The sequence below is a fragment of the Pseudomonas sp. 3B-A001-10F genome, assembly GCF_056313565.1.
Map to the genome: position 1 here is coordinate 1 of NZ_JBQYFW010000012.1, position 171,984 is coordinate 171,984.

General features: G+C 59.5%; 152 protein-coding genes and 1 pseudogene. 68 read left to right on the forward strand and 85 right to left on the reverse strand.

What is annotated here, in order from left to right; genetic code table 11:
- Together AC0ZWN_RS13370 and AC0ZWN_RS13375 are read right to left on the reverse strand one after the other, a co-directional pair.
- A partial coding sequence (locus tag AC0ZWN_RS13370) for a hypothetical protein (RefSeq protein WP_476335373.1) occupies nucleotides 1-410 on the reverse strand: 410 nt, incomplete at its 3' end.
- A 397-nt stretch (nucleotides 411-807) separates the two neighbouring features.
- Entirely contained in the window at nucleotides 808-1,017 is a 210-nt protein-coding gene (locus AC0ZWN_RS13375) for a cold-shock protein (protein ID WP_007908870.1), read from the reverse strand.
- Between the two features lie 237 nt (nucleotides 1,018-1,254).
- On the opposite strand from AC0ZWN_RS13375, the gene plsB reads away from it, so the two are divergent.
- The 3 genes from plsB (at nucleotide 1,255) to AC0ZWN_RS13390 (ending at nucleotide 4,988) form a co-directional block, all read left to right on the forward strand.
- Nucleotides 1,255-3,756, forward strand: coding sequence for a glycerol-3-phosphate 1-O-acyltransferase PlsB (gene plsB, locus AC0ZWN_RS13380; RefSeq protein WP_093436637.1), 2,502 nt, complete (start codon nucleotides 1,255-1,257; stop codon nucleotides 3,754-3,756).
- Nucleotides 3,757-3,872: 116 nt separating this feature from the next.
- Entirely contained in the window at nucleotides 3,873-4,271 is a 399-nt protein-coding gene (locus tag AC0ZWN_RS13385; RefSeq protein ID WP_476335375.1) for a YbaY family lipoprotein, read from the forward strand.
- A gap of 27 nt (nucleotides 4,272-4,298) precedes the next feature.
- Nucleotides 4,299-4,988 carry a DUF4197 domain-containing protein gene (locus AC0ZWN_RS13390; RefSeq protein ID WP_476335377.1) on the forward strand — a complete coding sequence of 230 codons (690 nt, stop codon included), beginning with the start codon at nucleotides 4,299-4,301 and terminating at the stop codon, nucleotides 4,986-4,988.
- Here AC0ZWN_RS13390 and AC0ZWN_RS13395 read toward each other — a convergent pair.
- The 3 genes from AC0ZWN_RS13395 to AC0ZWN_RS13405 form a co-directional block, all read right to left on the reverse strand.
- On the reverse strand, nucleotides 4,985-6,376 hold the full coding sequence (locus AC0ZWN_RS13395) for a Fic family protein (protein ID WP_476335379.1): 1,392 nt from the start codon (nucleotides 6,374-6,376) through the stop codon (nucleotides 4,985-4,987). The genes AC0ZWN_RS13390 and AC0ZWN_RS13395 overlap by 4 nt on opposite strands.
- Before the next feature lie 800 nt (nucleotides 6,377-7,176).
- Nucleotides 7,177-10,245, reverse strand: a complete 3,069-nt coding sequence (locus AC0ZWN_RS13400; RefSeq protein WP_476335381.1) for an efflux RND transporter permease subunit — start codon at nucleotides 10,243-10,245, stop codon at nucleotides 7,177-7,179.
- Between the two features lie 6 nt (nucleotides 10,246-10,251).
- A complete protein-coding gene (locus AC0ZWN_RS13405) occupies nucleotides 10,252-11,352 on the reverse strand; it encodes an efflux RND transporter periplasmic adaptor subunit (RefSeq protein WP_476335382.1) in 1,101 nt (366 codons plus the stop codon).
- A 94-nt stretch (nucleotides 11,353-11,446) separates the two neighbouring features.
- Here AC0ZWN_RS13405 and AC0ZWN_RS13410 point away from each other — a divergent pair, with 94 nt between their 5' ends.
- The gene (locus AC0ZWN_RS13410; RefSeq protein ID WP_099758114.1) at nucleotides 11,447-12,082 is read left to right on the forward strand and encodes a TetR/AcrR family transcriptional regulator; all 636 of its coding nucleotides are present in this window, start codon (nucleotides 11,447-11,449) and stop codon (nucleotides 12,080-12,082) included.
- A gap of 105 nt (nucleotides 12,083-12,187) precedes the next feature.
- Here AC0ZWN_RS13410 and AC0ZWN_RS13415 read toward each other — a convergent pair whose 3' ends face one another.
- The gene (locus AC0ZWN_RS13415) at nucleotides 12,188-12,970 is read right to left on the reverse strand and encodes a class I SAM-dependent methyltransferase (RefSeq protein WP_116254674.1); all 783 of its coding nucleotides are present in this window, start codon (nucleotides 12,968-12,970) and stop codon (nucleotides 12,188-12,190) included.
- Between the two features lie 92 nt (nucleotides 12,971-13,062).
- Between AC0ZWN_RS13415 and AC0ZWN_RS13420 the strand changes: the two genes are divergently transcribed.
- Entirely contained in the window at nucleotides 13,063-13,683 is a 621-nt protein-coding gene (locus AC0ZWN_RS13420) for an energy transducer TonB (protein ID WP_093436665.1), read from the forward strand.
- A 3-nt stretch (nucleotides 13,684-13,686) separates the two neighbouring features.
- Here the strand turns inward: AC0ZWN_RS13420 and AC0ZWN_RS13425 are convergent, their stop codons facing one another.
- The 7 genes from AC0ZWN_RS13425 to ppc all read right to left on the reverse strand — a co-directional run bounded on the left by AC0ZWN_RS13425 (nucleotide 13,687) and on the right by ppc (nucleotide 20,975).
- Nucleotides 13,687-14,379: an extensin-like domain-containing protein gene (locus AC0ZWN_RS13425; protein WP_476335385.1), complete on the reverse strand. Its 693-nt coding sequence runs from the start codon at nucleotides 14,377-14,379 to the stop codon at nucleotides 13,687-13,689.
- Between the two features lie 2 nt (nucleotides 14,380-14,381).
- Nucleotides 14,382-15,203, reverse strand: a complete 822-nt coding sequence (locus tag AC0ZWN_RS13430) for an isocitrate lyase/PEP mutase family protein (protein WP_476335387.1) — start codon at nucleotides 15,201-15,203, stop codon at nucleotides 14,382-14,384.
- Nucleotides 15,204-15,235: 32 nt separating this feature from the next.
- Nucleotides 15,236-16,096 (reverse strand): DUF72 domain-containing protein, encoded by an 861-nt coding sequence (locus AC0ZWN_RS13435; protein ID WP_116254583.1) that lies wholly within the window; start codon nucleotides 16,094-16,096, stop codon nucleotides 15,236-15,238.
- On the reverse strand, nucleotides 16,096-16,407 hold the full coding sequence (locus AC0ZWN_RS13440) for a hypothetical protein (protein ID WP_093436677.1): 312 nt from the start codon (nucleotides 16,405-16,407) through the stop codon (nucleotides 16,096-16,098). The genes AC0ZWN_RS13435 and AC0ZWN_RS13440 overlap by 1 nt, the downstream gene beginning before the upstream one ends.
- 222 nt (nucleotides 16,408-16,629) lie before the next feature.
- Nucleotides 16,630-17,304: a tRNA (adenosine(37)-N6)-threonylcarbamoyltransferase complex dimerization subunit type 1 TsaB gene (gene tsaB / locus AC0ZWN_RS13445; protein ID WP_476335390.1), complete on the reverse strand. Its 675-nt coding sequence runs from the start codon at nucleotides 17,302-17,304 to the stop codon at nucleotides 16,630-16,632.
- Nucleotides 17,305-17,397: 93 nt separating this feature from the next.
- On the reverse strand, nucleotides 17,398-18,045 hold the full coding sequence (adk, locus tag AC0ZWN_RS13450; protein WP_093436683.1) for an adenylate kinase: 648 nt from the start codon (nucleotides 18,043-18,045) through the stop codon (nucleotides 17,398-17,400).
- A 299-nt stretch (nucleotides 18,046-18,344) separates the two neighbouring features.
- On the reverse strand, nucleotides 18,345-20,975 hold the full coding sequence (ppc, locus tag AC0ZWN_RS13455) for a phosphoenolpyruvate carboxylase (protein WP_095050378.1): 2,631 nt from the start codon (nucleotides 20,973-20,975) through the stop codon (nucleotides 18,345-18,347).
- Nucleotides 20,976-21,188: 213 nt separating this feature from the next.
- Here ppc and AC0ZWN_RS13460 point away from each other — a divergent pair, with 213 nt between their 5' ends.
- From AC0ZWN_RS13460 to AC0ZWN_RS13475, 4 genes are all read left to right on the forward strand, one after another.
- Nucleotides 21,189-21,533: a pilin assembly protein gene (locus AC0ZWN_RS13460; protein ID WP_093436693.1), complete on the forward strand. Its 345-nt coding sequence runs from the start codon at nucleotides 21,189-21,191 to the stop codon at nucleotides 21,531-21,533.
- A gap of 377 nt (nucleotides 21,534-21,910) precedes the next feature.
- A complete protein-coding gene (locus tag AC0ZWN_RS13465) occupies nucleotides 21,911-22,315 on the forward strand; it encodes a DUF4398 domain-containing protein (protein ID WP_034154861.1) in 405 nt (134 codons plus the stop codon).
- 55 nt (nucleotides 22,316-22,370) lie between these two features.
- Nucleotides 22,371-23,159, forward strand: coding sequence for a lipotoxin F family OmpA-related lipoprotein LptF (gene lptF / locus AC0ZWN_RS13470; protein ID WP_007908901.1), 789 nt, complete (start codon nucleotides 22,371-22,373; stop codon nucleotides 23,157-23,159).
- A 201-nt stretch (nucleotides 23,160-23,360) separates the two neighbouring features.
- The gene (locus AC0ZWN_RS13475) at nucleotides 23,361-25,325 is read left to right on the forward strand and encodes a hypothetical protein (protein WP_414926618.1); all 1,965 of its coding nucleotides are present in this window, start codon (nucleotides 23,361-23,363) and stop codon (nucleotides 25,323-25,325) included.
- 254 nt (nucleotides 25,326-25,579) lie between these two features.
- On the opposite strand, the gene AC0ZWN_RS13480 is transcribed toward AC0ZWN_RS13475, so the two are convergent.
- The 15 genes from AC0ZWN_RS13480 to AC0ZWN_RS13550 all read right to left on the reverse strand — a co-directional run bounded on the left by AC0ZWN_RS13480 (nucleotide 25,580) and on the right by AC0ZWN_RS13550 (nucleotide 42,428).
- Complete coding sequence (locus AC0ZWN_RS13480; RefSeq protein WP_034154859.1) at nucleotides 25,580-25,909, reverse strand: PA3694 family proteiin; 330 nt, start codon at nucleotides 25,907-25,909, stop codon at nucleotides 25,580-25,582.
- Nucleotides 25,906-26,811 (reverse strand): alpha/beta hydrolase, encoded by a 906-nt coding sequence (locus AC0ZWN_RS13485; RefSeq protein ID WP_476335394.1) that lies wholly within the window; start codon nucleotides 26,809-26,811, stop codon nucleotides 25,906-25,908. The genes AC0ZWN_RS13480 and AC0ZWN_RS13485 overlap by 4 nt, the downstream gene beginning before the upstream one ends.
- Nucleotides 26,812-26,963: 152 nt before the next feature.
- A complete protein-coding gene (locus AC0ZWN_RS13490) occupies nucleotides 26,964-28,214 on the reverse strand; it encodes a flavohemoglobin expression-modulating QEGLA motif protein (protein WP_176091693.1) in 1,251 nt (416 codons plus the stop codon).
- A 60-nt stretch (nucleotides 28,215-28,274) separates the two neighbouring features.
- Complete coding sequence (locus AC0ZWN_RS13495; protein ID WP_095050373.1) at nucleotides 28,275-28,829, reverse strand: hypothetical protein; 555 nt, start codon at nucleotides 28,827-28,829, stop codon at nucleotides 28,275-28,277.
- Nucleotides 28,830-28,990: 161 nt separating this feature from the next.
- Entirely contained in the window at nucleotides 28,991-29,704 is a 714-nt protein-coding gene (locus tag AC0ZWN_RS13500) for a TetR/AcrR family transcriptional regulator (protein WP_034154855.1), read from the reverse strand.
- A gap of 105 nt (nucleotides 29,705-29,809) precedes the next feature.
- Nucleotides 29,810-31,312: a lysine--tRNA ligase gene (gene lysS, locus AC0ZWN_RS13505; RefSeq protein WP_064120555.1), complete on the reverse strand. Its 1,503-nt coding sequence runs from the start codon at nucleotides 31,310-31,312 to the stop codon at nucleotides 29,810-29,812.
- Nucleotides 31,313-31,425: 113 nt separating this feature from the next.
- Nucleotides 31,426-32,521, reverse strand: a protein-coding gene (gene prfB / locus AC0ZWN_RS13510) for a peptide chain release factor 2 (RefSeq protein ID WP_102900567.1) whose coding sequence is annotated in 2 segments (ribosomal slippage) — nucleotides 31,426-32,448 and nucleotides 32,450-32,521 — 1,095 coding nt in all. Because the reading frame shifts where the segments join, the coding sequence is not laid out codon by codon here.
- Nucleotides 32,522-32,964: 443 nt separating this feature from the next.
- A complete protein-coding gene (locus AC0ZWN_RS13515; RefSeq protein WP_476335397.1) occupies nucleotides 32,965-33,966 on the reverse strand; it encodes a diguanylate cyclase domain-containing protein in 1,002 nt (333 codons plus the stop codon).
- A 48-nt stretch (nucleotides 33,967-34,014) separates the two neighbouring features.
- Nucleotides 34,015-35,025, reverse strand: a complete 1,011-nt coding sequence (gene cheB / locus AC0ZWN_RS13520; RefSeq protein ID WP_194933267.1) for a chemotaxis response regulator protein-glutamate methylesterase — start codon at nucleotides 35,023-35,025, stop codon at nucleotides 34,015-34,017.
- On the reverse strand, nucleotides 35,022-37,310 hold the full coding sequence (locus tag AC0ZWN_RS13525; protein ID WP_476335399.1) for a response regulator: 2,289 nt from the start codon (nucleotides 37,308-37,310) through the stop codon (nucleotides 35,022-35,024). The genes cheB and AC0ZWN_RS13525 overlap by 4 nt, the downstream gene beginning before the upstream one ends.
- Nucleotides 37,307-37,990, reverse strand: coding sequence for a chemotaxis protein CheW (locus AC0ZWN_RS13530; RefSeq protein ID WP_476335401.1), 684 nt, complete (start codon nucleotides 37,988-37,990; stop codon nucleotides 37,307-37,309). The genes AC0ZWN_RS13525 and AC0ZWN_RS13530 overlap by 4 nt, the downstream gene beginning before the upstream one ends.
- Nucleotides 37,987-39,258 (reverse strand): CheR family methyltransferase, encoded by a 1,272-nt coding sequence (locus AC0ZWN_RS13535; protein ID WP_414926623.1) that lies wholly within the window; start codon nucleotides 39,256-39,258, stop codon nucleotides 37,987-37,989. The genes AC0ZWN_RS13530 and AC0ZWN_RS13535 overlap by 4 nt, the downstream gene beginning before the upstream one ends.
- Entirely contained in the window at nucleotides 39,255-39,791 is a 537-nt protein-coding gene (locus tag AC0ZWN_RS13540) for a chemotaxis protein CheW (RefSeq protein ID WP_476335403.1), read from the reverse strand. The genes AC0ZWN_RS13535 and AC0ZWN_RS13540 overlap by 4 nt, the downstream gene beginning before the upstream one ends.
- Nucleotides 39,791-41,413, reverse strand: coding sequence for a methyl-accepting chemotaxis protein (locus tag AC0ZWN_RS13545; RefSeq protein ID WP_476335405.1), 1,623 nt, complete (start codon nucleotides 41,411-41,413; stop codon nucleotides 39,791-39,793). Before AC0ZWN_RS13545 ends, AC0ZWN_RS13540 begins: the two co-directional genes overlap by 1 nt.
- A gap of 292 nt (nucleotides 41,414-41,705) precedes the next feature.
- Nucleotides 41,706-42,428 (reverse strand): tellurite resistance TerB family protein, encoded by a 723-nt coding sequence (locus AC0ZWN_RS13550; RefSeq protein ID WP_476335407.1) that lies wholly within the window; start codon nucleotides 42,426-42,428, stop codon nucleotides 41,706-41,708.
- Nucleotides 42,429-42,606: 178 nt separating this feature from the next.
- Between AC0ZWN_RS13550 and AC0ZWN_RS13555 the strand changes: the two genes are divergently transcribed.
- The 8 genes from AC0ZWN_RS13555 (at nucleotide 42,607) to AC0ZWN_RS13590 (ending at nucleotide 52,812) form a co-directional block, all read left to right on the forward strand.
- A complete protein-coding gene (locus tag AC0ZWN_RS13555) occupies nucleotides 42,607-43,521 on the forward strand; it encodes a LysR family transcriptional regulator (RefSeq protein WP_007949637.1) in 915 nt (304 codons plus the stop codon).
- Nucleotides 43,522-43,653: 132 nt separating this feature from the next.
- On the forward strand, nucleotides 43,654-45,111 hold the full coding sequence (locus tag AC0ZWN_RS13560; RefSeq protein ID WP_476335409.1) for a gamma-aminobutyraldehyde dehydrogenase: 1,458 nt from the start codon (nucleotides 43,654-43,656) through the stop codon (nucleotides 45,109-45,111).
- Nucleotides 45,112-45,194: 83 nt separating this feature from the next.
- Nucleotides 45,195-46,346: a putative ABC transporter substrate-binding protein YdcS gene (ydcS, locus tag AC0ZWN_RS13565; protein WP_108227057.1), complete on the forward strand. Its 1,152-nt coding sequence runs from the start codon at nucleotides 45,195-45,197 to the stop codon at nucleotides 46,344-46,346.
- Nucleotides 46,347-46,718: 372 nt separating this feature from the next.
- Entirely contained in the window at nucleotides 46,719-47,756 is a 1,038-nt protein-coding gene (locus AC0ZWN_RS13570; protein ID WP_476335411.1) for an ABC transporter ATP-binding protein, read from the forward strand.
- A gap of 16 nt (nucleotides 47,757-47,772) precedes the next feature.
- Nucleotides 47,773-48,693: an ABC transporter permease gene (locus tag AC0ZWN_RS13575; protein ID WP_007908947.1), complete on the forward strand. Its 921-nt coding sequence runs from the start codon at nucleotides 47,773-47,775 to the stop codon at nucleotides 48,691-48,693.
- On the forward strand, nucleotides 48,683-49,507 hold the full coding sequence (locus AC0ZWN_RS13580; RefSeq protein ID WP_186621983.1) for an ABC transporter permease: 825 nt from the start codon (nucleotides 48,683-48,685) through the stop codon (nucleotides 49,505-49,507). Before AC0ZWN_RS13575 ends, AC0ZWN_RS13580 begins: the two co-directional genes overlap by 11 nt.
- 167 nt (nucleotides 49,508-49,674) lie before the next feature.
- Nucleotides 49,675-51,099 (forward strand): gamma-aminobutyraldehyde dehydrogenase, encoded by a 1,425-nt coding sequence (locus tag AC0ZWN_RS13585; RefSeq protein ID WP_476335413.1) that lies wholly within the window; start codon nucleotides 49,675-49,677, stop codon nucleotides 51,097-51,099.
- Nucleotides 51,100-51,327: 228 nt separating this feature from the next.
- Entirely contained in the window at nucleotides 51,328-52,812 is a 1,485-nt protein-coding gene (locus AC0ZWN_RS13590; protein WP_476335415.1) for an APC family permease, read from the forward strand.
- 43 nt (nucleotides 52,813-52,855) lie between these two features.
- On the opposite strand, the gene AC0ZWN_RS13595 is transcribed toward AC0ZWN_RS13590, so the two are convergent.
- Together AC0ZWN_RS13595 and AC0ZWN_RS13600 are read right to left on the reverse strand one after the other, a co-directional pair.
- The gene (locus AC0ZWN_RS13595; RefSeq protein ID WP_476335417.1) at nucleotides 52,856-53,482 is read right to left on the reverse strand and encodes an RloB family protein; all 627 of its coding nucleotides are present in this window, start codon (nucleotides 53,480-53,482) and stop codon (nucleotides 52,856-52,858) included.
- A 2-nt stretch (nucleotides 53,483-53,484) separates the two neighbouring features.
- Entirely contained in the window at nucleotides 53,485-54,738 is a 1,254-nt protein-coding gene (locus AC0ZWN_RS13600; protein ID WP_476335419.1) for an AAA family ATPase, read from the reverse strand.
- A 301-nt stretch (nucleotides 54,739-55,039) separates the two neighbouring features.
- Between AC0ZWN_RS13600 and AC0ZWN_RS13605 the strand changes: the two genes are divergently transcribed.
- A complete protein-coding gene (locus AC0ZWN_RS13605) occupies nucleotides 55,040-55,552 on the forward strand; it encodes a BRO-N domain-containing protein (RefSeq protein ID WP_476335421.1) in 513 nt (170 codons plus the stop codon).
- Nucleotides 55,553-55,602: 50 nt separating this feature from the next.
- Here AC0ZWN_RS13605 and AC0ZWN_RS13610 read toward each other — a convergent pair whose 3' ends face one another.
- The gene (locus AC0ZWN_RS13610) at nucleotides 55,603-55,788 is read right to left on the reverse strand and encodes a hypothetical protein (protein WP_007908956.1); all 186 of its coding nucleotides are present in this window, start codon (nucleotides 55,786-55,788) and stop codon (nucleotides 55,603-55,605) included.
- Nucleotides 55,789-56,180: 392 nt separating this feature from the next.
- Between AC0ZWN_RS13610 and AC0ZWN_RS13615 the strand changes: the two genes are divergently transcribed.
- Nucleotides 56,181-57,809 carry a glucan biosynthesis protein D gene (locus AC0ZWN_RS13615; RefSeq protein ID WP_099758089.1) on the forward strand — a complete coding sequence of 543 codons (1,629 nt, stop codon included), beginning with the start codon at nucleotides 56,181-56,183 and terminating at the stop codon, nucleotides 57,807-57,809.
- A 205-nt stretch (nucleotides 57,810-58,014) separates the two neighbouring features.
- On the opposite strand, the gene AC0ZWN_RS13620 is transcribed toward AC0ZWN_RS13615, so the two are convergent.
- The 3 genes from AC0ZWN_RS13620 to AC0ZWN_RS13630 form a co-directional block, all read right to left on the reverse strand.
- Nucleotides 58,015-59,121 carry an NADH:flavin oxidoreductase/NADH oxidase gene (locus AC0ZWN_RS13620; protein WP_093436771.1) on the reverse strand — a complete coding sequence of 369 codons (1,107 nt, stop codon included), beginning with the start codon at nucleotides 59,119-59,121 and terminating at the stop codon, nucleotides 58,015-58,017.
- Nucleotides 59,122-59,390: 269 nt separating this feature from the next.
- Nucleotides 59,391-61,100: a single-stranded-DNA-specific exonuclease RecJ gene (recJ, locus tag AC0ZWN_RS13625; protein ID WP_095050352.1), complete on the reverse strand. Its 1,710-nt coding sequence runs from the start codon at nucleotides 61,098-61,100 to the stop codon at nucleotides 59,391-59,393.
- A gap of 55 nt (nucleotides 61,101-61,155) precedes the next feature.
- Nucleotides 61,156-61,698 carry a YaeQ family protein gene (locus AC0ZWN_RS13630; RefSeq protein WP_007908961.1) on the reverse strand — a complete coding sequence of 181 codons (543 nt, stop codon included), beginning with the start codon at nucleotides 61,696-61,698 and terminating at the stop codon, nucleotides 61,156-61,158.
- A gap of 146 nt (nucleotides 61,699-61,844) precedes the next feature.
- On the opposite strand from AC0ZWN_RS13630, the gene AC0ZWN_RS13635 reads away from it, so the two are divergent.
- Both AC0ZWN_RS13635 and AC0ZWN_RS13640 read left to right on the forward strand, forming a co-directional pair.
- Complete coding sequence (locus AC0ZWN_RS13635; protein ID WP_099758087.1) at nucleotides 61,845-63,044, forward strand: CaiB/BaiF CoA transferase family protein; 1,200 nt, start codon at nucleotides 61,845-61,847, stop codon at nucleotides 63,042-63,044.
- Nucleotides 62,971-63,951: a TIGR02285 family protein gene (locus AC0ZWN_RS13640; protein WP_476335465.1), complete on the forward strand. Its 981-nt coding sequence runs from the start codon at nucleotides 62,971-62,973 to the stop codon at nucleotides 63,949-63,951. Before AC0ZWN_RS13635 ends, AC0ZWN_RS13640 begins: the two co-directional genes overlap by 74 nt.
- Before the next feature lie 176 nt (nucleotides 63,952-64,127).
- Here AC0ZWN_RS13640 and AC0ZWN_RS13645 read toward each other — a convergent pair whose 3' ends face one another.
- The 7 genes from AC0ZWN_RS13645 to xerD form a co-directional block, all read right to left on the reverse strand.
- Complete coding sequence (locus AC0ZWN_RS13645; RefSeq protein WP_093436783.1) at nucleotides 64,128-64,409, reverse strand: DUF3509 domain-containing protein; 282 nt, start codon at nucleotides 64,407-64,409, stop codon at nucleotides 64,128-64,130.
- 164 nt (nucleotides 64,410-64,573) lie between these two features.
- Nucleotides 64,574-64,981, reverse strand: coding sequence for a response regulator (locus AC0ZWN_RS13650; protein ID WP_476335423.1), 408 nt, complete (start codon nucleotides 64,979-64,981; stop codon nucleotides 64,574-64,576).
- 117 nt (nucleotides 64,982-65,098) lie between these two features.
- Nucleotides 65,099-66,472, reverse strand: a complete 1,374-nt coding sequence (locus AC0ZWN_RS13655) for a transporter substrate-binding domain-containing protein (RefSeq protein WP_093436791.1) — start codon at nucleotides 66,470-66,472, stop codon at nucleotides 65,099-65,101.
- Nucleotides 66,473-66,592: 120 nt separating this feature from the next.
- Nucleotides 66,593-68,002 carry a threonine synthase gene (gene thrC / locus AC0ZWN_RS13660; protein WP_093436796.1) on the reverse strand — a complete coding sequence of 470 codons (1,410 nt, stop codon included), beginning with the start codon at nucleotides 68,000-68,002 and terminating at the stop codon, nucleotides 66,593-66,595.
- Nucleotides 68,003-68,068: 66 nt separating this feature from the next.
- Nucleotides 68,069-69,373 (reverse strand): homoserine dehydrogenase, encoded by a 1,305-nt coding sequence (locus AC0ZWN_RS13665; protein WP_186621965.1) that lies wholly within the window; start codon nucleotides 69,371-69,373, stop codon nucleotides 68,069-68,071.
- Nucleotides 69,374-69,503: 130 nt separating this feature from the next.
- Nucleotides 69,504-70,235 carry a bifunctional protein-disulfide isomerase/oxidoreductase DsbC gene (gene dsbC, locus AC0ZWN_RS13670; RefSeq protein WP_007908974.1) on the reverse strand — a complete coding sequence of 244 codons (732 nt, stop codon included), beginning with the start codon at nucleotides 70,233-70,235 and terminating at the stop codon, nucleotides 69,504-69,506.
- Between the two features lie 254 nt (nucleotides 70,236-70,489).
- Nucleotides 70,490-71,386: a site-specific tyrosine recombinase XerD gene (xerD, locus tag AC0ZWN_RS13675; RefSeq protein ID WP_093436805.1), complete on the reverse strand. Its 897-nt coding sequence runs from the start codon at nucleotides 71,384-71,386 to the stop codon at nucleotides 70,490-70,492.
- Nucleotides 71,387-71,493: 107 nt separating this feature from the next.
- Here xerD and AC0ZWN_RS13680 point away from each other — a divergent pair, with 107 nt between their 5' ends.
- Nucleotides 71,494-73,302 (forward strand): cation:proton antiporter, encoded by a 1,809-nt coding sequence (locus AC0ZWN_RS13680; protein ID WP_476335426.1) that lies wholly within the window; start codon nucleotides 71,494-71,496, stop codon nucleotides 73,300-73,302.
- A 117-nt stretch (nucleotides 73,303-73,419) separates the two neighbouring features.
- On the opposite strand, the gene AC0ZWN_RS13685 is transcribed toward AC0ZWN_RS13680, so the two are convergent.
- The 6 genes from AC0ZWN_RS13685 to ffh form a co-directional block, all read right to left on the reverse strand.
- Entirely contained in the window at nucleotides 73,420-73,833 is a 414-nt protein-coding gene (locus AC0ZWN_RS13685) for an acyl-CoA thioesterase (protein ID WP_476335427.1), read from the reverse strand.
- 91 nt (nucleotides 73,834-73,924) lie between these two features.
- Complete coding sequence (gene rplS, locus AC0ZWN_RS13690; protein WP_003175895.1) at nucleotides 73,925-74,275, reverse strand: 50S ribosomal protein L19; 351 nt, start codon at nucleotides 74,273-74,275, stop codon at nucleotides 73,925-73,927.
- Between the two features lie 45 nt (nucleotides 74,276-74,320).
- On the reverse strand, nucleotides 74,321-75,073 hold the full coding sequence (gene trmD, locus AC0ZWN_RS13695; RefSeq protein ID WP_008081628.1) for a tRNA (guanosine(37)-N1)-methyltransferase TrmD: 753 nt from the start codon (nucleotides 75,071-75,073) through the stop codon (nucleotides 74,321-74,323).
- A 2-nt stretch (nucleotides 75,074-75,075) separates the two neighbouring features.
- On the reverse strand, nucleotides 75,076-75,612 hold the full coding sequence (gene rimM, locus AC0ZWN_RS13700) for a ribosome maturation factor RimM (protein ID WP_093436819.1): 537 nt from the start codon (nucleotides 75,610-75,612) through the stop codon (nucleotides 75,076-75,078).
- Between the two features lie 5 nt (nucleotides 75,613-75,617).
- On the reverse strand, nucleotides 75,618-75,869 hold the full coding sequence (gene rpsP / locus AC0ZWN_RS13705; protein WP_016986371.1) for a 30S ribosomal protein S16: 252 nt from the start codon (nucleotides 75,867-75,869) through the stop codon (nucleotides 75,618-75,620).
- A gap of 311 nt (nucleotides 75,870-76,180) precedes the next feature.
- Nucleotides 76,181-77,557, reverse strand: a complete 1,377-nt coding sequence (gene ffh / locus AC0ZWN_RS13710) for a signal recognition particle protein (protein WP_007908988.1) — start codon at nucleotides 77,555-77,557, stop codon at nucleotides 76,181-76,183.
- A 210-nt stretch (nucleotides 77,558-77,767) separates the two neighbouring features.
- Between ffh and AC0ZWN_RS13715 the strand changes: the two genes are divergently transcribed.
- From AC0ZWN_RS13715 to AC0ZWN_RS13725, 3 genes are all read left to right on the forward strand, one after another.
- Nucleotides 77,768-78,580, forward strand: a complete 813-nt coding sequence (locus AC0ZWN_RS13715) for a cytochrome C assembly family protein (RefSeq protein ID WP_034154823.1) — start codon at nucleotides 77,768-77,770, stop codon at nucleotides 78,578-78,580.
- A 12-nt stretch (nucleotides 78,581-78,592) separates the two neighbouring features.
- Entirely contained in the window at nucleotides 78,593-79,834 is a 1,242-nt protein-coding gene (locus AC0ZWN_RS13720; protein ID WP_476335430.1) for a transporter associated domain-containing protein, read from the forward strand.
- Between the two features lie 256 nt (nucleotides 79,835-80,090).
- The gene (locus AC0ZWN_RS13725; protein ID WP_095050339.1) at nucleotides 80,091-81,407 is read left to right on the forward strand and encodes an MFS transporter; all 1,317 of its coding nucleotides are present in this window, start codon (nucleotides 80,091-80,093) and stop codon (nucleotides 81,405-81,407) included.
- A gap of 93 nt (nucleotides 81,408-81,500) precedes the next feature.
- Here AC0ZWN_RS13725 and purT read toward each other — a convergent pair whose 3' ends face one another.
- The 5 genes from purT to AC0ZWN_RS13750 all read right to left on the reverse strand — a co-directional run bounded on the left by purT (nucleotide 81,501) and on the right by AC0ZWN_RS13750 (nucleotide 84,872).
- Nucleotides 81,501-82,682 (reverse strand): formate-dependent phosphoribosylglycinamide formyltransferase, encoded by a 1,182-nt coding sequence (purT, locus tag AC0ZWN_RS13730; protein ID WP_003221968.1) that lies wholly within the window; start codon nucleotides 82,680-82,682, stop codon nucleotides 81,501-81,503.
- 100 nt (nucleotides 82,683-82,782) lie between these two features.
- Entirely contained in the window at nucleotides 82,783-83,250 is a 468-nt protein-coding gene (locus tag AC0ZWN_RS13735) for a preQ0 transporter (protein ID WP_476335431.1), read from the reverse strand.
- A 229-nt stretch (nucleotides 83,251-83,479) separates the two neighbouring features.
- Complete coding sequence (locus tag AC0ZWN_RS13740) at nucleotides 83,480-83,689, reverse strand: DUF1289 domain-containing protein (RefSeq protein WP_093436849.1); 210 nt, start codon at nucleotides 83,687-83,689, stop codon at nucleotides 83,480-83,482.
- Entirely contained in the window at nucleotides 83,686-84,210 is a 525-nt protein-coding gene (locus tag AC0ZWN_RS13745; RefSeq protein WP_134174792.1) for a gamma carbonic anhydrase family protein, read from the reverse strand. Before AC0ZWN_RS13745 ends, AC0ZWN_RS13740 begins: the two co-directional genes overlap by 4 nt.
- Before the next feature lie 62 nt (nucleotides 84,211-84,272).
- Complete coding sequence (locus AC0ZWN_RS13750) at nucleotides 84,273-84,872, reverse strand: CoA pyrophosphatase (protein WP_099758082.1); 600 nt, start codon at nucleotides 84,870-84,872, stop codon at nucleotides 84,273-84,275.
- A 147-nt stretch (nucleotides 84,873-85,019) separates the two neighbouring features.
- Here AC0ZWN_RS13750 and AC0ZWN_RS13755 point away from each other — a divergent pair, with 147 nt between their 5' ends.
- The 7 genes from AC0ZWN_RS13755 to nagE all read left to right on the forward strand — a co-directional run bounded on the left by AC0ZWN_RS13755 (nucleotide 85,020) and on the right by nagE (nucleotide 93,756).
- The gene (locus tag AC0ZWN_RS13755; protein WP_007909002.1) at nucleotides 85,020-85,571 is read left to right on the forward strand and encodes an NUDIX hydrolase; all 552 of its coding nucleotides are present in this window, start codon (nucleotides 85,020-85,022) and stop codon (nucleotides 85,569-85,571) included.
- Nucleotides 85,572-85,684: 113 nt separating this feature from the next.
- Nucleotides 85,685-86,200, forward strand: a complete 516-nt coding sequence (locus AC0ZWN_RS13760; protein WP_095050942.1) for a L,D-transpeptidase family protein — start codon at nucleotides 85,685-85,687, stop codon at nucleotides 86,198-86,200.
- 283 nt (nucleotides 86,201-86,483) lie between these two features.
- A complete protein-coding gene (locus tag AC0ZWN_RS13765; RefSeq protein ID WP_093436861.1) occupies nucleotides 86,484-87,215 on the forward strand; it encodes a GntR family transcriptional regulator in 732 nt (243 codons plus the stop codon).
- Nucleotides 87,216-87,255: 40 nt separating this feature from the next.
- On the forward strand, nucleotides 87,256-88,362 hold the full coding sequence (gene nagA, locus AC0ZWN_RS13770) for an N-acetylglucosamine-6-phosphate deacetylase (protein WP_476335433.1): 1,107 nt from the start codon (nucleotides 87,256-87,258) through the stop codon (nucleotides 88,360-88,362).
- Nucleotides 88,355-89,365 (forward strand): SIS domain-containing protein, encoded by a 1,011-nt coding sequence (locus tag AC0ZWN_RS13775; RefSeq protein ID WP_476335467.1) that lies wholly within the window; start codon nucleotides 88,355-88,357, stop codon nucleotides 89,363-89,365. Before nagA ends, AC0ZWN_RS13775 begins: the two co-directional genes overlap by 8 nt.
- Before the next feature lie 138 nt (nucleotides 89,366-89,503).
- Nucleotides 89,504-92,017 carry a phosphoenolpyruvate--protein phosphotransferase gene (gene ptsP, locus AC0ZWN_RS13780; RefSeq protein WP_476335434.1) on the forward strand — a complete coding sequence of 838 codons (2,514 nt, stop codon included), beginning with the start codon at nucleotides 89,504-89,506 and terminating at the stop codon, nucleotides 92,015-92,017.
- Between the two features lie 23 nt (nucleotides 92,018-92,040).
- Nucleotides 92,041-93,756, forward strand: coding sequence for an N-acetylglucosamine-specific PTS transporter subunit IIBC (nagE, locus tag AC0ZWN_RS13785; protein ID WP_476335435.1), 1,716 nt, complete (start codon nucleotides 92,041-92,043; stop codon nucleotides 93,754-93,756).
- A 78-nt stretch (nucleotides 93,757-93,834) separates the two neighbouring features.
- Here nagE and AC0ZWN_RS13790 read toward each other — a convergent pair whose 3' ends face one another.
- Nucleotides 93,835-94,134: a hypothetical protein gene (locus AC0ZWN_RS13790; protein ID WP_476335436.1), complete on the reverse strand. Its 300-nt coding sequence runs from the start codon at nucleotides 94,132-94,134 to the stop codon at nucleotides 93,835-93,837.
- 225 nt (nucleotides 94,135-94,359) lie between these two features.
- Nucleotides 94,360-94,719, reverse strand: a complete 360-nt coding sequence (locus AC0ZWN_RS13795) for a DUF6124 family protein (protein ID WP_476335438.1) — start codon at nucleotides 94,717-94,719, stop codon at nucleotides 94,360-94,362.
- Between the two features lie 798 nt (nucleotides 94,720-95,517).
- Between AC0ZWN_RS13795 and AC0ZWN_RS13800 the strand changes: the two genes are divergently transcribed.
- A complete protein-coding gene (locus tag AC0ZWN_RS13800; protein WP_476335439.1) occupies nucleotides 95,518-95,748 on the forward strand; it encodes an EF-hand domain-containing protein in 231 nt (76 codons plus the stop codon).
- A 540-nt stretch (nucleotides 95,749-96,288) separates the two neighbouring features.
- Here the strand turns inward: AC0ZWN_RS13800 and AC0ZWN_RS13805 are convergent.
- The gene (locus AC0ZWN_RS13805) at nucleotides 96,289-96,600 is read right to left on the reverse strand and encodes a YqfO family protein (protein WP_042607740.1); all 312 of its coding nucleotides are present in this window, start codon (nucleotides 96,598-96,600) and stop codon (nucleotides 96,289-96,291) included.
- A gap of 5 nt (nucleotides 96,601-96,605) precedes the next feature.
- Nucleotides 96,606-100,502, reverse strand: coding sequence for a phosphoribosylformylglycinamidine synthase (gene purL, locus AC0ZWN_RS13810; RefSeq protein WP_095050949.1), 3,897 nt, complete (start codon nucleotides 100,500-100,502; stop codon nucleotides 96,606-96,608).
- Nucleotides 100,503-100,787: 285 nt separating this feature from the next.
- Here purL and mltF point away from each other — a divergent pair, with 285 nt between their 5' ends.
- Nucleotides 100,788-102,248: a membrane-bound lytic murein transglycosylase MltF gene (mltF, locus tag AC0ZWN_RS13815; RefSeq protein ID WP_093436891.1), complete on the forward strand. Its 1,461-nt coding sequence runs from the start codon at nucleotides 100,788-100,790 to the stop codon at nucleotides 102,246-102,248.
- A 124-nt stretch (nucleotides 102,249-102,372) separates the two neighbouring features.
- Here the strand turns inward: mltF and pdxJ are convergent, their stop codons facing one another.
- The 8 genes from pdxJ to lptF (AC0ZWN_RS13855) form a co-directional block, all read right to left on the reverse strand.
- Complete coding sequence (pdxJ, locus tag AC0ZWN_RS13820; protein ID WP_038357694.1) at nucleotides 102,373-103,116, reverse strand: pyridoxine 5'-phosphate synthase; 744 nt, start codon at nucleotides 103,114-103,116, stop codon at nucleotides 102,373-102,375.
- A gap of 207 nt (nucleotides 103,117-103,323) precedes the next feature.
- Nucleotides 103,324-104,013: a DNA repair protein RecO gene (gene recO / locus AC0ZWN_RS13825; protein WP_476335440.1), complete on the reverse strand. Its 690-nt coding sequence runs from the start codon at nucleotides 104,011-104,013 to the stop codon at nucleotides 103,324-103,326.
- Between the two features lie 168 nt (nucleotides 104,014-104,181).
- The gene (gene era, locus AC0ZWN_RS13830) at nucleotides 104,182-105,084 is read right to left on the reverse strand and encodes a GTPase Era (RefSeq protein WP_007909024.1); all 903 of its coding nucleotides are present in this window, start codon (nucleotides 105,082-105,084) and stop codon (nucleotides 104,182-104,184) included.
- Nucleotides 105,077-105,766: a ribonuclease III gene (gene rnc, locus AC0ZWN_RS13835; RefSeq protein ID WP_093436904.1), complete on the reverse strand. Its 690-nt coding sequence runs from the start codon at nucleotides 105,764-105,766 to the stop codon at nucleotides 105,077-105,079. Before rnc ends, era begins: the two co-directional genes overlap by 8 nt.
- Nucleotides 105,767-105,935: 169 nt before the next feature.
- Nucleotides 105,936-106,790 carry a signal peptidase I gene (gene lepB / locus AC0ZWN_RS13840; protein WP_095050950.1) on the reverse strand — a complete coding sequence of 285 codons (855 nt, stop codon included), beginning with the start codon at nucleotides 106,788-106,790 and terminating at the stop codon, nucleotides 105,936-105,938.
- A gap of 5 nt (nucleotides 106,791-106,795) precedes the next feature.
- Nucleotides 106,796-108,595, reverse strand: coding sequence for a translation elongation factor 4 (gene lepA / locus AC0ZWN_RS13845; RefSeq protein WP_008083639.1), 1,800 nt, complete (start codon nucleotides 108,593-108,595; stop codon nucleotides 106,796-106,798).
- A 173-nt stretch (nucleotides 108,596-108,768) separates the two neighbouring features.
- Nucleotides 108,769-109,830, reverse strand: coding sequence for an LPS export ABC transporter permease LptG (gene lptG, locus AC0ZWN_RS13850; RefSeq protein ID WP_476335441.1), 1,062 nt, complete (start codon nucleotides 109,828-109,830; stop codon nucleotides 108,769-108,771).
- Nucleotides 109,823-110,944: an LPS export ABC transporter permease LptF gene (gene lptF / locus AC0ZWN_RS13855; protein WP_095050952.1), complete on the reverse strand. Its 1,122-nt coding sequence runs from the start codon at nucleotides 110,942-110,944 to the stop codon at nucleotides 109,823-109,825. The genes lptG and lptF (AC0ZWN_RS13855) overlap by 8 nt, the downstream gene beginning before the upstream one ends.
- Before the next feature lie 576 nt (nucleotides 110,945-111,520).
- On the opposite strand from lptF (AC0ZWN_RS13855), the gene AC0ZWN_RS13860 reads away from it, so the two are divergent.
- The 5 genes from AC0ZWN_RS13860 (at nucleotide 111,521) to rlmF (ending at nucleotide 118,241) form a co-directional block, all read left to right on the forward strand.
- Entirely contained in the window at nucleotides 111,521-113,011 is a 1,491-nt protein-coding gene (locus tag AC0ZWN_RS13860) for a leucyl aminopeptidase (protein WP_095050953.1), read from the forward strand.
- Nucleotides 113,012-113,068: 57 nt separating this feature from the next.
- Nucleotides 113,069-113,497, forward strand: coding sequence for a DNA polymerase III subunit chi (locus AC0ZWN_RS13865; protein WP_007909049.1), 429 nt, complete (start codon nucleotides 113,069-113,071; stop codon nucleotides 113,495-113,497).
- Between the two features lie 8 nt (nucleotides 113,498-113,505).
- Complete coding sequence (locus AC0ZWN_RS13870; protein WP_476335442.1) at nucleotides 113,506-113,907, forward strand: DNA polymerase III subunit chi; 402 nt, start codon at nucleotides 113,506-113,508, stop codon at nucleotides 113,905-113,907.
- A 199-nt stretch (nucleotides 113,908-114,106) separates the two neighbouring features.
- Complete coding sequence (locus AC0ZWN_RS13875) at nucleotides 114,107-116,953, forward strand: valine--tRNA ligase (protein ID WP_476335443.1); 2,847 nt, start codon at nucleotides 114,107-114,109, stop codon at nucleotides 116,951-116,953.
- 268 nt (nucleotides 116,954-117,221) lie between these two features.
- The gene (rlmF, locus tag AC0ZWN_RS13880; RefSeq protein WP_095119373.1) at nucleotides 117,222-118,241 is read left to right on the forward strand and encodes a 23S rRNA (adenine(1618)-N(6))-methyltransferase RlmF; all 1,020 of its coding nucleotides are present in this window, start codon (nucleotides 117,222-117,224) and stop codon (nucleotides 118,239-118,241) included.
- A gap of 199 nt (nucleotides 118,242-118,440) precedes the next feature.
- Here the strand turns inward: rlmF and AC0ZWN_RS13885 are convergent, their stop codons facing one another.
- Complete coding sequence (locus AC0ZWN_RS13885; RefSeq protein WP_003221909.1) at nucleotides 118,441-118,722, reverse strand: HU family DNA-binding protein; 282 nt, start codon at nucleotides 118,720-118,722, stop codon at nucleotides 118,441-118,443.
- A 395-nt stretch (nucleotides 118,723-119,117) separates the two neighbouring features.
- On the opposite strand from AC0ZWN_RS13885, the gene yejK reads away from it, so the two are divergent.
- Together yejK and AC0ZWN_RS13895 are read left to right on the forward strand one after the other, a co-directional pair.
- On the forward strand, nucleotides 119,118-120,122 hold the full coding sequence (yejK, locus tag AC0ZWN_RS13890; protein WP_095050956.1) for a nucleoid-associated protein YejK: 1,005 nt from the start codon (nucleotides 119,118-119,120) through the stop codon (nucleotides 120,120-120,122).
- Nucleotides 120,122-120,472, forward strand: coding sequence for a glutaredoxin family protein (locus AC0ZWN_RS13895; RefSeq protein WP_099758069.1), 351 nt, complete (start codon nucleotides 120,122-120,124; stop codon nucleotides 120,470-120,472). The genes yejK and AC0ZWN_RS13895 overlap by 1 nt, the downstream gene beginning before the upstream one ends.
- Nucleotides 120,473-120,587: 115 nt before the next feature.
- On the opposite strand, the gene AC0ZWN_RS13900 is transcribed toward AC0ZWN_RS13895, so the two are convergent.
- The 5 genes from AC0ZWN_RS13900 to AC0ZWN_RS13920 form a co-directional block, all read right to left on the reverse strand.
- The gene (locus tag AC0ZWN_RS13900; RefSeq protein ID WP_257357052.1) at nucleotides 120,588-121,523 is read right to left on the reverse strand and encodes a glutathione S-transferase family protein; all 936 of its coding nucleotides are present in this window, start codon (nucleotides 121,521-121,523) and stop codon (nucleotides 120,588-120,590) included.
- An 84-nt stretch (nucleotides 121,524-121,607) separates the two neighbouring features.
- A complete protein-coding gene (locus tag AC0ZWN_RS13905; RefSeq protein ID WP_008083651.1) occupies nucleotides 121,608-121,910 on the reverse strand; it encodes a GIY-YIG nuclease family protein in 303 nt (100 codons plus the stop codon).
- A 39-nt stretch (nucleotides 121,911-121,949) separates the two neighbouring features.
- Nucleotides 121,950-122,420 (reverse strand): nuclear transport factor 2 family protein, encoded by a 471-nt coding sequence (locus tag AC0ZWN_RS13910; protein ID WP_077571232.1) that lies wholly within the window; start codon nucleotides 122,418-122,420, stop codon nucleotides 121,950-121,952.
- Between the two features lie 238 nt (nucleotides 122,421-122,658).
- Entirely contained in the window at nucleotides 122,659-123,963 is a 1,305-nt protein-coding gene (locus AC0ZWN_RS13915; RefSeq protein ID WP_093436962.1) for a CynX/NimT family MFS transporter, read from the reverse strand.
- Nucleotides 123,953-124,612 carry a FadR/GntR family transcriptional regulator gene (locus AC0ZWN_RS13920; RefSeq protein WP_476335445.1) on the reverse strand — a complete coding sequence of 220 codons (660 nt, stop codon included), beginning with the start codon at nucleotides 124,610-124,612 and terminating at the stop codon, nucleotides 123,953-123,955. Before AC0ZWN_RS13920 ends, AC0ZWN_RS13915 begins: the two co-directional genes overlap by 11 nt.
- Before the next feature lie 166 nt (nucleotides 124,613-124,778).
- On the opposite strand from AC0ZWN_RS13920, the gene AC0ZWN_RS13925 reads away from it, so the two are divergent.
- Together AC0ZWN_RS13925 and AC0ZWN_RS13930 are read left to right on the forward strand one after the other, a co-directional pair.
- Nucleotides 124,779-125,090 (forward strand): type II toxin-antitoxin system MqsR family toxin, encoded by a 312-nt coding sequence (locus AC0ZWN_RS13925; RefSeq protein ID WP_186625368.1) that lies wholly within the window; start codon nucleotides 124,779-124,781, stop codon nucleotides 125,088-125,090.
- Nucleotides 125,087-125,575 (forward strand): type II toxin-antitoxin system MqsA family antitoxin, encoded by a 489-nt coding sequence (locus AC0ZWN_RS13930; protein WP_034154577.1) that lies wholly within the window; start codon nucleotides 125,087-125,089, stop codon nucleotides 125,573-125,575. The genes AC0ZWN_RS13925 and AC0ZWN_RS13930 overlap by 4 nt, the downstream gene beginning before the upstream one ends.
- A gap of 53 nt (nucleotides 125,576-125,628) precedes the next feature.
- Here the strand turns inward: AC0ZWN_RS13930 and AC0ZWN_RS13935 are convergent, their stop codons facing one another.
- The 4 genes from AC0ZWN_RS13935 to AC0ZWN_RS13950 form a co-directional block, all read right to left on the reverse strand.
- Nucleotides 125,629-126,393 carry an amino acid ABC transporter ATP-binding protein gene (locus AC0ZWN_RS13935; protein ID WP_008080191.1) on the reverse strand — a complete coding sequence of 255 codons (765 nt, stop codon included), beginning with the start codon at nucleotides 126,391-126,393 and terminating at the stop codon, nucleotides 125,629-125,631.
- A gap of 11 nt (nucleotides 126,394-126,404) precedes the next feature.
- A complete protein-coding gene (locus tag AC0ZWN_RS13940; RefSeq protein ID WP_093436977.1) occupies nucleotides 126,405-127,499 on the reverse strand; it encodes an amino acid ABC transporter permease in 1,095 nt (364 codons plus the stop codon).
- A 10-nt stretch (nucleotides 127,500-127,509) separates the two neighbouring features.
- Complete coding sequence (locus AC0ZWN_RS13945; protein ID WP_099758062.1) at nucleotides 127,510-128,691, reverse strand: amino acid ABC transporter permease; 1,182 nt, start codon at nucleotides 128,689-128,691, stop codon at nucleotides 127,510-127,512.
- A 66-nt stretch (nucleotides 128,692-128,757) separates the two neighbouring features.
- The gene (locus AC0ZWN_RS13950) at nucleotides 128,758-129,789 is read right to left on the reverse strand and encodes an amino acid ABC transporter substrate-binding protein (RefSeq protein ID WP_007914328.1); all 1,032 of its coding nucleotides are present in this window, start codon (nucleotides 129,787-129,789) and stop codon (nucleotides 128,758-128,760) included.
- Nucleotides 129,790-130,256: 467 nt separating this feature from the next.
- Here AC0ZWN_RS13950 and AC0ZWN_RS13955 point away from each other — a divergent pair, with 467 nt between their 5' ends.
- The 5 genes from AC0ZWN_RS13955 (at nucleotide 130,257) to AC0ZWN_RS13975 (ending at nucleotide 135,568) form a co-directional block, all read left to right on the forward strand.
- The gene (locus AC0ZWN_RS13955; RefSeq protein ID WP_116254614.1) at nucleotides 130,257-130,913 is read left to right on the forward strand and encodes an alpha/beta hydrolase; all 657 of its coding nucleotides are present in this window, start codon (nucleotides 130,257-130,259) and stop codon (nucleotides 130,911-130,913) included.
- Nucleotides 130,914-131,010: 97 nt separating this feature from the next.
- Entirely contained in the window at nucleotides 131,011-132,489 is a 1,479-nt protein-coding gene (gene rhlB / locus AC0ZWN_RS13960; protein ID WP_476335447.1) for an ATP-dependent RNA helicase RhlB, read from the forward strand.
- A gap of 136 nt (nucleotides 132,490-132,625) precedes the next feature.
- Nucleotides 132,626-133,570 carry an ornithine cyclodeaminase family protein gene (locus AC0ZWN_RS13965; protein ID WP_476335448.1) on the forward strand — a complete coding sequence of 315 codons (945 nt, stop codon included), beginning with the start codon at nucleotides 132,626-132,628 and terminating at the stop codon, nucleotides 133,568-133,570.
- A 150-nt stretch (nucleotides 133,571-133,720) separates the two neighbouring features.
- The gene (locus AC0ZWN_RS13970; protein WP_476335449.1) at nucleotides 133,721-134,848 is read left to right on the forward strand and encodes an NAD(P)/FAD-dependent oxidoreductase; all 1,128 of its coding nucleotides are present in this window, start codon (nucleotides 133,721-133,723) and stop codon (nucleotides 134,846-134,848) included.
- Nucleotides 134,849-134,941: 93 nt separating this feature from the next.
- Nucleotides 134,942-135,568, forward strand: a complete 627-nt coding sequence (locus AC0ZWN_RS13975; protein WP_064586076.1) for a helix-turn-helix transcriptional regulator — start codon at nucleotides 134,942-134,944, stop codon at nucleotides 135,566-135,568.
- A gap of 117 nt (nucleotides 135,569-135,685) precedes the next feature.
- On the opposite strand, the gene AC0ZWN_RS13980 is transcribed toward AC0ZWN_RS13975, so the two are convergent.
- The 6 genes from AC0ZWN_RS13980 to AC0ZWN_RS14005 form a co-directional block, all read right to left on the reverse strand.
- A complete protein-coding gene (locus AC0ZWN_RS13980; protein WP_093437010.1) occupies nucleotides 135,686-136,462 on the reverse strand; it encodes an ABC transporter substrate-binding protein in 777 nt (258 codons plus the stop codon).
- A gap of 264 nt (nucleotides 136,463-136,726) precedes the next feature.
- Nucleotides 136,727-137,179: a molybdopterin synthase catalytic subunit MoaE gene (moaE, locus tag AC0ZWN_RS13985; protein ID WP_476335451.1), complete on the reverse strand. Its 453-nt coding sequence runs from the start codon at nucleotides 137,177-137,179 to the stop codon at nucleotides 136,727-136,729.
- Between the two features lie 3 nt (nucleotides 137,180-137,182).
- Nucleotides 137,183-137,425, reverse strand: coding sequence for a MoaD/ThiS family protein (locus AC0ZWN_RS13990; protein WP_093437018.1), 243 nt, complete (start codon nucleotides 137,423-137,425; stop codon nucleotides 137,183-137,185).
- On the reverse strand, nucleotides 137,422-137,895 hold the full coding sequence (gene moaC, locus AC0ZWN_RS13995) for a cyclic pyranopterin monophosphate synthase MoaC (protein WP_093437022.1): 474 nt from the start codon (nucleotides 137,893-137,895) through the stop codon (nucleotides 137,422-137,424). The genes AC0ZWN_RS13990 and moaC overlap by 4 nt, the downstream gene beginning before the upstream one ends.
- Nucleotides 137,896-138,134: 239 nt before the next feature.
- Complete coding sequence (locus tag AC0ZWN_RS14000) at nucleotides 138,135-139,529, reverse strand: PhoH family protein (protein WP_007914309.1); 1,395 nt, start codon at nucleotides 139,527-139,529, stop codon at nucleotides 138,135-138,137.
- 337 nt (nucleotides 139,530-139,866) lie between these two features.
- Nucleotides 139,867-140,991 (reverse strand): polysaccharide deacetylase family protein, encoded by a 1,125-nt coding sequence (locus AC0ZWN_RS14005; protein WP_476335452.1) that lies wholly within the window; start codon nucleotides 140,989-140,991, stop codon nucleotides 139,867-139,869.
- A 327-nt stretch (nucleotides 140,992-141,318) separates the two neighbouring features.
- On the opposite strand from AC0ZWN_RS14005, the gene yaaA reads away from it, so the two are divergent.
- The 15 genes from yaaA to AC0ZWN_RS14080 all read left to right on the forward strand — a co-directional run bounded on the left by yaaA (nucleotide 141,319) and on the right by AC0ZWN_RS14080 (nucleotide 161,209).
- Nucleotides 141,319-142,098, forward strand: coding sequence for a peroxide stress protein YaaA (gene yaaA / locus AC0ZWN_RS14010; RefSeq protein ID WP_099758057.1), 780 nt, complete (start codon nucleotides 141,319-141,321; stop codon nucleotides 142,096-142,098).
- A gap of 809 nt (nucleotides 142,099-142,907) precedes the next feature.
- Nucleotides 142,908-144,224 (forward strand): nucleotide sugar dehydrogenase, encoded by a 1,317-nt coding sequence (locus tag AC0ZWN_RS14015; protein WP_008087506.1) that lies wholly within the window; start codon nucleotides 142,908-142,910, stop codon nucleotides 144,222-144,224.
- Between the two features lie 87 nt (nucleotides 144,225-144,311).
- Complete coding sequence (alg8, locus tag AC0ZWN_RS14020) at nucleotides 144,312-145,793, forward strand: mannuronan synthase (RefSeq protein ID WP_161986611.1); 1,482 nt, start codon at nucleotides 144,312-144,314, stop codon at nucleotides 145,791-145,793.
- A 35-nt stretch (nucleotides 145,794-145,828) separates the two neighbouring features.
- The gene (locus AC0ZWN_RS14025; RefSeq protein WP_007914303.1) at nucleotides 145,829-146,998 is read left to right on the forward strand and encodes an alginate biosynthesis protein Alg44; all 1,170 of its coding nucleotides are present in this window, start codon (nucleotides 145,829-145,831) and stop codon (nucleotides 146,996-146,998) included.
- Between the two features lie 9 nt (nucleotides 146,999-147,007).
- Nucleotides 147,008-148,519, forward strand: a complete 1,512-nt coding sequence (gene algK, locus AC0ZWN_RS14030; protein ID WP_407047279.1) for an alginate biosynthesis TPR repeat lipoprotein AlgK — start codon at nucleotides 147,008-147,010, stop codon at nucleotides 148,517-148,519.
- Entirely contained in the window at nucleotides 148,516-149,997 is a 1,482-nt protein-coding gene (locus AC0ZWN_RS14035) for an alginate export family protein (RefSeq protein ID WP_476335453.1), read from the forward strand. Before algK ends, AC0ZWN_RS14035 begins: the two co-directional genes overlap by 4 nt.
- A 26-nt stretch (nucleotides 149,998-150,023) precedes the next feature.
- Nucleotides 150,024-151,595 carry a mannuronan 5-epimerase AlgG gene (gene algG, locus AC0ZWN_RS14040; RefSeq protein WP_476335455.1) on the forward strand — a complete coding sequence of 524 codons (1,572 nt, stop codon included), beginning with the start codon at nucleotides 150,024-150,026 and terminating at the stop codon, nucleotides 151,593-151,595.
- Between the two features lie 10 nt (nucleotides 151,596-151,605).
- Nucleotides 151,606-153,066, forward strand: a complete 1,461-nt coding sequence (locus tag AC0ZWN_RS14045; RefSeq protein WP_476335456.1) for an alginate O-acetyltransferase — start codon at nucleotides 151,606-151,608, stop codon at nucleotides 153,064-153,066.
- Between the two features lie 8 nt (nucleotides 153,067-153,074).
- Complete coding sequence (locus AC0ZWN_RS14050) at nucleotides 153,075-154,199, forward strand: mannuronate-specific alginate lyase (RefSeq protein ID WP_093436266.1); 1,125 nt, start codon at nucleotides 153,075-153,077, stop codon at nucleotides 154,197-154,199.
- 329 nt (nucleotides 154,200-154,528) lie between these two features.
- Nucleotides 154,529-156,094 carry an MBOAT family O-acyltransferase gene (locus AC0ZWN_RS14055; protein WP_064118394.1) on the forward strand — a complete coding sequence of 522 codons (1,566 nt, stop codon included), beginning with the start codon at nucleotides 154,529-154,531 and terminating at the stop codon, nucleotides 156,092-156,094.
- A 10-nt stretch (nucleotides 156,095-156,104) separates the two neighbouring features.
- Nucleotides 156,105-157,280, forward strand: coding sequence for an alginate O-acetyltransferase (locus AC0ZWN_RS14060; RefSeq protein WP_186624995.1), 1,176 nt, complete (start codon nucleotides 156,105-156,107; stop codon nucleotides 157,278-157,280).
- 14 nt (nucleotides 157,281-157,294) lie between these two features.
- On the forward strand, nucleotides 157,295-157,951 hold the full coding sequence (locus AC0ZWN_RS14065) for an alginate O-acetyltransferase AlgF (RefSeq protein WP_007914291.1): 657 nt from the start codon (nucleotides 157,295-157,297) through the stop codon (nucleotides 157,949-157,951).
- A gap of 214 nt (nucleotides 157,952-158,165) precedes the next feature.
- Nucleotides 158,166-159,617, forward strand: coding sequence for a mannose-1-phosphate guanylyltransferase/mannose-6-phosphate isomerase (locus AC0ZWN_RS14070; RefSeq protein ID WP_007914094.1), 1,452 nt, complete (start codon nucleotides 158,166-158,168; stop codon nucleotides 159,615-159,617).
- 267 nt (nucleotides 159,618-159,884) lie between these two features.
- On the forward strand, nucleotides 159,885-160,349 hold the full coding sequence (locus AC0ZWN_RS14075; RefSeq protein WP_122609540.1) for a multidrug transporter: 465 nt from the start codon (nucleotides 159,885-159,887) through the stop codon (nucleotides 160,347-160,349).
- 35 nt (nucleotides 160,350-160,384) lie between these two features.
- Complete coding sequence (locus tag AC0ZWN_RS14080; RefSeq protein ID WP_476335458.1) at nucleotides 160,385-161,209, forward strand: SDR family oxidoreductase; 825 nt, start codon at nucleotides 160,385-160,387, stop codon at nucleotides 161,207-161,209.
- A gap of 117 nt (nucleotides 161,210-161,326) precedes the next feature.
- On the opposite strand, the gene AC0ZWN_RS14085 is transcribed toward AC0ZWN_RS14080, so the two are convergent.
- Entirely contained in the window at nucleotides 161,327-162,208 is an 882-nt protein-coding gene (locus AC0ZWN_RS14085; RefSeq protein ID WP_476335459.1) for a LysR family transcriptional regulator, read from the reverse strand.
- Nucleotides 162,209-162,317: 109 nt separating this feature from the next.
- On the opposite strand from AC0ZWN_RS14085, the gene AC0ZWN_RS14090 reads away from it, so the two are divergent.
- Together AC0ZWN_RS14090 and AC0ZWN_RS14095 are read left to right on the forward strand one after the other, a co-directional pair.
- Nucleotides 162,318-163,688 (forward strand): MFS transporter, encoded by a 1,371-nt coding sequence (locus AC0ZWN_RS14090; RefSeq protein ID WP_476335460.1) that lies wholly within the window; start codon nucleotides 162,318-162,320, stop codon nucleotides 163,686-163,688.
- The gene (locus tag AC0ZWN_RS14095) at nucleotides 163,685-164,083 is read left to right on the forward strand and encodes a DUF4440 domain-containing protein (RefSeq protein ID WP_476335461.1); all 399 of its coding nucleotides are present in this window, start codon (nucleotides 163,685-163,687) and stop codon (nucleotides 164,081-164,083) included. The genes AC0ZWN_RS14090 and AC0ZWN_RS14095 overlap by 4 nt, the downstream gene beginning before the upstream one ends.
- Nucleotides 164,084-164,199: 116 nt before the next feature.
- Here AC0ZWN_RS14095 and AC0ZWN_RS14100 read toward each other — a convergent pair whose 3' ends face one another.
- From AC0ZWN_RS14100 to AC0ZWN_RS14115, 4 genes are all read right to left on the reverse strand, one after another.
- The gene (locus tag AC0ZWN_RS14100; protein WP_038357606.1) at nucleotides 164,200-165,066 is read right to left on the reverse strand and encodes an efflux RND transporter periplasmic adaptor subunit; all 867 of its coding nucleotides are present in this window, start codon (nucleotides 165,064-165,066) and stop codon (nucleotides 164,200-164,202) included.
- A gap of 10 nt (nucleotides 165,067-165,076) precedes the next feature.
- Entirely contained in the window at nucleotides 165,077-165,277 is a 201-nt protein-coding gene (locus AC0ZWN_RS14105; protein ID WP_007914106.1) for a DUF1656 domain-containing protein, read from the reverse strand.
- Nucleotides 165,267-167,459, reverse strand: a complete 2,193-nt coding sequence (locus AC0ZWN_RS14110; protein ID WP_476335462.1) for an FUSC family protein — start codon at nucleotides 167,457-167,459, stop codon at nucleotides 165,267-165,269. The genes AC0ZWN_RS14105 and AC0ZWN_RS14110 overlap by 11 nt, the downstream gene beginning before the upstream one ends.
- Nucleotides 167,460-167,599: 140 nt before the next feature.
- The gene (locus AC0ZWN_RS14115) at nucleotides 167,600-169,099 is read right to left on the reverse strand and encodes an efflux transporter outer membrane subunit (RefSeq protein WP_476335463.1); all 1,500 of its coding nucleotides are present in this window, start codon (nucleotides 169,097-169,099) and stop codon (nucleotides 167,600-167,602) included.
- Nucleotides 169,100-169,375: 276 nt separating this feature from the next.
- Here AC0ZWN_RS14115 and AC0ZWN_RS14120 point away from each other — a divergent pair, with 276 nt between their 5' ends.
- From AC0ZWN_RS14120 to AC0ZWN_RS14130, 3 genes and pseudogenes are all read left to right on the forward strand, one after another.
- Nucleotides 169,376-170,344 (forward strand): LysR family transcriptional regulator, encoded by a 969-nt coding sequence (locus AC0ZWN_RS14120; protein ID WP_007914118.1) that lies wholly within the window; start codon nucleotides 169,376-169,378, stop codon nucleotides 170,342-170,344.
- A 412-nt stretch (nucleotides 170,345-170,756) separates the two neighbouring features.
- Nucleotides 170,757-171,131: a DUF6124 family protein gene (locus tag AC0ZWN_RS14125; protein ID WP_134174710.1), complete on the forward strand. Its 375-nt coding sequence runs from the start codon at nucleotides 170,757-170,759 to the stop codon at nucleotides 171,129-171,131.
- A gap of 618 nt (nucleotides 171,132-171,749) precedes the next feature.
- Nucleotides 171,750-171,984: pseudogene (locus AC0ZWN_RS14130) on the forward strand (DUF6124 family protein); the annotation flags it as partial.

Here is a 171,984-nt window from a genome sequence, read left to right on the forward strand (position 1 = left end):
TTCGCTGCCAGGCTCGGATAACTGACCTGGACGTTGGCTTCGGTGCCGAGCGTGTCGACGTTCAACTCACCCGTCGGTGCTTCGACCACCTTGAATACGTTCTGGCCCTGAGCACTGACCACGCGAATGCTCAGTGGCGACGAGGTAATCAGACTGCCCGCGCCACCTACCTTGTAGGTATAAGTGAGGTTGAACGTACGACCCTTGTTTTCGCTGATCCAGGCTTTGGGCAACTTGAAGGTCAGCGTGCCTGCGGTGGACACGGTCTGGATCGGCGCATCACGCAACGCCACACCGGTCAGGCGTACACCGACGGTGTCCTTCGCTGCCAGGCTCGGATAACTGACCTGGACGTTGGCTTCGCTGCCGAGCGTGTCGACGTTCAACTCACCGACTGGCGCTTCAACCACTTTGAATATCGAAGATTGCGCGTCAAACGTATTCTGAGTTTCGTTCTGTGATGGTGATGACTGAACCGTCATTGCCCGGAAGCCGGGTTGCGCAACCTCTGAGGGAGTGGGTTGCACCGAGCATCCAACAACTCCCATTATCAGAAAAATCGAAACACTCTTCCACATGGCCGCTTTCCTCTCGAACAGACAACGCCCTGGAAACTCTGATTCACAGGGATTTTGTTCCGCGAAGGTAAGCGTGAGAAAAAAAGACGTCTACTGTCATAACTGACAGGGTGATTGTTTATACAGCATTGAGTTCAGGACTTTCTCGCCCCAAAAAAGATCGCAGCCTGCGGCAGCGCCTTCAGGGTCATGTGCACACCCGTAGACTGCGATCTTTTGATCTTCAAGGTTACAGGCCTACAACATCCTCAGCCTGCAAACCCTTCTCGCCAGTAATCACTGCGTATTCAACCTGCTGGCCTTCAGTCAGCGACCGATGCCCTTCGCCGCGAATCGCGCGGTAGTGCACGAACACGTCCACCCCGTCTTCGCGCTGGATAAAGCCGTAGCCCTTGGCGTCGTTGAACCACTTCACGTTGCCGGTTTCACGTGTTGCCATCTGTTCATACTCCTTTTTTATTATTGGACTGGCTTTTCGCAGGAAAGCCTTTGCGGAACATCAGCCTGCGTCCGACGTCCATAAAAGGCCCCCGGCGACAGACCGCCGAGTATATGACAGGTGCGAAAAGTCTCAACAGGAGATTAGTTCGCCGCTTTTTTGCCGATTTTCGCCCAATACGGCAAACTGTCGCCCTCCCGAGCAACCGCTCGGTTTATCCACTCACGCAGAAGCCGTATGACCCGTTCCCCGTTCCGCCGTCTAGTGTTTGGCACCTTGCGCCGACTGTTGTACCTCTGGGTTCGCTCGGAAACGATCAACCAGTCGTCGCTCACCCTCAACCTCGACCGCAGTCGTCCGGTGTTCTACGTCCTGCAAAACCCTTCGCTGACCGATCTCGCCGTGGTCGACACCGAGTGCACCAAAGCCGGCCTTCCACGCCCCGTGCTGCCGGTGTCGGTGGGTTCGCTGATCGAGCCGGCGGCGTTTTTCTACCTGACGCCGGACCCGGACTGGCTCGGTCGCCAGGACAAGCGCGGCGCACCGCCGACCCTGACTCGCCTTGTCAGTGCCCTGACGCAGAACGCCGCCGAAGACGCGCAGATCATTCCGGTCAGCGTGTTCTGGGGCCAGTCGCCGGACAGCGAAAACAGTCCTTGGAAATTGTTGTTCGCCGACAGCTGGGCGGTCACCGGGCGCCTGCGTCGGCTGCTGAGCATCATCGTCCTCGGGCGCAAAACCCGCGTGCAGTTCTCCGCACCGATTCACCTGCGTGAGCTGATCGAGCACAACAAGGGCCACGAACGCACCGTGCGCATGGCCCAGCGCATCCTGCGCGTGCACTTTCGCAATCTGAAAGCAGCGGTCATCGGCCCGGACATTTCCCACCGTCGCAACCTGGTCAAAGGCCTGCTCAACCAGCCGCTGGTCAAGCAAGCGATCCTCGACGAAGCCGAACGCGAAAACATCTCTCCGGAGAAGGCCAAGGCTCAGGCTTTGCGCTACGGCAACGAGATTGCCTCGGACTATACCTACACCGCGATCCGCTTCCTTGAAGTGGTATTGAGCTGGTTCTGGAACAAGATCTACGACGGCATCAAGGTCAACCACATCGAAGGCGTGCAGAAGGTTGCGCAAGGTCACGAAGTGATCTACGTGCCTTGCCATCGCAGCCACATCGACTACCTGCTGCTCTCGTACCTGCTGTTCCGCAACGGCCTGACCCCGCCGCACATCGCCGCGGGGATCAATCTGAACATGCCGGTGATCGGCAGCCTGCTGCGCCGTGGCGGTGCGTTCTTCATGCGCCGCACGTTCAAGGGCAATCCGCTGTACACCTCGGTGTTCAACGAATATCTGCACACGCTGTTCACCAAAGGCTTCCCGGTCGAATACTTCGTCGAGGGTGGCCGCTCGCGCACCGGGCGCATGCTGCAACCGAAAACCGGCATGCTCGCCATTACGATGCGCAGCTTCCTGCGTTCGTCGCGGATGCCGATCGTGTTTGTGCCGGTGTACATCGGCTATGAGCGCGTGCTGGAGGGTCGCACCTACCTCGGCGAATTGCGTGGCGCGAGCAAGAAGAAAGAATCGATCTTCGACATTTTTAAAGTCATCGGCGCGCTCAAGCAGCGTTTCGGTCAGGTTGCGGTGAACTTCGGTGAGCCGATCAAACTGGCGGAGTTCCTCGACGCCGAGCAACCGGACTGGCGCCAGCAGGAACTCGGCCCGCAGTACAAACCGGCGTGGCTCAACGAGACCACCAATCGCCTCGGCGAAAAAGTTGCGCAGCATTTGAACGAAGCCGCTGCGATCAACCCGGTCAACCTGGTGGCGCTGGCACTGCTGTCGACTACGCGTCTGGCGCTGGATGATCGCGCCATGGCGCGAGTGCTGGATCTGTATCTGGCGCTGCTGCGCAAAGTCCCGTACTCGCCGCACACCACGCTGCCGGAAGGCGACGGCCGTGCGCTGATCGAGCATGTGAAAGACATGGACCTGCTCGCCGAGCAGAACGACGCGCTGGGCAAGATTCTCTATCTGGATGAGCAGAATGCCGTCCTGATGACCTACTACCGCAACAACGTGCTGCACATCTTCGCGTTGCCTGCACTGCTGGCGAGCTTCTTCCAGAGCGCTTCGCGCATGAGCCGCGAACAGATCCTACGCTACACCCGCGCGCTGTATCCGTACCTGCAATCTGAGCTGTTCATTCGCTGGACGCTGGACGAACTGGACGGTGTGGTCGATCAGTGGCTGGAAGCGTTCGTCGAACAAGGCCTGTTGCGTTTCGAGAAAGACGTCTATCTGCGTCCGGCGCCAAGTTCGCGGCATTTCGTGCTGCTGACGCTGCTGTCGAAGAGCATCGCCCAGACCTTGCAGCGCTTCTACATGACCGTGTCCTTGCTGCTCAACAGCGGCCAGAACAGCATCAGCGCCGAAGAACTGGAAGACCTCTGCACGGTCATGGCCCAGCGCCTGTCGATCCTCCACGGCCTCAACGCCCCGGAGTTCTTCGACAAGAGCCTGTTCCGTCACTTCATCCAGACAATGCTCGACCTCGACGTGCTGCGCCGCGACGAGGCCGGCAAACTGAGTTATCACGAGCTGCTCGGCGAACTCGCCGAAGGTGCAGCCAAACGCGTATTGCCGGCGGAAATTCGACTGTCGATCCGCCAGGTTGCGCTACATCGCAGTGAAGATGCTGCCGATCAGGTCATCACTCAACCCGAGACCTGATGAAAACCCTGTGGGAGCGAGCCTGCTCGCGAAGACGGAGTGTCAGACAACTGAAATGTTGAATGCTAAACCGCTATCGCGAGCAGGCTCGCTCCTACAATTGAATGGAGAACATCATGAAAAAACTGACTTTGCTCGCCGCCGCAACACTGCTCAGCGCCTGCCAGTCGACCACACCTGCCGGCAAGGTCGGCCTCGACGGTGAAGTGTTCTACCTGCAGCGCATCTCCCTGCCACCGAGCGCCACCCTCAGCGTCAGCCTGCAAGACGTTTCGCTGGCCGATGCGCCAGCCGTGGTACTGGACGAGCAGAAAGGTCCGGTCAAAGGCCAGGTGCCGCTGCCCTTCCACTTGAGCTACGATCCAGCGCAGATCAAACCTGGCCACCGTTACTCGGTCAGCGCGCGCATTGAAGTCAACGGTGAGTTGATGTTCATCACCACCGAAAACCACGCCGTGCAACTCGACGGCAACGACCCGCAGCCGCTGAAAATCCGCGTCGACGCCGTTCGTTAATTCACTTTCTGCAACAAGGAAGCCGCCATGCTCCGCCCTACCCTTCGCTTCGCCGGCCTGTGCGCAGGCCTGATGATCTCCGCCAGCGCGCTGGCCCTGTCGCTCAGTGACCTTTCGCAAAAAGACGCCACCGGCGGCCTCAAGGATGCCCTGACCCAAGGCGCACAAATCGCCGTCAAGCAACTGGGCACACCCGGCGGCTTCAGCAACAACCCGGACGTGAAGATCGAACTGCCGGGCAAACTCGGCAAAGCCGCGAGCAAGATGAAAGCCTTCGGCATGGGCGCTCAGGTTGAAGAACTGGAAACCGCGATGAACAAAGCGGCGGAAAGCGCTGTAACTCAAGCCCAGCCCATCCTCGTCGACGCCGTGAAGAAAATGAGCGTGGCAGACGCCAAAGGCATCCTCAGCGGCGGCAAGGACTCGGCCACGCAATACCTCGACAAATCCAGCCGCGAACAGATCCGCGCCAAGTTCCTGCCGATCGTCAAACAGGCGACCGACAAGGTTGGCGTAGCACAGAAGTACAACTCGTTCGCTGGTCAGGCTGCTGCGTTTGGCGTTGTCGATGCGAAGAGCGCCAACGTTCAGAATTACGTGACCGAGCAGGCGCTGAATGGCTTGTTCGAAATGATCGGCAAACAGGAAGAAACCATCCGCCAGAACCCGGCTGCTGCGGCGACCAGTTTGGCGAAGAAGGTGTTCGGTACGCTCTAAGCAGTCAGAGCACGGGGGCGAATCCACTCGCTCCCGTGCTTCCCTCCACGTAAGGGACTACGTAAAAAGAACACCCACTCCCGTCCCATCTTCTTTTTCTCAAAAACCTGTAACTGGCCCAGCCCCTTCAGAACCAAAGCCGCCTCGCGGTGCGAGCAAACAAAATTTTCCGCCACATTGCTCGCTGTGAACTCCTTCGCCACCCCGTTTTTTGCCGCCTGATACACCGCGTGTTGTTTTTTCGTCATCTGATCGAAGCAGCCAGAATTCGTCAGCCAGCGCTCGAACTCTTCGGCGTAGGCCACGCTCTCGCGATAAACATCCGTAAACCCGAGCACCGCTCGCTGAATGACCGAACACTGGAACTCGATGAAATAAGTCAGATCCAGCTCATCCGCCTCTGTATGCAGATATGAGCGTCCGTATTTCACCGGCGCATTACGCAGTAACAAACTGATCGCAACGTAGCGAAACGCCGCAAACTCGTTCTTGAACATGAACCAGTAAAACAACGCCCTTGCGACCCGTCCGTTGCCGTCACGAAAGGGATGTTCGTAACCCAAGGCAAAGTGCAGCGTAATTGCCTTGATCATCGGATGCAGATAGGTCTTCTCTTGCGGTGAGCCGTCGGGCAGGTTGACCCACTGCGACAGTCGCTCCAGCCGCGACACCAATCCTGCTGCAGGTGGTGGTCGGTGCACGGTGTTGCCCGCCCCGTCCTGAACGACCACTTCGTCATTGATCCTGAACACCCCGGGGGAATACTGCTCGTCATCAATGCCCTCGACCCCCACCCGATGAATCGCTGCGATCAGATCCACGCTCATGGGTTCGTAACGTCTCTCCCAGGCAAAATTCATCATCCGGTAATTACCCATCACCATGCGTTCATCCGGAGTACGGGGCAGACGCTGCTGCTTGAGCATGTCCTTGGCTACGCGCGTGGTAGTCGCCGCGCCCTCCAGCTGACTACTGGCGATGGCCTCGTCTTCGATCAGATCGTTCAGCAGATAACTGAAATGCGCCCGCTCGCCGATCTGGCTGGTCATGAATTCCAGCGCGGCCGTACTGGTCTGCCGATCGACGATGGAGATGGTTTTCTGTGCCAAAGGGGTCAACAGATACTTGCCCCACTGCACCGGTTCGCCCAGCGGCAGAAGGTCGATGTACTGGGCCGCCCGCGCCTTCTTGACCAACGCCCAACAAAGTTTGGCATCCAGCCCCGCCGCCCAGCGATAACGCAACGCTTCAAATGGCAGATAACGCCCTTGATCATCGAGCGGCTTGAGCAGCGCAAGATAATCAGCCAGACGATGCTTGTGGGGTGGGCGCACCAGCAAATCGAACACCGGGTCGGATCGGCCCTTCAAGGATGGAGGCTTTTTCATCAAGGCGGACTCAAGGACTCTGGAAAAGCAGAGGCTTGAGTACAGCATTAGCGGCACCCTGGCTCAATATCAGAGGTTTCTGAAAAAGATGTAGGAAGTCGCAGGAGCAGAACGAGCAATGGATATTCAGACAGACAGGTAGCGACTGACGGGCCGTCATCGCTGGCAAGCCAGCTCCCACAATTTGAACTGGGTGCATTCAGGCAGAGGATCGTTGGATTTCAGAACGCCTTCGCGAGCAAGCTCGCTCCCACAGTTGGATTGCGTACATCTGCAAAAAATAGGTCAGCTGTCAGGCCGCCTTCGCGAGCAAGCTCGCTCCCACAGTTGGATTGCGTACATCTGCAAAAAACAGATCGGCTGTTAGGCCGCCTTCGCGAGCAAGCTCACTCCCACAGAAAAGCGAGAGCAGATCGCTTCTGCTCCTCACCACTCAACAGGATGAGCGTTAGCTCGGCTGCAGCTTTTGATCTTGATCTTAAGGCCCGTCGGCAGGCTGAGTGGAGGGATTGATCCGGGGGTGGGAGCGCAGCGACCGTTCGACGAAGTCGAACACATCGAGAGGAGGTGCAGCGAAGCAAACCGTAGGCGATGCGCCCGGATCGATCCCGGAGCGAAGGAACCCCGAGCCCCAGCGAGCGGGCCGAACGTCAGGGCAAAGACCTTTGGTTCCTTTGGGGCGTTTGCCAAAGGGACTCGCTGTAAGAGCGAAACCGCCAGCGGCAGCACCCGCAGAAACGGATATACACCCAAAACCCCAAGAACATGGTCGGCCCGAAGGCCGCCACGTCACAAAAGAATCAAGCGCCCTTACGCACCCGGAACCAAGCCGCATACAACGCCGGCAAAAACAACAGCGTCAGCGCAGTCGCAACAATCAACCCACCCATGATCGCCACCGCCATCGGCCCAAAAAACACACTACGTGACAACGGAATCATCGCCAGCACCGCCGCCAGCGCCGTCAACACAATCGGCCTGAAGCGTCGAACCGTAGCCTCGATAATCGCCTGCCAAGGCTTAAGCCCCGAAGCAATGTCCTGCTCGATCTGATCCACCAGAATCACCGAATTGCGCATGATCATCCCGGACAGTGCAATCGTCCCCAACATCGCCACAAACCCGAACGGCTGACGGAACACCATCAAAAACAGCGTCACCCCGATCAACCCCAGCGGCGCCGTCAAAAACACCATCACCGTGCGCGAAAAACTGCGCAACTGCACCATCAGCAAGGTCAGCACCACCACGATGAACATCGGCACCCCGGCATTCACCGACTTCTGCCCACGCTCGGAATCCTCCACCGTACCGCCGACATCCAACAAATAACCATCGGGCAACTCGGCGCGAATCGAATCCAGCGTCGGCATGATCTGCTTCACCAATGTCGCCGGCTGCTCCTTGCCATAAATATCCGCACGCACGGTCACGTTCGGCAGACGATTGCGATGCCAGATAATCCCTTCCTCAAAGCCATATTCGAGCGTGGCAATCTGCGACAACGCCACACTGCGGCCGTTGTCCGTCGGCACCGCCAGACTCGGCAACAAGGACAATTCAGTGCGCTCATGCACCGTGCCGCGCAGCAGAATCTCGATCAATTCGTTGTCTTCGCGATACTGACTGACACTCGACCCGGTCAACGAACTCTGCAGAAATTTCGCCAGATTCGCCGTGCTTACACCCAGCGCCCGGGCACGATCCTGATCGATATTCAGATACACGACTTTGCTCGGTTCCTCCCAATCCAGATGCACATTGACCACATGCGGATTCTCGCGAACCTTGGCTGCCACCTTACGCGCCAGCGCGCGAACTTCTTCGATGTGTTCACCGGTCACGCGGAACTGCACCGGATAACCAACCGGCGGACCGTTTTCCAGACGCGTAACCCGCGAACGCAGCGCCGGGAATTGCTCGTTAAGCGTTTCAATCAACCAACTGCGCAGCGCCTCACGCTCCTCGATGTTCTTCGCCAACACCACAAACTGCGCGAAGCTCGCCGCCGGCAATTGCTGATCGAGCGGCAGATAGAAACGCGGCGATCCGGTGCCAACATAGGCGACGTAATTGTCGATGCCGGCGTGATCCTTGAGCATCGCTTCCAGACGTTTGACTTCACCGGTGGTATTGGCCAGCGACGCACCCTCAGCCAGTTTCAGATCGACCATCAACTCCAGCCGATTCGAGGCCGGGAAAAACTGCTGCGGGACGAAACGGAACAACATCACCGAGGCGATAAACAGCCCCACCGTCAGCACGATCACGGTCTTGCGGTGCGACACGCACCACTCCACCAAGCGCCGAACGCGCTGATAAAACGGCGTGCCATACGGATCAGCCTGACCATCGGCGGTACCGTGTTTGGCCGCATGAATTTTCGCCAGATCCGGCAGGAGTTTTTCCCCCAGATACGGCACGAACATCACCGCCGCGACCCAGGACGCGAGCAAGGCGATGGTCACCACCTGGAAGATCGAACGTGTGTATTCGCCAGTGCCGGATTGCGCCGTGGCAATCGGCAGAAACCCGGCGGCGGTGATCAACGTACCGGTGAGCATAGGGAACGCGGTACTGGTCCAGGCATAGCTCGCCGCGCGAATACGGTCAAAGCCCTGCTCCATTTTGATCGCCATCATTTCCACGGCGATGATCGCGTCGTCCACCAGCAAGCCCAGCGCCAGCACCAACGCGCCAAGGGAGATCTTGTGCAGGCCGATGCCGAGGTAATACATGCAGGCGAAGGTCATCGCCAGCACCAGTGGAATGGTCAGTGCCACGACCATGCCGGTGCGCACGCCGAGGGAGAAGAAGCTCACCAGCAAGACAATCGCCAGCGCCTCGACCAGCACCTGGACGAACTCGCCGACTCCGGTTTTCACCGCCGCCGGCTGATCGGAAACCTTGCGCAGTTGCATGCCGGCCGGAAGGTTTTTCTGGATGCGCGAGAACTCGCCTTCCAGCGCTTTACCCAGCACCAGAATGTCGCCGCCATCCTTCATCGCCACCGCGAGACCAATCGCATCTTCGCCCATGAAGCGCATGCGCGGCGCCGGTGGATCGTTGAACCCGCGACGCACATCGGCGACATCGGAGATGCGGAACGTGCGATCACCGACGCGGATCGGGAAGTTCTTTATCTCCTCTACCGTCTGAAAATTCCCCGAGACCCGCAGTTGCAGGCGCTCGCTACCGGTTTCAAAGAACCCGGCGGTGGACACCGCATTCTGCTCTTGCAGCGCTTGTTGCACCGCCGACAGCGGCAAGCCAAGGGTCGCCAGCTTGACGTTGGACAGCTCGACCCAGATCTTCTCGTCCTGCAAACCGAGCAAGTCGACCTTGCCGACATCCTTGACCCGTTGCAGCTGAATCTGGATGCGATCGGCGTAATCCTTGAGCACCGCGTAATCGAAACCGTCGCCGGTCAGCGCATAGATATTGCCGAACGTGGTGCCGAATTCATCGTTGAAGAACGGCCCCTGAACATCCGGCGGCAAGGTCTGACGAATATCGCTGACCTTCTTGCGCACCTGATACCAGAGGTCGGGGATTTCCTTGGAATGCATCGAATCGCGAGCAATGAAGGTGACCTGGGATTCACCGGGGCGCGAGAAAGAGACGATGCGTTCGTATTCACCGGTTTCCATCAGTTTCTTTTCAATACGCTCGGTGACCTGCCGCGAGACTTCCTGCGCGGTCGCGCCCGGCCAGCGAGTCTGGATCACCATCGCTTTGAAGGTGAACGGCGGGTCTTCGCTCTGGCCGAGTTTGGTGTAGGACAACGCACCGACGATGGCCAGCAAAAGCATCAGGAACAGTACGATCTGGCGATTACGCAGCGCCCATTCGGAAAGGTTGAAGCGCATCGGGACTTACTCCTTGTCCGCCAGATTGACCACGCGATTGGAGCGATCCACCGGACGCACCTGCTGCCCTTCGAGCAACACATGCACGCCAGCAGCCACCACCCAGTCACTGGCGTTCAAGCCTTCGAGTACCGGCACGGTTTTCTCGCCGAACGGGCCGATGCGCACCGGGGTTTTCTTCAAAGTGTTGTTGGCGCTGACGACCCAGACGTAGGTCGCGCCGTTTTCGGCGGTGAGTGCCGAGAGCGGCACCGAGAGGGAAACGCTATCGGCCGATTGCACAAACACCCGGGCGCTCTGCCCCAGTTCGGCCGGGACTTTGCCGCTGACGAAAGAAATGCGCGCAGCGAAAGTGCGCGAGCGTGGATCGGCGGCGGGCGACAGTTCGCGGATTTGCCCGGCGAAGCGCTGGTTCTGCTGTGTCCACAGTTCGACGGTCACAGGCTGGCCAACCTTGAAGCGCCCGAAGCTCTGCTCCGGCAGGCTGATCAGTACTTCGCGCTCGCCATCAGTGGCAAGAGTGAAAACAGTCTGTCCGGCGGCAACCACTTGTCCCACTTCGACCGAACGCTTGGCGACCACGCCATCCTGCGGCGCACGCAGCACCGCGTAACTGGCCTGATTGGTCGACACGTTGAATTCGGCTTTGATCTGTTTAAGGCGGGCTTCACCGGAGCGGTAAAGGTTTTCGGCATTGTCGTAGGCCGAGCGGCTGACCATCTGCCGATCCATCAGGGTTTTGTAGCGATCACGTTCGGCGCGGACCAGATTGAGATTGGCTTCGGCGGCAGCCACCTGGGCGCGGGTGGCTTCCAGTTGCAGGCGCACGTCCTGCGGATCGAGTTCGGCGAGTGGCTGATCAGCCTTCACGCGCTGACCTTCATCGACCAGTCGTCGGCTGACTTTGCCGCCAATGCGGAATGCCAGATCCGGTTCGTAGCGGGCGCGCACCTCGCCCGGATAACTTTCCATCGCCTGTGCCGAAGGCTCTGGCTGCACCACCATGGCTGGTCGCACGGCGACTTGCGTCGCCTCTTCCTGACCGCATGCTGACAAAAGGAACGCCAGACTCACTGGCAACGCGAGGGACAACGCATGGCGGAACATGGTGACGGACCTTTCGCTAATGGTGCTTGGAATAATTATACTGGCGGGTATGTTATTAATAGCAAACTCACCAGTCCAGTATTAAAAGCGAAGAATGTCGAACAATCTTTCAGCTCCAAACGGCCCGGGCCGCCCCAAGGATCTGGCCAAGCGCCAGGCGATCCTCGACGCGGCGAAAATTCTGTTTCTGAGTCATGGCTACGCCAACACCAGCATGGACGCGGTCGCCAGCGAGGCCGGCGTGTCGAAGTTGACGGTCTACAGCCATTTCAACGACAAGGAGACGCTGTTCTCCGCTGCCGTGGTGGCCAAATGCGAGGAGCAATTACCGCCGCTGTTCTTCGAATTGCCCGAAGGCATCGCCGTCGAAAATGTGTTGCTGAACATTGCGCGAGGCTTTCATCACCTGATCAACAGCGATGAATCGGTGAATCTGCACCGTTTGATCATGGCGCTCGGCAGTCAGGATCCGAAGCTGTCGCTGATCTTCTTCGAGGCGGGTCCGCAGCGCATGGTGCAGGGCATGGAACGGTTGTTGACGCGCATCCACGAGACCGGCGCGCTGAGCATCGATCTGCCGCGCAATGCTGCTGAGCATTTCTTCTGCCTGATCAAGGGCGCGGGGAATTTTCGTTTGTTGTATGGCTGTGGTGAACCGTTGAGCGAAGAGGCTTCGGAGAGCCATATTCAGGAAGTGGTGGGGTTGTTTATGCGTGCTTACAGGCCCTGACTTTTAAGGTGTCTGAGGGGACGCCTTCGCGAGCAAGCTCGCTCCCACATTGGAATGCATTTCAAATGTGGGAGCGAGCTTGCTCGCGAATGGGGGCAACTCGGTTTAAGGCTTGAGCGCTTTCTTCGGGTAGATATCGTATCGACTGGACTTGCCATCCAGCGCATGACTCGGCTTCGGCCCCGCAATGCACGGCGCCTTGCGCGGTCGCTTGACCACCACCCGGTGCGTGGCCAGTGCCAACGCGGCTTCGAGCAACGCCGGCGCATCTGGATCATCGCCCACCAGCGGCCGGAACAGACGCATCTCCTTTTTCACCAGCGCGGTCTTCTCTCGGTGCGGAAACATCGGGTCGAGGTAGATCACCTGCGGCGCCTCACCCTCCCAGTTCTGCATGACCTCGATGGAGTTGCCCTTGAGCAATTTCATCCGCGCCACAATCGGCGCCACGTCGAAATCTTCCGCCGCGCGCGCCAGACCATCCTCCAGCAAGGCGCCGATCAGCGGCTGGCGTTCGATCAGGCTCATCTCGCAACCGAGGCTGGCCAGCACGAACGCATCCTTGCCCAATCCCGCCGTGGCATCCAGCACGCGCGGGCGCACGCCTTGGGCGATGCCGACAGCCTTGGCGATCATCTGCCCGCTGCCGCCGCCGTATAGCCGACGATGCGCAGCGCCGCCCTCAACAAAGTCGACCCGCACCGGCCCCGGTGCGTCCGGGCCGAGCTGTTGCAGTTGCAAACCCTGCTCGCCGACCTGCAAGGCGAACTCGCCGTCCGCCACTGCAAGCGGCAGACCGAGGCGTTCGGCCCACTGCTCGGCTTGCGCTTCAAACGTCGGGCCGAGAGCCTGGACATGGATGCGGCAGGCCGCGGGTTGCTCGATCATGGAAAACACGCTCAAAAATTCAAGGATCGGCAAATACCGCCGATAATTCATTCAACGCGCATTTTGCCAGAGCTGAGCGTCAACCGAAAAAAATGTCAGGCATTCTTCCCACATCGATTGGCTACATCTCGCCCCATGGCGACTTTAGCCGTCATAACACTCAAGCACTGAGCGGCGTCAGTCACCTGTGGCAGGATTTCTTTGCCCAAGCGATGGCCGAACAGACGAGTGAAGTGGTGCCTGCCTGCGGTACATTTCCGCCGGTTGACCTGAGCAGCCCGGAAGAACCGACCATCGGCAGCGAGCTGCACGCGCACATCGTCAGCCAGCGCGAGTGCGATGTGGTGGAAACCGAAGTGCGTCCGCCAGAGCCGCTGTTCCTGCCGATCGCCGAATTCGAAATGGAACTGCTGGACAAGCCGTTCCCGCCATTCCCGCCAGAAGAACTGCAAGCTCAGCAGGCGCAGCAGGATTTCGACAGCAGTTGGGTTCGCCCGGTGGTGATCAACAATGGTCAGCCCGTTCCAGAGCCTGGCCCGGCCCCGCAGAAGAAGCCGCTTTACCTGCCGATTGCCGAGTTCGATCTGGATCTGTTGCAAAAGCCTTACCCGCCGTTCCCGCCGGAAGAAATCGTCGAGCAACAGAAAGCACTGGACTTTGATAACGGTTGGGCGCGCCCGATCGTTCTGCAGAACCTGCGCCTCGCCGCCTGACCCTCAGCGACACACGCTCCAGCGCCCGACATCGACATGAAAGTGATTGCGGTGGGCGGTGTTGTAATCCGGACCCAAGACAACACTGAACGCCTCGCAGGCGCCATCGCGCACCTGACGCAGAAATTGTGCGTCTTGATTTTGCTTCGGCCAGTCCTTGAGCACGCTGATGCTGCGGCCGTCGGCGAGACGAAACCCGGAGATGTCCAGCGCATCGGCACTGGCATGGCGGCTGAGCGCGCCGCTTTCGCGATTGTAGATATTGCGACAGGCGAAGCTGCCGAGGTGATCAAGGCGTGCGACCTTCTGCCCGTAAACGGATTGTGCGGCGGGTTGCAGCGTGTGCTGTTCAAACATCGCGTAGGCCACCGCCAGCGGGCAACTGGCGAGGAAACTGCTGCTCAGCGCCACCTCACCGCCCTGTACGCGCAAGGCACCGATCAGCGGGCACTTGGCGTCGGGACTGTCGGCTTGCCGAGTGACGCGAAGATCAGAGCTGTTCAACGCCTGGGCACAGAGTTCGGGGTCACTGCGCAAACGCATCAGCTTGTAGCCGGTCAGCCAGTTGGGCGCGGCTTTTACGTCCAGTGGCGCCCATGGATTCCATGACGGCGGCACATCCAGCCAACCGCGCCACACACTGATCAACGCGCCGCCAGTGATCAGCAACACGGTCAGTGCGATCCACCGCCCCATGCTCAGCCTTTGAAGAATTGATTGGCTTTGGCGTACGGCATCGACTGCGAGGTAAACCCGAAAGTGCCGGATTGCTGGATTTCTTCAGCGGCACGGAAGAATTCGCCGAACGCCGCCAACGCCAGTGCCGAACCGGTACTGATGCGCCGCACACCCATTTCTTGCAGCTCCTGCACGGTCAGTTTCAAACCGCCGGACATCAGCACATTGACCGGTTTCGGCGCCACCGCACGCACCACTGCCAGCACTTCTTCGGCGCTGCGCAAACCTGGCGCATACAACACGTCAGCCCCTGCCTCGGCGAAGGCCTGCAGGCGGCGAATGGTGTCGTTGAGATCGGGATTACCGTGCAGGTAGTTTTCCGCCCGCGCGGTGAGGATGAAGGGAAAGGGTAGCGAGCGCACCGCAGCGACAGCGGCCTCGATGCGCGCCACAGCGTGTTCGAAGCAATAGATTGGCGCATCCGCGCGGCCCGTGGCGTCTTCAATCGAACCACCAACAGCGCCGGCCTCGGCAGCACGCAGCAGACTCTTGGCGCATTCAGCCGGGTCATCAGCGAAACCGTTTTCCAGATCCACCGCTACCGGCAAATCGGTGGCGGCGACAATCGCGCGGACATTGGCCAAGGTCTCATCAAGGCTCAACGCGCCATCGGCCTTGCCTTGGGAAAACGCATAACCGGCACTGGTGGTCGCCAAGGCCTGATAGCCGAGACTGGCGAGCATTTTTGCCGCCCCCGCATCCCACGGATTAGGAATCACGAAAATCCCCGATTGTTCATGCAGGGCTTTGAAGGCGTGGGCTTTACGGGCTTGAGCATCCATCGGCAGGCTCCTGGGCTGGAAAAAAATCCGCTTCAGAGCAGGCCAAGTTGCTCCGCGGCGGGTTCTCTGTATAGCGCAGGCAGCGCTGGCAGGCCAGGCAAACGTTGCATCAGTTGTGCGTGAAAACGTTGCGCCAGTTTCGCCGCCAGCAGGTTATCGGCGGTGTGCAGGAAGATGTACGGCGTGCGGCCCTCTTCGATCCACTCGGCGATTTTCGCCACCCACGGCACTAGGAACGGGTCGTTGGCTTCCAGTTCCGGATGGCCAATGAAGCGCACTTGCGGGAACTGGGTGAACGCCGCCGGGCGCGTCGGCACGCGTGGCTTTTTCGATTGCGCGTGGATTACCGAAGATTCAGTCGACAGGCAACTGAACAGCGCACGCGGGTCGAGGCAGATGCGCTCAACGCCACGATCCAGCAGCAGGCGATTGAGCAGACGTTCGCTCTCGCCCTTGGCGAAGAACTGTTCATGGCGCACTTCCACCGCCAACGGGCAATCCAGCGCATCAATAAACGCCGCCAGTTCCGGCAGGCGATGCGGCGTGAAGCTTTTCGACAATTGCAGCCACATCGGCGAGACGCGCTCACCGAGGGGTTTGAGTAATTGCAGAAATGTTTCGGCGGCGGTCAGTTGCTCGCGCAGGTCACCGCTGTGGCTGATGTCGCCGGGGAATTTGGCGGTGAAGCGAAAGTGCTCGGGCATGACCTCGGCCCAACGCTGCACCGTGGCGGGCGACGGGCTGGCGTAGAAGGTCGTGTTGCCTTCAACGGCGTTGAACACTTGGGAATAGAGACCGAGGAAATCGGAGGTTTTGGCGTCTACCGGGTACAGATACTCGCGCCAGGCGTTTTCGCTCCAGGACGGACAACCGAGGTAGTAAGGCAGACCCATCAGATATACAGATCGAGGCCCAGCACGTCTGCATCCCAATCGACAAAACCGGCGGTGCTCAGGTAGCTGGCGAGGGCCATCGCTACGCTTTTGCTCATGGCGCGGTGGTAAATCATGTCTTGTTGGCGGGCGGGCAGATTGCTCAGGCGTTGCGCGGCGGCTTTGGCGGCAGCACGGGCAGCCAGTTGCTCTTCAGTCGGAAATTCCAGCTCACCGTCGATGTCATCGACGGACTCATCCACGGTCACATGGCCTTTGCGAGGCTTGCGCTTGATGGGGTAGGACTGAGAGGAAAGGCCGTCTATACGCATAATTTCATGCTCGGTATCAATGATGGCAATTTAGCGGCACTTGACCGACTTAGCAAACTGCCGAGTGATAACTAGAACACATAAAGCGCAAAAGGTTTAAAGCGAGGGGTTAGAAACTGACGATTGGCTTCAGAAGATCAAAAGATCGCAGCCTTCGGCAGCTCCTACATTTGGAATGCGATCCTTGTAGGAGCTGCCGAAGGCTGCGATCTTTTTAAAGGCTCAACGAGCCTTGGGGGTGGCGACTTTGTCGCGCAGGTAAACCGGTTGCGCGTCATCCGCCGGAATCGATTCGCCGCGCTCCCAAGCGAAGCGCGCCAAGGTCAGCAAGTCTTCGGCGTGGGGCAGCATGCCGGCGTCGGAGCCTGTCAGATTGACCGCGATGCGCTCGGCATAACTCCAACCCGTGCCAGCACCGAACCAATCGCCACTGGCATCGGCCGGCAGCGCAGCAACTTCTGGTGGCAACACCGCCTCGGCACCGACCAGACGCATCTCCCCCGCCGTCTCGCGGTAGCAGCCCCAATACACTTCATCCATCCGCGCATCGATGGCCGCCGCGACCTGGCTCACACCGTGCTCACGCAACGCCCGCTGCGCCAGCACGGCCAGGTTGGACACTGGCAATACCGGACGATCCAGCGCAAACGCCAGACCCTGCACCACACCGATGGCAATCCGCACCCCGGTAAACGCACCCGGCCCACGACCGAAAGCAATCGCATCGACCGCCTGCAACGTGGTGCCGGCGTCGGCCAGCAGTTGCTGGATCATCGGCAGCAGTTTCTGCGCGTGCAGGCGCGGGATCACCTCGTAATGGCTCGTGACCTTGCCGTCATGCAGCAAGGCAACGGAGCAAGCTTCAGTCGCGGTGTCCAGGGCCAGCAAGGTGCTCATCGATGTTTCCAAAACAGGTGTGGGAAAAAGGGCGTCAGTATAAACAACTACGGCCCGCAAGCGGGCCGTGGATGATGCAGCCGATCAGACTTTTCAGCTCAGCGCTGCCAGCACCTTGGTGGTGATTGCATCAACCGAACCAACGCCTTCGATGTGGCTGTACTTTGGCTTGCCGTTGGCAGCCGACAGCTTCTGGTAGAAATCCACCAGCGGCTTGGTCTGCGAGTGGTAGACCGACAGGCGATGACGCACGGTTTCTTCGGTGTCGTCCTTGCGCTGTACCAGCTCTTCGCCGGTGATGTCATCTTTGCCCGCGATTTTTGGCGGGTTGTAGACGATGTGGTAAACGCGGCCGCTGGCTTCGTGAACACGACGGCCGGCGATGCGTTGAACGATTTCTTCGTCTTCAACAGCGATTTCAACCACTGCATCCAGCTCAACGCCGGCAGAAACCAGAGCCTCAGCCTGCGGAATGGTGCGCGGGAAGCCGTCGAACAGGAAACCGTTGGCGCAGTCTGGCTGAGCGATGCGGTCCTGAACCAGTGCGATGATCAGGTCATCCGACACCAGGCCGCCGGCATCCATGATGCTCTTGGCTTGAACGCCCAGTGGAGTACCGGCCTTGACCGCTGCACGCAGCATGTCGCCGGTGGAAATTTGTGGAATGCCGAATTTTTCGGTGATGAACTTAGCCTGAGTACCTTTACCGGCCCCGGGAGCTCCCAGCAGAATGACGCGCATTAGATGTGCTCCTCAATTTTTTTATAAAAAGCTTTTACAAAACAGAGGATTCGCCTCTTGGGACGAATCCTGAAAATACGGGTCGTGGCCGCATAAACGGCCAAAGGCTGATCAAGATACACAGCAGGCTGCGCCCACACAAGACGCCAAAAGTCGGAGAAACCGACGTCCCCCGCGACCTCGCGACGCGGTAACCCAAGTCGCAACCCCATCATTAACTGTCGCCTGGCGGCACTTTCGTCGGTCAGGCAACACGACAGCCAAGTCTTCGTCCGGCTACCGCGCCCCCGACAAAAACCTTAGCCGGTATTTCGCAAACCGGCGGCAATCCCCGCCACAGACACCAGCAACGCCTGTTCCACCGGGCTGCCCTGCTCGACATCCTGCTGCCGCGAACGGGCCAGCAGTTCGGCCTGCAATAGATGCAGCGGGTCGAGGTAGGTGTTGCGCAGACGGATGAATTCAAGGGTGTCAGGGCTATGTGCCAGCAGCTGCGACTGGCCAGTCAGGCCGAGCACCACCGCGCACGCCTGCGACAATAGGTCGCGTAACTGCGCGCCCAACGGCAGCAGATCAGGCTCGACCAGACGCTGATCGTAGGACAGCGCAATATCCGCATCAGCCTTGGCCAGAACCATTTCCAGCATGTCGATACGCGTACGGAAGAACGGCCATTGTTCGCGCATCTGCCCGAGCAACTCGCCCTCGCCGCGCTCCAGCGCCTTGCTCAGCGCCGACTCCCACCCCAGCCACGCCGGCAGCATCAGCCGCGTTTGCGTCCAGCCGAAGATCCACGGAATCGCCCGCAGACTTTCGATACCGCCGGCGCGGCGTTTGGCCGGACGACTGCCCAGTGGCAAGCGACCCAACTCCTGCTCTGGCGTGGACTGACGGAAGTACTCGACGAATTGCGGATTTTCCCGCACGACCTGGCGATAAGCGCTGACGCCATCGGCCGCCAATTCGTCCATCAAGTGACGCCACTCTGGTGTCGGCGGCGGTGGAGGCAGCAGCGTTGCTTCAAGCACCGCCGCCAGATACAGATTGAGGTTTTGCTCGGCGATGTCCGGCAGGCCGAATTTGAATCGAATCATTTCCCCCTGCTCAGTGGTGCGGAAACGCCCGGCCACCGAGCCCGGCGGTTGCGACAGAATCGCCGCATGCGCCGGACCACCGCCCCGGCCCACGGTGCCGCCGCGACCGTGGAACAGCAGCAGTTCGACTTGTTGCTCGCGGCAGATTTCCACCAAGCGTTCCTGCGCGCGATATTGCGCCCAGGCCGCTGCCGTGGTGCCAGCATCCTTGGCCGAGTCGGAATAACCGATCATCACTTCCTGCGGGCCTTGCAGCCGTGCACGGTAACCCGGCAGCAGCAACAGCCGCTCCATCACCGGCCCGGCGTTGTCGAGGTCGGCGAGGGTTTCGAACAACGGCACCACGCGCATCGGCCGCAGCACGCCAGACTCTTTGAGCAGCAGTTGCACGGCGAGCACATCAGAAGCAGCGCCGGCCATGGAGATCACGTAGGAACCGAGCGAGGCGCCCGGTGCGGCAGCGATTTCCTTGCAGGTGTTGAGCACTTCCGCGGTGTCAGCGGACGGTTTGAAATGCGCTGGCAGCAGTGGCCGACGATTGCTCAGTTCGCGAGTCAGGAAGCTGATGCGCTGCTCTTCGTCCCAATCTTCGTAGCGACCGAGGCCGAGGTAATCGGTGATTTCAGTCATCGCCGAGCTGTGGCGCGACGAGTCCTGGCGCACATCCAGACGCACAAGGAACAAGCCGAAGGTCACCGCCCGACGCAGGCAGTCGAGCAACGGACCATCAGCGATCACGCCCATGCCGCACTCGTGCAGCGAGTTGAAGCACAGCTCCAGCGGATCGAGCAGATCGCGGTTGTTGTGCAGCACGTCTGCCGGCGCTGGCGTCGGTGCAGTCAGCGCAGCGTGTGCCCAATTGCGCGTGGCGCGCAGGCGTTCGCGCAGTTGCTTGAGCACCGCACGATACGGTTCGGCGCTGTCGCCGGCCTTGGCTTTGAGGGCGTCGCTGGCCTGTTGCATCGACAGTTCAGCCGCGAGGTGATCGACATCGCGCAGGTACAAATCGGCGGCCATCCAGCGCGCCAACAGCAACACTTCGCGGGTCACCGCAGCGGTGACGTTGGGGTTGCCGTCACGGTCGCCGCCCATCCACGACGCGAAGCGAATCGGCGCCGCTTCCAGTGGCAGACGCAGACCGGTCGCTTCATACAACGCCTTGTCGGCCTTGCGCATATGGTTGGGAATCGCCTGCCACAGCGAATGCTCGATCACCGCGAAACCCCATTTGGCCTCATCGACCGGCGTCGGGCGCGTGCGGCGGATTTCTTCGGTGTGCCAGGCTTCGGCAATGAGCCGCTGCAGGGTGTTTTGAATCTGTTCGCGTTCGGCTGTGGTCAGGTCGCGATGGTCCTGCGCGGCGAGTTGCGCGGCGATCGCGTCGTATTTCTGGATCAGCGTGCGCCGCGCCACTTCCGTGGGGTGCGCGGTCAACACCAGTTCGATTTCCAGCCGCGCCAGTTGCCGCGCCAGCGATTCGGCACTGTGGCCTTCATTGCGTAAACGGGCGAGCAATTCCGGCAGCACGCGGGATTCGAACGGCGCCGGCTGCGATTCCTCGCGACGATGAATCAACTGATACTGCTCGGCGATGTTCGCCAGGTTGAGAAACTGGTTGAACGCGCGCGCCACGGGGAGCAATTCGTCTTCGCTCAATTGATTGAGGCTGGCGCTCAGTTCGGCGTCCATCGAACCACGCCGATCGGCCTTGGCGCCCTTGCGAATCTGCTCGATCTTGTCGAGGAAAGCCTCGCCGTACTGATCTCGAATGGTATTGCCCAGCAGCTCTCCGAGCAGGTGAACGTCTTCGCGCAAGCGTGCATCAATATCGGTCATCAGCAATTCCCCAGCAGTAATCCGGACGGCTTAGAAACGAGTGCATGACCTAGAGAGTGCCGCTCTACGACGCTTCTTACAAGCAGCCGACGAAGGGACGTTAAACCTTGTGGGCGAAAGCTAGTCTCAACAGTAAGCCGCACAACGGCTTGCCGCCGGCCCCGGCGGACACTCACCCAGACCTGCCATGAGCAGGTGCGAAATGAGGTCATCATGAAAATCCGTGAACTCGCCCAGCATTGGGAAGAAAACGCCAAAGGTCGCCTGACCGACACTGGCTACGCGATTCATCTGGACGTTGAAGCTGCTGCGCGTCTGGCAGCGATTACCGAGATGTACCCCAAACGTCATGTCGAAGAATTGCTTGGCGAACTGATCGGCGCGGCGCTTGAAGAGTTTGAAGCGAGCCTGCCGTATGTGAAGGGTTCGACGGTGGTGGCGACCGATGAGGAAGGTGATCCGCTGTATGAAGATGTCGGGCCTACGCCGCGTTTTCTGGCCCTTTCGCGCCGGCATTTGCATGACCTCTCGGCCGCAGCAGGCAAGCAAAAACACTGACACCACACAGATCAAAACTGTGGGAGCGAGCCTGCTCGCGAATGCGGTATATCAGTCGACATTGATGGTGACTGGCACACCGCATTCGCGAGTAGGCTCGCTCCCACGTTGACTGTATTTCTGCCTCCAAATAGAGGCGTTTCCGGTAATGGAAACACCCGCGCGTACCGCTTCATCCCGCCAAAGTTCCCGCTTTAGAGCCTTGTCCATTCGGTCAAAAAATATTTTGGCGATAGGCCATCTTTTCTGAACTTTTGAAAAACGCCTCCGGTCGGAACCTGTAACCACGCCTGGAACGAGCGTTTCAAAAACGCCTTTCACACGACGCTTTCGGCTCCTCGACCAGGATGGATTCAGTTGTTTTCAGGAGATGCCTAATGGAGTTGAAGACCATGAAAAACCAAACCTCGTTTACCCACCTGCGCGGTCTGAAACTGGCGGCTCTGGCCATCGGCACCAGCTTCGTACTGGCCGGTTGCGCCGGTAACCCACCGACCGAGCAATACGCCGTGACCCAGTCGGCTGTGAACAGCGCCGTCAGCGCTGGCGGTACCGAGTTCGCTGCGGTTGAGATGAAGCAAGCGCAGGACAAACTGAAACAAGCCGAAATCGCCATGCACGACAAGAAGTATGACGAAGCTCGCACCCTGTCCGAGCAAGCCGAGTGGGACGCTCGCGTCGCCGAACGCAAGGCTCAGGCCGCTAAAGCCGAACAGGCTGTGAAGGATTCCCAGAAAGGTGTTCAGGAACTGCGTCAGGAAAGTCAGCGCACCGTGCAGTAAGCGCGCATCCCGACCGCAAAGCTGAATCTCTTACCGATAGAAAGGACGACAAATTATGCGTAAGCAACTGATGATCCCCGCTCTCCTCGCCGCAAGCGTTGCTCTGGCTGCCTGCTCCACCCCGCCTAATCCGAACCTGGAAAACGCGCGCACCAACTACGCCGGCCTGCAAGCCAACCCACAGGCGAGCAAAGTCGCGGCACTGGAAACCAAAGACGCCAGCGATTACCTGGACAAGGCCGACAAGGCCTACCTGGACAAGCAAGACGCTGCCAAGGTTGACCAACTGGCCTACCTGACCAACCAGCGTGTGGAAGTGGCCAAGCAGACCATCGCCTTGCGCACCGCTGAAAACAATCTGAAGAACGCCGCCGCCCAACGTGCCCAGGCGCGTCTGGATGCCCGTGATCAACAGATCAAACAGCTGCAGGACAGCCTGAACGCCAAGCAGACCGATCGCGGTACGCTGGTGACTTTCGGTGACGTGCTGTTCGCCACCGACCGTGCTGACCTGAAGTCCAGCGGTCTGGTGAACATCAACAAACTGGCGCAGTTCCTTCAGGAAAACCCGGATCGCAAAGTGATCGTCGAGGGTTACACCGACAGCACCGGGACCGCCAGCCACAACCAGTCGCTGTCCGAGCGTCGCGCCAACTCCGTGCGCACCGCACTGGTGAAAATGGGCGTTGATCCAGCGCGCATCGTCACCCAAGGCTACGGCAAGGAATACCCGGTTGCCGAGAACGGCAGCGCTTCCGGCCGTGCGATGAACCGTCGTGTGGAAGTGACCATTTCCAACGACAACCAGCCAGTGATGCCACGTTCGGCGGTCAGCTCGAACTAAGCGCCCTGCTGTAACGCAAAAGCCCCGCCTGACTGAGTCAGGCGGGGCTTTTTTATTGGAAGTTTGAAAAACTATTGCTCTATACGCATGGGGTTCTTCACCTTTAGAGAACGACGTCAACTGTCAACTGTGACAGTAGACGAAGATCCATTCACGGAAGAGGCTGTTGCTTGTCATCCCGCCCCTGACAAGGAAGCCCCCATGAAACGATCAATCATCGCTATCGGGTTGTTGTCGACACTATTCCATGCTGCGTTCAGCTGGAGTAACCCGCCCCCCCAAAATGAGCCATTGCATGATCCGGATGACATGATCATCAGCACCGATCCTGAAATGCTCGTTCCCGTGAAAAAGCGTCCGGTCACAGGCGTTCAAAAGGTATTACTGGTGGTCGGGCACTGGTCTGGCGAACCGGGCCTGGACACCAAAAAAATTGCTGAGCAAACCTTCTCGACGCACTGGAACTCCTTGCGCTCTTATATCCTGTCCGCGTCAGGCAATAAGCTGAAACTGGAGGGCACACAAATTGAAGCCGATTTCGGCCCGAAACCTGTGACCTGTAGTGCCTCAGGCAGTCTTGATGCGGGGCGCAAGGCGGCACTTGCACAGAACATTGATCCTGCCGCTTTTGCGTTCTTGTTTGTAGCTGTTCCTTGTGGCGGGGGCGCAATCGCTACGGTGCCGGGAAACTGGATTTGGGTTAAAGGTATGCCGGGCTCACCGCATGTATGGAAGCACGAATTCGGCCACAATCTGGGATACCCACATGGCGGCACTTATACCAAATGTCCGGTGAGTAACGACGTTGTTCAGGCTCCTGAAGAGTGCAGCCCAGTCGGGTATGGTGATACTGGAGACTCGGTATCGGGTGGCGGAACACTCTATCCGGCAATCAACCGGTGGTTTTCCGGCTGGCTAGATGACTCGCAAGCCGCCGTGATCAGTAAGACAGGTCTGTATCGACTGAGTGTTCTCGGAGAGGCGGGACCTCAACTGTACTTCCTCAATCGGACGACAGAACCGCAGTTGATAACGCTTGAGTACCGCCAACCGACACCATTCGATGACTTTTCCGCCTCCGATAATCGCGTAACCGGCGTCTGGATCAGATACTCGTCACTGAACGGAACTGTGCGCAACGCGCAACTGGATGCCACGCCAGAAACTGCCACAACGGACGATCCTACCCTGCAGCCAGGACGGACGCTGGAAGACGCGACGGCAAAAATCAAAATCAAAGTCTGTGCGACGGATAAGGCTGGTGCATCGCTCGCAATTGCAATAAATGGACAAGGCCTCCCGTATTGCACAACGACAGTCGTGCCACCGCTGGTCATGACACCCGAGCAGAACGCTACAACAACGCTGAAACCTTTGATCACTGGAACGGCGCGACCGGGAGCAACGATCAAGGTAGCAGAAGCCGCAACCCCGGAGACTTTCTTCGCAACAGCTATCGCGGATGTACAAGGCAGGTGGTCAATAACCCCTCCTACCGATAGGCCATCAGGCCCCAATGCACTTGTGCTTCGGCAGTACTTTGGCGACAGAGTCTCGGGGTCGTCCGAGCAGCGTTTATTCAACGTTGTTGATATCGTGGATGTGCCTCCCCCGGTTATCTCTACGCCAGTGGAAAACGCTGACTCCGGTTACAACCCTTTGCTTTCAGGCATAGCATTGCCTGGCGCCCATATTCGCGTAACCCGCGTTTACGGCCCTTACGAGGTACTGGCGGAAACAGACGCTGATGCCTATGGCAAATGGTCAGCGCGAAGTGTCTGGACCTTACCCTCAGGGCCTTTTTCCATGACAGCCTGGCAAAGCATTGATGGTAAGCGCTCGCCGTGGAGTGCCAATCGAACAATCAAGGTAATTGATACGCTCGACGCGCCAGTCATAGAAACCCCACTAGAGGGTAGTGACAGTGGTCAAAACCCTCTGCTCTCCGGCAAAGCTCTTCCGGGCGCACATATCCGTGTGTCCAAGGTCTACGGCCCTTACGAGGTACTGGCGGAAACAGACGCCGATGCCTATGGCAACTGGTCGGTGCGAAGTGTCTGGAGCTTACCTCCGGGAACCTTTTCCATGACGGCATGGCAAAGCATCGACGGTAAGCGCTCGCCATGGAGTGCTAATCGAAAAATCACGGTGACAGCCGGCCCTTAGCGGTAGAAGGTCCGTCGTTCAAAGATGGCGGGGCTTTTTTGGTGGCAGCTGATATTGCGGCCCCTCACCCCAGCCCTCTTCCGAGGGAGAGGGAGCCGAATGGGGAATGTTCAGTTACTGCATCGGCCTGAAGTTGCTTTGCGGAATCCATAGTCGACACTCTCTTTCAGGTCGGTGGATAGCGAAAGACAACTCGGTCAGTCCCCTCGGTCCGACGTTTCGGGAGGGTTAGGGTGAGGGCTGGTCCTGCAGAATCACTGCTCAAGCTTCTGCGGGGTTTCTTCGCCCATGCAGCGCACGGCTTTTTTCTGTGCGTTGATCAACACACCGGTCAGACCTTTCTGCTCGGTATCGAACAACACCAGCACCCCATCAATGCACTGCGCCACCTGCGGCGCGGGATCCAGCGAAACCTTGTAATCCTCACCCGGAACAGTCTTGAGCATGGTGAATTCGTTGAGCAGCAACGCATCCTCGGGTTTGGCGAAGTGCAGATAGCCGTAGTACCACAACGCCCCGACGGTGCCGAGGATGCTGCAGATACCGGTGATGATCAGCGGGATGGCGTTACGTTCTTCAGTCATTGCGGACTCTCGTCTTCAGAATTCGGGGGTGTCGGATAATTGGGGATTTCGCCGAGGCGGCGCAGGCCGTTGAAATGCTCGGGATCGTCGAGGTAGCGCAGCATGACCTGGCGCCACACCGGGTCGCCGAAGGTCTGCACATGGCCGCCACGGGTCAGTTGCAGCACGCGCGGCGGTGGCGCCGCTTGATACAGACGGATGCCGTTGGACAGCGGCACCAGTGGATCGTCGATACTGTGGAAGATCAGTTTCGGCACGCCGTTGAGTTGCGGCATCGAGTTGATCGCGCTGTCGCTGTCCGGCACCAGCCACGACAGCGGCACCTGGAATGGCCAGGTCAGCCATGAGGTGCTCAGCGCGTATTGGCCGACGCTGCGATAGCTCGCGGGCACGCCGTCGAGCACCAGCGCTTTCAGCTGTTTTTGCCGCTCGGGATGCTGCACCAGCCAATGCACCGCCATCGAACCACCGAGGCTTTGGCCGAGCAGGATCAGCGGCTTGCCTTTGACTTCCGGCGCCTTGTCCAGCCATGCGAACGCGGCGTCGACGTCCTGATAGATCGCCGGCAGGCTCGGTTTGCCTTCGGACAAGCCATAACCGCGATAGTCAACCAGCAGCACTTGATAGCCGTTTTTTGGCAGCCACCAGCTCCCGCCCAAATGCATAGGCAGATTGCCGCCATTGCCGTGCAGGTGCAGGACTGTGCCTTTGACCTCTACGCCGGGTTTGGCCGGCAGCCACCAGGCGTTGAGCTTCAAGCCATCCGCCGTGACCAGGGTGACGGTGCGGTATTCGAGCTTGGCTTTTTCCGGGGTGAAGATCTGGCCCGGCTCGGGGTAGAACAACAGCGAACTGCAACCGCCGAGGGTCAGGAGCAGGCAGAAGATGCCGAGGATTCTCATCCGGTGAAACCTCGCGAAAATAGGGAGTCAGACACAAATCAAAACTGTGGGAGCGAGCCTGCTCGCGATAGCGGTGTGTCAGTCGCTATTTGTGTTGGTTGACACACCGCTATCGCGAGCAGGCTCACTCCTACAGGGGTTTATTGTGTGGGCTAGAGGATATTGGAGTAATCCGCTTCGATCCGGTCCAGGCTCAAATGGTTGAGGAAGTTGGAGAAGCACATCCACGCCGACAACGCATTCAAATCGCGGAACTGGTCAGGCAGATACTTCGGCGGTACCACCAATCCTTCATCCACCAGTTGGCGCAAGGTACGCATGTCTTCCAACGTGGTCTTGCCGCAGAACAACAACGGAATCTGCTCAAGCTTGCCCTTACGCACGGCCAACTGAATGTAGTTGTAAACCATGATAAAGCCCTTGAGGTAGGACAAGTCTTTGGTAAATGGCAGACCGGTCGGTGTCGATCCACGGAAAACGCGACTGGCGTTGCCGTAACTTTCCGCCATCTCGAAGCCCTGCTCACGGAAGAATTCGAAAATCTGCAGGAAGTCCGCGCCCTCCTCGACCATATGAATGGCGCGGGTGCGGTTGGTCAGTTTGCGCAGGCGGCTCGGGTAGGAGGCGAAGGTGATGATTTCCATCAGGATCGCCAGGCCTTCCTGGGTCACCGTCGACGACGGTGGGCCTTTGGACAGGAAGGTGCAGATCGGCTGGTTCAAACCGTTGAGCGTGGTGCCCACGTGGACCAGGCCTTCGTGGACTTCCAGCGCGCGCACGTCACGGTCGTTGAACATCGCGTCGGTGCGGATCTTGATGTAGTCCGCACCGGCCGCCGCGTCAGCAACAATACCGTCGGACTCGAACACGCGGATGGTTTCTTCGGCCTCGCCGAACACCTTGTTCAAACGGGTCTGCAGCAAGTGCACAGCGTCTTTGGCGGTGAGGATTTTCGGTTCATCCTTCAAATCGCCACGGCCATCGATGTTATTCAGGTAGTCGGACATCATCAGGCCGAGGTCGGCCAGGGTCGGGTCACCGGCGTGGAACGCATCGGACGCGGCGCCATACAACTCTTGGGAGATCAGACCGAAATCTTCAGTGCCGCGCGCTTCGAGCATGCGCACCACCATGCGGTACTCCTTGCACATGCGCCGCATGATCTGCCCAACCGGGTTGAACTGACCGAGCTGGCGGGTGATGTCGCGCTCGATGTTCTGGAATTCCAGTTTGACTTTGCTCGAATCAAAACTCAGCGGCCGATTGAGGTAATAGTCGCGATCCACCGCCGGCATTTCCTTGCCTTTGGCCTTGAGGAACCCTTTGCGAATGTTCTCGTCCCACTTGACCGCGTCGAGCACACGGATCGGCGTCTGCGCCAGCACAATGCGATCGGACAACATGCGTATCGTCTGCTGGTAATCGTCCACCCGAAACTCCTGTAGAAAACCTGACGTAATGAATTATTGGGCGCGGGCCTGGCGCTGGTAGCGCACGGCTTCAACGAAGACGTCGGAATTGGCCGGATCGTCGAGGTAAGCAAAGACCTTGTCGAGATTACTGTCGACTTGCACGCCGTCGCCATCGTCGGTCTGGAAGGCCTGACCGTCGAGGGCTTTTTGTTTGATCGCCTGGTTGATCTGCTCGAGATCGAGGTTGTAGACCACCAGTTCGTGTTTGTCGGTGAGTTCGAAGCCGGCGATGGTGAAGTGGCCACCGTACTGCGCCGGGACTTTCGCCGACAGATACCAGCGGTTGCCATGGCGCGACACAGTGAAGGGATAGGCTTCGCGTTCGCGGGGTTTGGCCTTGAAGTACGTGACAGCCTGATAGCGGTCGTTGCCCAGGCGCGTCAGCTCAAGGTTCATCGGCTCGCCCCAGGCGTTGGTGCTCGACCATTTGCCGAGCAGGCCCTTGGGCGCCGGGTCACTGGCGGTCAGCGGCTCCTTGAAGGTCACCAGACAGCCACTGAGCAGCAGGAACGACAAGGCGATTAGCACGCCACGCCAGGCTTTCATTCAATACTCCCTATGAACATTCGCCGCCCTTGAATACGCCACCGAACCTGTGGGAGCGAGCTTGCTCGCGAAAGCGTCAGCACAGCCAACATTAATGTTGAATGTCAGTCCGTCTTCGCGAGCAAGCTCGCTCCCACAGGGTTCGATGTTTCCCCAGAGGATCAGACAGACGCGAGCACCAGATGCATATAGCGCGTCAGAATGCCGAGCATGTCCTCTTCGGCCAAAGGCTCGGCGTCGTTGAGCAGGCCCTGATATTCCATCCGTCCGATAATCGCCGTCAACACCTTGGCATCCTGTTGCGGTTCACGCGAGCCCAATACCTGGAACAACTGGCAGGTGCCCTGCAACAGAATCTGCTGATGCGAACGCACCAGAATCGCCAGACGCGGGTTGAGCAGCGCTTCCTGACGGAACGCCTGCTCGGCCATCAAATGCTCGCGACGGTTAACCAATTGACGATGCACGTAATCGGCCATCAACCGTGCAATGTCATCAGCTAGTTGCGAGCGCGATTCGGGGCTGCCGTCGCCACTGACGACCATTTCGCGCAGCAAACCTTCGTTATTGACCCACAACTTGGCCATGTACGCCGCGCTACGCTCGACGTATTGAGCGAAGGTATCGGTGAGCAGGTCATCGATGTCCTTGAAGTAGTAGGTGGTCGCCGACAACGGCACACCAGCCTCGGCGGCCACTGCACGGTGACGCACGGCACGCACGCCGTCGCGCACGACAATCCTCATCGCCGCGTCGAGAATGTCCTGTCGACGCTGCTCACTGCCCTGTCGGCTGGCCTTGCGACCCTGGTACTGAACACTTTCAGCGACCGCAGTGGCGATACCCGCTGCACCCTCTTGAGCTATTGCACCCATCACGACAGAACTTCCTCTGCTATTGCAAAATTAACCAATTGATACATTTGTACCAGACAGGCAATAAAAAGCCGCCTGTTTTAGGCGGCTTTTTAACTGAAACGTTTACGCTTGCGGTCGCATGTGCGGGAACAGGATCACATCGCGAATCGACGGCGAGTTGGTCAGCAACATCACCAGACGGTCGATACCGATACCTTCACCGGCCGTTGGCGGCATGCCGTACTCCAGCGCACGCACGAAGTCGGCGTCGTAGTGCATGGCTTCGTCGTCGCCGGCGTCCTTGTCGGCCACCTGCGCCATGAAGCGCTCGGCCTGGTCTTCCGCGTCGTTCAACTCGGAGTAGGCGTTGGCGATTTCACGGCCACCGATGAACAGCTCGAAACGGTCAGTGACGTTCGGGTTGTCGTCGTTGCGACGCGCCAGCGGCGACACTTCAAACGGGTACTGAGTGATGAAGTGCGGCTGTTCCAGCTTGTGCTCGACCAGTTCTTCGAAAATCATCACCTGCAGTTTGCCCAGACCTTCGAAGCCCAGCACCTTGGCGCCGGCCTTCTTGGCGATGGCGCGCGCCTTGTCGATGTCGTTCAGATCATCGGCGGTCAGCTCAGGGTTGTACTTGAGGATCGAGTCGAACACCGACAGACGCACGAACGGCTCGCCGAAGTGGAACACTTTGTCGCCGTACGGCACATCGGTGCTGCCCAGCACCAGCTGCGCCAGTTCGCGGAACAGTTCTTCGGTCAGGTCCATGTTGTCTTCGTAGTCGGCGTAAGCCTGGTAGAACTCCAACATGGTGAATTCTGGGTTGTGACGAGTCGAAACGCCTTCGTTACGGAAGTTGCGGTTGATCTCGAAGACCTTTTCAAAACCACCGACCACCAGACGCTTCAGATACAGCTCTGGCGCGATACGCAGGAACATTTCCATGTCCAGCGCGTTGTGGTGGGTTTCGAACGGCTTGGCCGCAGCGCCGCCCGGAATGGTCTGCAGCATCGGCGTTTCGACTTCGAGGAAGTCGCGCTTCATCAGGAAGCTGCGGATGTGCGCGATCACTTGCGAACGCACGCGGAAGGTCTGGCGCACTTCGTCGTTGACGATCAGGTCAACGTAGCGCTGGCGGTAGCGCTGTTCGGTGTCGGTCAGGCCGTGGTGCTTGTCCGGCAGCGGACGCAGGGATTTGGTCAGCAGACGCACGCTGGTCATTTCAACGTACAGGTCGCCCTTGCCGGAGCGCGCCAGGGTGCCTTCGGCGGCAATGATGTCGCCCATGTCCCAGGTTTTCACCGCGGCCAGGGTGTCTTCGGACAGAGTCTTACGGTTGACGTAGACCTGGATGCGACCGGTCATGTCCTGGATCACCATGAACGAGCCACGGTTGAGCATGATGCGACCGGCAACCTTGACCGGAATTGCAGCCTCGGCCAGCTCTTCCTTGGTCTTGTCCGCGTACTTCTTCTGCAGATCTTCGCAGTAGTTTTCGCGGCGGAAGTCGTTCGGGAAGGCATTGCCCTTGGCGCGCTCGGCAGCCAGCTTTTCCTTGCGCAGGGCGATCAGGGAGTTTTCTTCCTGTTGCAGGGCTTGCGGGTCGAGTTGTTGGTCGCTCATGTCTTTAGATATTCCATCAGGTTCGTTGCCCCCGGGCCTTGCGGCCCGGGGATCGCCAGCAGGGCTGGCTCCTACAGGGATCGGGTTGATCAGCCGATCCTGTAATGCGTCTTTTACAGCCCGGATTTCAGGCTGGCATACAGGTATTCGTCGATATCGCCGTCGAGTACCTTGTCGCAGTCGCTGCGTTCGATGTTGGTGCGCAGATCCTTGATCCGCGACGCATCGAGCACGTACGAGCGAATCTGATGACCCCAGCCGATGTCGGACTTGGTGTCTTCCAGCGCTTGCGACGCGGCGTTGCGTTTCTGCATTTCCTGCTCGTACAACTTGGCCCGCAGCATTTTCATAGCGGTGTCCTTGTTGGCGTGCTGGGAACGTTCGTTCTGGCAGCTGACCACGGTGTTGGTCGGTACGTGAGTGATACGTACGGCCGAGTCGGTGGTGTTTACGTGCTGACCACCGGCACCGGAGGAACGATAGGTGTCGATCCGCAGGTCTGCCGGGTTGATTTCGATTTCCACCTTGTCATCGATCTCTGGCGAGACGAAAACCGCGGAGAACGAGGTGTGACGACGGTTGCCGGAGTCGAACGGGCTCTTGCGCACCAGACGGTGTACGCCGATTTCGGTACGCAGCCAGCCAAAGGCGTATTCGCCCTTGATGTGCACGGTCGCACCTTTGATACCGGCGACTTCACCGGCCGACAGTTCCATGATGGTCGCGTCGAAACCGCGTTTATCCGCCCAGCGCAGGTACATGCGCAGGAGGATGTTGGCCCAGTCCTGGGCTTCGGTGCCGCCGGAACCGGCCTGGATGTCCAGGTAGGCGTTGTTCGGGTCCATTTCATGGCTGAACATGCGGCGGAATTCCAGCTTGGCCAGATTTTCCTCGAGACGGGCCAGCTCGGCGACGACATCGCCCACTGCGCCTTCGTCGTTTTCTTCGACGGCCATGTCCAGCAGGTCGCGGCAATCGGCCAGACCGCCGTTCAGTTCGTCGAGGGTATCGACGATCTGTGCCAGCGCGGCGCGCTCGCGGCCCAGTTCCTGGGCGTATTCAGGTTTGTTCCAGACGCTCGGATCTTCAAGCTCGCGATTGACTTCAGTCAGACGCTCATGCTTTTGATCGTAGTCAAAGATACCCCCGAATAGTTTCGGAGCGCTCGGACAGGTCCTTGATGGTGTTCAGGATCGGGTTGATTTCCATGACGGGCAGCACTCGTTGGCGAACTTTTGAAAGCCGGCGAGTATAACGTAATCAGGCTGTGACGGCAGCCCGTCTGGCGGGTGTGGGGATCATTAAAACCTTTGCCCTCACCCTAACCCTCTCCCAGAGGTAGAGGGGACTGATTGGGGGATATTTGAGGGATACGCCGACGTGAAAGGGCTTTGCCGAATCCATGATCGCCAAGGCTTTCAGGCGGAAATTGGCGTATGGGCCTGCCCTCACCCTAGCCCTCTCCCGGAGGGAGAGGGGACTGATTGGGGGATATTCGGGAGGTACGCCGACGTGAAATGGCTTTGCCGAATCCATAATCGCCAAGCTGGAAGATCCATAATCGACTCGGTCGATCAGGTCGATGTACAGCGCCAGACACCTGCGTCGGCCCCCTCTCCCTCGGGGAGAGGGCTGGGGTGAGGGGAAAGCCGTTACTCGATCCCAACCTGATTACGCCCACTGTTCTTCGCCAGATACAACCCACGATCCGCCGCCGAAATCAGCAACCGACAATCACTACCCGCCTGCGGCACCATGGTCGCCAGACCAATACTGATGGTCAGGCTCGCCCCTTCCGCCGGGGTGTTGTGCGGGATTTTCAAGGATGCCACGGTCTGGCGCAGTTTCTCCGCGACCAGCCGCGCGCCGCCCGGCGAGGTGTTCGGCAGCACCAGCACAAACTCCTCACCGCCATAACGCGCCGGCAGATCCGACGGTCGTGCGCTGGCCTCGCGGATCGCCGTGGCGACCTTGCGCAGCGCTTCGTCGCCTTCAACGTGACCAAAGCTGTCGTTGTAGGACTTGAAGTAATCGACGTCGATCATCAACAGCGACAACTGACTCTGTTCCCGCAGCGAGCGGCGCCACTCCAGTTCCAGGTACTCGTCGAAGTGCCGGCGGTTGGACAGCCCGGTCAGGCCGTCGGAGTTCATCAGCCGTTGCAGCACCAGATTGGTGTCGAGCAATTGCTGCTGGCTGACGCGCAGCGCGCGGTACGCCGCGTCGCGCTGCAGCAAGGTCATGTAGGAACGCGAGTGATAGCGGATGCGCGCCACCAGCTCGATGGTATCCGGCAGTTTCACCAGGTAATCGTTGGCGCCGGCAGAGAACGCCGCGCTCTTGATCAGCGGGTCTTCCTTGGTCGACAGGACGATGATCGGAATGTCCTTGGTCGCCGGGTGATTGCGGTATTCGCGCACCAGGCTCAGGCCATCGAGACCGGGCATCACCAGGTCCTGGAGAATCACCGTCGGTTTGATCCGCACCGCCTGGGCAATGGCCTGCTGCGGGTCGGAGCAGAAGTGGAAGTCGATGTTTTCTTGATTCGACAGCCCACGGCGCACCGCTTCGCCGATCATCGCTTGATCGTCCACCAACAACACCATGGCGGCGTTTTCGTCGGTTTTAATGTCGTCGATCTGTAAGTCATTCATGGGCGGTCACCTGAGTACTGCGGGGGCCAGGATTGCGGATAAACCTGTTCATTTGGGAAAAACCTCCAGCAATCGTGGCGCTATCTTTTCCAGCGCACGGATTTCAACCGCGGCATCAATCGCCGCGGCGGCTTTGGGCATGCCGTACACCGCACTGCTTTGCTGATCCTGCGCGATGGTCAGGTAACCCTGCTGGCGCATGAGCTTAAGCCCTTGCGCGCCGTCGCGTCCCATCCCGGTCAATAAAACCCCGATCGCGTCGCCATTCCAATAACTGGCGACACTGTCGAAAAACACATCGATCGAGGGGCGGTAGATCTCGTTGACCGGCTCGGCCGTGTAGGCCAGCGTGCCGTTTTTCAACAAGCGAATATGGTGGTTGGTGCCGGCCAGCAACACGGCGCCGGCCTGCGGCGGCTCGCCTTCACGGGCCAGACGTACATCGAGGCCGCTGGCGCTGGCCAGCCATTCGGCCATGCCGGCGGCGAACACCTGATCGACGTGCTGCACCAGCACAATCGCCGCCGAGAAATCCTTGGGCAAGCCTTTGAGCAGCACCTCCAGCGCCGCCGGCCCGCCTGCAGATGAGCCGATCGCCACCAGTCGCTGACACGACGCAGAACTGCGCTGGGCCGTCGGCGTCGGCCGCGAGCGCGTGGGTTTCTCGCCGATCAGCCAGCCGATATTGAGGATCTTGCGCAGCAACGGCGCCGCCGCTTCCTGGGCATTGCCGGCGCCGAGCGCCGGGGTATCGACCACGTCCAGCGCGCCGTGGCCCATGGCTTCGAAGACCCGGTGCACGTTCTGCTGGCGATCGACCGTCACAATGACGATCGCGCACGGGGTTTCGGCCATGATCCGGCGCGTGGCTTCGACGCCGTCCATCACCGGCATGATCAGGTCCATCAGGATCAGATCCGGAGTATTTTCAGCGCACAGTTGCACTGCCTCGGCACCGTTGCGGGCGACCCAGACCACCTGATGCGCCGGCTCGAAGGCCAGCGCCCGGCGCAGGGCCTCCACCGCCATGGGCATGTCGTTGACGATGGCGATCTTCATGCCCGCGCTCCTCCAATAAGCTCGACCACTGCGTCGAGCAGGGCGTCGTCATGAAAACTGGCTTTGGCTAAATAATAGTCGGCGCCGGCATCGAGGCCACGGCGGCGGTCCTCTTCCCGATCCTTGTATGACACAACCATCACCGGCAGCGATTGCAGACGGTTGTCGCGGCGCAGCAGGGTGACCAGCTCGATGCCGTCCATGCGCGGCATGTCGATGTCGGTGATCAGCAAATCGAAGTCCTCCGAACGCAGCGCGTTCCAACCGTCCATGCCGTCCACCGCCACGGCGACATCGTAGCCGCGATTGAGCAGCAGTTTGCGTTGCAGCTCGCGCACGGTCAGCGAGTCGTCGACCACCAGCACCCGCTTGCGCGCCGCCTCGGCAGCTTGATTGCCGTGACGCGCGATGCGCTCAAGGCGCCCGGTATTGAGCAGTTTGTCCACCGAGCGCAGCATGTCTTCGACGTCGACGATCAGCACCACCGAGCCGTCATCAAGCAAGGCGCCGGCGGAGATGTCCTGCACTTTGCCCAGACGCTCATCGAGCGGCAAGACCACCAGCGTGCGTTCGCCAATAAAGCGCTCCACGGCAACCCCGTAAACCGCATCGCGCTCACGGATCACCACAACTTTAAGGGTTTCGCCACTGTTCTGGCTGGCCGGGCGGTTGAGCAACTGGCTGGCCGCAACCAGCCCGACGTGCAGGCCTTCGTGCCAGAAATGCTGACGGCCTTCGACCTGCACGATGTCCTCCGGCGCCAGATCGCACATGCGTTCGATGTGCGCCAGTGGGAAGGCGTAGGCCTCTTCGCCAACTTCCACCACCAGACTGCGCACCACCGACAAGGTCAGCGGTACTTCCAGATGAAAGCGACTGCCCTCTCCCGCCGTTTGCTCCAGCACCACGGCCCCGCGCAACTGGCGAACCATGTGCTGAACGGCATCGAGGCCAACGCCCCGTCCAGACACTTCGGTGACCGTATCGCGCAAGCTGAAACCGGGCAGGAACAGGAACGTCAGCAGTTCTTCTTCGCTCAGTTGCGCAGCGGTTTCGGCTGGAGATAACTGCCGCTCGACAATACTGCGGCGGACCTTCTCCAGGTCGACGCCATTGCCGTCATCGCTCAACTCCAGCACCAGCAGGCCGGCCTGATGCGAGGCGCGCAGGCGGATCAAGCCTTCTTCCGGTTTGCCCTTGAGCAGCCGTTGTTCCGGGGTTTCGATGCCGTGATCGACCGCATTGCGCAGCAAATGCGTCAGCGGTGCTTCGAGTTTTTCCAGCACATCGCGATCAACCTGGGTTTTCTCGCCTTCGATCTCCAGCCGCACCTGCTTGCCGAGGCTGCGGCCCAGATCGCGGACCATGCGCACCTGACCGGTCAGCACGTCCGCAAAGGGTCGCATGCGGCAGGCCAACGCCGTGTCGTAGAGCACTTGTGCGCGCTGGCTGGCCTGCCAGGCGAACTCGTCGAGTTCGGCGTTTTTCTCGCTCAGCAATTGCTGGGATTCGGCGAGCAAACGGCGCGCGTCCTCCAAGGCTTCCAGCGCTTCAAGGCTCAGCGCGTGTTCCTTGAGGTGCACGTTGAGATTTTCCAGCGCACGCAAGCCGTTGTTCTGCATGCGTTTGAGGCGCTGCATGGTCGCCAGATGCGGTTTGAGGCGCTGGGTTTCCACCAGCGACTTGCTCGATAGATCGAGCAAACTGTTCAGCCGTTCAGCGGTGACCCGCAGCACCCGTTCGCCACCTTCGGTGGTGCGTTTGCTTTTGCGTGGCGCCGGTTCAGAGGGTTCGACCGGGGCTTCGATGATCGGCGCTGGCGTCAGTTCAAATACGGGCGGCGCTTGAAGTTGCAACTCGGCCATCGGCGGCGCAACGAACGCTGCCAGCGGCGTCGACAGATCGAGCAAACCCGCCATCAACGCCACATAAGTTTCAATATCGCTCGGCTGCGGCGCATTGGCCGGTGTAGCGATGCGCATCAGCAAATCGGTGCCCTGCAACAGCGCATCGATATGTTCAGGCCGCAGCAACAAGCGCCCTTCCTGCGCGCTGACCAGGCAATCTTCCATGACATGGGCGACGCTGACGCCGCTGTCGATGCCAACAATTCGCGCCGCGCCTTTGAGCGAATGCGCCGCGCGCATGCACGATTCCAGTTGATCGGCCTGGGTCGGGTTGCGCTCCAGGGCCAGCAATCCGGCGCTGAGCACTTGGGTCTGGGCTTCGGCTTCGAGGCTGAACAGCTCAAGCAGCGAGGCGTCGCGCATTTGCTCGGGGGTCATGTGAGGCTCCGGGTCACGGCGGACAGCAGCTGTTCTTCATCCAGCCAACGCAGGCTGCGACCGCGATACTGCAGAACACCACGGGTGTATTTGGCACTGGCTTGCGCGCCGGATTGCGAGGCGGCATCAAGAATGCGCTCGTCGATGGCATGAATACCGTCGACCTCATCCACCGGCACCACCACCGGCCCGCCATGGGCGGCGATGATCAGCATGCGCGGCATGATGCGCGCGCCGGTGGCTGGCGCGGCGTTGCCATCCAGATCGAGCAATTCAACCAGCGACAGGCACGCCACCAACGCGCCGCGCACATTGGCCACACCGAGCAATGCGCGTGAGCGCTGGTGCGGCAACGAGTGAATCGCCTGCAGTGGCGCGACTTCGACGAGGCTGCGCGTCGCCAGCCCCAGCCATTCTTCGCCGAGCCGGAACATCAGTAGCGAGCGGGTTTTCACGTCGCTTTCGACAGCGATCGCCACCGGGTCGCGTTCGTCCTGCTGCAACGCATAACGGTCGAGCAGGCGCGTGGCGGCGGCGGAATACACCGAACAATTGCGGCAATGAATGTGGTCTTCGAGCAGCGGACAGGACTTGTCGCCATGAATGCCGATGCGGTTCCAGCAATCGTCGATGGCCCGGGCGTCTTCGTGGGTGACGTTCAAGGTGTCGGACGGGATCATCGTTTACGCTCACTGTCGGCGGTGCGGCCGCTGCGGGCAGCACGCTCCTGCAATCGTCTGGCACCCGCTGTATCGCCCTGAGCCTGCAACAACGCGGCCAGGTGCATCAACGCTTCAGGGTGTTGCGGTTCGAGGTACAACGCTTTGCGGTAGAAGCCCTGAGCTTCGAGGGTCAGGCCGGCGACGTCGCTGAGCAGACCGAGCCAGTAAAACACCTGAGCCACCGGTTCATGGCTGCGCAGATACTGTTCGCAGGCCGCCCGGGCTTCAGCGCTTTTGCCTTCGTTGGCCAGCGCGGCGATATTGGCCAGCAGGGTCGCCGCATCCGGGTTGGCACTTTTGCTGGCGGTCGGCAGTGGCGTTACGGCGGCAAACGGTCGAGTGCGCACTGGTGCTGGCTGCGTGCTGCGAGGCGGTTGGCTGACCGGCACCGCGATGGGCTTGGGCGTTGGCAACGGCTCGGGGTGCGGATCGCTGTGGCGACTGAACGCGAAGGATTGCGGGATACCGATCGAACGCATGCCCAGACGCCCGAGCAAACTGCCCTCGGCCGGGCCGATAAACAGCACGCCATCGAAATGGGTCAGGCGCTTGAGCACCTCGAACACCTGCTTCTGCGTCGGCTGGTCGAAATAGATCAGCAGGTTGCGGCAGAACACGAAATCGAACGCTGGCTCGCTGGTCAGCAGCGTCGGATCGAGCACATTGCCGACCTGCAAACGCACTTGCTCACGCACATAGTCATTGACCCGATGGCCGTCCTGCTCAGGCGTGAAGTGCCGTTCGCGAAAGTCCAGATCCTGGCCGCGAAACGAATTTTTGCCGTACAGCGCACGCCGCGCCTTCTCCACCGACAGCGGGCTGACGTCCATGCCATCGACCTTGAACTGATGCGGTTTGAGCCCGGCATCGAGCAAGGCCATGGCAATCGAATAGGGTTCTTCGCCGGTGGAACATGGCAGGCTGAGAATGCGCAAAGCACGCATATTGTTCAGTTCAGCGAGGCGATTGCGCGCCAGTTTGCCCAGCGTGGCAAAAGACTCTGGATAACGGAAAAACCACGTCTCGGGGACGATCACCGCTTCGATCAGCGCCTGTTGCTCGTCTCGCGAGCCTTGCAGCAATTGCCAATACTCATCGGCATGCGCGGCTTGCGAGAGTGTCGTGCGCTGGCGCACAGCGCGCTCGATGATCGCCGGGCCAACCGAGGTCACATCGAGGCCGATGCGCTCCTTGAGAAAGTCGAAAAAGCGCTGATCACTGCTCATGACTGCGCCTCAAGCTGCGCCGGACTCAGCGGCGGATCGGGGAACAGCAAAGTACGCACGGCGTCATCGAGCAAGTCATTGACCCGTACCCATTGCACCAATCCCTGGGCATCTTCACGCACCGGGCCGAGGTAAGGCGCCGCGCGGTTGTCGAGGCCGTAAGGCTGAAACTCTTGCGGATGGCAACGCAGGGTGTCGGTGGCCTGTTCGAGAATCAGCCCGAGCCATTGCGCGGGTTGCGCTTCATCCGGCCGATAATTGACCAATACCAGACGGGTGCTGGTGCGCGCCTCGGCGGGATGGCCGAAGGTCAGCGCACTGAGGTCGATCACCGGCACCACCGCACCGCGATAGGCAAACACCCCGGCGACCCACTGCGGCGCCTGGGCGATTGGCTTGAGCGGCAGGCGCGGCAGCACTTCCGCCACTTCGGTGGCGCGCAAGGCGTAGCGCTCGCTGCCGATGCGAAACAGCAGGAATAACGCCGGCTTCGCCACCTGCGCGGCGCTGCGTTTGGCGAGGATTTCGCTCATCAGACTTTGAATCGCGAAACGCCGCTGCGCAGCCCGACGGCTACCTGGCTCAGTTCGTCGATGGCGAAACTGGCCTGACGCAACGACTCGACGGTCTGGCTGCTGGCGTCGCCCAACTGCACCAGCGCGTGGTTGATCTGCTCGGCACCGGTGGCCTGAGCCTGCATGCCTTCGTTGACCATCAACACCCGCGGCGCCAGCGCCTGCACCTGATGGATGATTTGCGACAGCTGCTCGCCGACCTGCTGCACCTCGGACATGCCACGGCGCACTTCTTCGGAGAACTTGTCCATGCCCATCACCCCGGCTGATACCGCCGACTGGATTTCGCGCACCATCTGTTCGATGTCGTATGTGGCGACAGCGGTCTGATCCGCCAGACGCCGCACTTCGGTGGCAACCACGGCGAAACCGCGACCGTACTCACCGGCCTTTTCGGCCTCGATGGCGGCATTGAGCGACAACAGGTTGGTCTGGTCGGCGACCTTGACGATGGTCACCACCACCTGATTGATGTTGCCGGCCTTCTCATTGAGGATCGCCAGTTTGGCGTTGACCAGGTCAGCCGCGCCCATCACCGAGTGCATGGTGTCTTCCATGCGCGCCAGGCCTTGCTGGCCGGAGCCGGCCAGCACCGAGGCCTGATCGGCGGCGGTAGACACTTCGGTCATGGTGCGTACCAGATCGCGCGAGGTAGCGGCGATCTCGCGCGAAGTCGCGCCGATCTCGGTGGTGGTCGCGGCGGTTTCGGTAGCGGTGGCTTGTTGTTGCTTGGAGGTGGCAGCGATTTCGGTCACCGAGGTGGTGACCTGCACCGACGAACGTTGCGCCTGGGATACCAGCGCAGTCAGCTCGGTCATCATGTCGTTGAAGCCGGTTTCGACAGCGCCGAACTCGTCCTTGCGGTCGAGGTTGAGCCGCGAACTGAGGTCGCCGGTGCGCATGGTTTCGAGAATCTGCACAATGCGGTTCATCGGCGCCATGATCGCGCGCATCAACAGCAAGCCGCAGGCACCGGCCGCCAGCACAGCCACCAGCAGCGAGACGAACATGCTGACCTTGGCCGCCGCCACCGCCTCGTCGATGTTGTTCATGGCCTGATCGGCGACTCTCTTGTTCTCGCCGATGATGTCGTTGAGCTTCATACGCCCGGAGTACCAGGCTGGTGTGAGCTTGTCGTGGAACATCTTCACTGCGTCCGCTTCCAGGTTGCGCTTGTGCAGGTCCAGCACGGCATCCTGAATCTGGATGTAGGCGTCGTGGTACTTCTCGAACGCGGCAAACTCGAGACGATCCTCGTCGGTCGCCATCGTCTTGCGATAGTTCTCCATCTGCTCCTGCAAACGCGCCTCGAAAGCCTTGTAGTCGGCCGCGTCCTCGCTGGAAATCCCCTGACCTTCCTTGAGCCCGAGCAGTTCTTGCGTCTGCAGATAGCTGTCGACCCACGCGCCACGGATCATCGAGCTGTAATAGACGCCGGGAATCGCGTCATCACGCACGCTGTTTTCACTGGCCTCGATCTTCAGCAACCGCGAATAAGAGACGACAACCATCAGCAACATGATGGCGATAATCACCGCAAAGCTCGCCAAAATGCGTTGGCGCAACGTCCAGTTCTTCACAGTGATTCCTCGTGCCTAGTCGAAATGCGGGGAGTATAGCCGAGGGCGGTGTTTCATTTATAAGACGCTTTGTAACCCTCGGGCCTGTCCGCCTTGGTCGCGGGGGGGCTCTGGGCTGGGACTGTCCGACAATTGCGGGTGGGCGTGCCAGTGGGGTAATGGCAAAAAGGGGCGATGGAATGGTCATTGCCGTCGCTGTGCGGCGGAAAATGCCTTCGCGAGCAAGCTCGCTCCCACATTGGAACGCAATCCCCTGTGGGAACGAGCTTGCTCGCGAAAGGGCCAGCCGGGTTTACGCCGATGCGATGCGCACCTGCTTCTCCAACTCCACCTTCAACCCCGGCTCCAGCTTCAGTTGCCGCGCCAATTCATCCAGATAGCTCTTCTCCATAAAGCTTTCCTCATCCACCAGCATCACACTGGCGATGTACATTTCTGCCGCCATCTCCGGCGTGCTCGCGGCCCGGGCGACGTCGGTCGGGTCCAAGGGTTTGTTGAGCTCGGCGTGCAGCCAGTGTTGCAGTTCCTGATCGTTGTCGAGTTTGGTGAATTCGCCTTCGATCAGTTGGCGTTCGCGGTCATCGATATGGCCGTCAGCCTTGGCGGCCGCCACCAGTGCTTTGAGAATGGCCTGACTGTGTTGCTCGGCTTGCGCAGGTGGCAAGCGATCGAGGGTTTGCGGTTCGCGTTGTGGCGCTGTGCCTTTTTGCGCGTTGTAGTTGCCGTAAGCCTTGTAGGCCAACACACCCAGCGCCGCGAGGCCGCCGTAGATCGCAACTTTGCCACCGACCTTGCGCACTTTCTTGTTACCGAGCAGCAGGCCCATCGCACCTGCGGCCAATGCACCGCCACCTGCACCTGACAGCAGACTGCCGAGTCCACCAGAACCTGATGCGCCGCCGAGCAAACCGCCCAAGCCACCGGCAGCCGGTTTGTTCTGCGTTCCGCCAGCCTTGTTCTGCAATAGATCCTGGCCGGACTTGAGCAGTTGATCGAGCAATCCACGGGTGTTCATGTTCCGCCTCCAAACAGGGGTTATCCGGATCTATAAGGCCCTCAGCCTAGTTCGAAAGTGCCCCTGTCCGACCTGCGAGTGTGCTTCCAGATGTTGCTCGCCCTGCAGCAGCCCTTCGTGAAAATAGATATACACTCAGGCCAATCTATAAAAACCGCCCACTGGGTAGCCCCTTCTCATGATGACCCTGCGTCAGATTCGTCACTTCATCGCCGTGGCCGAGACCGGCTCGATCTCCGCCGCCGCGCAAACCGCGTTCATATCCCAATCGACCCTGACCCTGGCGATCCAGCAACTGGAAGAGGAAATCGGCGTCAGCCTGTTCAGCCGCCACGCCAAGGGCATGACGCTGACACACCAAGGTCATCAATTCCTACGCCAGGCGCACCTGATTCTGGCGACCGTGGACAACGCCAAACGCAGCCTGCAGCAGAGCACCGATCAAGTCGCCGGGCAGTTGATCGTCGGTGTGACCAGTCTGGTCGCCGGTTATTACCTGGCGGATCTGCTCACCCGTTTTCAGCGCGCGTATCCCAATGTCGAAATCAGAGTGATGGAAGACGAACGGCCCTACATCGAGCATTTGCTGGTCAGTGGCGAGATCGATGTCGGCGTATTGATCCTCTCCAACCTCGAAGATCGCCACGCTTTGCAGACTGAAGTACTGACCCACTCACCGCACCGTTTGTGGCTCCCGGCCCAGCATCCACTGCTGGAGCACGACAGCATCAATCTCGCCGACGTCGCCCGCGAACCGTTGATTCAACTTAACGTCGATGAAATGGATCGCAACGCCCAGCGTTTCTGGCGCGGTTCCGGGCTGCAACCGAAAATCACTCTGAGAACCGCGTCCACCGAGGCCGTGCGAAGTCTGGTCGCCGCCGGATTGGGCGTGTCGATACAGCCTGACATGACTTATCGCCCATGGTCGCTGGAGGGCGACATCATCGAAGCGCGTCCGATCGCCGACCTCAATCAGACCTTGGACGTCGGCCTGGCCTGGCGCCGTGGCACCGCGCGTCCCGCATTGGTCGACCCATTCCTGACTGTCGCACGCGAGCAACCCCACGGCGGGCGCAAGCCATCTATTTAATCGAATGCTGCCTTCAGTATTTAGTATTTGTCGACCTCGGAGCCGCGCACTAGTCTTGCTGCATCTATAAGACGGCCGGCTCCCGGGTTTCAGGGAGCAACAATGGCCACACAAGAAAAGAGATCGCGGAAAATGGCTGGCGCGCAGACCCCGATGTGTACCGCGTTGTTGATTGATGGCGAACTGGTCGCCGGGGAAGGTTTTGTCGAGCCGATTCTCAATCCGGCCACCGGCGAAATCCTCACGCACATCGCCGAAGCCAGCACCGAGCAAGTCGAAGCCGCCATCCTCGCCGCCCACCGCGCCTTCGCCGAGTGGTCGCGCACCACGCCGCAGCAACGTTCGAACCTGTTGCTCGAGATCGCCAACGCCGTGGAAAAACACGCCGACCACCTCGCCCGCCTCGAATCGCTGAACTGCGGCAAGCCGTTGCACCTGGCGCGTCAGGACGATTTGACCGCGACCGTCGACGTATTCCGTTTCTTCGCCGGCGCCGTACGCTGCCAGACCGGTCAGCTCAGCGGCGAATACCTGCCGGGCTACACCAGCATGGTCCGTCGCGACCCGATTGGCGTGGTCGCTTCGATTGCGCCGTGGAACTACCCGATCATGATGGCCGCGTGGAAAATCGCCCCGGCCCTCGCCGCCGGCAACACGCTGGTGTTCAAACCGTCCGAACACACGCCGCTGTCGATCCTCGCTCTGGCGCCAGCGCTGGCCGAAATCCTCCCGCGCGGGGTCATCAACATCATCTGCGGTGGCGGCGAAGGCGTCGGCAGCCATTTGGTCGGCCACGCCAAGGTGCGCATGGTCTCGCTGACCGGCGATATCGTTACCGGGCAGAAAATCCTCCAGGCCGCCGCGAAAACCCTGAAACGCACGCACCTCGAACTCGGCGGCAAAGCCCCGGTGATCGTCTGCAACGACGCCGACATCCAGGCCGTGGTCGATGGCGTGCGCACTTACGGTTACTACAACGCCGGGCAGGACTGCACCGCTGCCTGCCGGATCTACGCGCAGGCCGGGATTCACGACAAATTGGTCGCCGAACTCGGCGCCGCCGTCAGCAGCCTGCGCTTCGCCGGCAAACGTGATGCCGATAATGAGATCGGCCCGCTGATCAGCACCCGTCAGCGCGACCGCGTCGCCAGTTTCGTCGAGCGCGCCCTCGGCCAGCCGCACATCGGACGCGTGACCGGTGCGGCGGTGCACTCCGGTGCCGGTTTCTACTATCAGCCGACGCTGCTCGCCGGTTGCAAACAGAGCGACGAAATCGTTCAGCGCGAAGTGTTCGGCCCGGTGGTCACCGTGACCCGTTTCGACGAACTCGCGCAGGCCGTCGACTGGGCCAACGACTCCGAATACGGCCTCGCCTCGTCGGTCTGGACGCAGAATCTCGACAAGGCCATGCAGGTTGCCGCGCGCTTGCAGTACGGCTGCACGTGGATCAACAGCCATTTCATGCTGGTCAGCGAAATGCCCCACGGCGGGCTGAAGCGCTCCGGTTACGGCAAAGACTTATCCAGTGATTCGTTGCAGGACTACAGCGTGGTGCGGCACATCATGGCCCGCCACGGCCAGCATCTCTGACTACGCTAATAACAAGCCGCCAACGGCATGCTTCACCGCGTTCACAACTGCCCCGACCATAATTTAAAGAAGAGGGTTCAACCATGTTCGTGCACAAGACCGCACTGCTCAGTGCAATCACCACGGCCCTGCTGGCCAGCGCCAGCCTGCAAGCGGCCGAGCCGTTAAAGGCTGTCGGTGCTGGCGAAGGTCAGCTGGATATCGTTGCGTGGCCGGGTTACATCGAACGTGGTGAGAGCGACAAAGCCTATGACTGGGTGACCGGTTTCGAGAAAGAAACCGGCTGCAAGGTCAATGTGAAAACCGCCGCTACCTCGGACGAAATGGTCAGCCTGATGGCCAAGGGCGGTTACGACCTGGTCACCGCATCAGGCGATGCCTCACTGCGGTTGATCGTCGGCAAACGGGTGCAACCGATCAACACCGCGCTGATCCCGAACTGGAACACCCTCGACCCACGCCTGAAAGATGCGCCGTGGTACGTGGTCAACCAGCAGACTTATGGCACCCCGTACCAGTGGGGACCGAACGTGCTGATGTACAACACCAACGTGTTCAAGACCGCGCCGAGCAGTTGGAACGTGGTGTTCGCCGCGCAGGATCTGCCCGACGGCAAGCCGAACAAGGGCCGCGTGCAGGCGTATGACGGCCCGATCTACATCGCCGATGCGGCGCTGTATCTGAAGTCGACCAAGCCTGAACTGGGTATCAAGGATCCGTATCAACTGACCGAAGATCAGTACAAAGCCGTGCTTGATCTGTTGCGCGCACAGCAGCCGCTGATCCACCGCTACTGGCACGACACCACGGTGCAGATGAGCGACTTCAAAAACGAAGGCGTGGTCGCCTCCAGCGCCTGGCCGTATCAGGTCAATGGCTTGATGAACGAGAAACAGCCGATTGCTTCGACCATTCCCAAAGAAGGCGCCACCGGCTGGGCCGACACTACCATGCTCCACGCCGAAGCCAAGCACCCGAACTGCGCGTACAAGTGGATGGACTGGTCGCTGAAACCGAAAGTCCAGGGTGATGTGGCGGCGTGGTTTGGTTCGTTGCCGGCCGTTCCTGCGGCGTGCAAAGAAAGTGAGTTGCTTGGCGCTGAAGGTTGCAAGACCAACGGTTTCGACCAGTTCGACAAGATCGCCTTCTGGAAAACCCCGCAGGCTGAGGGTGGCAAATTTGTGCCGTATAGCCGCTGGACCCAGGACTACATCGCGATCATGGGCGGCCGCTAAGCCCGGGAGCGACTCGGTCGAACTCCCTTTCCCCCTCGCCCCCCTGGGGGAGAGGGTTGGGGTGAGGGGGTAGCTTTTGCCTTTGCTCTTGATCTCAGAGCAATGGCCGAAACCGCCACCCTCACCCCCCGCCCTCTCCCGGAGGGAGAGGGAGCTAAAAGCAGATCGCATTCACCGTTAGATGCCGATCGTTCCCACGCTCTGCGTGGGAATGCATCACCGGACGCTCCGCGTCCATTTGCACGAGGTGACGCAGAGCCTCACAGGCAGCATTACCACGCAGAGCGTGGGAACGATCATTCGAAAGACTGTTTTTTCAAAAGGCTGGGCAGGGCCGCTGCGACGGCCCTCGCCTTTTTGGAGCACCGCACCATGACGCTTGCAGTCCAGTTCACCAACGTTTCCCGGCAGTTCGGCGAGGTCAAGGCCGTTGACCGGGTTTCCATCGATATCGAGGACGGCGAGTTCTTTTCCATGCTCGGCCCATCCGGCTCGGGCAAAACCACCTGCCTGCGGCTGATCGCCGGGTTCGAACAACCGAGCGCCGGTTCGATCCGCATTCATGGCGCGGAAGCGGCCGGTTTGCCGCCGTATCAACGTGACGTCAACACAGTGTTTCAGGATTACGCGCTGTTCCCGCACATGAACGTCCTCGACAACGTCGCCTACGGTTTGAAGGTCAAAGGCGTCGGCAAAACCGAACGGCATAAACGCGCCGAAGAAGCTTTGGACATGGTCGCCCTCGGCGGTTACGGCGCCCGCAAACCGGTGCAGTTGTCCGGCGGTCAGCGCCAGCGTGTCGCCCTCGCCCGCGCCCTGGTCAATCGCCCGCGTGTGCTGTTGCTCGATGAGCCTTTGGGTGCACTGGATCTGAAACTGCGCGAACAAATGCAAAGCGAACTGAAGAAGCTGCAACGCCAGCTCGGCATCACTTTCATCTTCGTCACTCACGATCAAACCGAAGCGCTGTCGATGTCCGATCGCGTCGCCGTGTTCAACAAGGGCCGCATCGAGCAGGTCGACACGCCGCGCAATCTGTACATGAAACCCACCACCACATTTGTCGCTGAATTCGTCGGTACCTCGAACGTGATTCGTGGCGATCTGGCGCGTGAAATCAGCGGTCATCCGCAGCCGTTTTCGATCCGCCCTGAACACGTGCGGTTTGCCGAAGGCCCATTGGCCAGCCACGAAATCGAAGTCAGCGGGTTACTCCACGACATCCAATATCAGGGCAGCGCCACGCGCTATGAATTGAAACTGGAAAACGGCCAGACCCTGAGCATCAGCCACGCCAACACTCAGTGGGTCGACAGCAGCGCGCAGCATCAGACCGGCCAGCGTCTGAGCGCACGTTGGGCGCGGGAAGCGATGATTGCACTGCACGACACCGTGGCGAGCGGGGTGTGACATGAGCACGCTCGCGATGACTGCATCGCCGCCGTTGCGCAGGTTTTCCAACCTGCTCTATCGCAAGCCGAACCTATATCTGTCGATGCTGCTGGTGCCGCCGCTGCTGTGGTTTGGCGCGATTTATCTCGGCTCGTTGCTGGTGCTGCTGTGGCAAGGTTTCTACACCTTCGACGACTTCACCATGGCGGTCACTCCGGACCTGACCCTGGCAAATTTTGCCGCACTGTTTCAGCCGTCGAACTTCGACATCATCCTGCGCACGCTAAGCATGGCCATCGTTGTGTCGATCGCCAGCGCCATCGTCGCGTTCCCGATTGCCTACTACATGGCGCGCTACACCACCGGCAAGACCAAGGCGTTTTTCTACATCGCGGTGATGATGCCGATGTGGGCCAGTTATATCGTCAAGGCGTATGCGTGGACGTTGCTGTTGGCCAAGGGAGGCGTGGCGCAGTGGTTTGTGCAACACCTTGGATTGGAGCCGGTGTTGCAGTTCATTCTGGGGATTCCCGGCGTCGGCGGCAGCACCTTGTCGACCTCGCATCTGGGGCGGTTCATGGTGTTTGTGTACATCTGGCTGCCGTTCATGATTCTGCCGATTCAGGCGTCGCTGGAACGTCTGCCGCCGTCGCTGTTGCAGGCTTCTGCCGACCTCGGCGCCAAGCCGCGCCAGACCTTTATGCAGGTGATTCTGCCGCTGTCGATTCCGGGCATTGCGGCCGGTTCGATCTTCACGTTTTCGCTGACCTTGGGCGATTTCATCGTGCCGCAACTGGTCGGGCCACCGGGCTACTTTGTCGGCAGCATGGTCTACGCGCAGCAAGGGGCGATTGGCAATATGCCTATGGCGGCGGCGTTTACGTTGGTACCGATTGTGTTGATCGCGGTTTACCTGTCCATTGTCAAACGATTGGGGGCTTTCGATGCGCTCTGACTCTTCATCACAAGGGCAGGCCTCACTGGGCTTAAAAATCGCAGCCTGGGGCGGGTTGGTATTTTTGCACTTCCCGATCCTGATCATCTTCCTTTACGCCTTCAACACTGAAGAAGCCGCGTTCAGCTTTCCGCCGAAGGGCTTCACGCTGCACTGGTTCAGCGTGGCGTTTTCGCGGCCGGATGTTCTGGAGGCGATCAAGCTTTCATTGCAGATCGCAGCCATCGCCACGTTGATTGCCATGCTGCTCGGTACGCTCGCGTCAGCCGCGCTTTATCGCCGGGATTTCTTCGGCAAGCAGGGCATCTCGCTGATGCTGATCCTGCCGATCGCGTTACCGGGGATCATCACCGGGATCGCGCTGCTGGCCACCTTCAAGACGCTGGGGATCGAACCGGGGATGTTCACCATCATCGTCGGCCACGCGACCTTCTGCGTGGTGATCGTCTACAACAACGTCATCGCCCGCCTGCGCCGTACTTCGCACAGTTTGATCGAGGCCTCGATGGACCTCGGCGCCGATGGCTGGCAGACGTTTCGCTACATCATCCTGCCGAACCTTGGCTCGGCGTTGCTGGCCGGCGGCATGTTGGCGTTTGCACTGTCGTTCGACGAAATCATCGTCACCACGTTTACCGCCGGGCATGAACGCACCTTGCCGTTGTGGCTGCTCAACCAGCTCAGCCGCCCACGGGATGTGCCGGTGACCAATGTCGTCGCCATGCTGGTGATGATGGTGACGATGTTGCCGATTTTGGGCGCGTATTACCTGACCCGGGGTGGCGAAAGCGTTGCCGGTAGCGGCGGCAAATAAACATCTGAAAGACACCACTTTCCCCTGTGGGAGCGAGCTTGCTCGCGAAGAGGCCGTCACATCCAACATTGATGTCGACTGATACACCGCTTTCGCAAGCAGGCTCGCTCCCACAGTTTTTAATCCGGTTTCGGCAGAAAAATAATAGATTCGAAGAGGACAGAACGATGCAAACCAAACTCTTGATCAACGGCCAACTGGTCAACGGCGAAGGCCCGGCGCAACCGGTGCTCAACCCGTCGCTTGGCGAGGTCCTGGTAGAGATCAACGAAGCCACTGAAGCTCAGGTCGACGCCGCCGTACGCGCTGCCGACAACGCCTTCGCCGACTGGTCGCAAACCGCGCCGAAAGACCGTTCGCTGCTGCTGCTCAAACTCGCCGACGCCATCGAAGCCCACGGCGAAGAACTGGCCAAGCTCGAATCCGACAACTGCGGCAAACCCTACAGTGCCGCGCTCAACGACGAGATCCCGGCAATTGCCGACGTGTTCCGTTTTTTCGCTGGCGCCAGCCGTTGCATGAGCGGCTCGGCCGCTGGCGAATACCTGCCCGGCCACACCTCGATGATCCGCCGCGATCCGGTGGGCGTGATCGCCTCCATTGCGCCGTGGAACTACCCGCTGATGATGGTCGCCTGGAAAATCGCCCCGGCACTGGCGGCCGGTAATACCGTGGTGCTCAAACCGTCAGAGCAAACTCCTCTGACCGCGTTGCGTCTGGCTGAACTGGCGTCGGAAATCTTCCCGGCCGGTGTACTCAATCTGGTGTTTGGTCGCGGTCCTACCGTTGGCAGTCCATTGGTTACGCACCCGAAAGTGCGCATGGTTTCGCTGACCGGCTCCATCGCCACGGGCGCCAATATCATTTCCAGCACTGCCGACAGCGTTAAACGCATGCACATGGAACTGGGCGGCAAGGCGCCGGTGATCATCTTCGACGACGCCGATATTGATGCGGCGGTGGAAGGTATTCGTACCTTCGGTTTCTACAACGCCGGGCAGGACTGCACCGCCGCGTGCCGGATCTATGCGCAGCAAGGCATTTACGACAAGTTTGTCGAGAAGCTCGGCGCTGCGGTCAGCAGCATCAAGTACGGCTTGCAGGATGATCCGTCGACTGAACTGGGGCCGCTGATCACTGCGCAACATCGCGACCGTGTTGCCGGGTTTGTCGAGCGTGCTGTGGCGCAGTCGCACATTCGTTTGATCACTGGTGGTAAGGCTGTCGAGGGCAATGGTTTCTTCTTCGAGCCGACGGTGTTGGCCGATGCGCAGCAGGACGACGAAATTGTCCGTCGCGAAGTGTTTGGGCCAGTAGTTTCCGTGACCAAGTTCACCGATGAAGCGCAGGCGCTGGAGTGGGCCAACGATTCGGACTACGGCCTCGCCTCCTCTGTATGGACGGCGGATGTAGGACGCGCGCATCGCATGTCGGCACGCTTGCAGTACGGCTGCACGTGGGTGAACACGCACTTCATGCTCGTCAGCGAAATGCCCCATGGCGGTCAGAAATTGTCCGGGTACGGGAAGGACATGTCCATGTATGGGCTGGAGGACTACACCACGGTTCGGCATGTGATGTTCAAGCATTAACAGCGAAAAGATCGCAGCCTGCGGCAGCTCCTACATGATGGACGCCGCTCTTCTGTAGGAGCTGCTCCGCAGGCTGCGATCTTTTCCGCGACACACGGACGATGTCGGCGATTCACCACCAGGCTTCACCGAAACCAAAACAACAACTACCGAACCGGGCGGCGCCCACAAAGCCCCGCCACGGCCTCGGCCATCCGAAATCTGCCGATTTCACGGAGCAAAACACACATGAGTTCCTCACCCGATCTCGCCACAGCCGTTGCCGACAGCGATGCCGAACAACTGCGCAAACTGGGCTACACCTCGAACTTCAACCGCAGCATGAGCCTGTGGGAAAACTTCGCGTTGGGCTTCACTTATCTGTCACCGGTCGTAGGGGTTTATACCCTCTTCGGCCTGTGCCTCGCTGCCGGCGGCCCACCGATGTTCTGGGCCTACTTGCTGGTCGGTTGCGGCCAGTTGCTGGTGTGCCTGATCTTCGGCGAAGTGGTTTCGCAGTTCCCGATTTCCGGCGGGGTTTACCCTTGGGCACGCCGATTGGTCGGTAAAAAATGGGCGTGGATGGTCGGCTGGATCTACTCCATCGCCCTCTGCGTCACCATCGCTGCCGTTGCGGTCGGCGCTGGCCCATACCTGGCCGCCATGCTCGGTTTTGAGCCGAGCAACAACACCAACATCGTCATCGCCCTGGTGCTGACCCTGTTCGCCACACTGGTCAACCTCAGCGGCACCAAAGTGCTGGCGCGCATTGCCATGTTCGGCTTTCTCTGCGAACTGGTCGGCGCGGTGATCGTCGGTGTTTACCTGCTGGTGTTCGAACGCCATCAACCGCTGAGCGTGCTGTTCAACACCTTCGACATCAGCGTCGACGGCTCGTACCTGCCGGCGTTCCTCACTGCCTCGCTGGCGGGGATGTTCCTCTACTACGGCTTCGAGGCTTGCGGCGACGTCGCCGAAGAAACCCCGAACCCGAGCGCAAAAATCCCGGTGGCCATGCGCATGACCATCTACATCGGCGGCATCGCAGCGATGTTCGCCTGCCTGGCGCTGATCCTCGCCGTGCCGGACATGCAAGCGGTGATCAACGGCACCGACAAAGACCCGGTCACCACCATCCTCAACAACGCCTTCGGCCCGCTCGGCTCGAAAGTGGTGATGGGCGTGGTGATGATTTCCTTCATCTCCTGCGTCATCAGCCTGCAAGCCGCGGCGAGCCGTCTGCTGTACTCCTACGCTCGCGATGAAATGGTCATCGGCAGCCGACTGCTGAAAAAGATTTCTCCTACAACCCAAGTGCCGGTTGCTGCGCTGTTCGTCTCCGGCGTCCTGCCTGCGCTGATCATCGCCCTTGGCTTCTTCCTGCAAGACGCCGTGGCCACCATCGTCAGCTTCGCCGCCATCGGCATCTACCTCGCGTTCCAGATGATCGTGCTGGCCGCGCTGTACGCCCGCAGCAAAGGCTGGAAACCAAGCGGAAAATTCACCCTCGGCGCGTGGGGCTGGCCGGTGAACATCGGCGCGCTGGTGTACGGCGTTGGCGCAATCATCAACATGGCCTGGCCACGTACGCCGGATGCGGCTTGGTATGTGAACTATGCGATGGTGTTGAGTACTGCGATCGTGATTGGGTTGGGCTTGGTTTACATGTGGATTGGCAAGCCGTATGACCATGGCAAGGCGCCGGCTGGGGATGCTTGGAAGGTCAGTCGCTAAGAGTCAATACCTGCCCGCAAGGATGCGGGCACGGTTAACAGTGCTAGATCCGTTGGGGTGTGGATAACGCTTCAAATGCATCCATCAACAAATGGATTTCGGTACTTGGATTAGGCTCGCCACTGGCCACTGCGTCTTCTAGTACTTTTGGCGCCAGCGTTCTAGCCCGGTGAAAGGGCTCACCCAGCAACTGAGCAAAATAGCTGACGCCTTTACCCTTCTCATAATTCGCCATGTTGGGCTTAGTCTTCAAACTCTTGCTCACCAGATCACCCGGAGAGTTTTTCCCGGCAGACCTGAAGGGTTTTCGGCTAAAGCCAAAGTGCAAAAGAAGCCAAAATTCAAAGCATGGATACGACGCGATGACTGTGATTTTTGGATGAGACTTCGCTTCACTCAATGCACGTTCAAAACACAGGTGAGTATCACGATCCAAGACGCAGAAGACTTTGTCGAAGTGCTCTTGTCGCCGCATCGCTCGATCGACGATGCCGCTCGGATGAGTTACACCGCAGTGGACGATTTCAACCTTTGCCCGAGCACGAAAGTGCAGTGCCGCCTCTTCCAGATAACGCTTACCTGACTTGCTGTCTTCGCAGAGCACCAAAACATTAGGCTGGGGCTTAAAGCGTGAGGCTTTTCGATCGAACGACTTATTCGAACTCACCATTGTCAGCCCCGCCTTATCAGCGGCAATCCGCGGTAACGCCCTTCGAAGTAGCGCTTCTCGACGTCCTCACGTTCCTGACCTTCAAAGTCGTGCACGGAAAACAGATGCGTGGCAGCGTGAGCATCGCGTTCTGTAATCCAGAATTGATCGCGACGTAGAATTTTCTCATTCATCAGATGGGTGTCGTGGGTGGTGAAAATCAGTTGCGTATTCAGCCCGTTGTCCAGATGTCTGGCGATCAAATCGGCGACGATTTCAGGGTGCAGACTGCTGCTCAACTCATCGACACTGAGAACGCCGCTGCCACCGGCCTGATTCATCATGAACCATGGCAGCCAGAAACCAATCAGGTTCTTCGTGCCGCAAGACTCTTCCGAAAAATCAAACTCGGCTTCACCCGACATACTCGAGTGTGTGAGCGTCAGCTTGTCCCGTTGCGCGGCGGCAATGAACTCCTTAAGCGTGAGTTTTCTGTTATCGGCAGCCGAAACAGAATCATCCGGACTGAGTTGAATCGCTGATACCGGAATATCCAGCGCGCAGAGAAAATCACGTAAGTCGCTCGTATGGCTTTTAACCATCTGAAGAAATCGAATCGAAGCTGTGGATAAACCGGGCATGTTGTTCTGCTCAATCACCAGCAGACCACTTTGAAACCAGGAAAACGGTACGCGCAGTTGCATCAGTTCTTCACTGCTGTGAATCACCGCTTGTGCGATAAACAACATCTTGGGGCTGGTCAAACGCTGCCATGCGCGATGGACTTCCTTGCCCCCCTCAAGGGTTTCGCCGAAAAGATAGTGCTCGCCTTGCGCATCAACCTGACGCTTGTACAGCAATGTCTCCTTTCCTTCTGGAAAGCAGAGCAATTGCTCATGAACAATCCGTTGCGCCGTCAAACCAAGGACAAATCGATAGCGCAAACCACCTTGAACAAAGTCGTACTCAAAAGTACTGGGTTCATCTTTCAGTGTTTCGTCGAAACGAAACGCTGAAACGGGTAACGCGGCATCTAGCGTGTCAGCGGGTATCGCCAATAAGCTCCCGACGACGCCCATCGCTCGAATCAACGATGACTTGCCGGACGCATTCGGTCCATAAATCGCAGCGACCTTGAGCAGTTCCGGAAGCTTTTCCGTATTCGTGGATGCTTTGAATGTGTTGAGTGATTTACTCAGAAGAGGGCTCGCCGCCATGGACAGGGTTTGCCGGTCCCTGAACGAGCGGAAATTGGAAACTGAAAACTCGATCAACATGGAGAAACCTGCAGTTCATTCCGTGGATCCGAATAGATAAAGGAAAAACGACGGCTTGGGCGTTTTGGTTGCTGTTGGCACTGCAAAATCAGGCATTTCCTACAAATACAGCCTTCAGAGATAGGCCCGCTTTCCTACAGTAGGTGTCGATAGAGCCGACTTGGCGTCGTAGGTTGCTAGCCGATAGACTTTCTCTCGGCAGCGAAATCAGCGGCCCGGTGTCGGAGCCGGAGTAAATATCAAAACGGCGTGACTGCACTCATTTGAGTGGCGGCTCTATTCTCAATATTGGAGTCGAAAAATGCCTAACCACGTAAAAATTCCTTCTGAAAGCTCCGCTTTCTTCACCCCCACCGCCTTCACCCGCCACAACCGTTTTCTCCACGCCTTCATGCAAGATCACGAAGCCTGGTTCTGTGTTCAGGATCTCGGTCGCTTGATGGGCTATCCGCTAAACGAACGCCTCACCCTGAAACTCGATCCCGACCAGCGTCGCAATGTCCTCCTGCGCAAGGACGGCGAAATCATCGATTGCGCGATGGTCAGCGAGTCCGGACTGTTCGCCCTGCTCGTCCATCACTTCGTCCCGGAAAACCGACACCTGCGCCAATGGCTGAGCCATGAAGTCATCCCGATGCTGCGCGAAACCCATTCAAGCCCTGTGAAAAACCACCCCAGCGTGAGTTCGATGCATTGGGCAGGCGTCACCGTGCCGCTGCTGCACTGGCAACAGCAGGCGTGGGTCAAATGGCGGGATGTGCCGGAGTTGATGCGCGGCCAGCGGCCGTATCCAGTACTGGGAACGTGTAGCTGATCCAAATAAAAAAGGGGCGGACATTTCAGTCCGCCCCTTTTAATTTCCACTCAAAACCGCGAAACACTCCGCATCGCATCCACCAGATACCGCATCGCAATCCGGTCGTTCTCCGAAAGCTCCCGATATCGCTCAACCAGCTTCACTTCGTCAGAGCTGAGCCGACGCCTTTTGCGGCCGCTGCCGAGGCAGGGAAAGATGCCCAGCATGTCGGTGATACCTTGTATTTTTGCCATGGACGATGTCCTTCAATACTTCAAAGAATTGCTAAACCACCACATCGCCCTGCCCCTTACAGCAGCGCCGTGTGCCCTACCGGTCAGCACCGGTCATGCCCATAGAATAGAAATTAAATCGGCGCTGAAAAGCGGTTTTTAGAGTAATTAGTCGAAAAAAGCAGATATGCCGTGTAAATCAGAATGCCCTGTCAGATATTTAACCGACATGTCTTGTTTCATTGACACACTGGCGCGGTGAATCAACGAATTTTGCATTGCGAGCGAACCGTTTAAGCTAGCGGGCATCTGTTAATAGTCCGTTGCGTTTGGCCGAAGGCTTGTCCGAACCGTTATTTCTGATCCAGCACGTGCCAGGAACGGCGCGGGATTGCACACGACAGGTTGTATTTATGCATCGCAGGAATTTGCTCAAAGCGTCCATGGCCATTGCGGCTTACACCGGTCTTTCGGCCACTGGCCTGCTGGCCAGCCGTGCGTGGGCGGCCAATGGCGGCGCCGCCGATGGCGAGGCGCAGGCCTTCGACTTCGAAGCGCTGAAGCGCCAGGCCAAGCAACTGGCTGGCAGCGCCTATCAGGACACCAAACAGGTGCTGCCGCCAACCCTGGCGACCATGACCCCGCAGAACTTCAACGCGATCCGCTACGACGGCGAGCATTCGCTGTGGAAGGAAAACAAGGGCCAACTGGACGTGCAGTTCTTCCATGTCGGCATGGGGTTCCGTCAGCCGGTGCGCATGTACAGCGTCGACGCCAAGACGCGCACTGCCCGCGAGGTGCATTTCCGCCCGGCACTGTTCAACTATGAAAACACGTCAGTCGACACCCAGCAGCTCAAGGGTGACCTCGGTTTTGCCGGCTTCAAGCTGTTCAAAGCGCCAGAGCTGGATCGTCACGATGTGTTGTCGTTCCTCGGTGCCAGCTATTTCCGTGCGGTAGACGCCACTGGCCAATATGGCCTCTCGGCGCGCGGCCTGGCGATCGACACTTACGCGAAAAAACGCGAAGAATTCCCTGACTTCACCAAGTTCTGGTTCGAGACCCCGGACAAGAACGCCACCCGATTTGTGGTGTATGCCCTGCTCGACTCGCCAAGTGCCACTGGCGCTTATCGTTTCGACATCGATTGCCAGGCCGAGCGCGTGGTAATGGAAGTCGATGCGCACATCAATGCGCGCACGGCGATCGAGCAATTGGGCATCTCGCCGATGACCAGTATGTTCAGTTGCGGCACCCACGAGCGCCGCATGTGCGACACCATCCACCCGCAGATCCACGACTCGGATCGTCTGGCGATGTGGCGCGGCAACGGCGAGTGGATCTGCCGCCCGCTGAACAACCCGGCGACCCTGCAATTCAATGCGTTTGCCGACACCGATCCGAAAGGCTTCGGTCTGGTGCAGACCGACCATGAATTCGCCAACTATCAGGACACCGTGGACTGGTACAGCAAGCGCCCGAGCCTGTGGGTAGAACCGACCACGGCGTGGGGCGAAGGCTCTATCGATCTGCTGGAAATCCCTACCACCGGCGAGACTCTCGATAACATCGTCGCGTTCTGGACCCCGAAAAAACCGGTGGCTGCCGGCGATTCGCTGAACTACGGTTACAAGCTTTACTGGAGCGCATTGCCGCCCGTGGGCACGCCGTTGGCACGGGTGCACGCGACCCGTTCCGGCATGGGCGGATTCACCGAAGGCTGGGCACCGGGCGAGCATTACCCGCCGGTGTGGGCGCGTCGTTTTGCCGTGGACTTCACTGGCGGTGGTCTGGATCGACTGCCGCAAGGCACCGGGATCGAACCGGTGGTGACGTGCTCGAACGGCAAGGTGCAGGATTTCAGCGTACTGGTGCTGGATGACATCAAGGGCTATCGGATTCTGTTTGACTGGTACCCGACCAGTGACAGCGTGGAGCCGGTGGAGCTGCGGTTGTTTATTCGCACCAACGATCGCACGTTGAGCGAGACCTGGTTGTACCAGTATTTCCCGCCGGCGCCGGATAAGCGTAAGTACCCTTGATGGTTATGTAGCGCCTACAAGGACCTCTTCGCGAGCAGGCTCGCTCCCACAGTTGATCTCGGCCGATCACAAAAGTCATGACCGGCATTGATCCAATGTGGGAGCGAGCCTGCTCGCGAAGGAGGCCCAGGCAAAACAACATTCAGCAGACAAAACAAAGCCCCGGCCATCAATGACCGGGGCTTTTTGCTTTATTGCGACTCACTCAATCGCGCAAATCAGACTCATGAATCGGCTGATCACGATGCGTTGCCCGTTGATATTGCGCCGGCCACACCGCTTTGCGCCCCCCCAGATCATCGTCGGCATGCAGTGGCCAGTAAGGATCACGCAGCAGCTCCCGAGCGAGGAAAATGATGTCAGCCTGACAGGTGCGCAGAATATGCTCGGCCTGCGCTGGCTCGGTAATCATTCCCACGGTGCCGGTGGCGATGCCTGACTCTTTGCGCACACGCTCGGCGAAGCGCGTCTGATAGCCCGGCCCGACCGGAATTTCCGCGTTGGCCGCCGTCCCGCCCGACGACACATCGATAAGATCTGCGCCGAGGGTGTGCAGACGTCGCGCCAGTTCCACGGTTTCATCCGGGTTCCAGCCGTCTTCCACCCAGTCAGTGGCCGACACGCGAACAAACACCGGTAACTCCTCCGGCCAGACCGCCCTCACCGCTTCGGTCACTTGCAGCACCAGACGAATGCGGTTCTCGAACGATCCCCCGTACTGATCGCGACGCTGATTACTCAGCGGCGAAAGAAACTGGTGCAGCAGATAACCATGCGCCGCGTGTACCTCGACCACGCTGAAACCCGCCTTCAGCGCGCGTTTGGCGGCGTCGACAAACGCCTGAATGACGTCGGCGATCTGCCCTTCATCCAGCTGTTTCGGTTGCGTGTGCTGCGGATCGAAAGCAATCGGTGACGGGCCGACCGGTGTCCAGCCGCCATCATCGGGTTTGACACTGCCATGCTTGCCGATCCACGGCCGATGGGTGCTGGCCTTGCGCCCGGCGTGGGCCAGTTGAATCCCGGCGACCGCACCTTGGGCGGTGATGAAGCGGGTGATGCGTTGCAGCGGCTCGATCTGTTCGTCGTTCCACAGGCCAAGGTCTTCGGCGGTGATTCGCCCGTCGGCCGTGACCGCCGTGGCTTCGGTAAATACCAGACCCGCGCCACCTACCGCGCGACTGCCGAGGTGTACCAGATGCCAGTCGTTAGCGAGGCCGTCGACACTGGAGTATTGGCACATCGGTGACACCGCGATGCGGTTGGGCAGGGTCAGTTGGCGCAGGGTGAAGGGTTCAAGCAGCAGACTCATGGGGCACCTCTCAAATCAGTGGGCAGGCTCCAGGGTTCTGTTTGAATAGTCGACGAGTGACAGGAAAAAGATGCAGCACCCGCCCCCGCGGGCAAAAAATTCGACAAGACGTCACAAGGCCAATCAAGCAGTGCTTAGAGCCTAGTCGACAACCGGGGATGAGGGAGGGTTCAGAGTGATTCAGTGCGTGAAAGGACGCTTTCGCGAGCAGGCTCGCTCCCACAAAGGACAACACCGTACCTGTGGGAGCGGGCCTGCTCGCGAAGGGCTTAGCGCGGTTCGATGTGGGCAATCATCAACTGAACAGTCTCGTTACCCCGAAACTCGTTAACGTCGAGCTTATAAGCCAGTTCAACCCACTGAATCGTCGGGTTCGGCCAGATATCGCGATCAACGCCGAAGGCAATACCATCCAGCTTCACCGAGCCACATTCGCTCTTCAGCACCACTTTCAGGTGCCGTTCGCCGACCACTCGCTGTTCGACCAACTGAAACACGCCATGAAACAGCGGCTCCGGGAAGTGCTGCCCCCAAGGCCCGGCATGGCGCAAGGCGCGGGCCAGTTCGAGGTGGAATTCTTCAACCGCCAGCGTGCCATCGGTCAGCATGCGCCCGGTCAGGTCTTCTTCGCGAAGTTGCCTACGCACCTCAGCGTCAAAGGCCTCGGCGAAAAGCGGAAAATTCTCCTGCGGCAAGGTAAGACCAGCGGCCATTGCGTGGCCACCATACTTGGCGATCAGGTTCGGATGCTGCGCCGCCACCACGCTCAACGCGTCACGAATGTGGAAGCCTTGCACCGAACGCCCGGAGCCCTTGAGCAAGCCATCACCGGCATCGGCGAAGGCAATGGTCGGACGGAAATAACGCTCTTTCATCCGCGACGCGAGAATCCCGATTACACCCTGGTGCCACTCCGGGTCGAACAGGCACAGACCAAACGGCATCGATTCGACCGGCAAGTCCTTGAGCTGCGCCAGCGCCTCGCGCTGCATGCCTTGTTCGATAGATTTGCGATCCTGGTTCATGCCGTCCAGTTGCGCGGCCATTTCCCGGGCCAGGTTGGCGTCGGCAGTGAGCAGGCATTCGATGCCCAGGCTCATGTCATCCAGACGTCCGGCAGCATTCAGGCGCGGGCCGACAATAAAGCCAAGATCGGTGGAGGTAATGCGCGCAGCGTCTCGCTTGGCCACTTCAAGGATCGCTTTGATCCCCGGCCGTGCGCGCCCGGCGCGAATCCGCTCGAGACCTTGATGCACCAGAATCCGGTTGTTGGCGTCCAGCGGCACCACATCGGCAACGCTGCCCAGCGCCACCAGGTCGAGCAGTTCACCGATGTTCGGCTGCGGCTTGTTCTCGTACCAGCCGAGACTGCGCAAACGTGCACGCAACGCCATCAACACATAGAAAATCACCCCGACGCCGGCCAGTGCCTTGCTCGGGAATTCGCAGCCGGGCTGGTTCGGGTTGACCAGCGCATCGGCCAGCGGCAGTTCATCGCCAGGCAAGTGGTGGTCGGTGATCAGTACTTTGAGGCCGGCCTTTTTGGCAGCGGCCACGCCTTCGACGCTGGAGATGCCGTTGTCGACGGTGATCAGCAATTGCGGTTCGCGGGTCAGTGCGACCTCGACGATTTCCGGGGTCAGGCCGTAGCCATATTCGAAGCGGTTCGGCACCAGATAGTCGACATGCGCCGCACCGAGCAAGCGCAAACCAAGCATGCCGACGGTACTGGCGGTCGCCCCGTCCGCGTCGAAGTCGCCGACGATGAGGATGCGCTGGCGTTGCTCCAGCGCTGTCACCAGCAAGTCCACCGCCGCGTCGATGCCCTTGAGTTGCTGAAACGGGATCAACCGCGCCAGGCTCTTGTCCAGCTCCGCCTCGGACTGCACGCCCCGCGCCGCGTACAAGCGGGTCAGCAAGGGTGGCAGATCACCGAGAAACGGCAGAGTGGCAGGCAGTTGACGAGGTTCGATACGCATGGGGTGACAGAGACTTCTCTTGATTACGTGGGATTATTGCGGTGGTGACGCGGGATCAGCCGCGCTCACCTTGCAGCCATTGCAACTGGACTTCGTGCTGACCACGGTCGTCAGTGACGAAGATCGTGCCTTCGCTGATCATCACGTCCCACTTGATGACGCGAGGCATGTCCTTGGCCAGCGTCTCCAGCACTTCCTGAGGGACGGCCGCGATGTTGACGTTTTTCAGGTTCTTGATCGCCGGGATCACCTTGGTTTCCCAGACGCGCAGGCTGCCATAGGCCAGCAGGCTGGTGCGCTCGGTGCGACGCGAGCACCAGGTCAGGCGATCAGCGTCAGGCTGGCCAACTTCGATCCAGTGCAGAACACGGTCGTCCAGGCTCTTTTCCCACAGTGCAGGTTCATCCACGTCTGACAGACCGCGACCAAACGACAACTGCTCGTTGTACCAGAGGGCGTAGGCCAGCAGTCGCACGGTCATACGCTCTTCGGTTTCCGAAGGGTGACGGGCGATGGTCTGCTTGACGCTCTCGTAGACACTGCGGTCGAGGTCGGTGAGGTTCAGTTCAAATTTGTAGGTAGTGGACGGCTGGGCCATGAACGGGCTTCTTGATACGAGGAAAGTCGGCAAGTCTAACCGATGCAGTAGGCAATCATCGAATTGATGGCGATCAAGCTGCGGCGTCTGACAGCCGGCTATGTTAAAACGCTGTATCTGCTTAGCCTTGTCCTACAGGATTCAGTATGCCGTTCGCCAACAAACCGCTCAGCGGTGTGAAAGTCATTGAATTGGGTACATTGATTGCCGGGCCGTTTGCCTCGCGCATTTGCGGCGAGTTCGGCGCCGAAGTGATCAAGATCGAGTCACCGGACGGCGGTGATCCGCTGCGCAAATGGCGAAAACTGTACGAAGGCACGTCGTTGTGGTGGTTCGTTCAGGCGCGCAATAAAAAGTCACTGACGCTGAACCTCAAACACCCTGACGGCTTGGCGATTCTGAAAAAACTGCTCAGTGAAGCCGACATCCTCATCGAGAACTTCCGCCCCGGCGTGCTGGAAAAACTGGGCCTGGGTTGGGAAACCCTGCACGCCTTGAACCCGAAACTGGTGATGGTGCGCCTGTCCGGTTTTGGCCAGACCGGGCCGATGAAGGATCAGCCCGGCTTCGGTGCGGTAGGTGAGTCCATGGGCGGCTTGCGCTACATCACCGGTTTCGAGGACCGTCCACCGGTGCGCACCGGAATTTCCATCGGCGATTCGATTGCCGCGCTATGGGGCGTGATCGGCGCACTGATGGCGCTGCGTCATCGCGAAGTCAATGGCGGCACAGGCCAGGTTGTCGATGTCGCGTTGTACGAAGCGATTTTCGCGATGATGGAAAGCATGGTGCCGGAGTTCGACGTGTTCGGTTTTATCCGCGAGCGCACCGGCAACATCATGCCCGGCATCACGCCCTCCTCTATCCACACCAGTGCCGATGGCAAACACGTGCAGATCGGCGCCAATGGTGACGCGATCTTCAAACGTTTCATGCTGATCATCGGCCGTGAAGACCTGGCCAATGACCCTACGCTGGCCAGCAACGACGGGCGTGACAATCGTCGCGACGAGTTGTACGGCGTGATCGATCGCTGGGTCAATTCGTTGCCGCTGCAATCCGTGCTCGACCTGCTCAATCAGGCCGAAGTACCGGCCAGCCGGATCTTCAGCGCCGAGGACATGTTCAGCGATCCGCAGTACCTGGCCCGAGAGATGTTCCTGCAGGCCAAGCTGCCCGGCGGCAAAGATTTCAAGATGCCGGGCATCGTGCCGAAACTCTCAGAGACACCCGGCAGTTCGGAATGGGTCGGACCGCAATTGGGTGAACACAATGCGCAGGTACTTCACGATCTTGGCTACGACGAGCGCCAGATCGCCAAGTTGCGCGAAGACGGAGCCATTTAAGCTGAAACGCCGGCAGACATCGCACGCCAACCACGCCCATCAATGGTGGACGTGGCGGCTGTTCGGCTTGTTGTTTCTACTCATGTTGTCGAACGGCGCGCAGGCGAAACCGACGCTGATCTGGTTACTGCGCGACCTGCCGCCACTGACCATTTTTGAAGGCCCGAAAAAAGGCCAGGGTGTCATTGATCATCTCATGCCGATGCTGATTGCCGGCATGCCGCAATACGAACACAAGTTGATGCGAGTCAATCGAGCCCGAGGCATCCAGATGCTTCACGAAGCCTCCTTCACCTGCGACCCGTCGCTGATCTGGAGCAAGGAGCGCGCGCAATGGATCGCGTATTCCATCCCGGCCTTCCGCGCCGTCAGTAATGGGCTGGTGGTGCGTCAGAAAGATCGCGAAGTGTTGGCACCGTTTCTCGTGGAAGGTGAAATCGATCTGGCATCGCTTCTAGCCAATGGCCAAGTGAAAATCGGTGTCGTGGCGGAACGCAGTTACGGTGCAATAGTCGATGACTTGCTGCGCCAGGCCCCCACGGACGCCCTGACGCCTCATTACGGCAACGAGGCCCTGAACAATCTGCTGCTGATGCAGCGCCTGGGACGATTACAGGTGGTGCTGGGCTATTGGCCAGAAATTCGTTATCAGGCTCATCTGGCGCAAATCGCCGAAGACGAGTTGCTGTTTTATCCGATCCGCGGTACCGGTAAGTACCTGTCGGGCTACATCGGCTGCTCAGACACACACCAGGGCCGTCAGGCAATCAGCGAAATAAACCAACTGCTGCGCACCCTTCCCCACGATCAACTGAACCAGTTGTACGCCGACTGGCTGGACCCCGCGATGCGAAGCGACTACCTCGAACAGGCCCGATCGTTCTTCGAGCAACAAGCGGCGCCATGAGCAAATCGCAGACAAAAGAAACCCCGAGAAGTGGGGAGACGACTCGGGGTTAAACGTGGCCTACATAAAGACCCGTAGCAGCAAGCGACAAGCACCGGAGCACAATGCTTGATCCTGCTGTTACCGGGTCTGACTGACAGGGATGCAGGAAGGTTCCCACAAAAAATATTTCATCTTTACAGCGCCGCACGTTTATCCAGCGCGGCGTTGCGCAATGCCGCGATCACACAGGGTTCCAGCCTTCCCTCCGCAATCAGAACGTCGCGGTGCAAGCCGTCAACGACATCGGTCAACTGGCGCTTGTCAGTCAGTTGTGCCTGATTGAATTCGCGTTCCACCACAATGGCGCCGTGACTGTTCTTCAAGGTCACCAGGCATTCACCATGGGAACCGTTTGGAGACAACGAAACCTGATACGGGCTCAGAGCCTCACCGAGCAATAGACTGATACTTTCCATCTCGATCTCCACTCAATAGTCCGAAAACTGTGTGCCTGGGGCGTGTTCACAATAAATGACCACCTGCCCGAGAAGAAAGTTCTGCATACCGATCGCTCCGCTCCTGGAGTCAACGGTCTGTCAGAGCATGCACGGCGAAGATGACAGAAAAATAACCGTCCCCGTCAAACCTGGAGAGTTGGCGAAACGGCGCTCAGGTAACTGTCGAGCAAACCGCGCATCAGCACCGCCGACACCGGGGTTTGCAGGCGCCCCAGCAGCTGCAGGCGGTGTTCACACAGCAAAGGCTCTAGATCGTTCAGCAGGCTTGGCGCGACCGCCCCCAGCAGGATCAACGCACGCGCCTCATGCCGTGTCGCCAGATGATGAATCAGCGCCAGGCCATCGCCACCCTTGAGTTGCGGATCGCAAATGGCGATGTCGACCGCGCCGCGATGGCCCAGCGAAGACAGCGCAGAGGCCAGCGACGGCGCCGTCAGCACGTCATAGATGCCAATGGCATTGAGCATTTGATGCAATGCCATCAGCTGGAACGGATTGGGTTCAAGTATCAGGACTTTAAGCGAGCGCATAAGCGACCTCTGGAGGCGACAATCGCGGACTCTCACCGCAGTTGTTGTCACTCTAGGGCAGCCGTCCTAAGCCTCCCATCGGAAAAGTAGTCGCGTCTTATAGGACATTTCCCATCTTCATTGCAGACATCGACACCCGCTCTCTGTACGACGCAGGGTGATGTCCGTCCAGCCCCCCAAAAGTCCACGCAGTTTGCCGTCGGCGCTGTAGAACGGCACTGTCCACTGATAGACCTCGCGGGGACCACTCTTGAATTGCAATCGGCGCTTGCTGAAGCGCGACTTGCGGGTACGCAACTGCACCAGGAACTCGTCGTGCAGCATCAGCGCCGTAGCCTGCGGCAGCGCGTCAACTTCGATCAGCAACTTCCCCAGCACCTGATCCAGTCGAATCGACAAGGCCTCCTCATAGCTGCGATTGCACATGATCAGCCGCCCTTGCAGATCACGGACGAACACCGGGTCGGGCATGGAGTCGATCAACGCGTGCTGAAACGCCAGTTGATCGCCCAGATCCTTTTCCGCCGCGCGACGCAGTTTGATCACGGCCGTCAGTCGCCGATTCCATATCAGGAAAAGCAGGCCAAACACGCCGAGTCCGCCCATGCCCCAGCAACCCCATTCGAGCATCTGCTGCCAGACCGACGGCACGGGCACCGGTGCAACACCCTCCAGCCATTTCAGCCGGATCGCCCGTAACTCCGCCGCAGGAAAAGCCTCAAGGGCCTTGTTGAGAATACTCAAGAGCACTGGCATGCCTTTACGCACGGCCAGGTTATCCGCTTCCCATTTACCTTCGACCAGACCGCCCACCTTGAGCAACCCCAAAGGATACAGCTGAGCGCCGATTTCGTTCTCGATGGTGGCGTAAGCTTCACCGCTCTCGACCAGTGCTCGCGCCTCAGCGTAGGTCTTGACCGAGCGAATCTCGATCGACGGGAAGTCACGCCGGATCATGTCTTCCAGCGCATGCCGGGCCGGCAGCACCAACACCCGTTGACTCAATTGCTCAAAAGCCTCCAGCCGGGGCGCGTCAGCGCGGCCGACAAACACCCAGCCCGCACCACCAAATGCATGGCTGTAATCCAGAAACGCCTTGCGCTCCTCGCTCATGGCCAGGGTCGTACTGATATCCGCCGATCCGCTTTCCAGACGTTCGAGCATGTGATCGGTGGAAAACGACTCCTGATGCACAAAACGCAACCCGGTCATCGCCGTCACGCGCTTGAGTACATCATTATTCAAGCCGCTCCACTGCCCGTGCTCATCCTGGAACAGATACAACGGGTACTGCAACGACGTCACCTTCACCTCGGGGTTGTCTCGAATCCACTGACGCTCGTGCGCAGCCAGTTCGATGGGCTGGACCCTGGAAGTCGCGGCATCGTCATGCAGCGCCAGTTGCGCCGCCTCGCTGCTGCGCATCAAAGCCAGTAATCCGAACAAGAACAGCCCACTCAGTGCCGGTTTCAAACCTCTATAAAACAGCATTGCCACTTCCTTCGTGATCGACTCACCCGTCCTTCGTGGGTGAAAACCCGCACAGTGTGGCAGCAGAAACAAAAAAGCCCGTCAGGAGACGGGCTTCAAAATGTGACAGCTTTTACCGGCTTAAAGCGGCTTGCCGCGGTTGCCATGCTGGCTGACAAAGGCTTGCACGGCTTTCAGCTCGTTTGGCAAAACGGTGCAACGCTCGTTTCGCTCAAACAAATCAGAAAGATGTGCAGGTAGCTCGAGCGCTTTTCCTACACCGGCTTTCTCTACCGCATCCGGGAATTTCACCGGATGTGCGGTGCCGAGAATCACCATCGGGATATCGAGGCTACGACGGCATTCGCGCGCGGCCTTGACGCCGATCGCGGTATGCGGATCCAGCACTTCACCGGTCTGCTCGTAAACTTCGGCGATGGTTTCGCAGGTTTGCGCGTCGTCCACGGCCAGCGAGTCGAACAGCTTGCGGGCTTCGGTCCAGCGTTCTTGCTCGACGCTGAAACCACCACCCTGCTTGAACGTGTCCATCAGACCGGCGATGGCCGCGCCGTTGCGACCGTGCAGGTCGAACAGCAGGCGTTCGAAGTTCGACGAGACCATGATGTCCATCGACGGCGACAGCGTGGCGTGCAGGGTTTCCTTGACGTACTGATTGCCGCTCATGAAGCGGTGCAGGATGTCGTTGCGGTTGGTGGCGACGATCAACTGGTTGATCGGCAGGCCCATGTTGCGCGCCAGGTAACCGGCGAAGATGTCGCCAAAGTTGCCGGTTGGCACCGAGAACGACACCGAACGCGCCGGACCGCCCAACTGCAGGGCCGCGTGGAAGTAGTAGACGATCTGGGCCATGATCCGCGCCCAGTTGATCGAGTTCACCGCCACCAGACGCGTGCCTTTGAGGAAACTCTGGTCGGCGAAGCTCGCCTTGACCATTTCCTGGCAGTCATCGAAGTTGCCTTCGATGGCGATGTTGTGGATGTTCTCGCCGAAAATCGTGGTCATCTGGCGACGCTGCACTTCGGACACACGGTTGTGCGGGTGCAGAATGAAGATGTCGACGTTTTCGCAGTGCTTGCAGCCTTCGATGGCCGCCGAGCCGGTGTCACCCGAGGTGGCGCCGACGATGACCACGCGCTCACCGCGTTTTTCCAGCACGTAGTCGAGCAGACGACCGAGCAGTTGCAGAGCGAAGTCCTTGAACGCCAAAGTCGGGCCGTGGAACAACTCCAGCACCCATTCGTTGCCGTTCAACTGACGCAGCGGCGCCACGGCGCTGTGCGAGAACACACCGTAGGTTTCTTCAAGGATCTTTTTGAAATCGGCATCCGGAATGCTGCCGGTAACGAACGGACGCATCACCCGGAAGGCCAGTTCGTGATACGGCAGGCCGGCCCACGAAGCGATTTCTTCCTGAGTGAAACGTGGCAGGTTTTCCGGAACGTACAGACCGCCGTCGGTGGCGAGACCGGCCAGCAGGACGTCTTCGAAATTCAGGGCCGGTGCCTGGCCGCGGGTACTGATGTAACGCATGACTGACTCCAATGGAGAGTGTTCACGACACCCGCCCCGTGCACGGGACGGGTGCAGGACAACGACTTAGTTCAGGTGCTCGACGCGGATCCGGACAACCGGACCATTCACGCCGGCCAGGGCTTCGAGGGCGGCGATCGCATCGTTGATACGTTGCTCGACCACGCGGTGGGTCAGCAGGATCATCGGCACCAGACCGTCGTGCTCTTCAACTTCCTTCTGCATGATCGACTCGATGTTGATGCCGCGCTCCGAGAGGATGCTCGCCACCTGAGCCAGTACACCCGGATGGTCCTTGGCCTGGATGCGCAGGTAGTAGGCGCTTTCGCAGGCTTCGATCGGCAGGATCGGATGGGCCGACAGCGAATCCGGCTGGAAAGCCAGGTGCGGTACGCGGTTTTCCGGGTCGGAAGTCATGGCGCGAACCACGTCGATCAGGTCGGCAATTACCGACGAGGCGGTTGGCTCCATGCCGGCGCCAGCGCCGTAGAACAGCGTCGAACCAGCCGCATCACCGTTGACCATCACCGCGTTCATCACGCCGTTGACGTTGGCGATCAGGCGATCGGCCGGGATCAGCGTCGGGTGCACGCGCAACTCGATGCCGGCGGCAGTGCTGCGAGCCACGCCGAGGTGCTTGATGCGGTAGCCCAGCGCTTCGGCGTAGTTGACGTCGGCGGTGGTCAGTTTGGTGATGCCTTCGGTGTAAGCCTTGTCGAATTGCAGCGGAATGCCGAACGCGATGGAGGCCAGAATCGTCAGTTTGTGCGCGGCGTCGATGCCTTCAACGTCGAAGGTCGGATCGACTTCGGCGTAACCCAGTGCCTGGGCTTCGGCCAGCACGTCTTCGAAGGTACGGCCCTTCTCGCGCATTTCGGTGAGGATGAAGTTACCGGTGCCGTTGATGATCCCGGCGACCCAGTTGATGCGGTTGGCGGACAGGCCTTCACGGATCGCCTTGATCACCGGAATGCCACCGGCCACGGCCGCTTCGAATGCCACGATCACGCCTTTCTCGCGTGCCTTGGCGAAAATCTCATTACCGTGAACGGCAATCAGAGCCTTGTTCGCGGTGACCACATGCTTGCCATTCTCGATGGCCTTGAGTACCAGCTCGCGGGCAACGGTGTAGCCGCCCATCAGCTCTATGACGATGTCGATCTCAGGGTTCGTGGCCACTTCGAAGACATCGTTGGTAATCGCAATACCGGTCGTCTGGAACTGAGGCTTTGGCGTGCGCATGGCAATTTGTGCCACTTCGATCCCACGCCCGGCACGACGAGCAATTTCCTCGGCGTTGCGCTGAAGTACGTTGAAGGTACCGCCACCGACGGTCCCTAACCCACAGATGCCTACTTTGACCGGATTCACTGTGAACTCCCCATAAAACGGCCGACGCGGGGTCGGCCGGAAAACAACCGCGTGCTCGCGGCTCTCTATTGATGGCCCGGCGATGCATCTGCCGGACCATGATCGTCACGGCTGACCGTGACGATGCGAATCACTTCGCGCCCAGCGCCAGTTTGGCGACTTGTGGCGCAGGCTGGTAGCCCGGAATCACTTGTCCGTCAGCCAAAACGATGGCCGGTGTGCCGTTCACGCCGATCGACTGACCTAGGGCGAACTGCTTGGAAACCGGGTTATCGCACTTGGCGGCCTTGATCTCCTTGCCATCGACCATTTTGTCCATGGCGGCTTTCTTGTCTTTCGAGCACCACACGGCTTGCAGTTGCTCGTCACCCGGCGAGTTCAGACCCTGACGCGGGAACGCGACGTAACGCACTTCGATGCCGCGCTTGTTCAGCTCAGGCACTTCGGCGTGCAGCTTGTGGCAGTACGGGCAGGTGGTGTCGGTGAACACGGTGATGTGCGACTTGGTTTCGCCCACAGCCGGGTAGACCACGGTTTCGGCAACCGGGATGGCATTGATCAGTTTGGAGATGCCCAGGCGTTCGGTCTTCTCGGTCAGGTTGACCGGTTTGCCGTCCTTGAGCTGGAACAGGTAACCCTGAACGATGTACTGGCCATCGGCGCTGGCGTAGAGCACGCGGCTGCCCTTGAGCTTGACTTCGTACATGCCCGGCAACGGGCTGGCGCTGATGCTTTCTACCGGAACCTCGAGTTCGAGTTTTTCCAGGCTTTGACGAATGGCTTTGTCGGCCGCGTCATCGGCGACGGCAAAGGTGCTGACCAACGCAATGGCTGCGGCGGCGAAAATCTGGGTCAGACGCATGAGAACTCCTGAAGGCGGACAAATGGAACGATCAGAACGCCCGTGCCGGAACACCGGGTCATAACCGTCCATCGTGCAAACCGGCAAAGCCTAACACATAAGGCCACGGTGGCCGAATGCGCCTGTCGCCACACTTTCAGGACTGCACAGATCCTTGTGGGAGCGAGCCTGCTCGCGAAAGCGGTGTGTCAGCTAAATGAACCCTGACTGACACTCCCTCTTCGCGAGCAGGCTCATTCCTACAGGGATTTCGTTCAACCTCTTGGGTGGTGTTTGGCGTGCAGATCCTGCAATCGAGCGCGGGCGACGTGGGTGTAGATCTGTGTAGTAGAGAGGTCGCTGTGGCCGAGCAACATCTGCACCACGCGCAAATCCGCGCCATGGTTGAGCAAGTGCGTAGCAAACGCATGGCGCAAGGTGTGCGGCGACAGCGACTTGCCGATCCCGGCAACCTTGGCCTGGTGCTTGATCCGGTGCCAGAAGGTCTGACGGGTCATCTGCTCGCCACGCTGACTGGGAAACAGCACATCGCTGGGGCGGCCACCGAGCAATTCGCTACGACCATCACGCATGTAGCGCTCGACCCAGACGATCGCCTCTTCGCCCATGGGCACCAGCCGTTCCTTGCTGCCCTTGCCCATCACCCGCAACACACCTTGACGCAGGTTGACCTGCTCCAGCGTCAGGCTGACCAGTTCTGTCACGCGCAAACCACAGGCATACAACACTTCGAGCATGGCGCGGTCTCGCTGACCGATGGCTTCGCTCAGGTCCGGCGCTTTGAGCAACGCCTCGACGTCGGCTTCCGACAGCGATTTGGGCAGAGGCCTACCGAGTTGCGGCATGTCGACGCGCAATGTCGGGTCGACGCTGATCATCTTTTCCCGCAGCAAATAGCGATAAAAGCCACGCACCCCGGAAAGAAATCTGGCAGTGGAGCGCGGTTTGTAGTTCTGCTCCAGACGCCAGGCCAAGTGATCAAGGATCAGCTCACGGCCGGCATTGATCAGTTCCAGGTTTTTCTCCTGCAACCAGCCATTGAACAGCGCCAGATCACTGCGATAGGCGCCGCGGGTGTTATCGGACAGGCCTTTCTCCAGCCATAAAGCGTCGAGGAATTGATCAATCAGTGGATGGTCGATGGCAGGCATGGGCGCTCAAGTCACACAGCCTCAAGACTGTGCGCAAATGTAGAGTGAACTGTAGGAATGGGCGCTAGTCTTTCATAGCCCGCTAATTCAAGGAACAGGGAGCATCAATGAACGAGCAGCAAATTCTCTTGGCATTTGGCGGGATCGGCGCGGCCGCGCTGGGTTGCCAATGGCTGGCCTGGCGCCTGAAGTTGCCGGCGATTCTGTTTCTGTTGCTGACGGGGATTCTGGTCGGCCCGGTGCTGGGCTGGCTTGATCCACAGGAGATGTTCGGGCCGCTGCTGATGCCGCTGGTGTCGCTGGCGGTCGCGCTGATTCTATTCGAGGGCAGCTTGACCCTGCACTTGTCGGAGTGGAAGGAGATCGGCAGCGTCGTCCATCGACTGGTGACCATTGGGGCGATCTCGACCTGGATCGTCATCGCGGTCGCCACGCATTTTCTGCTCGGCTTCGACTGGATGCTGGCCATCCTGTTCGGCAGCCTGACACTGGTCACCGGCCCGACCGTCATCGTGCCGATGCTGCGCGTGGTGCGGCCGAAAGCCTCGATCGCCAACATTCTGCGTTGGGAGGGCATTGTCATCGACCCGATCGGCGCCCTCCTCGCCGTGGTGGTTTACAGCTTCATCATTGCCAGCGCCGAAGGGCACGGCCTCAAGCAGAGTCTGTTCACCTTTGGCGGGGTGATTCTCTGCGGCGCAGTGTTCGGCATTGTCGGTGGCTGGCTGCTCGGCACCGTGATCCGCCGGCAATGGCTGCCGGAGTATCTGCATAACCTCGCCTCGCTGGCAGCGGTGCTGGGGATTTTCATTGCCGCCAACGAAGTGATGCATGAATCCGGCCTGCTGGCGGTAACGCTGATGGGCATGTGGCTGGCGAACATGAAAGGTGTGGATGTACGGCACATCCTGCACTTCAAGGAAAACCTCAGTGTGCTGCTGATTTCCGGGCTGTTCATCCTGTTGGCGGCGCGCCTGGATTTGTACGCGCTGATCGGACTGGGACCGCTGGTGCTGATTCTGCTGTTGGTGATTCAACTGATCGCTCGACCGCTGAACGTGCTGCTCAGCACGGCCGGTTCCAGCCTGAGTTGGCGTGAGCGCGCGTTGCTGTGCTGGATTGCGCCGCGCGGGATCGTTGCAGCGGCGGTGTCGGCGATTTTCGCGATTCGCCTGCATGAGGCCGGGCACGAGGGAGCATTGCTGCTGGTGCCGCTGACGTTTGCGGTGATCATCGGTACCGTTGTCCTGCAAAGTGCGACGGCCCGACCACTGGCCCGACTGCTCAAGGTCGCGGAGCCGGCGCCGAGTGGCTTCCTGATCGTCGGTGCCAACGGCCCGGCGCGGGAGCTGGGCAAGTCGCTGCAGCAACTCGGCAGTCGAGTGCTGCTGACCGATTCGAGCTGGGAAAATATTCGTGCGGCGCGCATGGAAGGATTACCGACTTACTTCGGCAATCCGGCCTCGCAGCATGCCGATGCGCATCTGGATCTGGTCGGACTGGGGCATTTGCTGGCGCTGTCGCCGTCGGGCGAACTCAATACCCTGGCGGCGATGCGCTTTCGGCATGATTTCGGCCATCAGCGCCTGTTCGGTCTGGCCAGCGGCCATGAAAGCCGCCGCAGTGACAAGCACCGCGCCAGCCTTGAACATCGTGGCAATCAGTTGGGCAGCGAGGCGTATACCTACGCGAAACTGGCCAGCCAGATGGGTCAGGGTGCCGAACTGTACAGCACGACATTGACGGATGGCTTTGGCTGGGAGGATTACCGGGCGTTGCATGGTAATCGTGCGACCTTGCTGTTTATGCGCGATGACAGCGGGTGGGTGCATGTGGTGACGCCGGAGACTGCTTTGAAACCAGGATCCGGGTGGACGCTGCTGGCGTTGATTCAGCCTGAGGCCAACGGCGCCTGAGCTGACGCCTTCGCGAGCAAGCTCGCTCCCACAGGGTTCGTGTCGAACATAAAACTGTGAACGACACACTTCCTGTGGGAGCGAGCTTGCTCGCGAACGGCTCGACTCTAATCTGGATCAGGCAGCAAACCCGGGCAGCACCGGCACCGGCCGCTTGTCATCATCAATAGCAACAAAGCTGAACTGCCCATGGATCGCCTTCTCGCGGCCATCACAGCTCATGCTCTCGACAAACACTTCCACCTCGACCTTGAGGCTGGTATTGCCAACCTTGATCACCGTCCCGATCAGCTCGACGATTGAACCGGCCGGGATCGCATGATTGAAGTCGATGCGATCGGTGGACACGGTCACCAGCGGCAGGCGGCAGAAGCGCGTGGCGGTGATGAACGACACTTCGTCCATCCATGCCAGCGCTGTGCCACCGAACAGGGTGTTGTGGTGGTTGGTGGTCGGCGGGAAGACGGCTTTGGTTACGCGAGTTACCGAGAGTTCGGTACGGCGCTGGATTTCCTGGTCGCGGTGAGTCATGGTTCTGGCCTGAAACGAAAATACATTGAATAAATTGCAGGCAACAAAAAAGCAGCCCGTAGGCTGCTTTTTTCTGCATCGGAAGCTGGGCTTAAGCCAGTTTTTCCTTGATGCGAGCTGCTTTACCCGACAGGTCGCGCAGGTAGTACAGCTTGGCTTTACGTACGTCACCGCGACGTTTAACAGCCATGCTGTCGATCTGCGGGGAGTAGGTCTGGAAAGTACGTTCTACGCCAACACCGTTGGAGATTTTACGAACGGTGAACGCACTGTTCACGCCGCGGTTACGCTTGGCGATTACAACGCCTTCGAACGCTTGCAGACGGGAACGATCGCCTTCCTTCACTTTCACCTGAACGACAATAGTGTCGCCTGGGGCGAAGGTAGGGATTTCTTTGGTCATCTGCTCTGCTTCGAGTGCAAGGATGATTTTGTTGGTCATGCTGTGCTCCTAAGGTAAATCGTTCGATCTACCATCGATACGTTGTTAACTATCGTCCCGCTCGCGGATGTATTCCTCGAGCAGCTTCTTCTCTTCTCCAGAAAGCGAGCGGCTTTCCAGAAGATCGGCGCGTCGTTCAAAGGTCCTACCAAGGGACTGCTGTAAACGCCAACGCCGGATATGCGCGTGATTGCCACTCAGCAACACGTCGGGAACACGCTGATCCGCATACACCTCAGGTCGGGTGTAGTGCGGGCAATCCAGCAGACCATCCGTAAAGGAATCTTCCTCAGCGGAATCCGCATGCCCTAAAGCTCCAGGCAGCAGTCGTGTAACCGCATCGATCAGGACCATGGCCGGCAGCTCGCCGCCAGACAGTACATAGTCGCCAATCGACCACTCTTCATCGACATGAGCCTCAATAAAGCGCTCGTCAATGCCTTCATAGCGGCCGGCAATCAGGATCAATGCATCCGATTGTGCCAGCTCGCGTACCGCCGACTGAGTCAGTTGACGGCCTTGGGGGGACAGGTAAATCACCTTCGCCGCCTCCCCGGCTGCTGCCTTGGCCTGAACCAGAGCATCTTCCAGGGGCTTGATCTTCATCACCATGCCCGGACCACCGCCAAACGGGCGATCGTCCACAGTGTGATGCCGATCCGTCGTGTAATCTCGCGGATTCCAACAGGTCAGCTGCAAGAGCCCCTGTTTGACCGCACGACTGGTGATGCCGTAGTCGCCGATGGCGGAAAACATCTCGGGAAACAAACTGATCACTTCTACGCGCAAATTAGCCACGTTTAGAAGTCCGCGTCCCAATCCACCTTCATCTCGCCCGCGGCCAGGTCGACAGCCAACACGCATTGCTCCGTATAGGGCAACAGGCGTTCGCGATCATCCAGGCTGCCAGCGCAAGGCTTGACGACCATTACATCATTGGCGCCGGTTTCCAGAAGATGATCGATTTTCCCGAGCAATTGCCCAAGGGTGTCGATGACCTTCAGACCTTCCAGCTGGTACCAGTAGTACTCGCCTTCGGTCAATTCAGCGAACAGATTGCGCGGCACGCAGATCTCATAACCGGCCAGAAGACGAGCTTCTTCACGATCATCAAGACCCTTGAGCTTTGCGACCAGGAACTTGTCGTTCCCGCGTCCACTGACCAGCTCGACCTGTTTCACATTGCCTTCGCGCTTGAGCGTCCAGGTTTTGTACTGCAACAGGTTTTCAGTCGGATCAGTAAAGGAATAAACCTTCACTTCGCCGCGAACGCCATGAACAGAATAAATTTTGCCAATAACGATCAAATCATCGGCAACAGCAGGCGTCGCGTTCATATTGCTCAGGCCGCAGCCTTGGCAGATTCCTTCAACAACTGAGCAACGCGCTCAGAAGGTTGTGCACCAACGCTCAGCCAGTAGGCTACGCGCTCTTGGTTCACGGACAGACGGGTTTCCTGACCACGGGCAACAGGGTTGAAGAAACCAACCTGTTCTTTGTGGGAGCCGTCACGCGGGTTACGCGAGTCGGTTACGGTCAGGTGGTAAAACGGGCGCTTTTTGGAGCCGCCAAGGGCAAGACGGATTGTTAGCATGTGAACATCGTTCCTGTAGTCGGTGCTGCAAATCTAAATGCACAGCGGGCATGGGTGCCCGAAAGGCCGCATATTCTAAGGAATATCCGGACTTTTGCAAATGACTTTTTCCGGCGCCTATGGCATGCCGTGCAGATCTGCATATAGAGCCATCGATGAAAACGGCCAGTCAGCTCCCGCCGAGTGCGGGTTTGCTGTTGATCCCGCATCCTTGCGGGGCCTGCGCCGGTGCGACGACCGGCGAGATTCCAGTATCCCGTCTCACCCATTTCACTCACTTCTGGCGAGTGAAATGGGTGAGACGGGACACCTTACATTTTTGGCATGCCGCCGCCGGGCAACATTCCGCCCATGCCGCGCATCATTTTCGCCATACCGCCCTTGGCGGAGAATTTCTTCATCATCTTCTGCATCTGCTTGTGCTGCTTGATCAAGCGACCGATGTCCTGCACCTGGGTGCCGGAACCCATGGCGATCCGACGCTTGCGCGAACCGCTGATCAGCTCAGGGTCGCGGCGCTCGGCCGGGGTCATGGAGTTGATGATGGCTTCCATCTGCTTGAACTGCTTCTCTGCGGCGTTCTGGGCATTGCCCATTTGCGACAGGTTGACGCCGCCGATGCTCGGCAGTTTGTCCATGAGCCCGCCGAGGCCGCCCATGTTCTTCATTTGTTGCAGCTGATCGCGGAAGTCTTCGAGGTCGAAGCCCTTGCCCTTCTTCAGCTTCTTGGCCAGTTTGTCGGCCTTGTCCTTGTCGAGCGTCGCTTCAGCCTGTTCGATCAGGCTGAGCACGTCGCCCATGCCGAGAATCCGCGAGGCGATACGCTCAGGGTGGAACGGATCGAGCGCTTCGCTCTTCTCGCCCATACCGATGAACTTGATCGGCTTGCCGGTGATGGCGCGTACCGACAGGGCGGCACCGCCACGGGCGTCGCCGTCGACCTTGGTCAGGATCACACCGGTCAACGGCAGTGCATCACCGAAGGCCTTGGCCGTGTTGGCCGCATCCTGACCGGTCATGGCGTCAACCACGAACAGGGTTTCGACCGGGTTGATCGCGGCGTGCAACGCCTTGATCTCGCCCATCATCTCTTCGTCGATGTGCAGACGACCGGCGGTATCGACGATGACCACGTCGATGAATTTCAGTTTTGCTTCTTTAATAGCTGCGGTGGCGATGTCGACCGGCTTCTGGCTCAGGTCGGACGGGAAGAACGTCACGCCGATGTCGTTGGCTAGGGTTTCCAGCTGCTTGATCGCCGCAGGACGGTAGACGTCCGCCGACACGACCATGACCGACTTCTTCTTGCGCTCTTTAAGGAAGCGCGCCAGTTTGCCAGCGGTGGTGGTTTTACCCGCACCTTGCAAACCGGCCATCAGAATCACGGCGGGCGGCACAGCGCTCAGATTCAAATCTTCGTTGGCCGCGCCCATCAGGCTTTCGAGTTCGGCCTGGACGATCTTCACGAACGCCTGGCCCGGCGTCAGGCTGCGCGACACCTCGGTGCCGACAGCGCGCTCCTTGACCGAATTGACGAAGTCCTTGACCACCGGCAGGGCGACGTCGGCTTCGAGCAACGCCATGCGCACTTCACGCAGGGTGTCTTTGATGTTGTCCTCGGTCAGCTTCGCCTTGCCGGTGACATGGCGCAGCGTCTGCGAGAGACGGTCGGTTAAGTTTTCAAACATTGCGCGATCCTTTCAGGCCCTGTGTAGACCGGGATAATGGCGGCCCAGACCGGAATCAACATGTGCTCGGCGAGCCTGCGGCGTGGGCAGGTCGCGGATTATAGCGAAGACTGCGGCTGGCGGACACCTCGCTGTCAGCTTCCTGAGTCTTTCGTGCCATGGCGGTTCTATGCCAAACTCAGCCCCTTTCGGGCCTGCCTAACAGGATTTATGCTCCCCTTGTCACCCAGTTTATTGACCACTCTCGCCGCCGCCCTTCTATATGCCGCTGCGACCCTTTATCAGAGCACTCGTCTGGCCACTGGTGCCAAGGCGAACAAACGCCTGCTGGTTAGCCTCGGCGCTCTCGCCGTGGTGGCCCACGCTGCCAGCCTGCTCACGCATCTACTGACCCCGATCGGTCTGGGCCTGGACTTCTTCAGCGCCTCGAGCCTGATTGCCGCGGCAGTGATCGCGCTGACACTGATTGCCTGCTCGCGAATCCCGGTGGAAAACCTGCTGGTGCTGCTATTTCCGCTGGGCGCGATCACCGTGCTGCTGGCGCAGTTCGCGCCGACCGGCACCGTGCAGATCATCGACGAAGAGCCGGGCATCCTCGCGCACATTCTGTTGTCGATCCTCGCCTACGGCATGTTCACCATCGCCGTGTTCCAGGCCTTGTTGCTGCTGGTGCAAGACCACCAGCTCAAACACAAGCACCCGTCCGGGCTGATCAAGAATTTCCCGCCGCTGCAAACCATGGAAAGCCTGCTGTTCGGTTTCCTCTGGGCCGGCTGGACACTGCTGTCGCTGTCGCTGATTTCCGGCTGGCTGTTCGTCGAGAACCTGTTCGCCCAGCATCTGGTGCACAAGACCCTGCTGGCGTGCCTGGCCTGGATCGTCTTCAGCGTGTTGTTGTGGGGCCGCAATCGCCTCGGCTGGCGCGGTCACAAGGCGATTCGCTGGACCCTCGCCGGTTTCTGCCTGCTGATGTTGGCGTATTTCGGCAGCAAACTGGTTCGTGAATACATCCTGCACATCTGACGGGCGGCATAAATGGACGGTTTGCCCCTAGGGCCGATGCTCGCGGTATTTGTCCTGCTGATTTTATGGTCGGGGCTGTTTACCGCCGTCGAAATCGCGCAGCAGCACCTGCTTGCGCAACGCACCGCCTCGCGCGCCAGCGATAAGCCGCTGGCGAAGCTGAGCTTCCCGCTCGACAGCCTTATTCTCTGCAATACCCTGTGCCGCGCACTTGCGGTCGTAATAGCGACGTTGCTGGCAATTTTCCTTTGCGAAGAAAATGGCCCGTGGGCTGCGTGCCTCGGTGCCGGGGCAATCCTGCTGGTGTTCGCCGATTACTTCCCACGTACCGTCGCTCAGCGTTACCCCGATGCGGTGCTGGCGTTCGGCAATACCTTGCTGGCGGTGCCGCTGAAGATTGTTTATCCGTTTGCCTGGCTGTTCAGCCGTATCAGCGGTTTGCTGATGAGTCCGTTTGTGCGCAAGGTTCAGGTCGTGCAGCAAAGCGAAGATGACTCTCCCGTCGATCGCTACGACGATCCAGAGCATCCAGTGCGCGCGCACCCGGTCTCAGGCATTCATGCGCTGGACAATATTACGGTCAACGACATTCTGGTGCCGCGCAGTGACGTCGACGGCATCAACCTCGATGACTCGATCGAAGAAATCATCGAACAACTGCGGCATAACAAGCGCACACGCCTGCCGGTGTTCCATAGCGACATCAATCAGGTTGAAGCGGTGCTCAACACCCGGCAGATCCGGCACCTGCTGAACAACGGCGATCTGTCGCGCGAAGCACTGCTGGCCGCTAGTTACGAACCGTACTTCGTGCCGGAAAGCACGCCGCTGCAACTGCAACTGCTGAACTTCCACAAGCAGCAGCGGCGCCTGGGCATGGTCGTGGATGAGTACGGCGAAGTGCTCGGCATCGTCACGCTGGAAGACATTCTCGAAGAAATCGTCGGCGAGTTTGAAAGCGAGCACAGTCTGGATAATCCGCATATTCATCCACAGGGCGATGGCCGCATGGTCATTGACGGTGCCGCGTCGATCCGCGAGTTGAACAAGTGCCTGGGTTGGCATTTGCCGAGCGATGGGCCGAAAACGCTGAATGGGCTGGTGACTGAAGCATTGGAGACGATTCCGGAAAGTGCCGTTTGCTTGAAGATCGGGCGTTATCGGCTGGAGATTCTTGAGACTGAAGAGAACCGGGTTAGCAAAGTGCTGATTTGGCACACCTCTTCTGTGCCTGCTTTGGTGCCTGCCCGATAAAAATCAAAAGATTGGGCCGCGTTCGGACGATCTTTTGCTCTTGTTTGATTGTTAGCCTCCTTCCTATAATCGAAACGCTTATCCAAGCCCCCGCCGAACCTTGTGCTTACCCCGCACCCAACAGGTTTCGGCCATTTCTGTTGTACTCCGGCGACTGTTCCTACCTGAAACAGCGACCGCGCCTCATCCCACATCCCTGGGTGCTCGACCATAATAATTCGCTCCAACGGAGCTCATGACTGTCAGGGATCACCGCATGACGACCAGTACCGCTTACAGCGCCACCGCGCCTGCCCAGCCGACCAACTCCGCCACCCGCGTGGCGACGGCGAGTTTTATCGGCACCGCGATCGAGTTCTACGACTTCTATGTTTACGCCACCGCCGCCGCTTTGGTGATCGGGCCGGTGTTCTTTCCACAGACCTCTGGCACCGCGCAGATGCTGTCGGCGTTCCTGACCTTCGGCATCGCCTTCCTCGCCAGACCGCTGGGTTCGGCGCTGTTCGGCCACTTCGGTGACCGTATCGGGCGCAAGTCGACGCTGGTGGCCTCACTGCTGTTGATGGGCGTGTGTACGACGCTGATCGGCGTGCTGCCAGGTTACGCCACGATTGGCGCCTGGGCGCCGATTCTGCTGTGCGTGCTGCGCTTCGGACAGGGCCTGGGATTGGGCGGTGAATGGGGTGGCGCTGCATTGCTGGCCACGGAAAACGCGCCGAAAGGCAAGCGTGCGTGGTTCGGCATGTTTCCGCAGCTCGGACCTTCAATCGGCTTTCTCGCCGCGAACGGTTTGTTCCTGACCTTGGCCATGACCCTCGATGACGAGCAGTTCCGCAGCTGGGGCTGGCGGATTCCGTTCCTGCTCAGCGCAGCGCTGGTGATGGTCGGTCTGTATGTGCGATTGAAACTGCATGAAACACCGGTGTTTGCCAACGCCATCGCCCGTCAGGAGCGGGTGAAGATACCGCTGGTCGAGCTGTTCAGTCAGTACTGGGCGCCGACATTGCTGGGCGCGGCGGCGATGGTGGTCTGTTATGCGCTGTTCTATATCTCGACGGTGTTCTCCCTGAGTTACGGGGTTTCCACACTTGGCTATAGCCGCGAAACCTTCCTCGGGCTGCTGTGTTTTGCCGTGCTGTTCATGGCTGCCGCGACACCTTTGTCAGCCTGGGCCAGCGACCGTTACGGGCGCAAACCGGTACTGATCATCGGTGGCGTGCTGGCGATTCTTTCCGGGTTCCTGATGGAGCCGTTGCTGACTCAGGGTTCGACCTGGGGCGTGGCGCTGTTTCTGTGCATCGAGCTGTTCTTGATGGGCGTGACGTTTGCACCGATGGGCGCGCTGTTGCCGGAGCTGTTTCCGACTCACGTGCGTTATACCGGTGCTTCGGCGGCGTATAACCTGGGCGGCATAGTCGGGGCCTCGGCGGCGCCGTTCTTTGCGCAGAAACTGGTGGCGATGGGCGGTTTGAGTTATGTCGGTGGGTATGTGTCGGGGGCGGCGGTGCTGAGTTTGATTGCGGTGCTGTGCCTGAAGGAAACACGTGGCAACGATCTGAATCAGGTTGCCTGACAGAAGATCAAAAGCTTCGCGAGCAGGCTCGCTCCCACATTGGAATGCATTTCCCTGTGGGAGCGAGCCTGCTCGCGAATGTCGCGACGCGGTTTAAAGCTCTACCACGACCGCCTGAGCAGCACGGGTCGCCTTGGCACGAGCAGCCTCGATCGACTCATCCCGCGCCAGCGCCACGCCCATGCGGCGCTGGCCATTCACTTCCGGCTTACCAAACAGACGCAACGCCGTATCCGGCTCGCTCAGAGCAGCGCCGAGGTTGGCGAATGCGGTCTGCGTCGACTGCCCTTCCACCAGAATCACTGCCGAAGCCGACGGCCCGAACTGACGGATCAGCGGCACCGGCAGGCCCAGAATTGCGCGAGCGTGCAGGGCGAACTGCGACAGATCCTGCGAAATCAAGGTCACCAGGCCGGTGTCATGCGGACGCGGCGAGACTTCACTGAACCACACTTGATCACCTTTGATGAACAGCTCAACGCCAAACAGACCACGGCCACCCAGCGCTTCAGTTACCGCTTTGGCAACGCGCTCGGACTCAGCCAGCGCAATCGGGCTCATGGCTTGCGGCTGCCAGGACTCCTGATAGTCGCCCTTCTCCTGACGGTGACCGACCGGCGCGCAGAACGTGGTGCCGCCGATGTGGCGCACGGTCAGCAGGGTGATCTCGTAATCGAAATCGATGAAACCTTCGATGATCACCCGGCCTTTGCCGGCGCGACCGCCCTCTTGCGCATAATCCCATGCCTTCTGCACGTCATCAGCGCTACGCAGCAGGCTCTGGCCTTTGCCCGACGAACTCATGACCGGTTTGACGACGCATGGGAAGCCCAGGTCCTGAACGGCTTTGCTGTAGTCCTCGAAGGTGTCGGCAAAGTGGTACGGCGAGGTCGGCAGATCCAGCTCTTCAGCAGCCAGACGACGGATGCCTTCGCGGTTCATGGTCAGTTGCGCAGCGCGTGCGGTCGGGATCACGGTGAAGCCTTCGGCTTCCAGTTCGACCAGTGTGGCGGTGGCGATCGCTTCGATTTCCGGCACGATGAAGTGCGGCTTCTCGGCTTCGATCACGGCACGCAGGGCAGCGCCGTCGAGCATATTGATCACGTGACTGCGATGGGCAACCTGCATGGCTGGCGCATTGGCGTAGCGATCGACGGCAATCACTTCAACGCCCAGGCGTTGCAGCTCGATCACCACTTCCTTGCCCAACTCACCACAGCCACACAGCAATACGCGGGTCGCGGTTGGCGACAATGGAGTTCCGATACGGGTCATCTCAGGTCCTCAAAGAAGCGGATCATCGAGGAAAGCAACGCCAGACGCGCTTTCCATGGGGAGAAAGCGCGGCATTTTACATGAACCTGAGGCTTTGGCTTCAGCCGGCGACGGCCTGTTTACGCTCGCGCCAGGCCATGATCAGCCAGACGGCAGTGACGCCGGCGAATTTAGAAGCCAGAGCGGTGATGATCACCGGCGGCGTCAACAGGTCGATCATGCCGAAGAAGATGAAGGTATCGATAGGAATGCTCAGTGCCGAACTGATCCACAAGCGGTCGCGCAAGGGGCGCTTGGTGATGCTGAACACCAGCCAGTCGATGATCTCGGACACCGCAAACGCCGTGGCACTGGCCAATGCGATCGACGGATCGGAGGTGACATAAGACAGCACCAGCGCCGCCAGCATCGCCACCAACGCACCGTGGCCGAAACGGGTTTGCACCATATCGCGCAGCACGAACACCAAGCCGCCCCAGGCCGACCAGATGATGTCCAGGTGTGGCGCGGTGGAGAAGGCGAAGTTGATCAGCACAACGCTGCTGATGTAGGCGATGAGGAAAATCATGGAGGTGACCTGTCAGATTGGCGCACAGATTACTGGACCGGCAGATCAAGAGCCACCCCCTCACCCCAGCCCTCTCCCCCAAGGGGGCGAGGGGGAAAGGGAGCAGATCGGGGGCTTTTCAAAACCTGAGTTCGACTCAATCGTTCAGGTCGATGTAGTTCGAACTATCAACTCGGTCAGTCCCCTCTCCCTCTGGGAGAGGGTTAGGGTGAGGGCCATCCCAAGCCGATCACGATTTCGAAGGGATCATCCACACCAACCCACTCGCCTTCGCCCGCTCATGACACAACCCCAGCACCACGCGGCGCTCGTCGTTGGTCATACGGCCCCAGCGGGTGATCTCCGCGACCGTACGCTGGCAGCCAGTACAAATGTCATCCTCATCCAGCGCACAAATATTCACGCACGGCGAGGCAACGGGTCTCTCGGCTGTGTTCATTCTTCCTGCTCAACCAGATCGCGGGCATAGCGCTGCGAGTTATGCACATAGTGGGCGGCGCTGGCTTCGAGCATCTTCTTCTGCGCCTCGGTCAGTTCGCGCACGACTTTGCCCGGCGAGCCCATCACCAGCGAACCATCCGGAATTTCCTTGCCTTCACCAATCAGCGAGTTGGCGCCAATGATGCAGTTTTTGCCAATCTTCGCGCCGTTGAGAATCACCGCGTTGATGCCGATCAGGCTGTAATCGCCAACCGTGCAGCCGTGGAGCATGGCGTTGTGGCCGATGGTCACGCCCGTACCGATGGTCAGCGGAAAGCCCATGTCGGTGTGCATCACCGTGCCGTCCTGGACGTTGCTGTTCTTGCCGATCAGGATCAGTTCGTTGTCGCCGCGCAGCACGGCGTTGAACCAGACGTTGGCGCCCTCTTCGAGTTTGACCTTGCCCACCAGTACGGCATTGGGGGCGACCCAGCTTTGTGGATGGGTCTCGACACGGGCGTCGCCCAAGCGGTATTTCATCTTGTTTTCCTCAGGGCTCACGGTGAATGGCCATTCTGCCGATGGCTCAGGTATTGATGCGTTCAAATATCAAGAAAGCTTTTCGGCGGTTGGTGCAGGCTGATCTTGGCGTCATAGAGCAGATTGATCAACTCGACGATCATGATCGCCGTCAGCCCCCAGATCTTGTACTCGCCAAAGCGGTAGCTCGGCACGTACCAACTGCGACCCTGATAGTCGATGCGGTGCGTGTGTTCACGGGGGTCTTTGCGGAAGAATTCCAGCGGCACAGTGAACACCGCAGCAATCTCGGCATCGTTGGCCAGATACTCGACAAAATCGGGGATGACGCCGACATACGGCGTGACCTTGATGCCGTGCAGGGAGATCAGCGGACTGAGCGGGCCGATGATTTCAACCAGGCCGGGTGGCAGGCCGATCTCTTCTTCGGCTTCGCGTAGCGCGGTGAAGATCAGGTCGGGGTCTTCCGGGTCGCGACGGCCACCGGGGAACGCGACTTCGCCGCCGTGGGTCGAGAGCCCGCTGGCGCGCAGGGTCAGTACCAGTTCCGGCTCGTCACTGCGGGTGATCGGCACCAGAACGGCGGCCTCGGGGAAACGGGTGTCGGTCTCCAGCGTGCGCGGTGTGTGGTTGCTAACCCTATGCAGTAGCTCGTCCAGCATGAGTGTTCTCGATCTGTGCCTTACTCTGCATCATGCACCAATCGTTGCAAGCGCCCAAGCCCCCGAAACCCGCCGTGTCGCGAAACGACAACTTGCCGACCGGCACCGCTGCACGCCAAGATAGGCGCAGCATTCAGGAAGCCCAGCATGAAATTTTGCAGCCACTGCGGTAACCCGGTCACCCAGCGCATTCCCGAAGGCGATTCGCGGCTGCGATTTGTCTGTGACAGCTGTCAGACCATTCACTATCAAAACCCCAATATCGTCGCCGGTTGCGTGCCGACCTGGGGCACGAAAGTGTTGCTCTGCCGCCGCGCCATCGAGCCGCGTCTCGGCTACTGGACCTTGCCCGCCGGCTTCATGGAGAACGGCGAGACCATCGAGCAGGCCGCCGTACGCGAAACCGCCGAAGAAGCCTGCGCCCGGGTACGCAACCTGAGTATCTACACGCTGATCGACGTACCGCACATCAGTCAGGTGCATGTGTTCTTCCGCGCCGAACTGGTCGACCTGGACTTTGCCGCCGGCCCCGAGAGCCTCGAAGTACAACTATTCGACGAAGCCGACATTCCCTGGGACGAGCTGGCTTTCCGCACGGTGGGGCGTACCTTAGAATGCTTCTTCGCTGATCGGCGTATCGAGGCGTATCCGGTTCGGTCGGAATCGATTCCTCCGTTGGCGCAGCCGGTCATTATTTAATCAAGACATTGGCGTGATGGCCGACAAAAAGATCGCAGCCTTCGGCAGCTCCTACATGTACACATACATATAAAATGTTGGTTATCCGCGTCACTCCCTGGGGAATCGTTTCAATGCGCTGGTTGCTTGCCCTGTTTTGCCTGTCGTTCGTTACCGTCTCCCAAGCGTCCTTCGTGACCACCGTGACGCCTTCGAATACACCTCTTATCGAAAAAGTTCTGGTGCTTAAATCCGCGCATCAACTGCAGTTGATCGCCGACGGCAAGCCGCTGAAGACCTATCGCATTTCCCTGGGCAAAGGCGCGAAGAAAGGTCCGAAACTGATAGAAGGCGACAAGCGCACGCCAGAAGGTTTCTATTGGATCGACTGGCGCAAGACCAGCGACAAATTCAATCTGTCGATGCACATTTCCTACCCGAACATCAGCGATTCGGCCCGCGCCCGGCGTGAGGGCGTCGAGCCCGGCGGGATGATCATGATCCACGGCACGCCGGATTCGGAAGAGACCCCGGAAGACCTGTTCCACACCCTGGACTGGACTGACGGCTGCGTCGCCATGCGCAACGTTGATATGCGCGAAGTATGGAACCTGGTGCCGGACGGCACGATGGTCGAAATTCGCCCTTAAACCCTGACCACTGGTCACCTGCAAAAAAATAAATCAAAAGATCGCAGCCTGCGGCAGCGCCTACAGAGGTGATACCACTCTCAACTGTAGGCGCTGCCGCAGGCTGCGATCTTTTGCTTTTTATGGGTCAACACTAATACCACTTGAAACCACACCCCCTAAAACCCTCCATTCCATTGGGCCAAAGCCCATTTCCGTGCGTTGACATGGTATTCAAGTGGTATTAATTTCCGCCCCACAAGCGAGCCACAACAATCCTATACTCGCGACGGAAATGCCCTACATGAACGACCTCCATACCCTACGCCCGGACGACTCCCAGCCGACGCCGCTGTACCTGCAGTTAGCGCGCAATCTGGAAGCAGCGATTCATGCCGGGCAGTGGAAGTCCGAGCAGGCAATGCCCTCGGAACGCAACCTCAGCGAGCAACTGGGCATTTCCCGAGTGACTGCGCGCAAGGCGCTGGAAGTTCTGCTTGATCAAGGCCTGATTCGTCGCCTGCAAGGTTCCGGCACTTTCATCACCCCTCGCCTCGAACAACCGCTGTCACGCCTTTCGGGTTTCAGTGAGATGCTGCGCCTCAAGGGTTTTGTGCCCAGCTCGCAATGGCTGGAACGCGAAATCACCCTGCCGACCCACGAAGAACTGATCCGCCTCAGCCTGTCGCCGAACGACAAGGTCGCGCGCATGAAGCGTCTGCGCAAAGCCGATGACACGGTCATGGCCATCGAAATGAGCACCCTGCCCGCCTCGATCATGCCAAAGCCGCAATTGGTCGGCGATTCGCTCTACGAATACCTCGACGGCATCGGCAAGCCGATCGTCCGCGCCCTGCAGCACATCCAGGCGATCAACGCCTCTGACGAGTTCGCCGCACTGGTCGGCATCGCCCCCGGCACCGCGATGCTGCTGATGACCCGGGTCGGCTACCTCGAAGACAACACCCCGATTGAAGTCACCGACACCTATTGCCGCAACGACTACTACGACTTTGTTGCAGAGCTTCGTAGATAAAGAGCTGCGTCGTTAAGCGCGGCCAAAAGCGAGAACCAAAATGTCCGAAGACAACATCCTTACCGCCAGCGGCTGGATTCGCGGCCGGCTGGTCCACGAACACGGCAAAGTCGTGTCGATCGAAGGCGTGCCCTGCGATCCGGCCGACAATGACCTGCCGTATCTGCTGCCGGGTTTCATCGATCTGCACGTCCACGGCGGCGGTGGCAAAGACATCATGGAAGGCGCCAGCGCCTTCGAGACCATCACCAGAACCCACGTGCGTTTCGGCACCACCTCGCTGCTGGCCACCACCATGACCGCGCCGAGCGCCGAGATCTCCAGCGTCTTGAAAGAAGTCGGAGAGTTCTGCGAACAGCGTCCGAAAGGTGCCGCGCGAGTCCTCGGCGTACACCTCGAAGGCCCGTACATCAATCCAGGAAAACTCGGCGCGCAACCGAACTTCGCCCACACCGCGTTAATGGCCGAAGTCGAAGAATACCTGACACTGGCGCCGATCCGGGTGATCACCATCGCCCCGGAAATCGCCGGTCACGACGCGTTGATTCGTGAGCTGAGCAGCCGTGGCGTGCGCATGCAGATCGGCCACACCCTCGGCAGTTACGAGGAAGGCGTTGCCGCACTCGATGCCGGCGCGACCAGTTTCACCCATCTCTATAACGCCATGAGCCCTCTGCATCACCGCGAGCCGGGCATCGTCGGCGCCGCGCTGGCCCACGCGAAATTCGCCGAGCTGATTCCGGATTTGCTGCACGTACATCCCGGCGCGATTCGCGTGGCTCTGCGCTCGATCCCGTGCCTGTATTGCGTGACCGATTCGACCGCTGCCGCCGGCATGCCCGACGGTGAATACAAGCTCGGCAGCCACACCGTGACCAAATGCCTGGGCGGCGTACGCCTGCCCGACGGCACGTTGGCCGGCAGCACGCTGACCATGGATCAGGCCCTGCGTAACTTGGTGAAGATCGGTTTGCCGATCGCCGAAGCCTCGCAACGTCTGTCGCAATTCCCTGCCGACTATCTCGGCATCACTGAACGCGGGCGCCTGCAACCAGGAGCCTGGGCCGACTGCGTGCGGCTGGATCGCTCACTCACACTGACCGCCGTCATGGTCGAAGGAGAAGACATTGACTTCAAAAATGCTTGAGGAGGCGCTGTCCTCGTTCGAGGCCGTGCAAGCCCAACTGCAACAGCTCGACCCGCAAATGATCGAAATTGCCGGGCGCCTGCGCCGTCAGCCACCGCAAGTGGCAATGACCGTTGCGCGCGGCAGCTCCGACCACGCGGCGAGCTACTTCGCCTACCTGACCATGCAGCAACTTGGCGTGCCGGTGGCGTCGTTGCCGATGTCGGTGGTGACCATGCAGCAGGCGCCGTTGAGGGTCAGCGGTCAGGTCGCGTTCGCTTTTTCCCAGTCGGGGCAGAGCCCGGATCTGGTCAACAGCTTGCGTCTGTTGCGCAAGCGTGGCGCGCTCAGTGTGTCGATGGTCAACGCCGCCGATTCGCCACTGGAAGCCGCGTGCGAGTTCAGCGTACCGCTTCTCGCCGGTACTGAAAGCAGCGTCGCCGCGACCAAAAGTTTTATCGCCACCCTCAGCGCCAGCGCTCGTTTGATCGCGCACTGGAAAGAGGACAACGAATTGCTCGAGGCCGGCAACGCCCTGCCTGAAGGCCTGCGCGAAGCGGCGAAACAGGACTGGAGCATGGCCATCGAAGCGCTGCGCGATTGCGAGCGTTTGATGGTCATCGGCCGTGGCGCCGGTTTTGCCATTGCTCAGGAAGCGGCGCTGAAATTCAAGGAAACCTCGGCGATTCAGGCCGAAGCGTTCAGCAGCGCCGAAGTCCGTCACGGCCCGATGGCACTGATCGATGAACACTACCCGTTGCTGGTTTTCGCCCCACGCGGTGCCGAACAGGCCGGCCTGTTGAGCCTCGCGGCGGAAATGCGTCAACGCGGCGCTCACGTATTGCTCGCTGCGCCGGACGATGTCAGCGAGCGCGACCTGACTCTGACCCGCGCCGAGCACCCGGCCCTTGATCCGATTCTGGCGATCCAGAGCTTCTACGTGATGGCCGCCGGTCTGGCCGTGGCCCGTGGCATGGACCCGGATCAGCCACGTCACCTGAGCAAAGTGACCCGCACGCATTAATTGAAGCAAACCTGTAGGAGCTGCCGAAGGCTGCGATCTTTTGATTTTGATTCACAGAAAGACAAGATCAAAAGATCGCAGCCTTCGGCAGCTCCTACAGGGGACATCGAACCGAGATATAACCGATGAGACCGAGCCATGCACAACAACAATAAAGAGCTGACCCTTAGCGCCCCGCTCAGCGGCCCGGTGCTCACGCTCGCCAAAGTCCCGGACGCGGTGTTCGCCAGCGGCGCGATGGGCGACGGCATTGCCATCGACCCGATCAACGACACGCTGTATTCGCCGTGCGCCGGAATGATCATTCACGTCGCCCGCACCGGCCACGCGCTCACCGTGCGTGCCGACAACGGCGCGGAGATCCTTCTGCATCTGGGCCTCGATACCGTTGAGTTGAACGGCGAAGGCTTCTCGATGCTGGTCAAGGATGGCACCCGCGTCAGCAAGGGCCAGCCGTTGTTGCGCTATGACCTGGACAAGGTCGGCCAGCAATGCAAAAGCCTGGTCAGCCTGTTGATCCTGACTAACAGCCAGGATTTTCAGGTGCGGCCGATTACGCTCAAAGCAGTGAAAGTCGGCGAGCCGTTGCTGCACATTATTGCGCGCAACGGTTTGGCGGCGAGCGCAGCAGCCATCGACGGGCCTGAGGTTCATGGCCATGTTCTGGTGGCCCATCGCGGTGGTTTGCATGCCCGCCCGGCTGCGTTGATTCGGCAGACTGCGCAAGGGTTCAAGAGCCAGTCGCAACTGCACTTCGCCGGCAAATCGGCGCCGTGCAACAGCCTGATCGGTTTGATGGGCCTGGCGGTTGGCGAGCAGGATGAAGTGCAGGTCAGCTGTCAGGGGCCGGATGCTGAAGCGGCGTTGCAAGCGTTGCTTACGGCGCTGGCCACCGCGCTGCCGGATGATCATCACGCTGCGGCGCCGGTGAGTCTCGCGTCGCTTAAACGCCCAGCCGAGGCTGGCGTGTTGCACGGTGTCTGCGCCGCGCCAGGACTGGTTGGCGGGCCGCTGTTTCGTTTGAACGCGATCAGTTTGCCGGCGGATGCGGGCAATCATGATCCGCTACGGCAACAGCAGGTGCTCGACACGGCGCTGACTCAGGTCCGCAACGAAATCGACGCCACCCTCGCGCAAGCGAAAAAACACAGGAATGCCGACGAAGAAGCAATCTTCGCCGCGCATCTGGCACTGTTGGAAGATCCGGCGCTGCTCGACGCTGCACAGCGATCCATCGAACAAGGTTGTGCGGCAACTCACGCCTGGAGCCAGTCAATCGACGTGCAGTGCGAAATGCTGCAGCACACCGGCAGCGCGCTGCTGGCCGAGCGCGCCAACGATCTGCGTGACCTCAAGCAACGGGTGTTGCGTGCGTTGCTCGGTGAGGCGTGGCATTACGACGTGCCGGCCGGCGCCATTGTTGCCGCTCATGAACTGACGCCTTCGGATCTGCTGCAACTCAGCGCGCAAGGCGTTGCCGGGTTATGCATGGCCGAGGGTGGCGCGACTTCACACGTGGCGATTCTCGCTCGCGGCAAAGGTCTGCCGTGCATGGTGGCGTTGGGTTCTGCGTTGCTTGATCAGCGACAAGGCCAAGCGGTGGTGCTCGATGCCGACGGAGGACGCCTCGAACTGACGCCAAATGCCGAACGTCTGGCTGAAGTTCAGCAGGCGCAACTCGACCGTCAGCAGCGCCGCGACGCACAGCAAGCCAAGGCTCACTTGCCGGCAGAAACCCGCAACGGCGTGACCATCGAAGTCGTCGCCAACGTTGCCTCCAGCGGTGAAGCGGTAGATGCCTTCGCCAACGGCGCTGATGGCGTTGGTCTGTTGCGCACTGAGTTTTTGTTCGTCGATCGTCAGACCGCGCCGGATGTCGAAGAACAGCGTGCGGCCTATCAAGGCGTACTGGACGCGATGGGCGAGCACCCGGTGATCATCCGCACCATCGACGTCGGCGGCGACAAGCAACTCGACTACCTGCCGCTGCCGGTCGAGGCCAACCCGGTGCTCGGCCTGCGCGGCATTCGTCTGGCTCAGGCGCGCCCGGAAATCCTCGACCAGCAACTGCGCGCGCTGCTGCAAGTCAGCCCGCTGCGCCGCTGCCGGATCCTGTTGCCGATGGTCACCGAAGTGGATGAGTTGCTGCACATCCGCCAACGCGTAGATGCGTTGTGCCTGGAGCTGAAGATCACCCAACGCCCGGAAATCGGCGTAATGATCGAAGTCCCTGCCGCCGCATTGCAGGCCGAACAACTGGCCGAACATGCGGACTTCCTTTCCATCGGCACCAACGATCTCTCCCAATACACCTTGGCCATGGACCGCGACCACGCAGGCTTGGCCGCTAGGGTCGACGCCCTGCACCCGGCGCTGCTGCGCCTGATCGCCATGACCTGCGAAGGCGCGGCGGTGCACAAGCGTTGGGTCGGCGTCTGCGGCGCCCTCGCCTCCGACCCGCTGGCCACACCCGTTTTGATCGGCCTCGGCGTGAGCGAACTGTCGGTCAGCCCGGTGCAGATCGGTGAAATCAAGGACCGCGTGCGTCAACTGCACGAAGCCGAATGCCAGCGCCTCAGTCGTGACCTGCTCAAGCTGAGCAGCGCCACCGCCGTGCGTCACGCCTGTCATCAACATTGGCCTCTGCGCTAACAAAAACAAAAAGGACAAACGCCATGTACCAACTCTTCATCGAAGGCCTGCAACGCCTCGGCCGCGCGCTGATGCTGCCGATCGCGATCCTGCCGATTGCCGGCCTGCTGCTGCGCCTGGGTGACACCGACCTGCTGAACATCGCGATCATTCACGATGCCGGCCAAGTGATCTTCGCCAACCTGGCGATGATCTTCGCCATCGGCATCGCCGTCGGTTTCGCCAAGGACAACAACGGTACCGCCGGTCTTGCCGGAGTGATCGGTTATCTGGTGATGATCTCCACGCTGAAGGTGCTCGATGCGAGCATCAACATGGGCATGCTCGCCGGGATCGTCAGCGGCCTGATGGCGGGCGCGCTGTACAATCGCTTCAAGGACATCAAGCTGCCGGAATACCTGGCGTTCTTCGGTGGCCGACGGTTTGTACCGATTGTCACCGGGTTCGCGGCGGTCGGCCTCGGTGTCGTGTTCGGCTATATCTGGCCGCCGATCCAGCACGGCATCAACGCGTTTGGTGCGCTGATGATGGAAAGCGGCAGTATCGGCGCGTTCGTGTTTGGCGTGTTCAACCGCCTGCTGATCGTCACCGGCCTGCACCATATCCTCAACAACATGGCGTGGTTCGTGTTCGGCAACTTCACCGATCCAACTACCGGGGCTCTGGTGACGGGTGACCTGTCGCGCTACTTCGCCGGTGATCCGAAGGGCGGCCAGTTCATGACCGGCATGTTCCCGATGATGATCTTCGGCCTGCCCGCCGCGTGCCTGGCGATGTATCGCAACGCCCTGCCGGAACGGCGCAAGGTGATGGGCGGGATTTTTCTGTCGATGGCTTTGACGTCGTTTTTGACTGGGGTGACCGAGCCGATTGAATTCGCCTTCATGTTTCTGGCGCCGTTGTTGTATCTGCTGCATGCGCTGCTGACCGGGTTGTCGATGGCGATCACCAATGCGCTGAACATCCATTTGGGTTTTACCTTCTCCGGCGGCTTCATCGACATGGTGCTGGGTTGGGGGCGCTCGACCAATGGCTGGTTGGTGATTCCGGTCGGGCTGGCTTACGCCGTGGTGTATTACGCGGTGTTTGATTTCTGCATTCGTCGCTTCAACTTGAAGACGCCGGGGCGTGAGGATGTCGCTGTCAGTGAAAAAGCCGTACTGACTGAGAACGAGCGCGCCAGTGCCTACATCAAGGCGTTGGGCGGAGCAGAGAACTTGCTCACCGTCGGCGCCTGCACCACGCGGTTGCGACTGGAGATGGTTGATCGCAACAAGGCTTCGAATGCAGACCTGAAAGCGTTGGGGGCAATGGCGGTTGTGCGTCCGGGCAAGGGTGGAAGTTTGCAGGTGGTTGTCGGGCCGATGGCGGACAGTATTGCCGATGAGATTCGTCTGGCGATGCCTTCTCTGGGACGTGCCGTTCTGGTTGAGACATCTGTTGTTGCTGATGAGTCGAAAGCCGCTGTGATTGCCGGCTCCGAAGCGCAGCAATGGCTGACCGCACTGGGCGGTGGCGACAACGTGCTGCAACTGGATTGCATTGCCATGAGTCGGATTCGCTTGCTGTTGGCGGATGGCAAGGCACTGTCCGAGGCGCAGTTGAAGGAGCTGGGTTGCCAGGGTGTCAGCCAGTTGGAGGGTGGGGTCTGGCACTTGTTGGTGGGTGACAAAGCTGCGAGTTTGAGTGGAGCACTTGAAGCGCTGGTCAATCGCAGTGAGGTCAGTACGAAGGTTTAAGCCAAAGCAAAATCAAACAGCCTTGCTGATCAAGGAAAAGCCGCTGCGCTATGAAGCACAGCGGCTTTTTTTCGGCAGTTACTTCGCTGCAACAACGGTAAACATACGAGCCTGTGACATACCAGCGCTTCCTCTGGCCGCAATCGAATGAGCACCCAGCGCCAGACCTGTCAGGTGCAGCGCCCAGCTTCCTGTACCACTGGCGATTACTTGCCCCTTCACAACAGAAGCGTCGAGGATTTCAACTCTCTCTCCAGCAACTGCAATCCCGCTCAAGTGCACAGAAGTTGCAAAAGTGGCGCCACCGTTGGGAATTTCTAGGCCGTTTTCGTCTTTCACATAGGTGATTACTGGCACAACATTTTTTTCAGCAGACATATCTAAGTTCCTTCTTACCCGTTTTGGATGGAAGGCTTATCTAAAAGGAGTTGGAGGTATCGCACCACTGTCAGAAATTACAGGTCAAGGGCTGTTTGCGATGAACGGTCAACGCCACATCTGCCACTGAATTGAGCCGCGAACGTCAATCTGCAAAGTCATGCGTTTGAGCAGGCTCGCCCCTATCCAAATGGGGCGAACCTGTTTGCGATGTCCCCGTATAGATCAGGTTTGCGGGTCTACCCGATCCAGTGCGCGGTTTACCGCCAGTTCGGCAAGCATGACGATTTGCTGGATGCCTAATACGGTGCTGCGCTGAGAACCGCTTAGCTCATTGGCGAAGTTGCTGGCGGCGGTGCTTGCCGAGGCTAACGATTCGCAGGCGTGGGCGAGCAGGCTTTCGGTGTCGACCTCTGGGCGGACCATGAACATGGTGCTCGGTCGGCAGGGCTTTGCGGGGTCGGGGCACAGATAGAAGTCGAGGGCGCGTTTGATGGCTTCGCGGTTTCGGGCCTGGTCTTCGGCGCGGAGGGCTTCTTCGAGTGGGGTTTTGGTTTCGGGTGGATCGGGTACGGGCTTAGTCATTGCAATGATCTCTAATCAATGATTGAGCCATCACTGGTCGTTTCTCACGCGACGAAGAGGTGGCAGCTATGTGCGGAGTGAGAAACCGGTAAGAGATCAACCCGGCCGAACCGAAGTCCGCCCGCACACAGCCGCCATAGAACATCACCAGCAGCAAATGAGCTGGCGGCGATTATGGTGCTACTGACGTTTGATTAAAACCTCTTACCGGGTTCTCACGCCCGATCACCGATTTGCGGTGACAGCCAAAGACTAGAGACCCGACGTCCGACGGACAACCTGAAAACCTTGTGGGAAGGTTCTGGCTATTCGACACATCATTAAACAGCCAAAAGCAAACCCTCACCCTAGCCCTCTCCCAGAGGGAGAGGGGACTGACCGAGGTGTTTGGTGGATGTACGCCGACATGAAATACCAAGTCGAATTCAGGTTTTGAAAAGCCCATTAATCCCTCACTCTCCCCTAGCCGAACTCAGTTTCGCACCCCACAAATCGGCCCCCTCTCTCCGAACCAAACTCAGGCTTGAATAGCACACAAATCGACTCCCTCTCCCTCGGGAAAGGGCTGGGCGGGCGGCGTTCCGATGAGGGGCGAATCCAGCACAAAACCCAAGTCGATCACACACCGCTCAAACAGGATGAGCGCCAGCTCGGCTGCCCCCCACATTGCTGGCACTGTCAACTGTCAGGTCTGACAGTTGACCGCCTTGATCGACCTTATTACGTTGACTGAATCAGGCAGTTTTTATGTCGTAGCCTCGATAACCCGAAGCTCAATTCATTAAGGATGGCTGCGACATGGCAAAGAAAATGACGGACGCAGAACAACTGGAACATCTGAAAAAAACCTTCAGAGATCTTGATGAAAATTCAGACGGAACTCTTACTTTCGAAGAGTTCGCCAACGGTGCTCAAGGCTTTGAAAAAACCATGAGAACTTGGGTTTGGGATGAATACAACAAGGATCGGAACAGCAAATTAACCCTAAAAGAGTACCTGGCCCAAAAAAAAACGAAGCCCGCCGAATAGTTTCCTAACCTCCAGGCCGCCATCGCTGGCAAGCCAGCTCCCACAGAGCAAAGCAACACCACCACCCCGCTCCTCACCACTCAATAGGCCGAGTGTCAGCTCGCCTGCTCTTGATCTTGATCCACCGGCCCCGTCGGCAGGCTGAGAGGAGGGATTTATCCGGGGGTGGGAGCGCAGCGACCGTTTGGCGCAGCCAAATGCATCGAGAGGAGGTGCAGCGAAGCAAACCGTAGGCGATGCGCCCGGATGGATCCCGGAGCGAAGGAACCCCGAGCTTTAGCGAGTGGGCCGAACGTTGGGGCAAGCGTTTTTTTGCTTACTTTTTTTAGGCGTTTGTAAAAAAAGTGAGTCGCCGTAAGGGCGAAACCGCCAGCCGCAGCACCCGAAGAAACGGATATTCACTCAGTCAGCCAGAACATGGTCGCCTGTCAGGGCGCCATCGCGAGCAGGCTCACTCCTACAGAACAGCAAATCGCAGGCAACAAAAAACCCGCAGACAATCCCTCATCTGCGGGTTTCTTGTTTCAGCAGCAAAGAAGATCAGAAATCTTCCAGCCGCCACACCTCATAAGCCGGCGTCTCGTAGGGATGGCTCAACTTAAGCGCCGCCACAACAGCAACGATCAACTCATCCGCCACCACAAGCTCAACCTTCCATTCCTCAACCCGCTCAACCTGCCCTGCCTCACCAATAAACGGCTGACTCCCGTCCAAAGGTCGAAACTGGCCCAGACCAAGCACCTGCCACGCACAGTGGTCATAGTCACCGATCCGCCCACCACCGGCAGCGAACACAGCCCCTTTGACCACCTCGACATGACTGTCAGGAACAAAAAACGCCAGCTTGTACACAGGCCTTAGTTCACCCAGACGCGCGCGTTACGGAACATACGCATCCAAGGTGCATCCTCGTTCCAGTCTTCCGAACGCCACGAGTTCTGCACCGCGCGGAACACACGCTCCGGGTGCGGCATCATGATCGTCACACGGCCATCACGGCTGGTGAGACCGGTAATCCCGCGCGGCGAACCGTTCGGGTTGGCCGGATAACGCTCGGTGACCTTGCCATGGTTGTCGACGAAACGCATCGCCACGCAACCGGACAGATCGGCTTCCAGCAGTGCTTCTTCGCTGGAGAACTCAGCGTGACCTTCACCGTGAGCAATGGCGATCGGCATACGCGAACCGGCCATGCCTTGCAGGAAGATCGAGTTCGACTCCTGAACCTGAACCATCGCGACACGCGCTTCGAACTGCTCGGAGCGGTTGCGCACGAAGTGCGGCCAGAATTCGCTGCCCGGAATCAGCTCGTGCAGGTTGGACATCATCTGGCAACCGTTGCACACGCCGAGGGTGAAGCTGTCGTTACGCTCGAAGAAGCCCTGGAACGCATCGCGGGCGCGGCTGTTGAACAGTGCCGACTTGGCCCAGCCTTCACCGGCGCCGAGAACGTCGCCGTAGGAGAAACCACCGCAGGCCACCAGACCTTTGAACTCGTTCAGGTCGACACGGCCGGCCAGAATATCGCTCATGTGCACGTCGATCGCGTTGAAACCGGCGCGGTCGAACGCGGCGGCCATTTCCACCTGACCGTTGACGCCCTGCTCACGCAGCACGGCAACCTGAGGGCGGATGCCTTTCTTGATGTAAGGCGCGGCTATGTCCTGGTTGACGTCGTAGCTGAGCTTGACGCTCAGGCCCGGGTTGTCTTCTTCCAGCAGCACGTCGAACTCTTGCTCAGCGCAGTCGGCGTTATCACGCAGACGCTGGATCTGGTAGCTGGTCTCGGCCCACTGACGTTGCAGCAGACGACGCTGACCTTCGAACACGGTGTCACCGTTGAAGGTGATGTTGATCTGGCCATTGTTGATCGGTTGACCGATCACCGACACGCAGTCGCCCAGACCGGCCGCGCTGAATTGCGCGAGGATATCTGGCGTGGCGTCCTGACGAACCTGGATCACGGCACCCAGCTCTTCGTTGAACAGGATCGCAGCGATTTCCGCCGAAGACTCGGCAACGCTGTCCAGGTTCAGGCTCAGACCGCAGTGGCCGGCGAAGGCCATTTCCACCACGGAGGTCAGCAGACCACCGTCGGAACGGTCGTGGTAAGCCAGCAGGTGACCGTCGGCGTTGAGGCCCTGGATCACTGCGAAGAAGGCTTTCAGGTCTTCGGCGTCATCGACATCCGGCGCATGTTTGCCGAGCTTGCCGTGAACCTGAGCAAGGATCGAAGCACCCATACGGTTCTGACCGCGACCGAGGTCGATCAGGATCAGGTCGGTGGTGCCCTTGTCCATGCGCAGTTCCGGAGTCAGGGTCTGACGGATGTCAGCCACTGGCGCGAAACCGGTCACGATCAGCGACATCGGCGAGGTCACGGTTTTTTCTTCGCCGTTATCGTTCCAGCGGGTGGCCATGGACATCGAGTCCTTGCCCACCGGAATGGTGATGCCCAGCTCAGGGCACAGTTCCATACCGACCGCTTTCACAGTGTCGTACAGACGCGCGTCTTCGCCCGGGTGGCCGGCAGCCGACATCCAGTTCGCCGACAGTTTGATGTCGGAGAGCTTGTTGATGCGCGAAGCAGCGATGTTGGTCAGGGTTTCGCCAATGGCCATGCGGCCCGACGCCGGAGCGTCCAGCAGTGCCAGCGGAGTCCGCTCGCCCATTGCCATCGCTTCACCGGTGTAGACGTCAAAACTGGTGGCGGTGACAGCAACGTCGGCCACCGGAACCTGCCATGGGCCAACCATTTGGTCACGGGCCACGAGGCCGGTGATGGTGCGGTCGCCGATGGTGATCAGGAAGCTTTTGCTCGCCACGGCCGGGTGATGCAGAACGCGCTCGATGGACTCGGTGATGTCGAGGTTCGACGGATCGAAGTCATCGCCCAATTCGGCTTCACGAACTACCGAACGGTGCATGCGCGGGGCTTTGCCCAGCAACACTTCCAGTGGCATGTCCACCGGGTTGTTGCCGAAGTGGCTGTCGGTCACGGTCAGTTGCGGCTCGGCAGTGGCTTCGCCGACTACAGCAAACGGGCAACGCTCACGTTCACAGATCGCCTGGAAGCGCTCGAAGTCCTCAGGGCCTACCGCCAGAACGTAACGTTCCTGGGATTCGTTGGACCAGATTTCGTGCGGGGCCATGCCCGGCTCGTCGTTGGGAATGTTGCGCAGTTCGAAACGGCCACCGCGGTCGCCGTCGTTGACCAGTTCCGGGAAGGCGTTGGACAGACCGCCCGCGCCGACGTCGTGGATGAAGCTGATCGGGTTTTTGTCGCCCAGTTGCCAGCAACGGTCGATGACTTCCTGGCAGCGACGCTCCATTTCAGGGTTTTCACGCTGCACGGAAGCGAAGTCGAGATCCGCCGAGCTGGTGCCTGTGGCCATCGAGGACGCGGCGCCGCCGCCCAGACCGATCAACATCGCCGGGCCGCCGAGGACGATGAGCTTGGAGCCAACGACGATCTCGCCTTTCTTGACGTGTTCTTCACGGATGTTGCCCATGCCGCCAGCGAGCATGATCGGCTTGTGGTAACCACGAACTTCGTCACCGTGCGGGGTGGTGATCGACTGTTCGAAGGTACGGAAGTAACCGGTCAGGGCCGGACGACCGAATTCGTTGTTGAACGCAGCGCCGCCGAGCGGGCCTTCGATCATGATGTCCAGCGCGGTAACAATGCGCTCAGGCTTGCCGTACGGCACTTCCCACGGCTGTTCGAAGCCCGGGATCTGCAGGTTGGACACGGTGAAACCGGTCAGGCCAGCCTTTGGCTTGGCGCCACGGCCGGTTGCACCTTCGTCACGGATTTCGCCGCCGGAACCGGTGGACGCGCCCGGGAACGGAGCAATTGCGGTCGGGTGGTTGTGGGTTTCAACCTTCATCAGGATGTGCACCGGCTCCTGCACCGCGCCGTACTGGCGGGTTTCAGGATTCGGGAAGAAACGGCCGGCAACGTTGCCGACGATCACCGAAGCGTTGTCCTTATAAGCCGACAGAACGCCTTCGCTGTGCATCACGTAGGTGTTCTTGATCATGCCGAACAGGCTTTTTTCCTGGTTCTCACCATCAATATCCCAACTGGCGTTGAAGATTTTGTGGCGGCAGTGCTCGGAGTTGGCCTGGGCGAACATCATCAGTTCGATGTCGTGCGGGTTGCGCTTGAGACCGTTGAAGGCATTGACCAGGTAATCGATCTCGTCTTCAGCCAGAGCCAGGCCCAGCTCGGTGTTGGCTTTTTCCAGCGCAGCGCGACCACCACCGAGGATGTCGATTGCAGTCAGCGGCTTCGGCTCGGCGTGGCTGAACAGACCGGCGGCCTGCTCGAGGTTAGCCAGGACGATCTGGGTCATGCGGTCATGCAGCACGTCGGCAATCTGCTGCGCTTCGGCTTCGCTGAACTGACCGGCAACGTAGAAGGCGATACCGCGCTCCAGACGCTGGATCTTGCTCAGGCCGCAGTTGCGGGCGATGTCGCTGGCCTTGCTCGACCATGGCGAGATGGTGCCGAAACGCGGCAACACCAAAAACAGACGGCCGGTCGGCTCTTGTACCGGAACACTTGGACCGTACTTCAGAAGGCGCGCAAGCACCTGCTGTTCGTCGCCGGTCAGGACGCCGGTGACTTCGGCGAAGTGAGCGAATTCAGCATACAAGCCACTGACAGCCGGAACCTTCTGGCTCAGTTGCTCAAGGAGTTTGCTGTGGCGAAAGGCAGAAAGGGCAGGAGCGCCGCGCAGGATCAACATCTTCGGGACAGCCTCGGGAAGGGGTGTGCTTTGAGGCCGTGCATTCTAGCCTAAACCGCCCTCAACATCACCCGAAACGCTACGCACGGTTGCACTCGGGTATCAATCTGTGTTTCCGACTTCAGAGTCAGGTAAATCAGCGATTCAGATGCCGCTTATTTTTACTGTAACAAAATGCCGTCAAGCCCCGTTTCTGCGGGGTTTCGTGCAGTTTTGTGATCGCTAGCAGACTCGCCCTGCACTGTCGAGATATGGCGCCCGCAGCCGTTTGCGTATACTGCGCAGATGTTTTTCCCAACGGCTTTGCGTCCGCGGTACGCCAAATGGCTGATCGCAACCGGACTCTTCCTGATGCTCGGTGGCTGTGTTGATAAACCCAACACACTCGAGCGCGTAAAGGAGGATGGTGTGCTGCGGGTGATTACCCGTAACAGCCCCGCCACCTACTTTCAGGATCGCAGCGGTGAAACCGGCTTCGAATACGAGCTGGTGAAGCGCTTCGCCGACGATTTGGGCGTAGAGCTGAAGATCGAGACCGCCGACAACCTCGATGACTTGTTCGATCAGATCGGCAAGCCGAACGGCCCGGTGCTGGCCGCCGCCGGTCTGGTCAGCAGCGAACAGCGCAAGCAGCAGGTGCGGTTCTCGCACTCCTACCTTGAAGTCACCCCGCAGATCATCTATCGCAACGGCCAGTCACGGCCAACCGATCCTGGCGATCTGGTCGGCAAGAAGATCATGGTGCTCAAGGGCAGCACCCACGCCGAGCAACTGGCGGAGCTGAAAAAGAAATTCCCCGGCATCGAATACGAAGAGTCAGACGCGGTTGAAGTGGTCGACCTGCTGCGCATGGTCGATGAAGGCCAGATCGACCTGACCCTGGTCGATTCCAACGAAGTGGCGATGAATCAGGTGTACTTCACCAACATTCGTGTGGCCTTCGACCTCGGTGATGCGCGCAGCCAGAGCTGGGCGGTCGGCCCCGGCGAAGACAACAGTCTGCTCAACGAAATCAACGCGTACCTGGACAAAGTGCAGAAGAACGGCACCCTGCAACGCTTGAAGGATCGCTATTACGGCCACGTCGATGTTCTCGGCTATATGGGCGCCACGACCTTCGCCCAGCACTTGCAGCAGCGCCTGCCGAAATACGAACAGCACTTCAAGAATTACGCGAAGAAAGAGAAAGTCGACTGGCGTCTGCTGGCGGCCATTGGTTATCAGGAATCGCTGTGGCAGCCGACGGTTACCTCGAAGACCGGCGTGCGCGGGCTGATGATGCTGACCCAGAACACGGCACAGGCAATGGGCGTGTCCAACCGCCTCGATCCGAAGCAGAGCATCATGGGCGGCGCCAAGTACCTGGCTTATATGAAGGATCAGCTCGACGATTCGATCAAGGAGCCGGATCGCACCTGGTTCGCCCTCGCGGCCTACAACGTCGGCAGTGGCCACCTGGATGACGCGCGCAAGCTGACGGCCAAGGAAGGGCTGAACCCGGACAAATGGCTGGACGTGAAGAAAATCCTGCCGCGCCTGTCGCAGAAACAGTGGTACAGCAAGACGCGTTATGGCTACGCCCGAGGCGGCGAGCCGGTGCACTTTGTGGCGAACATTCGTCGTTACTACGACATTTTGACTTGGGTGACGCAGCCGCAACTTGAGGGTGATCAAGTGGCTGAGGGCAATCTGCATGTGCCCGGTATCGACAAGTCGAAACCCGCTCAAGAACCTGCCCCGCTCTAACAGACCCTGGAACCAAATGTGGGAGCGAGCCTGCTCGCGAAGGCGTCGTGTCAGTCGACATCATGCTTGACTGATACACCGCTTTCGCGAGCAGGCTCGCTCCCACAGTTGTTACGCGGTGATCTTAGTGCTTGGCAGCGGCCAGAATCAGCGCTTTCATTTCAGACACAGCAGACTTGAACCCGACGAACAACGCATGCGCCACCAGCGCATGGCCGATGTTCAGTTCGTTGATGCCTTTGATCGCCGCTACGGCTTCAACGTTGTGGTAGTGCAAGCCGTGACCCGCGTTAACGATCAGGCCTTGGGCCAGACCAAACGCCACGCCATCGGCGACACGCTTGAGCTCTTCTGCCACTTCGGTCGGGGTTTCGGCATCGGCGTAACGGCCGGTGTGCAGTTCGATGGCCGGCGCACCGACACGCTTCGACGCTGCGATCTGGCGCTCGTCGGCATCGATGAACAGCGACACTTCGCTGCCGATCTTCGACAGGCGCTCAACCGCTGCCTTGATGCGCTCTTCCTGCCCCGCCACATCCAGGCCACCTTCAGTGGTCAGCTCCTGACGGGTTTCCGGCACCAGGCAAATGTGCGCCGGACGAATGCGTTCGGCAAACGCCATCATTTCTTCGGTGACGCCCATTTCGAAGTTCATGCGGGTTTGCAGCACATCCTTGAGCAGCAAGACATCGCGCTCCTGGATATGCCGACGGTCTTCACGCAGGTGCACGGTGATGCCATCGGCCCCCGCCTCTTCCGCGTCCAGCGCCGCCTTGACCGGATCCGGGTAGCGCGTGCCACGAGCCTGACGCAGGGTGGCGACGTGGTCGATGTTCACGCCAAGAAGAATGCGATTGCTGGTGGTCACGGATGCGCGCTCCTGAAGAAAAAGATTCGGCGCACAGCATACACGGTGAAGGGTCTGTTTACGTCTGGGCGCGGCGGCAACGGGATGCTGGCTGAGTGCAGGGCAAGGCGCGAGGAACGAAGTTTGGTTGCGCCAAATGAGTTCCGAGCAACGCGGCCCTGCGCGCAGCCAGCGCCCGTTGCGCCGCGTCCAGACGTAAACAGACCCTTAGGGCTTGCGAAACAGCTCGCGACTGACGAGAGGACGACCGCCCAGGTGAACAGCCAGTGCCTGACGCATCAAGCGCTTGGCGGCGGAGAGCGCGCCGGGGGCGGTCCAGTCGGCTTCGGCCATGGCCAGTAATTCGACGCCGTTGAACAGGCCGGGTTGTAGCAGGAAGACCCGCTCAAGACCGGCATCCACTTGCAGACGATAAAGACCATCCGGCGCAACAGGTTCGCCATTGACATCGGTATTCAACGAAAAGCCGTAACCGAGATCGTCCAGCAGCCGCCATTCGAAGGAGCGCAGCAACGGCTCCAGCGGACGACCTTCGGCCAATGCCAGCAAGGTCGCGGCGTAGTGATCGAAGACGCCCGGGTGCGGGTCTTCGGCAGGCAGCAGGCGAATCAGCAATTCATTGAGATAGAGACCGCTGAACAGCGCTTCACCGTTGAGCCACGCCGAGGTGCCAGAGCTCTCCATGCGCCCGACGTTCTTCAGCTCGCCCTTGCCACGAAACTCGACTTCCAGCGCCACGAACGGCCGCGCCAATGTCCCGGCCTTGCCCCGCGCACTGCGCAACACCGCCCGCAGCCGACCTTGCGGCGTGAGGAAGTCCACCAACGCACTGGTTTCGCGGTAGGCGCGAGAATGCAGGACGTAGGCGGGTTGGGCGGGAGGCGGGTTTTGCGACATGGAGCTCTCATTGATAAAAACGCGGTTTTTTATTCACCCCAAAACCAATGTGGGAGCGAGCTTGCTCGCGAATGCAGGGTGTCAGTCAACAAATATGTCGTCTGGCACTACGCCTTCGCGAGCAAGCTCGCTCCCACAGGTTTTTTCGGTGTTGCGACAACCGTGTACTTACAGGTCGCCGTAACCCAGCGAACGCAGCGCACGCTCGTCATCGGACCAGCCGCCCTTCACCTTGACCCACAGGTTGAGCATGATCTTGGAGTCGAACAGCAGCTCCATGTCCTTGCGCGCTTCGGTGCCGATGCGTTTGATACGCTCGCCCTTGTCGCCAATGATGATCTTCTTCTGGCCGTCGCGCTCAACGAGGATCAAAGCATGAATGTGCAGGGTCTTGCCCTGCTGCTTGAACTCTTCGATTTCGACGGTGATCTGGTACGGCAGCTCAGCGCCCATCTGGCGCATGATTTTCTCGCGTACCAGTTCGGCGGCAAGGAACCGGCTGCTGCGGTCGGTGATCTGGTCTTCCGGGAAGAAGTGATCGTTCTCCGGCAGATGATCAGCGATAACCTTTTCCAGCGCGTCGAGGTTGTGCCCGTGCTGCGCGGAGATCGGGATGATCTGCGCGTTCGGCAACTGCTCCTGCAACCAGCTCAGGTGCGGCATCAGCTCGGCTTTGTCTTCGATGCGGTCGGTCTTGTTCAGCGCAACGATCAATGGGCCGGTAACGTACTGCACGCGCTCCAGGACCATCTGGTCTTCGTCGGTCCACTTGGTGCGGTCAACGACGAAGATCACCACGTCGACGTCTTTCAACGCTGCCGAAGCGGTTTTGTTCATGTAACGGTTCAGGGCCTTTTCGCCACCCTTGTGCATACCAGGGGTATCGACGTAGATCGCCTGCACGTCACCTTCGGTTTTGATCCCGAGCATGTTGTGGCGAGTGGTCTGAGGCTTGCGCGAGGTGATCGCGAGCTTCTGGCCAAGGATGTGGTTCAGCAGCGTCGACTTACCGACGTTGGGACGGCCGACGATGGCAACATAGCCACAGCGAGTTGCGTTTGTATCAGTCATTGCCATTCTCCACGCCCAGGGCAATCAGTGCTGCGGCGGCCGCTACCTGTTCGGCAATACGACGGCTTACACCCTGACCTCGGCTTTTTTCATTCAGTAAGACAACTTCGCACTCGACGAAGAAGGTTCGGCAGTGCGGCTCGCCCTGGATATCCACCACTTCGTAGCGTGGCAGTTCACAACCGCGCGATTGCAGGTGTTCCTGCAGGCGGGTCTTCGGATCCTTGTTGGTATCGACCAGCGTCAGGCCTTCGAACTCGCCGGCCAGCCAGGCCAGCACGCGCTCGCGCGCCATGTCCATGCCGGCGTCAAGGTAGATCGCGCCGATCAAGGCTTCGAGGGCATCGGCCAGAATCGATTCGCGACGGAAACCGCCGCTTTTCAACTCACCGGAACCCAGTCGCAGGTAATCGCCAAGATCGAAACCGCGAGCCAGTACGGCCAGCGTCTCACCTTTTACCAGGCGTGCGCGCAAACGCGACAACTGGCCTTCGCGGGCCAGCGGGAAGCGATCGAACAGTGCCTCGCCGGCGACAAAATTGAGGATGGCATCGCCGAGGAATTCCAGGCGCTCGTTGTTGCGCCCGGCAAAACTTCGGTGCGTCAGGGCCAGCAGCATCAGCTCCTGATCCTTGAAGGTGTAACCGAGCTGGCGCTCGAGACGGCTTAGAGAAACGCTCACGGTTTACCCACGCTGAGTTCGTGGCTGAATTCCACTGCCATCGCCGGGATGCGGCGCAGGCCTGGGACAATTAACGCTGTGTTCAAAAATTAAATCCTGGCGATTGCGAAGCCGATTGTGCCGGCTCCAGAAATGCATTCGGCGCTGTGGTCAACAGCGCCGTGTGTAATTACTTGATCAGGCCAACCCGCGAAAAATTCGGCAGGTGACTGAGTTTTGATTCCGGCCAGCTCATCCAGACCGCGAAGGCCTTGCCGACGATATTCTGGTCTGGAACCATGCCCAGCAGATCCTTGGGAATGTTCGGATCATCCCAGTAGCGACTGTCGTTCGAGTTGTCGCGGTTGTCGCCCATCATGAAGTAGTGCCCGGCCGGCACGGTCCAGGTATGGTCCGGCGTGGCGCGGTAACGGCTCATTTCCTTGCGGATCAGGTGTTCGGCAGCGCCGAGCTTTTCTTTGTAGAACTCGGCGCTGCCGAGCATGCCCGGCTCCGGGCCGACCAACTGTTCGGCCACCGACTCGCCATTGATGAACAGACGCTTGTCGGCGGTGTAACGCACCGTATCGCCCGGCAGGCCGACTACACGCTTGATGTAATTGACGCTCGGATCACTTGGATAGCGGAACACCATCACGTCACCGCGCTGCGGATCACCCACTTCGATGATTTTCTTGTCGATCACCGGCAGACGGATCCCGTAAGAAAACTTGTTCACCAGAATGAAGTCGCCGACATCCAGGGTGGGTTTCATCGAGCCCGAAGGGATCTGAAACGGTTCCACGAGGAACGAGCGCAGCACCAGCACGATGAACAACACCGGAAAAAACGACTTGCCGTATTCGACCAGCAGCGGCTCTTTGTTCAGTTTTTCAACGACCACTACATCAGGCTGGCTGACACTGCCTTGATAGGAGGCAATGGCAGCACGCCGACGCGGCGCCAGGATCAACAGATCAAGCAACGCCAACAGGCCGCAGACGAACACGGCGATGACCAGCAACAGCGGGAAATTTAGTGACATAGGACCTAACTATCCAACCTGAGCACTGCGAGGAAGGCTTCTTGTGGAATTTCCACGTTGCCGACCTGCTTCATGCGTTTCTTACCGGCCTTTTGCTTCTCGAGCAGTTTCTTCTTACGGCTGACGTCACCGCCGTAGCATTTGGCCAATACGTTCTTTCTGAGCGCCTTGACGGTTGTCCGGGCAACGATCTGACCACCAATGGCGGCCTGAATGGCTACGTCGAACATCTGACGAGGAATCAGTTCTTTCATCTTCTCGGTCAACTGGCGACCTTTGTAGTGCGAGTTGTCACGGTGCACGATCAACGCCAGGGCATCGACCTTGTCGCCGTTGATCAGCACGTCCAGTTTCACCAGATTAGCCGATTGGTAACGATCGAAATGGTAATCCAGCGAAGCATAGCCGCGGCTGGTGGATTTGAGACGGTCGAAGAAGTCCAGGACCACTTCGTTCATCGGCAGGTCGTAGGTGACCTGCACCTGATTGCCGAGGAACAGCATGTCGACTTGAACGCCACGCTTCTCGATGCACAGGGTGATGACGTTGCCCAAGTGTTCCTGCGGCACCAGAATGTTGGCCCGCACGATCGGCTCGCGCATGTCTTCGATCGACGACACATCCGGTAGCTTGGATGGGTTGTCGACGTAAATCGTTTCACCGGTTTTCAGCACCAGCTCGAAAATTACCGTTGGCGCAGTGGTGATCAGGTCCAGGTCGTACTCGCGCTCGAGGCGCTCCTGGATGATTTCCATGTGCAACATGCCAAGGAAGCCGCAACGGAAGCCGAAGCCCAGTGCGTCGGAGCTTTCCGGGGTGTACTGCAACGACGAGTCGTTGAGGGTCAGCTTCTGCAGCGCTTCGCGGAAGTCCTCGAAGTCGTCGGAACTGACCGGGAACAGACCGGCGTAAACCTGTGGCTGGATGCGTTTGAAGCCGGGCAGCACTTCAACGTCCGGGGTCGAGGCCAGGGTCAGGGTGTCACCGACCGGTGCACCGTGAATGTCCTTGATGCTGGCGATGATGAAGCCCACTTCGCCGGCTTTCAAATCAGTGGTGGCGGTGTGTTTCGGGTTGAACACGCCCACGCTGTCGACCAGATGGATCTTGCCGGTGGACTTGACGAGGATCTTGTCACCCTTCTTCACGCGGCCATGACGTACACGTACCAGGGAAACAACGCCCAGGTAGTTGTCGAACCACGAGTCGATGATCAACGCTTGCAGCGGATCTTCAATGTTGCCGGTCGGCGCAGGAATGGTATGCACCAGGCGCTCGAGTACTTCGTCCACACCCAGACCGGTCTTGGCGCTGCAGGTCACGGCGTCGGTGGCATCAATGCCGATGATTTTCTCGATTTCGTCTTTTACGCGATCAGGATCAGCCTGCGGCAGGTCGATCTTGTTCAGCACCGGCATGACCTCAAGGCCCTGCTCGATCGCGGTGTAGCAGTTGGCTACGGACTGAGCTTCAACGCCCTGACCGGCATCGACCACCAGCAAGGCACCCTCACACGCAGCCAGGGAACGGCTGACTTCGTAGGTGAAGTCGACGTGGCCCGGGGTGTCGATGAAGTTCAACTGGTACTTGATGCCGTCTTTGGCGGTGTAATAAAGGGTGACGCTGTGGGCCTTGATGGTGATCCCGCGTTCACGTTCCAGGTCCATGGAGTCCAGCACCTGGGCTTCCATTTCACGCTCGGCCAGGCCGCCGCACATCTGGATGAAGCGATCGGCCAGCGTCGACTTGCCATGGTCAATGTGGGCGATGATGGAGAAATTGCGGATATGACTCAAATCACTCACGGATCAACACTCAAAAAGGCTGCAGGCATAGCCCGCCGAAAAATAGCCGGGAATTGTACCTGATACACGGCGCAAGCGTCACGTTCGCCTGTCACCCGGATTGCATGCAAAAACGCCCCGATCTGTCGACCGAGGCGTTTTCGAGGTTTAAAACACAGGTCAATAGCCTGTCATCAACCGGCTCTTCGCAGCAGCCAGACACCCGCCAGCGCACAGACCCCGGCCGGTACCAGCACCGCGAACAGCGGCGAGAAACCGAACACCAGGCTGGAGGGGCCAAGCAAATCCTGGACGATACGGAAAGTGAAGCCCACCAGCACACCGGTGAACACGCGCTGGCCAAGGGTCACCGAGCGCAGCGGGCCGAAGATGAAGGAGATCGCCATCAGCACCAATGCAGCGGTCACCAGCGGCTGTAACACCTTGACCCAAAATGCCAGCCAGTAGCGGCCGTTGCTCAGGCCCTGCTCGGACAGATAGTGGATGTAGCCCCACAAACCACTGATCGACAGCGATTCCGGAGCCATGACTACGGTGCTCAGCAATTGCGGGCTGAGGGACACGTCCCAACGCTCGGTCGGAGCGTTCACCACTTCTGTGCTGCGCTCATGGAACAAGGTGGTCGCCACATCGCTGAGCTGCCAGTGATTGCCATCGAACTCGGCTTTCTTGGCGAAACTCGAACTCAGCAGGTGACGCTCTTTGTCGAAGTGATAACGGGTCACGCCATACAGCAGGCCGTTGGGTTGCACGGCGTTGATGTGGATGAACTCTTCACCCTGACGGTGCCACATACCGTGCTTGGCGCTTTGCGCGTCGCCGCTGCCTTGCGCCAGCGAGCGATTGGCCTGGGCCATGCTTTCGGTCGCAGGAGCAACGTACTCGCCGATCAGTACGCCGGCCAGCATCAGCACCAGCATTGGTTTCATTACAGCCCAGACGATCCGGCCGATGGACACGCCAGCGGCGCGCATGACGGTCAGCTCACTGCTGCTGGCCAGACTGCCGAGGCCGATCAGGCAGCCGATCAGTGCGGCCATTGGCAGCATTTCGTAGAGACGGCGTGGCGCGGTCAGCAATACGAAGCTGAGGACATCGACGAGGGTGTAGGTGTCGCTGACGTCGCCCATCTCATCGATGAAGGCAAACAAGGTCGCCAGACCGAGAATGATTGCCAGCACGGCGATGATCGCCATGAACACGCTGCTGCCGATGTAACGGTCGAGTTTAACCACGGGCCACCTCCAGCGCTGCAGCGCGACGGCTGGCCATCTTCAGACGCAGCGGCTCCCAATAGAGCAAACCGAGACCGATGAACAGGAAGATCGCATGCACCCACCACAGGCCCAGGGCTGGCGGGATCTTGCCTTTTTCAAGGGCGCCGCGGGCGGCAATCAGAATGGTCAGGTAAGCCATATAAAGAAGAATCGCCGGCAGCAGCTTGAGGAAACGCCCTTGGCGCGGATTGACTCGCGACAGCGGCACCGCCATCAGGGTCACGATAAACACCAGCAGCGGCAGGGACAAACGCCATTGCAGTTCGGTTTTGGAGCGGATGTCATCGCTGCCCAGCAGAGACGAGGTCGGCATGGCGTCGCGATCGGTGACTTCTTCGCTGACGTCCGGCTTGGGCAGCAGTACACCGTAGGTTTCGTAGTGAATGGCGCGGTAATCGGCCTGGCCCGGGCTGCCGTCGTAGCGGTAGCCGTTATCGAGGATCAGGTAGCGGTTGCCGTCGGGACGCACTTCCTGGCGACCGCTTTCGGCCACCAGCACGGAAATCCCGCGATCCTTTTGATCGGCACCGAGGTTCTTTTGCGAAATGAATACGCTGCCCAGATTGACGCGATCGTCGCTCAAGGTCTCGGTATAGGTGACCCGAGTGCCATCACGCAGGGCCTGAAAGCGACCCGGCTCGAGGGTGTCGAATTCGGTCAGGGCGTCTTGCTTGTTCAGCAGCAACTGGAATTGATTGGCGCCTTGCGGGGCCAGGCCCAGGCTCAGCCATGCCACCACCAGTGCCACCAGCGTCGCCGGGAACAGGGTCATGCGAAACAGCTTCTGCTGGCTCATGCCGGTGGCCGAAAGCACCGTCATCTCGCTTTCCAGGTACAGACGACCGTACGCCAGCAGGATCCCGAGGAACAGGCCCAGCGGCAGAATCAGTTGCAGGAACCCCGGCAGACGAAAGCCCATGATCAGGAACAGCGAGCCCGGATCGAGCTGGCCGGCAGCGGCCTGAGCGAGGTATTTGATGAAACGACCGCTCATGATGATGACCAGCAGCACGGCACTCACGGCGCTGAGGGTCAACAGGACTTCGCGGGACAGATAACGGAAGACGATCAAACCAGACACTCCAGGGTTGTCAGGCTAAGGCGGCCAAACAAGCAAACACATCGACCGGCCCGCAACGCAGAGCCGTCGAAAAAAGATGCGGCATTATCCTGTGATTGAGGGCGCCTGTCACTGCGCACACTCATCCATGTCTGTAATCCTTTGCAGATCGTACAACCTAGGGGGCTTTCTCAATTAGTTTTCACACCGCGCCGGGTCTGCTGTTGTGCTGGGCAAGGCGCGAGAAGCGTGGTTTGGTCATTCCAAATAAGCTTCGAGCAACGCAGCCCTGCACAACAGCAGGCCCGGCCCTTCGGGTTGTGCCTTAAAGCCGGCCAGTCTGCGTTGCAGGCCTTGGAAAGGGAACAACCATTCCCAGCGGCCTGCGCCTTGTCTGGCTGGCTTTAAGGTGACAACGCGGTGTGAAAACTAATTGAGAACGCCCCCTAGGGTTGTCAGGCGCGGGGAGCGGGGTTCAAACTGCGGCCCTTGTCGCAGGCTTTGGCCTGCGCCTCTTCTCTCTATAAGCAGGCGATTGCGGACACCGTCGAACGCCTGCGTGTTGACCATTCATTCAGGGATCCGGACATGGAACTGGTTGTAAAAAGCGTTAGCCCAGAAACGTTGAAAACCGCCACCCTGGTGGTTGCCGTCGGCGAAGGCCGCAAGCTCGGTGTCGCCGCCAAACAGGTCGACGAACTGAGCGGTGGCGCGATCAGCGCCGTCCTCAAGCGTGGCGATCTGGCTGGTAAAGTCGGTCAAAGCCTGCTGCTGCACAGCCTGCCGAACCTGAAAGCCGAGCGCGTGTTGCTGGTCGGCGTGGGCAAGGATGAGGAACTGGGCGACCGTCCATTCCGTAAAATCGTTGCCGGCATCCTCAACACCCTGAAAGGTCTGGGCGGCAGCGACGCCGTGTTGGCACTGGATGAAATCATTGTCAAAAACCGCGACAGCTACGGCAAAACCCGTCTGTTGGCAGAAACCCTGGTGGATGGCGAATACACCTTCGACCAGTTCAAGAGCCAGAAAGCCGAACCGCGCGCCCTGAAGAAAATCACCCTGCTGACCATCAAGGCTGCTCAGGCCGAAGTGCAGCGCGCGGTGAATCACGCTACCGCGATCGCCAACGGCATGGCCTTCACCCGCGATCTGGGCAACCTGCCGCCGAACATCTGCCACCCGACCTTCCTTGGTGAACAAGCGAAGAACCTCGGCAAAGAGTTCAAGGATCTGAAAGTCGAAGTCCTCGACGAGAAGAAGATCAAATCCCTGGGCATGGGCTCGTTCTACGCCGTCGGCCAGGGCAGCGCCCAGCCGCCGCGCCTGATCGTCATGCAATACAACGGCGGCAAGAAATCCGAGAAGCCGTACGCACTGGTTGGTAAAGGCATCACCTTCGACACCGGCGGCATCAGCCTGAAACCGGGTGCCGGCATGGACGAAATGAAGTACGACATGGGCGGCGCAGCCTCCGTGTTCGGTACCCTGCGCGCCGTGCTTGAGCTGAAACTGCCAATCAACCTGGTGTGCATCCTCGCTTGCGCGGAAAACATGCCGAGCGGCAATGCCTCGCGTCCGGGCGACATCGTCACCACCATGAGCGGCCAGACCGTGGAAATCCTCAACACCGACGCCGAAGGCCGTCTGGTGCTATGCGATGCGCTGACCTACTCCGAGCGTTTCAAGCCGCAAGCGGTGATCGACATCGCCACCCTGACCGGCGCTTGCGTCGTGGCGCTGGGCGCGCACACCTCGGGCCTGCTGGGCAACAACGACGAACTGATCGGCCAACTGTTGAGCGCTGGCCAGACGGCCGACGACCGCGCCTGGCAATTGCCGCTGTTCGACGAATACCAGGAGCAACTGGACAGCCCGTTCGCCGACATCGCCAACATTGGCGGGCCGAAAGCCGGCACCATTACTGCTGCGTGCTTCCTGTCGCGTTTCACCAAGAACCTCAACTGGGCGCACCTGGACATCGCCGGCACCGCATGGACCAGCGGCGGCAAGGACAAAGGCGCAACCGGTCGTCCGGTGCCTCTGTTGACCCAGTACCTGCTGGATCGCGCCAAAGCCTGAACCCGCTGACAAGCGGCGTCACTTTCCGGTGACGCCGCTTGCTGCTCTGGAACCGCAATGACCAAAGTCGACTTCTATATCCTGCCCAGCGCTGACCCTTCGGCGCGCCTGGACTTTGCCTGCAAGCTCACCGAGAAAGCCTGGCGCATGGGCCATCGCATCTACCTGCATTGCAGCGATGCCGCTCAGCGCGACGATCTCGATGCGCGCTTGTGGGCATTCAAGGGCGAAACGTTCGTGCCGCATGGCCCGGCTGACAGCGAACCGGACGGTTTGATTGTGTTGGGATTGGGTGATGACTGCGGTCAGCACCAGGATTTGCTGGTCAACCTCGACCTGAAAGTCCCGGCCTTCGCCAGCAAATTCGCCCGTGTGGCGGAAGTGGTGGTGGAAGATCCGACAATTCGGGCGGCCGCGCGGGAGAGTTTCCGTTTCTACCGCGAACAGGGCTATCCTCTGCAAGACCACCGTTTACAGCGACTCTGAGCATTCCAATGGACACTCCGAAACCGCAACAAAAGTCCGCACACCTGCTGGATGATCTTGAATCGATCCGCCAGTTGCTCGGCGATGACAACCTGCAACCACCGCTGCTGACCGACACGGTCGACGATGGCGAACAGGAACAGATTCCGATGTTATTTGACTCTGTCGGCGCCGAACCGGCCGCAGTCGCAGTCGAACCGCAACCCGCTCCAACTCCGGCGCCGGCCGCGCAACCTGCGCCCCCCGCGAATAAAGGCCCGGACGCCCTGCTCCACCTGGACAGCGAACTGCGCGCCGCCGCGCAATTGATCATGCAAGACGTGATCGATGACTTCGCACCGCACATCGAAACCGAAATCAAACGCCGGCTCGATGCACGCATGGAACGGCTGCTCAGCCAATACGAATAACCCCCCACCCCCCTGTGGGAGCCAGCCTGCTGGCGATAGCAGCACCTCGGTTTTCCTGAAAAACCGCAGCGCCTGCATCGCGAGCAGGCTCACTCCTACATTTAGATCCCCTCAGGGCCCGCCCCGCTCGCCCTCGGCCCCATGCCCCGCTATACTCGTCGGCTTTTCCTGAATTAATGCCAATAGGGTCCCGCCGCGCATGGATAAGACCTACCAGCCGCACGCCATTGAAACTTCCTGGTACAACACCTGGGAGTCCGAGAACTACTTCGCCCCGCAAGGCGCGGGCGACTCCTACACCATCATGATCCCGCCGCCGAACGTCACCGGCAGCCTGCACATGGGGCACGGTTTCAACAACGCGATCATGGACGCCCTGATCCGTTTCCGTCGCATGCAGGGGCGCAACACCCTGTGGCAGCCGGGCACCGACCACGCTGGTATCGCCACGCAGATGCTGGTGGAGCGTCAACTCGAAGCCCAAGGCCAGAATCGCCATGATCTGGGCCGTGAAAAATTCCTCGAGAAAGTCTGGGAGTGGAAGGATCAGTCCGGCGGCAACATCAGCCGTCAGATCCGCCGCCTCGGCTCGTCCGTTGACTGGAGCCGCGAGCGCTTCACCATGGACGACGGCCTCTCGGAAGCGGTTAAAGAAGCCTTCGTACGCCTGCACGAAGACGGCCTGATCTATCGCGGCAAGCGCCTGGTCAACTGGGACACCAAACTGCACACGGCGATTTCCGACCTCGAAGTGGAAAACCACGACGAGAAAGGTTTCCTGTGGAACCTTAAGTACCCGCTGGCTGACGGCGCAAAAACCGCTGACGGCAACGACTTCCTGATCGTCGCGACCACCCGTCCGGAAACCATGCTCGGCGACTCCGCCGTTGCGGTGAACCCGAACGACGAGCGCTACCAAGCCCTGATCGGCAAGTTTGTCGAGCTGCCACTGGTTGGCCGCCGCATCCCGATCATCGCCGACGATTACTGCGATCCTGAATTCGGCACCGGCTGCGTGAAAATCACCCCGGCCCACGATTTCAACGACTACGAAGTCGGCAAGCGCCACAACCTGCCGCTGCTGAACATCTTCGACAAGAACGCCAACGTGCTGCCGGCAGCGCAGGTGTTCAACCTTGATGGCACGCTGAACGACAGCATCGATGGCCAGATTCCGGCTGAATATGCAGGTCTTGAGCGTTTCGAAGCGCGCAAGCAAATCGTTGCGGCATTTGACGCCGCCGGCCTGTTGGTCAGCGTCAACGACCACGGCCTGAAAGTCCCGAAAGGCGACCGCTCCGGCACCATCATCGAGCCGTGGCTGACCGACCAGTGGTACGTGTCGACCAAACCGCTGGCCGAGCCTGCGATTGCTGCCGTTGAAGACGGCCGCATCCAGTTCGTGCCGAAGCAGTACGAAAACATGTACTTCTCGTGGATGCGCGACATCCAGGACTGGTGCATCAGCCGTCAGCTGTGGTGGGGCCACCGGATTCCGGCCTGGTACGACGAGTCGGGCAAGGTCTACGTTGGTCGCGACGAAGCCGAAGTGCGTGCCAAGCACAACCTCGGTCCGGACGTGGCACTGCAACAGGACAACGACGTACTCGACACCTGGTTCAGTTCTGGCCTGTGGACCTTCTCCACCCTGGGCTGGCCTGAGCAGACCGAATTCCTGAAGAAATTCCACTCCACCGACGTGCTGGTGACGGGCTTCGACATCATTTTCTTCTGGGTTGCCCGGATGATCATGCTGACCATGCACCTGATCAAGAACGAGGACGGCACACCGCAGGTGCCGTTCAAGACCGTTTACGTGCACGGTCTGGTGCGCGATGGCCAGGGCCAGAAGATGTCCAAGTCCAAGGGCAACGTTCTGGATCCGCTGGACATCATCGACGGTATCGAGCTGGAAGAACTGGTGCAGAAGCGCACCTCCGGCCTGATGCAGCCGAAACTGGCGAAGAAGATCGAGAAGCAGACCCGCGACGAGTTCGCCGACGGCATCGCCAGCTACGGCACCGACGCCCTGCGCTTCACCTTCTGCTCGCTGGCCTCGACCGGTCGCGACATCAAGTTCGACATGGGCCGCGTCGAAGGCTATCGCAACTTCTGCAACAAGATCTGGAACGCCGCGCGTTATGTTCTGGACAAGGGCGAAGACTGCGGCCAGAACGGCGAAGCCTACGAGCTGTCGCTGGCGGATCGCTGGATCATCTCGCAACTGCAACGCACTGAAGCCGAAGTGACCCGTCAGCTGGATCAATTCCGTTTCGACCTGGCAGCACAAGCGCTGTACGAGTTCATCTGGAACCAGTACTGCGACTGGTACCTGGAGCTGTCCAAGCCTGTGCTGTGGGACGAGAACGCACCGGTTGAACGTCAGCGCGGCACCCGTCGTACGCTGGTTCGCGTGCTGGAAGTGGCGCTGCGCTTGGCGCATCCGTTCATGCCGTTCATCACTGAAGAAATCTGGCAGCGCATCGCGCCGCTGGCCGGCATTCAGGGCAAAACGATCATGCTGCAAGCGTGGCCAGTGGCCAACGAAGAGCGCATCGATCCGGCTGCCGAAGACGACATCGAATGGCTCAAGGAACTGATGCTCGGCACGCGTAACATCCGTGGCGAAATGAACATCGGCCCGGGCAAACCACTGCCGATCTACCTGAAGAACGTCAGCGCTGAAGACCAGCGCCGTCTGACCGAGAACGAAGCGCTGCTGAAGAAACTGGCGCGCCTGGAATCGATCACCGTTCTGGCGGCTGGCGAAGAAGCGCCGCTGTCCGCCACCGCGCTGGTTGGCGAGATGGAAGTGCTGGTGCCGATGGCCGGCCTGATCGACAAGGGCGCTGAACTGGCGCGTCTGGACAAGGAAATCCTGCGTCTGCAGGGCGAAGTCCAGCGCGTTGGCGGCAAACTGTCCAACGCCGGTTTCGTCGACAAGGCCCCGGCCGAAGTCATCGAGAAGGAACGCGCCAAACTGGCCGAGGCTGAACAAGCCTTGGGCAAACTGGCCGAGCAGCACGCGCGGATTGCCAGTCTGTAACTGGTAAATCGCATTAAAAAGGCGCGCCACCCGATCGGGTGACGCGCCTTTTTTATTGCCTACTTTCCTTCATCCAATGCCAATCCCTGTGGGAGCGAGCTTGCTCGCGAAGAGGCCGTGTCAGGCGAAAGTGATGTTGACTGAGAGGACGCTTTCGCGAGCAAGCTCGCTCCCACAGAGATCGGTGGTGTTGCTGATATTGAGTTCGCAGCGGCTGGATGTGGGACAATACCCGCCACTTTCAGCCATACCCGAATCGACCACGCCCATGAACGCCCCCCGCACACCCAAACCTGCGCGCAAGAAGCCTGATTCCGCGACCCCGGCCAAGACCGTCGAGCCGCGTGAAAAGGCCAGCCTGCACCCGCGCAATCGCCATCAGGGTCGTTACGACTTCCCGGCGCTGATCAAAACCACGCCGGAACTGGCGAAGTTCGTGATCACCAACCCGTACGGCAAGGAAAGCATCGACTTCGCCAGCCCCGATGCGGTGCGCGTGTTCAACCGGGCGCTGCTCAAGTCGTTCTATGGCATCCAGCATTGGGACATCCCGGCAGACTACCTCTGCCCGCCAGTTCCAGGCCGTGCCGATTACGTGCACTTCCTCGCCGATTTGCTGGCGAGCATGAACGACGGCAAGGTCCCGCGCGGCGCGATCGTCAACGTGCTGGACATCGGCATGGGCGCCAACTGCGTGTATCCGCTGATCGGTAACAGCGAATACCGCTGGCACTTCCTCGGCTCGGAGATTGATCCGACTGCTGTGGCGGCCGCCAGAGCCATCGTTCAGTCCAACGACCTGAACAAAGTCATCCAGTTGCGTCAGCAGGAAAACCGCAAGCACATCCTGATCGGTCTGCTGGAGCCGGGCGAGCGCTTTGACCTGACCATGTGCAACCCGCCGTTCCACGCCTCGATGGACGAAGCGACCAAGGGCAGCGAGCGCAAATGGCGCGCACTGGGCAAGGCTGACCCGAAACGCAAACTGCCGGTGCTGAACTTCGGCGGTCAGTCGGCGGAGTTGTGGTGTGAAGGTGGCGAGGCGCGTTTCGTGACGCAACTGATCGCCGAGAGCGCCAACTTCCAGCATAAGGTGCTGTGGTTCAGTACGCTGGTGTCGAAAGCTTCGAACTTGCCGGCCATCGAAACCGCACTGAAAAAAGCCGGCGTGCTGGAAAGCCAGGTCGTCGAGATGTCTCAGGGCCAGAAGCAGAGCCGCTTTGTGGCCTGGACCTTCCAGACCAAGTCCGAGCAGCAGATCTGGCGCCGCGAGCGCTGGGTTCGCTAAACACCGCATCGCCGGACACAAATCAATTGTGGGAGCGAGCTTGCTCGCGAATGGGGAGCATCAGTCAATTCAACTCTGACTGACACACTGCCTTCGCGAGCAAGCTCGCTCCCACATGGGATCTAAGTGCTTGCCAAATCGCAGGCACAAAAAAACCGTGCCCGGATCACTCCGGTGCACGGTTTTTTATTGCTGCGTCTTACTTGTTCACAGCGTCGGTCAGGCCTTTGGCCACAACCAGCTTGATCACTTTCTTAGCAGGGATTTCGATGGCAGCGCCAGTCGAAGGGTTACGGCCAGTGCGGGCAGGACGCTCGGTCACTTTCAGCTTGCCGATACCTGGCAAGGTGATTTCGCCGCCGTTTTCCAGCTGATCGGCAACGATTTGGCCCAGTTGGTCCAGAGCGTTACGCGCGGTGGTTTTCGGCGCGTCGATAGCTTCAGCGATGTCGGCGATCAGTTGGTCTTTAGTAAGAGCCATGTAGTGTTCCTTCCCTATCAAATTCATATGGATTGCAGAGTGCAGTGTCAGCCATCGAGCCCGATCTTCTGGATCTGGCACCCTCGGCGATAACCACGACGAGTCGGGTTATAGATACCGAAATCAGGGTTTGGTTCGACCTGACAAATGCTGATTGCACGCTTAACGCAGTGACTTCGCGTAAGACCGGGCAAAACTAGCACAGAGACGGGGAAATATCCGCCTCTAGCTACCCATTTGGTCAGCTTTATTGCGCTAAATCGGTAAAAAACTGCATATGCGTCAGTGCGCGCCCCGGTTTTGCCCTACAACCCGCGCCAAAACCAGTGGTTGCGGTACACTTAGCGCTTTTTCGGGGGAGCCTGCCCTCCTCCCTTCCTACAGCCGAGAAGCCCATGCCGATCCGTCATTGCATCGTCCACCTGATCGACAAAAAACCCGACGGCACGCCCGCAGTTCTGCACGCCCGTGACACGGAACTGGCCGAGTCTGCAGCCATCGAGAACATGCTCGCCGACCTCAACGAGAGCTATAACGCCAAACAGGGCAAAGCCTGGGGCCTGTTCCATCCGGAGTCCGGCGCGTTCCCGTTCAGCGGCTGGCTGAAGGAATACATGGAAGGTAGCAAGGACTTCACCGCGTTCAGCAAAGTCGCGGTCGAGCACCTGCAGAAGCTGATGGAAGAGTCGAACCTGTCGGTCGGCGGTCACGTGTTGTTCGCCCACTATCAGCAAGGCATGACCGATTACCTGGCCATCGCCCTGCTGCACCACAGCGAAGGCGTGGCAGTGACCGATGAGCTGGACGTGACCCCTTCGCGTCACCTCGACCTCGGCCAATTACACCTGGCGGCGCGGATCAACGTTTCCGAGTGGCAGAACAACAAGCAGTCCAAGCAATACATCTCGTTCATCAAAGGCAAGAACGGCAAAAAGGTCTCCGAGTACTTCCGCGACTTCATCGGTTGCCAGGAAGGTGTCGACGGCCCGGGCGAGACACGCACGCTGCTCAAGGCCTTCAGCGACTTCGTCGAGAGCGAAGACCTGCCGGAAGACTCCGCCCGCGAGAAGACCAAGACCCTGGTCGATTACGCCAGCAGCCAGGCCAAACTCGGCGAACCGATGGGTCTGGAAGAGCTCTCGGAGCTGATCGACGAAGAGCGTCCGAAAGCCTTTTACGATCACATCCGCAACAAGGATTACGGCTTGTCGCCGGAGATCCCGGCGGACAAACGCACCCTGAATCAATTCCGCCGCTTTACCGGCCGCGCCGAAGGCCTGTCGATCAGCTTTGAAGCGCACCTGCTGGGTTCGAAGATCGAGTATGACGAAGAGGCTGGCACCCTGGTGATCAAAGGCCTGCCAACCTCGCTCACTGATCAGCTGAAGCGCCGCAACTGATGCTCGGCAATGTGCTGAAGAAGGTTCTGCTGGTACTGCTTGTCGTGGTGGTCTATCAGAACTGGGGCAAGATCGAGCGGGTATTCAACCCGTCACAAATGGTCTCGGAGCAGACGCGGGCGCAGGCCAATGTCGTGCTCTACGCCACCGACTGGTGCGGCTACTGCAAGCAGACCAAACGCTTTCTCGACAGCAAAGGGATTGCGTTCAAGGAGTTCGATATCGAGAAGGATGCCGAGGCGCGCAAGGCGTATGAGGCATTGGGTGGACGCGGGATTCCGTTGATCGACGTGAATGGCACGTTGATTCGCGGTTTTGACCCGGACGAAATCCTCGCCGCCCTGAAATAACCTGTAGGAGTGAGCCTGCTCGCGATAGCGGTGTGTCAGTCGATAAATCCGCCATTGACACACCGCTATCGCGAGCAGGCTCACTCCTACAAAGTTTTGCATCAGACTTGAGAGATCAGCGGGCTTCGATGCGGAAGCCGAATCGCGGGAAGTGCACATGCACCACGCCGCCACGCTCGTCTTCGCGACGAATGATCAGCTCTTCACTGCCGGCAAACAGCAACTCACCCACCACCGGATCAACCCCGTAATCCGTCGCAGAGATCGCCACCTGCTGCCCAGCCTTGAAACCATTCGGATCAACAAACAGCTCATCCGGCAATGCCGCCGGCGTCGCATTGCGTGCAACCTCAAGCGCCTCTTCCGACGTCATCGCACTCGCCGCGCCATGACCAAAGCCCAGCACCCGGCCCAACCAAGCCGAAACCGCCGGATACTCATCCACCAGCGGCGCCGTCACATGCGTCGCCTTGAGGAACCACAGCGGATGCGCCAATGCGAAGTCAGCAATCGACGGCTCGCCAAACAGGAAGTCGCCTTGCTCGCGCTGTAACTGCTGCTCCAGACGCGCCATGATCGTCGGCCACTGATGCTTGGCTTGTTCGGCGGACAGACGTGTGGCACTGCCACCCGAGAACAAACCGGCGCGGTCGGCGATAAAAGCTTTGATCGCTTCCGGCGGTAACTTGGCGAAGCGCACGGCGACCGATTCCGGCTGAAACACCAGACTCACCGCATGCTGGAACACTACCGAGTCAGCCCAAGTGGCGAAACTGGCGGTGGTGAACTCCTGACCTTCGGGGAAGAACGCTGGCAAAGCCTTCTCTTGCTCGAGACGACGAGCGATCAACGACGTGTCGCAGTAGATATCAGCGCCAATCTGCAACACCGGGGTCTTGCGATAGCCACCGGTCAGGGCGGTCAGATCCGGTTTCGGCATCACTGGCGAAATATGCACCGAGCGCCACGACAAGCCTTTGAAGCCCAGCAGCAGGCGGGCCTTCTCGGCAAATGGGGAGGTCGGGTAATGATGCAGAATCAACTCGGACATGCTCGGCTCCGCCGCTCAGATAGTGAGCCCGCAGCTTAGCGTGCATTTGCTTAGCAGCCTACAGATCTGCCTGATGGGAACCAATCAGTCAGATTGATAAGACGCGACCAGACACTCCTTCGCGCTCTTTCTGAGTTTTTTGATCAAGCGTTCCTGGCGCAGTGCATCGCTCTTGTCGCGGCACAGTTCGGTATAAACCAGCGCCATCGCCGGGCTGGAGAGGAAGAACCGTGCGCCTTTGCCACTTTGATGCTTGGCGAAACGACGCACCGGATCGTCGCTGATCCCGCAGTACAACGAGCCATTGGCGGCGCGAACGAGGTAGACGAACCAGGACTTGCTCACGGGTTCGGCGACGTCGACAGATTTTTCGCTAAGGCTGGTCACTTCGGGATCAAGACGTGTAGGAAACAGGCCGCGATCTTATCAGCGACCGGCCTGAAATGCCTTCAGTCCCTTCAATGCCTGGGCGCGCACGGCGTTGCGCACCAGCGGTGTCCAGCCCAGCAGCAGGCCTTTGAAACCGAGGGCCTGACGCGACCAGCGCCACAGATCGAAGTGGTCGTGGTGTTCGCAGATCTTGCCGTCACGGAAGACGAAGCGGGCCTGGATATCGTTGATGACGATGTTGCCGGTCTGGCTGAACAGGTAGGTCGCGACCCAATGTGCGCCACCGCTGCGCTCATCGGCGCGGACGTTGTCGAAGGTCAGCGAGAAGTCTTTGGCGCGGGTGGTGAGCATGCGCCACATGTCGCCGGCATCGCGCCCGCGCAGTTCGCCGAAGGCCGGATCACTGAACACGACGTCGTCGGTGTAGCAGGCGGCCATGGCTTCGGCATCGAGGCGCTGGAAGGCCTGGTAGAAGCGGGTGATCAACGCGGCGTGGGCTTCGCTCATGGGCAAACTCCAAAATAGGTACAGAGTGCCAGCACCATAATCTGCAATGCGCAGAAACACTATCGGCATTCGTAAACCGAATACCACGCAAGATCTTCAAGGTGCCCCAAAAACTGTGGGAGCGAGCTTGCTCGCGAAGAGGCCGGCACATTCAACATGATCTTTGCCTGAACCACCGTCTTCGCGAGCAAGCTCGCTCCCACATTGGATATCACTGGCCCCAAAAAAGGGTTATGCGTCAGATTTTTTCGCTTTGCACTTGCACGTACAGCGCACGCCCGGCGCCGAGGCCGGCGATGATCGCACCGGTGCCAATGATGCCGAAGATCCAGCCCACGGCATTCCAGCCGCCGGTCCAGTCATGCACCACGCCGACCGCAAACGGCCCCATCGACGCCAACGTGTAGCCGAAGCCCTGCGACATGCTCGACAGATTCGCCGCAACATGCGAATCACGCGAGCGCAGTACGATCAACGTCAACGCGAGACTGAACGTACCGCCCTGCCCCAGCCCCAACAGAATCGCCCAGCCCCACAGGCCTTCAATCGGCGCGTACAGGCAACCGAACAGCCCGCCAAGAGTCAGCGCCATGACCACGACGATCGCCAGACGCTGATCCTTGCCGCGCGTCGCCAGCCACGGCGCAGCCAACGAACTGGCGAGCTGGATGATCACCGAACCGGACAACACCAGACCGGCCTGGGTCGGCGTCAAGCCGCGACCAATCAGGATCGACGGCAACCAGCCGAACACGATGTAGGCCAGCGACGATTGCAGGCCCATGTACAAAGTCACCTGCCAGGCCAGCGGATCACGCAGCAGCCCGCGCACACGATAAGCGACATTGTGCGCGCCATGTTTCTGCCCGACTTGCGGCAGCCAGAACACCGCTGCAACCAGCGCCGGAATCACCCAGAAACCCAGGCCCATCGCCCAACTGTGACCGAAATGTTCACTCAGCGGCACGCTGGAACCCGCCGCCATCGCCGCGCCCAGACACAGCGCCATGGTGTACACGCCGGTCATGGTGCCCGCATGTTTGGCGAAGTCGCGCTTGACGATGCCCGGCAGCAAAACTCCGATGATGCCGATACTCGCGCCGCCCAATACGCTGCCAGCGAACAGGCCGATCTCGCCGAAGTTGCTGCGCAAGATAATCCCGCCGGCCAGTGTCAGTAGAATTCCCAACACCACCCGTTCAGCGCCAAAACGCCGCGCCAGAATCGGTGCCAGTGGGGCGAACAATCCCAGGCACAGCACTGGCAGTGTGGTCAGCAAACCGGCCTGAGCCGCCGACAAACCGAGGCTTTTCGACACATCACTGAGCAGCGGCGCCATGCTCGACAGCGCCGGACGCAAATTCAGCGCGACCAGAATCAAGCCGAGCAGCAACAACCACGGCCGGCGCACCAGCGGATGGCTTTGTTGCACTTGCTCGTCGTCGGCCTCAGCGTCGATCAGCAGCTCTTCAAGCTCTGCCGTGCGCTTTGGGGTTGTGGATAGCTCACTGCGGGACATGGATTTCTCGGTTTCAAGGTTCATTGATCAACTGCCTCGACAAAGCTTTGGCTCGTTCCGGGTCGCGTTGCTCGACCGCATCGAGTAACTCGATATGCAAGTCGAACACTTCCTGACGGCGCGGGACGATATTCAGGGTCTGGCGCAATTGCGCGCCGACGATGCTGGAGAAATAGCGATAAAGCTCGCTGAGGGTCGGGTTGTGCGCGGCATCGACCAGACGACGGTGGAACACCAGATCGCAGGCGATATAGGTGTCGAGATCGCCGTGGTAGTGGCTGCCGCTAGTGCCGAGCGCTTCACGCAAGGCGACGAGGTCCTCGTCGGTACGGCGCAACGCTGCCAGGCCGATGGCCTCGACTTCGAGGATGTGCCGGGTTTCCCGCGCCTGATCGAGTGAGCAGCGCGACAAGGCCTTGAGCGTGTCGAGCGGATCGACCACGGCGCGCAGGTAACTGCCATCGCCCTGGCGAATCTCGATCAGTCCGGAAAACGCCAGCACGCGCATGGCTTCGCGCACGGTGTTGCGGCTGATACCCAACTCGACGCACAGCTCGGGTTCGGTCGGCAAACGCTCGCCAACCTGCCAGGCACCGCTGTTGATGCGCTGACGAAGCTGATCCAGAGCCTGATCGACTAGGGATCGCTTAACGAGTGGAGAAATGTCTGACATAGGATTTTCCCTTTCATCCAATCATAGGATGAATTTTCTGACATGTTAGTCAGACCCGTGTAGGACGGCAACCACCTAGGGTCAATCGGAGACACATGGAGCGGGATTTTCGATTGGTCAAAATTACCCTTTAAGGGTAATTTCAGGGACAGGGTTTTGGTTTCTTATGGAAAAGAACACACCCCATTATGAGCTGGCGGTGATCAAGGCTGAGGTGAGGCGGTTAGGTCGAAAAGCTTTCACCAAAGCTTCGGTTAAATCAGCTGAGAAACTCGGCTTCAACCTCAGCGAAATGCTAGAGATCGTTTTCGAGCTACAAACCAGGATGTTGTACAAATCGATGACGACTTATGACGATCATCGAATCTGGCAAGACGTGTATCACATCAATTCACGAGATCAGGAGATTTACATCAAGGTGACCTATCGCCCCGGCGGCAGCCCACCGGTAATCTCCTTCAAGGAGAAAAACCCATGAAAACCCAGCAATGTGTCAGCTGCGGTGCACGTGAGGGAATGAGGCATTTCCAGGGTCGCGGAGAAACCCTGAGTGTCAAAGGCATGGAGCGCCGTGTAGACGATCTATCTGGTTGGGAGTGCCAGAAGTGCGGTGAAGTGGAATGGGATTTCGACACCGATAGTGCTGAGCGTTATTGTGATGCCGGTGATGAGTTGGTTCTCGCTGGCAGACAAATGATCGGCGCCGAGATGAAACGAATTCGACGCAAATTGCACCTGACGCAGAAAGAGACAGTGCAACTGCTCTCTGGTGGCGGGCATAACGCATTCTCTCGCTACGAACGGGGCGAGTTACTTCCCCCAAAAGCATTGGTGCTGCTGATGCGCTTATTGGATCGTCATCCCTACATGCTCGTCGATATCCAGACCTTGGCTGAAGGCGCAGACCTGCGAGGTTTCACGCACACAGTGCACAAGGAACACGAAACCCTGACCGTTTCCTGACCCACAAAAAAACAAACCCGGCACAAGGCCGGGTTTGTTTTACTCACAAACCATCAATGCAAAATCTGACTCAAGAACAACTTAGTCCGCTCATTCTGCGGATTATCGAAGAAGTCATTCGGCGCCGCTTGCTCAACGATTTCACCTTTATCCATGAAGATCACACGGTTGGCCACGGTGCGGGCAAAGCCCATTTCGTGAGTCACGCAGAGCATGGTCATGCCGTCTTCAGCCAGGCCGATCATGGTGTCGAGCACCTCTTTCACCATCTCCGGATCGAGCGCTGAAGTCGGTTCGTCGAACAGCATGATTTTCGGTTTCATGCACAGCGCGCGAGCAATCGCCACACGCTGTTGCTGACCACCGGACAGCTGCCCCGGAAACTTGTGCGCCTGCTCCGGAATGCGTACGCGCTCCAGGTAATGCATGGCGATTTCCTCAGCCTTGCGCTTGGGCATCTTGCGTACCCACATCGGCGCCAGGGTGCAGTTCTGCAAAATGGTCAGGTGCGGGAACAGGTTGAAGTGCTGGAACACCATGCCGACTTCACGGCGTATCGCTTCGATCTGCTTGAGGTCGTTGGTCAGTTCCACGCCGTCGACGACGATGCGGCCCTGCTGGTGTTCTTCCAGACGATTGAGGCAACGAATCGTCGTCGACTTACCGGAACCCGACGGCCCGCACAGGACGATACGCTCGCCTTGTTTGACGTTGAGGTTGATGTCTTTGAGCACGTGGAACTGGCCGTACCACTTGTTGACGCCCTGCATCTGAATAATGCCTTCAGGACCTACAGGCTTTTTGATTGCTTCACTCATTTACAGAACTCCTAACGCTTGTGGCCAGTGTCGAGCTTGCGTTCCAGATGCATGGAATAGCGCGACATACCAAAACAGAAAATCCAGAACACCAGGGCGGCGAACACGTAGCCTTCGGTGGCCATGCCCAGCCATTTCGGATCGGCAGCGGCTTGTTTGACGCTGTTGAGCAGGTCAAACAGGCCGATGATGATCACCAGACTGGTGTCCTTGAACAGCGCAATGAAGGTGTTGACGATGCCGGGGATCACCAGCTTCAGGGCTTGCGGCAGGATCACCAGGCCCATCGAACGCCAGTAACCGAGGCCCATCGCCGCGGCCGCTTCGTACTGACCTTTAGGGATCGCTTGCAGACCGCCACGCACCACTTCGGCCACATAGGCCGACTGGAACAGGATCACGCCGATCAGTGCCCGCAGCAGTTTGTCGAAGTTCATGCCTTCAGGCAGGAACAGCGGCAGCATCACCGAGGACATGAACAGCACAGTGATCAACGGCACGCCGCGCCAGAACTCGATGAAGGTCACGCAGACCACACGAATCGCCGGCATGTTCGAACGACGGCCCAGCGCCAGCACAATCCCCAGCGGCAACGCACCGGCGATACCGACAGTGGCGATAACCAGGGTCAGCATCAGGCCGCCCCACTGGCTGGTCGCCACATTGCTCAGACCAAAACCACCGTGCAGCAAGGTGAAGGCAATGATCGGATACAGCACCAGAAAGCTCAGCCCGTAGATCGCTTTACGCGGCACACGCGAGATGAACAATGGCGCCGCGCCGATCACCGCCAGCCACACGGTCAGGTCGACGCGCCAGCGCAGCTCCGTCGGGTAGTAGCCGTACATGAACTGGCCAAAACGCTGCTGAATGAACACCCAGCAGGCGCCCTCCTTGGTGCAGTCGGCGCGAGTGGTGCCGACCCAGTTGGCATCGACAATCGCCCAACTGAGGATCGGTGGCACCACCAGGTAGATCAGGTAGAACGCAAACAGGGTCAGCAGGGTGTTGAGCCAGCTGGAGAACATGTTCGCGCGCATCCACGCCACCACGCCGATGCTGCTGTTCGGTGGGGGCATGTCGGGTTTGAAAGTATGAGTACTCATGCGCTTTTCCTTACCGCTCGATCAGCGCAATGCGCTTGTTGTACCAGTTCATCAGCAGGGAAATGCTGATACTGATCGCCAGGTACACGCTCATCGTGATGGCAATCACTTCGATGGCTTGACCGGTCTGGTTGAGCACGGTGCCGGCGAACAGCGACACCATTTCCGGGTAACCGATACCGGCCGCCAGCGAGGAGTTCTTCGCCAGATTGAGGTATTGGCTGGTCAGGGGCGGAATGATCACGCGCAGGGCTTGCGGAATGATCACCTTGCGCAGGGTCGGGCCGTTGCGTAGGCCGAGCGAGCGCGCCGCTTCGGTCTGACCGTGACTGACCGATTTGATGCCCGAACGTACGATCTCGGCGATGAACGCCGCGGTGTACACGGTCAGGGCCAGGGTCAAGGCGAGCAGTTCCGGGATCAGCACCCAGCCGCCGACGAAGTTGAAGCCTTTGAGTTCAGGCATTTCCCAGTGCAGCGGAGCGCCGAAGATCAGTGCGCACAAGGTCGGAATCACCAGCAGAATCGCCAGACCGACCCAGAACTTGTGGAACGGCACGCCGGTTTCTTCAAAGCGCTTGTTGGCCCAGCGGCACATCAGCACGATGCCGACGATGGCCACCACGATGCTGATCACGAACGCCCAGAAACCATCAGCGGCCAACGCGGCCGGCATGTTCAGGCCACGGCTGCTGACGAAGAAGGTGTCACCGAAGTTATGGCTGTTGCGCGGTCCCGGCATGGTCAGGAATACCGCGAAGTACCAGAACAGGATTTGCAGCAGCGGCGGAATGTTGCGGAACACTTCCACATACACGGTCGCCAGTTTGCTGATGATCCAGTTCTGCGACAGCCGTGCCACACCGATGATGAAACCGAGGATCGTCGCTAGAACCACGCCGATCACGGTCACCAACAGGGTGTTGAGCAGACCGATAACAAAGACGCGGGCATAGCTGTCCGCTTCGGTGTAGTCGATCAGGTGTTGAGCGATGCCGAATCCGGCACTGCGCTCCAGAAAGCCGAAACCGGAAGTAATGCCCCGGTGCTGAAGGTTGGTTTGCGTGTTGTCGAACAAGTACCAGCCCAGCGAGACCACCGCCACAACGGTGATGATCTGGAATAGCCACGCACGCACTCGTGGATCGCTGAGGCTGAGCCTCTGCTTTGGTGCGCCGATTGAATTTTGCATGAAGTGCCCCGGAAGAAATGGAACAAGAACATCACCCGGCGGTTGGCCCGCCGGGCGATAGAACCATTAGCGCACTGGTGGTGCGTACTGAATGCCGCCGTTGTTCCACAGGGCGTTCAAGCCGCGGTCGATTTCCAGCGGAGTGCTCTTGCCGAGGTTTTTCTCGAAGATTTCGCCGTAGTTGCCGACTTGTTTGACGATCTGCACAACCCAGTCTTTCGGCAGTTTCAGGTCTTTGCCGTACTCGCCGTCAGCGCCGAGCATACGGGCAACGTCCGGGTTCTTGGTCGACTTGGCTTCGGCTTCGACGTTCTTCGAAGTGATACCGGCTTCTTCGGTGTTGAGCAGCGCGTAGCCAACCCAACGCACGATGGCCAGCCACTCGTCGTCACCATTACGTACGACCGGGCCCAGCGGTTCTTTGGAAATGGTTTCCGGCAGAACCACGTAGTCCTTCGGCGAGGCCAGCTTGGAGCGCTGGGCGAACAGTTGGGACTTGTCGGAGGTCAGCACGTCGCAACGACCGGATTCCAGCGACTTGGCGCTTTCATCGGAGGTGTCGAAGGTGATCGGGGTGTATTTCAGACCGTTGCCACGGAAGTAGTCGGAAACGTTCAGCTCGGTGGTGGTACCGGCCTGGATGCAGATGGTTGCACCGTCCAGCTCTTTGGCACTTTTCACGCCCAGCTTGTTGTTCACCAGGAAACCGATGCCGTCGTAGTAGGTAATGAAGCCTGGGAATTTCAGGCCCATGCCCGCGTCACGCGAACTGGTCATGGTGGTGTTGCGCGACAGGATGTCGATCTCGCCCGATTGCAGCGCGGTGAAGCGCTCTTTGGCGTTCAACTGACTGAATTTGACCTTGGTCGCGTCGCCGAATACGGCAGCGGCCACAGCGCGGCAGACGTCAGCGTCGATCCCGAGGATCTTGCCGGTTGCGTCCGGTACCGAGAAGCCCGGCAGACCGTCGCTCACGCCACACTGCACGAAACCTTTCTTCTGCACGGCATCCAGGGTTGCACCCGCCTGAGCGAACCCGCTGACGCCGAGAACTGTTGCTGCAGTCACGATCGCCAGAGTGGATTTCAACATCTTCATTCAAACCTCCAGTTTTGCTCTTGTTGTGTCGGAGCTTGAGTCCAGTCGCACCCTTTTGAGGCGTTGTTGACCCGTGTTGGCTTTTTTTGGGGTCAACCGACGTAAGACCTTCGCTATGAGTCTAGTAGGAGAAAATCCACATCATGGACAACTCACTTCTCACCAATCGGCCGAACGGGCTGTAGCCCTTTCACATTCGCTAAGCCCGTAGCGGCCATTGGCGAACATCCATCACCGGATTCTTTGCAATCCCGTCGCGGGTCGTACACTGATAGTGTTACCGCCCACGCAAGATCGGTTGCACGGTTCAAGCCATAGCAAAGCCCGTACCACACCGCTCACCGAATCGATTCGGCGACAGGTCAATAGCAAAACTTGTAACCTTGCGACATCTTCTTAACGGATCAACCGGACGCGCACTCGAACCACGCACTTAATGAGAGCGCCCGCACATTTTTGGAGCAGACATGACCGAGCCCTTGATTCTTCAGCCTGTTAAGCCCGCAGACGCCTGCGTGATCTGGCTGCACGGCCTCGGCGCCGACCGTTACGACTTCCTGCCCGTGGCCGAGGCATTGCAGGAAAGCCTGCTGAGCACGCGCTTCGTGTTGCCACAGGCGCCAACTCGTCCAGTGACGATAAATGGCGGATATGCCATGCCAAGCTGGTACGACATTAAAGCCATGAGCCCGGCGCGCGCGATCGATCGTGATGAGCTGGAAGCGTCGGCGGATCGCATCATTGAATTGATCGAAAACGAGCGCGCCAGCGGAATAGACGCCTCGCGAATTTTTCTCGCCGGGTTTTCCCAGGGTGGCGCGGTGGTGTTGCACACCGCTTTTGTGAAATGGCAGGGACCGTTGGGTGGTGTGCTGGCGTTGTCGACATATGCGCCGACCTTCAGTGATGAAATGGAGCTGTCAGCCAGTCAGCAGCGGATCCCCGCGATATGCCTGCACGGCCAGTTCGATGGCGTGGTGCAAAACTCGATGGGGCGCAGTGCTTATGAGCACTTGGTGAAGCATGGTGTCACCGTGACATGGCAGGAATACCCAATGGAGCACGAAGTGTTACCCGAGGAAATTCGCGACATCGGTGCCTGGTTGAGCGAACGTTTGCGCTAAGCGTCGAGATTAAAGCCGCCCTTTGATCCCTCCCACTACGCCGCGCCCGTTTCTTGCATTACACTGGCCGGCGTACATTCCTTAACCAATTGATGAGATGACCGTGCTCAAAGCACTCAAGAAGATGTTCGGTAAAAGCGAGGCTGAGCAGCTCGCACCAGTTCCCAGTGCGCCGTCGCACGCCCCCGGTCATCGCAACGATGCGCCACAGGCCGAGCGCCCCGCTCACGTAGCGGCACCGAAGGCAGAACCGCAACCTGCATCGGCCGCGCCAATCGCCGCCGAACCTGCCCGCAGCGAAGCGCCGAAACCGGCCAGACCGCGCCGCGAACCGAAGCCCAAGGCAGTGGTTATTCCGTGGAAACTCGAGGATTTCGTCGTCGAGCCACAGGAAGGCAAAACCCGCTTCCACGATTTCAAGCTGTCTCCAGAACTGATGCACGCCATCCAGGATCTGGGTTTTCCGTACTGCACGCCGATTCAGGCGCAGGTGCTGGGTTACACCCTCGCCGGCAAAGACGCCATTGGCCGTGCGCAGACCGGCACCGGTAAAACCGCCGCGTTCCTGATCTCGATCATCACCCAACTGCTGCAGACCCCGCCGCCGAAAGAACGCTACATGGGCGAACCCCGTGCGCTGATCATCGCGCCGACCCGTGAGCTGGTGGTACAAATCGCCAAGGACGCCGCTGACCTGACCAAGTACACCGGCCTCAACGTCATGACGTTTGTTGGCGGCATGGACTTCGACAAGCAGCTCAAGCACCTCGAAGCGCGTCACTGCGACATCCTCGTCGCCACACCCGGCCGTCTGCTCGACTTCAACCAGCGTGGCGACGTGCACCTGGACATGGTCGAAGTGATGGTGCTGGACGAGGCCGACCGCATGCTCGACATGGGTTTCATCCCGCAGGTACGTCAGATCATTCGCCAGACGCCACCGAAGTCCGAACGCCAGACCTTGCTGTTTTCCGCGACCTTCACCGAAGACGTGATGAACCTCGCCAAGCAGTGGACCACTGACCCTGCGATCGTCGAAATCGAAATCACCAACGTTGCCAATGAAAACGTCGAGCAGCACATCTATGCGGTGGCCGGTGCCGACAAGTACAAACTGCTCTACAACCTGGTCAACGATAACGGCTGGGAACGCGTGATCGTGTTTGCCAACCGCAAGGACGAAGTGCGCCGCATCGAAGAACGCCTGGTGCGCGATGGCATCAATGCCGCGCAACTGTCCGGCGATGTGCCGCAGCACAAACGCATCAAGACCCTGGAGGGTTTCCGCGAAGGCAAGATTCGCGTACTGGTCGCCACTGATGTGGCCGGTCGCGGCATCCACATCGACGGCATCAGCCACGTGATCAACTTCACCCTGCCGGAAGTCCCGGACGACTACGTGCACCGCATCGGTCGTACCGGTCGTGCCGGCGCCGACGGTGTGTCGATCAGCTTCGCCGGTGAGGACGACTCCTACCAGTTGCCGTCCATCGAAGAGAAGCTCGGTCGCAAGATCAGCTGTGAAACGCCGCCGACGCATCTGTTGCGCGCGGTTGAGCGCAAGCGTCCGCAGTAAACGACGTTTAAAAGGAAAGCGCAGCCGGCAACGGACTGCGCTTTTTTTTCGCCCGGTGCTTCATCAGGTGCTTGCGAGAGAAAACTAAAAGTCCATAATAGACAAATAAGTTTATTTTTCGTTTTCGGAGCCTGATATGTCCAGTACGCCCTACGTGATCGACCAGCATCAGGCCCGTGAGCTGCTGGCGCGCATTGATGTGCCGCAAATCCTGCGCAAGCTGTTCCGTGATCTTGCGGCGGGTAACGCCGTGCAACCGGCGCAGCAACTGGTGGAGTTTCCGCAAGGTGCCGGCGACTTCATCAATTATCTGGGCGTGCTGGCCGAAGACGACGTGTACGGCGTGAAGACCTCGCCGTATATCGTTCGCGAGCAAGGTGCGCTGGTGACGGCATGGACGTTGTTGATGTCGATGAAAACCGGTCAACCGCTGCTGCTCTGCGATGCCGGTGAACTGACCACCGCGCGCACCGCCGCGACCACGGCTGTGGCGGTCGACACCCTCGCTCCGACAAACGCCATGCGACTGGCAATCATCGGGAGTGGCAAGGTTGCGCAGGCGCATCTGCACTATGTAAAAGGTCTACGCGACTGGCAGAGCATCAGCCTGTATTCGCCAAACCTGTCCGCCGACGCTCAAACCAAGGCACTGTTGAAAGCCATCACTCCCAATCTGAGGATCGTTGACAGCCGTGAAGCCGCCCTCGTCGAGGCCGACGTGATCATGCTCTGCACCTCGTCCGCCGGCCCGGTGATCGATCCGGCCGCGCTGAGCAAACCAGCCCTGATCACCTCGATCAGCACCAACGCTCCGCGCGCCCATGAAGTGCCGCCGCAGAGCCTCAACGATATGCAGGTGTTCTGCGACTATCGTCTGACCACGCCGGGTTCGGCAGGTGAGATGCTGATTGCCAGTGAACAGCATGGCTGGAGCAAGGATTCGATTGTCGGCGACCTCGCCGACTTGCTCAGCGAGAAAGTGCAGCGCCCCGATTACGATCGTCACGTGTTCTTCCGTTCAATCGGCCTGGGACTGGAAGACATCGCCCTCGCCAATGCGATTTATCACTTGACTCACTAACACCACAAATCCCCTGTAGGAGTGAGCCTGCTCGCGATAGCGGTCTGACATTCACCGAAGATGTCGACTGATATACCGCTTTCGCGAGCAGGCTCGCTCCCACAAGGGACTAGCGAACGCCTCGATATTGCGTATCCACTGGAGACCTACATGAGCCAGGCAGATTTCATCATCATCGGCGGCGGGATTGCCGGCGCATCCACCGGTTTCTGGCTGTCGCCGCACGGCAAAGTGATCGTGCTCGAACGTGAATCCCACCCGGCCTATCACTCCACCGGGCGCTCCGCCGCGCTGTTTACCGCCGCGTACGGCACGCCACAAGTTCGCGCGCTGACCCAGGCCAGCCGGGCGTTTTTTGACCACCCGCCAGCCGGTTTCTGCGAACACCCACTGCTCACCCCACGCGGTGAAATGACCGTGGATTTCACCGGTGATGCCGCCGAACTCAACAACCAATATCTCAGCGCCAAAGCCACCGTGCCGGAGATGCAACTGCTCAGCGCCGACGAAGCCTGCGCGCGACTGCCGATCCTGCGCCGGGAAAAAGTCCACGGCGCGATTTATGACCCGAGCGCCAGCGACATCGACACTGACGCCTTGCATCAGGGCTACCTGCGCGGGATTCGCCGCAACAACGGCGAATTGCACACCGATTGCGAAGTGCTAGGCCTCAGTCGCGATACCGAGGGCCTCTGGAGTGTTCAGACCAACGGCCAGACGTTCAGCGCGCCAGTGATCATCAACGCCGCCGGCGCCTGGGCCGACAAGATTGGCACACTGGCCGGCGCCCAACCGCTGGGCCTGCAACCGAAGCGCCGCGCCGCGTTCATTTTCGCCGGTCCGGAAGGCGTCGACATTCATCACTGGCCGATGCTGGTCAGCCTCGACGAATCCTTCTATATGAAGCCCGACGCCGGCATGTTTCTCGGCTCGCCCGCCAACGCCGACCCGGTCGAGCCTCACGATGTGCAGCCGGAAGAACTGGACATCGCCATGGGCATCTACCAGATCGAAGAGGCCACCACGCTGACCATCCGCCGTCCGACGCGTACGTGGGCCGGCCTGCGCAGCTTCGTCGCCGACGGTGATTTGCTCAGTGGCTTCGATCAGCAGGTGCCGGGGCTGTTCTGGGTGGCGGCGCAGGGTGGTTACGGCATTCAGACTTCCCCGGCGATGGGCCAGGCCAGCGCGGCGTTGGTACGCGGCGAGCCGTTGCCCGAGCACTTGCAGCAGTTCGGGTTGGACAGCGCCATGCTCGCCCCTGCCCGTCTCGCCTGATTGTCCCTGCGGATGACGCGCCCAACGGATTGCGGCACACTCGCAACGCCTCCTGATCACGGAGGCGTTGACGCTGCCTGGAGCTCCACTGTCATGACTGCCCCTGAATTCGACCCGGCGCTGGATAACTTCCGCGCTGTTGCCGACGCCATCGCCACGCTGTTCTTTCCCCACGCCGAAGTGGTGCTGCACGACCTGCGCACGCAAAAGGTCGACTACATCGCCAACAACCTGTCCAAGCGCGAGATCGGCGACGACTCGTCACTGGAGGACATGCTCAGCGAGGATGTCAGCGACCGCAATATCGGCCCGTACGAAAAGCTCAATTGGGATGGCCAGAAGATTCGCAGCCTGAGCACCGTGCTGCGCGACAGCGAAGGCCGGCCACTGGCGGTGTTGTGCATCAACCTGAATATTTCGCTGTTCGAGAATGCCAAGGCCGCGCTGGACCTGTTCCTCTCGCCGAGCAAGCTGATCCCGCAACCGGACTCACTGTTTCGCGATGACTGGCAGGAGCGCATCAACACTTTCCTCCACGCCTGGCTGCGCGAACGGCAGCTGAGCCTGAACCTGCTGACCCGCGATCACAAACGCGAACTGGTGCTGGCGCTGCATGCCGAGGGCGCGTTCAAGGGCAAGAGTGCCTCGAACTATGTGGCCAATGTGCTGAACATGGGGCGGGCGACGGTGTACAAGCATTTGAAGGAATTGAAGGGTTGAAGATCCAGGAGCTGTATTGCCTGGAATGACCTCTTCGCGAGCAGGCTCGCTCCCACATTGGACCTGTGGCGTTCACAAATCCCTTGTGGGAGCGAGCCGGCTCGCGAAAGCGGTAGATCAGTCGCCGTAGATGTCGGACTTGAAATACTTCTCGGAAATCTTCTGGTACTCGCCACTCGCGCGAATACCATCGATGGCGCCATTCAACTGGCTGACCAGCTCAGTATTACCCTTGCGCACCGCAATTCCCGCGCCCTCGCCCACGTACTTCGGATCCTTCAACTCAGGCCCGACAAACGCATAACCCTTGCCACGCGGCATCGACAAAAAGTCGTTCAGCGGAATGGTGTCGGCAAAAATCGCATCGAGCCGCCCCGCTGCCAGGTCCATGTAGATTTCTTCGTTGTTGCTGTAGCGCTTGACGTTAATGCCCTTCGGCTCGAACACCTCGGTGGCATAACGATCGGTGGTGGTCGCGCGCTGCACGCCGACGTTCTTGCCCTTGAGGCTCGCGTATTGATCGTCGACCGTGGCGCCTTCCTTCATCACCAGGCGCGACGAGGTGAAGTAGTACTTATGGGTGAAATCCACCGACTTCTTGCGGTCTTCATTGATGGTCATCGAGGACAGCGCCATGTCGATCTTTTTCACTTTCAGCGAAGGAATCAGACCGTCGAACTCACCTTCGACCCACACACACTTGACCTTCATCTGCGCACACAGGGCATTGCCGATGTCGTAGTCGAAACCGACGATTTCGCCTTTGTCGGTTTTCGACGCAAATGGCGGGTAAGCGGCTTCGATACCGATGCGCAGGGTTTGCTCGGCGGCGAACACGCTGGCGGAGGCCAACAGGCTGAGGGCCAGACCGGTGATGAGGGGGAGTTTCTTCATGTTCGTTCTCTCGCGGGTTGTTGTTGGTTTGGCAAGATGAAGAAGAGCAACTGGAAGCGGGGAGCTTCGAGCGGCAAGACTGAAGCTTTTTTGTACTTGTAAATCCATATTGGACTTATATGTACAATGCGTCAATCGGGCAAAGATGGAGGATTTGGTGATGCAGATGACGTCATCGCGAGCAGGCTCACTCCTACAGGGGAACGCATTCCAATTGTAGGAGTGAGCCTGCTCGCGATAGCTGATTTGAAGGCGCTACAGGAGTTATTTCTTCCAGCGATCCGCCGCTGCATGATCACTGTCCCGCCCCTCAACCCAACGCGACCCGTCACTGGTGTTCTCTTTCTTCCAGAACGGCGCGCGGGTTTTCAGGTAGTCCATGACAAAGGCGCAGGCATCGAAGGCGGCCTGGCGATGGGCACTGGCGGCGCCGACGAACACGATGGGTTCGCCCGGCTCCAATGCGCCGATGCGGTGCAGCACTTCCAGTTTCAGCAACGGCCAGCGCTGTTCGGCTTCGCTGGCGATTTTGCCGAGGGCTTTTTCGGTCATGCCCGGATAGTGTTCGAGGAACATCCCCGCTACATCGAGGCCGTCGTTAAAGTCGCGCACGTAGCCGACAAAACTCACCACCGCGCCGACGCCGACATTGGCCGCATGCATCGCGTTGACTTCAGCGCCCGGATCGAATGGCGTGGCCTGCACGCGAATCGCCATGGATCAGCCCCCGGTCACGGTAGGGAAAAACGCCACTTCGTCGCCATCGACCACCGGCTCATCGAGTTGGCAGAGGTCTTCGTTGCGTGCGCACATCAGGTTCTGCTCGCTCAACACCTCGGCGCCGTCACGTTGCGCGAGCAGTGCGCGAACGTCTTCGACGGTGGCGAAATCACCTTCAATCCTTACCGAATCCACGCCCAGCGCTTCGCGGTAACGGGCAAAAAACTTCACGGTCAGGTTCATGGCTGCTCCGCCTGAAAGTGCCCGCTCTTGCCACCGACCTTCTCCAGCAGACGCACGCTTTCAATGGTCATGCCGCGATCGACAGCTTTACACATGTCGTAAATGGTCAGGGCGGCAACACTGGCGGCAGTCAGTGCTTCCATTTCAACGCCGGTCTGCCCGGACAGTTTGCAGCGGGCAACGATGCGCACGGTGTCGTCGCCATCGGCACTGAGTTCGACTTTGACGCCGGTGAGCATCAGCGGATGGCAGAGGGGAATCAGATCGCTGGTTTTCTTCGCCGCTTGAATGCCGGCAATGCGCGCCACGGCGAACACGTCGCCCTTGGGATGGCCACCGCTGACGATCATCTGCAGCGTTTCGGGGAGCATGCGCACCAGCGCTTGGGCCGTCGCTTCACGGAACGTCACGGCTTTTTCGGTGACGTCGACCATGTTGGCGCGACCTTGGGAATCGAGATGAGTCAGCACGGGATTACTCCTGATCAGGAGCGACGATTGTAAACCTGCGGGTCAAATTTCTGCGAGTGAGATTACTGTTGTCCCGCAAATCCCCTGTAGGAGTGAGCCTGCTCGCGATAGCGGTATATCAGTCGACACTCATGTTGAATGTCACACCGGTATCGCGAGCAGGCTCACTCCTACAATGGCCTTGTGTTTATCCATAAAAAACCGGGCGGCTTTGGGACCGCCCGGTTTTTTTATGAGGGTTACAAATGCGATTCGGCGTATTCGGCCAGAATCGAACGAGGCACCCCTTGCAGGGTGATGTGCACACCGTTGGGGAAATCCTTGAAGCGTTCGGTCAGGTAGGTCAGCCCGGAGCTGGTCGCGGACAGGTAAGGGGTGTCGATCTGTGCGAGGTTGCCCAGGCACACCACTTTGGAACCGGCGCCGGCCCGAGTGATGATGGTTTTCATCTGGTGCGGCGTGAGGTTCTGGCATTCGTCGATCAGGATCAGGCTCTGCTGGAAGCTGCGACCGCGAATGTAGTTGAGCGATTTGAACTGCAACGGCACTTTGCTGAGGATGTAGTCGACGCTGCCATGGGTGTTTTCGTCATCCATGTGCAAGGCTTCGAGGTTGTCGGTGATGGCGCCCAGCCACGGCTCCATTTTTTCCGCTTCAGTCCCGGGCAGGAAGCCGATTTCCTGATCCAGGCCCTGCACGCTGCGGGTCGCAATGATGCGGCGATAACGCTTGCTGACCATGGTCTGCTCGATCGCCGCGGCCAGCGCCAGAATGGTTTTACCGGAGCCTGCCGCACCCGACAGGTTGACCAGATGGATGTCCGGATCGAGCAGCGCGTACAGCGCCAGACTCTGATAGATATCGCGTGGCTTCAGCCCCCAAGCCTCTTGATGCAGCAGCGGTTCCTGATGCAGGTCGAGGATCAGCAGCTTGGCCTCGTCGATCTCCTTGATCCAGCCGACAAAGCCCTGTTCGTCGATGATGAACTCGTTGATGTGCACCGCCGGCAGGTTGTCGATCAGTTGCACTTGGTGCCAGGTGCGGCCGTGATCCTGGCGGGTGTCGACCTTGCTCACGCGGTCCCAGAAAGAGCCGGTCATGTTGTGATAGCCGTTAGGCAGCAGAGACACGTCATCGACCAGTTGGTCGGTGCTGTAATCCTCGGCATCGATGCCACAGGCGCGCGCCTTGAGGCGCATGTTGATGTCTTTGGTAACCAGCACCACAGGCTTTTTCGGATCGCGGGTGTGCAAATCGATCAGTTGGTTGATGATTTTATTGTCGTTCAGATGCTCGGGCAGAATCAGATTCGATTCGGCCTGTTTGCTCATCAGAATTGACAGCAAGCCCTTCGGCCCGCCTTTACCGCGCTGGATCGGCACACCCAGCTCGACGTCTTCAGGGGAAGCGTCGCCCAGGGTTTTGTCGATCAGCCGGATGGCCTGACGGCATTCGGCGGCAACGCTGTGATGCCCGCTCTTGAGCTTGTCCAGCTCTTCAAGCACGGTCATCGGGATCGCGACGTGGTGTTCTTCGAAATTCAGCAGGGCATTTGGATCGTGAATCAATACGTTGGTATCGAGTACATAAAGGATTGGCTGGTTGGAGGAAGGGCTACGTCCGTGATCATCCATACTCGGTCACCTTTGTCAGAGCCATTGGACGCAATACCTGAGCGGTGCTGCGCCTCGAAGTGACTGCCGAAATCTCACCTGCGGAGATTCAAGTGACTGCAAACAAACGGGTCTTGGAAGACGCCACCTGTGTTGCAGGTTTCGGCGGTCTGTCTTCGTAATACTCCAAAACCGATGACATAAAAAAGTACTTTGACGGTTTTTTTAAGTTTATTTTGCAGAGTGACGAAAAGCCCTTGGCGGACTGCCCAGACCCCGCTAAAGTCGGAAGTCCGCCTGCATCGAACTCTTCAAAAAAATCGCCCCAAGCCCAATGTTTCCGGGCTTTTTTCGTTTCTCAGCGAAAAGCGTCCTGACAGTCTTCCCAACCGATACCGCTCTGCGCGGTCTGCGTGATCAACCACGGTAACGAGGTCTTCACCGCGTCCTGTTTCATGTTGAAATTGATCACCCCGTGTCGCCACAGCAGCATCAGAGTCAGTACCCTCTGCGCGCTCGCTGTGCCCTTGAGTTTGCCGGCGCCGTCCTGGGCATCGATGTCCCACAGCGCCACTTGCAGGCCTTGTGTGTTGAAGAAGCCTTGCGCATCGCTGCGGCGCTGCCCTTCCGGCGGACGAAACAGCGGCACGTAGTTTTCCGGCAACTTGTTCTTCACCAGATCTGCGCTGCGCCGCACCGAATCCTGCCAGTCCTGCCAGTGGCTGTGGGAGCGGAACTCCCAACCTTGAACGCCGACGCACTGTTTCGAGAACTCTGCTTGCAGGCTGCTCACCGAGCGATCAGCCAGTCGCGCCTGAATATCCTTGCCCAGCACGAAGAACGTGCCGCTCAGGTTCGATTTGCGTAGGTATTCGCTGAGCCAGCCGGTGTTGTCCGGTTGCAGATTGGCGGCACTGTCGAAGGTCAGCAGGAACAGCCGGTCGTGCATCGCGTCGCCGTTGCGCTCGTAGTCACCGAAACGATCGAATTCGTTGCTGCTCTGCGGCGACAACGCGGCCTTGCGCAACAACTCGTCGAGGTACTGCACATGGAAGATCCGGCTCGGCTCGGCCCACTTGGTGTAATAACTGTCGTCACTGACGACGAACTTGGCGGCTTGCTCGCGCAGCGTTGGCAAGTCTTCTACAAGGAAGCAGAACGAGGCGTCCTGATCGCAGCTTTGCTGGGCGAAGTTGTAGTTGGCCAGCAGGCGCTGCCAGAGGCGTTGGCGCAGAATGTTGACCGCATCGATATTGACCGTGCGCAAGCCTAGACGCTGCGCCAGAGCGGACTCGTCCATCGACTCGGTGCCCAGCAGCACACGGGCGAACATCAGGATTTCCGCCCGTGACGCCACGTCAAACAGGGTCGGGTTGCTAAGCTGCTCCGGCCAGGTACTGCGATCCAGCGTCGCCACATCGCCCGGCGCCGCGACGGCACCGAAGCTCAACAGCCACGCGGTGAATAAAAGAACAATGCGCAAAAGGGATGTCTCCATAACAAAACCCGCGCGGCACTATAGCTGATGTGCAAGGCTGAAGGACGCCGCCCTCACCCCAGCCCTCTCCCGGGGGGAGAGGGCGCTGACCGAGTATCGCTTTCGATATCCGCCAATCTGAACTATCGCGTCGAACTCAAATTTTGAAATCAATGAGATCGGCTCCCTCTCCCTCCGGGAGAGGGCTGGGGTGAGGGAAAAATCCACCAGCCGTCGCAAATGCCGGAGCTTACTCATACCTATAACCCCCATAGCTGGAGTCAAATCGGACAACCCCCTAGAATCGCCCCCACGATTAAAGGAGACGACTTCATGCTGATGGTGATTTCCCCCGCCAAGACCCTCGATTACGAAACACCGCCGGCGACCCAGCGCTTCACTCAGCCGCAATACCTCGACCATTCCCAGGAACTGATCCAGCAACTGCGCGACCTGACGCCTGCGCAGATCAGCGAACTGATGCACGTGTCCGACAAAATCGGTGGGCTCAACGCCGCGCGCTTCGGCAGCTGGACGCCTGCCTTCACCCCGGAAAACGCCAAACAGGCACTGCTCGCGTTCAAGGGCGACGTCTACACCGGTCTCGACGCCCAGTCCTTCAGCGAAACCGATTTCGATTACGCGCAAAAACACCTGCGCATGCTCTCCGGTCTCTACGGGCTGCTGCGCCCGCTCGACCTGATGCAACCCTATCGTCTGGAAATGGGCACCAAACTGGCCAACGCCCGTGGCAAAGACCTGTACGCCTTCTGGGGTACGCGCATCAGCGAATGGCTCAATGAAGCGCTGGCCGATCAAGGCGACGACGTGCTGCTCAACCTCGCCTCCAATGAATACTTTTCGGCAGTGAAACGCACAGCCCTGAACGCGCGGATCATCAACACCGAGTTCAAGGACCAGAAGAACGGTCAGTACAAGATCATCAGCTTCTACGCGAAAAAAGCCCGGGGCCTGATGAGCCGTTTCGTGATCCAGGAAAAGATCAACGATCCGGCCCAGCTCAAACAGTTCGATGTGCAGGGTTATCGCTACAGCGTCGAACAGTCGAAACCCGACAATCTGGTGTTTTTGCGCGACCACGCCCCGGAATAAAGCATGCCCAATGCACGACTCTTTCTATAAAGAGTCGTGCAGCTCGCACGATGTCAAAAAAACCTCGCACCATTTCGCCATTTTAATGGCGCCAGAAAATCCTCCCTGTCTTTTCTAATATTAGTTTCACTCGACACTGATCATTTTTTTCAGTAGTGGCACCTAAATTTTTTCAGCGTAGTGGCACAAAACTATCTAACGTGATTTTTCGCCTGTTATTAAAGGTCGAAAACGAAAGTGCTATCAAATTGAGACTAGTGCCATCTCTGACAATATTTCAAGAAATTTCAGATTTCGCGATGAGCGGACAGGAACTTCGTCCGAATGCATAGCTCATACCACCGGTAACGATTCTCGCCGAGTTTGTACGAGATAACTTACGCAGAGCAGATAGCCATGTAACCAAGTTGTCACAGCAACTTGCCTAGATGACTAACTAGTCTCAAAACAGACGATGGACAGGAGATACGCACCATTTATATCCCCTACAAAGGCCATGGCCGCGCCCTAATAAACGTGCTCGCCTGAGCACCCAACCGCTTGATTTACTGGACTTTCATCCTGACATCGAGCGCGCAAGACGATTGCACAAGAGTCTTCTCCAAAGAGGATCGGCTGCATAACAGGGCAAGTCATAACAACAAGGCCTGGTTGCGCACATCTTGAGTGCACTTATTTAGACACTCGAAACTTAGTATGCCTGCACACGGCATTGTGGCGCCTGTGTGCCGCACTTTCGAGTGCACTAATGAACGCTGAACACCATTAACTCCGGCCTCTAAGGCCTGATATATACAGAGGTAATTGCGATGCGCATCAGCATATTTGGTTTGGGTTACGTTGGCGCAGTATGTGCCGGTTGCCTGTCTGCACGGGGCCATGACGTAGTTGGCGTCGATGTTGCCAAAGACAAGATCGACATGATCAACGCCGGCAAGTCGCCGATTGTTGAACCCGGCCTGGGCGAACTTCTGCAACAGGGTATCCAGACCGGTCGTCTGCGTGGCACGACCAACTTCGCCGAGGCGATTCGCGACACCGATCTGTCGATGATCTGCGTGGGTACGCCGAGCAAAAAGAACGGCGACCTCGAACTGAACTACATCGAAGCGGTATGCCGCGAGATCGGTTTTGTCCTGCGTGAAAAAACCACCCGCCACACCATCGTCGTGCGCAGCACCGTGCTGCCGGGCACCGTGGCCAACGTGGTGATCCCGATTCTCGAAGACTGCTCGGGCAAGAAGGCCGGTGTCGACTTCGGCGTTGCGGTCAACCCGGAATTCCTGCGTGAATCCACCGCCATTGCCGACTACGACCTGCCACCGATGACCGTCATCGGCGAGTTCGACAAGGCTTCGGGCGACGTTCTGCAATCGCTGTACGAAGAACTCGACGCACCGATCATCCGCAAGGACATCGCCGTTGCCGAGATGATCAAGTACACCTGCAACGTCTGGCACGCGACCAAAGTGACCTTCGCCAACGAGATCGGCAACATCGCCAAAGCGGTCGGCGTCGATGGCCGTGAAGTGATGGAAGTGGTCTGCCAGGACAAGACCCTCAACCTGTCCCAGTACTACATGCGCCCGGGCTTCGCCTTCGGCGGTTCGTGCCTGCCGAAAGACGTGCGCGCCCTGACCTACCGCGCCGGCTCCCTGGACGTCGAAGCGCCGCTGCTCAACTCGCTGATGCGCAGCAACGAATCGCAAGTGCAGAACGCCTTCGACATCGTGGAAAGCCACGACAAACGCAAAGTCGCCCTGCTCGGTCTGAGCTTCAAGGCCGGCACCGACGACCTGCGCGAAAGCCCGCTGGTGGAACTGGCCGAGATGCTGATCGGCAAGGGTTACGACCTGAGCATCTACGACAGCAACGTCGAGTACGCCCGTGTTCACGGCGCGAACAAAGACTATATCGAGTCGAAGATCCCCCACGTGTCGTCCCTGCTCAACGCGGACTTCGATTCGGTGATCGACAACTCCGACGTGATCATCCTCGGCAACCGCGACGAGAAATTCCGCGCGCTGGCCCAACAAGCACCGCACGGCAAACAGGTCATCGACCTGGTGGGCTTCATGGCCAAAGCCACCGACGCTGGTACTCGCACCGAGGGTATCTGCTGGTAATGCAGACCTAAGCGACAAGCTTCGAGTTGCAGTACTTGCAGCTCGAAGCTTGCAGCTTGAAGCCTCCCTTACCTTCGGATGACGCTGATGAGCAAGCTCAAACATTTTTTTCTGCAATCAGCCGGCTGGCTTTTTTATCTCAGTCTGCTGATGGGCCTGGCCTTGATGCTGCCCACGTCCACATTCGACTCCGAGTCGAAGGACTTCATTTTCCTGATTGGCGCCGTGGGTATCTGGCGCTACTCGATGGGTGCAACGCATTTTGTGCGCGGCATGATTTTTCTCTACATCGTTTACCCGCACCTGCGTCGCAAAGTACGCAAGCTGGGTAAGGCGGCGGACCCGTCGCATGTGTTCCTGATGGTCACCAGTTTCCGTATCGACGCGCTGACCACTGCGCAGGTCTACAGCTCGGTGATCCGCGAAGCCATCGACTGCGAACTGCCGACCACCGTGGTCTGCTCAATCGTCGAAATGTCCGATGAGCTGCTGGTCAAGGCGCTGTGGGCGCGAATGAATCCGCCAGACCGCGTGAAGCTCGACTTCGTGCGCATTCCCGGTACCGGCAAACGTGATGGCCTGGCCTATGGTTTCCGCGCGATTTCCCGCCACTTGCCGGACGACCGCGCCGTGGTAGCCGTGATCGATGGCGACACCGTGCTCGGCGAAGGCACCGTGCGCAAGACCGTGCCGTGGTTTCAGCTGTTCGGCAACGTCGGCGGCCTGACCACCAACGAGTTCTGCGAAGTGCGCGGCGGCTACATCATGAGCGAATGGCACAAGCTGCGTTTCGCCCAGCGCCACATCAACATGTGCTCGATGGCCCTGTCCAAACGCGTACTGACCATGACCGGTCGTATGTCAGTGTTTCGCGCCACCGTGGTGACCAACCCGGAATTCATCGCCGACGTTGAAAGCGACTCGCTGCAACACTGGCGTCTGGGCCGTTTCAAGTTTTTGACCGGCGACGACAAGTCGAGCTGGTTCAGCTTGATGCGCCTCGGTTACGACACCTTCTACGTGCCTGACGCGGCGATCAACACCGTTGAACACCCGCCGGAAAAGAGCTTCATCAAGGCCAGCCGCAAACTGATGTTCCGCTGGTACGGCAACAACCTGCGGCAGAACTCGCGAGCACTGGGCCTGGGCGTGAAACGCCTCGGCGCCTTCACCTCGGTGGTGCTGTTCGATCAGCGCGTATCGATGTGGACCTCCTTGCTTGGCCTGACCGTGGCGATGATCGCCAGCTTCAAGTACGGCACCGCGTTCATCCTCGTTTACCTGCTGTGGATCGGCATCACCCGCCTGATCCTGACGTTGCTGTTGTCGTGTTCCGGTCACCGCATCGGCCCGGCTTACCCGGCGATTCTGTATTACAACCAGATCGTCGGTGCGCTGGTGAAGATCTACGTGTTCTTCCGCCTCGACCAACAATCCTGGACTCGCCAACCCACATCCCTGACCCGTGATCTCGCCAGCTTTCAACGTTGGTTCAACACCTGGTCGTCTCGGACCATGACCTTCTCCGCCGGCAGCATTTTCGTCGCCGTGCTGCTGATGATGGTCTGACCTGCCCCTATTGAATTAACAAGGAAATCGCCCCCATGAATACCGCCGTCAACGCCAACGTAGTGCATGAATCCGAAGCCCAGCGCCAACACGCCCGCGTGAAAATCCCGGCCAAACTGCGCTTCTTCGGTCCTGACCGGACGCCGGTCGAAGCGCGGGTCATCGACCTGTCTGCCGGTGGTCTGGCGTTCAACGCCGGGCAACTGCCGCTGACCATTGGCCAGGTGTACAAGGCGCGTCTGCAATTCGTCATCGACAACCTCGGCATCGCCATGGACGTTGAATTGCAGGTGCGCTCCTTCGACCGCCAGACCGGCCGCGCCGGCTGCCAGTTCCAGAATCTGGAACCGCAGGATATTTCCACCCTGCGCCACTTGATCACCTCGCACCTGGCCGGCGACATCGTCAGCATCGGCGAAGTGCTGGCGACCCTGCAGCGCGACAACTTCACCAAGGCGCGCAAGGTCAAGGACGGCGGCTCCGGCATGACCCCGTTCGGGCGCCTGAAAGCAGTGACCTTCAGCGCCGGTATCTTCGCGGTCGGCCTGGTCGCGGCGGGCTTCATTTTCAAATCGGTATACGGCATGTACTTCGTCAGCCACGCGCAGGCCGGTCTGGTCAGCGTACCGGGGATGAACATCACCATGCCGCGCGACGGCACCGTGCAGAGCCTGGTCAAGTCCGATGGCGTTGCAGCGAAAGGCGCGCCACTGGCGACCTTCAGCACCAGCATGCTCGACGTGCTCAAAGGTCACCTGGAAGAAGATCAACTGTCCCCGGCCAAGGTTGAAGAATTGTTCGGCAAGCAAATGACCGGCACCCTGACTTCGCCGTGCGATTGCACCGTGGCCCAGCAACTGGTGGCGGACGGTCAGTACGCCAGCAAAGGCGATGTGATCTTCCAATTGGTGCCGCGCAACACCCAGGCCACCGTCGATGCGCGCTTCTCCTATCGCCAGTTCGGCGACGTGCGTCCGGGCACCCCGGTGAGCTTCCAGATCGCCGGCGAAGACAAGACCCGCACCGGCAAGATCGTCAGCAGCACCAGCCTGAAAAGCGCCGACCTGTCCTCCGACATCCGCGTGCAGATCCAGCCTGACGAGCCGCTCGACAGCAGCTTGGCCGGCCGCCCGGTGGAAGTGAACAGCGACCGTGGCCCGAACCTGAACTGGCTGATCGACAAAGCCATGGCTGCCGGTCTTTAAGTCGAGGATATGCCTGTGACTACTCCACCCATCTCAAGCACACCACAAACCCTGTGGGAGCGAGCTTGCTCGCGAATGCATTCTGACATTCAGCCTCAGTGCCGACTGACACACCGCTTTCGCGAGCAAGCTCGCTCCCACATGGGTTCAGTGTGCGCATTGGCATTGGCGGTGAGTCTGGCCGGTTGTGCCGGCCTGCCCGATCAGCGTCTGGCCAACGAAGCGCTCAAGCGTGGCGACACCGCCACCGCCGCGCAGAACTATCAGCAACTGGCAGATCTGGGTTACAGCGAAGCGCAAGTCGGCCTCGCCGATATCCAGGTCGACAGCCGCGACCCGGCGCAAATGAAACAGGCCGAAGCGACTTACCGCGCCGCCGCCAGTGTTTCGCCGCGCGCTCAGGCGCGTCTCGGTCGCCTGCTGGTAGCCAAGCCGGGTTCCACCGAAGCCGAGCACCACGAAGCCGAAAGCCTGCTGAAAAAAGCCGCCGCCAATGGCGAAGGCAATACGTTGATCCCGCTGGCGATGCTGTACCTGCAATACCCGCACAGCTTCCCCAACATCAACGCGCAGCAGCAGATCGATCAGTGGCGCAAATCCGGCTACCCGGAAGCGGGTCTGGCGCAGGTGCTGCTGTATCGCACCCAAGGCACCTACGACCAGCACCTGGATGACGTGGAAAAGATCTGCAAAGCCGCGCTCAACACCACCGACATCTGCTACGTCGAACTGGCCACGGTCTATCAGAAACGTGCCCAGCCAGAGCAACAGGCCGAGCTGATCAAGCAGATGCAGGCCGGTTACAGCCGTGGCACGGTCACCGCGCAGCGTGTCGATTCCGTGGCCCGTGTATTGGCCGATTCGACCCTCGGCAAGACTGACGAGAAAACCGCGCAGTCGTTGCTCGAGCCGATCGCTCCGGGTTATCCGGCGTCGTGGGTGACCCTCGCACAACTGCTCTACGACTACCCGGAACTGGGCGACGTCGACCAGATGATGAAGTACCTCGACAACGGTCGCGCCGCCGACCAGCCACGCGCCGAGCTGTTGCTGGGCAAGCTCTACTACGAAGGCAAACTGGTCCCGGCCGACGCCAAAGTCGCCGAAGAACATTTCCAGAAAGCCGTCGGCCGCGAAGTCGCCGCCGACTACTACCTCGGCCAGATCTATCGCCGTGGCTACCTCGGCAAGGTCTATCCGCAGAAAGCCCTCGACCACCTGCTGACCGCTGCGCGCAACGGCCAGAACAGCGCCGATTTCGCCATCGCCCAGCTGTTCTCCCAAGGCAAGGGCACCAAACCCGACCCGCTCAACGCCTACGTGTTCAGCCAATTGGCCAAAGCACAAAACACCCCGCAAGCCGATGAGCTGGCGACCACCCTCGCCGCGCAACTGCCGCCCGAGCGTCTGGCCGAAGCCCAACGTCTGCTGCAACAAGAGCAAGCCAGCCGTGGCGCTCTGAACCCGAACACGCTGCAACTGCACGCCCTGCAAGAAGAAGACGGCGAGGAAAAATTATGAAGTTGAATCCATTCGTGAAGGCCGGCATTGGCCTTTCGTTCGCGCTGATCTGGTCTTGCCCGACACTGGCCGCGATGACTGAAACCAAGAACTTCGGCCTTGAAGTGAAAGTCACCGGCCAGTCCGAAGACGACCGTGACCTCGGCACCGCCAAGGGCGGCGACGTCAACGGCGTCGGCCTCGACCTGCGTCCGTGGATCTACGGCGAAAGCGGCGCGTGGAGCGCCTACGCCATGGGCCAGGCCGTGACCTCGACCGACATCATCGAAACCGACACCCTGCAACAATCCGACGGTGAACAAGCCACCGACAACAGTGATCGCAAAACCAAGAAAAACTACCTGGCGATGCGTGAGTTCTGGGTCGGTTACAGCGGCCTCACCCCGTACCCGGGCGAGATGCTCAAGTTCGGTCGCCAGCGTCTGCGCAATGACGACGGCCAATGGCGCGACACCAACATCGAAGCGCTGAACTGGACCTTCGACACCACCCTGTTGCGCGCCAACGCCGGTGTCGCCGAACGCTTCAGCGAATACCGCACCGACCTCAAAGAGCTGGCGCCGAAAGACAAGGATCGCCTGCACGCCTACGCCGATGCCGCCTACCAGTGGACGCCGGGCAACTGGGTCGGCATTCGTGGTCACCACACCCACGATGACGGCAAGCTCGATTACGCCGAACCGGGCGTCCCGCGCGACTCGCTGGATAAAACCCAGAACGGCGACATCAGCTGGCTCGGCCTGACCGCCGACAGCGACGCCTACAACTGGCGCAACACCAACACCGTCAACTATTGGGGCAGCATCACCGGCATGAGCGGCGACCGTGACACGGTCAACGCCCTCAACGCCGATGGCTCGCGCCCGGCACAAGCCAAGCGCAGCGAAGACGTCAACGGCTGGGCCACCGACATCGGTGTGCGCCTGCGCCTCGATCCGCAATGGCAAGTCGGCGGTGCCTATGCCCGCGCCAGCGCCGATTACGAACAGAACGGTCTGGAGAGCAACCGCTCCAACTACACCGGTACGCGCTCGCGTGTGCACCGTTTCGGCGAAGCCTTCCGCGGCGAAATGAACAACATGCAGACCGCAACCCTGTTCGGTTCGTGGATGGTCAACGACGAGTACGACGCCAGCCTGATCTACCACAAGTTCTGGCGTGTCGACGGCAACAAGCCGGTGGGCAGCAACGGCATCAACGCCGTGGAAAACAACACCGACGACGCCACCGGCGCGATCCTCTCCAGCACCTCGCTGCCGCTTGAAGACGGCAACAAGGATCTGGGTCAGGAGATGGACCTGGTCGTCACCAAGTACTTCAAGCAAGGCCTGTTGCCGGCGGCGTTGAGCCAGTCGATCGACGAGCCATCGGCCCTGGTGCGTTTCCGTGGCGGTGTGTTCAAACCGGGCGATGCCTACGGCAAGCAGGTTGATTCGTACATGCATCGCGCGTTCATCGACGTGATCTGGCGCTTCTGATGCAAACCGCCAAGGGAGTGCCCGACATGATCAGCACCAGGACAGGCTCACTCAGCCTGCTGGCCGGCGCGATGCTGCTGGCCAGCGCCAGCACCTTCGCGACTGTGGAGCCGGTTAAACCGGTGACCACCGCGAAAGAGTTGCAACAAGCCAAGACCTACACGGTCAGCAGCGCGCCGACCGAAGCGCTGAACCTGGCCGCGCCGAAACTGCCGGACATTTCCGGCTACACCGCCGAAGCCGCTGCGGCGAAAATCGTCCGCAGCAAAGCAGGCAAAGTCAGCGTGCGCCGGATGATGCAGGAAGACGCGCTGAAGGACTTTATCGGCGGCGACAACAAGATGGCCGAATGGGTGGTGCGTCAGCACGGCATCCCCCAGGCGATCTTCGTCGATGACGGCTACATGAACCTCAAGGACCTGGCGCAGAAACTGCCCAAGCAGTACTTCAGCGAGACCTCGCCGGGCGTGTACCTGTCGAAGCTGCCGATCGTCGTCGGCCGTAAAGGCATCCTCGAAATCGACGGTCAGACCCAGGAACTGCGCCTGTCGCAAGAGGCCGGTGCATTCATGGTCAACGACGGCCAACTGTTCGTGCGCGACACCAAAGTCACCGGCTGGCGCGAGAAGGAAAACGGCCCGGCGACCTTCCGTTCGCCGAAGGAATTCCGTCCGTTCCTGCTCGCCTGGGGCGGCACCGAGACCTACATCGTCAACAGCAAGATGGCCAGTTTCGGTTACGCCAACAGTAAGTCGTACGGGGTGAGTATTTCCCAGTACACGCCGAACATGGCCAAGGTGCTCAAGCGTCCTGAACCGACCGGCTGGATCGTCGGCTCCGAGTTCTCCGACATGTGGTACGGCTTCTACTGCTACGAGACCCGCGACTTTGTGGTCAAGGGCAACACCTACAAAGACAACATCGTCTACGGCATCGACCCGCACGACCGTTCCCACGGCCTGATCATTGCCGAGAACACCGTGTACGGTACGAAGAAGAAGCACGGGATCATTATTTCCCGTGAGGTCAACGACAGCTTCATCTTCAACAATAAAAGCTACGACAACAAACTCTCGGGCCTGGTGATCGACCGTAACAGCGTCAACAACATCATTGCCTACAACGAGATCTACAAGAACCACACCGACGGCATCACCCTCTACGAGTCTGCCGACAACCTGCTGTGGGGCAACAAGGTCATCAGCAACAAGCGTCACGGCATCCGTATTCGTAACAGCGTGAACATCCGCCTCTACGAAAACGTCGCCATGGCCAACGGTTTGACCGGTGTTTACGGCCACATCAAAGACCTCACCGACACCGACCGTGACATCAAGCTTGACCCGTTCGACGCGCAGGTGTCGCTGATCGTCGTTGGCGGTGAACTGGCGGCCAATGGCAGCGGCCCGCTGTCGATCGATTCGCCTTTGAGTGTCGAGCTGTATCGCGTGTCGATGCTGGCGCCGACCAAATCCAGCGGCATCAGCTTCAACGGCATCCTCGGCGAGCGCCAGGATGAAATTCTCGACCTGCTGGTGCGCCAGCAGAAAGCCGTGCTGATCGACCCTGTCGAACGCCAGACCGAAATGCAGGACTGAGGATAATTTTATGCACCCACACTTGATCAGATTACTCAGCCTGTCGGCCCTGACCGTGGGCATTCTCGCGGCCAGCAACGGTGCGCGCGCCGATGAAGGCGCCGCCGCCACGCCACCGAAGTTCAGCGCCGAACCGTGCTGCAACCTCTGCCCGGCGGCCCATGACGCGAAGAACTACACCACGCGTTATCAGCAAAACTTCACCACCCTGGTGCAAGCGCAAGGCGACTGGTTGTTCCGCACGCAGGAAGATTTGCGTACCGAGTTCAACACCACCCCGGCCGGCTACAAGCGCCTGCAACAACTGCACGATGCGTTCAAGGCCAAAGGCGTCGAACTGGTGATCGTTTACCAGCCGACCCGTGGTCTGGTGAACCGCAACAAGCTCAATCCGCAGGAAAAAGCCGCGTTCGATTACGAGAAAGCGCTGGGCAACTACAAGACCATGCTCGGCCGTTTCGCCAAGATGGGTTATGTGGTGCCGGACCTGTCGCCGCTGACCAACGAATCGCTGCCGGACACCCTGCCCGCCCACGATTTCTACTTCCGCGGCGACCAGCACTGGACCCCTTACGGCGCACAGCGCACGGCGAAAATCGTTGCCGAGAAGGTCAAGCAGATTCCGGCCTTCGCCGACATTCCCAAGCGTGAATTCGAAACCAAGCGCTCCGGGCGCATGGGCAAGACCGGTACCCTGCACAACATGGCCGGGCAACTGTGCGGCACCAGTTACGCGATCCAGTACATGGATCAATTCACCACCGAGCCTAAGGGCGAAGCAGGCGACGGCGATCTGTTCGGCGATTCCGGCAACCCGCAAATCACCCTCGTGGGCACCTCGCACAGCGGCAAGAACTACAACTTCGCCGGCTTCCTCGAAGAGGCGATCGGCGCCGACATTCTCAACGTCGCCTTCCCCGGCGGCGGTCTGGAAGGTTCGATGCTGCAGTACCTCGGTAGCGACGAATTCCAGAAGACCCCGCCGAAAATTCTCATCTGGGAATTCTCGCCGCTGTACCGCCTCGACCAGGAAACCATCTATCGCCAGATGATGTCCCTGCTCGACAACGGCTGCGAAGGCAAAGACGCGCAAATGTCCGCCAGCACCACGCTCAAGCCGGGCAGCAAACAAGAACTGCTGGTCAACAGCAAGAACCTGAACCTGCAGAACAGCGGCCATCAGGTCGACATCCGCTTCGCCGACCCTTCGGTGAAAACCCTGCAAGCCACCCTCTGGTACATGAACGGTCGCCACGAGGACATCAAGATCGAGAAACCGGAAACCTCCGACACCGACGGTCGTTTCGCCTTTGAGCTGCGCACGGACGAAGACTGGGCCTCGCAAAACCTGCTGGCGGTCGAAGTCCAGGGCCCGGAAGCGGGCACCGCGCCGCAGAAAGTCGAAGCGAAAATCTGCAAACGCAACGTATTCCCGGGCGCTGGGCAACAAACCGCTCAGGTCGGGCAATGAGGTCTGCTATGCGAAACTCGAAACTGAAAACCCTTTTAGCGCCGACGCTGCTCGGGCTGGCGATCTTCGCCGGCACCGCGCAGGCCGCCGCGCCACTGCGTCCACCTCAGGGCTATTTTGCGCCTGTGGATAAATTCAAGACCGGTGACAAAAGCGAAGGCTGCGATGCGATGCCGACGCCGTACACCGGGCCGCTGCAATTTCGCAGCAAATACGAAGGTTCGGACAAGGCCCGCGCGACGCTGAACGTGCAGTCGGAAAAAGCCTTTCGCGACACCACCAAAGACATCACCACGCTGGAACGCGGCACCGCCAAACGGGTGATGCAGTTCATGCGCGACGGTCGCCCGGAGCAGCTCGATTGCACGCTCAATTGGCTGACCGCGTGGGCCAAGGCCGATGCGTTGATGTCGAAAGACTTCAACCACACCGGCAAGTCGATGCGCAAATGGGCGCTGGGCAGCATGGCCTCTTCGTACATTCGCCTGAAGTTCTCCGACTCACATCCGCTGGCCCAACATCAGCAGGAGGCGCAGTTGATCGAGGCGTGGTTCAGCAAAATGGCCGATCAGGTCGTCAGCGATTGGGACAACCTGCCGCTGGAAAAAACCAACAACCACTCGTACTGGGCCGCCTGGTCGGTGATGGCGACTTCGGTCGCGACCAACCGCCGCGACCTGTTTGACTGGGCAGTGAAGGAATACAAGGTTGGCGTCAACCAAGTCGATGCCGACGGCTTCCTGCCGAACGAACTCAAGCGCCAGCAACGCGCCCTCGCCTATCACAACTACGCCCTGCCGCCGCTGGCGATGATCGCCAGTTTCGCCCAGGTCAACGGTGTCGATCTGCGTCAGGAAAACAACGGCGCGCTGAAACGTCTCGGTGATCGAGTGTTGTCGGGGGTGAAAGACCCGGATGAATTCGAGAAGAAGAACGGCAAAGAGCAGGACATGACCGATCTGAAAGAGGACATGAAATTCGCCTGGCTCGAACCGTTCTGCACGCTCTACACCTGTGCGCCTGATGTGATCGAGAAGAAGCACGGCATGCAGCCGTTCAAGACCTTCCGCCTGGGTGGGGATCTGACCAAGGTCTACGACCCGTCGCATGAGAAGGGCAACAAAGGCTCATAAAGCAAAAGCCCCTCACCCTAACCCTCTCCCAAAGGGAGAGGGGACTGACCGAGGTGGTTGTACGAGTTACGCCGAAATGAAATACCGAGTCGGTCTCAGGCGTTGAAAAACAATCGAGATCAGGCTGCACAGAAATACCGAGTCGATCTCCATTTTTGAAAACCATGGAGATCAGGCTCCCTCTCCCTCCGGGAGAGGGCGGGGGGTGAGGGCAGGTTTTCAAGGCCCTGCACAACCCTGACAGAAACACCGTTTCACCCCTCCACGACCACGGGGGGTTTGGGGGGGCTTTGGCCCTTGACTGTTGGTTCAAACATGGAGAGATCGGGATGGTATTTTCATCCAACGTGTTCCTGTTTCTGTTCTTGCCGATCTTTCTCGGCTTGTACTACTTGAGCGGGCAACGCTATCGCAACCTGCTGCTGCTGATCGCCAGCTACGTGTTCTATGCCTGGTGGCGTGTGGACTTCCTCGCGCTGTTCGCAGCTGTCACGCTGTGGAACTACTGGATCGGCCTTAAAGTCGGTGCCGCCGGTGTGCGGACCAAACCGGCGCAGCGCTGGCTGTTGCTTGGCGTCGCGGTTGACCTGTGCATCCTCGGCTACTTCAAGTACGCCAACTTCGGCGTCGACAGCATCAACGCGATGATGACGTCGGTCGGTCTTGAGCCGTTCATCCTCACCCACGTGCTGTTGCCGATCGGTATCTCGTTCTACATCTTCGAGTCGATCAGCTACATCATCGACGTGTATCGCGGGGACACCCCGGCCACGCGCAACCTGATCGACTTCGCGGCATTCGTGGCGATCTTCCCGCACCTGATTGCCGGCCCGGTGTTGCGTTTCCGCGACCTCGCCGACCAGTTCAACAACCGCACGCACACCCTCGACAAGTTCTCCGAGGGCTGCACGCGGTTCATGCAGGGTTTCATCAAAAAGGTCTTTATCGCTGACACCCTCGCAGTGGTCGCCGACCATTGCTTCGCCCTGCAAAACCCGACCACGGGCGATGCCTGGCTGGGCGCGCTGGCCTACACCGCGCAGCTGTATTTCGACTTTTCCGGTTACAGCGACATGGCGATTGGTCTGGGCCTGATGATGGGTTTCCGTTTCATGGAAAACTTCAAGCAGCCGTACATCAGCCAGTCGATCACCGAGTTCTGGCGTCGCTGGCACATCAGCCTGTCGACCTGGCTGCGTGACTATCTGTACATCACCCTCGGCGGTAACCGTAAAGGCACGCTGATGACCTATCGCAACCTGTTCCTGACCATGCTCCTCGGCGGTCTGTGGCACGGCGCGAACATCACCTACATCGTCTGGGGCGCCTGGCACGGCATGTGGCTGGCGATTGAAAAAGCGCTGGGCCTGAACACCTCTCCGCGCAGCCTCAACCCGATTCGCTGGGCGCTGACCTTCCTGCTCGTAGTCATGGGCTGGGTGATCTTCCGTGCCGAAAACCTGCACGTTGCCGGGCGCATGTACGGCGCGATGTTCAGCTTCGGCGACTGGTCGCTGTCGGAACTCAATCAGGCCAGCCTTACCGGTCTGCAAGTGGCGACTCTGGTTGTTGCGTACGTGACGCTGGCGTTCTTCGGTCTGCGCGATTTGTACACCAATCAGCCGCCAGCCAAGACCAAGCCTGAAGTCAACGTCGAGGCCAACGGCCCTGCCACCGCGACTCCGGGAATGATCAAAGCCGCTCCTGGCGAAAACCCGGCAAGCATCCACGAGCCTGGCTACACCGTCGGCGTCGAAGCCCAGGTGCAACCGGCCTACTGGAGCGCGGACTGGTCGCGCTACGTGATGCGCGGCCTGATCCTGCTGCTGTTCATCGCCTCGATTCTCAAACTCTCGGCGCAAAGCTTCTCGCCGTTCCTTTACTTCCAGTTCTGAGGGATCTGACATGACCCGCTCATTACGCATCTTCTACATCGCCCTGTTCCTGGTGACCCTGTTGGTCCTTGGTTTGTGGTCGGTTCGCAGCTTCTTCGGTTTCAGCACCAATGCCGACGCTACGGTGCTCAATGGCCGCTGGACCAAGGCTGTGGAAACCCACTACGACGATGAATTCCCGATCAAGCGTCTGGGCACCAATCTCTGGGCCGCGCTGGATTTCAAACTGTTCAACGAAGGTCGTCCGGGCGTGGTGCTCGGTCGCGATCAGTGGTTGTACAGCGATGAGGAATTCAACCCGATCGTCAACGAAGAGCTGAACCTGCAAGGCAACTACGCGCTGGTTGAAGGCGTGCGCCAGACCCTGAAAGCGAAAGGCGTGAAACTGGTGATGGCGATCGTGCCGGCCAAGGTTCGTCTGTACCCGGAGCATCTGGGTGAAGTGAAACCGGCGAGCATCCACGAAAACCTCTATCAGGATTTCCACCAACGTGTGGCGGCCGACAAGATCCTCGCCCCTGACCTGCTCAAGCCATTGCAACAGGCCAAGCAGAATGGTCAGCAAGTGTTCCTGCGTACCGATACGCACTGGACGCCGGAAGGCGCCGAGATTGCCGCGAACACCCTGGCGAAAACCATCGCCGACAAGTTCCCGCTCAGCGGCGAGCCGCAGCGCTTCGTCACCACGCCGGCCGAGAAGGTCACGCACAAGGGCGACCTGCGTCTGTTCCTGCCGCTCGATCCGCTGTTCGAAAACCTGATGCCGGCGCAAGAGCCACTGCAAAAGCGCAACACCGTCGCAGCGGGCGAGCAGCCTGCCGGTGACGACGCGCTGTTCGCCAGCAATGAAGTACCGGTGGCACTGGTCGGCACCAGCTACAGCGCCAACCCCAACTGGAACTTCGTCGGTGCGCTGAAGCAAGCGCTGCACAGCGACGTGGTGAGCTACGCCGAAGACGGCCACGGCCCGATCCTGCCGATGCTCAGCTACCTGAAAAGCGATGACTTCAAGAACAGCCCGCCACAGGTGCTGATCTGGGAGTTTCCTGAACGTTATCTGCCTGTGAACAACGAAATCGGCGACGCCGACCCGCAGTGGGTCGCAGAGCTTAAACAAGCCGGCGCACGCCAACAAAACGTAGCAATCAACACTAAATCCGAGACGCCCGATCGGGCGCAAAACTGAAAGAGAGGTACACCATGACTTTCACTACTACTCCTCGTCGTCTCGCTAAAAGCTTCGCACTGGTTGCTGGCCTCAGCGTGCTTTCCGTCCCAGCCTTCGCCGGTGGCGACGCCGCGCTGTACGGCCCGACCGCACCGAAAGGCTCGACCTTTGTGCGTGTCTATAACGCCAGCAACGCTGAAGTCAGCGCCACTGTCGGCAGCACCAACCTGAGCGACGTTGCGCCACTGGCCAGCAGTGACTTCAGCTTCATGCCGGGCGGTGATTACAGCGCCAAAGTTGGCAGCCAGACCCTGCCGGTGAAACTCGCCGGTGACCACTACTACACCCTGGTCAACAACGCTTCCGGCGCGCCGCAATTGATTGAAGAGCCGCCGTTCAAGAACAAGCAGAAATCCCTGGTGCGCGTACAGAACCTCAGCGACAAGCCGCTGACCCTGAAGACCGCCGACGGCAAGACCGACGTGGTGCCGAACGTGGCTGCCAAGGGCCGTGGCGAACGGGAAATCAACCCGGTGAAAGTCAGCCTGGCGCTGTACGAAGGTGACAAGAAAGTCGGCGACGTCAAACCGGTCGCCCTTGAGCGCGGAGAAGCTGCGGTGCTGTACGTCACCGGCAGCGGCAGCAGCCTGTCGCCAGTCTGGGTGAAACGCCCGGTATCGACTCGCTAATCATTTTTCCTGACTGACACATATCCCCTGTGGGAGCGAGCTTGCTCGCGAAAGCGGTCTGACATTCAACAGATGTGTCGACTGATACGCAGCCTTCGCGAGCAAGCTCGCTCCCACAATGAATCGGGTTGTCAGTTCGGATACGAAACAAAAACAAGAGTGAAACGACACAGCGTTCGTGCCTCTAACCAATCGATTTTATGGAGTAAACAATATGATTCCGGTGATCTTGTCAGGTGGTAGCGGTTCGCGTCTCTGGCCGCTTTCGCGTAAGCAGTTCCCTAAGCAATTCCTCGCCCTGACCGGCGAACACACCCTGTTCCAGCAGACCCTCGAGCGCCTGGTGTTCGAAGGCATGGACACCCCGATCGTGGTCTGCAACAAGGATCACCGCTTCATCGTCAACGAGCAGTTGGCCAATCGCAAACTGGAATGCCAACGCATTCTCATGGAGCCGTTCGGCCGCAACACTGCGCCAGCCGTAGCGCTGACCGCGATGATGCTGGTCAATGAAGGCCGTGACGAACTGATGCTGGTACTGCCGGCCGACCACGTACTGGAAGACCAGAAAGCCCTGCAACGTGCTCTGGCCCTGGCCACCGTCGCTGCCGAAAACGGCGAAATGGTCCTGTTCGGCGTACCGGCGACCAAACCGGAAACCGGTTACGGCTACATCAAATCCACCGGCGATTCGCTGCTGCCAGAAGGCGTCAGCCGCGTCTCGCATTTCGTCGAAAAACCTGACGTGAAACGTGCCACCGAGTATGTCGAATCCGGCGGCTACTATTGGAACAGCGGCATGTTCCTGTTCCGCGCCAGCCGCTTCCTCGAAGAACTGAAAAAGCACGACCCGGACATCTACGACACCTGCCTGCTGACCCTCGAACGCAGCCAGCAGGACGCCGACACCATCACCTTCGACGAAGCCACCTTCGCCTGCTGCCCGGACAACTCCATCGACTACTCCGTCATGGAAAAAACCCAGCGCGCCTGCGTCGTGCCGCTGACCGCTGGCTGGAGCGATGTCGGTTGCTGGTCGTCGCTGTGGGAAGTCAACGAGAAAGACGCCAACGGCAACGTCACCAAAGGCGACGTGGTAATTCAGGACAGCAAGAACTGCATGATCCACGGCAACGGCAAACTGGTGTCGGTGATCGGTCTGGAAAACATCGTCGTGGTCGAGACCAAAGACGCCATGATGATCGCCCACAAAGACAAGGTTCAGGGCGTCAAGCAGATGGTCAACACGCTCAACGAGCAAGGCCGCAGCGAAACCCAGAACCACTGCGAGGTCTATCGTCCGTGGGGTTCGTATGACTCGGTGGACATGGGCGGGCGTTTCCAGGTCAAGCACATCTCGGTGAAACCGGGCGCGTGCCTGTCGCTGCAGATGCACCATCACCGCGCCGAGCACTGGATCGTGGTCAGCGGCACCGCCGAAGTGACCTGCGATGAAAACGTGTTCCTGCTCTGCGAGAACCAGTCGACCTACATCCCGATCGCCTCGGTGCACCGCCTGCGCAACCCGGGCAAGATCCCGCTGGAAATTATCGAAGTGCAATCGGGCAGCTACCTGGGTGAAGACGATATCGAACGCTTCGAAGATATCTACGGCCGCTCCACCCCGATCGAACGCGGTGTGTCGGTGAAAACCATCGCGCAATAACTGATCGATAAAACAAGAAGCCCCCGTCCAGCCCGCTGCGTCCCCTATCCGCAGCGGGTTGGGCGGGGGCTTTTTTTGTCATGATTTTGTGTCGCCTGAAATGGCCTCTTCGCGAGCAGGCGCGCTCCCACACTTGAAATGCATTCCCCTGTGGGAGCGAGCCTGCTCGCGAAGAGGCCCGGTCAGACACCGCAAGTCCCGATGCCCATCGCCAACCTCACCTACGCTTAGGTAGGATGACCCTCTCTCTTTTCGAGGTTGTGCGACATGTTCATCGGCATTCTGCTGGTCATCACCTGGTTGATCCTGCTGTTGCGCTACCCGGCCAAGGCCCTGCCGGTGTCGGTGGCGGCGGCGATTGGCCTGGGTTTCGTGGCCATGTGGGTGGTGTGGCTGGACAACCGCGAGATCAAGCAACTGGCGCGCCTTGAGATGCGTATTGCCTACGCCCCCGAACAATGCCCGGCCGATCGTCCGCTGCAACTGAAAATGAAGAACGGCAACGACGTGCCCCTGACCGAACTGCGCTGGCGCATCGCTGCCTACGCGCCGGGCGACACGGTCAATCTGGCCGACAACCAATACACCGCCCCGCGCTATCGTGGCCCCGGCGAATTGCAGGCCGGTGGCGAGTGGGAAGACTGCCTGCCGCTGCCGCCCCTGCGCCCCGGATATCGCCCGCAAACCCTGGAGTTTCGCGCCGAGCGATTGCAGGGTAGTTTTTCCGACTGATCCCCTCCCCCGATTTTTTGCACAAGGAATGCGCCATGCCCGTTGCGTTGATTACCGGTTGTTCCAGCGGCATCGGCCGCGCCCTCGCCGATGCGTTCAAAACCGCCGGATACGAAGTCTGGGCCAGTGCGCGCAAGACTGAAGACGTGACGGTGCTGGCGGCAGCCGGGTTCACCGCCGTGCAACTCGACGTCAATGACAATGCGGCGCTGGAACAACTCGCCGAGCGGATCAACCAGCAACACGGCGGCCTCGATGTGCTGATCAACAACGCCGGCTATGGCGCTATGGGACCGCTGCTCGACGGCGGTGTGGCGGCCATGCAGCGTCAATTCGAAACCAACGTGTTTTCGATTGTCGGGGTCACGCGCGCGCTGTTCCCGGTGCTGCGCCGGGCCAAGGGTCTGGTGGTGAATATCGGCAGTGTTTCAGGGGTTCTGGTCACGCCGTTCGCCGGTGCCTATTGCGCATCGAAAGCGGCGGTGCATGCGTTGAGCGATGCACTGCGCATGGAACTGGCACCGTTCGGCATTCGCGTCATGGAGGTTCAACCGGGGGCAATCCAGTCGAGTTTTGCCAAGAACGCCGGGCATGAAGCCGAACAGTTGATCAATGAACAATCGCCGTGGTTTCCACTGCGTGAAGGCATTCGCGCGCGGGCCAAGGCGTCGCAGGACAAGCCGACCCCGGCCAGTGAGTTTGCCGCTGAACTGTTGAAGGCTGTGCAGCAGAGCAAACCGCCGCGGTTGATCCGCATTGGTAACGGCAGCCGGGCGTTGCCGTTGTTGGCGGCGTTGTTGCCCAAGGGCTTGCTCGAATCGACGTTGATGAAGCGGTTCGGATTGCGCGCAAAGCTCTGAACTAGAGTCGACACCTTCGCGAGCAAGCTCGCTCCCACATTGGCTATCTGTCACACCGAAGATCTCCTGTGGGAGCGAGCTTGCTCGCGAAGAGGCCAGAAAATACACCTCAAACACTCAGGCCCAGCCCTTCATGAAATCAATGAACGCCCGCACTTTCAGCGGCAAATGCCGGGTGTCAGGGTACAGCGCATACACCCCCTGCTGCGCAAACCGGTAATCCACCAGCAAACGCTGCAACCGCCCCGCTTCGAGATCGTCCTGAATCAACCATTGCGGCAAAATCGCCACACCTTGCCCGGTCAACGCAAACGCCCGCAGCGTCGCCGAGTTATCCGCAACAATCGCGGTGTTCCCCGGTTTAGGCTGATAGAAATGCTCCACACCGGCCGGATCGCTCACGGTCATTTCCGGCACCCGCCCATGCCCTAACGTCGGCATCGACTCCAGCGTTGCCAGCGTGGCCACCGGCGCAAAGCGTTCGACCAACCCCGGCGCCGCCACTGCAAACACTTCGAACGTCGATAACTGCACTGCACGCAGATTGGAGTCGTGCATGCGCCCCAGACGAATCGCCAGGTCAAACCGCTCGGAAATCAAATCGGCATGGGTCGATGATGTGGACAAATGAATATTCAGTTGCGGTTGCTGCTGGCGAAACACTTCCAGCGCCGGCACCACCTGGGCCAGAGCAAATTCGACAGTCGTGGTGATGCGCAAGGTGCCCTTAAGCTGAGCGTGCTCCGAACGCGCCTCTTCGATCGCCAGCCGCGCCTCATCCAGCGTGCGCAAACAGCGTCGATAAAAGCGCTCACCGGCATCGGTCAGCGCCAGTTGCCGCGTATTGCGGGTGAGCAAGGTCACGCCCAGTTCTTCCTCCAGGCGCTTGAGGTTGAAACTGACCACGGCGCGCGTTTGCCCCAATGTGTCGGCAGCAGCCGTGAGTGATCCCGCCTCGACCACCGCTTTGAAGGTGTCAAACCGATCCAGACTGACCATATCCAAGGCACTCTTTGTCAAAATGATTTTGACAAACTAGCAGCCAAACCAGCGTTTTCCTATGACCCGAAGCGCCCTACCCTGCACGTCTCATCACAGGGAAGCTGCCATGGCTTATCGCTCGAAAGTCGCGCTGGTGTATTTGTTGGGCTTCGCGCTCGACTTGCTGAACATGTTCGTCGCCAGCATCGCCTACCCCGACATCGCGCAACAATTGCACGCCTCGGTGACGCAACTGGCGTGGATCAGCAACGCCTACATGTTGGGCCTGACGCTGATCATTCCATTGAGCGTGTGGCTGGCGACACGGGTTGGCGAGCGGCGCTTGATCCTCGCCTCGCTGCTGCTGTTCGGTGTGGGCTCGGCACTGGTGGCGCAGGCGGGATCGATTGAAAGCCTGATTGCCTGGCGACTGCTGCAAGGCCTCGGTGGCGGACTGCTGCTGCCGGTGGGCCAGGCCTTGGCGTATCGACAGTTCCCGGCGACGCAACGCGCGCACTTCACCGGAGTGGTGTTGCTGGTGGCGCTGCTGGTGCCGGCACTGTCGCCGGCGGCCGGTGGACTGATCGTTCAAGCGCTGTCGTGGCGCTGGATTTTTTACCTGAATCTGCCGGTGACACTGCTCGCACTTGGGCTTGGCCTGCTCTGGTTGAAAGCCGATCAACCGTTGACTGAACGCCCGACGCTGGACGCGCGCGGCCTGCTGCTGGCAGCCTCGGCGCTAAGTTTACTGTTGATCGCCATCAGTCTGTTGAGCGACGCCGACACCCGTAACCTCGGCATCGCTGCCCTGCTGCTGAGCCTTCTGACCCTGTGCATTTACCTGCGCGATGGCTGGCACAAACCCGGCGCGATCCTCGACCTGCAACTGATCAAGAACCCGTCTCTGCGCGTGGCGATGCTGATCTACCTGTGCGTGCCGGGGGTGTTCACCGGCACCCACATGATAGCCGTGCTGTACCTGCACAACCTCGGTGTCGGCGCGGCACAAACCGGCGCGCTGATGCTGCCGTGGGCGGTCGGCTCGGGGGTGGCGATCATGCTTGGCAAGCGCAGCTTCAACCGCCTCGGCCCCAAGCCATTGCTCAGCGCCGGCATGCTCCTACAATGCCTGGGCATCGTTTTGCTGATGCGCAGCGAACAACCCGCCAGCACGCCGCTGATCATCGCCTATGCCCTGATGGGGCTGGGCGGTAGCCTGTGCAGCGTCACCGCGCAGACCTTGGCCTTTGTTGGCATCGCGCCAGAAAAAATGGGCCACTCCAGTGCCCTGTGGAACATCAATCGTCAACTCGGTTTCTGCCTCGCGGCGGCGCTGCTCGGTTCACTGCTGGGCGCCTTGGGCGGTGTTGGTTTCCAAGCCTGTTTTATCGCTGCCGCGCTGCTCACGCTGTTGCCGATGGTCGCCGTCCTGCGTTTCGACTCGACCCACGTGCTCGCGCTATTGAACCCGACTGCCCTTGAGGAAAAAACTGCATGAACGACGCCACACCCTACCTGGACGAAGTGATCCAGGCGCACGAAGCCATCGAACGATGGTTTGCCGTAGAAGAAGATGACGCCGCGCTGCAGCGCTTGCTGGCGCGTTTTTCGCCACGCTTTTCCATGGTGACGCCGTTGGGCAGAGCGCTGGATATCGATGCCTTGCGCCTGCTGTTCCGAGCCGCAGGCGGACAGAAGAAAGGTTTCAGAATCCAGCTCAGTGAGTTACGTGTGATTGCCCTGCATCAGCGCGGCGCGACCGTGAGTTACCGCGAACAGCAAAGCGATGCGAGCGGTGTGCACACGGATCGGCGTTCGACCGTGGTGTTTGAAAAACTCGAAACCGGGCGGGTGTTGTGGCTGTATTTGCAGGAGACGTTTTGTGCTGATTGAAGATTCCGCATTCTCTTGAGACACCGAGCCGCCCTCTTCGCGAGCAAGGGATCCTGGTTGCGCCGCAGATCCAATGTGGGAGCGAGCTTGCTCGCGAATGGCAGCGACTCGGTTCATCAGTTATCCACAGCGCTCTGATTCACCACCACCGTGCAGGTAATCCCCGCCGCCAGCAGCACACCTTCCGGCACTTCATCAATGTGAATGCGCACCGGCACCCGCTGCGCCAGTCGTACCCAGTTGAACGTCGGGTTTACATCGGCAATCAGCTCGCGGCTTTCCGGGTTGTCGCGGTCGTAGATCCCGCGAGAAATGCTTTCCACATGGCCCTTGAGCACCTCGCCGCTCATCAACTGCATGTCGGCCTTGTCACCGACTTTGACGTGGGGCAGTTTGGTTTCTTCGAAGAAGCCGTAAACCCAGAACGAGTTCATGTCGACCACGGCCATTTTCGCCTCGCCGATGCGCGCGTAGTCGCCGCGATGCACATTGAGGTTGGTCACATAACCGTCGACCGCCGCGCGTACTTCGGTGCGTTTGAGGTTGAGTTCGGCGGCTTCCAGTTGCGCTTGGGCGTGTTGGTAATCGGCCAGCGCGGCGTCGGCGATGTTGCTGGCGTCGTCGCGGTTTTCCTTGGAGATCACCAGGTTGTCGAGGTCGGCGCGGCGATGGGCATTGACCTTGCGCATCTCCCACGTCGACTTGCGCGAGGCAACCAAAGACTGTGCTTGTTTGACGGCGATGCGGTAATGCTCAGGGTCGATCTGCATGAGCAGATCGCCCTTCTTCACCAGTTGGTTGTCGCGCACCGGCACGTCGATGACTTCACCGGTGACGTCGGCGGCGACGTTGATGATGTCGGCGCGTACCCGACCATCGCGGGTCCACGGCGTGTTCATGTAGTGCTCCCACAGCGTGCGGCCGATCCACAACGCCAGGGCTAGCACCAGCAGGGTCGCGAGCAGGCTGAAAAACTTTTTCATCAGATCGTTCTCAACGGTAGACAGTCAGCGCCATGGCGCCGAACAGACAGGTAAACAGACTCAGACGCAGCAGCGCCGGGTGCCAGAAAAAACGGTACAGATCGAACCCGGACAAGAAGCGGTCCACCGCCCAGGCCAGTGCCGCAGCGATGAAAAACATCAAGGTCATGGTCGGCATGTACACGCCGTGGAAGGCGATTTCACGAGGCATGGGCAAGTCCTTCGGGTTTGGCGACGGCGTAAGCAGCGAGCGGTGATTGCGGGTCGAGCAGCGAAGTGCGGATGAAGTGCAGATAGCTCTTCACCCGACGCAATGCTGAGGTATCGAAGTGCGGCGCGAATGGCTCATCGGTCGCCGCCACGCGACTGATCGCATGATCGACAGCGACCAGTGCGCGTTCGAGATTGCTGGCGTTCGGTTGCAGAAACAGCCGCACCAGCGCGCGACCCATTACGCGGATCGCCTGGCGCCACGGTTGCGATTCGGCATAGGCCGGGTGCACCGGCAAAATCGCCTGCTCCTTGCGCAGCTCGATGATCGCGTGGCCGACTTCCAGGACCACGAACATCCAGCGCAGCAGGTTCTTCTGCACCTTCGGCTGCCCGGCCGCGAGACCGTAAGCCTGGTGCAGCAAATCACGGGTACGGCTCTCGAAACTCGACGCCAGGCCTTTGAGTTTTCCACTGATCGCATAGACCACTTGGCCACGCAGATCCTGCTCCAGACGCTTCCACAACCAGCGGCTGTTCGGCGGCAGGATAATTGCCCCGGCAGCGGCGCAGACCAGCATGCCCATGACCATGGCGATGTAGTCGTTGATAAAGGTGTAAGGGTTGTAGATGGTCAGGTTGTCCGGCACCGAACCGGTGCTGAAGAAGATCAGCAAACCTAGGCCGACACCGGCGTATTGCGGGCGCGACGTGAGGAACGAACCGAGCACGATCACCGGCGCGAGCATCACGCACAGCAGCGGGAAACCATCGATCCACGGGAAGATGAAAAACATTTCGATGAAGCCGATCAGCGCACCGAGGAAGGTCCCGCATGCCATTTGAAAAGCCATGCGTTTCGGGTTCGGCGTGGCCGCCGAGAGGCCCACGGTGGCCGCAGCGATCAGCGTCATCGTCGCGCCACTTGGCCAAGCGGTCGCGACCCAATAACTGCCCAGCACAATGAGGATGAACGAGGCGCGAATCCCCGAAGCCGCTGCCGCCCACCAATTGGTTTGCGGGGTGAATGGCTCGTCCCAGCGCTCGCGCTCGTGGCGGTGATCGGCCAATGACGCGTGGGTCTGTGCATAACTGTGCAGGTCGTCGACGAAGCGATAAAGCAGTTCGTACGCGGTGTGGAAATCCAGTTGTTCGGCGTCGCTTGGATCGGTTTCCTGGAAGATTGCTCGCAAGCTTCGAACCCGTGCCGGCAGCCCCTCCTTGTAGGTCGCCAGCGCTGTCGCCAAACGGGCGGCGTCGGGGCTGGTCAGGGCACGACCGCTGAAGCCGTCGAGCACTTCGGCGAGATCCTGCAGACCCGGTCTTATCGCCGCGACCACATGTTCTTCGCCATTGCCGCGCAAGCGTTCAAGCAACTGATGCAGCGCGTTGAAGCGCGTGGTGATGCCCATGAATTCGCTGTTCAAACGGCTCAGGCGACCGTTGCGCCGACGCATGTGCGGGTCTTCGAACACGGTCACGCTGCGCAAGCCTTCAAGGCCCACGGCTTCGGCGATAAAGCGCACGTTGCTCGCCTCGAAAGCTTCGGCTTTGCTGCGCCCGCGCAGGCCATCGGTGACGAACAGCGCGAACACGCCGAAGCGCTGATACAAGGCGTTGCGCATGGCCGCGCTGGCGGTTTGCGGCAGGATCGCGGCGCTGATCAGGGTCGAGCAGAGAATCCCCAGCGAGATCTCCAGCACTCGCCAAACCGCTGCCATGAACGCGCCGTCCGGGTGCGCCAACGCGGGTAATCCGACCATCGCCGCGGTGTAGCCGGCGAGGACAAAACCATAGGCGCGGAAGTTGCGGCAACGTGCGGCACCGGCCGAGCAGATGCCGACCCAGATCGCCAGCGAACCGAGGAACAGCTCGGTGTTTTGCGCGAACAACGCGATCAACGTGACCATCATCGCCGACCCGGCCAACGTGCCGAGGAAGCGATAGAAACTCTTGGCAAACACCTGGCCGCTCTGCGGCTGCATGACGATGAACACGGTGATCATCGCCGTGCGCGGTTGCGGCAATTCCAGGCGCATGGCCAGCCACAGGGTGAGGAATGCGGCGATCAACACCTTGAAGATGTAGACCCAGGTCACGCCATCGCTGCGCGCCCAGTCGAAGAAACCACGGCGCCATTCCAGGGAGTAGAGCCAGCGCAGAGGTGCGGGCAAGGGGGTCATTTAATTGTGCTCAAGAATTCAGGCAAGACGCGATACCTGTAGGAGTGAGCCTGCTCGCGATGGCGATTTTACATCCAACATTTCTGTTGACTGATACACCGCTATCGCGAGCAGGCTCACTCCTACAATTTGATGTGTGTTCAATGCAGGAGAACCGGGGTTTTCGGCGCTTGGGTTTTCTCGGCGGTCGGCACATCGTTGCCTGCCCCCAGCCCACCACCCAGCGCTGTCACCAGTTCGGCATGCGCACTCAACCGCGCCGCCTGCACCTGCTGCTGCACCTGCTGCTGCTTGAACAGCAACGTCTGCGCATTGAGCACGTTGAGGTAATCGGTGAGGCCGCGCTGATAAGCGATCATCGCGATGTCGTAGGTCTTCTGCGCCGTGGCCACCGACTCGGCGGCGAAGCCTTGCTGCTTGTCCATCGACTCGCGGCGGATCAACTGATCGGAAATATTCTTCAGCGCATTCACCAGCGTCTGGTTGTAATGCGCCACGGCGATGTCGTAACCGGCGGAGGCCTCACCCAATTCGGCGCGCAGTCGGCCACCGTCGAAGATCGGTAGCGAGATCGCCGGACCAACGTTGTAGTTGAGTTTCTTGCCGGTCAAAAACTCCAGCGCGCCCCCGCCGGTAGCCATGTAGCCGAGGCTGCCGACCAGATCGACGTTGGGGTAAAACCCGGCATGCGCCACATCGATACCGCGCGCCTGCGCCGCCACTTGCCAGCGACTGGCGACCACATCGGGCCGCTGGCCGAGCAACTCTGCGGGCAATGCCGATGGCAGTTTCAGCGCAGCACCGAGGGACAATGTCGGGCGCTGCAACTGTGCGCCCGCCCCCGGACCTTTGCCGGCGAGCGCGGCGATCTGGTTGCGACTCAGGGCGATTTCTTCATCCAGCGCATCGAGCTGACGATGGGTTTCCGGCAGCGGCGTTTCGGCCTGGCTGACTTCGAAGTGCGTGCCGATTCCGCCGTTCAAGCGCTTCTGCGCCAGATCGAGAATCTGTTGCTGCTGCTTGAGCGTCGCGGCGACGATGTCGCGCTGCGCGTAATGCAGCGACAGTTCGATGTAGGCGCGGACGATGTTGTTCTGCAATTCCAGCTGCGCCAGCCGCGCCTCGGCCGCGCTCATGTGCGCCAGATCCACCGCCCGCTCGCTGGCGTTGCTTTCACGGCCCCAGAGATCGAGCGCGTAGCTGAAACCCAACGCGGCGTTGTTATCCCAGGTGGTGGTGTTGGCCAGATCGCCCGGGCCGTAGAACTGATCGGTTGGCCAGTTGTGGCGTTTGAGGGTCGACTCGCCATTGATCTGCAATGACTCGGCGGCTTCGGCGACACCGGCCATGGCTTTGGCTTGACGTACTCGCGCAGCAGCCATGGCCATGCTCGGGCTGCCTTGCACGGCGAGGTCGATCCAGCGATTGAGTTGCGGGTCGCCGTAGGCTTGCCACCATTGCGCGGTAGACCAGTTGGCGTCACGGGCGGCGTGGGCGATGGCATCGTCGGTGGCCAGTGTATTGGCCTCCATTGCCGTGCCCTGTGGGACAATTCCGTCCGTTGAGATGCAGCCGCCAAGACCCAGGGTAAAAGCCAGAACACTGAGCGGCAAAAGCGCTCTGTTGATGCGACGCGGCACAGCTGCGAATTCCTGAGAGAGGGGTAGATCGAGAACCCGTGTTGGAGCTGCCGCAGGCTGCGATTTTTTGATCTTGATTCCCTTAAAACAAAATCAAAAGATCGCAGCCTTCGGCAGCTCCTACAGGGATCGGCGCAATTCTATGGAAGGCCCCGTACGGCGATAAGCTGGGATTTCTGTGAATCTTTGTTACGGTTAACGAGATAATCCTTAAGTCTGGGGTCTCAGCCCCCGAAACTTCGTGTCACAATTTGCCATCTCCCTTGAGAGCACCCCATGGACACTTTGCAAAACATGCGCGCCTTCAGTTGCGTGGCCGAAGCCGGCAGCTTCACCGCCGCCGCCGTGCAACTCGACACCACCACCGCCAACGTCTCGCGCGCGGTCTCCAACCTGGAAGCCCACCTGCAAACCCGTTTGCTCAATCGCACCACGCGGCGCATTGCCCTCACCGAAGCGGGCAAACGCTACCTGCTGCGCTGCGAACAGATCCTTGCCTATGTCGAAGAGGCCGAAGCCGAAGCCAGCGACGCCCACGCACGCCCGGCCGGGCAATTGAAAGTGCACACCATGACCGGCATCGGCCAGCACTTCGTCATCGACGCCATCGCCCGCTACCGCAAAACCCACCCGGACGTGACCTTCGACCTGACCCTGGCCAACCGCGTGCCGGACCTGCTCGACGAGGGCTACGACGTGTCCATCGTGCTCGCCAGCGAGTTGCCGGACTCAGGTTTTGTGTCGCAACGCCTGGGCATCACCTACAGCATCGTCTGCGCCTCCCCGGCCTACGTGAAAGCCAACGGCGCCGCGCAAAAGCCCAGCGACCTGCTCAACCACGCCTGCCTGCGCCTGGTCAGCCCGGTGATCCCCCTGGAAAAATGGGCCTTCGACGGCCCGGAAGGCCAGGAAATGGTCACCATCAACAGCTCGCCGTTTCTGGTGAACTCCGCCGACGCCATGAAAACCGCGATCACCAGCGGCATGGGGGTCGGCGTGTTGCCGGTGTATGCGGCGATCGAAGGTTTGCGTAACGGCACACTGGTGCGGGTCATGCCGAACTACCGCTCGCAAGAGCTGAACCTGTATGCGATCTACCCTTCGCGGCAATATCTGGATGCGAAGATCAAGACGTGGGTTGAGTATTTGCGCGGCTCGTTGCCAGAGATTCTCGCCGCCCACCAAGCCGAATTGGCCGCCTACGAACTCAGCGGCAGCCTCGCCGGCGCGCGCGTCGCCAACTGATTTTTAAACACAATGCGTCTTCTGTAGGAGCTGCCGCAGGCTGCGATCTTTTGATCTTGATGTTTAAAAATCAACAGATCGCAGCCTACGGCAGAGCCTACAGAAACGACGATTTCGCGGATGTTTCCGACAGGTTTTGCAGGTTGTCCGTCGGAAGTGCGGTGGCTAGGATTTGGGTGTCGCTGACGCATCAGCGACCGGGTCTGGAAAACCCGATTTCAACTACCAAAGCTCATGGCATACTGCGGCGCTTTTTAGCTCGCAATGTTATGGCGGCTGTGCGCGGGAGGCCCTAGGGCCTGCCGGTTTTGGTGAGTTGACCGGTTTTTCCAGTCCGCGCACAGCTGCCACCCTTTCGCCTGGAAAACGAAAAGTGGCAGCTTCAACTCAACTTGCCACGAGTATGTTTCCTATGTTCAAACCAACGCCTAATCCACCCGAAACCGACGACACCACCCCCTACGAATTCCCCGGTTCGAAGAAATTCCACGAAGCCGCCGAACGCGCCCTCGACCACTACCTCAAACCCAACGCGTTAACCCTGCGCTTCCACAAACCCAGCACCATGTTCCAGGTCGCACCGGAACAGGACAGCGAAAGCCTGCTGGTCCACGCCTGCGAATCACTGGCACAGGCCAGCCTCATGACCAGCGACATCGCCGCGTACATCGACCTGCCGCAAAGACGGACGATTCTGGCGATTCAGCAGATCATCATGCTCGCTGAACTGGCGGTGAATCGTGTGCTGGATAATCACGAAATCCCAAAATCCCCGGCACACAGCTAAAAGCCCCTCACCCTAACCCTCTCCCAAAGGGAGAGGGGACTGACCGAGGTGTTTGGGTGAGCTACGCCGACGTGCGATACCGAGTCGAACTCAGATATTGAAAAGCCCATAAATCGGCTCCCTCTCCCTCGGGAGAGGGTTGGGGTGAGGGGGAAATTCACCGCGAAACAAAAGCCAAGCGAGTGTCTTCCCATCCAGCGGGCAGAACGTGAGTCCGGCTGCGGCCATCGCGCTAACTTTAAACAGAACATCATCTTCACGCAGATCAGCCACAGCCTGCGACTGAGGGACTTTCTGTTTAAAAATCAAGCAATCCACACCTACGACAACTCCTACGAAAACCGGGATTTCGCGGATGTTTCCCACAGGTTTTGCAGGTTGTCCGTCGGAAGTGCGGTGGCTAGGATTTGGGTGTCGCTGACGAATCAGCGACCGGACTTGGTCGTCCGGGTTTAGAATGGCGCACTTTTTTCAGCTTGCTTAATGGCGAACTGTGCGTGGGAGGGCTTCGGCCCTGCCGGGTTTCCATTCCCTGGTCGACCAACCCGCGTACAGTTCGCCACCCTTCTGCTTGGTCGCAGTGCGTGACGAACTCCACATCCCGAATGGAGTTTCACCATGTTCAAACCAACACCTAATCCACCTGAAACCGACGACACCACCCCCTACGAATTCCCCGGTTCGAAGAAATTCCACGAAGCCGCCGAGCGCGCCCTCGACCACTATCTCAAACCCAACGCGTTAACCCTGCGCTTCCACAAACCCAGCACCATGTTCCAGGTCGCACCGGAACAGGACAGCGAAAGCCTGCTGGTCCACGCCTGCGAATCACTGGCACAGGCCAGCCTCATGA

Excerpts from the sequence above, each read along its gene's own strand:
- AC0ZWN_RS13375 (WP_007908870.1), bottom strand. The coding sequence starts at position 1,017 with ATGGCAACACGTGAAACCGGCAACGTGAAGTGGTTCAACGACGCCAAG.
- plsB (WP_093436637.1), top strand. The coding sequence starts at position 1,255 with ATGACCCGTTCCCCGTTCCGCCGTCTAGTGTTTGGCACCTTGCGCCGA.
- AC0ZWN_RS13385 (WP_476335375.1), top strand. The coding sequence starts at position 3,873 with ATGAAAAAACTGACTTTGCTCGCCGCCGCAACACTGCTCAGCGCCTGC.
- AC0ZWN_RS13390 (WP_476335377.1), top strand. The coding sequence starts at position 4,299 with ATGCTCCGCCCTACCCTTCGCTTCGCCGGCCTGTGCGCAGGCCTGATG.
- AC0ZWN_RS13395 (WP_476335379.1), bottom strand. The coding sequence starts at position 6,376 with ATGAAAAAGCCTCCATCCTTGAAGGGCCGATCCGACCCGGTGTTCGAT.
- AC0ZWN_RS13400 (WP_476335381.1), bottom strand. The coding sequence starts at position 10,245 with ATGCGCTTCAACCTTTCCGAATGGGCGCTGCGTAATCGCCAGATCGTA.
- AC0ZWN_RS13405 (WP_476335382.1), bottom strand. The coding sequence starts at position 11,352 with ATGTTCCGCCATGCGTTGTCCCTCGCGTTGCCAGTGAGTCTGGCGTTC.
- AC0ZWN_RS13410 (WP_099758114.1), top strand. The coding sequence starts at position 11,447 with ATGTCGAACAATCTTTCAGCTCCAAACGGCCCGGGCCGCCCCAAGGAT.
- AC0ZWN_RS13415 (WP_116254674.1), bottom strand. The coding sequence starts at position 12,970 with ATGATCGAGCAACCCGCGGCCTGCCGCATCCATGTCCAGGCTCTCGGC.
- AC0ZWN_RS13420 (WP_093436665.1), top strand. The coding sequence starts at position 13,063 with ATGTCAGGCATTCTTCCCACATCGATTGGCTACATCTCGCCCCATGGC.
- AC0ZWN_RS13425 (WP_476335385.1), bottom strand. The coding sequence starts at position 14,379 with ATGGGGCGGTGGATCGCACTGACCGTGTTGCTGATCACTGGCGGCGCG.
- AC0ZWN_RS13430 (WP_476335387.1), bottom strand. The coding sequence starts at position 15,203 with ATGGATGCTCAAGCCCGTAAAGCCCACGCCTTCAAAGCCCTGCATGAA.
- AC0ZWN_RS13435 (WP_116254583.1), bottom strand. The coding sequence starts at position 16,096 with ATGGGTCTGCCTTACTACCTCGGTTGTCCGTCCTGGAGCGAAAACGCC.
- AC0ZWN_RS13440 (WP_093436677.1), bottom strand. The coding sequence starts at position 16,407 with ATGCGTATAGACGGCCTTTCCTCTCAGTCCTACCCCATCAAGCGCAAG.
- tsaB (WP_476335390.1), bottom strand. The coding sequence starts at position 17,304 with ATGAGCACCTTGCTGGCCCTGGACACCGCGACTGAAGCTTGCTCCGTT.
- adk (WP_093436683.1), bottom strand. The coding sequence starts at position 18,045 with ATGCGCGTCATTCTGCTGGGAGCTCCCGGGGCCGGTAAAGGTACTCAG.
- ppc (WP_095050378.1), bottom strand. The coding sequence starts at position 20,975 with ATGACCGATATTGATGCACGCTTGCGCGAAGACGTTCACCTGCTCGGA.
- AC0ZWN_RS13460 (WP_093436693.1), top strand. The coding sequence starts at position 21,189 with ATGAAAATCCGTGAACTCGCCCAGCATTGGGAAGAAAACGCCAAAGGT.
- AC0ZWN_RS13465 (WP_034154861.1), top strand. The coding sequence starts at position 21,911 with ATGGAGTTGAAGACCATGAAAAACCAAACCTCGTTTACCCACCTGCGC.
- lptF (WP_007908901.1), top strand. The coding sequence starts at position 22,371 with ATGCGTAAGCAACTGATGATCCCCGCTCTCCTCGCCGCAAGCGTTGCT.
- AC0ZWN_RS13475 (WP_414926618.1), top strand. The coding sequence starts at position 23,361 with ATGAAACGATCAATCATCGCTATCGGGTTGTTGTCGACACTATTCCAT.
- AC0ZWN_RS13480 (WP_034154859.1), bottom strand. The coding sequence starts at position 25,909 with ATGACTGAAGAACGTAACGCCATCCCGCTGATCATCACCGGTATCTGC.
- AC0ZWN_RS13485 (WP_476335394.1), bottom strand. The coding sequence starts at position 26,811 with ATGAGAATCCTCGGCATCTTCTGCCTGCTCCTGACCCTCGGCGGTTGC.
- AC0ZWN_RS13490 (WP_176091693.1), bottom strand. The coding sequence starts at position 28,214 with ATGTTGTCCGATCGCATTGTGCTGGCGCAGACGCCGATCCGTGTGCTC.
- AC0ZWN_RS13495 (WP_095050373.1), bottom strand. The coding sequence starts at position 28,829 with ATGAAAGCCTGGCGTGGCGTGCTAATCGCCTTGTCGTTCCTGCTGCTC.
- AC0ZWN_RS13500 (WP_034154855.1), bottom strand. The coding sequence starts at position 29,704 with ATGGGTGCAATAGCTCAAGAGGGTGCAGCGGGTATCGCCACTGCGGTC.
- lysS (WP_064120555.1), bottom strand. The coding sequence starts at position 31,312 with ATGAGCGACCAACAACTCGACCCGCAAGCCCTGCAACAGGAAGAAAAC.
- AC0ZWN_RS13515 (WP_476335397.1), bottom strand. The coding sequence starts at position 33,966 with ATGAATGACTTACAGATCGACGACATTAAAACCGACGAAAACGCCGCC.
- cheB (WP_194933267.1), bottom strand. The coding sequence starts at position 35,025 with ATGAAGATCGCCATCGTCAACGACATGCCCATGGCGGTGGAGGCCCTG.
- AC0ZWN_RS13525 (WP_476335399.1), bottom strand. The coding sequence starts at position 37,310 with ATGACCCCCGAGCAAATGCGCGACGCCTCGCTGCTTGAGCTGTTCAGC.
- AC0ZWN_RS13530 (WP_476335401.1), bottom strand. The coding sequence starts at position 37,990 with ATGATCCCGTCCGACACCTTGAACGTCACCCACGAAGACGCCCGGGCC.
- AC0ZWN_RS13535 (WP_414926623.1), bottom strand. The coding sequence starts at position 39,258 with ATGAGCAGTGATCAGCGCTTTTTCGACTTTCTCAAGGAGCGCATCGGC.
- AC0ZWN_RS13540 (WP_476335403.1), bottom strand. The coding sequence starts at position 39,791 with ATGAGCGAAATCCTCGCCAAACGCAGCGCCGCGCAGGTGGCGAAGCCG.
- AC0ZWN_RS13550 (WP_476335407.1), bottom strand. The coding sequence starts at position 42,428 with ATGAACACCCGTGGATTGCTCGATCAACTGCTCAAGTCCGGCCAGGAT.
- AC0ZWN_RS13555 (WP_007949637.1), top strand. The coding sequence starts at position 42,607 with ATGATGACCCTGCGTCAGATTCGTCACTTCATCGCCGTGGCCGAGACC.
- AC0ZWN_RS13560 (WP_476335409.1), top strand. The coding sequence starts at position 43,654 with ATGGCTGGCGCGCAGACCCCGATGTGTACCGCGTTGTTGATTGATGGC.
- ydcS (WP_108227057.1), top strand. The coding sequence starts at position 45,195 with ATGTTCGTGCACAAGACCGCACTGCTCAGTGCAATCACCACGGCCCTG.
- AC0ZWN_RS13570 (WP_476335411.1), top strand. The coding sequence starts at position 46,719 with ATGACGCTTGCAGTCCAGTTCACCAACGTTTCCCGGCAGTTCGGCGAG.
- AC0ZWN_RS13575 (WP_007908947.1), top strand. The coding sequence starts at position 47,773 with ATGACTGCATCGCCGCCGTTGCGCAGGTTTTCCAACCTGCTCTATCGC.
- AC0ZWN_RS13580 (WP_186621983.1), top strand. The coding sequence starts at position 48,683 with ATGCGCTCTGACTCTTCATCACAAGGGCAGGCCTCACTGGGCTTAAAA.
- AC0ZWN_RS13585 (WP_476335413.1), top strand. The coding sequence starts at position 49,675 with ATGCAAACCAAACTCTTGATCAACGGCCAACTGGTCAACGGCGAAGGC.
- AC0ZWN_RS13590 (WP_476335415.1), top strand. The coding sequence starts at position 51,328 with ATGAGTTCCTCACCCGATCTCGCCACAGCCGTTGCCGACAGCGATGCC.
- AC0ZWN_RS13595 (WP_476335417.1), bottom strand. The coding sequence starts at position 53,482 with ATGGTGAGTTCGAATAAGTCGTTCGATCGAAAAGCCTCACGCTTTAAG.
- AC0ZWN_RS13600 (WP_476335419.1), bottom strand. The coding sequence starts at position 54,738 with ATGTTGATCGAGTTTTCAGTTTCCAATTTCCGCTCGTTCAGGGACCGG.
- AC0ZWN_RS13605 (WP_476335421.1), top strand. The coding sequence starts at position 55,040 with ATGCCTAACCACGTAAAAATTCCTTCTGAAAGCTCCGCTTTCTTCACC.
- AC0ZWN_RS13610 (WP_007908956.1), bottom strand. The coding sequence starts at position 55,788 with ATGGCAAAAATACAAGGTATCACCGACATGCTGGGCATCTTTCCCTGC.
- AC0ZWN_RS13615 (WP_099758089.1), top strand. The coding sequence starts at position 56,181 with ATGCATCGCAGGAATTTGCTCAAAGCGTCCATGGCCATTGCGGCTTAC.
- AC0ZWN_RS13620 (WP_093436771.1), bottom strand. The coding sequence starts at position 59,121 with ATGAGTCTGCTGCTTGAACCCTTCACCCTGCGCCAACTGACCCTGCCC.
- recJ (WP_095050352.1), bottom strand. The coding sequence starts at position 61,100 with ATGCGTATCGAACCTCGTCAACTGCCTGCCACTCTGCCGTTTCTCGGT.
- AC0ZWN_RS13630 (WP_007908961.1), bottom strand. The coding sequence starts at position 61,698 with ATGGCCCAGCCGTCCACTACCTACAAATTTGAACTGAACCTCACCGAC.
- AC0ZWN_RS13635 (WP_099758087.1), top strand. The coding sequence starts at position 61,845 with ATGCCGTTCGCCAACAAACCGCTCAGCGGTGTGAAAGTCATTGAATTG.
- AC0ZWN_RS13640 (WP_476335465.1), top strand. The coding sequence starts at position 62,971 with ATGCGCAGGTACTTCACGATCTTGGCTACGACGAGCGCCAGATCGCCA.
- AC0ZWN_RS13645 (WP_093436783.1), bottom strand. The coding sequence starts at position 64,409 with ATGGAAAGTATCAGTCTATTGCTCGGTGAGGCTCTGAGCCCGTATCAG.
- AC0ZWN_RS13650 (WP_476335423.1), bottom strand. The coding sequence starts at position 64,981 with ATGCGCTCGCTTAAAGTCCTGATACTTGAACCCAATCCGTTCCAGCTG.
- AC0ZWN_RS13655 (WP_093436791.1), bottom strand. The coding sequence starts at position 66,472 with ATGCTGTTTTATAGAGGTTTGAAACCGGCACTGAGTGGGCTGTTCTTG.
- thrC (WP_093436796.1), bottom strand. The coding sequence starts at position 68,002 with ATGCGTTACATCAGTACCCGCGGCCAGGCACCGGCCCTGAATTTCGAA.
- dsbC (WP_007908974.1), bottom strand. The coding sequence starts at position 70,235 with ATGCGTCTGACCCAGATTTTCGCCGCCGCAGCCATTGCGTTGGTCAGC.
- xerD (WP_093436805.1), bottom strand. The coding sequence starts at position 71,386 with ATGCCTGCCATCGACCATCCACTGATTGATCAATTCCTCGACGCTTTA.
- AC0ZWN_RS13680 (WP_476335426.1), top strand. The coding sequence starts at position 71,494 with ATGAACGAGCAGCAAATTCTCTTGGCATTTGGCGGGATCGGCGCGGCC.
- AC0ZWN_RS13685 (WP_476335427.1), bottom strand. The coding sequence starts at position 73,833 with ATGACTCACCGCGACCAGGAAATCCAGCGCCGTACCGAACTCTCGGTA.
- rplS (WP_003175895.1), bottom strand. The coding sequence starts at position 74,275 with ATGACCAACAAAATCATCCTTGCACTCGAAGCAGAGCAGATGACCAAA.
- rimM (WP_093436819.1), bottom strand. The coding sequence starts at position 75,612 with ATGAACGCGACGCCTGCTGTTGCCGATGATTTGATCGTTATTGGCAAA.
- rpsP (WP_016986371.1), bottom strand. The coding sequence starts at position 75,869 with ATGCTAACAATCCGTCTTGCCCTTGGCGGCTCCAAAAAGCGCCCGTTT.
- ffh (WP_007908988.1), bottom strand. The coding sequence starts at position 77,557 with ATGTTTGAAAACTTAACCGACCGTCTCTCGCAGACGCTGCGCCATGTC.
- AC0ZWN_RS13715 (WP_034154823.1), top strand. The coding sequence starts at position 77,768 with ATGCTCCCCTTGTCACCCAGTTTATTGACCACTCTCGCCGCCGCCCTT.
- AC0ZWN_RS13720 (WP_476335430.1), top strand. The coding sequence starts at position 78,593 with ATGGACGGTTTGCCCCTAGGGCCGATGCTCGCGGTATTTGTCCTGCTG.
- AC0ZWN_RS13725 (WP_095050339.1), top strand. The coding sequence starts at position 80,091 with ATGACGACCAGTACCGCTTACAGCGCCACCGCGCCTGCCCAGCCGACC.
- purT (WP_003221968.1), bottom strand. The coding sequence starts at position 82,682 with ATGACCCGTATCGGAACTCCATTGTCGCCAACCGCGACCCGCGTATTG.
- AC0ZWN_RS13735 (WP_476335431.1), bottom strand. The coding sequence starts at position 83,250 with ATGATTTTCCTCATCGCCTACATCAGCAGCGTTGTGCTGATCAACTTC.
- AC0ZWN_RS13740 (WP_093436849.1), bottom strand. The coding sequence starts at position 83,689 with ATGAACACAGCCGAGAGACCCGTTGCCTCGCCGTGCGTGAATATTTGT.
- AC0ZWN_RS13745 (WP_134174792.1), bottom strand. The coding sequence starts at position 84,210 with ATGAAATACCGCTTGGGCGACGCCCGTGTCGAGACCCATCCACAAAGC.
- AC0ZWN_RS13750 (WP_099758082.1), bottom strand. The coding sequence starts at position 84,872 with ATGCTGGACGAGCTACTGCATAGGGTTAGCAACCACACACCGCGCACG.
- AC0ZWN_RS13755 (WP_007909002.1), top strand. The coding sequence starts at position 85,020 with ATGAAATTTTGCAGCCACTGCGGTAACCCGGTCACCCAGCGCATTCCC.
- AC0ZWN_RS13760 (WP_095050942.1), top strand. The coding sequence starts at position 85,685 with ATGCGCTGGTTGCTTGCCCTGTTTTGCCTGTCGTTCGTTACCGTCTCC.
- AC0ZWN_RS13765 (WP_093436861.1), top strand. The coding sequence starts at position 86,484 with ATGAACGACCTCCATACCCTACGCCCGGACGACTCCCAGCCGACGCCG.
- nagA (WP_476335433.1), top strand. The coding sequence starts at position 87,256 with ATGTCCGAAGACAACATCCTTACCGCCAGCGGCTGGATTCGCGGCCGG.
- AC0ZWN_RS13775 (WP_476335467.1), top strand. The coding sequence starts at position 88,355 with ATGCTTGAGGAGGCGCTGTCCTCGTTCGAGGCCGTGCAAGCCCAACTG.
- ptsP (WP_476335434.1), top strand. The coding sequence starts at position 89,504 with ATGCACAACAACAATAAAGAGCTGACCCTTAGCGCCCCGCTCAGCGGC.
- nagE (WP_476335435.1), top strand. The coding sequence starts at position 92,041 with ATGTACCAACTCTTCATCGAAGGCCTGCAACGCCTCGGCCGCGCGCTG.
- AC0ZWN_RS13790 (WP_476335436.1), bottom strand. The coding sequence starts at position 94,134 with ATGTCTGCTGAAAAAAATGTTGTGCCAGTAATCACCTATGTGAAAGAC.
- AC0ZWN_RS13795 (WP_476335438.1), bottom strand. The coding sequence starts at position 94,719 with ATGACTAAGCCCGTACCCGATCCACCCGAAACCAAAACCCCACTCGAA.
- AC0ZWN_RS13800 (WP_476335439.1), top strand. The coding sequence starts at position 95,518 with ATGGCAAAGAAAATGACGGACGCAGAACAACTGGAACATCTGAAAAAA.
- purL (WP_095050949.1), bottom strand. The coding sequence starts at position 100,502 with ATGTTGATCCTGCGCGGCGCTCCTGCCCTTTCTGCCTTTCGCCACAGC.
- mltF (WP_093436891.1), top strand. The coding sequence starts at position 100,788 with ATGTTTTTCCCAACGGCTTTGCGTCCGCGGTACGCCAAATGGCTGATC.
- recO (WP_476335440.1), bottom strand. The coding sequence starts at position 104,013 with ATGTCGCAAAACCCGCCTCCCGCCCAACCCGCCTACGTCCTGCATTCT.
- era (WP_007909024.1), bottom strand. The coding sequence starts at position 105,084 with ATGACTGATACAAACGCAACTCGCTGTGGCTATGTTGCCATCGTCGGC.
- lepB (WP_095050950.1), bottom strand. The coding sequence starts at position 106,790 with ATGTCACTAAATTTCCCGCTGTTGCTGGTCATCGCCGTGTTCGTCTGC.
- AC0ZWN_RS13860 (WP_095050953.1), top strand. The coding sequence starts at position 111,521 with ATGGAACTGGTTGTAAAAAGCGTTAGCCCAGAAACGTTGAAAACCGCC.
- AC0ZWN_RS13865 (WP_007909049.1), top strand. The coding sequence starts at position 113,069 with ATGACCAAAGTCGACTTCTATATCCTGCCCAGCGCTGACCCTTCGGCG.
- AC0ZWN_RS13870 (WP_476335442.1), top strand. The coding sequence starts at position 113,506 with ATGGACACTCCGAAACCGCAACAAAAGTCCGCACACCTGCTGGATGAT.
- AC0ZWN_RS13875 (WP_476335443.1), top strand. The coding sequence starts at position 114,107 with ATGGATAAGACCTACCAGCCGCACGCCATTGAAACTTCCTGGTACAAC.
- rlmF (WP_095119373.1), top strand. The coding sequence starts at position 117,222 with ATGAACGCCCCCCGCACACCCAAACCTGCGCGCAAGAAGCCTGATTCC.
- AC0ZWN_RS13885 (WP_003221909.1), bottom strand. The coding sequence starts at position 118,722 with ATGGCTCTTACTAAAGACCAACTGATCGCCGACATCGCTGAAGCTATC.
- yejK (WP_095050956.1), top strand. The coding sequence starts at position 119,118 with ATGCCGATCCGTCATTGCATCGTCCACCTGATCGACAAAAAACCCGAC.
- AC0ZWN_RS13895 (WP_099758069.1), top strand. The coding sequence starts at position 120,122 with ATGCTCGGCAATGTGCTGAAGAAGGTTCTGCTGGTACTGCTTGTCGTG.
- AC0ZWN_RS13900 (WP_257357052.1), bottom strand. The coding sequence starts at position 121,523 with ATGTCCGAGTTGATTCTGCATCATTACCCGACCTCCCCATTTGCCGAG.
- AC0ZWN_RS13910 (WP_077571232.1), bottom strand. The coding sequence starts at position 122,420 with ATGAGCGAAGCCCACGCCGCGTTGATCACCCGCTTCTACCAGGCCTTC.
- AC0ZWN_RS13915 (WP_093436962.1), bottom strand. The coding sequence starts at position 123,963 with ATGAACCTTGAAACCGAGAAATCCATGTCCCGCAGTGAGCTATCCACA.
- AC0ZWN_RS13920 (WP_476335445.1), bottom strand. The coding sequence starts at position 124,612 with ATGTCAGACATTTCTCCACTCGTTAAGCGATCCCTAGTCGATCAGGCT.
- AC0ZWN_RS13925 (WP_186625368.1), top strand. The coding sequence starts at position 124,779 with ATGGAAAAGAACACACCCCATTATGAGCTGGCGGTGATCAAGGCTGAG.
- AC0ZWN_RS13930 (WP_034154577.1), top strand. The coding sequence starts at position 125,087 with ATGAAAACCCAGCAATGTGTCAGCTGCGGTGCACGTGAGGGAATGAGG.
- AC0ZWN_RS13935 (WP_008080191.1), bottom strand. The coding sequence starts at position 126,393 with ATGAGTGAAGCAATCAAAAAGCCTGTAGGTCCTGAAGGCATTATTCAG.
- AC0ZWN_RS13940 (WP_093436977.1), bottom strand. The coding sequence starts at position 127,499 with ATGAGTACTCATACTTTCAAACCCGACATGCCCCCACCGAACAGCAGC.
- AC0ZWN_RS13945 (WP_099758062.1), bottom strand. The coding sequence starts at position 128,691 with ATGCAAAATTCAATCGGCGCACCAAAGCAGAGGCTCAGCCTCAGCGAT.
- AC0ZWN_RS13950 (WP_007914328.1), bottom strand. The coding sequence starts at position 129,789 with ATGAAGATGTTGAAATCCACTCTGGCGATCGTGACTGCAGCAACAGTT.
- AC0ZWN_RS13955 (WP_116254614.1), top strand. The coding sequence starts at position 130,257 with ATGACCGAGCCCTTGATTCTTCAGCCTGTTAAGCCCGCAGACGCCTGC.
- rhlB (WP_476335447.1), top strand. The coding sequence starts at position 131,011 with ATGACCGTGCTCAAAGCACTCAAGAAGATGTTCGGTAAAAGCGAGGCT.
- AC0ZWN_RS13965 (WP_476335448.1), top strand. The coding sequence starts at position 132,626 with ATGTCCAGTACGCCCTACGTGATCGACCAGCATCAGGCCCGTGAGCTG.
- AC0ZWN_RS13970 (WP_476335449.1), top strand. The coding sequence starts at position 133,721 with ATGAGCCAGGCAGATTTCATCATCATCGGCGGCGGGATTGCCGGCGCA.
- AC0ZWN_RS13975 (WP_064586076.1), top strand. The coding sequence starts at position 134,942 with ATGACTGCCCCTGAATTCGACCCGGCGCTGGATAACTTCCGCGCTGTT.
- AC0ZWN_RS13980 (WP_093437010.1), bottom strand. The coding sequence starts at position 136,462 with ATGAAGAAACTCCCCCTCATCACCGGTCTGGCCCTCAGCCTGTTGGCC.
- moaE (WP_476335451.1), bottom strand. The coding sequence starts at position 137,179 with ATGGCGATTCGCGTGCAGGCCACGCCATTCGATCCGGGCGCTGAAGTC.
- AC0ZWN_RS13990 (WP_093437018.1), bottom strand. The coding sequence starts at position 137,425 with ATGAACCTGACCGTGAAGTTTTTTGCCCGTTACCGCGAAGCGCTGGGC.
- AC0ZWN_RS14000 (WP_007914309.1), bottom strand. The coding sequence starts at position 139,529 with ATGGATGATCACGGACGTAGCCCTTCCTCCAACCAGCCAATCCTTTAT.
- yaaA (WP_099758057.1), top strand. The coding sequence starts at position 141,319 with ATGCTGATGGTGATTTCCCCCGCCAAGACCCTCGATTACGAAACACCG.
- AC0ZWN_RS14015 (WP_008087506.1), top strand. The coding sequence starts at position 142,908 with ATGCGCATCAGCATATTTGGTTTGGGTTACGTTGGCGCAGTATGTGCC.
- alg8 (WP_161986611.1), top strand. The coding sequence starts at position 144,312 with ATGAGCAAGCTCAAACATTTTTTTCTGCAATCAGCCGGCTGGCTTTTT.
- AC0ZWN_RS14025 (WP_007914303.1), top strand. The coding sequence starts at position 145,829 with ATGAATACCGCCGTCAACGCCAACGTAGTGCATGAATCCGAAGCCCAG.
- algK (WP_407047279.1), top strand. The coding sequence starts at position 147,008 with ATGCCTGTGACTACTCCACCCATCTCAAGCACACCACAAACCCTGTGG.
- AC0ZWN_RS14035 (WP_476335453.1), top strand. The coding sequence starts at position 148,516 with ATGAAGTTGAATCCATTCGTGAAGGCCGGCATTGGCCTTTCGTTCGCG.
- algG (WP_476335455.1), top strand. The coding sequence starts at position 150,024 with ATGATCAGCACCAGGACAGGCTCACTCAGCCTGCTGGCCGGCGCGATG.
- AC0ZWN_RS14045 (WP_476335456.1), top strand. The coding sequence starts at position 151,606 with ATGCACCCACACTTGATCAGATTACTCAGCCTGTCGGCCCTGACCGTG.
- AC0ZWN_RS14050 (WP_093436266.1), top strand. The coding sequence starts at position 153,075 with ATGCGAAACTCGAAACTGAAAACCCTTTTAGCGCCGACGCTGCTCGGG.
- AC0ZWN_RS14055 (WP_064118394.1), top strand. The coding sequence starts at position 154,529 with ATGGTATTTTCATCCAACGTGTTCCTGTTTCTGTTCTTGCCGATCTTT.
- AC0ZWN_RS14060 (WP_186624995.1), top strand. The coding sequence starts at position 156,105 with ATGACCCGCTCATTACGCATCTTCTACATCGCCCTGTTCCTGGTGACC.
- AC0ZWN_RS14065 (WP_007914291.1), top strand. The coding sequence starts at position 157,295 with ATGACTTTCACTACTACTCCTCGTCGTCTCGCTAAAAGCTTCGCACTG.
- AC0ZWN_RS14070 (WP_007914094.1), top strand. The coding sequence starts at position 158,166 with ATGATTCCGGTGATCTTGTCAGGTGGTAGCGGTTCGCGTCTCTGGCCG.
- AC0ZWN_RS14075 (WP_122609540.1), top strand. The coding sequence starts at position 159,885 with ATGTTCATCGGCATTCTGCTGGTCATCACCTGGTTGATCCTGCTGTTG.
- AC0ZWN_RS14080 (WP_476335458.1), top strand. The coding sequence starts at position 160,385 with ATGCCCGTTGCGTTGATTACCGGTTGTTCCAGCGGCATCGGCCGCGCC.
- AC0ZWN_RS14085 (WP_476335459.1), bottom strand. The coding sequence starts at position 162,208 with ATGGTCAGTCTGGATCGGTTTGACACCTTCAAAGCGGTGGTCGAGGCG.
- AC0ZWN_RS14090 (WP_476335460.1), top strand. The coding sequence starts at position 162,318 with ATGGCTTATCGCTCGAAAGTCGCGCTGGTGTATTTGTTGGGCTTCGCG.
- AC0ZWN_RS14095 (WP_476335461.1), top strand. The coding sequence starts at position 163,685 with ATGAACGACGCCACACCCTACCTGGACGAAGTGATCCAGGCGCACGAA.
- AC0ZWN_RS14100 (WP_038357606.1), bottom strand. The coding sequence starts at position 165,066 with ATGAAAAAGTTTTTCAGCCTGCTCGCGACCCTGCTGGTGCTAGCCCTG.
- AC0ZWN_RS14105 (WP_007914106.1), bottom strand. The coding sequence starts at position 165,277 with ATGCCTCGTGAAATCGCCTTCCACGGCGTGTACATGCCGACCATGACC.
- AC0ZWN_RS14110 (WP_476335462.1), bottom strand. The coding sequence starts at position 167,459 with ATGACCCCCTTGCCCGCACCTCTGCGCTGGCTCTACTCCCTGGAATGG.
- AC0ZWN_RS14120 (WP_007914118.1), top strand. The coding sequence starts at position 169,376 with ATGGACACTTTGCAAAACATGCGCGCCTTCAGTTGCGTGGCCGAAGCC.
- AC0ZWN_RS14125 (WP_134174710.1), top strand. The coding sequence starts at position 170,757 with ATGTTCAAACCAACGCCTAATCCACCCGAAACCGACGACACCACCCCC.